The following is a 227,246-nucleotide window of genomic DNA, read 5'->3' as shown; positions in this document are numbered from 1 at the left end:
TTGGGCGATGCGAGCCGACAATTCGGCGCCTGAAATCTGCGCAAAGCCGCCTGGGTTTGCCGCTTCAAGCGCCTCGCGCAGACGCGCGGCCAGTTTGGACTTGTGGTCGGACAGCATTTGGGGCAGGGCGGTTTCAACCTCGGCCACAATGTCGTTAATCGAGGCCGCGCAATCAAGCATCATTTGCGCCAATCGTGCACCTTCGCGTTCGCGGTTGGCCTGCATGTCTGCCAGCGCGGCTTCTAGCGCCTGTACCGACAGCTGTGTCCATACTTCGGGGTCAAAACCTTCGGCGTCGCCAGCACCGGAGCCTTTGATCAGTTCAGCCAGGGCAGGCGAGGGTGTTTCGGGCAAAACTGCGCGGGCTTGCGCCAGTTGTTCGGCCACCGTCTGCAAATAGCTTGTATCCAGTGCCTTGGCCGTTTCGCTGCGGGTACGGGTATACGACAGCCGCACCTCAACCTTGCCACGCGTCAGTTGTTGCGACAGTCGTTCGCGCAGGGCACCTTCGGCAAAGCGCAAATCGTCCGGCATCCGGAACGTCACGTCCAGATAGCGGCTGTTAACGCTGCGCACCTCTAAAGAGGCCAGCCCATCGGGGCCTTCGGTGCGGGCATTGCCGAAGGCGGTCATACTGCGAATAGTCATGAAAGTATCCTGTGTTGTGGTTCGTGGCGTGCGCTGAAATGCTTTAACATTGACGCTTCTTCTGTGTCTGCCCGGGTCGTTGCCGTGCTGTGCCGTTGCCGGCCCGCAATGCCCAACTTCAAAGGAATACACTTTTGTCCGTCACTCAAGCCGCTCGCCCGTCGGGTCGCGAGGTTAATGCTCTGCGCCCATTGTCTATCGTTACCGGTTTCACGCGCCATGCTGAAGGCTCGGTGCTTATTAAGGCCGGCGACACGCATGTCTTGTGCAACGCCAGCGTTCTTGAAAAAGTACCGCCCTTTTTAAAAGGCCAGGGTCAAGGTTGGGTTACCGCCGAATACGGTATGTTACCGCGCTCCACGCACACCCGTTCCGATCGCGAAGCCGCGCGGGGCAAACAAAGCGGCCGCACTCAAGAAATTCAGCGCCTTATCGGCCGCAGCCTGCGCGCCGTGTTCGACTTGGAAGCCTTGGGCGAACGCACCTTGCACCTGGATTGCGACGTTTTGCAAGCCGACGGGGGCACACGTTGCGCCAGCATTACCGGCGCGTGGGTGGCTGCGGCTCTGGCGGTACGTACCTTGCTTAATAACGGCCTGGTCCAGCGCAACCCCATCAAAGATCACGTAGCCGCTGTGTCGGTGGGTTTGGTCAACGGTCGCCCGGTGCTTGACCTCGATTACCTTGAGGACTCGGGGTGCGACGCCGACATGAATATTGTCATGACCGGCAAAGGGCAATTTGTCGAAGTGCAGGGCACGGCAGAAGGCGAAACCTTCGATCGCCCAACGCTCGATGGCCTGCTCGACTTGGCCACTGTGGGTGTTGCGCAATTGGTCAAGTTTCAGCAGCAGGCGCTCGACTTGGCCCAGTCAAAAGGGTAAAGACATGCAAAAAGTTGTATTGGCCTCGAACAACGCCGGCAAGCTCAAAGAGTTCTCTGAAATCCTCGCGCCTGCGGGAATTCAGATGGTGCCCCAAGGTGAACTTGGCGTACCCGAAGCCGACGAGCCTTTTGGTACGTTTGTCGAAAACGCCTTGGCCAAAGCCCGGCATGCCAGCAAACTAACCGGCTTGCCGGCTTTGGCCGACGATTCGGGCCTGTGTGTAGACGCGCTGGGCGGCGCGCCGGGTGTGTATTCGGCGCGTTTTGCCGCGCTGAACGGCTTTGAAAAATCAGACGCCGCTAATAATCAGTATCTGGTCAGCCGGCTGGCCGGGCAAAGCAACCGTAAGGCGCGGTATGTGGCAGTGTTGGTATACGTTAGTTCGGCCAGCGACCCTCAACCCATTATTGCTGAAGGCGTTTGGCCAGGCGAAATCATCGACGCGCCAAAAGGCGGCAATGGCTTCGGTTACGACCCTCATTTCTATTTGCCGACATTGGGTAAAACCGCGGCCGAGCTGTCGGCGCAAGAAAAGAACCGTGCCAGTCACCGCGGGCAGGCTTTACAGCAATTGTTGCCCCGGTTGGCTAATCGGCTCGGGCAGTAATTTTTATGCGCACCATTATTCCCATACAGCCGGCAAACTCGTCGGGTAGCTTTGCCAACGCCGTGCCAGCTGGGTCCACGTTGTCGGCAGGTAGCGGCATTGCACTAACCAGCTTGCCCCCGCTATCACTGTATGTTCATGTGCCCTGGTGCGTGCGCAAATGCCCTTATTGCGACTTCAATTCGCACGAGCTTAAAGGCGAGCTTCCCGAAGCCGAATACCTTTCGGCCTTGCAGGCCGACCTGGAACAGACGCTACCCTTGATTTGGGGCCGCCCGGTTGTGTCGATATTTATTGGCGGTGGTACGCCCAGCCTGCTGTCGGCAAAAGCGCTTGACCAAATGTTGGCTATGTTTCGCGCCTGTCTTACCGTTTTGCCCGGCGCCGAAATTACATTAGAAGCCAACCCCGGCACGGCCGAAGCAGGTCGTTTTCGCGATTTTGCCGCGAGCGGCGTCAGCCGTATCTCGCTGGGTATTCAAAGCTTTAATAATGCAGCCCTGAAGCAGTTAGGGCGTATTCACGATGCCGACCAGGCGCGCGCTGCCATCGCCATGGCGCAAGCGGCCGTACCCCGGGTTAATTTAGACCTGATGTTTGCGTTGCCCGACCAAACTCTGGCCCAGTGCGATGTCGACCTGACTGAGGCGCTGACGTTCGGCACCGAGCATTTGTCGCTGTACAACCTCACGCTTGAACCTAATACGGTATTTGCCAAGTACCCGCCCAATGTCCCGTCTGACGACGACGCGGCGATCATGCAAGATCAGGTCGCTGCCACATTGTCAGCGGCCGGGTACGAGCGCTACGAGGTATCGGCATATGCCCACCCGGGCAAGCGCTGTCTGCATAACCTTAACTACTGGGAATTTGGCGATTATTTAGGCATTGGCCCGGGCGCCCACGGCAAGCTCTCGTTTCACGATCGCATTATCCGGCAGGCCCGCCTGAAAAACCCGGCCAGCTGGATGACGCAGGTGCACCAGCGCGATGGCAGTCATTTGGCGCAAGACGACGTCGTACCCGCGCAAGACTTGCCTTTCGAGTTCATGCTCAATGCCTTGCGTCTGCGCAGCGGCGTTAGTGCCGCCACATTTACCGAACGTACCGGCTTGCCGGTGTCGGCCATTGGCCCGGCCGTCGATCGCGCTGTACGCAAGGGCCTGCTGGTCGACGACCCCACACGCTTTCAGGCCACGGCGCTGGGCTGGCAGTTTCTAAATGACCTGCAATCCGAATTTTTGGATTAATGTGTAAAAACGGTACAACCGCACCGTCAAACGCACCATAATAGTGCGTATGCACCAATGTGATTCATTCGTCGCCACGGCAGCAGGCAAATTTATTTATCCGTGGTGCATTTCCCATCCATTTTGGCGACTTAAAAGTTGGCACGCTTATTGCTTGTATAGGCGTACGCTGTATCGAATTGTTGACCCCTAATTGCTCAGGAGTTCTTATGTCCACCCCAGAAGATGTTGTGAAGTTCATTGCAGACAAGGAAGTCGCCTTTGTGGACTTTCGTTTTACCGACACGCTTGGTCGCGAGCACCACATGACAGTGCCCGCCCATACGGTCGATGAAGAAAAACTCGAAGCCGGTCAGGCTTTCGACGGTTCTTCTATTTCGGGCTGGAAGGGCATTGAAGCTTCCGACATGCTGCTGATCCCCGATGCCAAATCGGCGCGCATGGATCCGTTCCGCGAGGAAAACACCCTTATCCTGACTTGCGATGTCGTCGAGCCTTCCGACCTTAAAGGTTACGACCGCGACCCGCGCTCGCTGGCCAAGCGCGCCGAAGCCTACCTTAAGTCCAGCGGCCTGGGCGATACCGCCTACTTTGGTCCCGAACCCGAATTTTTCGTTTTTGACGGCATTACCTGGAACGACGATGCGTCCGGTTGCTTCGTCAAGATCAAGTCTGAAGAAGGTTCATGGTCGCGCGGCCTTGAGCTTGAAGGCGGTAACCTGGGCCATCGCCCCAGCGTCAAAGGCGGTTACGTGCCTGTGCCCCCGGTCGATTCTTTCGCCGACATGCGCTCCGAAATGTGCTTGCTGCTCGAACAGCAAGGCGTGCCCGTTGAAGTGCACCACCACGAAGTAGCCGGCCCCGGCCAGCTCGAAATCGGCACCAAATTCAGCACGCTGGTCGAGCGCGCCGACTGGAACCAGATTTTGAAGTACACCATCCATAACGTTGCCAACGTTTACGGTAAAACAGCCACATTCATGCCCAAGCCTATCGTGGGTGATAACGGTTCGGGTATGCACGTTCACCAGTCCATCTGGAAAGACGGTCAAAACCTGTTTGCCGGTAACGGTTACGCTGGTTTGTCTGAATTCGCCCTGTATTACATCGGCGGCATCATCAAGCATGCACGTGCGCTTAACGCCATCACCAACCCCGGTACCAACTCGTACAAGCGCCTTGTGCCGCACTACGAAGCGCCCGTCAAGTTGGCTTACTCGGCCCGTAACCGTTCGGCGTCCATCCGTATTCCTTACGTCGGCAGCCCCAAGGCCCGTCGTGTCGAAGCGCGCTTCCCCGATCCTTTGGCCAACCCCTACCTGGCGTTCTCGGCCCTCATGATGGCCGGTCTGGACGGTGTACAGAACAAGATTCACCCCGGCGACCCAGCCGACAAGAATCTGTACGACCTGCCGCCCGAAGAAGACGCAAAAATCCCGACCGTTTGCGCCTCTCTGGAAGAAGCTTTGGCTGCACTCGATGCCGACCGCGAGTTCCTGACCCGTGGTGGTGTGTTCAGCAACGACATGCTCGATGCCTATATCGACCTGAAAATGGCCGAAGTCACCCGCTTGCGCATGACTTCGCATCCGGTCGAATTCGACATGTACTACAGCCTGTAAACCGGGCAGGGTGGATCGTGACATGACGCACCCCGAAAGTTACGATCTGCTCGCTACCGCAGTTTTGCTGCTCGATGGCAAAGGCCAGGTGGCCTTTGCCAACAGCAGCGCCGAAGAGTTGTTCGGCGTGTCGCGACGCCAAATGCAGGGCGTCCCTGCGCAGGCGTTGTTTCATGCCGACGAGGCGCTGGCGCATCGTTTTACCGACGCCCTGGCGGGCCGATTCGGCATTTTGCGTCAAGACGCCGCCATCCGAACGTCAACGGGGCAGAGCGTACCTGTCGGCTTGGTGCTGGTGCCGCTTGAACATCAGCCTTGGGTGGCGTTGCTCGAAGTCCGCAGCCTCGATCAGCACGACATGCTCGATCGCACGCTTCAACTGACCAAAGAGCTCAATATTCAACGCGAGTCGCTGCGCAACCTGGCGCACGAGGTCAAGAATCCGTTGGGTGGTTTGCGCGGCGCGGCACAACTGCTCGAGGTCGAGCTCGACGATTCGGCACTGCGCGAGTACACCCGCGTTATCGTGGCCGAAGCCGACCGGCTCAGCAGTCTGATTGATCGCCTGATCGCGCCGCAAGGCGATACGCTGGTGCGTAAGCCCTTCAATATTCACGAGGTCTGCGAGCGCGTGTACACGCTGGTCAGCGCCGAGTATGCGCAAAAAATCCAGTTTGTCCGTGACTACGATGCCTCTGTGCCCGATGTTTTGGGCGACTTGCCGCGTCTGGTACAGGCGTTGCTGAATATCGCCCGCAATGCCTGTCAGGCACTGACCGAAACGCCGGGTACAGCACCGCCGCGTCTGGTGTTTCGTACCCGAATTGGACGTCAGTTGGTGCTGGCCACCCGGCCGGTCAAGATGGGCGTCATTGTTTCCGTGATCGATAACGGGCCTGGCGTGGCGCCCGATCTTCACGACAAAGTTTTTCATCCGCTGGTGACGGGTCGTGCCAGCGGGAGTGGTTTGGGGCTCAGTCTTGCCCAGGAATTTGTGCAGCAACATGGCGGGGTGATCGAGTTCGATTCCCACCCGGGTCATACCGAGTTCCGTCTGATACTGCCGTTGGAGTAGTTTATGAAACCTGTCTGGATAGTCGACGATGATCAAAGCATCCGCTGGGTGCTCGAAAAGGCCCTGGCCCGTATGTCGATTCCGACGCAGTCGTTTGCCTGCGCCGACGACATGCTCGAAGCCTTGGGTCACGATTCACCGTCGGTGCTGGTCACCGATGTGAGAATGCCGGGCAAAGACGGGTTGACGCTGCTGCAAGAGATCAAGGGTCAGCACCCCGATATGCCGGTGATTGTGATGACGGCCTACACCGACCTGAACAGTACCGTAGCCGCGTTCAAGAAGGGCGCCTTCGATTACCTGGCCAAACCGTTCGATATCAACGATGCGGTGTCGCTGGTGCAGCGCGCCATTCCGCCCGAACCTGTGGCTCCCGTTGCGGCAACGCCCGCCCGGGCCGAGTCCTCCGATGCGCCCGGACCGGTCATGATGAAGTCGTCGTCAGTGGCCATGCAGGAAGTTTTCCGCGCTATTGGGCGGCTGGCGGTATCGCCCGCAACCGTGCTTATTACCGGCGAGTCGGGTACCGGCAAAGAACTTATCGCGCGGGCCTTGCACCAGCACAGCCCTCGTGCCGCCGGGCCTTTTGTGGCGCTTAATGCGGCGGCCATCCCCCGCGACTTGCTTGAGGCCGAACTGTTCGGCCATGAAAAGGGCGCCTTTACCGGCGCCACCCAACAGCGGCGGGGCCGCTTCGAAGAGGCGCACGGCGGGACACTCTTTCTGGATGAAATCGGTGACATGCCTTTCGAACTGCAAACCCGGTTGCTGCGCGTTCTGGCCGAAGGCAGTTTTTATCGGGTGGGCGGTTCGCAGGCCATCAAGGTCGACGTGCGTATTGTTGCGGCAACGCACCAGCCGCTCGAGCAACGGGTGGCTCAAGGGCTGTTTCGTGAAGACCTGTTCCACCGGTTGAATGTGATTCGGCTGCGCTTGCCGCCGCTGCGTGAACGAAAAGAAGATATCCCTGCGCTGGCAGAGCTCTTTCTGCAAAACAGCGCCCGCGCGCTGGGTGTTGCCCCGCGTCGCCTGACCAGCGCGGCACTCGAGGTGCTTAGGGCGTTTGATTACCCTGGCAATATCCGGCAGCTCGAAAACTTCTGCCATTGGCTTACCGTCATGTCTTCCGGGCAAGTGGTCGATGTCAAAGACCTGCCGCCCGAGGTCGCCCAGGCAAATATGCAGCGCAATGCCTCGTCGAGCGAGAGCTCGTCAGCGTCTGTTGCGCTTGCTGCGTCTGCAGGCTCAGGTCCTCAAAGCCAGCCCCCCGCTGCAGGCGACTGGTTGAGCTTGTTAAGCAAAACCGCCCAAGACAAACTGGAACGTAACGAGCCGGCCATTATGGCCACGCTGACGCGAGAGTTCGAGACTGTGATGATAAGTACAGCGTTACGCCATTGCCGTGACCGTAAAGCCGAGGCCGCGCAACGTCTGGGCATAGGGCGCAACACCCTGACACGCAAGTGCCAGGAACTGGGCATTAGCAGCGTCGACTGACCTTAAGCAGGTAAATGCCAGGCTTTGGTTATTAGCAGCGTTACTGATACGCCGCGGGCCAGCTGCCCGCGCCCGGGCTCAGCGCCGTGCGCGGCTTAAGGCCCGGCAAGCTTAATCTTTATTCCGCGTATCGTGCTTCATGATGCGTTCTTTTTCGCGCGCCCAGTCTTTGTCGCGCGAGGTGTCGCGCTTGTCGTGCAGTTTTTTACCCCGTCCAAGGCCAAAGTCCAGTTTGATACGTCCGTTTTTATAGTGCAGGTTTAACGGCACCAGGGTGTAGCCGCGCTGTTCGACCTTGCCAATCAGTTTGCTGATTTCTTCGGCGCGCAGCAGCAACTTGCGCGTGCGGGTATTGTTGGGGTGAACGTGGGTAGAAGCCGTTGCCAGCGGGCTGATGTGCATGCCCACGATAAAGATTTCGCCATCGCGCACAATGACGTAGCTTTCTTTAATTTGAACATGCCCGGCCCGGATCGCCTTGACTTCCCAGCCCTCGAGCACAAGCCCGGCTTCGAAGCGGTCTTCAATAAAATAATCGTGAAAGGCTTTGCGGTTGTCGACAATGCTCATTAGGGTAGGGGGCTTGGTGTATAAACGTTAAAATCAACCTTACATTCTATCCACTAAACCGAATCAATGCATACTGTTCAGCGATCTGTTCTTGTTCCTTACAACTGTGCCCAAATGTTTGACCTGGTCGCAGATGTCGAAAAGTACCCCGAATTCATGCCCTGGTGCGGCGGTTCAACGGTGCAATCGCGCGACGAGCACGGCATGCAGGCCTCTATTACCATCAGCTTTGCCGGTATCAAGCAGGCCTTTACCACGCGCAATCGGCACGCCTACCCCACGCAAATCAATTTCGAACTCGTCGACGGCCCGTTTTCAAAACTGTCCGGCAAGTGGGAGTTCATCGAACTGGCCCCCGACGCCTGTAAAGTCGTCTACACCATGGAGTACGCGTTTTCAAGCCGTGCGCTTGAAATGGTCGTCGGGCCGGTATTCAACCGCATTGCCACCAGTTTTATCGATTCGTTCACCCAACGAGCGCAGGCGTGTTATGGCTGAGCCCGCAGTCGTGCACATTGAAGTCATTTACGCGTTGCCCGATGCGGTGTGGCGCAAATCGCTAACGTTGCCGCAAGGCGCATGCGTCAGCGATGCCCTGCAGGCCAGCGGCTTGGCCGCCGATTACCCCGAGCTGTTCACCGCTGCCCCGTCAACGGGCATTTACGGCGTGGCCTGCGCGGCCGACCACATACTGGCCGACGCCGATCGGGTCGAGGTTTATCGGACGCTGCGTTTCGACCCCAAAGAGTCTCGCCGGCGCCGGGCGCTGCACCGCTTCGCGACCAAAAAATCCCTTAAAGGGGGCAAGCCTTCGCGCCGCAATGTGCAGGTACGGGCATGAAGGCGTCACGGCCACAAGCTGGGTCGGGCGAACCCGCTCCAGTACTGTTCAGCACACTGCCTGCGGCGGGCGGCTGCCAGTTGGGTCTTGTCACCCTGAACCAGCCCCATGCGCTAAATGGGCTGTCGCTCGACATGGCGCGGGCCATGTCAGCACAGCTTGCGGCCTGGGAGTCTGACCCGACCATTGCCATGGTTATTATGCGCGGCGCAGGCGAAAAGGCGTTTTGTGCTGGCGGCGACCTGCAGGCCATTTATCCCAGTCTGCCTCAAACGCCTTACGCCAGCGGCTGGCACAACGAATACCTGCGTACTTTTTTTCAGGTCGAGTACACCCTTGATCACCACATCCATTGCTATACCAAGCCGGTGTTGTGCTGGGCCAATGGCATTGTGATGGGAGGTGGAGCAGGGCTGATGATGGGCGCCAGTCATCGCGTCGCGACTGAAACCACCCGTTTTGCCATGCCCGAAATCGTTATCGGGTTATTTCCCGACGTGGCCGGCAGCTGGTTGTTTAACCGGATGCCGCAGGGCATTGGCCGGTTTCTTGCCTTAACGGGCAGCATAATCAACGTGTCCGATACCCACTATCTGGGCATCGTGAACCACCATCTTGCATCAAGTGCATGGCCCGTTTTATTGCAACGTTTACAGGCAGTTAGATGGCATCAAGACAGGGCAAGCAACGACGCCTTACTTGACGCCTGCCTGGATAGTCTGAAAACGCCGGCATTGCCGTCCGGCCCGGTTCAGCAGTATGCGCATGCTATGGCCGATTGGACCAACGCCAGCGATTGGCGGGTGGTTTATCGCCATATTGCAGCCCTGGAAGACGCCGATGACCCCTGGCTAGTGCAGGCTGCCCAGCGCTTGCGTCATGGCTGCCCGGCCGCCATCGCCCTGGCGTTTCATACGCTAACGCGCGCCAAAACGATGTCGTTGGCGCAGGTGTTTCAGATGGAGTACACCGTGGCGCTTAATGCAACGGCACGCAGCGATTTCCGAGAAGGTATTCGGGCCTTGCTGATCGATAAAACCGGGAATCCGCACTGGTCACCATCAAACATTAACCAAGTCGACGATGACCAGATTGCCGCGTTATTCGAACCGGCCTGGCCGCCGTCGCAGCCTCACCCGTTGGCCACGATGGCGTAGGGCAGGTCTTGCAGCACAATGGCGGGGCCGTCGGCAGCGCCAACCCGCAAGTCGGCCTGGCCCAGGTCGGCCAGTTGCACTTCGAGCAGCACATGGGCCAGGCCATTAACCACGACGGCATTAACAATGCGGCCCACAGGCGAATCGGGCGCGCCGGCATGAAATGTGTCGGTGCCGGGGACGATACCAGGCGTTGCGTAAGCCGGGTCAAGGGCAACCTGGCCACGCGCCATGCGGCGCTTGACCGTACCCCGATAGTGGCTGCGCGCCACGACTTCCTGGCCCGGGTAACACCCCTTGGTGAAACTCACGCCGCCAATCAGGTCAAAGTTAAGCGTCTGGGGGATAAACATGTCTTGGGTGGCCAGTTCGACCCAGGGCAACCCGGCGGCGATATCGGCGGCATGCCAGGCGCTGGCTGCGGCCAGGTCGGTACCGTTGGGGGCTGAAGTGCTGGTGTCGATATGCCACCAGCGGGCCTGGCCGTGGTTTGCACACGGCGCGGCAATAAATGCCCCCGACGGTGTGTCGACAACGGTATAAGGTGCCGCTTGTTTGGGCCACGACGCGGCAGCGGGCGCGGCGGCAGTGGGCACGGCCCCGGGTGTGGTGCAGCTTACGCCCTGCACCACGGCGGGCAGCAGGCTTAATTTAACTTTGGCCCGCAGGACAAACATAGACAAACGTTTTACTATGGCGGGCGCGATATCGTGCCGGATCAGTGCCCGGTAAGTAGGGGCTTCGGTGCCGGCCACTTGCCACACCACCATGCTGGCCAGCATGCGGCCCTTCGGGGTGCAATAGGCGGCCAGGCAGGCTTGGCCAGGCGCGAGGCCGGCAATGTCGTTGCTAAGCTGGCCCTGCAAAAAGCCGGCGGTGTCGTCGCCAACGGCCTCGATAACGGCGAAATCGGCCAGTACGGTTGTGGTGCGAGAGGTTTCGGTCATGGGCTTTACATCAGGTTCGTAAGGTTTGGCATTATCGTTTTATGATAACGACCTTCTTCAGGGTTTGTCAGGATAACTCGGCTGTCTGAAGGGCTTTACAAGCCCGGGCGACCACAGGACGCGAATGATACGGATGTTTAAAAAAGGTTTGTTGTGGCTTTTGGTGTTGATGATGGTGCTTTCGGCAGCGCTGGCCGGCGGCGCCTGGTACTGGGCGCACACGGCCGTTACGCTCAAGCAAGACCCGGCCGATTATCTGGTTGAAAGCGGCGCCGGCCTGCGCGCCGTGGCCGGCAGCATGAACAATGCCGGTGTCCTCATCAATGAAGACCTGTTCGTTTTAATGGCGCGCCTGACCGGCTACGACACGCAAATCAAGGCGGGCGCCTACGAGGTCCGGCTGGGCGATACCCCGCGCGGTTTGCTCGAACGCATGGCCAGTGGCGACATGATGCAAACGCGCCTGACCTTGGTCGAGGGGTGGACGTACGCCCGTATCCGCGACGAGTTACGCAACAACCCGGACGTCAAGCAAACGCTCGAAGATGTCAGCGACGCAGCCTTGAAAGATCGCCTGGGCATCGACAGCCCCAGTCTTGAGGGGTGGTTTTACCCCGATACCTATGTGTTCACACCGGGCACGTCCGATTTCGACATCTTGCGCCGCGCCTATGCCGCACAAAAAGAGGTGCTCGACAAACTCTGGGCGGCGCGCCCAGAAGGTCTGCCCCTGAAATCGCCTTACGAGGCCCTGATTCTGGCTTCTATCGTCGAAAAAGAAACCGGACATGCACAAGACCGCGACCGCGTCAGTGGCGTATTCATCAACCGTCTGCGTCTGGGCATGCCGTTGCAAACCGACCCGACCGTCATTTACGGTATGGGCGACAAGTACCAGGGGCGCATCCGTAAAGTCGACCTGCAAACCGACACCCCCTGGAACACCTATACTCGGGGCGGCTTACCGCCCACACCGATTGCCAGCAGTGGGCGGGCGGCGCTCAACGCTGCGCTTAATCCCGAATCACACAAGTTTTTGTATTTCGTCTCGCGCGGCGACGGGACCAGTGAATTTTCCGAAAACCTGAACGCACACAACCGTGCCGTCGCCAAATACATTCTGGGGCGCTGACATGTCGGCCAAAAAAGGGCTTTTTCTTACACTCGAAGGCTTGGACGGCGCCGGCAAAAGCACGCACATCGATTGGCTGATCGGGCAACTGCAAAGCCACGGCGTTCGTGTGGTGTCAACGCGCGAGCCTGGCGGCACGGCGGTGGGCGAAGCCCTGCGCGATATGTTGCTGCATCAGCCCATGCATCTTAAAACCGAAACCTTGCTGATGTTTGCCGCACGTTGCGAGCACATCGAGCAGGTCATCCGCCCCGCGCTGGCGCGTGGCGACTGGGTATTGTGCGATCGTTTCACCGACGCAACCTTTGCCTATCAGGGCGGAGGACGCGAACTGGGCGGCGCGGCCGTTACCGCGCTAGAGCAATGGGTGCATCCCGACCTTCAGCCCGACCTGACCTGGTTGTTTGACGTGCCCTTGGCCGTCGCGCGGCAACGCCTGGCGGCGACCCGCACGCTAGACCGGTTCGAACAAGAGGGCGATGCTTTTTTCGAGCGCACCCGTGCGGCTTATCACACCCGTGTTGCCGCCCAGCCCGACCGTTTCCGGGTGATAGACGCCACGCAGTCCATTGAACACATCCGTACGGTGTTGCAGCAACACATCGACGCCGCCGTAACGGGGTGGCGCACTGAACATGTCGGTAGTCAGCAGCCGCTCGGGTCTTCGTCATGACGGCGTCCGTTCCCCAGTTTTTGCCCTGGCAGCTTGATCAGGCTCATGCCTGGCTGGGTAACCGCGAACGTTTTGCGCATGCCTGGCTGATACACGGTCTTACGGGCATCGGCAAGACCCGGTTCGCGCTGGCGGCTGCGGCTGGTTTGCTCTGCGAAAGCCCGAAAGACGGGCTCGCGTGTGGCACATGCGCGGCCTGCCAATGGGTAGCCGCCGGCAATCACCCCGATCTGCGGCGTATCCGCCCCGACGCCATCGCGGCGCTCGAAGGCGAAGACGCCGAATCTGCCGAAAGCACGTCGTCTGCCTCAAAAAAAACGCCGTCCAAAGATATCCGCGTCGAGCAATTGCGCAGCCTGCACACCTGGTTCAACACCGCTACGCACCGCGGCGGATACCGGGTAGCGGTGCTGTATCCGGCCCACGCCCTGAATCAGATCTCGGCCAATGCCTTGCTCAAGGTGCTTGAAGAGCCGCCCGAGCACACCGTGTTTTTGCTGGTGTCCGACGCACCCGACCGCTTGCTGCCAACGCTGGTGTCGCGTTGTCGTCGTCTGCCCCTGGCGGTACCCGAGCGCGAACAGAGCGCAAACTGGTTGCAAAGTCAGGGCATCGACACCCCGAACCCTTGGCTCGATGCGGCGGGCGGGGCACCCTTAAGGGCGCTCGAGGCCGCGCAAAGCGGTGAGGCCGCCTGTCCGCAATGGCTTGAGTCCTTGGCGCGCATGGTGGCCTCGCCGGCGTTACCCGACCCAGGGCCCACCGCAGATGCCCTTGAGAAGCTTCCGGTTGCGGTCTGGGTCGATACCTTGCAGCGCTGGTTCGTCGACTTGATGCTGGCGGCGCACAATACGCCGGCCCGGTATTACCCGAGTTTGTCGAAGCTGTCGCATCAGGTAGGTAGCGCCGCAGCGCCGCAGGCGCTGGCCGACGCGGCCCGCTGGCTGGCACAACAACGGGCGCTGGCCGAGCACCCGCTTAACGCCAAGTTGCTGGCCCATACCGCGGCCCAGCGCATTATTGCGGCCTGCGCCCGCTGCGGCTAGCACAAGTACAGCCGCGTCAATGCCCGCGGCGGCTGACGCAAGTACAATACCCGTATTCGTTTTTTGTTGGTTCTATCATGTACGTCGACTCCCATTGCCACCTCGATTTCCCCGAACTCGCCGAGAACCTCGACGATATCCTGGCGCGTATGCAACAAAACCAGGTGGGGCACGCGCTGGTTGTCAGTGTCAACCTGCCCAATTGGCCGCGCTTGCTTCAGCTGGTCAGCCCGCACGACAATCTGTCGGCCTCGGTAGGCGTTCACCCCGACTACGAAGACACCACCGAGCCCACCGTCGACGATCTGGTACAACGGGCCCTATCTTCAGAAAAAGTCGTGGCTATTGGCGAAACCGGGCTCGATTACTTCCGCCTGTCCGAGCCGCTCGACTGGCAGCGCAACCGGTTTCGTACGCATATCCGGGCTGCCCGACAGGTTGGCCTGCCGCTTATCGTTCATACCCGCGAGGCGCGCGAAGATACGCTGCGCATCATGAAAGAAGAGGGCGCCGACCAGTGCGGTGGTGTGCTGCATTGCTTTACCGAGTCCTGGGAAATGGCGCAGGCCGCCATCGACATGAATTTTTATATTTCGTTGTCGGGCATTGTTACGTTTAAAAAGGCGCAAGAACTGCAGTCGGTTGCCGAGCGTTTGCCCATGGATCGTCTGCTGATCGAAACCGATGCGCCTTACCTGGCGCCGGTGCCGCATCGTGGCAAAACCAACGACCCGTCAAAAGTTATCCATGTGGCCGAAAAAATTGCCGAGCTGCGGGGCATTACAGTGGCCGACGTCGCCCGTCAGACCACCGACAACTTCTACACGCTGTTCAGCAAAGTCAAGCGCAAGGAAGCCGCTCATGTCCAGTAAGCATTACTCTGCGGGTATTGCAGCGCGTTTGGGGCGGTTAAGCGCCGCCGCGCTGCTGGTGGCAGGCACCGCCGTCGGGGCCGTGTCGCCAAACTGGTGGGTCGACATCAAAAACGACCGGGTCGACAGCGTAAAAACCGAGCTGGCCCTGGGCGAAGACCCCAACGTCAAATCGGCCGACGGCGAGCCGGCCATCATGCAGGCCATACGCGACCAAGCCTGGGGCGTCTACGATTTGCTGTCACGGCACCGTGCGCTCGACGTCAACATTACCAATAAAAACAACGAAACACCGCTCATGTATCTGGCGATTGTGGGCGATGTCGAACGTTCGAAGGCGCTTATTGCGCGTGGCGCACAGGTCAACCGCCTGGGCTGGACCCCGCTTCACTATGCGGCCTCAAAGGGTCAGGTCAAGATGGTGAACTTCTTGATGGCCAATAAAGCCCTGGTCGATGCGCCGTCGCCCGACGGCACCACACCGCTCATGATGGCGGCGTTCTCGGGCAGCGAAGATACAGTCAGGGCATTATTGGATGCGGGCGCCGAAGTCACCACGCAAAACCTGTCCAAGCTTGATGCCGCCGACTGGGCACGCAATAAAAACTTTACGTCGCTGGCCGACCGGCTCGATGCATTAATTGATAACACCCTGGCCCAACGTTACGGCCGTCAGGGTGGGCCGGCGGCTGCTGTTGCCCGTCCGGTTGCCCCCATTGCCCCGCAGGTGCAAGCGCCCAGGGCGCCTTCAGCACCGTCACCTACGTTAGCCAGCGATCCGAACGCGCCCACTTTGGCCAGCGACCCGAACCAAACCCCGGAAGCCGGCTCTACATCGCGCTACTTCGACCTCGACCGCTTCGAGCGCCAGGACAACTAAAACTCCAATACCGGCATTGCCGGTAGGGTGTTCGAAGCAGGGGGTAGCGGATGGCCGGGGCAGCAGGTGTTTAAGGCGGGCGCAGGCGCCTGCAGATGCATCCGCCTTAGCCAAATCGGTTAAGCAGGCCGAAAGCCAGCGGCCCATGGTGTCGGTTAACTTCCGGCGGCCGCCGGCAGGTACTCGCTGCGTAAAATGCCTTGCAACTGGGCATAAGGTACCAAAAGTTCGGGCAGGCCCGACGAATACGGCGCCAGTTCGTAAGAGCCGTACTTGGCCACCAGCCCCATATCGGTTAGGGCAAAGTTATCGGTGGGTTGAAACGGCCACAGTCGCAAATAGCCGTCAGGGTCGTTTTTATAGTCGGGCTGCGTACCCAACCACTGGGTGTGCGCGGCCTGCAGTGCCGCCACGTAGGCATCGTATTGCCCGGGCCGCAGTACGTTGGCCAGGCCAAGCACTTTTTCGGTCTGGTTATCCCAGTTCAAAAACTGGGTGGCCGTAATACCGTGCGCCGCACCCGTAAAATACTGGCCGGTTATCAGCTCTACTACGGTCAGCCCCTGGCTGCGGTAACGCGTTTTTGCCGACAAAATAACTTCGTCGCGTGGCGCGGCAGTTTTCCAGAAGTAGTCTTCGAATTCGGCAATGGTGGTGTAGGGTGGCGTGCGTGCCTCGCCGATGCCCGTCATGGTCGCCAGGGCGTGATCGACCAATGCACTTAATTTGGCATGGCCCGGAAACACAACCGAATCAACCACCAGTTTTGGACAATCGCCCTTGCATCCGGGGCGGGTGCGTTCGTACTTGACGGGTTGCGTAAACAACCCGGCCTTTTCGGTTTGCGAAGCCACCTGACCCGCAGGAATCAGTGAAATATTTTGCGCAGGCCCGCTGGCGCAGCCCGCCAGTACCAGCAGGCTTGCCAATGCCCAAGCAGGCCGATTCAAAAAAGAAGCAGACGTCATGTGCTTTACCTTACTTGACGGTATGGGCGCCTTGCCCAAACAAAATCTTTTTGGCTTCATCCGATTGCACTGTCGGGTTGGGATTGACCCGGGCGGCATGGGCATAGGCACGTTGCGTCGCCGGACGCGCCGCAATGGCGTCGTACCAGCGCTTCAAGTGAGGAAAGTCGTCAAGGTTTTGCTGTTGTTTATCATGCGACACAATCCAGGGGTAGCTGGCCATGTCGGCGATCGAATAATCGCCAGCGATGAATTCGCGATCGGCCAGACGTTTGTTCAGAACGCCATACAAACGTGCCGTCTCGCGCACATAGCGGTCGATGGCGTAGGGGATTTTTTCGGGGGCATAAGTGCCGAAATGGTGGTTCTGGCCCGCCATAGGGCCCAGGCCGGCCATTTGCCAGAATAGCCACTGCATGACTTCGAAACGGCCGCGCACATCGGCCGGCAAAAATTTACCTGTTTTTTCGGCAAGGTACTGCAACATGGCGCCAGATTCGAACAGCGCGACTGCAGGGCCGCCATCCGCCGGCGCATGGTCGATCATGGCCGGAATTCGGTTATTGGGCGAAATGGCAAGAAAATCGGGCTTGAACTGATCACCTTTGCCAATATTGATAGGAATGATCTTGTACTCAAGTCCGGCTTCTTCCAGAAACAGGGTGATTTTATGGCCGTTCGGGGTGGTCCAGTAATACAGATCGATCATGAGGTTCCTTCGAGTGCAGCAACAATGTCTTTTTCGAGGTCGGCCGGCGCGGTCGTTGGGCTATAGCGCTTAATGACCCGGCCGTCTTTGCCCACCAGAAACTTGGTGAAATTCCATTTGATGGCTTCAGAGCCAAGCAAACCGCGTTTTTCTGATTTTAGCCATTGAAACAGCGGGTGTGCTTTTGGGCCGTTGACGTCAATTTTGTCGAATAACGGAAACGTGACCCGGAAGCGAGTGTCGCAAAAATCGCGGATTTGCGTAGCGTCGCCCGGTTCTTGGCTGCCAAACTGGTTGCACGGAAATGCCAGCACCACAAAGCCCTGGGTCTGGTACTGCTCGTACAGTGTTTGCAACCCCTGATATTGCGGGGTAAAGCCGCAGTTCGAGGCCACATTGACGACCAGGGCTACCCGGCCTTTGTAGTGGTCAAGGGCCTGTTCGCTACCGTCGTTCAGACGGGCGGTAAATGTGGTCAATGCAGTCATTATGGGCTGGCCTGTGTTGTGTAACTGCGGTTATGCCGCTTCCAGTTGCGGCGTGTAGCCGGCTTCTTCAATCACTTTCTTCACTTCTTCCGCGCCGGGTACGTCTTCGACCCGCACTTTATGCTGTGCCAGGTCAAATTCTAGTCGCGCTTGCGGGAATGCAGCCTGAACGGCCTTGGTAATGGCGCCAACACAATGGTTGCAGCTCATATCGTTAACGGTAAATTCAATCATGATGACCTCCGGGAAAGATGGATAGGTGTCCATCGTAAAGCTTCCTATAATAGGAAGGTCAAGCGGGTAAGGGCCGGGCAGGCAAAACCTGTCTGCTTAACCCCAACCCCGGTGTGCCGCACGCTTCGGGTACACCGCGTTTTGAAGGATACACGATGAACATTGGGCAGGCAGCAAAGTCCGCTGGCGTCAGCGCCAAAATGATAAGGTACTACGAGTCGATCGGGCTTATTGCACCGGCCGGGCGCACCGACGCGGGCTACCGCCAGTACACCGAGCGCGACCTCGACACGCTTAAATTTATCAAACGCGCCCGCGACCTTGGCTTTGCGCTCGAACGCATTCAAACCTTGCTCGAGCTTTGGCAAAATCGCAGCCGCAAAAGCCACGAGGTCAAGGCGCTTGCACTGGCACACATCGAGGCGCTCGACCGCGATATCGCCCGGTTGGTGGGCATTCGAAAGCAACTCGAAAACCTGGCCAGGCATTGCCACGGCGACGATGCGCCGGCCTGCCCCATACTCGACGACCTGGCGCGCAGCACCCACACTACGGAGAAATAATGGGTTTACTTGTCGACGGAAAATGGCACGATCAATGGTATGACACCAGCAAAACAGGCGGGCGATTTGTACGCACTGAAGCCCAATTCCGGAACTGGATCACCCCCGACGGCAGCGCCGGGCCAAGCGGGCAGGGCGGCTTCAAGGCCGAGCCTGGACGTTACCACTTGTACGTTTCACTGGCTTGCCCTTGGGCGCATCGTGCCCTGGTTTTCCGCGCCATCAAAGGTCTTGAAGACATGATCGGCGTTTCGGTGGTGCACCCGCATATGGGCCAGCAGGGGTGGGCGTTTACCCCTGGCGAAGGGGTTGTTCCCGACACCGTCAACCAATGCGAGTTTATGCACGAGCTGTATACCCTCAACCAGTCTGATTATTCAGGGCGGGTTACCGTCCCAGTGTTATGGGACAAGCAGCGGCGATGCATTGTCAATAACGAGTCATCCGAAATCATTCGCATGTTTAATTCGGCGTTCGACGCGGTCGGCGCTAAGGCAGGCGACTACTACCCGGTGTCTTTGCGTCCGGCCGTAGATGCAGTTAATGCGCTGGTGTACGACAAGGTCAACAATGGGGTATACAAGGCTGGCTTTGCCACAACGCAAGCGGCCTACGACGAATCTGTTACCGATCTGTTTAACGCCCTGGAAACGCTGGAGGCCCGGTTAGGCGAGCAGCCCTGGCTGGCGGGCGATCAGATTACAGAGGCCGACTGGCGCTTGTTCACGACGCTGATCCGTTTCGATGCGGTTTATCACGGCCACTTCAAGTGCAACTTAAAGCGCATTGCCGATATGCCTAAGCTCTGGCGCCTGACCCGCTTGCTTTATCATTGGCCCGGCGTCGCAAACACCATCAATTTCGATCACATCAAGTCGCACTACTACGGCAGCCATCCCACCATCAACCCAACCGGTATCGTACCTAAGGGGCCAACGCTGGTTTTTGACCCGGTATAGCGCTCTTGCCGGGGGTCAAGGCTTACGGTGCAGCGGGTCATGCGTACCTTGACGCTCGCTCTGCTGGTCATGCCCCGAACCAATCTGACTGGTGTGGCCTTCTTTTTTGCTGCGGTGCTGTTCGCTGCGATGACTGGTCTGCTGCTCGCGTGTCGTGTCGTCTTTTTGGGGTTTAACTGGCTTTTTTTTGCCTGAACGCAAAGTCATTTGACACCTCTATGGTTTAAGCTAGCACAGTAAAAATACGTAGATTTGGAGTTGTTGCGATGGATATCGATGCTTTATTGCTTGCCCGTATACAGTTTGCGTTCACGATATCCTTTCATATTATCTTTCCGGCCATCACCATCGGGCTAGCCAGCTATTTGGCGGTACTCGAAGGGTGCTGGCTTAAAACCCGCAACCCTGTTTATCGCGATCTTTATCATTTCTGGATAAAAATCTTTTCCGTCAATTTCGGGATGGGTGTGGTGTCGGGGCTGGTCATGGCTTACCAGTTTGGCACTAACTGGAGCTTTTTCTCCGAATTTGCGGGCAGCGTTACCGGGCCCTTGCTGGCCTACGAAGTACTCACCGCTTTTTTCCTCGAAGCCGGCTTTTTGGGCGTGATGCTGTTCGGCTGGAACCGGGTCGGCCCGGGGCTGCACTTTTTCTCAACCATCATGGTCGCGCTGGGTACGCTCATGTCAGCTACCTGGATTCTCGCGTCCAACAGTTGGATGCAAACGCCGGCAGGGTTTGAAATTGTTGATGGCCGTGTCATCCCGGTCGATTGGCTGGCGGTTATTTTCAACCCGTCGTTTCCCTACCGGCTGGTCCATATGGTGATTGCGGCGTTTCTTGCCACGGCGCTTATGGTCAGTGCGTCGGCGGCCTGGCATATGTTGCGCGGCAATCGCAGCGCACCCGTTAAAAAAATGTTTGCCATGGCCGTTGCGTTAATTGTTTTGGTGGCGCCACTTCAGGCCTTCGTGGGCGACGCCCATGGCCTTAATACACTTCAGCATCAGCCGGCCAAGCTGGCCGCCATCGAGGGCCACTGGGAAAACAAACCCGGCGAATCCGTACCGCTGGTGGTGTTTGGCTGGCCCGACATGCAGGCGGAAACCAACCGGTTTGCCATCGAAATCCCTCACCTGGGCAGCCTGATCCTCACGCACAGTCTCGATGGGCAGATCCCGGCGCTTAAAGACTTCCCCCTCGAAGACCGCCCGTACGTGCCTATTGTGTTCTGGTCATTCCGTGTCATGGTCGGCCTGGGTTTTCTGATGATCGGTCTGGGGCTGTGGGCGGCCTGGTCGCGTTGGCGGGGGCAGTTGTACGCGTCGCCTAACCTGCATCGTTTTGCTTTGGCCATGGGCCCGGCCGGCCTGGTTGCCATTTTGGCCGGCTGGTTTACCACCGAGGTCGGACGCCAGCCGTGGGTGGTGTACAACGTCATGCGTACGGCCGACGCCGTGTCACCGCACGGCCCCTACGAGGTCGGGCTGACCTTGCTGCTGTTCATTGTGGTGTATTTCATTGTCTTCGGCGCAGGCACAGTCTATGTGCTCAAACTCATCAGCAAAGGGCCCAAGCCTTTTGTCGAGCCGCCGCCCACACCGCCCGGTTCAACAGTGTCTGCTGTCTCTACAACGGCAACAGCGGCTGCTCCCGCGGCAACGGCCAGCCGGCCTTTGTCGGCGGCCCTGCACAACGACTCGGCCAACACAAAGGAGCACTAAGATGGGAATCGATCTGCCCTTGTTGTGGGCCATTATCATTCTGTTTGGCGTCTTCATGTACGTGGTCATGGACGGCTTTGATCTGGGTGTCGGGATACTGTTTCCGTTTTTCGGTGCCAAAGACGACCGCGACGTCATGATGAACACCGTGGCGCCGGTATGGGACGGCAACGAAACCTGGCTGGTCCTGGGCGGGGCCGGTTTAATGGCCGCGTTTCCCCTGGCTTATGCGGTAATTCTCGAAGCCTTCATGCTGCCGCTTATCTTCATGCTGCTGGGCCTGGTGTTTCGTGGTGTGGCCTTCGAGTTTCGCTTCAAAGCCTCTGACCAAACGCGGCATTGGTGGGACAAGGCCTTTATTTTGGGGTCGGCCTGCGCAGCATTTTTTCAGGGTGTAACCCTGGGCGCATTTATCGATGGCATTCATGTGGTCAACCGCAGCTATGCCGGTGGCGTCCTCGACTGGCTGACGCCGTTTACGGTTTTTACCGGGTTTGGCGTTATTGTGGTTTACGCACTGCTGGGTTGCACATGGCTGATCTTCAAAACCGAAGGGCCCTTGCAAACGCGTATGCTGCTTGTCGCGCGCCCGTTAACGGTGTTAATGCTCTTTGTTATCGGGGTCATCAGTTTATGGACCCCGCTTATCCATCCCGAAATTGCCGAGCGCTGGTTCTCAATGCCCAATATCTTCTACTTTGCGCCGGTGCCGGTGCTGGTATTGCTTGCTACCGTCATGCTGTGGCGGGTATTGGGGCGCCAACCCGAGGCAGGGCCGTTTTTGCTGACGCTGGCCCTGGTGTTTCTGGGGTATACCGGCATGGGTATCAGTATCTGGCCTAATGTCATCCCGCCCGATATTTCCATCTGGGACGCCGCCGCGCCGCCTCAAAGCCAGGGGTTCGCGCTGGTCGGCGCTTTACTCATCATCCCGCTCATCCTGATGTACACCGCATGGTCTTACTATGTGTTTCGCGGTAAAGTCCGCGTGGGCGATGGGTACCACTAATGGCGGCCCCGCATCGCTCACCGCCGTCGTCTTGGCGCAAGCGCCTGGGTTGGCTGGTCGTACTATGGCTGGGTGGGGTGCTGGCGCTAAGTGCGTTTGCCGGCCTGTTGCGCCTTGTCATGAACTGGGTCGGCATGACCGCTTGACCTTCCCATAAGGTAAAGGTTTATGCTGACGTCATCTTAACTATCGGCATAAACCACCATGAAAACTATCCACGCCAGTCTGTCTGTCCAAGGGATGACCTGCGCATCGTGTGTAGGTCGCGTCGAGCGCGTGCTTCGCGCGTTGCCCGGCGTTACTCAAGCCAACGTCAACTTGGCTACCGAAAGGGCCGAGATTGACCTTGACGATGCCGCGAGGGTCGAGCAAGCCATTGCCGCGATAGAAAAGGCAGGCTACAGCGCATCTCGCATCAATGATCAGTCAGAAGACAATCTGGCCCAGCGCCAGGCCGAAGAAGCCGGCCGGCTGAGGTTGTCATTGATTATTGCTGCGCTGTTTGCCTTGCCGGTGTTTGTGCTCGAAATGGGGTCACATCTGATTCCGGGCATGCACCACTGGGTCGCGCAGAACATCGGCCTGAAAATCAGCTGGTATGTGCAATGGCTTTTCACCACCATTGTCTTGTTCGGGCCCGGATGGCGGTTTTTCAAGGCCGGTGTACCCGCCTTGCTGCGTGGTGCACCCGACATGAATTCACTTGTTGCAGTGGGTACCAGCGCCGCTTATGCGTATTCAGTCGTTGCCGTGCTGTTGCCCCAGTGGTTGCCCGAAGGCACCGTCAATGTCTACTTTGAAGCCGCCGCCGTTATTGTGGCCTTGATATTGCTGGGGCGGTTTCTTGAAGCGCGCGCCAAAGGCAACACTTCCGAAGCCATCCGGCATCTGATGGGTTTGCAGGTCAAGACGGCGCGTGTTGTTCGCGATGGGCAAGCCGTCGACACCGATATTCAGCACGTCCGGCAGGGTGACGTGGTTGAGGTCCGCCCGGGTGAGCGCATCCCCGTCGACGGCGAGGTGATCGAAGGGCACAGTTTTGTTGACGAATCCATGATCAGTGGCGAGCCGGTGCCCGTCGAGAAGACGACCGGCAGCCGCCTGGTTGGCGGTACCGTTAACCAGACCGGCGCGATGACGTTGCGGGCCACCAATGTGGGCAGCAACACCGTGTTGGCCCAGATCATCCGTATGGTTCAGCAGGCTCAGGGCGCCAAACTGCCCATTCAGGCCATGGTCGACCGCATTACATTGTGGTTTGTGCCGGCAGTCATGTTGGCCGCCTTGTTGACGTTTCTGGTATGGCTGGTATTTGGTCCAAGCCCGGCGTTGACATTTGCCGTCGTCAATGCGGTGGCCGTGCTGATTATCGCCTGCCCCTGTGCCATGGGCCTGGCCACGCCAACGTCCATTATGGTGGGCACCGGGCGCGGGGCCCAAATGGGGGTGTTGTTTCGCCAGGGCGAGGCATTACAGTCGCTGCGCGATGCGCGTGTCGTGGCCGTAGACAAAACCGGCACGCTGACCATGGGGCGTCCCGAACTGACAGACTTTATCGTCGCCGACGGGGTCGATAAAGACGCTACGTTAGCCATGGTCGCTGCGGTCGAGTCGCGTTCCGAGCATCCCATTGCACAGGCCATTGTCAAAGCGGCCCAAAATGCAGGGCTGGCTCTACCCGCACTGACCCGGTTCGAGTCGGTCACCGGCTATGGTGTCAATGCACGTATCAACGGCGCCACGGTGGCTGTCGGCGCCGACAGATACATGCGCAAACTCGGGCTGGATGTCGGTGCGTTCAGTGCCGAGGCCGAACGCATGGGCGCCGAAGGGAAAACGCCCATGTATGCCGCTGTCGATGGGCGTCTGGCGGCCATTATCGCGGTTGCCGACCCGCTTAAAAGCACGACGCGCGGTGCTATCGACGCCATGCACCAGCTTGGCCTTAAAGTGGCCATGATTACCGGTGATAACCAGCGCACGGCGCAGGCCATAGCCCGTCAGCTGGGTATTGATGAGGTCGTGGCCGAAGTGCTTCCCGATGGCAAGGTCGATGCCGTCAAGCGACTGCAGGCGCAATATGGCCCGGTTGCCTACGTTGGCGATGGCATCAACGATGCGCCTGCGCTGGCCTGTGCCGACGTTGGGGTAGCCATTGGCACCGGTACCGATGTGGCCATGGAAGCCGCCGACGTGGTCCTGATGTCGGGCGATTTGGGCGGTGTCCCCGATGCCATTGCGTTGTCGAAGGCCACCATGAATAACATCCGCGAGAACCTGTTCTGGGCGTTCGCGTATAACGTTGCCCTGATCCCGATCGCGGCGGGGGTGTTGTACCCCGCTTATGGTCTGCTGCTGTCGCCTGTTTTTGCGGCGGGCGCGATGGCGTTGTCCAGTGTGTTTGTGGTTAGTAACGCCTTGCGGCTGAAACGGTTTCAGCCGCCGGTACGCGCGCGGTAAACCGCCTGGCCGCCAAACACCAGGCCGACCGACGCCACCAGTACGCCGGCAGCAACAATGCCATTCCAACCAAAGTATTGGTAAATGGTTGCGGCCGCAAACGAGCCCGACGCACCACCCAGAAAGTACACGGTCATGTAGCCCGAATTAAGGCGGTTACGTAGTTCGGGGTTGATGCGCATGACCGCACCCATATTGCTGACGTGTAACAGCTGTGCGGCTAAATCGAGCACAACCACGCCAATAATCAGGGCAGTCAGCGACGTTTTGCCCAAGCCCAGCGGCAACCAGGCCACTAGCAGCAAGATCAGGCTGATCAGCGTGGCTTCGCGGTTTTTTCCGCGGTCGGTCATGCGCCCGGCCCAATTGGCCGCCAACGCGCCGGCAATGCCGGCCAGCCCGAACAGGCCAATGACGGCTTCTGTGTATTGATAAGGGGGCTGGCTAAGCAAAAACGCCAGCGGTGTCCAGAAGAGGGCGAACAGGACAAAAGACAAAAACCCAAGCAGCGCACGCAGCCGCAAGACGGGCTCGGTTCTGAACAGCTGGACAACCGAGCCGATGAGCTCGTTGTAGATAATGCGGGTTTCGCTGCGATGGGTTGGCAAGCTGCGCCACAGCATGACGGCCAGCAGTATCAGTACGGCAGCTGCCACAAAATACACAATGCGCCAGCTGCCCAGGCTGGATAACCCGCCGGACACGGTACGCCCCAGCAAAATGCCAATAAGCAGGCCGCTCATGAGCATGCCGACGGCACGGCCTTTGGCGTTGACCGGCGCCATGAGCGCGGCAAATGGAACCAGCACCTGCGTAACGGCCGAGAACAGACCCGTCATGGCCGTACCCAGCAACAGCCAGGGCAATGAGGGGGCCAGGCCGCTGATCAGCAGCCCCGCCGCCGTCAGCGCCATCATCAGCACAATCAGCCCGCGCTTCTCGAACTTGTCGCCTAAAGGAACAAGAAACATCAGCCCGACCCCGTAACCCACCTGGGATACGGTCACGATAATGCCGACAGCGGCATACGAAACGCCCAGATCTGCGGCAATGGAATCGAGCAAGGGTTGCGGATAGTAATTGCTGGCGACCGCGGCGCCGGTGGCGATGGTCATTAGCCACAGCAAGAACGGGCTCAATGCGCGGCCTCCGGCCATGTCCAGTTTGCAATATCTGTGGTGTCAGTACCGTATTCGTGGGCGTGGGCCACAGCCGCAATACGCTGCTCTTTTAAATATTCTTTAAAGTGGGCGCCGGTATTTTGCAGCCGGGGCACATGGTCAATGGCATCAATTGCCAGGCTGTAGCGATCAATGCCATTCTGGATGGCAAGCTCTAGCGGCGTGTTGATATTGCCTTTTTCGCGGTAACCCCGTACGTGAAAACCGGCATGATTGGTGCGACGGTAAACCAGCCGGTGGATGAGCCAGGGGTAACCATGAAACGCAAAGATAACGGGTTTGTCGCGTGTGAACAGCGCGTCGAAATCGGGGTCGTTAAGGCCGTGCGGGTGCGCCGAGGCCGACTGCAGCCTGAACAAGTCAACCACATTAACGAATCGTAATTTCAGGTCGGGCAAATGTTGACGGAGCAGGGCGGCGGCCGCCAGTGCTTCTTGTGTAATGATGTCGCCGGCACAGGCCATGACCACATCGGGCTCATCGTCGGCGTCGGTACTGGCCCAGGGCCAGATACCAGCGCCTTTGGCGCAATGTGCAGCGGCCTCTGGCATATCAAGGTACACCAGGTGGGGTTGCTTGTCGGCCACAATCACATTGACGTAGTCGGTGCTGCGTAGACAGTGGTCGGCCACACTCAGCAGGCAATTGGCGTCGGGCGGCAGGTAAATGCGGGCCACTTCGGCGCTTTTATTGCACACAACATCTAAAAAGCCAGGGTCCTGGTGGGTAAAGCCATTGTGGTCTTGTCGCCATACCAGCGACGACACCAGAATGTTCAACGACGAAACGGGCGCCCGCCATCGTGCTTCCTGGCGTGACTTGTCAAGCCATTTGGCATGCTGGTTCACCATCGAGTCGACAATATGAACAAATGATTCGTAGGTGTTGAACAAACCGTGTCGCCCAGTCAGCAAATAACCCTCCAGCCAACCTTCCAGCGTGTGCTCGCTCAGCATCTCCATGACGCGGCCGTCAGGCGCCAAAAAGCCGCCGTCGGCGTCTTGGGGCAAGGTGTCGGCCAGCCAGGTTTTCGGACTGGCTTCGTAAGCGGCCTGCAAGCGGTTCGATGCGTTTTCGTCGGGGCTGAACAGACGGAAGTTGTCGGGATTGGCGACCATAATGTCGCGCAGAAACGGGCCGAGCGCGCCGGTGGGCGACACCCGGCTTTGCGCATGCCCCTTGAAGGGGACGGCATAGTCTTGAAAGCCTGGCAGCTTAAGGGGCTTGCGCAAACGCCCGCCATTGGCGTGCAGGTTGGCCCCCATGCGTCGGTCGCCTTCCGGAATGAGCGCCAGTACGTCGGGTACGGGGTGGCCGTCGTTGTCGAACAGCGCTTCGGGCGCGTAACTTCGCATCCAGTCTTCCAGCGCGGCCAATTGCCCCGGGTTGTTATGCACGTCGGCCAGCGGTACCTGGTGCGAACGCCACGACCCTTCGATGGCATGGCCATCCCAGTTTTTCGGGCCGGTCCAGCCCTTTGGCGTACGCAACACAATCATGGGCCACCGCGGCCGATGAACCACTCCGCTGGCGCGCGCCTGAGTTTGTGCCTGTCGAATACGGGTAATGCATTGTTCGAGTGCTTGCGCCATTTCCCGGTGCATCGTCGTGGGGGCGTCGCCCTCGACAAAACAGGGTTCCCAGCCGTAGCCGCGAAACAACTGCTCAAGCTCTTCTTGGGAGATGCGCGCCAGCACGGTAGGATTCGCTATCTTGTAACCGTTCAGGTGCAAAATCGGCAAAACCGCGCCGTCGCGAACAGGGTTCAAAAACTTGTTGCTGTGCCACGCGGTCGCCAGAGGCCCGGTTTCGGCTTCGCCGTCGCCCACAACCGCCGCGACAATCAGGTCAGGGTTGTCAAAAGCGGCCCCAAAGGCATGCGACAGGCAATAGCCCAGTTCGCCGCCCTCGTGAATGGAGCCAGGGACTTCGGGGGTGCAATGGCTGCCTAACTGACCGGGGAATGAAAACGCCCGGAACAGGGCTGCCATACCAGAGGCGTCGCGGCTTTTGTCGGGGTAGACGTCGGTGTAACTGCCTTCAAGCCAGGTTTGTGCCAGCACTGCAGGCGCGCCATGGCCTGGGCCCGACAAATAAATCATGTTCAGATCGTGTGCCTTGATAATGCGGTTCAGGTGCGTCCAGATAAAGGTCTGGCCTGGGCTTGAGCCCCAGTGGCCCAGCAGCCGCGCCTTGAGGTGGCCGGGTGCCAGCGGAGCCTTGAGCAGCGGGTTGTCCTTCAGGTAAATCATGCCCGCACACAAATAGTTGCTGGCACGCCATAGTGCATCAAGATAGTTGATGTCGGCTTGTGTCAGAATGTTATTATTCATGGGTGTGGTAGACATACTTCACGGCTCCGCATTCAAAGTCCGCATAGAGCAAGGGGTTCAGCCAGAGTTTACCTTGCCTGAAAACGTTTGCAGCAAGGTGTTTTTTTATTGCATTTGTATACAACTTTCGTTACGATAAAACGGCTTAATGAACCTTAAGACGACTGAATTTTCGTAACGCGGTTCAACAAGCCCGACTTCCAGACGGCCTAGCCCACGCTGTCAGAAGGAGACTTAAATTACTAACATCGCCATTGTGGCCCGTAACACCCTGCTACGTACGGGCGTCTTGCAAATCCTCTCCGACGTCGTGCCTAACGTGTCGTTGCAGGGCTTTGCTTATAGCGACCTCGACCGCCATCCCGATCCAGCGGTCCGTTACGACTTGTTGTTGTTATCCATCGCATCTCACGAACGTCAAACATCGCTGGTTCTGGCCAGTTTGAAGGCTTTTGCGCCTCAAAAAATCGTGCTTATGGCCGAGGGCCAGCCCGACCGGTCCGCCATCGAAAAGCTTCCGCAGCAAGTTGTAGGTTATATCGACAAGTCTGCGCCACCCGAAGTGTTCATTGCAACGGTACGCAGGGTGCTCGAAGGCAAAAGCGGCTTTCCGTGGCCTGTCACTACTGCAACGCACGATGTCGTTTCATCTATCAATGCGCCAGTGCGCGAAGTTTTGCGCGATACTCCCCCCTCGCAGCCTTCCTCGGGCAGTCTGCCCGTGTCGTCTATTTTTGCCTTGGGGGTCGCTGCACGATCGGCGCCCGATTCCGAATCCGACTTGCTGGGCCTGACACCGCGCCAATACGAAGTGCTGGTATTGCTGTCACGCGGACACGCGCTTAAATCGGTATCGCGCCTGCTTAATATTTCGCTGGGAACAACCAAAGCCCACACCGAGGCCGTTTACCAGCGCCTTGGCGCCCATAACCGCAACGAAGCGGTTTATATCGCCCGAGCCAAAGGCGCACGGCTCGAGTGGGAGCCCGAACCGGTTAATACTCGGGCTAAATCCATCGCCTGACCACGGTCAGGCTTTTTTTTGCCCCTGTCGTCTCATCTGGTTTTGGCAACACAGCAGGGCGTCATCATATATTTGGCTTAGTCTGTGTGCGCGTGCCTAAGGCACACTAATGGCGACGACCCGGGGTTGCGTCTGCTTGCGCCGGGGCGCGCATCGCAACGCTTTGAGCTGCCCACCGGGCAATGTCCAGGCCCAACTGCCGGGTGGCCTCACCGAAGGTTGCAATCACTGAATCAAAGCCAGCATCGGGTACTGGCTTTGAGATTGCAAATGACTGGCTCGCTATAACCTTGTTGTCGAAAGTGTCGACCAATGTGGCATCGATGTGAACGAGCACGCGGCGGGGGTTGCTTGCGGCGTCAACCTGAAAGGCGTGCAGTTCACCACCCAATTGATACCGCGAAGACACATTGGCATCGTCGGTGGTGACGGCTTGCCATTGCTGCCCGTTCTTTAACGCTTGCGACACGTGGTTTCGCACAATGCGCGGTGCTGCGTCGTACCAGCGCACACCCTGGAAGGCCATGACCTGATAAGGCGCCTGCGACACCAGAATACGTGTACCGTTCAAGGTGGGACTCGCCGCCGGCGTATTAATGCGGATCGATGCAAATTCGGTGCGCGATGGGTTAGGCGAGATCAATGACGACTTGCTTGCTGCACCGACGCCCGACGCTGGATTTGCCGCAGCACTGTTTTGCGACGATGCGTTTGAAGCTGGCAGCGGTAATTGGTAAACGGTAACGGGTGCCTGTTCAGGAAGCACCGAACATGCTGTCAGTAGGCCCGTTGCAATAGACATAAAAAACAGGGGCAAGAAACGGTTTCGCTTCATGGTGCAACCTCTTTAAGTGATTCAGCGCCAAGCAGATAACCCGCAGGGTTGTCGTCGAGTTTGCGCAAGTTATTACGCAGTGCGGCCAGCGTCATACGCAGCTCTTGCAAGGTTGGCCCCAATTCATTCAAACCTTGCAGCCCGGCCGAGACTGCGCCCTGGTTTGACTGCACCAACTGCGCCACGTTGGCCGCAGCTGCGTCGACAGACGCCAGCGCCGCCCGGGCCTGTTGCATAGAGGCCGTCCCTTCAACACGAATAAGGCGATCGGCGGTTTGCAAGGTCGTTGTAAATTGCTGCGTTGCTGCTGTCAGCGTTTTAAGCAACGTCTCAATATCACCGCGGTTATCGGCCAACGCGCCGGAAACCGCTTCAAGGTTTTGAATGGTCCGGGTGAAACTGTCGGCGTTTTGTCCAGACAAGAACTTGTTGGCATTGGTCATCAGTTCGGCCATCCCGGTGACCAGAGAATCGCCGTTTTGCATAAACTGCGCAATGGGGGAGGGCGTTGCAATAATTTCCGGGTAGTCTTGCCCCGGCTTTGCCTTCAGTAAGGGGCTGCCGGGTTCGCCGGAGCTGAGCGCCACAACCGAAATGCCTGTGATGCCTGCCAGCATCAATCGCGCTCGGGTGTCCGTCTGAATAGGGATGGCGTCCTGAATGGTGATGATTGCCCTGACATTACGCACGTCGCTCGGGTCAAGCGACAAGGCGGAAACCTCGCCGACCTTAATACCATTGAACTGTACCGAACTGCCGCGCGACAGGCCCCGGACGGGTTCGTTGAAGATCACCGCATACGTGGCAACGGCGGTATCTTTACCGTACTTGCCCAACCATAAAGCGGCAATCAAGCCGGCGGCAATCACCACCAGCGTAAAAAGTCCGATCAAGACGTGATGCGCACGAGGTTCCATAATTCAGGTATCCGTAACAGCCTGGGCGGCGTTCTTGGCCGAACGGCCGCGCGGCCCATGAAAGTAATCTTGTACCCAGGGGTCGTTGCATTGCTCGACCACGGGTAATGTGTCGGCGACCAGTACCTTGCGTTGTGACAATACCGCCACGCGGTCGCAAATGGTGTACAGGGTGTCCAGGTCGTGGGTGACTAAAAATACGGTCAAACCCAGCGCGTCTCGCAAGGTCAGCAGCAACTGGTCAAACGCGCCGGCGCCAATCGGGTCCAGCCCGGCGGTGGGTTCGTCAAGAAATAGAATTTCGGGGTCAAGCGCAAGGGCGCGCGCCAGTGCGGCACGCTTGATCATGCCGCCCGATAACGACGCCGGGTACTGGTCGGCCGATTTGGCCGGCAAGCCAGCCAAGCCGATTTTCAGGCGAGCCAGGTGCTCGGCGCGCGACCGACTGAGGCCCAGGTGCTCGATGAGCGGCAGAGCGACGTTTTCCAGGACGGTTAACGAAGAGAACAGGGCGCCGCGCTGAAACAGCACGCCAAAACGGCGCTGCGTATGCGGCCGGTTGGCAGAAGGCCCGTAAACTTCAAGTCGGCCCACTTGCACGGAACCGGCTGCAGGGCGCTGAAGCCCGACAATGGTGCGTAACAGCACCGACTTACCCGACCCGGAGCCACCCACAACGCCAAGAATCTCGCCTTTGTACACATTAAGGTCAAGCGCCTGGTGCACAATGTGGTTGCCAAAGCGGTTTGTAACGTCTTTAACCTCAACGATAATTTCGCGTGACGTCACCAGCCCATCTCCAGAAAGAACATGGCGGCAATGGCATCAACCAGAATGACCACAAAAATAGATTGCACCACAGCCGAAGTCGTGTGCTCGCCTAACGACTGTGCGCTTCCCTTGACCTTGAAGCCCTCAAGGCAGCCGATGATGGCAATAAGGTAGGCAAAAATGGGGGCCTTGGCCATGCCCAATGCAAAATGCCGCAGTTGTATGTCGCGCTGAAAAATCGACATGAACATGGAGGGTGAGATGTCGAGTGCGACGGCGCATACCAGCATGCCGCCCAAAATGCCGCTGACCATGCCAATAAATGTCAGCAAGGGCAGGGCAATAAGCAGCGCAATAATACGTGGCAGCACCAGAAGGTTTACCGGGTCCAGCCCGGTCATGCGCAAGGCATCGATTTCTTCGTTGCCTTTCATCGAGCCCAATTGGGCGGTAAACGCGCTGGCCGTTCGCCCGGCCATTAGAATTGCAGTCAGCAGCACGGCAAATTCGCGCAAGAAAGAGAACGCCACCAGGTTGATGGTAAACACCGACGCCCCAAAATCGGCCAGAATGGTAGCGCCCAGAAACGCCACTACTGCACCCACCATAAATGTCAGCAGCGCAATAATCGGGACGGCATTGAACCCGGTTTGCTCCAACTGCGCAACAACAGCCGTCACGCGCCATGTTTTAGGGCGAAGACACGTGCGCGCCAGCGCCTCGAATGTCACCCCCATAAAGCCCAGCAGGTCACGCGCCTGATGCACCGTCTTTTCGACAGAAGCGCCGACACGCGCAAGAACTTCGTGCGGCGTCGAGGCGGGTTTGGGTTCGGGCGCATCGGGAATATCAAGCGAGGCCTGCACCACGGCGCGCAGCAAGGCCTGTCGCTCGGGTGACAGCGCATTGAACACGTCGGGATGATTACCCGCCAGGTCGACAAGTAATTGCGCGCCCGAGGTATCGAGTGCCGTGATACCCGACATGTCGATAACAAGAGGCTCACCACGCGAAGCCTGCGATTTGATGCAGTGCGGCTTGTGCTGCGCAACGGCCTCGTACAGATCGTTGTAGTGCTCAAGCGTCCAGTCTCCCGCAACCACCAGGCAGGCAGTCTGGCCATGCGGTTCGAAGCGGAGTTGCGGGGGCTGGGGGGTATGTTGTGTCAATGCGCTACCGGGGTATCCCCGGAACGCCAAGGCTAGGCGGATACGGGGTGTGAACCAATGGCGGTCAGTTCTCGATGGATCGCCGCTTTTTCAAGCTTGTCGATGGGCATGTTAGCAAAAAGCGAGATACGGGTGGAGATCTGTCGAAATATTTTGTCGAACACGACCCGCTTTTGTTCGTCGGTGCCGATGGCTGCTGCCGGGTCTTCAAACCCCCAGTGTGCCGAGATGGGGTGCCCCGGCCAAATGGGGCAGACTTCGCCGGCCGCGTTGTCGCATACGGTAATGATGAAGTCCATTTGTGGTGCATCGGGCGCAGCGAACTCGTCCCAGCTTTTACTGCGCAAGGTACTGGTATCGTAACCCAGCGATTTGGCCTTTTCGAGTGCAAAGCGGTTGACCCCTTGGCCCGGCATGCTGCCGGCACTGTAGGCCTTGAAGCGGCCATGCCCCATGGTGTTAAGCAGGGCTTCGGCCATAATGCTGCGCGAAGCGTTGTGCGTGCACAGAAAGAGTACGTTGTAAACCTTGTTTGTCATGGTGATTGCGTCCGGAGTAGGGGTACAAGATAAGTCGTCGGCGCATAAGTCTGACGACAGGGGAATACATGGGTTACCGTTACAGCAGTTTTCGGTCAGGTAAGACAGCAGGCCGGTCATGGCCGCGTAACGGGCCGAGTAAAATACAAACCGGCCTTCTTGTCGCGCATCAAGCAAACCGGCATTCACCAGTTCTTTTAAGTGAAAGGACAGCGACGAAGGCGAGTTTTTGGTCAACCGGGCCAGTTCTCCGGCGGGCAGCCCACCTGGGCCTTTTTGTACCAGCAGGCGGTAAACTTCCAGCCGCGACTCGTGCCCGAGAGCCATTAAAGCCTTGACAGCGTCTTTGATATCCATACATTGACTCTTTCTTTTTAACGTTTCAATTATAATTGAAATTTCGAAACAACCAAACAGGAATCTGATCATGTCGAACGTCACGATTTACCACAACCCCAAATGCGGCACTTCACGCAATACGCTGGCCTTGATACGTCATGCCGGTATTGAACCCAATGTTGTGCTTTATCTTGAAACACCACCTGCGCGTGAAACCATCCAGAAAATGGTGGCCGATGCCGGGCTCACGCTGCGCGAAGCCATGCGTGAAAAAGGCACGCCTTATGCCGAACTGGGACTAGACAAACCAGAGGTATCGGATGAACAGTTGCTTGACGCCATTGAAGCCCACCCGATTCTTCTGAACCGTCCGTTTGTTGTGACAGAAAAGGGCACGCGCTTGTGCCGCCCGTCTGAAGTTGCACTGGACATACTGCCGCCGATGCCGGCCAGGCCGTTTGCCAAAGAAGACGGCACACCCATGCTCGACGCGCAGGGTCGGCTTATTACAAAGTAATGGCCATGACGTACTACATCCCTGAAGATTTATCTCTGCCCAATCTGGATGAAACGCGTTTCCTGCGACCTGATTCCGACCGTTTGCAGGTGACCAATGCCAGCCATCATAAGCCGCGCATTTTGCTGTTGTACGGATCGTTGCGGCCAAGATCATTCAGCCGGTTGCTGGTTGAAGAGGCCGCACGCATTCTTGTGCACTCAGGCGCCGACGTACGCATTTACAACCCGGCCAATTTGCCGTTGGCCAACAGCGTGCAGCCAGAGCATCCCGAAGTGCAGGCATTCCGGGCGCTGTCATTGTGGTCTGAAGGGCAGGTGTGGTGCAGTCCGGAAGTCCATGGCAGCGTGACCGGTTTGTTCAAGAACCAGATAGACTGGTTGCCACTTGAGGTGGGCAGTATCCGCCCCACGCAGGGTCGCACGCTCGCGGTCATGCAGGTCAGCGGGGGTTCGCAGTCGTTTAATGCTGTAAATTCGCTGCGCGTGCTGGGCCGCTGGATGCGCATGGTGACCATTCCCAACCAGTCATCGGTGCCCAAGGCTTATCAAGAGTTCGATGACAACAACCGCATGAAGCCTTCGGCGTACTACGACCGGGTGGTTGATGTGATGGAAGAGCTGATGAAATTTACGTTGCTGACACGCGATCGGTCAAATTACCTGACCGATCGCTATAGCGAACGCAAGGCCATCGAAAATATGGCCGTCGACCAGCTTTAAGGCCAGCGGCAACTGTGATTACGTTGTAAAAACAGCGCTGTGTCTGTTGGCGCATAAACAGCCGTATTTGACCTTAAATATAAAAATTTTCGCCGTCACGAACGACGGCGAAAATCGCCTGCACCTGTACTAACGTTATGCCATGGCCACGCGGTTATACCAATCGCGGCTGCGGTTAATCGTGCGCACCAGCCAAAGCATCACCGGAACCTCGATCAGCACACCCACCACAGTCGCCAGAGCCGCGCCCGAGTCAAAGCCATACAAGACAATAGCCACGGCAACTGCCAGTTCAAAGAAATTTGATGCGCCGATCATGGTCGAGGGGCCGGCGACATCGTGCCGCACCTTCAGTTTACGGTTCCAGACATACCCCAGGCCCGCAATAAACAAGGTTTGCAGCAAAATGGGGACGGCCAGAATGGCGATGATGAGCGGTTGCTCGATAATGGCCTGGCCCTGAAACGAAAACAGAAGCACCAGCGTCGCCAGTAACGCCACAATGGAATAAGGCCCAATTTGTGCCAATGCCTGGGCAAAACCTTGCTGGCCACCACGCTTGATTAGCCAGCCGCGCAGTGCCTGGGCAATGGCCAACGGGATAACGATATACATAACCACCGACAACGTCAGCGTATCCCAGGGCACAGGAATCGATGAAACGCCCAAAAGCAGAGCAACAATAGGCGCAAACGCAAACACCATGACAAGATCGTTAAGTGCAACTTGCGTCAGCGTAAAGTTGGCGTTGCCCCGGCATAAATTGCTCCATACAAACACCATGGCCGTGCAGGGTGCGGCCCCCAGCAAAATCAGCCCGGCCATATAACTGTCAAGCTCGTCAGCAGGTAACCAGGGGGCAAACACCACCTTGATAAAAAACCAGCCGAACAATGCCATGCTGAAAGGTTTGATGGCCCAATTGACGGCCAGTGTGACGCCCATGCTGGCGCGCTGGTCATACACTTCGCGCAGGGCACCAAAGTCAATTTTCATCAGCATGGGGATAATCATGATCCAGATCAGGACACCGACCGGGATATTGACATGCGCAATCTCCATGGCCCCTACGGCTTGCGCAGCATTTGGCCAATACAAGCCCAGCAGGGTGCCCGCAATAATGCACAGGGCTACCCAAACGGTAAGGTAGCGCTCAAAAAAACTAATGGGTGCGCCGGCGGCTTGTTTGCCGACAACTTCGCATTGGCTGGACATGGGGTTCCTTATCGGGTTTGGCTTTATCAAAGCTAGGGTAAGAAAAAACCTTGGATTAGTATGAGATATGTGGTTTTGCGTTGACGGCGTATTATATATCTGCTTTTCCGCATATGCGGAATTATGTTATTGACGATATACTGACAGCACAGTCTGTGAATGAAGACGGGTGCCGTCTGCATTCATCAAAAAGCATGCGCTTTTTGCCTGTGTGATGTCCATCCGGCGCTGCTGGCCTGCCGCGCATTCTTTGGTCTATCTTCCTTCATTATTCCTTCATTGCCGGCGAATTCTCATCATGATGACCATAGATAACCCCGTGTTTTTCTTTAAATGTCTGGGCGATGAAACCCGGTGCCGGATCATGCTTTTACTGGCCGGCGAAGGCGAACTGTGTGTGTGCGACCTGACTGAAGCCCTGGCTGAAGGCCAGTCTAAAGTGTCGCGTCATCTGGCGCAATTACGTCACTGCGGGTTGCTTGAAGACAGGCGAGACGGCCAATGGGTGTACTACCGTGTAGCCCCAAGCTTGCCCGATTGGGCGACGGTATTGTTTGCCCGGTTGCGTACCGACTACGCCCAATGGCTGGCCGCCGACGCAGCGCGCCTTCAACAATCGCGACAACAGGCCGAATCGGCTTGTTCCTGATGAAAACCTTGTTCTTTCGTATTCCATAATTCGCATAATGTATATTATGTAAAGTCAACAAAACGGAAGCACCCGAACACTTCCAACGCGAGACATTACACTTTACTGCGCCGGGCCTGCACATACACAACCCAGCCTTATTACGCTCTTCGTCGACGTCTTCCTGGCGCGTGGGCAAGGTCTCTACCCCGCCGTTACGCTGCAGGCGCTCGGCCAGTTGCCCCACCGGCATGGCTCGCGCGAACAAGTACCCCTGAAACTCATCGCAAAAGTTACGCTTCAAGAACCAGTACTGCGCAGCGGTTTCAACCCCTTCGGCGACAACCTTTAAATTAAGGTGATGCGCCAGGCTGATGATGACTTTGCTGATGGCAGCGTCGTTACGGTCGCTGGCGATTTCTTTAACGAAAGAACGGTCAATCTTGATTTTGTCGACGGGTAGATTTTTCAGATAGCGTAAGCTGGAATAACCCGTGCCGAAGTCGTCTACCGAGATCTTGATACCCAAAGCCTGCAGGTTACGCAGTTTGCTAATAGTGTCATCAACCTGCTCTAACAGTACACCTTCGGTAATTTCCAGCTCAAGGCTGTCGGCGGGTAAGTCGAGCACCTTGAACGAGGACGAAACCGGGCCAATGTAAGACGACCTGGGCGCGCCGGGTAGCCGAGCCAAATGGCCAGCCCTGGGCGAGGACTTCGGGGTACAAAAGTTCGAATGGGGTGCCGGCCACCGCGTCCGGTGCGTGGCCGCTCCAGTCGGTCATCCAGCGGTTGATATGTTGAACAACACCATTGGCGTCGACCACCACAACTGCCACTGGCGTGTTGACGTCGAGCACATTGTCGAGACCCTGCATGCAAACTACCTGCGGCTGTTTAAACGGGTGAAGCCGTGTCGTCGCGTGTTGCCTTCTTCATGCGATACAGGCCTTCGTCGGCCTGCTGAAGCAGTGTGGGCATGTCTAGCCCGTCTTGGGGGTAGTAGGCAATGCCCAGACTGGCGCCAATGCCGACCGTCTGCCCGCCAATAATAAACGGTTCGAGCATGGCGCGACGGATCTTTTCGAGAACAATTTTGCCGCCCTCTTCTTCGGCGACTTCGGGCAACAGCAATACAAACTCGTCGCCACCGATGCGGGCGACAGTATCGGACGCCCGAACGCACAAACAAAGCCGCTCGGCCACTTGTTTTAACAGTTCGTCGCCAAACACATGGCCGTAGGTGTCATTGATGGCTTTGAAGCGGTCGAGGTCGACAAAGACCAGTGCCAGGATGGTATCGTGGCGCTCGGCCTGCAGCAGGGCGCGATTGCCGCGCTCGATAAGCAGGTTGCGGTTAGCGACGCCCGTAAGGTCGTCGTGCCAGGCCATTTGTTGCAACTGCATTTCGTATTCTTTCTGGCGTGAAATATCGGAAAACACGCCGACATAATGCTTGACCCGTTGGGTATTGGGGTGACGGATGGCACTGAGCGTCAGCACCGTCGGAATAATTTGACCGTCGGCGCGTTTGGCCCAGGCTTCGCCTTTCCATTGGCCGTCGGTCTCGACCGTACCCACGGCATTGCGGAAGAACGATTTGTCGTGCCGACCTGAGGGTTTATGAATAAGGCCCAGAAACCATTCACCGCTGGCCTGTTCTTTGGTATAGCCGGTAATTTGTGTAAAGGCCGGGTTGACCGAAATGATGTTACCGCGGTGATCCATAAGCACCAGCGCGTCGCCGGCATGCTCGACGGCCGCTACCGTTAAGCGCAAGCTTTCTTCAAGCAATTTCTGGCGAGTAACGTCGATCCATTGGCCCAGCAAGCAACGTTGGCCATTAAAGTCAATGATTTCAAGGTTAATGAGCAAATATGACTCTTTACCATTGATTTCGGTGTGCAGTTCGAAGTCGCGCACTCGGCCTTGCGCATGCACTTGCGAAATGAGTTCGTCGCGGCAGCGATTGGGTGGCCATAGTCGCACTTCGCTGGTGGTGCGCCCCACAATCTGATCTAGTCGCAAACCCATAACACGCATCATTTCGTCATTGGCGTCAAGGCACAAGCCGGTGTCGTAACTGGTAATTAGACTGGGAATGGGGCTGTTGCGAAAGGCGATTTCCCAGCGCTGCTCAGACTGTCGAGCGCGTTCGGCCGCCTGTTTTTGTTCGGTAATGTCTTGAATGGTGCCCGTTATACGTACCGGCTTGCCAGAAATATCGAACCGCCCCTGAGCTTGGACCAGCATATGCCTGACGTGCCCGTCTTTGTCGATAACCCGATACTCGACAGTAACAATGGGGTGCTGCTGGCGCTGCGCCCCGGCAATCATGGTTTGCAAATGCGAGTGGTCTTCGGGGGGCACAATGCCATACAAGGCATGCAGGTCGCGCGGCAACGACTCGGGGGTTAAGCCCAGCACGGCGGCGGTATCCAGGTTGCCATGCAGTTGCAGGTTGACCAGATTCAGTTCCCAGTAAGCCATGCGTGCAATGCGGTGGGCCTCGGCCAGCTTGGCGTTGTTGTCGTAAAGTTGCTGCTCAAGGTGGCGCGCTTCGATGAACTGCCCGATGTCGCTGCTTAACGCCCTGAAAAGGCCTAATGCGTGGGCATTGCAAACCCGGGGGCTGCGGCTGAACAGTTCGAGGACACCATAGATTTTATCGCCGACCATGAGCGGCAGCCCCATGGCCGAGGTCAGCCCCAGCGCCATCGCCTGGCGGTTGCGCTCCCAGCAGGCATTGGGCGCAATTTGTTCAATAAAAATCAGTGCGCGCCGCTTTTGGGTTTGGTGGGCCAGGCACGCGTCAAGGTCGAGCTTTGGGTCTTGCGACACCTGCAAAAAGTTGGCCGCGTCAAGCGCCGGGTGATGCCAGGCACACTGGAACTTGAGGCCGCCCGGTGTGTTTAACCACATGACGCCCAGGTCCCAACCATCGCCACGTACCACGCGTTCGAGCGTGCTGGTTAAGCCCTGCCGCAAGCCATGCGCGCCCGATAGCGCTTGCACCACGTCGTACAGCAGCTGCAAGCCTTCGGCCGATGGGCCGGCCTGAAGCCGTGCGATCGCCTCGGCACCCAGGGCGTGTTCCTGAACTTGATCGGGCGGGGCATTAACCATTTATGTTCCAGTAATTTGGCGCAAAGCAAGCCATAGCTATAGGTGTCGCTGAGCCCTTGCTGATGACAAAACTTATAGCATAGGTTGCTTTAGGCACAATCGCAACAATTTGTTAAATGCATCGAACCCCACCTAGGGCAAACCCTTAAGCTAATGTGGCCTCCCGTCAAACGGCTGATGTAATGTCGCAACCCTGCTTTCGCCCTTAAACGTTTGCAACCGCGCCAGGTGCTGTTCCGGGCGGGTCAACCGTTTGCCAATGTTTATCTGGTACGCACCGGCTACCTTAAAACGGTACGCCACACCGACACCACCCACGAGCGTGTATTGCATTTTCCGATGATGTTCGACTGGGTAGGGCTGGAAGGCATTGGCCTGGGCAAGCATGGCTACGATGCGGTGGCCCTGACGCACACCGAACTGGTTGCCCTGCCCTTTAACGGTTTACTGGATGCTGCAAGACAAGACGCTCAGATTGAGCGTGCACTGTACGAAGCCTTCAGCCTGGCGCAAAGTGCACACGAACGCGATGCCGATTTGATGACGGTTATCGGGGCCGAGCAACGCGTAGGACGGTTCCTGGCATTGCAAGCCCATCGTCACGCCCGGCGCGGCTTACCCGCGGGGGCCTTTGAGTTGCCCATGACCCGAAGGGACATCGGGGCGTTTCTGGGGCTGAGCCTGGAAACGGTGTCCCGGGCATTGTCCTCGCTGGCGGCGCGCGGGGCAATTTGCATCGACCGGCGCACCGTACACATTATCGATGCCCGGCACCTGGCGGCTTGACACGTTTGGCGCCGTCGCCAGTGCAGTTGGCGCCTAATCAATGCTTAATGTTTTAGCACCGTTTCCACCCGCCTTTTTAGGCAGGTCAAGACGACGTGATCCGAACGACACCAGCCCATCGTAGCGGTGCCGAACACGGTAATGTTTGACCCTCATCAAGTTTTTGTTACGCCATCAAACGGTCTTGATATTATTGGCTTATCTTTGGTTGCCAGGCTTTATCTTCTTTGTTGTCACAGCCCTCTGTGCAAACGCTGCGCCTTGACCGCATAAAAAATTATCCGTAGAGTTCAGACTCCACCGAAAACAATATCAACGGAGACACTATGAAACTCACCCGTAAACTGGCCTCGCTGGCCGTCGCCGGCACGCTCGCCTCTTTCTCGCTGGCCGCTCATGCCGACATCAACGTCGGTATTTCTTTGTCCAGCACAGGCCCGGCCGCGGCGCTGGGTGTACCCGAACGCAACACCGTCCCGCTCTTCCCCTCCGAAATCGCGGGCCAAAAGGTTAACTACATCGTGCTAGACGACGCGACCGATGCTTCCCAAGCCGGTAAAAATGCACGCAAGTTAGTTACCGAAGACAAGGTCGATATTTTGTTCGGATCTTCTGCCACACCCACCAGCGTGGCCATGGCCGAAATCGCCAACGAGTACCAGGTGCCTCAAATTGCGGTTGCGCCGCTCGACCTGCCCGCCGACAAAGACAAATGGGTATTCCGTTCACCCCAGCACGTACGCCTTATGGCGGGCGCACTGGTCGACCACATGAAAGCCAACGGCGTAAAACGTCTGGGCTTCATTGGTTACGCCGATGCTTACGGCGAAATCTGGTTGAAAGAAACCAAGCCCCTGGCCGAAGCCGCGGGCATCAAAATGGAAGACGTCGAGCGCTTTAACCGAAACGACACCAGCGTGACAGGCCAGGCCGTAAAACTTGTCGCTGCCAAGCCCGACGCCATTCTGGTGGTTGCCTCGGGTACACCCTCGGTCTTGCCTCAGGTCACACTGCAAGAGCGCGGGTTCAAAGGTCAAATCTATCAAACCCACGGCACGGCAACCAAAGAATTCATCCGGGTAGGTGGTAAAGCCGTCGAGGGCACTATTTTGCCCGTTGGCCCTGTTGTCGTCGCTAGTCAGTTGCCCGACTCGCATCCTTCCAAGCAAGCGGGTATCGACTACACCCGTCGTTACGAAGAAAAATACGGTGCAGGCTCCTTCTCCTCGTTCGGCGCGCAAATTTACGACGCCTATTTGTTGCTGGAAGCCGCCGTTCCGGTGGCACTGAAATCGGCCAAGCCAGGTACACAAGAATTCCGTGCCGCCCTGCGCGATGCGCTTGAGCAGTCAAAAGAAGTCGTCGGGCTGCATGGTGTTTTCAATATGACACCCACCGATCACTTTGGCCACGACGAGCGTGCACGCATGCTGATTCGTGTTGAAAACGGTGATTGGAAACTGATCTCCGACAACAAGTAAACAGGTTGGCTGCGCCAGTGGGCGTGCCTTTGGGCACGCCCGTTTTCATTGGGGTCCCAGGCCCTTTGGCTGGATGGCATCCATTGCCGATGGCACTACTATAAAATGACACCCATTACTAATTTTCAGAGGTCAAAATGAACACGATTCTGGTGCCCGTCGACGGTTCACAACATGCTCTAAACGCCGTCAAGGCGGCCATTACTGCGGCAGGTAAAACCGGCGCCAGTCTTTATGTCATCACCGTGCAAGCCCCCGTATTCACTTCAAACGTCAAACGTTTTGTAGCCCCCGAAACTATCGACGAGTACTACCACGACGAGGGTGAAAAGGCCCTGAAAGACGTGCGCGAGTTGCTGAATACCGAGGGTGTGGCGGCCAGGGTCGAAATTATGGTGGGCCCCGTGGCAGAAACCGTGGTCGAATATGCGCAAAAACACGACTGCGATCTGATCATTATGGGTACACGCGGCATGGGTGCGGTGTCAAACCTGGTGTTGGGCTCGGTGGCCACCAAAGTCATCAGCTTAAGCCCGGTGCCGGTAATGCTGGTTAAATAACCGCTTAAGCCGGCTAAGGCTCGTAACGTTTATTTTCGGGCCCGGTCATTGTTGCCGGGTCTACCCACCTGTCGTACTGGTCGGCTGTCAAGTATCCCAGGGCCAATGCGGCCTCGCGCAACGTGCTTGATTCGGCATGCGCTTTTTTGGCAATGGCTGCAGCCTTGTCGTAACCAATATGAGTGTTAAGGGCGGTAACCAGCATTAAATTTTGCGCCAGGTTGTGTTGTATTTGGCCCATATCGGGCGCCAGCCCGACGGCGCAATGCGTGTTAAACGCCTGGCAGGCATCGCCCAACAGCTGAACGCTTTCAAGCACATTGTGCACCATGACCGGCTTGTACACATTAAGCTGGAAATTGCCTTGCGTGCCGGCAAATGCCGTTGCCGCGTCGTTGCCAAATACTTGCACGCAAACCATCGTCAAGGCCTCGCATTGGGTGGGGTTGACCTTGCCGGGCATAATTGATGACCCGGGCTCGTTTTCCGGGATCTGGATTTCGCCAATACCGCAACGCGGACCGCTGGCCAGCCAGCGCACATCGTTGGCCATTTTCATCAGGCCGCCAGCCAGCGTGCGCAGTGCGGCCGATACGTCAACCAGGGCGTCGTGTGCCGCCAATGCAAAAAATTTGTTGGGCGCCGACCTGAATGGCAACCCGGTTTCTTGGGCAATATACGCAGCGGCTCGGTCGCCAAATTCTGGGTGGGCGTTCAAGCCTGTGCCGGTCGCCGTCCCGCCAATGGCCAAATCATAGATACCTTCAAGCGCACGGTTAACGACAGCAAGGTCAAAGTCGATTTGGGCCACCCATTGGCCTACCTCTTGCCCCAAAGTAATGGGCGTTGCGTCTTGCAGGTGCGTACGGCCGACTTTTACGATGTCTTTGAATTCGGCAGATTTTTGCGCCAGCGTATTGCGCAGACTTTGAACAGATGGGATCAAGTGCTTGGTTACTTCAGACGCCACGGCTATGTGCATGGCGGTCGGAAAGGTGTCGTTCGACGACTGCCCCCGGTTGACGTGGTCGTTGGGGTGAACCGGGTGCTTGGTGCCGCGGGCCGCACCGGCAATTTCGTTGGCACGATTGGCAATAACCTCGTTGGCATTCATGTTTGACTGTGTACCCGAGCCCGTTTGAAAAACCACCAGCGGGAACTCGGCGTCGAGCCTGCCCTGTATGACCTCGTCGGCGGCTTGTACAACGAGCTGGGCAATATCAGGCGACAACTCGCCCAAGACAGCATTAGCCTGCGCTGCCGACTTCTTAAGCACACCCAGGGCGCGAATAATAGACGCCGGCCAAACAAACCGCTGCACGCCAATTGGAAAGTGTTCGATAGAGCGCTGGGTTTGTGCCCCCCAATAGTGGGCCTCAGGAACCCTGATTTCGCCCATGCTGTCGGTTTCGATGCGGTACTTGGTCATGCTGCCCCCTGATGTTGAACTGCCTGCTGAGGTTACCCGGGTTCTGCAAACGTTTCGCCCACCATTGCAGGGTGTCGAGCAAACGGTTGGCAAAGCCCCATTCATTATCAAACCATACAAACATATTGGCAAAACGTCCACCATTCAGCCGGGTCTGACTAGTGTCGATAATGGCCGAATGCCGGTTATGGTTGAAGTCTATCGAGGCATGCGGATGGTTGGAGCAGTCGATCAGACCCGGCAGTGTCGTCGAAAATTGTTCGAAATGCCGGTTTAGTTGTGCAACGTCGGTTGCCGATTGCAGTGTAACCATCAGGTCGATGGCAGAGACATTCAGCGTAGGCACCCGGATCGCCTTAGCCTGAACTTTGCCGATAAGTTCGGGCAGCAAGCGCTCGACCCCCCTGGCCAGGCCCGTAGACACGGGCACAATGGATTGCATGGCCGAGCGCGTTCGCCGCAAGTCAGTGTGGTGATAGCCGTCGATAAGCGGCTGGTCGTTCATGACCGAATGCAGCGTAGTTAAAAATGCGTGTTCTATCCCCCAATGCTGATCGAGTTGCTGCAATACAGGCACAATGGCGTTGGTGGTGCACGAGGCGTTAGACACCAGTTGCTCGGCCCCCTGTAACTGCGTGTGGTTCACACCATATACAACCGTGCAATCGACGTCGGTAGCGCTACTTGCCGGGTGCGACAACAATAAACGCGGGCAACCCGCATGGATAAAGCGCATCAGGTCGCCTCGCGTACCGTATTGCCCCGAACACTCAACCACCAGGTCAACATCGTGCGCCCGCCAATCAACGGATTCGGGCTGACGCTCGTGTGTTACGGCAATGTCGATACCATTGACGCGTAAACCCAAGGGGCCGACATCGACCTGCCCCGGAAAAATACCGTGTGTCGAATCGTAGCGCGACAAATAAACCATACTGTCCAGATCAGACGGCTCGTTGATAAGGACGATTTGAAATATGGACTCAAGGCGCGACTCGTAAAGCGCGCGCAAAAAACTGCGACCGATCCGGCCATAGCCATTGATGGCAATGCGTAATACCTGAGACATTGAGATTCAACTAAAAAGTGACTGAAAAACCACCATCGACGACCAGCACATGGCCATTGACGTACGACGCACTTGGCGAGGCCAGGAACACCGCCGCGCCGGCGATCTCGCCGGGCTGCGCCCAACGGCCCAACGGGTTGCGCCCCACCACAACAGGGCCCCGAATCGGATCTGCTGCCAGTTCGCGATTGCTTTCTGTGGCAAAGGTACCCGGGGCAATGCCGTTGCTGGTGACACCGTAGGGCCCGTATTCGACGGCAAGGCTATGCACCATGCCTTGCAGCCCAAGCTTGGCAATGGGGTAAATAGCGTCGCCCGGGCGCGCCAACGGGCCGGCAATAGAAGTTAACGTAATGATGCGGCCGCCCTGCGCCGGCTTAGCCATCATGCCGGCGGCAGCCAGCTTCGATAAATGAATGGCCGCAACCAAATTGACTTGCATCATTTGGGCAATGTCATCAAGGGTTGAGGCCCCCAGCGACTTGCGTATGCGAATGCCAACGTTATTGACCAGGATGTCGGGCGTGCCCACCTGCACCTGCAACTGCTCGTAGGCCTGGCGCTGCCCTTGCAAATCGGCAATATCTTGTACCCAGCCCTGGGCCTGAAAACCCGCACTGCGGATGCGGGCAACAGCGGCCTCGACCCGCGCAATATCGCGCCCATTAATAATCACGGTTGCGCCACTGGCGGCGTATGCGCAGGCAATGGCATAGCCCAGGCCCTGAGTAGAACCCGTAACGAGTGCAAGTTTATTGTTCAAAGAAAAGTCGGGCGCATGCATAATGTGCAAACCTGCAGAAGGTGGCCGTTTTATCGGCCAAAATTGCTGTGTCACCCACAGCAAAAATCTGAATTCAACAAAACAGAAGGATACCAATGAAACTGTATTATCTGCCTGGCGCTTGCCCTCTGGCCACGCAAATTGTGCTCGAATGGATGAAACTGCCGTACGAGCTTCAGGTCGTCAGCCGCGACGAACTCAAACAACCTGCATTTCTTGCACTCAACCCCATTGGCTCGGTGCCCGTGTTTCAAGACGGCGACCTCACACTGACCCAGAGCGTCGCGATTATTGAATACCTGACGGACCTGCACCCGGAATCGGGCTTGCATGGCAGCGATGCGCGTGAACGCGCCGAAGTGCGCCGCTGGTTGAATTTCTGCAATTCCGACCTGCACCGTACGTTCTCGCTGATATTTGCGCCGCAAAATTTCTCGGCCGATGATGCTGGTAAAAACGTTTTGGTCAGCAAAGCTACCGAACGCGTCCAGTTTTTGTTTGGCGTGGCCGACAAGCAGCTCGAAGGTAAAGACTACCTGACTGGCAAGAAGTCAATTGCCGACCCCTACTTGTTCACGATCATGACCTGGGCCAAGTTCAAGCAGGTCGACTTAAGCGCCTACAAAAACCTGGCACGCTTCTTCGACGTAATGGCCAACGACACGGCTGTACAACACGCACAAAAACGTCAGCAAGAAGGTTAATACGTGCGGGGTAGACGGCGGCTTCGCCAGGCGGGCGTTGTCTGCCCGCACACACCCGCACACACCGGCGTGCAATGCATAAAGGGGCCTGTCAGGCCCCTTTGTGTTGATATTGCCCAAGCAACAAGGTAGGCGTGTGACGCCCGTTATACCGATGCAGACACCGAACGTGACTCGGGACGGCCCAGGTTCCACATGAGGGCGCGGAAAGGCGCCAGCAAGGCCAGGTTGACGGCCAGCTTGACGGCCAGATCGCCCACCAGCAGCGATGTCCAGTCGATACCGGTACCGGCAAAGGCGAGGCTGAAGAACAGCACGGTGTCGAGTGTTGCGCCCGCTACACCGCCAATGAAGGGCGCACGCCACCAGGCCTGGTTGCGCAGGCGGTCGAACACGTGGATATCGAGGAACTGGGCAAACAAAAAGGCCAGGCCCGATGCCATGGCGATACGCGGCGTGGCCACCCAGAACGAGAAAATGACCGCAATGATGAAACCGACGGCGGCAACGCGACGCGCGGCGGACGGACCAAAACGGCGGTTAATGAGGTCGGCAACCAAAAAGGCGACGGGATACGAAATAGCACCCCAGGTTAGCCATTGGTTAATGGGGTATTGAACCAGAATGTTTGAGCCGACCACCACAATGGCCATGGCGATAACGGCAATACCGGTCTGGAGTGCCGACATGGGCACATTGATTTTTGAGTTCATTTGGAAAATTCGCGGGCTAGCTCGGAGGCCCGATTATACGCCGCCTGCATGGCATCGTGCACCATCGGCGTAAAGCCCTGTTGCTCAAATACCGAAAGTGCCGCAGCCGTGGTGCCGCCCTTTGATGTCACCCGCTCACGCAGGGTGGCGGGTGATTCGGGTGACAAGCCGGCCAGCTGCGTGGCGCCGTTGAGCGTAGCAAGCGCCAATGCCCGCGACTGCTCGGCCGAAAGCCCCAGCTTTTCGCCGCCAGCTATCAGGGCTTCAAGAAACAAAAACACGTAGGCCGGCCCGCTACCGGACAATGCCGTCACGGCGTCGAGCTGATCATCGTTGTCGACCCAGACGACTTCCCCCACGGCTTTAAGCAATTGCTGGGCCACAGTGCGGTCGGTATCTAAAACACCGTCGAGCGCGAGCAAGCCTGAAATGCCGGCCTTGACCAGGGACGGCGTATTAGGCATACAGCGCACCAACCGTGTCCAGGGCGCGTCGGGCGTACCGAGCCAACGTGCCAGGGTGGCGCTGTCGATACCGGCGGCAATGCTGATGACCAGCGTATCGGGCTTGAGATAGGGGCGGCAGGCCGCTACGGTCTCTTTCATGACTTGAGGCTTGACCGCGAAAATCCAGACCTTTTGCCCGGAAAGTTCGGGCCCCGGCGCTGCCGCTGTACCCACCCCTTGCGCCGCCCAGCGTTCGCGAGTGGCTTCGTCGATGTCAATAACATGGACATCGTTGGCGCCGCAGCGCTTGCCGATAAGACCGGCACCAAGCGCCGAAGCCATATTGCCGCCGCCGATAAACGCCAGCGAAAGTTCATAATTTGAAAACATGATGGAAAGGCCTGTAAGCGGTGATTGGACAGCAAATCAGGGGGCAAAGGATACCATGGGCGCATCGTTTTCGAGGTACGACACGCCGGGCAAATCGCACTGCCGAACGGCACGGATCAGGGCTTCCATCGCTTCGCGACGCGGGAAGCTCTTGCGCCACGCGATGACGACACGACGATCGGGTACAGGTTTGCTGAACGGAATGTAAGTTAACAAGTCGTTGGGCGCACCCGAGGTGGGTAACGAACTGACCGGCAGCACCGTAATGCCAATACCCGCGGCCACCATATGCCGGATGGTTTCGAGTGAAGAGCCTTCGAAACTGCGCTGAATGCCGTCATTGCTGGCCGAGAAACGCGCCAGTTCAGGGCATACTTCGAGTACCTGGTCTCGAAAACAATGACCTGTGCCCAGCAACAGCATGGTTTCCTCTTTAAGCTCGGACGCACTAATGCTGGAGCGCTTCGCCCAGGGGTGCCTCTTGGGAACGGCGACCACAAAGGGCTCGTCGTAAAGCGGACGCACTTCAAGGCCTGTATCGGGAAACGGCAGCGCCATGATGGCGCAATCGATTTCCCCTTGACGCAGCAATTCAAGCAGCCGCGAGGTGAAATTTTCTTGCAGGATCAAAGGCATTTGCGGCGTGATCTCGATTTGCGCCGGTACCAGGCGGGGTAGCAAATATGGCCCTATGGTGTAGATAACCCCCACGCGCAACGGTCCCGCCAGGGGGTCGTGCCCTTGCCGCGCAATTTCGCGCAAATTGGCCGTTTCTTCAAGAACACGCTGCGCCTGCGCAATCACCCGCTCGCCAATCGGTGTCACCGACACTTCGTTGCCGCCGCGCTCGAAAAGCGTGACGCCCAACTCTTCCTCAAGCTTGCGAATGGCCACCGACAGCGTCGGCTGACTGACATAGCATGCGTCTGCCGCCCGGCCAAAGTGACGTTCACGGGCGACGGCAACAATGTATTTAAGTTCGGTGAGCGTCATGTTCGGCTCCGTGTAAAAAACTGCATGAGGGGGACATCAGGTACGCAGAAAATCTTGTTTGCCCCGCATCCATCGGCCCAGGTGTCTGTCGACGGTTTCGGGCTGGGCGGCCAATAATTCGGCGGCAAGTTGCTGGGCCTGTTCTACCAGAGCAGCGTCAGTTTCGAGGCTGGCAAACCGTAGAATTTGCGCACCCGACTGACGGACACCTAAAAACTCGCCTGGCCCGCGCAGGTCAAGATCGCGTCGGGCGATTTCGAAGCCGTCTGTGGTTTCGTACATGGCCCGCAGACGTTGCCGGGCAATGGCCGAGAGCGGGTTTTGATACAGCAGAACACAGACCGATTGGGCGCTGCCCCGCCCCACCCGCCCGCGCAACTGGTGCAACTGCGCCAGACCGAAACGCTCGGCGTGCTCAATGACCATTAACGACGCATTAGGTACATCGACGCCCACTTCGATCACGGTGGTCGCGACCAGCACCTGAATACGCCCGGCGCGAAAATCATCCATAACCTGGGCTTTCTCGGCCGGCTTCATGCGGCCGTGCACCAGGCCCACCGCCATGCCGGCCAGAATCTCGGACAACTGCTGATGCGTATCGACGGCCGTTTGCAATTGCAGGGCTTCGCTTTCTTCGACCAGCGGGCACACCCAGTACACCTGCCGCCCGCGTGCCACCTCTGCGCCGATGTGCGCGGTCAGTTCGTGGCGTCGGGTGTCGGCCAAAAGTTTGGTCACCACTTGCTGGCGCCCCGGCGGCAGTTCGTCAATTACCGACACATCAAGGTCGGCAAAAAATGTCATGGCCAGGGTTCGGGGAATGGGCGTGGCGCTCATGTTGAGCTGATGCGGTATGACGGTATCGGTGTCTGGGCCAAGTTCGCCCTTTTTGCTGAGCGCCAAACGCTGACCGACGCCAAACCGGTGTTGCTCGTCCAGTATGATCAACCCGAGATTGGCGAACGCGACCTTGTCTTGAATAAGGGCTTGTGTGCCCACCACCAGCTGTGCCTGACCGCTTTGAATAGCTTGCGACGCGTCGCGACGCGTTTTCTGGGTCAGGCTGCCGGTTAACCAAACCGTATTTACCCCCAATGGGGCCAGCCAGTCGACCATCTTGTGCAAATGCTGTTCGGCCAGAATCTCGGTGGGCGCCATGATGGCGACCTGGGCGCCGGCAGCAATAGCGTGCGCCGCCGCGATGGCCGCCACCACAGTTTTGCCGCTGCCCACATCGCCTTGCAGTAACCGGTGCATGGGGTGGGCGCGCTGCAAGTCGGCCAGAATCTCATCGACCACCCGGCGCTGTGCCGCCGTCAGCGCAAACGGCAAACGGGCGTGCAAGGCCTTGAGTAGTAGCGTATTTTGGGGCTTAAGTAATGGCGCCCGTTGAGACAGCCGCTGGGCGCGGGCGCGCGCCAGTGACAATTGCTGGGCCAGCAATTCGTCAAACTTGATGCGACGCCAAGCCGGGTGTTCACGTTCGAGCAGATCGGCGGCCGATACATTGGCGGGCGGATGATGCAAGGCGCGAATGGCCTGCGCAAAAGGGACCAGACCGAAGCGGTCGCGAATGTCGTCGGGCAACGTGTCGGATAAATCAGCCGACTCGAGCGCGCGATCGATGAGTTTGCGCAAGGTGGGCTGAGACAACCCCTCGGTGGTGGGGTAAACCGGTGTTAATGCGGCAGCAAGCGCCCCACCGGCAGCGGCGACACGCGGATGAACGATTTCGGGGCCATTGAACCCGGCCCGGACTTCGCCCCGCACCCTGACCAGACGCCCCTTGAACACCTGTTTTTGCTGGCTGGGGTAAAAATGCAGCCAACGCAAAGACAGGCGGCCGGTGTCATCGCCGACCACCGCCACCAGTTGTCTGCGTGGCCGCAGTTGAACTTCGCTGTGCAGCACCGCCCCTTCGACCTGCACCGACTGGCCGGGCTGGGCCGAGCCGATAGGCACCAACTGCGTTTCATCTTCGTATCGCAGTGGCAAATGAACAATATAGTCTTGCGGCGTATGCAAACCAAGCCGCTGCAAACGACGCTCGGTTGCTGACGATGTGGCCACGTGGTTTGGACAGTGTCAGGTATTGACGAAGCAAAAACGTTAAATAACGATTATTGCTTCGACTTCGAACTGTGCGCCTTTGGGCAAACTGGCCACGCCAATGGTGGAGCGGGCCGGGAACGGTTGCGGAATGATGTCGGCCATGATGGCGTTTGCGCTGGCAAACTTGGAGATATCGGTCAGGTACAGGGTGAGCTTGACGATAGAGGCCAGCGAACCGCCGGCGGCTTCGATAACGGCCTGCATGTTGGCAAAGGCCTGCCGAACCTGACCCTCGAAGTTTTCGGACACCAGCTCGCCTGTGGCGGGCTCGAGGCCAATTTGGCCTGACAGATAAACAGTTTTGCCGCCGTCGGTGGCGATAGCCTGTGAGTAGGGGCCTACTGCGGCCGGTGCAGCGTCGGTTTGAACAACGTGTTTTGCCATGATGTGTCTCTGTATAAGTCAACAAGTAACTATCAGAGTTTAAACATCTATAGACAAAATTAACAGCCCCCTACTCTTTTGCTTTACTTTTCTACGAATGCGCGCTCGATGACGTAGTCGCCGGGTTCGCCTACGCCGGGCGAAACGACAAAGCCCCGACTATCGAGCATTTTGCACAGGTCTTCGAGCATGGCCGGGCTGCCGCACATCATGGCGCGGTCGGTTTCAGGATTGAGCGGCGGCAAACCGGTGTCTTCAAAGAATTTGCCGCTTTCAATAACTGTTGTGATGCGACCAGTATTGCGGAACTCTTCACGGGTAACTGTGGGGTAATACACCAGCTTCTCGCGCACCATCTCGCCAAAGAACTCGTTATTGGGCAGTTCGTTCTGGATGTAGTCGGAGTAGGCGAGCTCGCTGACCTGGCGGACACCATGCATAAGAATGACTTTTTCAAAACGCTCGTATACTTCCGGGTCTTTGATAATGCTCATGAACGGGGCCAGGCCGGTGCCCGTACCAAACAGGTAAAGGTGTTTGCCGGGCTTCAGGTCGTCGACGACCAGGGTGCCCACAGGTTTACGGCTCACCAGAACCTCGTCGCCCACTTGCAGGTGTTGCAGGCGCGACGTTAACGGGCCATTGGGCACTTTAATGCTAAGGAATTCAAGGTTTTCTTCGTAGTTGGCGCTGGCAATACTGTAGGCGCGCATCAGCGGCTTGCCCTCTACTTCAAGGCCCAGCATAACGAAGTGACCATTGTGAAAACGCAGGCCGGCGTCGCGCGTTGTCGTGAATGAAAACAGGGTGTCGTTCCAGTGATGAACGCTGAGGACTTTTTCGGTATTGAAGGCTGCCATGTTGTTTGTACTCGCTAATATATTAATAACGCGGGTGTTAGCTTTAATATTGGTGGGTAGCATAATAGCGCACCAACCAAACAGCTTTTGAATAAGCATATACGAAACATAGTATTATCGTCTATACATTGAATAAAAAAACAACGCATATTTTTAAAAAAATTAAGTGTATACGCTGTATATATACTGGTTAACCCCATTATATGCTAAGCTTTTTGCGAATCATTGTTATTTACAAACGCGTTCTAATCCTACGGAGCACCTTCATGCGTCACACCCGTTCGTTCATGCCTGCCCTGCGCGCTCTGGCGCTGGCTGGTCTGGCAGCCGTCTCTACCGCCGCAGCCGCCAGCGAAGTCAATTTGTATACCACGCGCGAACCTGGTCTTATTCAACCCATTCTCGACGAATTCAAGAAAGATACCGGTGTTACGGTCAATACGGTATTCGTCAAAGACGGCCTGCTTGAACGTGTTCGCGCCGAAGGCGATAAGTCGCCGGCAGACTTGCTTATGGTTGTTGATATCGGCAACCTGATCGACCTTGTACAGGGCGGCATCACCCAACCCCTGAAGTCCGACACCCTGAACAGTGTGATTCCCGCCAATTTGCGCGACCCCGCCGGCCAATGGTATGCCCTGTCGCTGCGTGACCGCGTGGCTTATGTCGCCAAAGAGCTCGACATCAACACCCTTACCTACGAAGACTTTGCCGACCCGAAATACAAAGGCAAGGTTTGCATCCGCTCTGGTCAGCACCCCTACAACACCGGCCTGATCGCCGCCATGATTGCCCACAATGGTGAAGAAGCCACCGAAAACTGGCTGCGTGGCGTCAAAGCCAACCTGGGCCGCAAGGCTGCCGGCGGCGACCGCGACGTTGCCCGCGACATTCTGGGCGGTATTTGCGACCTGGGTATCGCCAACGCCTACTACGTCGGCCGCATGAAAAACGCCGAACCCGGCACTGACAACCACAAATGGGGCGAAGCCATCAAAGTCGTACGCCCGACATTCGCCAACGACAAAAGCAAAGGTACGCACGTAAATGTATCGGGCGCAGCCGTTGCCAAGCACGCGCCCAACAAGGCACAGGCGGTTCAGTTGCTTGAATATCTCGTGTCCGACAAGGCGCAAAATATGTACGCCAATGCCAACTACGAGTATCCTGTGCGCGCCGGGGTTAAACTAGACCCCGTTGTGGCCAGTTTTGGCCCCTTGGTCGTCGACCCGCTGCCACTTGCCGAAATCGCAAAACATCGTCAACAAGCCAGCAAGCTGGTAGATAAAGTTGGGTTCGACCAATAACAGTCCTTTAACCCTATCCGGGGCTGGGCGCACTAAAGGCGCCCAGCCTGTTTATTTGCAGGAAGCCAAGCGCTTGCAGTTGCGTCGTATTTTCTGGAACTCCGATACCGGCTGGCGGCTTGGTGCGATTTTCATTGCGTTGTGCGTTGTCACGCCCATTCTTACCTTGGGCTGGCTGGCTTCACAAGGCTCGCTCAGTCACTGGGCGCATTTGCTTAATTTCGTCATTCCCACGGCATTTGCCAACACGGTACTGTTACTGCTGGGCGTCGGTGTGCTGGTCACGTGCCTGGGTACAGGTGCGGCATGGCTGGTCACGGCGTTTTCGTTTCCCACCCAACGCATTTTGTCGTGGGCCTTGCTGCTGCCTTTAGCAGTGCCCACCTATATCGTCGCGTTCGCCTACCTCGACATCCTTCACCCCATCGGTCCGCTTCAAGGGCTCATCCGCGACATCCTGGGCTACAGCAGCCCGCGCGAATTCCGCCTGCCCGACCTGCGTGGCCTGCCCGGCGCCATCTTTTTGTTGGGGTTCGTGCTGTACCCCTATGTTTATTTGTCTACCCGCGTCATGTTTGCCACCCAGGCCGCCAGCCTCCTCGAAGCCGGCCGTATTCTGGGGTTAAGCGGGCGCGGCGTTTTTCTTAAGGTTGCCCTGCCGCTGGCACGCCCGGCTATTGCCGTAGGGGTAAGTCTGGCGTTACTCGAAACCCTTAACGACATCGGTGCGTCCGAATTCCTTGGCGTGCAAACGCTTACCGTATCGGTCTACACCACCTGGGTCACCCGATCCGACCTGGCCGGTGCGGCGCAAATTGCGCTGGCCATGCTGGCCATCGTCGTTGCGCTCATTCTGCTCGAACGTCACGGGCGCAAGCGGCAACGCTATGCCAACACCCAGCGCATGCGCCCTATTCAACCCAAGCCGCTCAAGGGCACGGCAGCCCTTATCGCCATTGGTTTGGGCTGGGCGCCCATTATTATCGGGTTCATTGCGCCGGCGCTGTATCTGCTTAATCAAACCATCAAGCACCTGCACATTGCCGGTGGCGTATCCAGCCAGTTAATACAAAGCGGTCTCAATACCATTGGTATTGCGTTAGTCGCTACCCTGGTGGTGGTTGTTTGCGGCATTGTGGTCACCTGGGCGGCACGCAGCACCCGAAGCGCTTCGCCCTATGCATTCACCAAACTGTGCGCTCGCGTCTCCACTGTGGGTTATGCCCTGCCGGGCACGGTGCTGGCCATTGCCTTGCTAACGCCAATCAACCTGGTCGACGACGCCATTGCCTGGGTAGCCCAATGGCTGGGCAATACGTCGCCCGGTTTATGGTTGATGGGATCGTCTACAGCCTTGGTCTGCGCCTATGCCATCCGTTTCATGGCCATTTCCGTCGGGGGGCTCGAATCGGGCCTGGCACGCATCCCGCCCTCATTAGAGCAGGCGTCGCGCCTGCTGGGCGAAACAGCTACCGGTACCCTGCGCCGCGTCCATCTGCCGCTGCTGAGACCCGCCATCGGCGCCGCAGCGCTTCTGGTGTTTGTCGACACCATGAAAGAGCTTCCGGCTACGCTGCTATTGCGACCCGTCAACTTCGAAACACTGGCTACCTGGCTGTATGCCGAAGCGGCGCGCGGCACCTACGAAGAAGGTGCCGTTGCCGCCCTTGCGATTGTGCTGGCAGGTTTATTGCCGGTTATTGTGCTGGCGCGCAGTCAATTAAAATCTGGACACTAATCACGCCGCACCCATGTCAGAAGAACTGCTAAAACTTAACGACGTTTCGCTTGCCTACGACACCCCCGAAGGCCTGTTGCCTGTCGTCGACCATTTATCGCTAGGTCTTGAAAAAGGTCATATTGGCTGCCTGCTGGGCGCATCGGGTTGCGGCAAAACCACCGTCTTGCGCGCAATCGCCGGGTTTGAGCCCTTGCGCACCGGCACCATCAGCCTGGGCGCCGTGGTCTTGTCGTCTCCCGGTTTCATGGTCGAACCCCAAGATCGCAATGTGGGCATGATGTTTCAAGACTATGCCCTATTCCCGCACCTGACCATCGAAAAGAACATCGGGTTCGGTTTGCAGCATCTCGACAAACCTGCACGCGGCAAGCGTGTCGAAGAAATGCTTGAGCTTGTGGGGCTAACTGACGTCGCCCGACGCTACCCGCACGAATTATCGGGCGGGCAACAGCAGCGTGTTGCCCTGGCCCGTGCCCTGGCCCCCGAGCCCGAACTGTTATTGCTCGATGAGCCCTTTTCGAACCTCGATGTCGACACCCGCGAGCGTCTGGCCTTCGAGGTGCGCGACATTTTAAAAAGTACCGGCCATACCGCCCTGCTGGTCACGCACAACCAGGCCGAGGCTTTTGCCATTGCCGACCGCATCGGCGTTATGGAAAAAGGCGTCATCGTGCAATGGGACACGCCCTACGGCCTGCATCATCAGCCGGCCAGCGCGTTTGTGTCAGACTTCATCCGCCGCGAAGCCCTCATGGCGCAGCGCGCACAAGCTTACTTGCGCGGCGAGGGCAGTTAAACACACAAGACACCCACCTGAGACGATTGGTTATAAGGCGGGGGGTTACGGCACCGCAAGCTCGAAACCCGTTTAACGTAAATGGGGGTTGGCGTCAGCACCCGAGCCGGCACCACCCTTGCCGGTTTTATTAATAATGGTCATGGCCGATGCAATCATGCCGCCCATATCCGCCAGGTTGGCGGGCAAAATAAGGGTATTGCCTTGTTTGGCCACATTGGCAAACGCATCAACATAACGCTCGGCCACATTCAGGTTTACGGCCTCGATGCCGCCCGGCTGGTTAACAGCCTGCGCAACCTGCGTAATGGCTTTGGCCGTAGCCTCGGCCACCACTAGCACAGCACGGGCCTCCCCTTCAGCCTTATTTATTTCGGCCTGTTTTTCACCCTCAGACCGGGCAATAAAGGCTTCGCGCTCGCCGGTTGCGATATTAATTTGCTCTTGACGACGCCCTTCGGACGCAGCAATAAGCGCACGCTTTTCGCGTTCAGCCGTAATTTGCGCCTGCATGGCGCGCAAAATTTCGGCCGGTGGGGTGAGGTCTTTGATTTCGTAGCGCAACACCTTGACGCCCCAATTTAAGGCGGCTTCGTCGAGTGCCGCAACCACGGCGCTGTTGATCAAGTCGCGCTCTTCGAAGGTACGGTCAAGCTCCATTTTGCCGATGACGGAGCGCAAGGTGGTTTGTGCCAGCTGCGTAATGGCCGAGATATAGTTGGATGACCCATAAGAGGCACGCATCGGGTCGGTGACCTGAAAATACAAAACGCCGTCAACCTGCAACTGGGTATTGTCTTTGGTAATACAGATCTGGCTGGGCACATCGAGGGGAATTTCTTTAAGCGAATGCTTGTAGGCCACGCGTTCGATGAACGGGATGACAAACCCGGCACCGGGCGACAAGGTACGGTCGTATTTGCCCAGACGTTCTATAACCCAGGCATTTTGCTGGGGCACAATGGCAATGGCCTTGATGATGATAATGAAGGCCAGCGCCAGACCGACGATGGTCACAAAGACTGAAAAATCCGGGTCCATGAACATAAAACTACCTTTAAAAAATAGAATGGCTTGCTTTTAGCAACCCTGGATGACGACCGAATGCATCATGCCCCGTCGTCGGGTGCGACGACCAGTGTTGAGCCTTCGATTTCGATAATTCGGTGCCGGCCCGAAACCGGTGAGAAACCCGGGGCCAACCGCGCAGACCACAAAGCCCCGCGATACCGCACATGTGCGGTATCGTCGGCACCCCACGAGGCAATGCTGACGTGCGCCCCGATATCGAGATTGACGTCTTTGTTGCGGGCCGCGTTAACCTCGCGCTTTTTGAGTACATGCGTTTTGCGCAAAACCAGCAAGCCCAACATGGCCACCACGGCCGCCGCCACAATTTGCACCCCCAACCCTGCACCCGCCCAGGCGGCAACCCCGCCTGCAGCCAGGCCCAGCGCAATAAGCAACAAATAAAAAGTGCCACTTAACACCTCGCCAATAAGCGCTACCAATGCAAAGGCAAACCAGAACCACATAAAACACCCCCCCTAAGCTTCTGAATCCGAGGTTGCAACGGCACACAGGTGTCGATGCTACCCACGCCTGTATATTAAAGCCCATTTGCCTGCTTATGCATTGAATTATGGCTTACGCTAACGCTGGGCGCGAAAGCGCTATGCGCCGTTATGTCAGCGCCCAGCCCTCGTGCAACAACAAACTGCATTTGCGGTGCAACCCGCCACCATACCCGGTCAGCCGGCGGCTAGCCGCTACAACCCGATGGCACGGCACGATGACCGATATGGGATTACGCCCGACCGCGACGCCAACGGCCCGGCTGGCGGCCTTGTCGCCTACCGCTTGCGCAACGTCGCCATAAGACACCAACGCACTGTGGGGAATATCAAGCAGAACTTGCCAGACTTTTTGCTGGAATGGCGTACCTTCAAGCTGTAGCGGCACCGAAAACCGGGTAAGCGTCCCGGCAAAGTAGGCGTCCAGTTCTTGAGCCGCCCATTCAAAAATGGCCTGGGCCGGCGCAGTGGCCGTTGTCGGGCCCAGCGCGTTGAGTGCGCCAACATGCCGCTGTGTGACCGAGCCGGAGTTTAAGTTGGCGCGTTGAGCGACCTGATGTGTTTGTCGTCCGGCAATACGGACATTGCGCAGTCCCCTGCCATCGATTTCGCCTGCGGTTGGGTCGGTAATGATGCCGGGTGCTGTTGTGCCTGAAGACGATATACGGCCTACCGGCGGGCAGTCGCGCTGATCGGAAAAATACAGCCCGGTGAGCGCCTGACCGTTGGACGCCATGACAAGCCCCCCAAGCGAGGTGTGCAGGTGTGCGAAAAAGACCGATGATGACGCGCACTTCATGGAAATTGCCTATACTTGTTACTGTACGGTTTGGTTAACCTTGCCCATACCAACCATTATTACTACAGCGTTTATGCGAAAAAAAACCGAAGCCCGCCGCGAAGCCATTTTGACCACCGCGCTCGAAGTCTTTCGTGAAGAAGGTTTCGAAGCAGCGTCAATGTCGCAAATTGCAGCTAAAGTAGGGGGCTCAAAAGCCACGCTTTATAACTACTTTTCGTCTAAAGAAGAACTACTGCTGGCCGCTATGCATCACTCGGCAACGGCACTAGGCCGAGATATTATGGCACTGATCGGTTCTTCGGGCGACCTGCGTCGGCAACTCGAGCGCTTTGCTCAGTCGTTATTGTCCGTATTGGCCGACGAAGACACGCTTAAACTCATCCGTGTCGCTATTTCGGTCAGCGGTCATTCGGGTATTGGCAAACGCTTTTTCGACCTGGGCACCGAAGTGGTTTGGTGCGAAATGGCACAGTTCATGGCTCGACAGGTGGCCGCCGGCCACTTGCAGGAAGAAGACCCCGAAGTGCTGGCCACGCATTTACGCTGTCTGTGCGACATGGACCTGATCGGCAACCTGATGCGGGCCAATAAGCCGCCGACACAAAAAGCGCTCGATGAAAAATCCAGGCTAATCGCCGACCTGTTCTTGCGTACACACGAAAAAAAGCCGCAAGCGAAATAAGCAAACTTAACAGACAAAAAATAAACCCCGCTGCAAAAACAGGGGGGGGTTATCAAGAGTGTAAGACGCCGGGGATACCCCGGCGTTTTACATGCACCGCCAAGCCTTACTTGGCCAGACGCTGCCAGGTATCGACAACGGTATCGGGGTTAAGCGACATCGACAAAATGCCCTGATCGCGCAGCCAGTCGGCCAAGTCGGGATGGTCGCTGGGCCCCTGGCCGCAGATACCCACATACTTGCCCGCCTTCAGGCAAGACTGGATGGCACGGCTGAGCATGAACTTGACGGCGTCGTCGCGCTCGTCGAAGTCGGCTGCCAGTAGCTCCATGCCCGAATCGCGGTCAAGCCCCAGCGTTAGCTGGGTCATGTCGTTGGAGCCGATGGAGAAGCCGTCGAAGTGCTCGAGGAACTGATCGGCCAAAATGGCGTTGGACGGTACTTCGCACATCATGATGACGCGCAGACCGTTTTTACCGCGCTCGAGGCCATGGCTAGCCAACAAGTCGATGACTTTACGGGCCTGGTTAACCGTACGTACAAACGGCACCATGATTTCGACGTTGGTCAGCCCCATTTCGTCGCGTACCTTCTTAAGCGCTTCGCATTCCATGCGGAAGCACTCTTCGAAGTCTTCGGCAAGGTAACGCGACGCACCACGGAAGCCCAGCATGGGGTTTTCTTCTTCGGGCTCGTAGCGCGAACCGCCAACCAGCTTGCGATACTCGTTTGACTTGAAGTCGGACATACGAACGATGACCGGCTTGGGATAAAAAGCAGCACCAATAGTGGCAACACCTTCGGCGAGTTTTTCGACGAAGAAGGCACGCGGGCTGGCATAACCACGCGCCGCCGATTCGACGGCTTTTTTAAGCTCGCTGTCGACGTTGGGGTAGTCGAGCACAGCTTTGGGGTGCACGTTGATGTTGTTGTTAATGATGAACTCGAGACGGGCCAGACCCACACCGGCATTGGGAATTTGCGAGAAATCGAACGCCAGCTGGGGGTTACCCACGTTCATCATGATTTTTACGCCGATTTCGGGCATTTCGCCCCACTGAACCTGTTCGATCTCGGTTTCGATCAGACCGTCGTAGATGCGGCCTTCGTCGCCTTCGGCGCACGATACCGTGACTTCTTTGCCGTTGGCCAGCACATCGGTGGCATTGGCACAGCCCACAACCGCCGGAATACCCAGTTCGCGGGCAATAATGGCGGCGTGGCAGGTACGACCACCGCGGTTGGTCACAATTGCCGAGGCCAGTTTCATGACCGGTTCCCAGTTGGGGTCGGTCATGTCGGTGACCAGAATGTCGCCAGCACGGACCTGGTCCATTTCGGAGATATCGGCCACAACACGGACTTTACCCGAGCCGATTTTTTGCCCGATAGCGCGGCCGGTGACCAGTACCTCGCCGGTGGCTTTCAGGCGGTAGCGCTCTTGAACATCGTGTGCCGCCTGCTGCGACTTGACGGTTTCGGGACGCGCCTGAAGGATATAGATTTTGCCGTCAATGCCATCGCGACCCCATTCGATATCCATGGGGCGACCGTAGTGTTTTTCGATGATGACGGCGTAACGGGCCAGTTCAATGACTTCATCGTCGGTCAGCGAGTAACGGTTGCGCTCGGACACAGGGACATCGACCGTGCGAACAGCGGCACCCGATGTGCGCTCGATGTCGAACTCCATTTTAAGGAGCTTGGAACCAATACGACGGCTGATGATGGGGTAATGACCCGCAGCCAGTGTCGGTTTGAAGACGTAGAACTCGTCGGGGTTGACGGCGCCCTGCACGACTGTTTCGCCCAGGCCGTAAGACGAAGTGATGAACACGACATCGTCGAAACCGGATTCGGTATCGAGCGTGAACATGACACCGGCGCTACCCAAGTCGGAGCGGACCATGCGCTGGATACCCGCCGACAAGGCGACTTCGGCGTGGGCGTAGCCCTTGTGCACACGATACGAAATGGCACGGTCGTTGTACAACGACGCAAAAACGTGACGGACCTTGTCGAGCACGTCGTCGATACCGACGACGTTAAGGAAGGTTTCTTGCTGGCCGGCGAACGAAGCGTCGGGCAAGTCTTCGGCAGTGGCCGAAGAACGTACGGCAAACGAACCTTTGCCATCGGCGTCGAGCTTGGCGAAAGATTCGCGAATGGCTTGTTCGAGCTCGGCCGGGAATGGCGTTTCGATGATCCATTGACGGATTTGTGCGCCGGCATTGGCCAGTTCGCGAACGTCGTCGGCATCGAGTGTGGACAAACGCTGGGCAATGCGGTCGTCGAGGCCGGTTTGCTTTAAGAAGCCGCGGAAAGCGTCGGATGTGGTGGCAAAGCCGCCGGGCACGCGCACGCCCGCGCCAGCCAGTTGGCTGATCATTTCGCCCAGGGACGCATTTTTGCCCCCGACCGAGTCAACGTCCGTCATGCGGAGCTGCTCGAAAGGTACTACATAAGACATAAAGTCACCTTTAAACACTATAGAAGAAAGCTTGTTTGCTTATGGCATAGCGTGAATTGACTTAAAATCTACGCACTAAGCAAACCAGCCTTGCCTTCTTCAAGCCCAAGGCAACACGCAATTGTACCTTTTCCCAACTTTAATGGGCTAGCCTTTGTAATGACTTCTACCAACGTCGAACGCACCGTCTTCATCGTCTCTGACGGCACCGGCATTACGGCCGAAACCTTCAGCCACTCTGTGCTGTCGCAGTTTGAAGAGGCCCAGTTTCGCTCGACGCGGCTTCCTTTTATAGACAGCCGCGAAAAAGTCGAAGAAGCCGTGGCCAAGATCAATCGTTGTGCGCAAGATACGGGCAAACCGCCGCTGGTTTTCAGCACGCTGGTCAACCCCGATATGGCGGCGTTGCTTAAAGACGCCAACGGTATTTTTCTTGACCTTTTTGGCACCTTCGTCAAACCGCTCGAAGAAGCCTTAGGCATGAAGTCCAGCCATTCTATCGGGCGCTCGCACGGCAGCGGTACGTCGCAAAAATATCGTAATCGCATCGAAGCCATCAACTTCAGCCTCTCGCACGACGACGGCCAGTATGTGCACGGGCTCGATAAAGCCGACGTCATTCTGGTGGGAGTATCGCGCTGTGGCAAAACGCCCACCAGCCTGTATCTGGCCATGCAGTACGCCATCAAGGTGGCCAACTTCCCGCTTATCCCCGAAGATTTCGAACGAGGCACGCTGCCCGCCACCCTGGCGCCCTTCCGTAAAAAACTGTTCGGCCTGTCGATTTTGCCCGAACGGCTGTCTGAAGTTCGCAACGAGCGCCGTCCAAACTCCAAGTACTCAACGCTGGAGCAATGTCGCTACGAGGTTGCCGAAGCCGAACGTTTAATGCGCATCGAAAGCATCCCGTTTGTGTCAACCACAACGCGATCCATTGAAGAGATATCAACCAAAGTACTGCAAGAAGTTGGGCTGGAAGCCCATATCTACTAACATTGCGGGTAGCGGCAGGGGCCAGGCGCCTCAATATGCGTGGTGTTGCCGAAGTTGTTCGTACAGGCACACTGCTGTCGCGACACCCACATTCAACGACTCGACAGCATCGCTTTGCGGAATAAATACACGCAGGTCGGCACGCGCCAACAGGGCCGGGTCGACCCCCTGCCCTTCATTGCCGGCCAACCAGGCGCAGGCCTTGGGTAAATTTACACCGTACAACATTTGACCGTGCTCCAGCGCCGTGGCCACCAGCGGCACGCGCAAGCGCTGGCAAAGCGCAAGCAGGTCGACCTGCTCGAACACCTGCAAGGCAAAATGGGCGCCCTGGGCGCTTCGCAATACTTTTGGCGACCAGGCCGAAACTGACCCTTCGGAAACGAATACCTGCCGGACACCTACCGCCGCTGCCGTTCGCAGCAAGGTGCCCAGGTTACCCGGGTCTTGCACACGGTCGAGCCAGAGGACATTGCCGTCAATAAACGGCGGCAAGTTTGGTGACAGGCGATTGACCACAAAACATACGCCCTGCCCTTGCCCTGCGACCTGTGACAAACGGGCATACAGTATTGCGTCGAGCGTCAGACCCATAGCGGGTTCGATATGCTGCGCCAGGCGCTGCAGCGGGACACTTTGCGCCAGCCGTTCGACGTCAAAGACAGCCCTTAACGGGGGCCCCTGATGACGCAACCACTCTTCGCATAAATGCACACCCTCGAGCAGTATTTGATCGCGCTCCTTGCCTGCCGCGACGCGCAAGAGCTGCTTGTACTGAGGGTTGTCGCGTGATTGGAGGTGCTTCATGGCTACGCGCCTTTGGTCAGCATCCTGTCGCGCACCGGCGCAAAGCTGCGGCGATGCGCCAGGCATGGCCCGTGCTGCTGCAGCCTGGCAAGATGCAGGGCAGTACCGTACCCTTTATGCTGGTCAAACCCGTAATCGGGATACAAATCGTGCAAGCGCTCGCAATCGGCATCGCGGGCTGTCTTGGCCAAAATTGATGCCGCCGAAATGGCTTTAACCTTGCTGTCGCCTTTTACAATGGCCTGCGCAGGCGCCATCAGCCCGGCAGGTACACGGTTGCCGTCGATCAGTATCTGGCCGGGTCTTACCGTCAGGCCTTCACAGGCCCTGCGCATGGCCAGAAAAGTGGCCTGCAAAATATTCAAGGTATCAATTTCTTCCACGCTGGCCTGTGCGATGCACCAAGCCACTGCCGTGCGGCGGATCTCTTCCGCCATAGCATCGCGCTGTCTGGCCGTCAGCTTTTTAGAGTCATTCAAGCCGTCGGGTATGCCGGTTTCAGGCAAGATGACCGCCGCTGCATACACCGGGCCAGCCAAAGGGCCGCGTCCCGCTTCATCCACACCGGCAATCAGCCCGGCCGGCATTACCGTGTCGAACAGATCAGCCTGCATGACGCGTAGCAACGTTATAAATAGCCCGGGCGGCCAAGGTGGGGGTATCACAGCGAAGGGTGTGATGCATGGCCAAAAACCGCTCAGCCAGTGTTTCGGCCCTTGCCTTGTCGGTCAAGGCTGTCCAGGTGGCGTCGGCGAGTTTTTCGGGGGTGGCATCGTCTTGCAGCAACTCGGGCACGGCGAAATCATTCAGCAACACATTGGGCAAACCTACCCAGGGCACGTAGGGCTTTTCCTGACCCGACTTCCAGGCCATTAACCGACGCATCATGGGCGACAGCACATACGAAATAACCATGGGCCGCTTGAACAACGCGGTTTCGAGTGTAGCGGTACCGCTGGCAACCAATACCGCATCGGCGGCCTCCATGGCGTCCCAGGCCGCCGGTCGGCCGGGCGTGGTGCCGCAATCGATGACTTTTAAATTGGCCACCGGGTGTGTTGCCAGAATGGCCTCGAACTCGGCGCGCCGCTGTGCATTGACCATAGGCACCAGCAACTGCAATGCCGGGTCTTGTGCTTGCAAAATACGCACCGCCTGCAAAAACCGGGGGGCCAGCAAACGTATTTCAGAAGCACGGCTGCCCGGCAACACGGCCAGCACGCGCGCGCCTGCATCCAGACCCAGTTGCCGACGCATTTGGGCCCGATCGGGGGCAATAGGTATCAGGTCGGCCAACGGGTGGCCGACAAACGTGACAGGGATATCTTCTTTTTCGTAGATGGCCGTTTCGAACGGGAACAGTACCAGCATATGCGAGACCGATTCGCGTATTTTGTGAATACGGCTATATCGCCAGGCCCATATCGACGGGCCCACAAAATGAACAGTGGGGACACCAGCATGCTTAAGCTGATGCTCAAGCCGCAGATTGAAGTCGGGCGCGTCAATACCCACAAAAACATCGGGCCGCTGTTCAAGCCAATGCGATTTGACGTCGTGATAGGTGCGCAGCAGGCCAGGCAGGCGCTTTAGTGCGTCGACATAGCCAAAAACCGTCAGGGCCGCCATATCGTGTCGGCAGTCCAGCCCCTGGGTACGCATGGCCGGCCCGCCGATACCGTCGAAAAGAACCTCGCCGGCGGCGACGGCCCCCGATTGCAGACCCGCCATGACCCTTGCGGCCAGCAGGTCGCCGGAGGGCTCGCCTGCGACCATCCCGATGTGCAGGGTCATGGCCGGACGACGCCGCGGCCTTCGACGCAGAGGAAGTCGATGAGCGGTTGCAGGGCTTGGGCCGCTTGGGGACGATCTTGCTGAAGGGCGCGCATTTGGGCCACGGCCTCTTCAACTTTAAGTTGCCGGCGAAACAGCAACTTGTACGCTTCTTTCAGGGCAGACACGTCTTCGGGACTGTAGCCGCGACGGCTCAGGCCTTCGGTGTTGATGCCGACCGGGCGAAAGGGGTCGCCTGCACCAATGACATAGGGTGGGATGTCTTGACGGATGGCGCTATTGCCCCCCACCATGCTGTGCGCGCCAATACGAACGAATTGATGGGCGGCTGTAGAGCCGCCGATAATTGCCCAGTCTTGAATGTGAATATGACCGGCCAGTTGAACGTTGTTGGCAATAATGGTGTGACTGCCCACCTGGCAATCATGGGCAATGTGCACATAGGCCATAATCCAGTTGTCGTCGCCCACGCGGGTAACACCTACGTCTTGTACCGTGCCGGTATTGATGGTGACATATTCGCGCACCATGTTGCCGTTACCAATTTCCAGGCGGGTGGGTTCGCCCTTGTATTTTTTGTCTTGCGGCATGCCGCCAATAGAACAAAAACGGTAGAACTCGTTGTTTTCGCCAATGGTTGTGTGGCCGTCGATAACACAGTGCGGCCCAACGACGGTGCCGGTCCCAATGACCACGTTAGGGCCAATCAGGCTATAAGGGCCGACCGAAACATTGGCACCCAGCTGCGCGCCTGGTGAAATGATGGCCGTAGGGTGAATTAATCCCGACATCAGTCTTCCAGCACCCGAATCGCGCACATAAGCTTAGCTTCGGCCACTTCTTGACCGTCGACAGTAGCACGACCAGTGTACTTGCACATTGTGCGGCTGATGCGATCGGCCGTTACTTCGATACGCAACTGATCGCCGGGTACTACCGGGCGGCGGAACCGTGCACCGTCAACACCCACCAAGTAATAAGCAATTTTCTGGTCTGCAGGGTTAACGTTGGAATCGCCTTCGAACGAAAACAAGGCCGACGCCTGAGCCATGGCCTCGATGATGAGAACGCCCGGCATGACCGGATGGTGCGGGAAGTGGCCCGTGAAGAAGGGCTCGTTCATGGTCACGTTTTTAAGGGCGACGATGCTTTTGCCCGGCACCATTTCAAGCACGCGATCGACGAGCAGCATCGGGTAACGATGCGGCAAACGCGCCATGATTTGTTTGATATCCAGTTCCATATCCAGTCCTACATAAGCACGCCAACGGCGCGATATTTTGTAATGATTTTATTGTTCGTTTTGAGGCGCGTTTTTCTCGCAAGCCCGCACACGACGACGCAGGTGCGCGAGTTGCGATACGACGGCCGCATTTTTTTGCCAATGGGTATGCTCGGCAAACGGATAGACGCCCGTATACCGGCCAGGCTCAAGCACATTAGACGTAATGGCCGTGCCACCAGAAACATGGACGTCATCACCCAACACGATATGCCCAGACAACATCGACGCCCCGCCGATGGTGCAACGCTGCCCAATGACCGTAGAGCCGGCAACGCCCACGCATGCAGCCATGGCGGTGTGATCACCGACCTTTACGTTATGAGCCAGCATGATTTGATTGTCGAGTTTGACGCCATTACCGACAACGGTATCGTCGAGCGCACCGCGATCGACAGTGGTATTGGCGCCAATTTCGACATCGTCGCCAATACGCACGCCGCCCAGCTGGGCAATTTTGGCCCAAGCGCCCTGCCCCTTGAACGGGTCAGGCGCAAACCCGAACCCGTCGGCCCCAAGCACCACACCACTGTGCAAAATGGCGCGATGGCCAACGTTAACGCCGTGATAGAGCGTCACCCGGGCATGCAGAAGGCTGTCGTTACCCACAGACGAACCCTGCCCCACGATACAGGCGGGGCCCAACCGAGCACCCGCACCGATCGTGGCTTCGGCCTCGATAACGCAATGCGGACCAATGCTGACCCCCGGCCCTATGCGGGCGGTAGGATCAACCACAGCAGACGGATGAATACCGGCCGGAAGCTGCGCCAAACGATGCAGGTCGAACCATTGCGCCAGCAAGGCATACATTAAATAAGGCTGGCTGCAAATGACGGCTTTAAAACCGGCGCCTGGCGCCAAGGCCTCGTAAACCTCGCGCGTGAGGATAACCGCAGCAGCCCGACACTGTAGCACCTGCTCTTTAAGGCGCGGGTTCGACAGGAAGCTGACTTCGTCGGGACCAGCAGAAAGCAACGAGCCTATACCCCGGATACGGGATGTAGGCTCGTTGATTAACTGGTAGTCTAGGCCGACCTGATTGGCACTGCGCAACAGGTCGGACAGGAAAGGCGCCTGTTCAGGCGCTAACAACACCGGCATACCACATTAACCGCCCAGGGCCTGAAGCACCTGATCGGTGATGTCGACACGCGGACTGACAGTCACGGCATCTTGAATGATCAGATCGTAGCCTTGGCTGTCGGCAATTTGCTTGATCGCGGCGTCGGCCTTTTCGACAATAGACGAGAACTCTTCGTTACGACGACGGTTGAAGTCTTCCTGGAACTCACGGCGCTTACGCTGCAGGTCGGCATCGATGTCGGCCAATTCGCGTTGGCGCTTGATGCGGTCGGACTCGGACAATACAGGCGCGTCTTTGTCGAACTGCTGCGCCTTGTTGCGCAGGTTGTTGGCCAGGTTTTGCAGTTCTTGGTCGCGACGTTTAAATTCGGCTTCGATTTTGGCCTGTGCCGCCTTGGCGGGTTTGGAATCGCGCAAGATGCGCTCGGTGCTCACGAAGCCGACTTTGGTACCCTGGGCCTGGGCAGGCGCGGGCAGCGTAACCAACGTTGCGGCGCCCAGAACAGCCGCCATAGCCAGCGCGCGTTGGCCGCGAGCCAGGCTACGGGTTAATGCAGAAACTTTCAAAACTAATTCAGACTTCATGAAAAATCTACCTTGCAAGTGCAGAGATAAAAAAACTATTGTGCCATTAAACGCGCCGAATTAAAAACCCGGCGCCTGACGGGTTAAAAGCCTGTGCCGATCTGGAACTGGAAGGCCTGGAGGTCGTCGCCGCTCTTGGCGTTAAGCGCTTTACCCCAGGAAATTTCGAGCGGGCCCATGGGGGATTCCCAGGACAAGCCCAAACCCGCCGAGTAACGCCAGCCGCATGGATCTTCGACCTGATTGCGGATACCTGTAGCACATGCGCCGCCACCTGTATTGGCAATTTGGCCTGCGTCGGCAAATACGAACCAGCGCAGGGTACGGTCGCGCGTAGCGCCGGGGAACGGCAGGTACAACTGTGCGTTGGCAATCATGCGGCGCGAGCCACCCAGGTAGTCGCCGGTACGAACGTCGCGCGGACCCAGTGACGCACCTTCGTAGCCACGCACCGAACCCAGACCACCGGCGTACATATTTTTGATGACCGGGAAGGTTTTGCTGCCATAGCTGCGCGCCCAGTCGACCTTGGCGTTAAGGGCCAGCGTAAAGCTGCGCCCCAACGGGAAGTAATATTGTTGCTGGCCGCTGAGCATGTAGTAGCGCAAGTCGGCCGTAGAGAAGTCAGTCCCCAGACGCGTGTAACTACCCTTACGCGGCGCGATAGCGCTGTCGCGGGTGTCTTTCGCCCAACCCAGGTTAAAAATTACCGCATTGGTGCTGTCGCCATACTCGTTGGTGAAGTCAGTATAGGCCTGCGGGGGATCGTAGAGCTCGAGCTTGTTGTGTTCGAAGGTCGCGCCCGCGAACACGCGGTCGTACTCTGAAATAGGCACGCCGAAATTCAGCCCGCCACCATATGCGGTAACGCGGTAGTCGCCGCGATCACCGCTGCCGGTGTCGTAAGGCGTTGTACGACGGTAGTACAGCGACGTCGTCTTGCTGATACCTTCAGTGGTCCAGTATGGGTCGGTATGCGCCACAACCAGGGTACGGTTGGTTTTGCTGGTATTGACCTGCAGCGACAAGCTGTTGCCACTGCCGAAGATGTTCTCCTGGCTGATGCCCGCCGACAAAATAACCTTGTCGGTAGAACCGTAACCCACACCCAGGTTAATCAGGCCAGTAGGCTTTTCTTTTACGTCGACGTTGATATCGACCTGGTCTGACGAACCGGGTACCGGAGCGGCATCGACGTTAAGTTCACTGAAGTAACCCAGACGATCGATACGATCGCGCGACTCTTTGATGCTGCTGGAGTCGTACCAGGCTGACTCTTGCTGACGCATCTCGCGGCGAACAACGACGTCGCGCGTACGGGTGTTGCCCCCGATTTGAATACGGCGGACGTACACACGACGACCGGGGTCGACGTAAAAAGTCAGGTCGGCTTCTTTAGCCTCGCGGTCGAGCTGAGGGTTGGGATTGACGTTGGCAAATGCATAGCCCAGGCTACCCAGGTAATCGGTAATGGATTTGACACTGGCGTTGGACACCGCCGCAGAGAACGTTTCGTTTTCTTTAACCTGGATAAGCGGGCGAATCTGGTCGTCGAGCCCCAGCAGTTCGCCTGCCAGCTTGACGCTGCGCACCTTGTAAGGCTCGCCTTCGTTCAGGGTGATGGTAATGAATATGCTTTGACGATCGGGCGAAATGGTGACCTGAGGCGGTTCCATCGTGAATTCGAGGTAGCCACGATCGAGATAAAAAGACCGGATCGCTTCAAGGTCGCCCTCGAGCTTTTCGCGCGAATACTTGTTGGTACCCGTGTACCAGGTCATGATGCCGCCTGTTGTCAGGCTCATTTCGTCACGCAAGTCGCCGGCCGAGAACGCCTTATTACCTACAAAATTGATTTGGCTGATGGTGGCAACATCGCCTTCGAAAATATCGAAGGTGACGCCTACGCGATTGCGTGGCAAGGGCGTAATAATGGGCGTGACCTCGACACCGTACTTGCCCTGAGACAAATACTCTTGCTTTAACTGGAATTCAGCCTGCTCGAGCAAGGCGCGGTCGAATACGCGACCAGGGCCAAAACCCACAGAACCAAGCGCCTTGTTAAGGCCCTCGGCGTCGAAGGCGCGCATGCCGTTGAAGGTTACCGAGGCAATGGTGGGACGCTCTTTGACGGCCACAACGATGACATCGTTTTGTGTATCGATAGTGACGTCGCTGAAGAAACCGGTCGCGTAAAGGCGCTGAATGGCGTCGGCAGCTTGCTGTTCGGTAAATTCTTGCCCGACCTTGACTGGCAAATAACTGAAAATGGTGCCAACATCGACGCGCTGAACACCTTCGACACGAATATCTTTGACAACAAATGGCGTGAAGGCATTGGCCAGGCCCGGGGCCAGAAACGCAGTCAGCACCAATGGCATAACGCGGCGGGCTAAAGAGAACTTACGACGAAACGACATCCTGGGGGATCCTTAGACGATCTGGTGGTGGTGGATTGTACGGCACAACGTGTTAACTGAAAAGGCGCACAAAGTCATTAAAAAACGCCAGACTCATGAGCGCAGCCAGTAACCCCAGGCCAACGCGCTGGCCTTGTTCAAGCCAAGCGTCGGGGACAGGCTTGCCGCGTACAATTTCAAGCAGGTAATACATAAGATGGCCGCCGTCCAACATGGGTATGGGCAGCAAATTCAAAACGCCGATACTAACACTGATCAGCGCCAGAAAGCCGATATACGCGGCCAGACCAACGCGCGCCGATTGGCCCGCATAATCGGCAATGGTGACTGGCCCGCTGATATTACGCACCGAAACATCGCCTGTAAGCATGCGGCCCATCATTTTGAGCGAAAACCAGGCCGTATCTACAGTGCGCTCGAGGCCGCGCCACACGCTTTCGAGGGGCCCGTAACTGACCGACACCATAGGAAAATCGGCCCCCAGCATGACCCCTACCCGTCCCACGGTTTGCCCGTCGGGGCCGGCTTCGGGGCGTGGGGTAACAGTAAGCGAAAGTGCGACACCATCGCGCAGCACCGTGACCGGCAGTGGCTGGCTGGCGCTGGCCTGCACCTTGTCGACAAAGGCTTGCGGGCCAGGTTCGTCGAGTTCGCCCACGCGCACAATAAGGTCGCCGTCTTGCAAACCTGCCGCTTGGCCTGCGCCGCCGTCAATGACCTGACTGACCTTAAGCGTGGGCGTATGCAACGCCAACCCGGCTTGTTGCAAGGGATCTTCCGTTTCGGGGGTAATATTGGCCGCCGGCAAGGCCAGACTGCGCACTCGCTGCACGCCCTCTGCGGTGCTGACCTGAAGGTCAGCCCGCCCACCGGAGGCAACAAGGTCAAGCAACGACCAACGCGCTTCGCTCCAGGATTGCACGGCCGTATCGTTGACAGCCAATATACGATCACCCGCCCTTATGCCGGCCACTGCCGCCGGCGTATTGGATGCCGGCTCGGCCAGTATGGCCGCAGGCTCTTGCGTGCCTACCATGCTTAACCCGGCATAAAGCGCCGCAGCCAGCAGCAAATTGGCCAGAGGGCCGGCCGCGACAATTGCAAAACGCTGGCCGACAGGCTTCTGGTTAAACGATTCGGCCCGTTGCGCTGCCGTAGCCTGCTCGGGCGGGTCGTCTTGCATTTTGACGTAACCCCCAAGCGGAATCGCTGACAACGCCCATTCGGTACCATGGCGATCGGTACGGCGCACCAGAACACGACCGAAACCTACCGAAAATCGTAGCACCCTGACCCCACACCAACGGGCCACCCAGTAGTGGCCAAGCTCGTGAAAAGTGATAAGAAGGCCTAGCGCGACAGCAAACGCCAGCAAGGTAAACAACATAAAAGCCTAGAAATAGTAGACGCAACGAGACATTTTAACCGGGTGCAAGCAGCGCCCGGTAGATATCTTGCTGGTTTATTTAATAGAGCGCAGCTCGACGGCACAAAGCTTCGGCCCTGGCCCGCGCGGCGCGATCAAGCGCCAGCACGTCTTCTAGCGATGCCGGTGCTTGACCAAAACTTGACGCCAGACTTTGCAGACTGGCGTCGATGACCTGGGCAATGGCCATGAACGAAATGCGTCGATCAAGAAACTGCGCAACCGCCACTTCGTTGGCCGCATTTAAGGCTATACAGGCCCCCTGCCCCGCGCGCAAAGCATCGAATGACAAACGCAAGCACGGAAAGCGATCGAAATCTGGGGCTTCGAAATCGAGACGCCCCTTCGCGGCCAAATCGAGCAACCCGACACCACTGGCAATACGATTGGGAAAGCCCAAGCCATAGGCGATTGGCGTACGCATATCGGGCTGGCCCAGTTGCGCCAGTACCGAACCATCGTCGTACTCGACCATTGAATGCACCACGCTTTGCGGGTGCACCAACACCTGAATACGATCGGCCGGCATGGCAAACAGCCAATGGGCTTCTATGACCTCCAACCCTTTATTTAGCATGGTGGCCGAATCGACGGAAATTTTCCGGCCCATGCTCCAGTTGGGGTGGGCGCAGGCTTGCTCGGGCGTCACGGCGGCCAGATCGGCCAGCGGGGTGTTACGAAACGGCCCACCCGATGCCGTCAATACCAGCCGTCGCACGCCGCGGGCCGGTGCCGTCGGGGCACTGGCCCGGTCACCATGCGGCAAACACTGAAAAATAGCATTGTGTTCGCTGTCGATGGGCAGTAGTTCGGCACCGTTGTCGCGAACCGCTTGCATAAACAAATTGCCCGCCGCCACCAGCGCCTCTTTGTTGGCCAACAGAACGCGCTTGCCCGCCTGCGCAGCAGCCAATGCAGACGGCAAGCCCGCCGCCCCGACAATGGCGGCCATGACCGTAGTGACAGCAGCGTCGGCGGCCGTGTCGACCAGGGCCTGGGCCCCAACGCGTACTTCTGGCATGGCGCCGGGACTACGGCCCCACACCTGGCCGAATTGCCGGGCCGCCGCATCGTCGGGCACCACAACCACGCGGGCACCGGTGCGTGCGGCCTGATCCGCCAGTTTTTCGATGCGACTATGCGCCGTCAGGGCGTAGACAGAAAAGGTATCGGGGTGACGGGCAATGACATCGAGCGTACTTTCGCCGATGGAACCCGTAGCGCCAAGAATACAAACAGACTGCATGCCACTAAACCCCTACAAGCAACAACGCCAGCGGGGCAACCGGCAACAAAGCATCGATGCGGTCGAACACGCCGCCATGCCCCGGCAACAAGCCGCTGGAATCTTTAAACCCGGCGCGTCGTTTGAGTAAAGACTCGAACAGGTCACCCACGATGGAAATAGCCCCCAGCAAAATGGCAAAGCCCAGTGCGACGGCAAAGGACCATTGCTGCAGAAGGTCGGCCCCGAATGTTCCGGGCCAAATGCTGCTGGCCATCGTCCAGGCTGTAGCGGCGACAACCCCGCCGAAAGCGCCTTCCCAGGTCTTGCCGGGGCTAACGCGAGGCGCCAGTTTGTGACGACCAAACGCCTTGCCACAAAAATAGGCGGCGATATCGGCAAACCAGATGAGCGCCAACAACGACACCAAGTACCAGGGGCCTTTATGCAGCAGCAAGATAATGACTGACAGCCAAGTGGCCAGCAAAGCAACAACGGCCGCAATGCTGTAGAAAACACTGGATGCCGGGCGCTGTGGATCACCGCGCACCACAGAAGGCAAGGCAACGCCGAGCCAAAACAGAACCGTTACCCACAACAACGGCCATAATGCAACATTGGCCGCGTTGATGAGCAGTTCTTGACCTATAGGGGTAAACAACACCGCCGACGTCGCCACCATAAAAACAGCGCCCGCCAGCCAGGCCCAGGCAGAGACGCAGCGTGGCAAGGTAAGACGTAGCCACTCCCAGAGCGCAGCGGCCGCAGCCAACCCCAAAACAAGGGCCAACGGCCAGAATTGCGGCGCCAGCACGGCAGCCAGCAGTATGGCCAGCATCACGACGGCGGTAACAACGCGCTGAGCCAGCATAAGCAAGAGCCCCTTAATATTTTGATTTTTTGGCCAACTGTTCGCTGGTGCGCCCGAATCGCCGCTCGCGCTGACGATACCAGTCAAAAGCCAGGCCCAGGGCGTCGGCATCGAAGTCGGGCCAGTAGGTTGGCGTGAAATACATTTCGGTATAAGCCAACTGCCAGATCAGGAAGTTCGATACACGTTGTTCGCCGCCCGTGCGAATGAACAGATCAGGCTCGGGTGCCCAAGCCATGCTCAGGCGTTCGGCCAACATCGACTCGGTGATGGCATCCGGCGTCTGGGCCAGTTCGGGGTGATCTTTCAGTAATTGCCGGGTTGCCTGCAGAATATCCCATCGGCCGCCATAATTGGCCGCGATGGTCAGGTGCAGAACGTCGTTGTGGGCGGTTCGAGCCTCGGCAGCCTTAATAAGATCTTGCAGACGCGGCTCGAAGGCAGACAAATCGCCCACCACCCGCAATCTAACCCCCTGCTCGGCCAGTTTGCCCACTTCCTTTTCGAGGGTCTGAACGAACAGGCGCATAAGTAGAGACACCTCTTCTTGCGGCCTGCGCCAGTTTTCGGAACTGAACGCAAACAAGGTCAGGTATTTAACGCCGGCCCGGCCACAGCCTTCGATGGCACGCCGTACTGCCTGCACACCCCGCACGTGGCCGGCTGTGCGCGGTAAAAACCGCTGCGTCGCCCAACGGCCATTCCCGTCCATAATGATCACCACATGGCGTGGCGTATCGGTGGCGTCGGGAATAGACTGCGTCGAGCTGACTGACATAGGCACTGAAGATACGGAGTGATAAGACGACGGTTGACTACACCGTCATGATTTCGGCTTCTTTTTGGGCAACCAGCTTGTCGATCTCGGCAACGTGCTTGTCGGTCATTTTTTGAACCTCATCTTGCAGACGGCGCTCGTCGTCTTCTGAGATTTCTTTGTCTTTGACCATTTTCTTGGCCGAATCGTTGGCATCGCGACGCAAATTACGGATAGCCACTTTGGCGTCCTCGCCTTCGGAGCGAACCACCTTGGTCAGATCACGGCGGCGCTCTTCGGTAAGTGCCGGCATGGGAACGCGGATATTGTCGCCCATAGACACCGGGTTAAGACCCAGGTCGGAATCGCGAATGGCCTTTTCAACAGGGCCCACCATGTTCTTTTCATAGGGCTGCACACTAAGTGTACGGGCATCGACCACGGTAACGTTGGCGACCTGCCCAACCGGCACGGGCGAACCGTAGTATTCGACCAGGACGTGATCGAGGATACCGCCATGGGCACGGCCGGTACGGATTTTGGACAGGTTGGTCTTGAGCGCGTCGACACTTTTGTTCATGCGCTCTTGTGTAGATTGTTTGACTTCTGAAAGACTCATTTCCGTTCCTTTATCAGACGTGTACCAGGGTGCCTTCGTCTTCGCCTTGAACAACGCGGGCAAGCGCGCCGGGCTTGTTGATCGAAAACACCTTGATGGGCAATTTCTGGTCGCGGCACAGCGCAAAAGCCGTGGCGTCCATCACTTCGAGACGACGCACAATGGCTTCGTCGAAACTGATGCGATTGTATCGGGTGGCGTCGGGATCTTTGTTGGGATCTGCGCTGTAAATGCCATCGACCTTCGTGGCCTTCAGGACAACTTCGGCACCGATTTCGGCACCGCGCAATGCTGCGGCGGTGTCGGTGGTAAAGAAGGGGTTACCCGTACCTGCAGCAAAAATAACAACCTTGCCCTCTTCGAGGTAACGCAAGGCTTTGGGGCGAATGTAGGGTTCGACCACCTGGTCGATATTAAGTGCCGACTGAACACGGGCGTCGAGGCCCCGATTTTTTAAGGCATCTTGCAAGGCCAACGCATTCATGACAGTGGCCATCATGCCCATGTAATCGGCCGTCGCGCGGTCCATACCCTGGGCGCCGGGGGCTACCCCGCGAAAAATATTGCCGCCGCCAATGACAATGGCCAGCTCAATACCAAGTTTGGCGACCTCGGCAATATCTTCGGTCATGCGCAAAATGGTACTGCGATTGATCCCGTAAGCGTCTTCACCCATCAGCGCTTCGCCGGACAGTTTAAGAAGAACACGCTTGTACGATCTGGTGGTCATAAGAATTTCCTGTAGAAACAGCCCGTAGTGTGGCCTGATGCGTGACAATGCCCAAGCACGTTTGTGCCCGGGCATTATGACACTACTTGCATGTTACGCCGAAACAGGCGCAACGCAGAAGTTGAGTACGCTTAGTTGCCGGCGGCAGCAGCAGCGACTTCAGCAGCGAAGTCTTCTTGCTTCTTCTCGATGCCTTCACCCACGACATACAGGGCAAAGCGGGCGATAGAGGCATTCTTTTCTTTCAGCATCTGTTCGACCGACTGCTTGTCGTTCTTGACGAAAGGCTGCGACAGCAGCGTGACTTCTTTCAGGAACTTGGCCACGGCGCCTTCGACCATTTTGGTCACGATATCGGCGGGCTTGCCCGATTCTTGTGCTTTTTGCTCGGCAACCGAACGCTCTGCAGCGATATCTTCGGCAGCGACGCCGTTGGCATCGAGGGCTTTGGGCTTGGTGGCTGCAATGTGCATGGCCAGATCTTTACCAACTTCTTCGGCGCCGGCGAAGTCGACCAGAACGCCAATGCGGCCGCCGTGAACATAGCTGGCCAACTGGTTGCTGGTTTCAAAACGCTGGAAGCGGCGAACCGACATGTTTTCGCCAATTTTACCGACGAGTTCGGCACGAACGGTTTCGACCGTACCAGCACGGAAAGCCATATCGGACAAAGCGGCGACGTCGGCCGGGTTCTTCTCGGTGATCAGTTGTGCCAGGTCGTTGACGAACGCGATGAAGTCGTCGTTTTTGGCAACGAAGTCGGTTTCGCAGTTGACTTCGACAACGGCGCCTTGCTTGCCATCGGCAGCAATGAACAGGCCGATCAGGCCTTCGGCCGTAATACGGCTGGCGGCTTTGCTGGCCTTGTTACCCAGTTTTACACGCAAAATTTCTTCGGCACGGGCCAGATCGCCTTCGGCTTCGGTCAGTGCTTTTTTGCATTCCATCATGGGCGCGTCGGTTTTCTCGCGCAATTCTTTAACCATCGATGCGGTAATTTGAGCCACAGTTTTCTCCAATTCAGTAAAAGACGCCCCGGGTTAACCGGGGCACGAGTCAGTAACAGCGGGGCCGCACCAAGCGGCCACAACGGGCATTACTCGCCGCGCTCTTCCTCGACCTCGACGAACTCTTCTTCGCCTTCAGCCACTTCTTCAACCAGGCCGTTCAGGCGCTGCTCGCGGCCTTCGAGGACGGCGTCAGCCATGCCGCGGGCGTACAACGCAATGGCTTTGGCAGAGTCATCGTTACCCGGAATTACGTAGTCAATACCTTCGGGCGAGTGGTTGGTGTCGACAACCGCAACCACCGGGATACCCAGCGTGCGGGCTTCGGCAACAGCAATTTTATGGTAGCCGACGTCGATGACAAACAGCGCATCGGGCAGCGTGTTCATGTCTTTGATACCACCAATGGCCTTGTTCAGCTTTTCGAGTTCGCGTTCGAACATGAGCGCTTCTTTCTTGCTCATTTTTTCGGTTGCGCCTTCGGCTTTCTGGGCTTCCATGTCTTTCAGACGCTTGACCGAGCTTTTGACCGTTTTGAAGTTGGTCATCATGCCACCCAGCCAGCGGCTGTCGACGTAAGGCATGCCGCAACGGGCTGCTTCTTGGGCGACCAGTTCGCGGGCTGCGCGCTTGGTACCGACGAACAGTACGTTACCGCCACGAGCTGCGGTTTGACGCATGAACTTTGCGGCTTCTACGTACTGGGCAACAGTTTTTTCGAGGTTGACGATGTGGATTTTGTTACGCTGACCAAAGATGAACGGCGCCATCTTGGGGTTCCAGTAACGGGTTTGGTGGCCAAAGTGCACACCAGCTTCAAGCATTTCACGCATCAAAGACATTTAAACTCTCCAAGGGTTTGGTCTTGTACCCAACCTGTATTTGCAAGCGGCCCGCTGGCCTGGACTAAACTAGCCAGACCAAGGCGTTGATAAACGCCGGTTTGGGCCCCGTGCAAACACCCTAAGGTGGCCGGGCACGCGATTTAAAATAAACAAAGGTGTTTTCCTGACTTTTAAAAGCTTGGCTGCCAACCACTACAAACCCAGCCACTACAAACCCAACCATTAAGACCCAAATACTTTTTGGTTTAGCTTCGACTTAAAAAGTACCTGGGTAAAATTGCTCTGGGTTTAACGCAATTAAGGTTTCGGTCTGGGTTTTCACCCCGGCCTCGCCAACCAACGCATCGCCAAATTCAGGAAAGCCTATAATTCTACTATCTTTTTACCCATAGGCTCAAGTTGCACATGACCACCCCTTTAGTCACCGACCCAATCGACCTGGATAAAATGCGTGCGGCCTGCCAGGCGGCAGCCCAAACGCTCGACTTCCTGACGCCTCACGTTAAACCGGGTATCACTACCGGCGAGCTCGATCGCCTTTGTGTCGACTTCATTACCAACGAACTGAAGGTCAAATCGGCCACTATCGGCTATGCGCCGCCGGGCTACCCACCGTTTCCGGGCGCTATTTGCGCGTCGGTCAACCATGTTATTTGTCATGGCATCCCGGGCGACAAGGTATTAAAAAATGGCGACATCATCAATATAGATGTCACCGTGATCAAAGACGGGTGGTTTGGCGACACCAGCCGTATGTTCTTTGTAGGCGAGCCCTCTATTTTGGCGCGCCGCCTGGTCGAAACCACCTACGACTGCATGTGGCTGGGTATCGAGCAAGTCAAACCCGGCAACAAGCTGGGCGACATCGGGTCGGCCATACAAAAGCACGCCGAAAAGCAAGGGTTCTCGGTGGTACGCGAATACTGCGGGCATGGCGTCGGCCAAAAGTTTCACCAAGACCCGCAAATTTTGCACTACGGCAAGGCGGGTACCGGCATTACACTTGAACCGGGCATGATTTTCACGGTCGAACCCATGATTAACGCCGGGCGCCGCGATATTCGTCAATTAGCCGACGGCTGGACAGTCGTTACGCGCGACCACAGTTTGTCTGCCCAATGGGAACACAGTGTGCTGGTCACCGACACCGGCTACGAAATACTTACGGTATCGCCTGCCATGCCGGCCCCGCCGGCCTTTGTGGCGCAACAGTAACTCGGGCCGCCGACACACACCAGAGACTACCCACGACCTGGTCTGTGCAGCACAATATAAAAGTTGTCGGCAAGCCGGTTTCACCCCTTAATTTTTTGCCAGCGAAAATGACCCCTGCCCGCCTGAGCGACCTGAGAGAACACTACACCCAACGGCGCCGGGAGGTCATTGACAGCTATCGGAAGCACCTGCGGCCCGAAAAGTTGCTGGGCGGTTTGCGGCGGGTAACCGACCAGACCCTGCGCGATATTTTAAAAATCAATCCGCTGCCGCCTGGTGCCTGCCTGGCGGCAGTAGGCGGGTATGGCCGGGGTGAGCTTTACCCATATTCCGACATTGACTTGCTGATACTGCTGGCGCACGAACCAGACAGCGCGGACCAGATCCGGCTAGAGGCACTGGTCACCGCCCTGTGGGACCTGGGCTTCGACGTCGGGCATAGCGTACGCACCCTGGCCGACTGCCAACGCGAAGCCGCCAACGACATTACTGTTGAAACTGCGTTAATGGAAGTTCGATGGCTGGCGGGCAGCAAGCCGCTGCTGGCGTCACTGCAAGCAACCATGGCCGAGCAGCGCGACCCGCAGGCGTTTTTTCAGGCCAAGCGCGCCGAAATGCAACAGCGCCATTCGCGTCATCAAGACACGCCTTATTCACTTGAGCCCAATTGCAAAGAGGCGCCCGGCGGCCTGCGCGACCTGATGGTTATATTATGGATAGCTCAGGCATCGGGTATTGGGCAAACCTGGCAAGAAATTGGCCAGACCGACCTGCTGACCCCGGCCGAGTACCGCGCCTTGCGCCGCGCCGAACTGGCTTTTAAACGGTTACGTATAGAGCTGCACCTGCTGGCGGGGCGACGCGAAGACCGCCTGCTATTCGACTTGCAACCCGCCCTGGCGAAAGTTTACGGCTTTGAGGCCACCAAAACACGCCGGGCCAGCGAACTGCTGATGCAACGCTATTACTGGGCGGCACGCGTAATTAACCAGCTAAACACCATCTTGATGCAGACATTCGAAGAACGTTTGTTTGCCTCGCCCGCTGTCAAGGCGATCCCGGTCGACGACGACTTCAGCGTAATTCATAACCGGCTGGATATCCGTCGCCCCGATGCCTTCGAGCGTAACCCCACCCTGCTGCTTAAAGCCTTTTTGGCCGTACAAGAACGCCCCGAACTAACCGGCCTGTCGGCCCAGGTGATGCGTGCCATGTGGCATGCCCGCCGTCTGATCGACACCCAGTTCAGACGCAACCCGGTCAACCGTTACCTGTTCATGCAAATACTGCAGCAACCGCGCGGTATTGTTCATGCCCTGCGCCGCATGACATTGCTCAACATTTTGCCGCGTTACCTGCCCGAATTTCGCAAAATTGTGGGGCAGATGCAGCACGACCTGTTCCATGCCTACACCGTAGACCAGCACACCTTGCGCGTCATACGCAACCTGCGCCGCTTTACCATGCCCGAACATGCGCAAGAGTACCCACTGGCCAGCCAGTTGATTGCCGACATGGACAGGCATTGGCTGTTATATATAGCAGCGCTTTATCATGACATTGCCAAAGGCCGGGGCGGAGACCACTCGGAGCTGGGCGCTAAAGATGTCAAACGCTTTTGTCGTCAGCATGGTGTGTCGGCTGACGACACCGATCTGGTTGTATTTTTGGTACGCGAACACTTGACCATGTCGACGTTTGCGCAAAAGCGCGACTTGTCCGACCCGCGCACCGTGCACGAATTTGCCCGAAGAGTAGACAGCGAAAGACGACTGGCCGCGCTTTACTTGCTGACTGTGGCCGACATTCGCGGCACCAGCCCAAAAGTATGGAATTCGTGGAAAGGCAAGCTGCTGGAAGACCTTTACCACCTGACGCACGACGCGCTGGGCGGCACGCCGCCCGATACCGGTACCGTATTGGCGCAGCGCAAAGAGGCTGCAGCCGCCGAAATCCGGTTACTTGGATTGCGTGACGAGGCCCGGGAAACCTTCTGGCGGCAACTTGATGTTGCCTATTTCTTGCGCCACGACGCGGCCGAAATAGCCTGGCACACCCGCCACTTGTACCATCGGGTGGATACCGACGAGCCTGTCGTTAAGGCACGCGTGATTGGCCAGAATCAGGGGCTGCAAATCATGGTCTACATTAAAGACCGCCCCGACCTGTTCGTGGCGATATGCGGGTATTTCGACCAGCACACTTTAAGCATTCAAGACGCCCGCATTCACACCACCCGGCACGGCTGGGCACTGGACAGTTTTATCGTGCTGTTGCCGCAACACGATACCGATTACCGGTCATGGGCCAGCCTGATCGAACACGAACTGGCTGATGCACTGAAACAAAACCAGCCCCTGCCGCCCGAGCGGCCTGTCGACGTCTTACGCAAACGCATGTCGCGCCGGTCTCGCGTGTTTCCGATCGTGCCCAATATTGCACTCGAACCCGACGAAAACTCAAAATCATGGCGGTTGGCCATCACCGCCTCCGACCGACCCGGCTTGTTGTATAGTCTGGCCCGTGTTTTTGCACGCCACGCCATCGACCTGAAAATGGCCAAGGTACTGACCTTGGGCGACCGTGTCGAAGACGTATTTATTATTGAGGGCGATGTACTGGAACACCCTCGCGCGCAACTGCAATTTGAACGTAATTTGCTGGGGCAATTAAGCGATGGCGGGTGATGCTGAATTGCAAACCGTTGTCTGACAATTTTGCAACACATGCAGGATATTGCCTGCATGACGCATGAAGGTAGACCGCGCCTGATTTAGTCATAAATGGCGCTTGCAACAAGCTTTAAATTAATTTCCAACGCGCGTGCCGCCGCACTGAAAGGCATGACGCACATGACCTCTTCTGAATCAAATTGAATATGCTTGCTTCCCGTACCCTGCTTCGCCTTATTGCCCTTCTTTCGGTGCTTGCCGTGGCCATTGCCCTGGTGTCACAGCATTACTTTGATATGCGCCCCTGCGCGTGGTGCGTATTCCAGCGCGTCATATTTATTGCGATTGCTGTGGTTGCCTGGCTGGGTAGCTTGGGTAAGGGGCCAGGCATGCTGCACAAACTTAGCGCCTTAATCACATTATTGTTAAGTTTGGGCGGGGTATTGGCGGCCTGGTATCAATATACCGTTGCCGCCAAGCTGTTCTCGTGCGACCTGACCTTCGCCGACCGCTTCATGGCCCAATCGGGGTTAGAGGCGGCCGTACCCTGGCTGTTTGGCATTTATGCCACCTGCGCCGACGCCCGCGTTCATTTGCTGGGTGTCGAATACGCCATCTGGGCCCTGGGCTTGTTGGTTACCCTGGCGCTTATCAGTGTTTTTGTTGTTTTGCGCCGACGTTAAGTTGTCGTAAAAAAACACCAAAATAGCGTCACAATCGTGGCGCTATTCACCAAAACGTCACAATTACGTTGTTTTTACAACACATCCATGCACAAAAAAGGGTTTACCCTTATCGTCGTCACAAACCCCTGTCCGTACACTCACTTCAACGCTCAAGAAACGTAGTGCTATCAAGCAAATACGTCATGACAAAAACAGCAGTTCAGGGGTAACTCTCAGTTTTTTTGCAGTCGTGTTGCCGGGTTTCCAACCCAACAGCAGTAGCTTTTCTTGGTGCGAAGTTTTTACAGTCCGTAGTAAAGTGACGCAGTTGGTTGCATTACTAAAAACAGTGCCGCCAAACGGCATAAATTTTCATCAACGTTGGAGAACTAACCAATGAAGTTAAAAGCACTCACCGTGGGCCTGGCCCTCTCGTTCCCCGCACTGGTTGCCGCTCAAGGCACCAGCGTGACCCTGTACGGTACGATCGATACCGCTATCAACTACACCAACAACATTGGTACGGCTGAAAACGACTACACCGGCTTCAACACACAAACAAACTCTTGGCCTTCCCACTGGGGTTTGCGCGGTTCCGAAAAAATCAGCGACAACCTCGAAGCAGTTTTCAAACTGGAATCGGGCTTTAACTCGGGGACCGGCAGTTCCAACCAGGGTAGTCGATTGTTCGGCCGTGAAGCCTGGGTCGGCCTGAAAGGCGACTGGGGTCAGGTTGCATTGGGTCGCCAGTACAGCATGCTGTTCTGGTCCATGCTCAACTCCGACATCCTGGGGCCTAATGCTCATGGTCTGGGCGGCCTCGACGGCTACATGCTCGATCGTCGTCAAGACAACGCCATTAGCTACCGTGGTACATTTTCCGGCGTAACCGTTGGTGCACACTACGCCAAAGGCCGTGATGAGGTTACCAGCAACGGTTGTGGTGTCAACTACAATCAAGAAAACGCCTGCTCGTCGTACAGCGCAATGCTGGGTTACGACACAGCCACTTGGGGCGCTAACGTGGCTTGGGATGTCCTCAAAGGCGGCGACGGCACAAACTGGCGTGGTTCGGGGCTTACCAACACCCAAGACGAAGATCGTCGTTTCGCATTCAATGCATGGGCTAAGTTCGACGCTTTGAAATTGGGCCTGGTTTACATCAACCGTAAAACCGACGGCACAATCGGCTCTTCCAGCCGTATCGTAAGCGGCGCCACCCAAACTTATGATTTGGGCGATCGCTCCGACCTCTGGTCATTAGGCGCTGCTTATGCGTTGACACCAGCTGTAACTCTTGACGGTTCGGTCAACTACATCAAGTTCAAGAATGGCGACGAAAGCGCCAAGTCGATGCTTTACATTGCTCGTGTCAAGTACGCTTTGTCCAAACGCACCTCGGTTTACGCGTCGGCTTCGTACGTGAACAACAGCGGCATCGCCAACAGTACAGCAAACTCGGGCTCGATCGGCGCACAGGCTTACAACCCTGCTGCTGGCAACAACCAGACAGCATTCATGGCTGGTGTTCGCCACAACTTCTAATCACTCTGGTGATCCGGTCGGGCTTGTTTCCGGCCGGTTTCACCGGTTGATTAAGGTTTAAAACGAAGTTTTACTTCGTTGCAGTAACAGAAGTACCGTAGATTTGAGTTTTAACCGGGTGATGCCGAAGGCATTTACCCGGTTTTTTTATTGCGAGCCTACTTTCTTTACTTAAGACACAAAAGCGCCAAAGCATTTGGTGACATTGAGGCTTTAACTGAAAGATACTGTGCGGTTCTAGAGATTATCTCTACTCGACCAGCGTGCGAGCGTCCTGAACGCACATACGCAAAAAACAGAAAGCGAACACCGGGGTATCAGGGCAGGGTTTGATACTTACAAATACGAAAAAACCCCGACGTCATTACCCGACACTGGGGGTTTTGCTTTTAGGCGTGCGCCAAGTTCTTCTGAACAAACCCACTACCCTGGCGACTGTAGATAAGCCTACTTCCGGTCAAATAAGGCTTATTTCCGGTCAGTTAGAAACTTGCCTTCGGGTGCGGCAACGTTCTTCTGGCGGCGGGTGTTGCCGTCAAGCCCGCCATCAACCGCCCATTCGGCAAAGCGTGTGGGGCCGGGTTCGAATTCGCGGGGTTCCCAGGCGTCGGTCAGTTGGTCTTCGTCGGCGTAGTATTCAATAAGGCCACCTGCGGGGTTAACAAAGTACCAGAAGTATGCCGATGAAATGGGATGACGACCGGGACCAAGCTGGGTTTTCCATCCACAGCGATCGAAGTGCAGCCCACCGCCAAAAACCTCGTGGATGTCGCGCACAGCAAAAGCTACGTGGTTAAGGCCCACCTTCTTGTCGGGCGTTTGCAGCAGGAACAGGTCATGGTGGCCGCCGTCGGCATCGCAGCGCATGAACACGCCGCGACCGGGGTAGCGGTCGGACGGTACAAAGCCGAATTTTTCGGCGTAGAACTGCTCGACGGCAGCAACGTCGCTGACGAAGAACACGACATGTCCGACCTCGATGGGCTGGGCGCGTTCGTACACGGGGCTGCGGGCATTGATACGCGGCTTGCTGTTCCAGGTGTTGCTTTCACCGCAATCGACGCTGACGTCGTGCTTGCGCGATTTTTGAAAGCTGACCAACATGCCGTTAGGGTCGATACAAGACACCCGACCACTGTCGTGCTTAAAGCCCGCCACGTCGGCCAGGCGACCGGCAAAACGCTCAACGACAGCGTCAGACGACACGCCCCACACCACATGGCGCAAGGTTGGGCCGGCTTCGATAGGCGCAGGGTAGCCTGGATCGTTGGTTTTAACGACGTTAACCAGACAACCATTGAGTGTCGAAAACACCAGTTTTTGTTCACTATCTGACTTGAGCGTCAGGCCCCAGTCGGCAAAGAATTTGCGGCAGGTGTCAAAATCATCGGCCCCGTAGGTGATTTCGTCGATTCCTAATACGTCCATTTCAATTCCTTCGAATAGTGCAAACCAGAACGGTTTGGGGCGCAGCAGGCCATTGCCCGACACGCCCCGCCCGTTGGCGCTATACCCCAGCCCAGGGTAGCGGTTGTTCGTTCATGCCCCAGTACACGCTTTTCTGTTCCATGTACTGCAAAATACCTTGACGGCCTTTTTCGCGGCCCAGACCACTGTCGCGCCAACCGCCAAAGGGGGTGGAAATCGAGAATACTTTGTAGGTGTTGATCCAGACATTGCCGGCTTTAACCGCCTTGGCCAAAGACCATGCTTTTTTATAGTCACGTGTCCAGATGCCGGCAGCTAATGCATAAACGCTGTCGTTGGCCTGGTCGACCAGGTCATCAATACTGTCGAACGGCATCACCACCAACACCGGGCCGAAAATTTCCTCCTGGCAAATGGTTTTGCTGTTGTCCAGGCCTTCGATAATAGTGGGCAAGTAGTAGCTGCCTTTATCGTACACCTGGCCGGTGGGGCGTTGGCCGCCGCACAACACGCGGCCCCCCTCTTCCAAGCCAATGTTTACGTAACGCTCTACCGAGGCGCGATGGCTCTCGCTAATGAGCGGCCCCATTTGAGTCCGTTCGTCGGCTGGATCGCCTACCCGCAATTGCTTGGCCCCTGCCACCAGGCGGGACAAGAATTCGTCGTAGACCGCGCGGGCTACGAACAAACGAGAACCGGCAATACACGATTCGCCCGACGAGCTGAAAATACCGTACAACACGCCAGCCACCGCGTGATCCAGATCAGCATCTTCCAGCACCATCGTCGGCGACTTGCCGCCCAGCTCGAGCGATGCGGGCATGAATTTATCGGCCGCAATACCGGCGATGTGTCGGCCCACCGATGTACCGCCGGTAAATGAAACCCGTCGCACCAGCGGATGCCGGGTGATCAGGTCGCCAATGACCGAGCCCTTGCCGGGCAACACGCTGACCAGTCCCTTAGGCAAACCTGCCTCGTCGCAAATACGAGCCAGTTCAAGCGCCAGCAAGGGTGTAATTTCAGCCGGTTTGACAACGACCGCGTTACCGCCCGCCAAAGCAGGCGCCATCTTTTGCGCCTCGCTGGCAATGGGCGAGTTCCAGGGCGTAATGGCCGCCACGACACCCATGGGTTCGTAGACACTCATTGACATGAAGTCGCCACGCGATGGCGTAATAGTGTCTTCAAGGGTTTCGCAGGCTGACGCAAAAAACTGGAACGTGCCGGCTGCGCTGGCTACAAGAGCGCGCGTCTCGTTAATGGGCTTGCCGTTATCCAGTCGTTGCAGCTGCGCAAGATGCTCAGATTTTTCGCGAATAAGCTGTGCAATGCGATACAACACCGCTGCACGCTCGTGCGGCTTGCGCTGCGCCCAACCGCTGGTCTCGAACGCTTTCTGAGCACCTTGAATCGCCGCCTCGACGTCGTCGGGACTGGCTGCATTCAGCGTAGCGACGACCTCGCCGGTGGCGGGGTAATGGGTGGCGTAGGTGTTGCCCTGCCCCAGGCGCCATTCGCCGGCAATGCAAATGGGCTGAGGTTCGGCCCAAACGGGCAATACATCGGGTTTACTCATGACTTCCCTTTGGATACTTATCTATACGGCAACAGCCGAAACGCGGTTCTTGAGCGCACGAACGACGCTGTACACCGTAAGCGCCGAAGTTTTGGGATTGCCGGCCAGCGGCTTGCCTTTTAACGTCACGCCCATGAAGCCGAACGCACCTTGCGCTTCGTAGTAATGGATGTTTTCGGAAACGGTAGGGTCGGCATACAGCTGCACCGTGGTGCGGTCCAGGCCAATGCCGGCCAACGACAGCGTGGCGGCAACGTTGGCGTTTTTAGGATAAAGGCGCGCCGCATCACGGGCAGAGCCTTCGAAAAACAATGCTTTTTCTTTCAGGTTACGCAAATCAAGCTTGTCTTCGGCAGGTGTACCCAGCCAGCCCAAAGGCGGCTTGCGCCCAACGTAAGTGACCGAGTCCAACCCTGCAACGCGAGCGGCTGCCAACGCATCAATACCGCCAATGGCGCCCGACAGCAAATGAACCTGCGTGTTGCCGGCCTTGGCGGCCGCTTCCAGCGCTTCGGGCAGGCCGGGCGCTGACAGCGCGCCAATCGATACCACCATGCAAGGTACGCCGGCCTTTAATGCGGGCAAAACATGCGCTTCGATGGCACTGTGGCCTGCACATTCGACCAGCAGGTCGGGGCGATCGTTAACCAGATCGAGCGACGCAGCAACAGTAATTTGCCCACCGCGTGCGCTGGCATCCAGCTTGGCGCGCGTTTCGTCTTGATGGCCGTCAGGCACAATAATGCGAGTCATCGCCAGGCGTGGCTCGTCGGCAATCAAGTCGAACACCGACTGGCCAATAGCGCCAAAACCCACCATGGCAATACGTTGTACAGACATAACGACCCCTTACGAGCTAAGCGTGATGGGCTCGGGCTGATTCACCGGTGGCCCTGCAAACGCCGTTTTGAACTTGCCAATCGACAGCATGTCGATCTCGATCATGAACGGGCCGGTTTGGGCATTGGCGCGATTCAGTGCGGCACCCAGGTCGTCAAGATTAGAGACACGGACATGAGGCATGGCAATGGCTTCGCACAACTTGGCGTAGTCAGGCGTATGCAGGTCGACATAATGACGACGACCGCCATATTGCGCGTCTTGAATATTCTTGATTACGCCATAGCCTTTGTCGTTCATCAGCACGATAACCATGTCGGCCTTCTCTTGTACAGCGGTGGCCATTTCACCCAAGTTAAGGATGAAACCGCCGTCACCGGCCAGTGTCCATGTCTTCTTGCCCGACTGGGTCTGGGCTGCGCCAATGGCGGCCCCGATGCCCATGGCCAGACCCTGGCCAATCCCGCCGCCCAGGGCGTGAACACCGGCTTTCGGGTCGTTAAGATACAGATAGCGATTGCCCCAGGTGCTGTTCGATACAGTCACGTCGCGCACCCAGTTATAGTTCTTGCCGACCGCCGACTGAAGCTCGCTGACCAACCTGGCATACGGGCCAAGGCCGTCGACCAAACCAGCCACGGCAGCCTGCTTGGCTGCTGCCAGGTCAGCCTGAAACGCCGGGTCAACTGACAGCTTGCCTTCCAGACGATCGGCCAGCCCTTCAAGCACCAGCAAAGAATCACCATGCACGAACGCATCGGTTTCGTAGCAACGACCTTCGGACGCCGGGTCGGCATCAACGCGGTACAAGGGGCGGGGCAATTTCAGTTGATACTTAAGCGTTTCGTTGCCGCGCAGACGCGAACCCACCACCACCATGGCATCGCACGTTTGGTAAAACGCTTCGACGGGTTTGTGCAAGTTGAACGCGCCCAACGATTGCGGGTGATCTTCGGGCACAATGCCGCGCCCTTGCGTACTGGTGACCACGCCAAAGCCCAACGCCATCAGGCGTTGTACGGCCTTGCCGGCATGGCGCGCCCCGCCACCCAGCCACAGCAACGGGCGTTTGGCGCCGGCCAGACGTTCGGCCAAACGGTCGAGCGCGGCTTCGGCGGGCTGGTAAACCGGCACCTCAAGCGGGCGCAAGTCGGTTGGCATGGCAATCAGTGCACCTTGAATGTCGATCGGGATTTCGACACTGACCGGACCGGTGGGCGCAGTCATGGCGATTTGCACGGCATGCTTGATGGTGCTGAGCGCTGTTTCGGCGCTGCGCACACGAAACGCGGCTTTGGACACCGCATGCAACATCGTCAACTGATCGGGCGCTTCGTGAATGTACGACAGGTTCTGGTCAATATATTGAGTCTCGATTTGCCCGGTAATGTGCAACATAGGAGTGCCCGCCGTCAGGGCCTCGACCATGGCGCCCGAAGCGTTACCGGCCGCGGTGCCTGTACTGGTCAGACACACGCCCAGTTCACCTGTTGTACGTGCATAGGCGTCGGCCATATTGGTACCGCCGGCTTCGCCGCGGGCGGGAATGAACCGAACAACGCCACGCTCGCCGAAGGCGTCGAGAATAGGCATGTTGTGAATCGAAATCACACCGAATGCAGTCTTGACCCCGCACTCTTCGAGGAATGCAGCAATGGCTGCCCCAACGGTTACTTCTACGTTTGTTTTATGCATGGCGGGATACTCCTCCGGAAACATCGATATGGGAGCCAGTGGTATAGGAAGACAAAGGTGTAGCTAAGAACAGAATGGCGCGGGCGGCCTCTTCAGGGCGACCCAGACGGCCCAATTGGATATGTTTGCGACGCGCCAGATTCAGCGACCACGTTTCCCAGCTTTCGCTCTGGTCTTCGCGGGCCTCAAAGCGCCGACGCCATTGGCCCGAGTCGACCAGGCCCAGCAAAATACCGTTGACGCGAATGCCTTTAGGGGCGAATTCGGTCGCCATTGAGCGCACAAGGTTCATGACCCCGGCACGTGCCGCCGACGTCGCTACCATGTGCGGCTCGGGCTGCGCGGCCAGCAACGAATTAACGCAGACGATCGCCGCATCGTCGTGTTGTTCAAGTTCGGGCAAAAATGCGCGCGTGGAGTTGATGACCGAGAAAAACTTCAGACGCAGCTCTTCTTCCCAGGCGGCGTCGTCGGTGTCGGCAAACGTCGACAATCGCCCTTGCCCGGCGTTGTTGATCAACATCGACACGCCGCCCAGGGACTCGTGCACACGGGCAGCAAATGTACGTACCTGATCAGCGTCGAGCACATCGCAAGCCTGCGAAAAAATACGGCGACCGGGGAAGTCGGCCTTCAGCCTGGCTACCACGCCGTCAAGGCGTTCGGCGCTACGGCCACACAGCGCCACATCGGCGCCTTGCGACAGCAACAGCCTGACCGTGGCCAGCCCGATACCAGATGATCCACCGGTAACGACTGCGACCTTTCCTTCAAGGTTAATCATGTGTTCCTCTTGCATTGAAACCATTAATGTTGTGAGTTTGTCGCAATGACAATGTGATCGAGCAAACCCGACAGTTCGCGCGCTGCGCGGCAAGCCTGACTGGCCAGATGCGACAACCGCGCCGTGTCGTCGTCGGCGCTGGACACCGTAATGCCCAGCGACGCAATAATTTTTTGACCGCCACCCCATACGGGTACTGCCAATGTCGCAATTCCGGCCTCGTAGTAGTCTTTGTCGAAGACGTAATCGGTATGTCTGTCGTGTTGCATCAGGCGGTAAAGCTCGGCCACCGTGGCCGGCGTTTTGTCAGTCACCTGATGCAGGCGCTCTTCTGGGTACAAGGTTTGCAGCGTCTCGAAAGACAAGTCGCGCAACAACACCCGACCAAACAATGTCGCATGGGCCGGCAAGCGTGTGCCCAAATGCACAGTGTTGGCATAAGGGCTGTGCTGGGCCACCCGCCCAACGTACACGACCGAGCGGCCGTCGCGCACGACCAGATTGCAGGTGCAACCCGTGGCATCGCGCAGGCGCTCAAGAATTGGGCGGGCCAATTCGGTTAAATCTTTGGTCGCCATGGGCTCGAAGCCCAAACGCAACACCGCTGCCGTCAGACGATAGTCGCGGCCGGTGGCATCGTGTTCTATAAAGCCCAGTTGCTCTAGTGTTGTCAGCAACCGGAACACGGTCGAACGCGGGATGCCCAACCGACGCGCGATTTCGGGGGCCGAAAGCACGGGCTCGTGGCGGCTGAACTGCGACAAAATCAGAAGGCCACGCTCCAGGCCGGGCACCGTGTATTTGTCTTTTTCTTTGTCGGCAGCATCATCCCCTGCAGCGACAGCCGCCGACAGTGACGCCGCCGGTGCAGCGGTCATACGACCCGCCTTTGAGGCCGGACCCGACACATCATCCCATACTGTTTCTTTATTGGAACGGGCGCGATCCAGAGCACCATGCGGCTCGGTCGCCGGGCGATCGACATGCAGAGTATCGCTCATACCTGCCCCTTGTTACTTGCCAGTGCCAGGCGAATTAGCGCGGCCACCTGGGCGGGCTGTTCGATGTAGCACGCATGACCGGCGCCAGCGACCAATTCAAAAGGCAGTCCATGACGTTGCGCATAGGCCGCCGATTGTGCGGGCGTGGTCACAATATCTTTGTCGCCGCAATAAACGCTGCAGCTTTCGGGCGTAAACCCATCGTAGCGATTGATGTCATCACCGCACAACAGCTCGACGGCCTGTCGATAGCCGGCCTCATTCAGACGCAGGGCATTGGCAGTCACGGCCGCCCTTTGTGCATCGCCTGCCGCTTCGGAAAGCAGCCTTGAGGGCAAGGCTTTGGCCATGCCTGCGATGCCCAGTTGATCGAGATTGGCCAAACGCCCCTGCCGAACTTGATCGGCACGGGGCGACCCGCCATAACCCAAAGCCGGGCTGAACACCACATAAGCATGCGCCCTGGCGGTTGGCAGGCTGCTGTAGCCAGCCGCCATCAGGGCACCCAGCGAATGCCCCACCAATACGCAATCGGAAATACCAAGCGCGTCGAGCAAGGCATCGAGCCGGGCCGCATAATCGGTTGCCACAGGCCTGGCCTGCGGCAACGGATCGGATTCGCCATATCCTGGCGCGTCCCAGGCAATCACACGCGCACAGTCGGCCAGCAGCCCCGCGCACTGCGCCCACGAGCCCGCACCGGAACTGATGCCGTGCAACAGGACGATGGTGTCGGGGCCGTGGCCGCACTCGCGTATTGCCACGTCACCCACACGCGTGCGCACCCGCCGCGCGGTAAACGCGTGTTCGGCGACAGCAGTGGCGGGCGTAACTGACGAGTCGTGCATGGGGAACCTGATTTAACCGCGCTTGATTTTCGACAACGGGTGCTCGGGCGGGTATGTAGGCGTAATGGGCTTTTTCGCGCCCAACATCACACACATCAGCGCATCTTCATCACCAATATTGATTTCTTCGCGATACACACCCGGTGGCACCGAGACCAGATCACGATCGGTCAGAATGGTTTCGAAACGTTCGCCGTCTTTTTCGAGAATCAGCTTGAGCTTGCCGCGAATGACAAAGAACACCTCTTCGACATCGGTGTGCAAGTGCGACGGGCCTTCGTGACCAGCCGGGATCACCATGGTCGAGAACGTAAAGTTTTCGGACGGCACCGTGTTGACGTCGGCAGCCACGCCGGTACCGCCAGTACCCACGTAACGCATCTGCGCGCGGCGGTACTTCGGATCGTAGTCGGCCTGAAATTTAAGGGCATCCCAGTCGTACTTGCGGGTCGAGAACCGCGCAATACGCGTTGTCATCCAGTCTTCAAAGCTTGCGCCTTCCGGGCGAACCCAGGTTGGTTGATCGTTAACTGCTTGCTCGCTCATAAACTCACCTATAGATTTAATGCATGACAAAGCCGCCATTGACAGCCAGGAGTTGGCCGGTCACGAAACGCGACAGGCCTGATAAGAGAAAAGTCACGACACCGCTGACGTCGTCGGGCACCTGCTGGCGCTGGATGGCCCGCTGGTTTTCGTAAAGGTCGTGACGATGCTGAGGTACGTATTCGGTGGCCTCAACCAGCGTCAGGCCGGGCGCAACGGCATTCACCGTAATATTGTCATTGCCCAGCTCGCGTGCCATAGAGCGCGTCATGGCAATGACCGCACCTTTGCTGGCCACGTAAGCCATCAGGTTGGGTGCGCCCCAGAGTGCCGTGTCGGAAGCCAGATTGACTACGCTGCCCTGCCCCGATGCTTTCAGTGCGGGCAAACAGGCCTGGGTCATCAGCCAGGTACCCCGTACATTGACGGTCATGACTTTGTCGAACATGTCGGCTTGAAGGTCGACCATACTCTTGCCGCCGGAATTGGTAATGGCGGCGTTGTTGACCAGGCCGTCGAGCCCGCCAAGCAGTTCAGCGGCATGTTGCGCGCATTGCATAATGGACTCGGGGTTGCTCTGATCGAACACCACGGCATGCACGTTATGACCTTGCGCCTTGAGCGCTGCCGCGGCGGCTTGCAGTTCATCGGCCAGAATGTCGGCAATAACGACTGAAGCCCCGGCCGACAACGCTTGCCGGGCGAACTCAAGGCCCAGGCCACGGGCTGCGCCCGTGACCAGAACACGACGGCCTGCCAGCAGATTGCCCGGCACAATTGACGCTTGATTCGTTGCGTTCATGGATGGGCTTCCTTAGACCGTTGTGGTGTTGACTTTGGGCACGTAGTGCAGACAACGGCGTTCGGCCCAGACAACCAGGGCATAAGCCACAATACCAATGACTGTCAGCCCGAAAATGGCAACAAACACACCCGCGGTATTCCCCTGACCTTCGGAGTCGACCAGCAAGAAACCCAGACCTTTATTGCCACCGACCAGTTCGCCCACCGTAACGCCGATAACAGCCAGCGTTGAACCGATACGCAAACCCGAGAACAACGCGGGCAGCGACGACGGGAATTCGACCAGACGGAAAATTTGCCAGCGCGACGCATTAAGTGTGCGCACCAGATTGACCATGTCGGGATCGACCGTACGAATGGCCGACAGCACGTTGATCATGATGGGGAAGAACACGATGAGAATACCCACCAGGATCTTGGGGTAAATGGTGTAACCCATCCACATGACAAACAGCGGCGCAAACGCAACTTTAGGCGCGATCTGCAGAGCCAGGATGTAAGGGGAAAGAATGGACTCGGTAGTGGGCGACAGCCCCAGCACCACACCCACAAACAAGCCCAACATGGCACCAAGAATGAAGCCGAGTACGACTTCAAGCGCGGTGTAGCCGAAGTGCTCGAGCAGGTTGCCGTCATGCCACATCCGGAACCCTTCGGTGACCACCGAGGTGAACTTGGGCCAGATGTACTCGGGCGTGCCCAGCCAGCCTGGCACCCACTGCCAGGCAGCCAGTACTACGGCCAGAACGGCCAGACTGCAGGTTAACGTAAATGCATGTTTGGACATGCCTGCTCCTTTCGTAGGTAATGGATGACTGGAAGCGCCTACGGGTGCGTTAACACTGGCCGTGGATGAATCCAGACTCATTGACCAGCTCCAACGAACTGGTTGGTGTAAAGGTCTTCAAGCTTCGAGGCTTTGCTGACAACGCCCTCAGAGACGTAAAAGTCTTGCACCTTGGCCAGACGGTCGACATTCATTTGGCCGGGCACCTGCTGATTGGCGTACACGTACTCGTTGAAAAGATCGAAAATCTGACGAACTTCGCCTTCTTTGCCCTTGAACGCCGGGTTGGCTTCAACATAAGAGGCGACGGCTTTGTCGGTGTCTTTCATGATGAGCGTCATGCCTTTAAGCGTAGCGCGCACCATTTTCTGGATGAGTTCGGGGTTGTTCTTGATGGACTCGTCGGAAGCCAGGATAGCCTGGGCCATGCTGTCGAACAGTTCGTTGGCAGGCATTAAATTGACTTTGGTGCCGGCCGTACGGGCACTGACCACCCAGTCGGGTACACCGGCCATGGCATCGGTTTTACCTGAAGAGAACAACTGCCACACACCAGCGGGGCCTGCGGCCTGGATGTTGGCGTCGTCGCGCGTCAGACCGGCTTTACGCATGGTTCCGAGCAGCGCGTAATAGGTTGTATCGGTGTAAGCCATCACCGAGATGGTTTTGCCTTTCAGATCGGCAGGCTTGTTGATGGGCTTGTCGTCATGCGAGGCGACCAGTGTCAACGAACCGGCGCCCAGCACGGCCACTGCTTTAACCGGGATACCATTGGCGCGCACAATAATAGGCGTATCACCGATAGCGCCGCCAATGACGGCGTTACCGGCGCCAATTTGCTTGGCCACGTCAACACCGCCTTTACCTGTCACGAAGTTAACCTTCAGGCCTTCTTCTGCAAAGTAACCTTCTTTTTCGGCAATCAGCCAGGGGGCAAACGAAGGCAACGTTTTAGGCGCCGGCAACAGATAGGTCACTTCCTGCAAGTTTTTGCCGGCTTCGGCGGCCAGCGCCGCCGATGTCGAAAACAATGCGCAAGCGCCCAGTGCGGTCATGGCAAATAGTTTTTTCATTACTTCCTCCGGATTTTTAGGGGTGTTGAGGACTGCGTATATATGGATAGATCATTTGATGCACACTGCGATGTATGTCTCGCTTAGTGCAGGGCTTCTTCCTTGCCGATTTTCAGCAAGTCCATCAGACGGCCGACCAATGGCCCGACTTCGGACATTTTTCGCCGCTCAAGCGGGTTTTCGCGCATAGGCAAATCGATGGGGATTTCTTCGATGATGGTGCCGGGACGCTCGCTCATGACGAGCAGCCGGTCGGACAGCGCGACAGCTTCGACCAGATCGTGGGTAATGAACAAGGCCGTACGTTTCTTCTCGTAAAGCATTTCGGCCAGATCTTGCTGCAGCACCATTTTGGTTTGTGCATCAAGCGCCGAGAACGGCTCGTCGAGCAACATGACTTGCGGGTCGACCGCCAACGTACGCGCCAAGGCTGCGCGCTGGCGCATGCCGCCCGACAGTTGATAGGGGTAGTGTTTTTCGAAACCCTTCAGGTGGCACTTGTACAAAAGCTCGTGCGCCACTTTCATGCGCTCGGCATGCGATACGCCCGCGATCTCGAGTCCCAACGCCACGTTGTCTTCAATGGTGCGCCACTGCATCAGCAAATCTTTTTGCAGCATGAATGCCACTTCGCGCACGGGCTTGGTCACCAGCTTGCCGGCAACATAAACCTCGCCCTCGGTGGGGGCATACAAGCCCGACCCCATGTTAAGCAACGTGCTTTTGCCACAACCCGACGGCCCGATCAGCGATACGACCTCGCCCTTCTGGATGGACAAAGAGACATTGGTAACCGCCGTAATGGGCTTTGAAGTTTGCTTGTCGATAAACGACTTGCGCACGTTTCGGAATTCAATTTCAACCATCAGGTCGGGCTCCTTGATAGCGCATTAAAGTATTGAGCCGAGACTCGTAACACGCTTAATGCGTTTTATATATGAACTGGCGTTTTGTGAATTGAACAAACTTTATCGCTTGAGCTCGTCTTAAGACATTAGGGATAACCCTTTATCAGGTCAACTGACGTGCAGAAAAAGTGCAGTCGACCGACATTTTTTCGATTTCAAATAAAAAATTATTTTATTTTTATCAATGGTTTATAAATTACCGCCAGCCATTTTTAGGGGTTTATACTAATAGCTCGCCCTTCGACGCAGACCTACACTAGCAAAAAATAAAACATCGTTTAATATATGGAACAAACGAAGAAGCCAGTCATTGGTCGCAAAAATGTGCTTCGTCGTTACACCTAACCGGAGTCCTCAATGTCTGCCGACACCACCCTGCTTACGGTCTTTTTAAAACACGACCAATCGCAGAACCTCGACACCATCCAGGGCAAGCTTAAAGCTGCCGCATGGTGGGATCGCTTCCCCCCCGAAGGGGTTGAAATTGTGTCCTGGACGGTAGCCATGGGCTTTGGGCAAATTGTCACGCTGCGCGTGCCACCGCACTTGCTCCCCATCGTCAATGTCGAGCTCGAACGCTCGGCCTGGGGCGTCTTCACCACCGAATGTTTTCCCACATATGACTTTATTCCTGTGCGCGAACGGATCAAAGAACGCGTACGCAACGGAGGCCAATAAATGCTAGACCGCTACCTCACGCCTTGCTACCTGGAACCTCACCAGGCACGCACCAAAGAACCCACCGCCTACGAGAACCTGCTGGGCGATTCACTCGAACGCGCCTTTGCGTCGGGCATCGACACCCTTGAGCCGCTGGTCGAGTTCCTGAATGCGCAAGGGCCCCAGCCACTCACCACCGACCTCTGGACGCCCGAGGTATTGGCTGCTGAACTCAGCCGCCTGGCCGCCGAATAATCTGCAACAGGAACTACTTATGACCACCGCTAACGCAACCAACACTGCGAACAACGAAGAGGCTATTCAGAAGATCCTGACCGATGGCCTGAAAGACCTTTGGTATGCCATCTGTCCGTCGGATTTCGTGAAAGAGACGCCCGTTTCTTTGCGCCGTTTAGGCCACAAACTGGTGCTGTGGCGCGATGCCGAAGGCAACCCGCACTGTCTGGAAGACCACTGCCCACATCGCGGCGCACCGCTGTCGTTCGGTATCCCGCTGGGCAATAAAATTGCCTGCGGCTACCATGGTGTCGAAGTCCGCAGCGATGGTACTGTCGTGTCGGTACCGGGCAGCCCCGGCTGCAAGCTCGAAGGCTCCCGCCCTACGCGTGCTTTTCACCTGAAAGAAAGCAACGGCGTCATCTTCATGTTCAATTCGTCCGAAAATATCGACGAACCGCCACCGCTGGTCCTGCCCGAACAGCTTGTATCTGACGAGTACTCATCATTCTTGTGTTACACCGAATGGCGCGGCGACTACCGCTACGTTATCGACAACGTGATGGATCCAATGCACGGCACATACCTGCATAAACAGTCACACAGCATGTCGGTGGGTTCCCGTTCGGCTCAATTCCAGCTGCGCGATACCGACCATGGCGTCATCTTTGAAAAAGCGGGTCAACGCGACGTCAACTTCGACTGGTCGGAATGGGCCGACACCGGCCTGCACTGGCTGCGCCTTGAAATCCCCTACCCCAAAACCGGCGGCCCCGGCGGCAACTTCGGTATTATTGGCTGCTACACCCCCATTGGGCCCAATATTGCCGCCGTATTTCATTGGCGCACCCGCAAGGTATCGGGCTGGCAGCGCGATGCATGGCGCTTCTTGTACAAAAACCGCCTCGAAGCGCGCCACTGGGCCGTGCTTGAGCAAGACCGTGTTGTTCTCGAGCAAATGGAGCCCGACGCCAACCAGCGCGAGCACCTGTATCAGCACGACGTGGGCATTACCCGCGTTCGCCGTCAGTTGCGCAAGCTGGCCACCGAACAACTGGCGCGCGGCGTAAAGTAAATGTCAGTGCCAGTGTCTCTACCGGTCAGGCATGTCGTGGTGCCCGAAGCCCCCGAGCCTGCAAATGCGACCTGGTCAAATTGCCTGGTCGTGGGTAACGAAGTCGTTATTTCTGGGGTCACGGCCAACCCGGCCATAGATGCTCAGGGTAACGTCTTGTCCACCTATGCCCAGGCGACACGCATTATTGAAAAAATCCAGGCTATGCTGGTTGCCGCCGGCGGTAGTCTGGACAACATCTATAAGCTGGTCATTTATGTTACTGACATTAATGACAAGGGTGTCGTCTCAGAAGTGCGTCAGGCTTGGTTCAAGTCGCCTTTCCCCTGCTCGACCCTGGTCGAAGTCAAAGGGTTTGCGTTCCCGAACCTGACCATCGAAATAGATGCCTTCGCCCGACTTGACGTCTTCATGAGTCAGGTGACCCGCAACTGAACCGGGTCAACAGTTTTGGCTGTGCGCCCGTTGTTTCGAGCGCGGTTGCTGGCGGCATTGTTCTATAGGACAATGTCGCTTTTTAGTTCATATATAAAACAAAATAATTATGGCTGCACTAGAACCCATGACCATCGGGCAAGCCGCGGAGACAGACAAGACCGAAAAGTATTCGGTGCCCGGGCTTGAACGCGGCTTACGCATACTTGCTGAGTTTTCGCGACAAACGCCTACCCTGACGGCTCCCGATCTGGCGCGGCGGCTGCAGGTGCCACGCACGACTGTTTTCAGGCTTTTGGTCACACTAGAAAACCTGGGTTTTGTCGAGCGTCTGAATAACGGACGTGATTACCAGTTGGGCACTGCCGTGCTCAGGCTGGGCTTCGAATATCTGGCCTCGTTAAGCATTACTGATCTAAGCCGCCCAATTCTTGAGCGTTTACGCAACGAAACCGGTTATTCATCAAACCTGGTGATTCGCGATGCCCGTGACATCGTTTATGTACAGAAAGTAGCGCCTTCGTCGGTGTTCAGCAGCTCTGTTCACATTGGTACACGTCTGCCAGCGCACGCCACGGTATTGGGGCGGGTACTGCTCAGCCATCACACGCTTGGGCAATTGCAGCAGCTTTACCCCGAAGAACACCTGCAGGCGCATGGCCCCAATACGCCGGGTACGGTACACGACCTATTCCGGTTGCTGCAAACCGATAAAAGCCGGGGGTACGTGCTTGAAGAGGGCTTTTTCGAATCGAATATTTCGACCATTGCCGCACCGGTATTTGATGATACGGGCAAGGTCACGGCGGCCCTGGGGCTTACCGTACCCGCTGTGCATATCCCTGACACCGATCGCGATATTCTTGTGGCTAAAGTCGTCTCGGCGGCACGCGAGCTTTCAATGTCACTGAATGCTCGAAATATTTGAAATTGACGACAGCTGACGGGCCGCCTGCATTATTTTTTGGGCCACCTGTATCTGCACCGATGCATCGTCGAACCGGGCCGATGGCCCGGCAACGCTAAGCGCCGCAACAGGGTGTCCGTCTGGCCCGAGAACAGCGGCGGCGCACGCGCTGATACCCTGCTCCAGCCCCGAATGACGCCAGACAACACTACCAGGGGTGACGTCTTCAGGCTGTTCGGCCGACTGTTCGTGCCTGGTGTCGGCTGATGATTCGGCCATAGGGACACCGCGACCGTTCAAGGCTTGCCGGGCAGCCAGCATGGCCTGCCCCGGGGCCGCCCGATGTGCGGCCACACGACTGCCAATAGTAATCAGACTGACCAGGCCTGCCGGCGGCATTTCGCGCACAACGTAAACAATATCTTGCCCATCGGGCAGGCTGAGGTACGCCGCAAAACCCAGTGTTTGGCATAAATTGCGCACAACCCGCCGTCCTGCGGCGATCAGGTCGTGGCCGGCCAATGCCGATGCCGACATTGTCAAATAACGCAGCCCTACCTGATGCCCGCCGCCGGGCAGTTTTTCGATCATGCCTTCGTGCTCAAGCGTTGCCAGCAGACGCATGACGGTTACCCTGTTTACGTCAATCAGACGCCCAACTTCGCTGAGGTTTTGCGTATTGCCACCCTGCACGATGTATTCGAGCAGCTTCAAACCCCTTATCACCGGAGTGACCAGGGCGTTAGCGGACGTTTCGTTATCTTCTGCCATCGTTGATACGGTGCCTGATGCTACGTATTGGGTGAAAAATGGGGGCCTGGCACTTTCTTTTAAATGCCAGTGCCGTGTGCCTGGCTTTATGCCTGTGCGACCAATGGTACCGACCAGGCATCGTAAGCGTAGACCCAGTCGGCGTTGGTACCGGCCTTGAGCCAGTTATTGCCGCGCGAACCCATTTGTATTTGTGCGGTGCGATCGTGACGGGCCTGTTGGTAGGCCTGCAGCGCCTGCGATACCGTATCAAACTGCGGGTCGTTCAGGGAGCGGGCCAGAACAATACCATCTTCGATAGCCTGCCCCGCGCCCTGCGCCATAAATGGCATCATCGGGTGGCAGGCATCGCCCATCAGAACGCAGTGGCCGTCAAACCATTTGGGCAACGGGTCGCGCACATACAAGGCCGACTTCAGCACCGAGTCGCAAGCATCCAGAAACGCGCGTGCCTGCGGATGAAAGTCTTCATAAAGTGACTTGAACTCGCTGACATCGCCCGGCGCCGTCCACGACTCCAGATTCCATCCCTCTTGGGGAATGGTGGCGAAAATGAACATATCTTTTCCACTATTAAGCGGGAAAGTCACAATTTGCACTTCGGGCGCCGTACCCCACCATTTGGTAAATGCATCCAGGTCGGGCAAACCGGCCAGCTTTTCGACGGGCACAACCGCGCGATATGCAACCACACCGGTAAATTCGGGCTGTTCGGGCCCAAACAGGGCGGTGCGTACCGACGAATGTATACCGTCGGCCCCGATCAGCACATCAACCATGTCCTGGCTGCCGTCCTCAAAGCCGACGTGCACCTTGCCGTCGCGTTGCTTGACGGTTTTTACACGCTTCTTGAACTGCACGGACGCCGGCTTGACTGCGTTTTCAAGTGCGGTCATCAGGTCGGCGCGGTGCATGGTGAGCTGAGGTGCCCCGTACTTTTGTTGAGCCGCATTGGCCATTTCAATGCGTGAGGTTTCCTCGCCCGTTACGCCGTCGCGACTGATGCGAAACGCGGGGCGGGCAGCGGTTTTGCGCAAGGCGTCGCCAATACCCAGACCATCAAGGGCGCGCACAGCGTTGGGCGTCAGGTTGATGTCGGCCCCCACACGCGCGAATTCGCGCGCCTGTTCGTACAAAACAACCGTTTTGCCCATGTTTTGCAGGGCAATGGCCGCCGTCAAGCCACCAATGCCTGCGCCTGATATTCCAATACGCTGTGCCGTCATTATCATTCCTTGCGAATAAAAAGTTCATTTATGAACAATATGTTCATATTTTATTCATAACAAATGAAATCAGCCATCAGGGTTCACCCTGATCTTCGCCTAAGTCAACGAGCCAACGCTGTCACCGTGCCGGTGATGGCGCTATCGCGCAATACAAGCCGGCCTGCCCGACGCCGTCGACTACAAAATGGACAGCAGCGCGCAAAAACAAAATGCCCCAAAAAAAACGGGTTCTTTTTGGGGCATTGGATGAGTTTGCCGAAGAGACTACGCGGGAAACTATGTGTGGCCGTCTAAATTATCGTCGCTTGGCTTATTACGAACTTAACTATCACCGCTTTAGCTATCGTCGTTTTCGTTGCCGTTGTTGCCGGCCGTCGGAGCGGTGCCGCCGCGTGTCTGGCTTAAGCGCTCAAGGTAGCCGGCATCAATATCGCCGGTAATATACTGGCCGTTGAAGCACGACGACTCGAAGGTGTGCATGGCCGGGTTTAAGTCGGACAAGGTGCTTTCGAGGTCGGACAGCGCCTGGTAAACCAGCCCATTGGCCCCGATTTCGCGGGCGACGGCATCGGCGTCGCGCCCATGCGCAATCAGCTCGGATTGCGTGGGCATATCGATACCGTACACATTGGGGAAGCGCACGGGTGGCGCCGCAGACGCAAAGAACACCTTGTTGGCGCCGGCCTCGCGTGCCATATCGACAATTTGGCGGCTGGTGGTACCGCGCACAATTGAGTCGTCGACCAGCAACACGTTTTTGCCCTTGAACTCCATGTCGATGGCGTTGAGCTTTTGACGCACCGACTTCTTGCGCACCGCCTGGCCCGGCATGATAAAGGTGCGGCCCACGTAGCGATTCTTGATGAAACCCTCGCGGTAATTTAGCCCAAGACGCGCCGCCAGTTGCATGGCCGACGGGCGTGACGAGTCGGGAATGGGCATGACGACGTCGATTTCACCTAAGCGCAACGACTTGGCGACGTTGTCGGCCAGATACTCGCCCATACCCAGGCGCGCATCATAAATCGAAACGCCGTCCATAAGGGAGTCGGGCCGCGCAAAGTAAACGTACTCGAACAGACATGGCACCAATTGCGGGTTGTCGGCACACTGACGGCTGCTTAAGTTACCGTCGAGGTCGATCAGCACAGCTTCGCCAGGGGCAATGTCGCGTACAAAGTTAAACCCGCAACCCGATAAGGCTACCGACTCAGACGCGATCATCCACTCGACACCCTTGTCGGTTTCTTGGGCGCCCAGACACAAGGGGCGAATACCGTACGGGTCGCGAAACGCCACCATGCCAAAACTGGCGACCTGGGCGATAACCGCGTAGGCGCCCTTGACGCGCCGATGCACTGCCGACACTGCCTTGAATACAGCACATTCATCGAGAGAAGTGCCGGTTGCCGCCATTTGCAACTCGTGTGCAAATACATTGAGCAAGACTTCGGAATCGGAGTTGGTGTTGATGTGGCGACGATCGATGCGAAAGAGTTCTTCGCGCAACTCACGCCAGTTCGTCAGGTTGCCGTTGTGTACGAACGTAATACCAAACGGGGCATTGACATAAAAAGGCTGGGCTTCGTCGACACTGTCGCTGGAGCCTGCCGTGGGATAACGCACTTGCCCCAGACCGCTGTTGCCGGGCAATGATCGCATATTGCGCGTGCGAAACACATCACGTACCAACCCGTGGGCTTTGTACATGCTGAAAAATTGATCGTACGACGTGGCAATGCCGGCGGCGTCTTGTCCGCGGTGTTGCAACAGCAACAGGCTGTCGTAAATGATCTGATTCACAGGGTTACGGCCGGCAACCCCAACAATTCCGCACATGACTGATTCCTGAAATAAAACTTAGTAAGGCAACCATACCGCCAAAGACGGCGGCAACATTTGTTTAATGGCTTGCACCCCTTGCACCGTAATCGGCGACAGGCGGGCATCGCGCCACCACGGCTCTTTGGGCAGATCGGTATAACCGCCCAACGACACCAAAATCAATACAATCAATGCGCCGCGCAACACGCCAAACACAACGCCCAAACCGTGATCGGCCGGCGTCAGGCCGGTTTTTTTAATAAGCGTGCCTAAGGTCACGTTGACCAACCCCACCAGCAGCAACACCAGAATAAAAACCGCCGCATAGGCCACTGCAGTGCGCAATAAATCGTTGACAATGAAAGGGGATAACCACACCGAGGTGCGCGGCCCCCACCAAATGGCCGCTAAAAAAGCGGCCAGATAGGCGATAAGTGAAAGAATTTCTTTGACTAGCCCACGCAACAGGCCCAAAAACCCCGACACTGCCAAAATGGCCAATACGATGTAGTCGAAGCTAGTCACTTGCTTGAGATAAAGCCGTTGTCGTAGCCCAGCGCACGCAAACGGGTTTGTGCCGCCTGTGCGGCTTCGCGCGAGGGGAACGGCCCGACACGCAGGCGGAACGTTGGTTTACCGCCTGCCGTGGCCGACTGGACAAACGCGTTGGTTACGCCGGCTTCGAAAAGCTTGTTTCGACGCGCAATAGCGTCTTGTTCGGTAGTGTAGGCAGCAATTTGCAGCACAAACTGCCCGGATTGCGACGGCGCCGGTGCCGCACCCGCAGCCGGTTTTCGGCCTTCAAGCAGCGCCAGGGCGACAGCGCCGTCGTCGGTACGGTTATCGGGCCGTGCGGGAGGTGTTTTTGCGGGCTCGGCGGGCTGGGCTTGCGGCGCAGCAGGGGCTGAGGCCGATGGCGCACTTGACGGTGCTGAAGCCGCCCCGGACGCTGTCGGTGCGGCGCTTGTTGATGTACCAGCGCCTGAAGCTGATGCAGTTGTCGAGGACGAGCCCGCAGCACTACCGGCCACAGCTGGGGTATTTTCTTGCGGGGCTTCGGGTTCGGGGAGTTGCTCGATGGTGATGGCGCCAGGCTTACCGCCTTGTGCACCATCGGCCAGGTTAACCAGGGCCTGATCAGGCGGCGGCATAACAGCCGGCACAACAATGGGGTTGACCGGGCCGCCGGGTGGCGGGTCGGTGTCGATGAGCATGGGGACCACAATAACCGCCGCCACCACAAGCGCCAATGCACCGACCAGACGACGACGCGCGCGAACACGCATTTCGTTGGCCTGAGCTTCGGCCGGACGTACAGACGTACGACGCCCGGCGCTTGAATCAGACCCTTTAGAGAAAAACCCCATGACGACCCGTAGTGACGTTAGCTGACTTTGCGGCCCAGATGATCCAGAACCGGCCCGACCGCGTGGAACGAACCAAACACGAGAATTCTATCATTGTCGGCCGCCTGTTTATGTGCAGCCGCAAAAGCCTGAACCGGATTGTCAAACATCGAAACAGTCACGGGTTCGTCTTTACCGTCTTGGGCGCCGATGACCTTGTAGATGTGGTCGGCCATGGCCTGGGCTGTAGCTGCACGCGGACCATCGAGCGTGGCGCAATACCAGTGATCGATACGCGGCGCCAGCTTGGCCAGCGTATCTTCAATGGCCTTGTCGGTAAACATACCCACCACAGCGTGCGTATATGGGTAAAACGGCATGCTGTCAAGATTTTGCGCCAGCACCGCCGCCGCATGCGGGTTATGCGCAACATCGAGTACAACGGCCGGCGTACCCGGCAAAATTTGCATGCGCCCCGGCAATGACACTTGTGCCAGCCCGATACGAACGGCCTGTTGCGGCACAACCAGGCGGTCGCGCAGGGCTTCGAGGGCGGCCAGCACAGCACTGGCATTGAGCAACTGATTGGCGCCACGCAATGCCGGATACGCCATGCCACTGCGTCGCTGGTTGCGCCCGCCGTAAGCCCACTGCTGACGGTCGCCCGAATAATTGAAATCGCGACCAAACCGCCACAAGTCAGCGCCCAGTTCGGTGGCGTAGTCAACCAGCGTTTGCGGGGGGACAGGATCGGCGCAAATGGCCGGACAATCTTTGCGGTAAATGTGCGCCTTTTCCCAACCAATTTTTTCGCGGGTATCACCCAGCCACTCGGTATGGTCGATATCGACGCTGGTGATGATGGCGCAATCGCTGTCAATGATATTGACGGCGTCTAGGCGCCCGCCCAGACCGACTTCCAGAATGGCGACGTCAACATCGCTATCGACAAACTGAAGCAACGCTGCCAGGGTGGCGTACTCGAAATAACTTAAGGAAATTTCGCCACGGGCCTGATTGATACGATCAAACTGATGAATGATTTGCGCATCGGTGGCGCTTGAGCCATTGACCCGGATACGCTCGTTGAAATGCACCAGATGCGGCGAGGTATACAGCCCAACCTTGTAACCCGCCGCCAATAAAATGGCCTCGAGCATGGCGCAGGTTGAGCCCTTGCCGTTGGTACCCCCCACCGTGATCTTGACAAAGCCCGGCGCATCGACGCCCATGCGCTGGGCGACCGTCCGGATGCGCGTCAGCCCCATATCGATGGCTTTAGGATGGGCACTTTCAAGGTAGACCAGCCAGTCGTCTAACGAACTGGCTGTTGTGGGGGTTTGCAACATAGCAGGTATTAACGCCAAAAAAACCCTATTTTACCTGCGCCGCGGCGGTGGCAGATCGGTACAAGAACCGTGCGCCACTTCGGCGGCCATGCCTATTGATTCGCCCAGCGTGGGATGCGGGTGAATGGTTTTACCGATGTCGACGGCATCGGCGCCCATTTCGATGGCCAGCGCGATTTCACCAATCAGGTCGCCCGCATGGGTACCCACGATACCGCCGCCCACAATCCGATGGGTTTCAGCATCGAACAACAACTTGGTAAAGCCTTCGTCGCGCCCGTTGGCAATGGCACGGCCAGACGCGGCCCAAGGGAACAGCCCCTTCGTTACGGCAACGCCTTGCTGCTTGGCCTCGTCTTCAGTCAACCCGACCCAGGCAACTTCGGGGTCGGTATAGGCCACTGACGGGATAACGCGCGCATCGAAATAGCTCTTCTGGCCGGCAATAACTTCGGCCGCCACATGCCCTTCGTGCACGGCCTTGTGCGCCAGCATGGGTTGGCCGACGATATCGCCAATGGCAAAGATATGAGGCACGTTGGTGCGCATTTGGCGATCGACAGAAATAAAGCCGCGATCGGACACTTCGACCCCGGCATTCTCGGCGCCAATGGCGCGCCCGTTGGGGGTGCGCCCTACTGCCTGCAAGACCAGATCGTAGCGCTGCGGCTCTTTGGGTGCACCCTTACCTTCAAAAGTTACCCAAATGCCGTCATCGCGTGCCTCGGCACCCACGGTTTTTGTCTCGAGCATGATGTTGTCAAAGCGATGGGCATTCATTTTTTCCCATACTTTGACCAGGTCGCGATCTGCACCCTGCATCAAGCCGGTCTGCATTTCGACGACATCAAGACGTGCGCCCAAGGCCGAATATACGGTACCCATTTCAAGACCAATAATGCCACCGCCCACAATCAGCATCTTTTGGGGCACGGCAGGCAATTGCAGGGCGCCGGTCGAGTCGACGATGCGCGGGTCTTTGGGCAAAAACGGCAGCTTTACCGACTGGCTGCCGGCCGCAATAATGGCGGAAGCAAATTTGACGACCTGGGCATTGCCTTTGGCATCGGTGATTTTTAAATGATTGGCGTCGATAAACTGGCCGTTGCCGTTAACGACCTTGACTTTACGGGCCTTGGCCATGCCGGCCAACCCGCCCGTCAACTTCGAGACAACACCGTCTTTGTAGGCGCGCAAGGCATCGAGGTCGACTTCGGGTTTCCCAAACGAAAAACCATGCGAGGCTAAAGACTGGGCCGCTTCGGCAACACCGACGGTATGCAGCAGGGCTTTTGAGGGAATGCAACCCACGTTCAGACAAACCCCGCCCAACGTGGCATAGCGCTCGACCAGGACAACAGACAACCCAAGATCGGCGGCCCGAAATGCCGCCGAATAACCACCGGGGCCTGCACCCAGCACCACGACGTCGCACTGAACATCGGCGGCACCCGAGTATGAGGCCGCCGCAGGCGACACGCCGGCTGGCGCTGCAGGCGTGCTGGACGATGCCTGACCGGATGCACCGGCTGAGGCCGGCGCGCCGCTTGCTGCAGTTTCGCCTGAAGCTGCCGGGCTGGTTTGACTTGCGGCGGGCGCCGATGCTTTGCCGGTGTCGGCGCCTTGTGTGGCGTCGATTTGAACCAGCGCTGCACCTTCGGCGACTTTGTCGCCCACCTTGACCATGACCCGAGTGACGACCCCGCCCTGCTCGGCCGGGATTTCCATCGAGGCCTTATCGGACTCGACGGTAATCAGGCTTTGCTCGGGCTTGATGGTGTCGCCTACATTCACCAGTACTTCGATGACTTCGACTTCGGCGAAATCGCCAATGTCGGGAACTTTCAGTTCTACACTGCTCATGGCATCCCTTATAGCGCGATACGACGGAAATCAGCCAGCAAGCTGCCCAAATACGCGTTGAAACGCGCAGCCGACGCACCGTCGATGACGCGGTGGTCGTACGACAGTGACAGCGGCAACATCAGGCGGGGCTGGAACGCGGCGCCGTCCCAGACGGGCTGATGACTGGAACGCGACACACCCAGAATGGCCACTTCGGGTGCATTGATAATAGGTGTAAATGACGTACCGCCGATGCCGCCCAACGACGAAATAGAGAAACAACCGCCTTGCATCTGAGCGGGCGACAACTTGCCGTCGCGCGCTTGTTTGGCCAGTTCGGACGTTTCGGCTGCAATATCAAAAATACCTTTTTTATCGGCATCGCGAATCACCGGCACGACCAGACCATTGGGCGTATCGGCCGCAAAACCAATGTGGTAGTACTGCTTGAGAATAAGGTTATCGCCTTCAAGCGAGGCATTGAATTCAGGGAATTTCTTGAGCGCAGCGACGCACGCCTTGATCAGGAAGGCCAACATGGTGACCTTGACACCCGACTTCTCGTTCTCTTTGTTAAGTTGAACGCGCAAAGCTTCAAGGTCGGTAATGTCGGCAAGATCGTTATTGGTAACGTGCGGGATCATGACCCAGTTGCGGCTGAGATTCGCACCAGACAGCTTTTTAATACGCGATAACGGGCGCGATTCGATCGGACCAAATTTGGCGAAATCGACCTTGGGCCAATCGATCACGCTGAAACCGCTGCCTGAAGCAGCATTTGCTGTAGTCGCACCACCTGCCAGCGCCTGCTTGACGAAACCACGAACGTCGTCGATGACAATACGACCCTTGGGGCCGCTGCCATTGACACGCGTCAGATCGACACCCAGTTCGCGAGCGAACTTGCGCACCGACGGCGAGGCATGCGGCAGCTTGTTTAAAGGTCGATCGTTGCCATAGGCCTCGGTTGGCGACGGGCGCGCGGGGCGTTCGCCGGCAGGACGGCCCTCGTCGGGTACGGCCACCGCAGTACTGGTCGCGGCCGCGGGGGCCGATGCCTCACGTTCGGGTGCAGCGTTTGACGCCGAACCAGCGGCTTGGGCAGCAGCGCTTGTTTCGGCAGCCGGCTCACCCGAAGCCTTGACTTCGATGAGCGCAGAACCTTTGCTGACTTTGTCGCCCACTTTTACTTTGACAGACGTAACCACACCGGCGTGAGACGACGGCACCTCCATAGAGGCCTTGTCGGACTCGACCGTAATCAGGCTTTGGTCAACGGCAACGGTATCGCCTTCGGCAACCAGCACCTCAATGACCTCAACTTCCGGGAAGTCGCCAATGTCGGGAACCTCGACTACCACAGACCGTGCTGTCGCAGGCGAGGAAGGCGTGGCCTGAACAGCGGGCACCGGCACCGCCGCAGAGGCGGGTGCTGCGCGCGAGTCATCGGCCGACTTGGCGGCGGCAGGCGCCGATGAAGCGCCCTGTTCGGCGGCCTCGAGCTCAAGAATCAGAGCGCCCTCTTTGACCTTGTCGCCCACGTTGACCTTGACGGACTTGACCTTACCTGCTGCAGTTGAGGGGATTTCCATCGAGGCCTTGTCGGACTCTACGGTAATCAGGCTTTGCTCTTCTTTAATGGTGTCGCCCGGGGCGACCAATACTTCAATAACTTCTACTTCGCTAAAGTCGCCAATATCGGGCACTTTAACTTCGACGAGGTTGCTCATGTCGTCTCCCCTGATCAGGCGTATTGTGGGTTGGCTTTGTCTGGGTTGATCCCGTACTTCTTGACCGCTTCTGCGACTTTTTCGAGCGGGATAAGGCCATCGTCGGCCAACGAACGCAACGCAGCCACCGTCACGAAACGACGATCGACTTCGAAGTGCTCGCGCAGCTTGGCACGGAAATCGGAACGGCCGAAACCATCGGTACCCAACACTGTGAAACGGCGGTTGTCGGGTACGAACGGACGGATTTGGTCGCCGAAGAGCTTGACGTAGTCCGTAGAGACCACGATGGGGCCTTTGGTACCTTGCAACTGTTGCGTAACGTAAGGTGTGGGCAGATCTTTGGCATCGGGGCGCAGTAAACGCTGACGCTCGCAATCAAGACCGTTGCGACGCAGCTCGGTAAAGCTGGTCACGCTCCAGATGTCTGAGCTGACGCCCCAGTCTTTCTCGAGCATGTCTTGTGCGGCAATGACTTCACGCAATATGGTGCCCGAACCCATAAGCTGGACACGCAACTTGTCGTTGTCGCTGCCATTGCTCTTGAGCTTGTACATGCCCTTGATAATGCCCTCTTCGTCGCCGGCTTTGAGGCCGGGCTGGGCATAATTCTCGTTCATGACGGTGATGTAGTAGAAGACGTTTTCCTGGTCTTCTACCATACGCTTGAGGCCGTTTTGAATAATAACCGCCAGCTCGTGTGCGAACGTAGGGTCGTACGACACGCAGTTAGGAATAAGCGCCGACATGATGTGGCTGTGGCCATCTTCGTGCTGCAAGCCCTCGCCGTTAAGCGTAGTGCGCCCTGCGGTACCCCCCAACAAGAACCCGCGTGCCTGCATATCGCCGGCCGCCCAAGCCAGGTCGCCAATACGCTGGAACCCAAACATGGAGTAGTAGATATAGAACGGGATCATGATGCGGTTATTACTGGCATACGACGTGGCCGCCGCAATCCAGGAGCTGAACGCACCAGCTTCGTTAATCCCCTCTTGCAATAACTGACCGTCGGCCGACTCTTTGTAGTACATGACCTGGTCTTTATCGACCGGCGTGTACTTCTGGCCTTCGGGCGCGTAAATACCGATTTGACGGAACAGGCCTTCCATACCAAACGTACGCGACTCGTCGGCCAGAATAGGCACAACGCGTGGCGCCAGCGCTTTGTCGCGAAGAATCTGGTTAAGAATGCGCACAAAACCTTGCGTGGTCGAAATTTCACGACCTTCGGCGGTGGGTTCGAGCACGGGCTTGAACGCCTCGAGCGCGGGAGCCTTGAACTGTTCGGTGGACCGCGGGCGACGCTTGGGCAGGTACCCACCCAGCGCCTGACGGCGTTCGTGCAGGTATTTCATCTCGGGCGAGTCTTCGGCCGGCTTGACGTAAGGCAAGGCCTCGAGTTGGTCGTCGGGCACCGGAATATTGAAGCGGTCGCGGAATTCGCGGATGGTATCGAGGTCGAGCTTTTTCTGCTGGTGCGAGGGGTTTTTAGCCTGGCCGACATGACCCATGCCGTAACCCTTGATGGTTTTGGCCAGAATGACGGTGGGCTGCCCTTTATGGTTGACGGCCGAACTGAAGGCCGCATAAACCTTGTGCGGGTCGTGACCGCCACGGTTCAAGCGCCAGACATCTTCGTCGCTCATGCGGCTGACCAGTTCCAGCAATTTGGGGTGCTTGCCGAAGAATTTTTCGCGTACGTAGGCGCCATCGTTGGCTTTGTAAGCCTGATACTCGCCGTCGACGGTTTCTTCCATGATACGACGCAAAATACCTTCTTTGTCGCGCGCCAAAAGCGGGTCCCAGTAGCCGCCCCACAGCAGCTTGATGACGTTCCAGCCGCTACCGCGGAAATCGCCTTCAAGCTCTTGAATAATTTTGCCGTTGCCACGCACCGGGCCGTCAAGGCGTTGCAGGTTGCAGTTAACAACAAAAATAAGATTGTCGAGTTTTTCGCGTGCGGCCAGGCTGATGGCGCCAAGCGATTCGGGTTCGTCCATTTCGCCGTCACCGCAGAATACCCAGACTTTGCGCTTGCTGGTGTCGGCAATGCCACGGGCATGCAGGTACTTAAGGAAGCGGGCCTGATAAATTGCCATGATAGGCCCAAGGCCCATAGACACCGTCGGGAACTGCCAGAAATCGGGCATTAACTTGGGGTGCGGGTATGAAGACAGCCCCTTGCCGTCAACTTCCTGGCGGAAGTTGTTAAGCTGATCTTCGCTTAAACGACCCTCGAGGAAAGCGCGGCCATACACACCGGGCGAACTATGGCCCTGGAAATAAACCAGGTCACCACCATGATCTTCCGTTTCAGCATGCCAGAAATGGTTTTGACCACAACCGATCATGGTAGCCAAAGACGCGAACGAAGCGATGTGACCGCCAAGATCACCGCCGTCAGGTGGCGAATGGCGATTGGCCTTGACCACCATCGCCATGGCGTTCCAGCGCACATACGAGCGAATCCGGGCCTCGAGGGCCAGATTGCCAGGGTGTGCAGGCTCGAGCCCGGGCGGGATGGTGTTGACGTACGCGGTATTGGGCGAAAACGGGATATGGGCACCGGAACGGCGCGCCAGATCGATCAGGCGTTCCAGCAAAAAGTGGGCGCGTTCGGGGCCTTCTTGTTCAAGAACAGCCTGAAGCGCTTCGAGCCATTCTTGGGTTTCGACAGCGTCAATATCGGCTTGCGACGCAGCACCGACTTTTTCAAGAGAGGACATTAGAAGTCTCCTGTGTGTTGTATGTGAAACTTAGCCTGATGAAAGCCGTGAACCCGTTGTAGCACGTAATTTACACGCGCGAAAACCCGCGACCTTGGCGTAAGACTGCAGCCATTCTAGGAAAGTGTTCAGCTTTGATCAAGCGAAATTTCACTTTATGGCATGAGTTTTTATAATGTGAAAAACAAAGGATTATGCATAGGGCTAAAATAGCCGCGTCGAGTACATCTACCACTATGGCCACACCTCCCCGAAAGTCCCTCATTCCAACGACGTTTTACGAGCAGGCACAAAAGCGACGCGGCCTTTATTGGCTGACGCCTTTCATTGTCCTGATCTTGTACCTATGCGTTATGGGGGCGTTTTTCTGGATGCAGCGCATCCAGAACGACAGCGTCATGTTTGTCACTATTGACCAGGAGGTCCGCCAGCAGCGCCTGCTTATGTTGGTGGTGGCGTTGTCATTGGTTATCGTGGTCAGTCTGCTGGCCTTGTGGCGCTATACCCGCTTTCGTACCCGGGCAGAAGCCGCCCTGCTGGCCGAAACCGGCTTTCGCCGCGCCATGGAAAATTCCATGTCCACCGGGATGCGCGTTTTCGACATGCAAGGCCGAATTGCATACGTCAACCCTGCGTTCTGTCGCATGATCGGCTGGAACGAAGCCGACCTGATCGGGCGCACTACGCCGTTTCCGTACTGGATCCCGGGGCGCCACGCCGAACATCAAGAAACGCTCGACCTGCTGTTGTCCGGCCGCACCCCAAGCAGCGGCCTTGAAATCGAAGCGCAACGACGCGACGGTTCACGCTTTACTGCGCGTATGTATGTATCGCCTCTGCGCGACCACAACGGCGACCAGATCGGCTGGATGACGTCAATGACCGACATTACCGAACCAAAGCGCATACGCGAGGCCCTGACGGCCGCGCACGAACGCTTCATGACGGTACTCGAAGGCCTGGATGACGCTATTTCAGTGGTGGCCGACACCCCGGACGGCCTTGAGCTTTTATTTGCCAATCGCACCTACCGGCGCTTTTTCGGGGCGCAATCGGCCGGCCACAGCGAACTGCTGGGCGGGCGTCTGGGGCGTTTTACCGACGAAACCATCGAGACCTATTCAAATTCGGCCCAGCGCTGGTTCGAAGTGCAACACCGCATGCTGGCCTGGACAGATGGCCGACGGGTGCGGCTGCAAGTGGCGCGCGACATCACCGAACGCCGCACCCACGAAGAAGAATCACGCATACAGCAAGAAAAAATCCAGCTGACCAGCCGCCTGACCACCATGGGTGAAATGGCGTCGTCGCTGGCACACGAACTCAACCAGCCGCTCACGGCCATAGCCAACTACAACATGGCGGCGGTCGCCATGATCAAGGCGGGCAAGGCATCGCCTGAAACCTTGCTCGATGCCCTCGAAAAAGGCGCGCGACAAGCCGAGCGGGCAGGCAAGATCATCAGCCGCATCCGCGAATTCGTCAAACGCAGCGAACCGCGCCGCCAACGCGTATCTGTCAATCGCATTCTTGACAACGCCATTTCGTTCGCCGAAATCGACGCGCGCAAGCGGCAGGTTGTCATAGAAAAGCACCTGCCCGACGACCTGCCCGACGTCCTGGCCGACCCCATTCTTATCGAACAGGTATTATTGAACCTTTTGAAAAATGGTGTTGAAGCCATGGAGCACAGCGAATATCGCACGCTGCATGTCGTGGTATCCAACCAGGCCCCCATCGTCGAAGTGGCTGTCATCGACCGCGGGCACGGGCTGAAAGACCCCGAACGCCTTTTCGAACCGTTTTACAGTACCAAGTCTGAAGGCTTGGGCATGGGCTTGAACATCTGTCGTACCATCATCGAGTCGCACCACGGTCGCCTGTGGGCGGTAGCCAACCCCGATGGCGGTACGATTTTCAGGTTCACCCTGCCTCGTGCGGCTCAAACCGAGCCCAACCCGCCAGAGAATCACCAGGAGTTGCAAGCATGACCACAATTGTTTCCGATACCGTTTTCATCGTCGACGACGACGAGGCCGTCCGTGACTCGTTGCGCTGGTTGCTCGAAGCCAACGGCTACCAGGTCCAGGCCTTCGAAAGCGCCGAAACCTTCCTAGACACCTACGACCCCGACCAGGTCGGCGTACTGATTGCCGATGTGCGTATGCCCGGCATGAGCGGTCTTGAACTGCAAGAGGCGCTAATCGCCCGCAACTCGCCGCTGCCCATTGTGTTCATCACCGGTCACGGCGATGTCCCCATGGCGGTATCCACCATCAAAAAAGGCGCCGTCGACTTCCTCGAAAAGCCCTTCAACGAATCCGATCTGCGCACTATCGTGGCGCGCATGCTCGAACAAGCTGCCGAGCGCGCCTCAAAGGCCCAGGCCCAGAAAAATCATCAGGCTGTACTCAGCCGACTGACGACGCGCGAGCAACAAGTGCTTGAACGCATCGTGGCCGGCCGCCTGAACAAGCAAATCGCCGGCGACCTGAACATCAGCATCAAAACCGTCGAAGCCCACCGGGCCAACATCATGGAAAAACTCCAGGTCACCACGGTTGCCGATTTGATGAAAATTGCCCTGGCCGGTGCCGAAGGAAACGTATGACGGCCCGTATTATCGATGGCAAAGCGCTGTCGAATACCATCAAAGAAGACGTGGCCCAACGCGTCACTGCCCTGAAAGAAAAAGGCCTTACACCCGGTCTGGCGGTCGTGCTGGTGGGCGAAGATCCGGCCTCCAGCGTCTATGTTCGCAACAAGGCTGCAGCCTGCGAAAAGGCGGGGCTGCACTCTGAAGTCATCCGCCTGAAAGCCGACATCACCGAAACCGCCCTGCTCGACGTCGTACTCGACCTGAACGCCAACCCGCGTATTCACGGGATTTTGGTCCAGTTGCCGTTGCCGGCCCACCTCGACGCCGCCAAGGTCATTGAAACCATCGCCGCCGAAAAAGACGTCGACGGCTTTCATATCAGCAACGCCGGGCTGCTCATGACTGGTCAGCCGCTGTTCCGCCCGTGTACGCCTTACGGCATCATGAAGTTGCTCGAGTCCCAAGACGTTGCCTTGCGCGGCGCTGAGGCGGTCGTCGTCGGCGCCAGCAACATTGTCGGCAAGCCCATGGCCATGCTGTTGCTGGCCGCAGGCGCCACGGTCACCATCTGCAACTCAAAAACGCGCGATCTGCCCGCCCAAACGCGCCGGGCCGATGTCCTGGTTGTGGCAACTGGTCGCCCCGAAATGATTACCGGCGACATGGTCAAGCCAGGCGCGGTGGTCATTGATGTCGGCATCAACCGACTGCCCGACGGCCGCCTGACAGGCGACGTCGAGTTTGCATCGGCCAGCCAGGTCGCAAGCGCCATCACGCCCGTCCCGGGCGGCGTCGGCCCCATGACCATCGCCATGCTGCTCGTCAATACGCTCGAAGCCGCGGAACGTTCTGCCGGCTTGCGTGTCTAAACTGCATGTCATCTGCGTTGGTCCGCCGCTGGCAGGCTGACGCAGCCGCTGCAATCCTCTCTTCGTTGTGCTCATGAATCAAAATCCTTTGCTCGTTCCCATCGACACCCTAATCGACTACGCCGTGGTTCAACCCGCGCACATCGAGCCGGCCGTCAAGACGCTTATCGAAGAAACGCGCAATGCCATTGAGCAAGCGGCATCGCCGCAAACCCCCGCCACCTGGGAATCCTTGATCGATCCGGTTGAAACCGTATCGGGTCGCCTGTGGCGCGCTTGGTCGGTTGCAGGCCACCTGAACGCCGTTGTCAACACGCCGGAACTGCGACAAGCCTACAATCAGTGCCTGCCGTTGGTCACCGAATTCTCGACCTGGATTGGCCTGCACAAAGGCCTGTACACCCAATACCAGCGCCTGCACAACAGCCCGGAATTTGCACAATTACCCGCCGTGCGGCAACGCATTATCGAACTGGCGCTGCGCGACTTCCGGCTAAGTGGCGTTGAACTCGAGGGCGAGGCACGCGAGCAATATGCCCAAATCTGCGATGAAGAAGCCCAGGCCTCGCAAAAATTTTCTGAAAACGTACTCGACGCCATTGACCAATGGTTTTTGCTTGTCGAAGACGCCGCACGCCTTGAAGGCATCCCTGCCGATGTCTGCGATGCCGCCAAGGCCGATGCCGAAAAGAACGGCCAAACAGGCTGGCGCCTGACACTGAAAATGCCGTGCTACCTGCCAGTCATGCAGTACGCCAAAGACCGCAGCCTTCGCGAAACGCTTTACCGTGCCTACGGCACAATTGCCTCCGAGCAAGGCGATACCCGTTTCGACAACACCCCGCTCATCGAACAGTTGCTTGACTTGCGTGCCCGCGAAGCTCGGCTCCTGGGTTTTGCCAATTTCGCCCAAATGCGTCTCGAAACGCGGATGGCCGACAACGCAGACCAGGTGCTCAACTTTTTGCGCGAACTAGCAGCGAAAGCAAAACCTCATGCACAACGCGATCTGGTTCAGTTGCAGGCCTTCGGACGCGAAACCCTGGGTATCGATAGGCTCGAACCCTGGGACAACGCTTATGTCTCCGAACGCTTACGCGAAGCGCGCTATGCCTACTCCGAAGACGAAATCAAACAATATTTTACCGAGCCCAACGTCGTGGCTGGCTTGTTTGGTGTTGCCAAAATCTTGTTCGGTGTAGAAGTGCGCGATACCGGCCTGACGGCCTGGCACCCCGATGCGCGCGTGCTTGAGGTACTGCGTGATGGCGAACCCTGCGGGCACTTGTTGCTCGACCTGTACGCACGCCAGGGCAAGCAAAGCGGCGCCTGGGTCGACAGCGAACGAACCCGCAGCCGTGCAAACGGGCAATTACAAACGCCTGTGGTGTACCTCACTTGCAATTTCACGCCGCCAGCCAATGGCAAACCGGCGCTGCTGACGCACGACGACGTCATTACCTTGTTTCACGAAGCCGGCCACGCCTTGCATGCCCTGCTCTCCACGGTCGATGACCCCGGCGCGTCCGCCTTCGCCAGCGTCGAATGGGATGCAATCGAACTGCCCTCGCAATTCATGGAAAACTTCTGCTGGGAATGGCGCGTCGTCACGCAGATGTCATCGCATGTCAGCACCGGCGAACCCTTGCCCCGCGCGTTGTTCGACAAGCTGCTGGCCGCACGCAATTATCAAAGCGGAATGCAAACCGTCCGCCAGATTGAGTTTTCGCTGTTCGACATGCGTATCCATAATCAGGCCAACGGTTTGCCCATTGCCGACGTCATGCAAACGCTCAACGACGTGCGCAACGAAGTTGCCGTGCTCTTCCCGCCCGAATGGCACCGCTTCCCGCATAATTTTTCGCACTTGTTCGCGGGCGGCTATGGCGCCGGCTACTACAGCTACAAATGGGCCGAGGTCTTGTCGGCAGACGCGTATGCCGCATTCGAAGAAACCGCCCTGACGACGGAATCCGGCGAACCCGATACGCTTAATGCCAAAACCGGCCGGCGTTTCCGCGATGAAATACTCGCGGTGGGTGGCGCACGGCCGGCGGCTGAATCGTTCCGGGCCTTCCGCGGCCGCGATGCGCAAATCGATGCGCTGCTGCGGCATAGCGGCATGAATGAAACGGCTGCAGATAGCGCGCAGCCGACGTAACACGGCTTCGGCCCCTGTTCCCGTTTCGTATCGTTTGTTTGTTTCAGGGTCACACCATGCAATTTTCGCTAAAAGGCAAAGTACAACGTTTTCTCTCTGCGAGTATGTTCACCGTGGTCGCAGCATCCGGCCTGATGGCAACCCACACGGCATGGGCCAACCCTTTGCCGGGTGACCCTGCCGCCGAAGCCCTGCGCGACACGCAGGTGCATAAGGTACGGGGCTTTTTGCCCGACTTGCGTTTTAACCTCGTGGGCCCCGGCGAACAGCCCGTTACTGCCGCAAACTACAAGGGCAAGGTGGTCATGATGTTCTTTGGCTACGCCAGTTGCCCCGACATCTGCCCAACAACCATGGCGCAGCTGTCGCAAGTCATGCACGGCCTCGGTGACCAGGCCGACAAGGTACGGATTCTGTTTGTCAGTGTCGACCCGCACCGCGACACATCCGAGAAGCTGCAGGCTTATGTACAGGCTTTCGATACGCACGCTATCGGGTTGACGGGCAGCGAGAAGCAGGTCGCCGACGTGGCACGGCGGTACCGTGTGGCCTATCAAATCGAAAAGCCACGTGCCGACAACCCCGACGCCTACGAAGTGGCGCACAGTCGTGGCATTTATATTTTTGACGCCGATGGCAAAGCATCGATTCTGGCTTCAGACAGCGAGTCAGTCGAGGCCCTGACAACCGCGGTGCGCGGTTTGCTGCCCGTCACACAGCAATAAGCCATCAGAACACCGGGCACCAGCGCACGGTTCACAACAAAACGGCGGCCATCGGCCGCCGTTTTGTTGAGGTAAGCATTGGGTGTATAAAAACACGCCCGCCGCTTACTCAGGCGTTGATTTGCCGGGCAGCGTCTCGCAATGCTGTGCGCAGACCCTCTTCAATAACCGGGTGATAAAACGGCATGTCGAGCATTTGAGAGATAGTCATGCCTTGCTGGCAGGCCCACGACAATAAATGCCCCAGGTGCTCGGCTGCCGGGCCAACCATTTCGGCCCCAAGAAACCTGCCGGTTTGTTGCTCGGCATAAACCCGCAACAAGCCGCGGTTTTTAAGCATGACGCGCGAACGCCCCTGGTCGGCAAAGTCGACTTCACCTGTAACAACGCCGCTATCGGGCAACTGCCTGAACCGTAAACCGACATGCATGACTTGAGGGTCTGTAAACACGACAGACAACGGCGCCCTTCGCGACCCTGGCGATACGGCAGGGTAAGCCGCCGCATTCTGCCCGGCGATACGGCCGTCGTCGGCGGCCTCGTGTAGCAGTGGCCATTGCGCGTTGACATCGCCAGCCAAAAACACCGGTATACCATCAAGCTGCAGCGTTTGCCGGTTAAATGCCGGCATACCGCGGTCGTCGAGCTTGGCCAACGTGTTCTCAAGGCCAAGGCCCGCAATATTGGGGCGACGACCGACAGCCAACAAGACATAATCGTACTGTTCGGTGTGCTGGCCACGACGGTCGCGATACTGAACATGAACACCCTGATCTGTGCGCTCAACCGAGGTGACTTCGGCATTCAGACACAACGGGAACTCGGCGCTGAACGCCTGAAAGGCATTGTCGCGAACGGCAGGATCGGAAATGCCGGCCAGGCCGCCACTGCGCCCCAATACGGTCACGCGTACACCCAAACGGGCCAACGCCTGCCCCAGCTCCAGGCCAATAACGCCAGGCCCGACAACCAGAACGCTCCCCGGTAGGGTGTCCCAGGCAAAAACATCGTCATTAATAATGGCGCGGTCGCCCAGGGCGGCGTACATATCGGGGACAACTGCCGAAGACCCGGTCGCAATGACGACACGTGAAGCGTCGACTACCGTGCTGTCACCGACCAACAACTGCGTATTGCCGATAAAACGGGCGTGCCCCGGCAAACGATCAGATTGCGGGATGTTGTTGACACTATCGAGCACAAACCCCACGAAACGGTCACGCTCGGATTTGACACGCTGCATAACCTGGTGGCCGTCGATACGTACCGGGCCGTCAACATGAACGCCAAAGGGCGCCGTGTGCCGCGCATGATGAGCCGCCTCTGCAGCTGCAATAAGCAGTTTGGACGGCATGCAACCCACGCGGGCGCAGGTGGTGCCATACGGCCCGCCTTCTATCAGCAGCGCGCTTAGCCCCGCCGCCTTGACCGCACGGTAAGCCGCCATGCCGGCCGTACCGGCACCAATAATAGCGACATCGGTGCGACGGGCCTGGCTCATTTCCATTCCGTCAGGAAGTCGTGATAATCGGGTCGGGAGACCGGATCGGGCGTACCCATGGGGGTACCGATCGCCAGATAACCCAGGAATTGATAATCGAGGCCATCGTAGCCCAGGGCTTCGTTGACCTCGTCGACATAAGTGCCCAGGCCGGTGCTCCAGAAGGCCCCATAACCCAGCATATGCGCCGCATTGAGCATATTGGTAGCGGCAGCCCCAACAGCCAGCACACGTTCGTGCTCGGGGATTTTGGTGTTGCTGTGGTCGATACGGCAAGCCATGCCCACCAACAACGGCACATTGGCCAGCCAACTGCGAATAGAAGCTTCTTTTTCGTCGGTTAAAGGCTTGCCTGCGCGGCGGGTAGCACCAATGGCCAGGTCGGCAAATTTGCCCACCGCCTGATCGCGAATAAGCGTAAAGCGCCAGGGCCGCAACTTGCCGTGATCGGGTGCGCGCATGGCGGCTTTCAAGATAAGATCGAGATGCGCATCGGAAGGCCCGGGCGCTTGTACAAACTTGTTCGATTGGCGTGACAACAGAAAATCAACAGCGCTGACAGATGACATGCAGAATCCTTAAAGTTTTAACCGCTTTGCGCGGCCCGAATCATGAGCGCCTTCATGTCGCGTATGGCCTTTTCCCAGCCATCGAACACGGCGCGGGCCACAATGGCATGCCCGATATTCAGCTCGGAAACACCAGGCAAAGCAGCCACATGATGCACGTTACCATAGTGCAAACCATGGCCGGCATTAACACGCAAGCCTTGCGAAACGCCAGTGGCAATAGCCGCCCTTATTCGCTCAAGCTCGCTGTTCTGCTCGACCGAGCCCTCGGCCGCCTCGGCAAACGCACCTGTATGAATTTCGATAATAGGCGCACCCGACTCGCGGGCAGCCGCAATTTGCTCTGCGTCGGGATCGATAAACAACGATACCCTGATACCCGCGTCGGCCAACTGCCCCACAGCTGCCTGCACCTGACTGAAATGGCCACGGACATCAAGCCCGCCTTCGGTCGTCAGCTCGGCCCGTTTCTCGGGCACCAGGCATACGTCTTGCGGCAATACCCGACAGGCGATGTCCAGCATTTCGGGCGTAATCGCACACTCCAGGTTCATGCGGGTCAATAACCTTGGACGAATGGCAAACACATCGGCGTCCTGGATATGACGACGGTCTTCGCGCAAATGCAATGTGATCAGATCAGCACCCGCCTGCTCTGCACGCACGGCCGCTTCGATGGGGTCGGGGTAGGCCGTATGACGCTGTTGACGCAACGTGGCGACGTGATCGATATTGACGCCGAGCTCTATCATGACGCGTCTTTACCTGATTCGGGCGTTGCCGATGGTACGACCGAGTTTTCGAGCCAGCCACCGCCCAGTGCTTTATAGAGCTCGACGCGGTTCATGAGTGAGTTCAGCCCGGTATCGAGAAAGCTGCGCTGCGCGTTATACAAGGTAATTTCGGCGGCCTGCACCTGCAAAAAGCTGTCGATACCATTGTCGTAGCGCAACTGGGCGATTTTCAGGGACTCGGCCGCAGACGTTTCGAGATCACGCAACGCATTTAACTGTTCGGCATAGGTCGCTTCGCCCGCCAAAGCGTCAGCCACCTCACGAAACGCCGTTTGAATGGACTTTTCGTATTGCGAGACAGCAATGTTTTTACGTGCTTCGGCAAGGTCAAGGTTACCCAGCACACCGCCCGAGAAAATAGGTGTGGTCAGTTGGGGCGTGAACGACCAGAATCGGTTAGAGCCGCTGAACAACCCGCCCATGGCGCCGCTGGCAAAGCCCAGCATGCCGGTCAGGGAAATGTTGGGGAAAAACGCGGCGCGCGCTGCGCCGATATTGGCATTGGCGGCCAACAGCCCGTTTTCGGCCGCGATAATGTCGGGACGACGGGTGAGCAAGTCGGAGGGCAAGCCTACCGGGATTTGCGCCAGCAATTGATCTTGACTGAACGCTGCTGCCTGAGGCAGATTCGACGGCGTCGTGCCCAAAACCAACAACAGCGCGTTCTGTGCCAGTTGCTCGGCCCGACGAATTTCTTGCAGGTCGGCACGTACCGAATCAAGCTGGCTCTTGGCCTGGTACAAATCGAGAGAACCCGCAACGCCAACGTCATAACGCTGCTTGATCAGGTCGTAAGATGCCTGACGCGCCTTGAGCGTGCGCTCCACCAAAGCTCGCTGCTGCTCGATAGCACGCAACCTGAAATAGCTTTCGGCCACTTGCGAGACGAGCGTAATGTGTACGGTGCGACGCGCCTGCTCGGACGCCAGAAACTGCTGATAGGCGGCTTCAGACAAATTGCGCACCCGGCCGAAAAAATCAAGCTCGAATGAGGTAATACCCACGCCGGCCTGATAGACCCGGGTGACACTGGGCGCCGACGCCCCACCTGCGCGAAGGTCTTCGGGCATACTTTGAATGGACGCATTGCCACCGACGCCGATTGTCGGCAAACGCTCGCTTTGCTGAATGCCAAACAAGGCGCGGGCTTCTTCGACACGGTCAATCGCGATTCGCAAATCACGGTTGTTTTCGAGCGCTACTTGAATCAGTGACTGAAGCTGCGGATCACGAAAGAATTCGCGCCACCCCAGATCGGCCGAGGCACTAACCGGCATGGCCGACGACGAAGGTGCGTTGGGAAACGCACCGGGCACCGGCGCGGCCGGACGCTCGTATTTGGGGGCCAAAGAACAACCCGCCAGCACCAGACTGGCCAGCACCGGGGCCAAAACGAATTTAAATGTAGAACGTGTCATGCTTGCCCCCCATCGTTGCCGGTCTGGGGTTCCTGAGTCGGTTGTGTAGGCTTGCCCAGCAGTTTAGGGCGTGTCTTGAAAATCGTCATGATGACTACGAAGAAGGTCGGTACAAAGACCATCGCCAAAGGCGTCGCGGCCAACATGCCCCCAAGCACGCCCAGGCCCACGGCGTTTTGACTGGCCGAACCTGCACCAGTAGCAATAGCCAGCGGCACGACGCCCAAAATGAAGGCGAACGAGGTCATGAGAATGGGACGGAAACGTAGCTTGGCGGCCTCGATTGTAGATTCGACCAGACCCTTGCCTTCGGCGTAGGCGTCTTTTGCAAACTCGACGATAAGAATTGCATTTTTAGCCGCCAGACCAATCACGGTAATCATGCCCACCTGGAAGTACACGTCGTTGGACATACCCAGCGCCGAGACCAACCCCACGGCGCCCAGCATACCCAGCGGCACCATCAGCATGACCGACAACGGAATAGCCCAGCTTTCGTACAACGCCGCCAGCAACAGGAAGACCACCAACATGGCCAAACCCATGAGAATAATGGATTGGCTGCCCGCCTGGATTTCCTGGTACGACAGCCCGGTCCATTCGTAGCCGATACCCGGCGGCAACTCGGCAATCAAGCGTTCGATTTCGGCCATGGCCTCGCCGGTGGAATAGCCTGCTGCCGCACCGCCACCAATACGAATCGACTCGTAACTGTTGTAGCGAACGACCTGGACGGCGCCTTGGTCCCAAGTGGTGAACACGAAGGACGACAAAGGCACCATCTTGCCTTGGTTATTACGCACATTCAGCTTGAGGACGTCTTCGACCGACATACGAGCGTGCGCGTCGGCCTGCACCCATACGTTCTGCATACGACCCGCGTTCGGGAACTTGGAGACGTATGAGGAACCGAGCGAAGTGGCGATCATGGTGGAGACTTCGCTGAAACTGACACCAAGCGCGGCCGCCTTGTCGCGATCGATATCCAGACGCAGTTCTGGGCCCGCACCCAACCCGGTGATACGCGTATTGCTAAGAATGGGACTTTGCTGCGCCAGCTGCAGCAGTTGCTGCGACGCCGCCATCAGCGCTTCGTGACCAATACCGCCGCGGTCTTGCAGGCGCAAATCAAACCCTGAGGCATTGCCCAACGAGGAAATAGCCGGCGGCACAATCGCGAACACCATGGAATCGGGCAAGCCGAAAAGCAGACTTTGCGTGGCCTTGCCAGCAACCGCCTGGGCCGAATTTTCCGGGCCGGGCCGCTCTTCGAAATCTTTAAGAGGCACGAAAGCCAGAGCCGCATTCAGACCATTACCGTTAAAACTGTAACCTTGCACAGTCACCACGTTTTCAACGCGCGGGTCGTTCATGAAGAACTGTTCAACACGTTCAATGGTTTCCATGGTCCGGTTTGACGTTGCACCCGAAGGCAGCTCCATGTTGGCAATAAGGTAGCCCTGGTCTTCTTCGGGCAAAAATGCCGTAGGCAGCTTGGTATAAAAGAAACCCAAGGCCCCCAGCAAAACAACGTAAATCAGCATGATCCGGCCGGTGCGCTTCAGGCTGCGACCTACCCAACCTTCGTAGCGATGCGTAACGCGGTCGAAAGAACGGTTAAACCAGCCAAAGAAACCCTTTTTCTCGTGGTGAGCGCCCTTGGCAATAGGTTTGAGCAACGTACCGCACAAGGCTGGCGTAAAGGTCAGCGCCAAAAAGCCCGAAAACAAAATGGACACCGCCATGGCGATCGAGAACTGGCGGTAAATAATACCCACCGAACCGCTCATGAATGCCAGCGGGAAAAACACCGTCGATAGCACCAGCGTCATGCCCACCACGGCGCCACTGATTTGCGGCATGGCAAGTTTGGTGGCCTCTTTGGGTGGCAAGCCCGTTTCCACCATGATGCGCTCGACGTTCTCGACCACCACAATGGCATCGTCAACCAAAATACCAATGGCCAGCACCATGGCAAACATGGTCAACACGTTGATAGAGAACCCGGCGGCCAGCATGACCGCAAACGCGCCCAGCACACACACTGGCACCACCAGCGCAGGAATCAGCGTATAGCGCACGTTCTGCAAGAACACGAACATCACGATAAACACCAGCACCATTGCCTCGAACAAGGTATGGACGACCTGTTCGATGGAGATTTGCACGTAGGGTGTCGTGTCGTAAGGGATGGAGTATGAAACACCGGCCGGGAAGAACTTGGCCAGCTCTTTCATTTGTTGCTTGACCCCGTCGGCCGTTGACAATGCGTTGGCATTAGTCGCCAGCGACACGGCAAAGGCCGCCGTGGTTTTGCCATTAAGACGCGCGCCGAACTGGTAGTCGTCGGAACCGACTTCGACCCGGGCTATATCTTTAACCTTAACGCTGGACCCGTCGGGGTTTGCGCGCAGCACGATGTTTTCGAAATCGGTCACCGTGGAGAGTTCGCCATTGACCACAATAGGCGCCGATACGCGCTGATCGTCGGGGTTAGGCGGCGCACCTAGAATACCGGCCGAAATCAGGGTGTTTTGCTGCGCAACTGCGGCATTGACCTCGGACATGCTTAGATTGAAACCCACCAGCTTGGCCGGGTCGACCCAGATGCGCATGGCCTTTGGTGCGGCAAACAGACGGAAGTCGCCCACACCCGGTACACGCGAAATCGGGTTCTGGATATTGCGCGAGATGTAATCGGCCAGCGTGACCTGGTCCATTGATCCGTCGTCGGACGACAACGCCACCACCAACAAGAAGTTGGAGTTGGCTTTGCTGACTCGCAACCCCTGCTGCATCACCGCCGCAGGCAATTGAGCCGTTACGTTCGAAATACGGTTTTGCACGTCGACCTGCGCAAGCTCCGGGTCGGTGCCGGGCGCAAAAGTGGCCGTGATTTGAGCATTACCATAAGAGTCGCTGACAGACTCGTAGTACAACAGGCCGGTCGCTCCGTTCAGCTCGTTTTCGATGACACTGGCCACCGAATTCGCGACGTCTTCTGCCGATGCACCGGGGTAACTGGCTTGAATGGACACCGCCGGCGGCGCAACTTCGGGGTATTGCGATACCGGCATATTCGGAATTGCAAGGAGGCCGGCCAGGGTAATGGCCAAAGCAACAACCCAGGCAAAAACCGGTCTTTCAATAAAAAACTGTGGCATGTGCGCTTACTCTAGATTCGATTTGAAAGGGGCACACCCAGTGTGCCCCGACCGTCTGGCTTAGTCTTTGGCGGGCGCGGCGTCGGGCTGACCATTGCCGGCCTGCGCGGGAGCCTGCCCTTGCGGGTTCGCGCCTGCATCCTGTGCCTCGCCCTTCCAGGGTTGTGGCGCAACCGGCGCGCCGGGACGGATCTTCTGGAAACCTTCGACGACCACGACATCGCCGGCCGAAACCCCTTTGGTAATAAGGTAGCTGCCGCCAACCGATGGCCCGACCGTCACTGGCACGGTTTTGGCTGCACCCTCCTGGACGACGACCAGAGAGCTGTCGCCATTGGTGTCACGCTGCACAGCCTGCTGCGGTACCAGCAAGGCATTTTCATCTACCCCCTGATTAAGCCGTACACGGACATACATACCCGGCAACAAAATCTGGTCGGGGTTGGGTACTTCGGCACGCAAGCTGACCTGTCCGGTAGACGGGTCGACCGACACTCCAGAGAACAGCAGCTTGCCCGCCTGGTCGTATTCGGCGCCGTCTTCGAGCAGCACCTTGACTTGCGCACTGCCGTCTGGCGATTGCGTCAAAACCCCGCTGGCTATGGCTTTGCGCAACTGGGCGAGCTGGGCGGTAGACCGGGTAATGTCGACATAGACGTCTTCAAATGATTGGACGTCGGCCAGCAACGTGGCTTCGGCGGCGCTAACCAAAGCACCTTCGGTCACATAAGCTTTACCGATGCGACCGGCGATGGGCGACACAACTTTTGTATAGCCCAGATCGATGTCGGCCGACTGCAATGCAGCTTTGGCCGCGGCAACGGCAGCATCGGCCTGAGCGGCAGCCGCCATGGCGTTATCGTATTCTTGCTGGCTGACAGCGCGGTCTTTTACCAGTCGTGCATAGCGGTTGGCCAGCAGGCGTGCACTGCGGGCGTCGGCCTGGGCACGCTGCAGCTGGGCAGCCGCCTGATCGCGCACAGCCCGGTAAGGCGCCGGGTCAATCGTGAACAGGTGCTGGCCCTCTTTAACGTCTGACCCTTGCTCAAAATTAATGGCAGTAACAATGCCGGTAACCCGCGCACGAACCTGCGCGTCTTGCAGCGCTGAAACACGGCCGGGCAAATCGACGGTGACCGTGGCCGACTTGGGTTCGACCGTAACAACACTGACCGGAACCTTCATGCCACCGGGGCCCTGCGCTGGCGGGTCGCCGCAAGCGACCAGGGTCAAGACTGAAAAAAGTACAGCTAAGCGTGCTTTACTCTGCAGAGCGGGCAGCAGAAGATTTGGCATGTAACGGCTCCGGCGAAAACCCGGCGGTGCGGGCGCACGCCGGGCCTGTAAGGTTTGGTAAAAAGGCAGTATATAACGAAACCAATCAGTACAGTAATGACGAATTTATTTCAAAACTTTACTGCACACAAGCAGGTTTGACCAGACCGAAAACAGGCGCAAACACGCGACATACCGCTGAACTACCCAAGCAAAAGGGCGTCGTCTGACACCGTTTCACCGCGCACACGCTCGAACATGGCCAACAGTTTGGGCACATCCATACCTTCGCGCTCTGTTCCGGAAACATCGAGCACAATGTTACCCTGATGCAGCATGATTGTGCGATCTCCGACATCGAGCGCCTGCCGCATGCTGTGCGTCACCATCAGCGTCGTCAACTTGTGCTGGTGCACAATTTTTCGGGTCAGCTCGATGACGAAATTGGCCGTGCGCGGGTCAAGCGCAGCAGTATGCTCGTCGAGCAACAAAATACGCGATGGCTGAAGCGTTGCCATCAGTAAACTTACCGCCTGGCGCTGCCCGCCCGACAACAGCCCGATACGGTCGGCCAACCGGTTTTCAAGGCCCAGGCCAAGCGTGGCCAGGGCGGCCCGGAACTGCTCCCGCTGGGCCTTGCGAACAGCTCGCGTCAGCCCGCGCCGCTGTCCCCGGCAAAATGCCAGCGACATATTCTCTTCGATCGTCAGGTCTTCGCAAGTGCCCGCCATAGGGTCCTGGAATACCCGTGCGACCCGGGAAGCGCGCTCCCAGACCGGTGCGCGGGTGACCTCGGTGCCGTCAATGACAATACTACCCGAGTCAACGGATAAATCGCCGGAAATGGCATTGAGCAAAGTTGACTTGCCTGCCCCGTTAGAACCAATAACCGTAATGAACTGCCCGGTCGGGATGTCGAGTGACAAGCCGCGCAATGCGCGGGTTTCAATGGGCGTCCCGGCGTTGAACGTAATATGAAGGTCATGTGCTTTCAGCATGTCATTACCCCTTGGCGCCCGAACGCAGGCGCTTTTTAAGTAGCGGGACGACCAGGGCCACGGTCACCAGCACGGCCGTAATCAGGTTCAGGTCTTGCGCCTGCAAACCAATAAAGTCGGCGTTAAGGGCCAGGGCCACAAAGAACCGGTACAACACGGCACCCACAATGGCGGCCAGCGTCATGTACAGAATACGGCGCGACGACAAAACACTTTCGCCCACAATGACAGCGGCAAGGCCGATGACGATGGTACCGATACCCATGGAGATATCGGCTCCCCCCTGCGACTGCGCAAACAGCGCACCTCCGAGTGCACACAGCGCATTGGCGATAGCCAGCCCCAGTATCACCATAGAACCAGTTGCCACGCCCTGCGCCCGCGCCATGCGTGGGTTAGATCCCGTCGCCCGCATAGCCAGCCCCGACTGGGTTCCCAAGTAGGCATCGAGCAGCAGCTTGACCACCAGCACAACCAGCACCATCAGCAGCGGACGGAAGACGAAGTCATCAATGGCTTCGGGTTGCAGTTGGGTAAAGACAGTGGGGTCGGTAATGAGCGGGATATTGGGCGCACCCATGACGCGCAAATTAATTGAATACAACGCGATCATGACCAGGATACTGGCCAGCAGATCCATAATCTTGAGCCGAATATTTAGCCACCCCGTCAGGGCACCGGCCAGGGCGCCTGCAGCCATAGCTGCCAAGGTTGCTATGAACGGGTCAAAGTCGGCGCCAATCAGTACCGCGGCAACCGCGCCGCCCAACGGAAAGCTGCCATCGACCGTCAGATCGGGGAAACGCAATATGCGAAAAGAAATCAGGACGCTCAAGGCGACCAGCCCAAAAATAAGGCCGATCTCCAGCGCGCCCCACATGGAATAAATGGACATGCCCGCTCCGGGCCGGGACAAGCCCGGCCAGATGTGAATTTATTGAATGACGTTTGCTGCCGACTTGACCAGGTCGGGCGACAACGTAACCCCCTGCTTCTTGGCGGCGTCCAGGTTCAGGTGCAGCTCGAGCTTTTCGCCAATTTGAGAAGGCATCTCGCCGGGCTTGGCCCCTTTCAGGATCTCGACCGCCATAGCCCCAGCCTGCAACCCCAGGTCGTAATAATTGATACCCAGCGCTGCTATTGCTCCCCGCTTGACGCTGTCGGGGTCGGAAGCCACCAGCGGGATCTGGGCATCGTTGCCGACTTTAACCAGCGCCTCGTAGGCCGAAACCACGTTGTTGTCGGTACTGGTGTAAATGACATCGACACGACCAATAAGGCTGCGCGCAGCGGCCCCGACATCGACCGTACGCGGCGCACTGACTTCGGCCAGGGTCATGCCGTAATCGGGGAGCAATTCGCGCATTTGCCGCACAACCACCGCAGAATTGGCCTCGCCGGGGTTGTACACCATACCCACTGTTTTGGCGGCGGGCACCACCTGTTTGATCAGCTCGATTTGACGCGTCAGCTCGAGCATATCGGAGATACCGGTAACGTTGGTGCCCGAGGGCTCGAACGAAGGCACCAACTGGGCTTCGACCGGGTCGGTTACTGCGGCATAGACCACGGGGATCGTTTTTGTCGCTGCCACCACGGCCTGCGCCGAGGGTGTGGCGATGGCCACAATAACGTCGGGCTTGTCGCCGACAAACTTGCGGGCAATTTGCGCGGCAATGGCCGTATTGCCCTGCGCTGTCTGGAACTGCCACTTCAGGCCTTTTTCTTCGGTGAACCCGGCTTTTTCCAGGGCGGCCTTGACGCCGTCTTTCAGTGAATCGAGCGCGGGGTGCTCGACAATCGAGGTGACGGCGACCGACTGAGCGCCGGACAAAGCAGGCAGAGCGAGCGCCAGAGCCATTACGGCGCCCATTACAGGTTTAATCATTGCTGACCGCATAGAGGTTCTCCTGAGAATAATGAACGCTATTTTACTGAAAGCTTAAAAATAGATTAAAAGCTCGCCCGGCCGGTGGATCGGGTTTGCGACAACAGGGATCGCGCCCACTGAACCGCGGGCAAGCCATAATGTCGCTCGACGGCATGGGCCCGGTCAAGCAGGGTCGCCACCGACACGTCAAGCAGCGGCCCTTTCAAAGCAATCACCACCCGATTACCTGCGTCGATTTCGGGCAGCTCAATCACCCGACCGCCAAACGCCTGGCCAATACGTTTGATATTCTTGGGAAAACTGGCATGATCACCAAACAGATTGACCGTCATGACGCCGATATCATCCAACGCGTGATAACAGTCTTGGTAAAACGATAATGAATCGCGTACCGGGCCCTGCGCCTCGGCATCGTACAAGTCAACCATAAGCGCGCGAAAACGCCCCACGTTTTCGGGGCGCGCTACCCAAAGGGCGGCATCTTCATGATCGACCACCGACCGCTTCGATTCGGGCAAGCGAAAATACGCCCGGCAAATCGCTGTGACGGCGGGGTTCCATTCGGCCGTCACCAATCGCGAAGCCGTTGTCTTATGCGCAAAGCGTAACAACGACCCGGCCCCAAGCCCCATGAACCCAAGCGTGTCGGAGCGAGTCGGCTCTAAAAAGAGCAACCAGCCCATCATTTGCTGGGTGTAGGCCAGCACCAGCTCGGCCGGCCGTTTAACCCGCATGGCCCCTTGCACCCACTCCGAACCAAAGTGCAAATACCGAACACCATCAAACTCCGACAAAGTCGGCTCGTCGGCAGGCCCCGGCGCCAGCTTGGTCATGACACCCCCTTGAAGTCGAGCGTGGCTACAACAGGCGTGTGGTCGGACGGCTGCTCGTTGCGTCGCGGGGCCTTGTCGATGATGCACGCCGCGCAATGCGGCACCAGGGAGGCCGACAACAAGACATGATCAATGCGCAAACCCGCATTGCGTCGGAAAGCAAACTGGCGGTAATCCCACCAACTAAATGACTTCTCTTCTTGTTCAAACAACCGGAAAGCATCAGTCAACCCCAGCGACAGCAGCCGCTGGAAGGCTTCGCGCTCGGGCTCGGACACCAGAACATCGCCTGCCCACTTGGCCGGATCGTGGACATCGGCATCGGCGGGCGCAACGTTGTAGTCGCCCAGAATAGCCAGCCGAGGGTAGCGCTGCATTTCTTCGCGCAACCAATCGTGCAACGCTGCAAACCACGCCAGCTTGTACGCGTATTTATCGCTGCCTACCGCCTGCCCATTAGGGCAATACGCGCTGATAACACGGATATCGCCGACAGCAGACGGCAGCGTCACCGCAATTACCCGTTGCTGCGGGTCTTCGAAGTTGGGCAAGTTGACCTGCACATCGGTGCCGACCTCGCGCGAAAGCACCGCCACCCCGTTGTAGGTTTTCTGCCCTGCCCAACTGGCCTTGTAGCCCAGCTCGGCCAGCGCCTCGGCCGGAAATTTTTCTTGCGGCAATTTCAGTTCTTGCAGGCAAAGCGCATCGACAGGGTTGGCGTCAAGCCAGGCTATTACTTGGGGCAGCCTGACCTTCAGCGAATTGACGTTCCAGGTAGCTAATTTCATTGTGGCCAAATCACGACTTGAAAAGCGCACTAGCGTAGCATTTTCGGGGGTCGGGCGCGTAATGCTCCCTGTGCATCAGTTACAATCTTACGATGAAAGTATCCAGCCAGATCGTGTCCACCCTGCCCCAGGGTCTCATCCTCGATGTACACATCGAAGATCTGACCTTCACCGCCTACGTGGTTGTCAGCGCGCCCGACATCCATCTGGTGGCCGAATTCGTCACGCCAGAAGCCTACCAGCAGGCCAACGACTGGCACGTCACGGCCATTGAAACCGCCGACGACGCCGAAAACCAGATACGCGATATCGCGTTCAACATGAACCTGAACGACGCCGCCGTTTTTCTGTGTGCCGACACTGCCGCCTACGAAGCTGCCCTCGAAGCGCTGGGTCAGGCGCGGCTGGCCGGCTAATGCTATGCTCATGCCCTTCACGCTAACGTAAATCTGTCATGACTGTTTCCTCCGGCTCAATATTCATGGTGGTTGCACCCAGCGGCGCAGGCAAATCCAGCCTGGTCAACGCCTTGCTTGCGCAAGACCCCAGCATTATGTTGTCTATTTCGTGCACCACCCGAGCCCCCCGCCCCGGCGAGGTCGACGAGCAACATTACCGGTTCGTCACCCAAGACGAGTTCCTTGTCATGCGCGACAACAATGCGCTACTTGAATGGGCAGAAGTCCATGGCAATTTCTACGGTACGCCGCGCGACCGCATCGAAGAAGCCACACGCGCAGGGCGCGACGTCCTCCTTGAGATCGACTGGCAAGGCGCACGCCAAATCAAAAAGCACTTTCCCGATGCCATCGGCATTTTTATTTTGCCGCCTTCCATCGAAGCCCTCGAAAGCCGTCTTAAAAAACGCGGGCAAGACGCACCCCAGGTCATTACCAAGCGTTTACTGGCCGCAGGCAGCGAAATGTCGCATGCCTCAGAATGCCAATATGTTATTATTAATCAAGAATTTAGCGTCGCTTTAACACAGCTTTCACAAATTATTTCAGCCGCCCGTTTGCGCTATCCGGCGCAAGCGGCGCGTCACGCCCAGCTGTTTTCCCAATTGGGCATCAGCCCAACGGCAAATTAAGTTGTCGTAACCCATTGTTTACCAAGGACATCACATCATGGCCCGTATTACTGTAGAAGATTGCCTCGCCAAGATCCCTAACCGCTTCAACCTGGCATTGGCCGCAACTTACCGTGCACGCGAACTAGCCCAAGGCCACGAATCGCGCATCGAAAGCAAAGACAAACCTACTGTAACGGCACTGCGCGAAATCGCCGCCGGCGTCACCGGCATCGAGATGCTGCGTAAAGTACCTACCTAATTACTGAGCGTTTATGGCGTTCTCCAGTCTTCGCGATGCTTCAACAGGGCTACTTGCTGTCTTCAGAAAAGGGCCCCGGCTGCGACGACGCGCCCAAAAAACAAAGGGGCGGCCGGGTGCCGCACCTGAACTCGCTTCACCCGCCTCGCCTACCATCGCATCGCTGGCACCATTAACCCAAATTCTGGCGCAGTACCTCGACGAAAAAGACATCGAACGCGTCAAAGAGGCTTACCGGTTTGCCGACCAGGCCCATTTGGGGCAGTTCCGCTCCAGCGGCGAACCCTATATTTCTCATCCCATTGCAGTCACAGAAATCTGCGCCGGCTGGAAGCTCGATGCCGATTCCCTAATGGCGGCCTTGCTGCACGACGTCATGGAAGACCAGGACGTCCCCAAACACGAACTGGCCGAGAAATTCAGCCCCGATGTCGCCGAAATCGTCGACGGTTTGTCAAAGCTTGACCGGCTCGAATTTGCGACCAAAGCAGAGCAGCAGGCCGAAAGCTTTCGCAAAATGCTGCTGGCCATGTCCCGCGACGTGCGCGTCATTCTTATCAAACTGGCCGATCGTCTGCACAATATGCGTACGCTGGGCGCCGTCAGCGCCGAAAAGCGTCGCCGTGTGGCACGCGAGACGATGGAAATTTACACGCCCATCGCGCATCGGTTGGGGCTTAATGCGCTGTACCGCGAGCTGCAAGACTTATGTTTTCAGGCCACCTACCCCAACCGCTACGACGTTATTAAAAAAGCTGTCATGGCGGCTCGCGGCAACCGCCGCGAAGTGCTGGGCAAAATCACCGACGCCGTCAAAGTGGCTTTACCTGCTGCCGGCATCGAAGCCGAGGTCAGTGGCCGCGAAAAATCATTATTCGGCATCTACAAAAAGATGCTCGAACAAAAAAAATCATTTTCCGACGTACTCGATATCTACGGGTTCCGGGTCGTGGTGCACACCCTGCCCGAGTGCTACCTGGCCCTGGGCACGCTTCATCAGCTTTATCGCCCGGTACCAGGCAAGTTTAAAGACTACATCGCCATCCCAAAACTCAACGGCTATCAGTCTTTGCATACCACGCTGGTTGGCCCATATGGCACACCGGTCGAGTTCCAGTTCCGCACCCGCGACATGGATCGCGTTGCCGAAGAAGGCGTAGCGGCGCACTGGCTATACAAAAATGACGACAGCAACCTGAACACGCTGCAGAAGCGCACGCACCAATGGTTGCAGTCGTTACTCGACATTCAGAGCCAAACTGGCGATTCGGGTGAATTCCTCGAACACGTCAAGGTCGACCTGTTCCCCGACGCGGTTTATGTGTTTACCCCGCAGGGCAAAATTGTGTCGCTGCCGCGAGGTGCAACGCCTGTCGATTTTGCTTACTCCATCCACACTGATGTCGGCAATCAAGCCATAGCCTCAAAAATCAACGGCGAATTCTCTCCCTTGCGCACCGAGCTTAAAAGCGGCGATGCCGTCGAAATCATCACGTCACCGGCGTCTCGCCCCAGCGCGCAGTGGCTTAACTATGTACGCACGGGTCGGGCGCGTTCCGAAATCCGCCACTATTTGCGCACCGTCAAATACGAAGAGTCCGTTGCGTTCGGGCGTCGACTGCTCATGCAGGCGTTCGATCAGATTGGTATCGACTACCCGGCAGACGACGACACTAACTGGGACAAACTCGCCAAAAGTTCGGGCGCTTCGTCGCGAGAAGAAATTCTGGCCGATATCGGGCTGGGAAAACGCCTTGCCGCGGTGGTCGCACGACGCTTTGCCCCCGAAAACCCCATTTTGGCCACAACGGCGGCGGCCGTCGACGAGCTCACTTCGGCGCACGCAGCCTCGATTCTTATCCACGGCAACGAAGGCCAGGCCGTGCAGCTGGCCAGTTGCTGCGGCCCCTTGCCAGGCGACGCCATTGTGGGCGGTATACGGTTAGGCCACGGCCTGGTTATTCATATGGCCGATTGCCCGGTGGCACAGCGCCAGCGCACCAAAGAGCCCGAACGCTGGGTGTCGGTGGCCTGGGCAGCCGATACCGCGCGCCATTTAAATACGCGTCTCGACGTTACAGTTATCAACGAACGCGGCGTGTTGGGCCGCCTGGCGGCCGAAATCACCGATGCGGGCTCCAACATCACCCACCTCACTATGCAAGACGAAGCCACCGCCACCGGCCTGCTGCATCTTACCGTGCAAGTCGACAGCCGCAAGCACCTGGCCCAGGTCATACGGGCCATACGGCATGTGCCGCAAGTGCAAAAAATTGTGCGGGTAAAGGGCTAGCCTTCAGCTGGGTTTATTTCTTGGCCATGAACAAGGCCGGATCAACGCGCTGATTATTAAGGCTTACATTCCAATGCAGATGCGGGCCTGTGGCGCGGCCGGTCGCCCCGACCTTGCCAATGACCTGCCCGCGTTTAACCTGTTGCCCCACCGTCACGTTTTGCGCCGATAAATGGCAATACATGGTTACCAGGCCCTGGCCGTGGTCAATAAAAATGGTTTTTCCATTAAAAAAATAGTCATCGACAATGGTCACGACGCCATCGGCCGGCGCTTTGACCGGCGTACCTGTGGGCACGGCAAAATCAAGACCCGAGTGCGGATTACGCTCTTCGCCATTAAAAAACCGCCGCAACCCGAAGGGGCTGGACAAACGCCCTTGCACGGGCGCATCGAGCAGGATATTGCTGGGTGTGTCGGGCCTAAACTGTGCATAAGCGGCCATTTGCGCGTTGTATTCGCGCTCGAAGCGCGCCAGTTGCTCGGGGTCGGGCGACACATGTTTTTTATTTTTTAAGGTAATGTGCTGCGATTTATATTCGCGCGCCCCGACATTAAAAGCAATGGCTTTACGCCCCTCGGGCAAGACTGCATCAACCGTCTGTTGACCAGGCTTGACGTCCAGCCCAATTCCAACAACGGCGATATAGCGGGCATCGCTGTCTTTAAGAACCATTACCGGGTGGCTTCGGTACTGTACCGTGGGCGGTTGCGACAACACCCCCAGATCGAGCACTGCAACCCCGCCCGGAAACGGGTGGTTGAGCGTGCGGGCAATATAACCTTGTGCTTGCGACACGCCCGACACCATCATCAACAAGAAAACAGCCACAAACCTTTGAAACAACATCATTACCCCAACAGCAGACTCAGTAGCCAGGTGCGGTGCCATTTATGCGCCACGCCCTCACCACATTCGTTAACAACGTACGCAGGCCACTAGCCGGCCCGACGCGTATTACAAATAAGTACGCCCGACAGCACCACGACAAACCCAACAAGCTGGATAAGTGTCAGGCGATCGCCAAAGATGAAATAAGCTTCAATGGCCACCAGCGCGGGCGACAGAAACATGAGCGACGACGCCGTAGCCGCCTGCCCGCGACGAATAATATAGATAAGCAGCATGGTGCCAATACCGGTCAGCACAAACGCAGCCCAGAACAAAGAAGCCCACAATTGCGGGGACCACTCCCAGCGGGTTTCGCCCAAAATAACGACAAACGCACCGGTGAAGAACAGCGTGCCGAAATTCTGCAACGACAAAGCAACGCGGATATCCACTGCCTGGATGGACGTCTTTTGCACAATTGTGCCGAAGGTAATCGACAACACGGCCAGAACACCGATAAAAAAGGCCCATAGCGGGAACGCACCCACCCCGGTATTCATCAGCGCCGGCTGAACCACCAGGAAAACGCCGATCATGCCCATGAAAATACCGAACCACACACGCCGCGTGGGGATCTCTTTAAGAATAGGAATAGCCAGCACGGCCGTTAAGAGAGGTTGCACCGACCCGATAAGGGCCATGACCGCCGGCGGCACGCCACCCGCGATTGCCCAGAACACCCCGCATAAATACATGCCCTGCAGCAGAATACCCGCCAGCATATGCTTGGGTATTTCGCGCAATGGCGGCCACTGAACCTTGCCATACAACGCAATGCCGGTGAACAGCACTGCGGCAATACAAATGCGCACAAACAAGAATAAAGTCGGGTCGGCGTACGGCACAATGGCCTTGCCTACAATAAAACCCGTTGACCAGATAAATACAAACAGTGCTGCTATAAAAAACATTTTTTATTATGTCCCGTGTAGTCTCCCCGCCGTAACATACCACAGGGCGAACAAGACCACACACCGCAGCAACACATTGTTCAGGCAGGCAGCGCCTCTATCGAGCCGGCGTGCAAACGCAATTCGCGATCGCAACGCGCGGCAACCGCCGGGTCGTGGGTAACCATCACCAGCGTGGCACCCTGCTCTTTCAGCAGCGCAAACATCAGCTCGATAATTTTTTGGCCATTCTGCTCATCGAGACTGCCGGTGGGCTCGTCGGCAAACAATACGTTGGGCCTGACCACAAAAGCGCGCGCCAACGACACGCGTTGCTGCTCGCCGCCCGACAGCGTTTTGGGGTAGTGGCTGGCCCGAGCCGACAAACCGACGCGTTCGAGCATCTGGCGCGCCGCCTGTTCGGCCGGGCGCCCGGCCAGCTCAAGCGGCAACATGACGTTTTCTAGTGCTGTCAGGTTGGGCAGCAATTGAAACGACTGAAACACAAAGCCCACATGACGCGCGCGAAGCGCGGCTCGCCCTTCTTCGTCAAGGTCGAACAACGACTGGCCCATCAGGCTGACCGTACCCGATGAGGGAACATCCAGGCCGGCCATGAGTCCAAGCAGCGTTGACTTGCCCGACCCGGATGCCCCGGTAATGGCCAGGGCCTCGCCCGCCCGGGCGGTTAGACTTACGTTGTCCAGAATGGTGAGTGTCCCCGTGGCGTCGGAGACATGCTGGCAAAGATTTTTAACTTCGATAGAACAAGGCAGATTCATGCGAACTCGTTGGCTGTTATGTGTTGCAACCCTATTGTGCCTGATAACCAGCACGGTGATACGGGCCGAGCCCGCAACACCCGCCCCTCAACCTCCGGGCATTCTGGTGATTGGCGACAGTTTGTCGGCCGAATACGGGCTACGTCGGGGCTCAGGATGGGTTAACCTGCTTTCTGACCGTCTAGCGCAAGAAAAATTCAATTTTCGGGTCAATAATGCCAGTATCAGCGGCGACACAACCAGTGGCGGCAAAAGTCGCCTTCCCGCTGCGCTTGAGCAGCACCAACCTGGCATTGTGATTATTGAACTGGGCAGCAACGATGCCTTGCGCGGGCTGTCGCTGGATATGACGCGTGACAACCTGACCGACATGATCGCCATGGCCCAAAACGCCGGCAGCAAGGTGGTTTTGGTGGGCATGCAGATCCCGCCCAACTACGGCAGGCAGTACACCGAAGCGTTCAAAAACCTGTTTACCGAACTGGCCGAGGCACATGACACCGCCCTGGTGCCGTTTTTGCTGGATGGCATAGCCGCCGACCGCCAGATGTTCCAGCCGGACGGAATTCACCCCAACGAAGATGCGCAGCCGGTATTGGCGGAAAACGTCTGGGGCGCGCTTAAGCCTTTATTGGCTAAGACCTCTGTGCAATAAAAAGCACACGCCGCCAACCAAAAAAACGCCACGTAAAAAGCCCGCCCATTTTGCTGTTAATGCATTTAACCAGGCAACCGCTAGTTAAATGACGACATACAAAATGGACGGGCTTTGATGAGGCTTGCCCGCTTGTATAAAGGCTTTAGGCGAAGGCCCTTGGCGCGTGCGACACACCTTAAGCAAAAACAACCAGCCCCTTAAACCAGGGCGCTTAAACGCCCCGGCCTGACTTTACTGCTGCTCGGCTTCGCCCTGAATAACGGCCTGAGCGTCGGGCAGGACCTCGACACCCAAAGTTGTGCGCATGGCTTTCAGTACCGCACGCTCTTCGGCGCGGCCCCAGAGGTTGTTGACCTCTTGGGGCAAGTTGGCCAAGGCCTGGCCGCCATCGTTACCGGGCGTGACGCCCTCAAGGCGAACCACCACATAACCGCCCTGCCCTTCAACACCCGTGTAAGCCGGCAGCGTATCGGTTGGTGCACGGAATGCCGCCTCGAGCGCCTGCGCATTTACATTTTGCGGGCTGACCCGACTGACGGTCAGCGACGAACCAAACCCTTCGGGCACGGCATTGCCGTCGGCAGCGCGATACGTGGCCAAGTCGGCCTCGCCAGCCTTGCGGGCCAGCGCTAGCGCCTGCTCTTGAACCAGAGCCTCGCGAATGACATCGTCGACCTGGTCGAGCGGCTGAATGCTTGAGGGGATGACTTCATCGACACGCACAACCACAAGAGTATCGGGGGTAATTTCGATGACACCCGAGTTTTGCTTCTCGGCCATAAGTGCGGGAGAAAACAACGCACGGCGCACGCGAGCATCTTCAAGAATGGTTGCATCGGGGCCTGCAGCAGCCGCCTGACCCTGAACCTGCTGCTCGGGCAACAAACGATCTTGTGCAATGCCGGTAGCCGTGCGGATATCGAGCCCCAACGCCTGGGCAGCCGGTTCGAGTGTCGTGGCATTGTCGTAAGCCAGGTCGCGCAGGCTCGAAGCCATTTCGGCGAAACGTTCGGCACCCAGTTGGCGACGAATTTCGGCCTCGACCTTGGCCTTGGCTTGTTCAAAGGTTTCACCACGTTCGGGTTCGACCTCGGAGGCCATGAATACATGGAAGCCGTCAGGCCCCTCGACTACACCCGACACATCCCCTTGCTTCAAGGCAAAGATAGCGGTTTCAAGTTCGGTGGGCAAGATGCCGCGGGTAATCCAGCCCAAACGCCCACCGTCTTTGGCCGTACCAATGTCTTGCGACTCGGCTTTGGCGACATCGGCAAACGACGACTTGTCGGCGGCGACTTTTTCGGCCAGCGACTGCGCTTTGGCGCGGGCAGCTTCGCGCTCTTGCGCGGATGCGTCGGCGCTTGCCTTGATAAGGATGTGGTTGAGCAACACACGGCCCGGCAACACATAACGTGACTTGTTCTGATCGTAGTAGGCCTGCATTTCGGCATCGGTTGGCGCAGGCAACGCCTTCATGGCGGCAGCTTCGTCAAGGACAAGGTACTGAGCACGTACGTGTTCTGGAACGCGCAGGCGCTCTTCGTTTTTGCTGTACCAGTCTTTGACGTCGGCGTCAGATACCTTGACCTGGTCAGTGTAAGCGTTGGCTTCGTAGACTTTAAGACGCAGGGTGCGCTGCTCGGTCAGCGCCTGACGCAGGCCAGTGACAACCGAAGCGGGCACGCCCGCCGTAAAGCCAATAGGCCCCAATACACGTTGCAAGGCCAGCTCGGCCCGCTGGCTTTGCTCGAAATCGCGGCTGCTAATGCCCATTGACGCCAGAACTTCGTCGTAGCGTTCTGGCGAAAACTGGCCATTGACCTGCAATTCGGGAATAGCAGCAATAGCACGACGCAAGACGTTGTCAGAAACACTAAAATGCGCCTTGGTGGCGGTTTCAATAACTACGCCACGGTCAATCAGCGACTCGAGCAGGTTTTCGCGGGCCTGGGAATTGTCGAGCAAAGACGGGTCGAATGCCGCGCCCATGTTGGCCTGCAACTGCTGCATCTGGTTGCGCTGTGCCGCGTTGAAGTCTTCCAGGGTTACCGAGGCGTCGCCAATTTTGACCAGATCTTTATTACCGGACACATAATTGGTATAGCCACTGATGCCCACCAGCGCGAACGACGGAAAAATCAGGATGACAAGGACAAGCAGCATCAGACGCTGATGCGTACGGATAAAATCGAACATTAATTCAACCCACAGAGTCGCCCGCGCGCCATAGCGTTACGTGACGATTTATACCCAAAAAAATTACGGCTTTAATACGGTGCAGCGAGTTTACCACCGGTTCGGGCCACACCCTATTTTATAAAAGGCACGCCCTTGTTCAGTTACCGCCACGCTTTCCATGCCGGCAATCATGCCGACGTTCTGAAACACAGCATTCTGGTGCAAATTCTTGATTACTTCAATCAGAAAGACACGCCCTACTGGGTAATTGACACCCATGCCGGCGCCGGCATTTACGATTTAACCGACGAATGGGCAACCAAAAACGCCGAATTTGCAGACGGGCTGGACCGCGTACTGGCCGCCGAAAAACGGCCGCCCATGATTGAGCGCTACCTTGAAGCTGTAGGCGATTTCAACCCCGACGGCGTGGCCAACTACTACCCCGGGTCGCCCTGGCTGGCCATGCAGGCATTGCGCCAAAAAGACCGCCTGCGCCTGTTTGAGCTGCACCCCAACGAAATTGCAATTTTGCAAGAGAACCTGGCGCAACAAGACCGAAGCGTGCAAAAAAAGGTCATGGTGTATGAACAAGACGGGTTCACAGGCCTGAAAGCCTTGTTGCCACCACCAACGCGTCGCGCCGTCACGATTATCGACCCGTCGTACGAAGCCAAGTCAGACTATCGCGCCACATTGCAGTGCGTACAAGACGCCCTGCGGCGATTCCCGACAGGGTGTTATGCCGTATGGTACCCGCTGGTGCAGCGACGTGAAGTCACCGAACTGCAACGCAGCCTCGAAAAACTTAAGGATTGCAGCTGGGTCAATGCCACGCTAAGCGTGCGCAAACCGCCCAGCGACGGCTTTGGCCTGTTTGGCAGCGGTATGTTTATTATTAACCCGCCCTATACCCTGCACGATGCACTGGCCCGTGCGCTGCCGTGGTTGTCAAAAACGCTGGCGCTCGACGACCGCGCCACATTTACGTTAAAAAAATCGGGCGCCTCGAAAGACAAACCCAAAGATAAAGACGACTGAAGCAGCCGCCAAGCGGGGCGCCGCAAACAACGCGCCCCAGTACACTTCGGCTAAAGTAGGCAAACAACCGGGGCGGGCTAGTCTCGGCTAAGGCTACCAAACGAACGGGCCGGCCAAGACAGCCCGACGATCAGCTCAAGCCTAGCCGGCTAGAACTGCTCGCCTTCGCGCAGATACCGCCATTTACCCGGGGGCAAGTCGCCCAACACAATGCGCCCCATACGTACACGCTTCAGGCCTACAACTTTAAGCCCCACCTGTTCGCACATACGACGAATTTGGCGTTTCTTGCCTTCCCACAAAATAAACCGCAACTGGTCTTCGTTTTGCCACGAAACTTCGGCGGGCTTAAGGGTTTGACCGTCGAGGCTGAGCCCGTGGTTAAGCAACTTGAGCCCGTTGCTGCCGATTTTCCCTTCGACCCGAACCAGATATTCTTTTTCGATGTCGGAATGCTCGTCGATGAGCTGACGCGCAATGCGCCCGTCTTGGGTTAATACCAGCAGTCCTTGCGAATCGATGTCGAGGCGACCTGCCGGCGCCAAGCCGCGAAGATGGCTACGATCGAACCAGATCGTCGACTTTTCGGGCCGATACTGGGTCTTTTCTGAAATAAGCGTGGCTGCCGGCCGGTAGCCGCTTTCGGCCTGCCCCGACACATAGCCCACCGGTTTGTTCAGCAAGATGGTAACCCGTGCGGTTTGACGCTTTTGGGCCTGGCGATCGAGAGTGATTTTTTGATGCGGGTAAGCCTTGCTGCCCAGTTCGGACACCACAACGCCATCGACACGGACCCAGCCACGCTCGATATAGCTGTCGGCCTCGCGGCGCGAGCACAAGCCTTGCTCGGCCATAAGCTTTGAAATTCTGATTTTTTCCATAGCCGCCATTGTATGCATTCCGAATGCTGCACGGTTGCCGGCCGACCATTGCAGCGCGTGGGCGTTGTATGGCTGCGTCAAAAAACACGAACCTCGCCTGGCCGGCAAGGCACAGCAGATGAAATGCCGCAAGGAGTCATTGACGAATGACGGCTAATGGCCAGCGAATGGCCTCAAAACTAGTGCGCCAGAATTTTCGATAGAAAATGACGGGCACGTTCGGAACGGGCCTCCGGGTTGTCGAAAAATTCCAGTTTCGGGCAGTCTTCGACAATCTGGCCTTGGTCCATGAAGACAACGCGGTCGGCTACCTTGCGCGCAAAGCCCATTTCGTGCGTTACCACCATCATGGTCATGCCTTCTTTAGCCAGATCCACCATGACATCCAATACCTCATTGACCATTTCAGGGTCGAGCGCCGAGGTGGGTTCGTCGAACAACATGGCAATCGGGTCCATGGCCAGTGCGCGCGCAATAGCAACCCGCTGCTGCTGCCCGCCCGATAACTGGCCCGGAAACTTGTGCATGTGATCGGCCAACCCCACACGCGTCAAGAGCGCCTTGCCGCGGTCGGCGGCTTCGGTTTCAGAGCGCCCAAGCACCTTGACCTGGGCAAGCGTAAGGTTACGCATGACCGACAAATGGGGGAAGAGCTCGAAATGCTGAAACACCATACCAATACGCGACCGCAACTTGGGCAGATTGGTGCCCGGCGCGCCGACCGAAATACCGTCTACCCAAACCTCGCCCTGCTGAAAGGGTTCGAGCCCGTTGGCGGTTTTAATAAGCGTGGACTTACCCGACCCTGATGGGCCGCACACAACAACGACCTCGCCGCGACTGACTTGCGTAGTGCAGTCTTTAAGCACCTGAAAGTCGCCATACCACTTGCTTACATTTTTGAATTCGATCATGCAAAACTTACCGGATCAGCGCACCACGGCGGTTCGCAGCTGAAGCCGTCGAACCAGACGTGATGCCACATAAGAAATAACGAAATAGACAACTGCCGCGAAAATGAACATTTCGACCAAGCGGCCGTCACGTTGCGCCACGATATTGGCAGCACCCAGGAAATCGGTTAACGACAGCACATACACGAGCGAGGTGTCTTGAAACAGCACAATGACCTGAGTGAGCAATACCGGTGTCATGTTGCGAAACGCCTGCGGCAACACAATGGTGCGCATCACGCCGAAATAATTCAGGCCCAGCGCGTAGCCGGCGTCGAACTGGCCTCGGGGCACAGACTGAATGCCGGCGCGCATGATTTCGCAAAAATACGCGGCTTCGAAGAGCGTAAAGGTAATGAGCGCCGAGGTAAAGCCACCTACGGGCACAGGCGCCCCGGCGCCGGTTAGCCACCCCATAATGTAGGGCACCAGAAAATAAAACCAGAAAATAATAAGAATGAGCGGCAATGCCCTGAAAACATTGACATAACCGCCGGCCAGCGCCGATACCCAGCGACGCGAAGACAGGCGCATTAGCGCCAGTATCGTACCCAGCGCCAGCGCCAGCACCGTCGACAAAACCGTTAGCTTGAGCGTAAAAACCAGCCCCGTACCCAGCAAATAGGGCAAGGCATCGATAATGACGGCGAAATCGAAATTACCCATGGCTGCCCTACTTTGCCGTGCCCATGAAACCCGGCACCTGCAACCATTTTTCAAGCCGCCGCATTAACACCACGATGACGATGTTGATAAGCACATACAGCACGGTTGCAGCCGCGAAAGACTCGAAAATCTGGAAACTGAACTCTTGCATTGAACGCGCCGCACCGGTGATTTCGAGCAGGCCAATGGTAAATGCCACCGAAGAGTTCTTGACCAGGTTAAGCGCTTCGGAGGTAAGCGGCGGCATGATCATGCGCACCGTGGCGGGCAGCAGCACATGGCGGTAAACCTGCGCCCGACGCAGCCCCAGGGCGGTCGCCGCCATAGCCTGCCCTGCGGGCAATGACTCGATGCCCGCACGTACCTGTTCGGCCACCCGCGCCGACGTAAACAGGCCCAGACACACCACCGCCGTCCAGAACGTACTGAGGACAGGATCGGACTGCTTGATGAAATCGCCCCAGGCCTGCGGCAAAAGCTCGGGCACCACAAAGTACCAAAGAAACATTTGCACCAGCAGCGGGATATTGCGAAAGAGCTCGACCCAGGCTCGACAGCAGGTCACAACGCCGCGACGCCCGGTTGTATTGAGCACACCCACCAAAAAACCTAACGCCAGCGCCAGCACCCAGGCTGCCACAGACACGCCCAGCGTCCAGTAAAGGCCGCGAATGAGCGTGTCGAAATAGGTGCCTGTTCCGTCGGGGGATATGTCCCAGAAGACGGACCAGTTCCAGTTGTAATTCATGCCCCGGCCTTGCGCGGGTTACTGAAGGACATAAGCGGCCGGGTCGGGCGAGTCGGTGGGGTTTTGAATAACCTTGCGTAATTCGGGGGTCATGGGCCAGTTGAGCTTGATATTGCGCGGCGGAATGGCCTGCATGAACCATTTGTCGTAAAGGGTTTCAAGGCGACCATCGCTCATCATGGCTTTTACTGCGTCGTCGACCACCTTTTTGAAAGCCGGGTCGTCTTTGGGCAGGATGATGCCGTAGGGCTCGGTGGTGTAGGCCTTTTCGCTGATCATCCAGTCTTCAGCGTTGCGCGAATTGGCCACCAGACCCGCCAACAAGATGTCATCCATGAAAAACGCCACCGCACGGCCACTGCTGACAGTAAGGAAAGCTTCGGAGTGGTCTTTGGCCGTGATAATGCGCATGCCCAGATTTTGTTCGGCGTTGGCCTGGGTTAACCAGCGCAAGTTGCTGGTACCCGCCGTAGACACCACCGTTTTGTCTTTGAAATCGGCCAAATCAGACAACCCGGAGGTTTTCAGGGCCGCAAACCGGGTGGCCGTAACGAAGGTGGTGGGTGCAAAACTAACCTGCTCTTGGCGTTGGGCGTTATTGGTCGCCGACCCGCAGGTTAAGTCGACCGTACCATTGGCTACCAGCGGAATACGTGTTGACGACGTAACCGGCACTTGCCGCACATTAAGCTGTGCAAGCCCCAGATGCTGCTTGACGGCCTCGACAATGCCATTACAGATGTCCATGGAGTACCCGACGGGCTTCTGCTGGCCGTCGAGGTAGGCAAAGGGTATGGAAGATTCGCGGTAACCCAGCGTGATTTGACCGCTTTCTTTGATTTTATCGAGGCGGCCTTGCGCATGTACTGACGACATGCCGACAACCGTAACAACGGCCGCCAAAGCAATAGACAACAATCTCATGACTTCTCCTGTAACCTGGAACATCTTTTTTAGTATGCCCGAACTTGGTCGGGATGACCTCGTGACATACCCTAGGTTTTACAGGAATTAACGCAAGATAACGCCGCGATCAACACCGCAGACCGGTTCGGCCGCGTACTGGTTTACAAGGCTTCGGGGCCGCTTTCGCCGGTACGGATACGGATGGCTTGCTCGACCGGCATGACAAAAATCTTGCCGTCGCCGATTTTGCCGGTGTGTGCCGCTTTAAGAATGGCCTCGATGGACTGCTCGACCAGGGCGTCGTCGACGACCAGGTCAATACGAATCTTGGGCAGGAAATCGACAACGTACTCGGCACCCCGATACAGCTCGGTGTGCCCTTTTTGCCGGCCAAACCCCTTGACTTCGGTAACCGTCAGGCCGCTGACGCCGATCTCGGCCAGTGCCTCGCGCACTTCGTCGAGTTTGAAGGGCTTGATGATGGCAGTGATGAGTTTCATGCGGGCTCCGGTACTTTGTTTGATATGTTTTGTGTTGGCGAACCGCCCAAACAACGCGCACTGTAAAGCCGGCGCACTGCGGGCATAACGCTAAAATTATCGCACGCTCCCTTATAATTGCGCACTATGTCAAAAAATACCCACTCCGCAAGTCAAGACCAGTTCGCCAACAAGGCCCAAGCCTGGTCCGCCCGTTTCTCCGAGCCTGTTTCCGACCTGGTCAAGCGCTACACCGCGTCTGTCGACTTCGACAAGCGCATGGCCGCATTCGACATTCAGGGTTCACTGGCCCACGCCGACATGCTTTCTGCCATAGGCATTATCAGTGCCGACGACCTGGCCGCCATACAAAAAGGTATGGCGCAGATACTGTCCGAGATCGACGCAGGCCAGTTCAACTGGTCAATCGACCTCGAAGACGTACACCTGAATATTGAAAAACGTCTGGTTGAGCTGGTGGGCGACGCAGGCAAGCGCCTGCATACTGGCCGGTCGCGCAATGACCAGGTCGCTACCGACATCCGCCTGTGGCTGCGCGCCGAAATCGACATCGCCATCGACCTGCTGCGTCAGTTGCGGCACAACCTGGCCGCCCTGGCCAAAACGCATGCCCACACTATTTTGCCCGGCTTTACGCACCTTCAGGTGGCCCAGCCGGTAACGTTTGGCCACCACTTGCTGGCCTACGCCGAAATGTTCGCCCGAGACGCCGAACGCCTGCACGATTGCCGCAAGCGTGTTAACCGTCTACCCTTGGGCGCAGCCGCGCTGGCAGGCACCACCTACCCCATCGACCGCGAGCGCGTCGCCCGCACGCTGGGGTTCGACGACATCTGCCGCAACTCGCTCGACGCCGTTTCCGACCGCGATTTCGCCATCGAGTTCTGCGCCGCCGCCGCCCTCATCATGACGCATATTTCGCGCATGTCCGAAGAGCTGATCATCTGGATGAGCCCGCGCGTCGGCTTCATCGAACTGGCCGATCGCTTCTGCACCGGCAGTTCGATCATGCCCCAAAAGAAAAACCCCGACGTCCCCGAACTGGCACGCGGTAAAACCGGTCGCGTCAACGGCAACCTGATCGGCCTGCTTACGCTCATGAAAGGCCAACCGCTGGCCTACAACAAAGACAACCAGGAAGACAAAGAAGGGTTGTTTGATTCGGCCGATACCATCCGCGATACGCTGACAATCTTTGTCGATATGGTCAGCGGCATCAAAGTCAAGCCCGATGCCATGCGTGCTGCTGCACTACAGGGCTATGCCACCGCCACCGACCTGGCCGATTACTTGGTGAAGAAAGGCGTGCCCTTCCGTGACGCCCACGAAACCGTTGCCCATGCGGTGCGCACCTGCGAAGAACAAAACTGCGACCTGGCCGACCTGAGCCTGGAGCAGTTGCGAGCCTTTAACGCATCTATCAACGAAGACGTCTTCGACGTTCTTACGCTCGAAGGTTCGGTAGCCGCGCGAAATCACGTTGGCGGCACTGCACCCCAACGGGTTCTGGAAGAAGCCGAGCGCGTGCTTAAAGACACCGCGGCAGCGTAAGTCGGCCGCATCACAATCTGCAACGTTAAAAATCTGCAGCGTTAATAACCTGCAGTGTTAAAAAAGGGGCCCTCGGGCCCCTTTTTATTCGAACACGGCAATAGATTCGACGTGCCCGGTATGGGGGAACATATTGATGGCACCGGCGGCCAGCATGCGGTACCCGCCTTCGTTGACCAGAATACCAGCGTCACGCGCCAATGTAGCCGGGTTGCACGACACATAAACAATGCGTTTGGGGCGCTCGCCCGGCGCCAGCGCCGACAATGCTCTGGCCACGGCCTCGGCGCCATCGCGTGGCGGGTCGATCAGCATGCGGTCAAAGTACGCCAGGTCGCGCAACCAGGCCACATCAACCTCAAACAAGTTAAGTACGGCAAAGTCAGTGGTGTCGGCCAGGCCATTGGCAGCCGCCGCTTCGCGGGCACGATCAATCAAGGCTTTACTGCCCTCGATACCCACAACTTCGCGGGCCCGTGTCGCCAGGGGCAACGTAAAGTTACCCAGGCCACAGAACAAATCGGCAACGCGATCGTTGGGTTGCACGTCGAGCAACGACAGTGCCCGGGCAATCAGGGTTTGGTTGATGGCGTGATTGACCTGGGTAAAGTCGCTGGGGCGATACGCCATGCGCAGGCCAAATTGCGGCAACACATACGCCAGACGATCGGCATCTTCAGGCAACATGGGTTGAACGGTTTCCGGCCCTTTCGGTTGCAGCCACCAACTGACATTATGGGTTTGCGCAAAAGCCGTCAACAAGGCCTGGTCGGCCGCAGTTAACGGTTCCATATGGCGCAACAGCAGTGCCGTGGTTTCGTCGCCCACGGCAACCTCTATTTGGGGGATGGCCTTGGGGATACTGAGCTGCCCGATTAATTCGCGCAACGGCACAAGCATGGCCGATACATGGGGCGGCAGCACCAGGCACTCGGTCATGTCGGCCACATAAGCGCCCCGCTTTTCGCGGAAGCCAACCAGCACCCCGCCCTTTTTGTGCACCAGCCTGACCGACAACCGGGCACGATAACGATACCCCCAAACGGGCCCGTGCATAGGCGGCAAAATACGGTGCGGGTTTACTTTGCCAATATGCCATAGCGCGTCTTCAAGCGCGCGTTGCTTGACGGCGACCTGCGCAGCGGGCTCGAGGTGCTGCATGGCACAGCCCCCACATACCCCGAAATTGGGACACTTGGGGGTTACACGCTGTGAGGATGACCGCAAAACCCGCTCGGTACGTGCGGTGTCGAACGACGGCTTGCGGCGGACAATGTTGGCCGCCACTTGCTCGCCGGGCAGGGCCCCCTCAACGAACACAACTTTGCCTTCGTGGCGGGCGACACCCCGGGCTTCGAGGTCGAGCGACTGAATATCAAGGACTAATTCGGACATGGGCGGTTAGCGTGTGCAAAAAACGATCAGGGCCGAATTTTGACACTCTAACGCCCATAAGTCGAATCAGGATGCCGGGCCTCGCTGCATGCGCTGGCCCAGGCGCTCTTGTTTAAGCTGGGCGCGCTCGGCCAGCAAGGTCGACACTTTCTGGCGTTGCGCATCGTCAAGCGCATCCCAAACCGCCAGCCATTTGTCGGTAATGGTGGTGCGCGCCTGCATCATTTGCGCCTGCCGGTCGGCCATGGCTTTAACCTGAGCGCGCGGATCGGCCTTACCCGCCTTGAGTGCGTCGAGCTGGGCAGTGCGCTGCGCCTGCATGTCGGTACGATGCGCCGACCAGGCTGCTTTTTGTGCGTCGCGCGCTTCACTGACCAGTGCTTTCTGGGCGTCAGTCAATGCTAGCGTGTCGAGCTGCTGCTGGCTGATAACGCCGTATCCGGGAACCACCATGCCGCTTTGCGCGTGGGCCATACGATTACCCTTGCGATCGTGATGATAGTGTCCGCGCTTTCCTTCAGCGGCGACAGGCGCCTGATCGCCGGCCGGTGGCGCGGCCAGAACGGGTGCGTGTAACGCAACGCTTGCAACGACAGCCGCCAAAGCGGATGCAACAACAGAAGATTGACGTGCCATGATGAAGTTCACCTGTAGTGATTAAGGAAGCTTCATTGTCAGGCGAAGTACGTTTCGGGCTTGTTTCGGCCACAGGTGAAAATCTTTCAACCGGTTTCAGAGACAAGGCGACGCCGAACTTGAACGAACGGCATGACCTGCGGTTTGGCGTGGCGCCTTAATGAAACGACTCAGCCGCCGGCTTCGGCGTCCCAGGCGGCGAGATATTCGCGCCAATGGGGGGCTTCGGATGCTGCAAGCGTTTGACGGACGAGATCGACTTCGTTCTGGTAGGCGACCGGATCGAGCTCGCCTTTAAGCAATCGAAAACGACAATACACCAACCAGGTGTTGACCACATCGGTTTCGCAATAGGCACGCACTTCTTCTTGCTGGCCCGACGCCCAGGCGCGCCACACCTGGCTGCCATCCATACCCAGCTTGCCCGGAAACCCGCACAGCTTGGCCAGCTCGTCGAGCGGTGCGTTGGCACGGCCGTTGTATTTGGCCAGCAGATCCATCAGGTCGATATGACGGTTGTGATAGCGACTGATGTAGTTGTTGTACTTGAAGTCGCGATCATCTTCGCCGGTATCCCAATAGCGCGGCGCAGGCACGGCATGAATAAGACTGCGGTAATGCAGTACCGGCAGGTCGAACCCTGAACCGTTCCAGCTGACCAGGCGTGGGGTGTAGTGATCGATGGTTTTGAAGAAACCCGCAATCAGTGCAGCCTCGGGGTCGTCGGGTTTGCCCAGGGTTTTGACGCGAAAGCCCTGGGCATCACGAAACACGCAACCTACAACGGCAATTTTTTGCAGGTGCAAAGGTAAAAAATCGGTTCCGTGCGATTGCATGCGGGCCGCTTGCGCGGCCTCGACCACCTGAACGTCGGTCAGGTCGCTACCCCACCCATTCAGGCGGCGCAACCCGTCAACGTCTGGGATGGTTTCGAGGTCGAAAACCAGGGTCGGCGTCATCGGGACGGCAAATAAGCCAAGGGGTTTACCGGCGTGCCACTGCGACGGATTTCGAAGTGCAGCCTGGGCGATGTGGTGTCGGTTTGCCCGATTTCGGCAATTTTTACACCTTTGCTGACTTCTTGGCCGGTTTTAACGAGCAACTTGTGGTTATGGGCATAAGCCGTAATAAAACCGTTTGAATGACCGATGAGAATCAGGTTGCCCAAACCACGCACGCCATTTCCGGCATACATGACCTTGCCCGATGCAGCAGCGGTAACCGGATCACCCACTTTGCCTTCGATATCGATGCCTTTGGTGTTGGCCGTAAACCCCTGAATGATTTTGCCATTGGCAGGCCAACCCCACGACACCAAGGCCGCATCGCTGGCGCGCGACGGCGTAGCCGATGATGTGTCGGCGGGAGCCTTGGCAGGCGTTGCCGGCGCAGACGCCGGAGCAGGCGCGCTGGCCATATCGGCGTTACCAGTTAGACGCAACGTTTGCCCAACCCGCAACTGGCTGGGGTCGCTGATATTGTTAAGCCGAATAAGTGTATTGACATCGACATTGTAGGTTTGCGCTATTTTGTATAGCGTATCGCCCGGGCGCACCACATAAATGCCGCCTGCCGCAGCCACCGAACCGCCGCCACTGGACATATCGCTGACGGGCGCCTGCGTTTTACGCGACGCACAACCGGCCAGCACCACCATAAGCAGCACACCAGCAAGGCGTAAGCCCCTGGAATAACGGACGGACGCGTGCGATTGAGGCCGAGCAGAAGCGCCAGACGTAAACGACTCTGCGTACATAAGAAATCTCCCTTACAACTGTGTTCCCGCGCGAAGCGGAACAAAACGAACTGATTCTAGGTCTTGCCGGGCGAAACTGGACGGGCCCGTACGTTCGACCAAAATAAGCCGTTGGTTCGATGTGCCTTCGGGCGCAATAAGACGCCCGCCAATAGACAGCTGATCGAGCAACGCCTGCGGAATTTTGATGCCGGCCGCCGCAACCAGAATGGCATCGAAAGGCGCCGACGTCGGCAAACCGAGCATACCATCACCAAACGACAACCGGACCCGCGTGGACAGCTTGAGTGCTCGCAGGTGCTCGCGAGCCAGGTCATACAGCCCGCGGATACGCTCGATAGCGTAGACATCGCGAACCAGTTGAGCCAGCACCGCAGCCTGGTAGCCACAGCCCGCACCGACTTCGAGCACCCGCGATGGCACGCGGTTTTCGCAAACCACGGAAATCATGCGCGCCACCACCCAGGGTTGGGAAATGGTCTGGCCATAGCCGATGGGCAAAGCCGCATCTTCGTATGCCCGGCTGGCCAAGCCTTCGTCAACAAACAAATGCCGGGGCACCGCCAGCATGGCCCCGAGCACACGCTCGTCGGTAATACCTTGGGTACGCAGACGCTGCACCATTTGCGCCCGAAGACGATCGGAATTAAGGCCCAAATTGGCCTGAATGCGGTCAACCCCGGGGACAGGCAACGACGTAGCGGCACTGGTTACGACCGGCTTGCGCGCAGTCAGGCCCGGCGCGCTGACGCGGGCGTTGCTGTTGCTGACCGTTAGGCCATGCCCCAGACTGGAGCGGCCAAACCGGTTGACCGTACCAGTGCCAAACGGCGACCGGGTTACGGGTTTTCGCATAGCGGGCCAGCCCACCGCGTAACGGCGTCGAGCTGCTCGTGATAGGTGAGGTCGAGCCTGAGCGGCGTGACCGACACGTAGTTTTCTTCGATGGCGGCAAAGTCGGTATTGGCGCCTGCGTCGAATACATTGCCAACGGGGCCGATCCAGTAGACAGGCTCGCCATAAGGGGTTGCGCTTTTAATGACGGGCTCGGACGGATGGCGCTTGCCCAGGCGCGTGACCCGAGTGCCGGCCAATTGGGAAGATGGCACCGCCGGAATATTGACGTTAAGCAAAACCTTGCTGTCGAGTGGCTGAGCGATATGATGCTCGACGACCTGGCGCGCCACGCGTGCCGCATTATCGAGATGCTTCCAGCCCCGTTCGACCAGGGAAAATGCTATGGATGGAATACCGAACAGGTAGCCTTCGGTGGCCGCCGCAACCGTACCCGAATACAAGGTGTCGTCGCCCAGATTGGCGCCGTTGTTAATGCCCGAAACGACGAGGTCGGGGCGGAAATCGAGCAAGCCCGTTAAGGCAATGTGCACGCAATCGGAGGGCGTGCCATTAACATAAAAAAAGCCATTTGAAGCCTGTCGAACCGATAACGGACGATTGAGCGTAAGGGAGTTTGAAGAGCCGCTGCAATTGGTTTCGGGTGCAACAACCGTGATATCGCCCAGACCACGCAAAGCTTCGGTCAACGCCTCGATACCTGCTGCGTTGTAACCATCGTCGTTGGACACTAATATGCGCATTACGCTTCCATTTTGCTCGTATGAATGTGGCCAATTGTACCCGCTCGAAAACGACATGGGTGGGCCACACAGGGTAGAATTGCCGCGCCTTGATTTTTAGTAAACGGAGTTGCCCCTGTCATGACTGTAATGATCGCCCTGGCTGTCAGCCTGCTTATTATCGCCGGCGCCTACGTGCTGGGCTCCATCCCGTTCGCGGTTGTCGTCAGCCGGCTCATGGGCCTGCAAGATCCCCGCACATTCGGCTCGAAAAACCCCGGCGCTACCAACGTATTGCGCACCGGCAACAAGAAAGCCGCTTTGCTGACGCTGGTGGGCGACGCGCTGAAGGGCTGGGCTGCCGTCTGGCTGGCCAAAATGCTGGTATCGGGTTTTGCACTGGATACCTGGGTTGTTGCGGCGGCCGCAGTGGCAGTATTCCTGGGCCATCTTTACCCGGTATTTCTGGGCTTTAAGGGCGGCAAAGGCGTGGCAACGGCACTGGGCGTTTTGCTGGGTCTGCAGCCCTTGCTGGCGCTGGCTACGGTGGCCACTTGGCTGATTGTGGCTTATGCCAGCAAGTATTCGTCGCTGGCTGCCATTATGGCCGCCATTTTTGCGCCGCTGTATTACCTGTTTGGCGGCAATATTGCCTGGCGACTTGAACCCGGCATCGCCTTCGCCATCGTGGTCATCAGCGTCATGCTGTGCTTTCGCCACAGCGCCAATATCAGCCGCCTGATGAAAGGTACCGAACCACGCATCGGCGCTTCAAAACAAAAAAACAAAACCTGAACAACGCGCGGCTTTTAATGCCGCGTGCCCCTGGGGCTGCCACTGAAGGGCACTACAGGCAGACTACGTCTAAATATCGTGCAACCCCCAACGCGGCCTGACGGTAAACGCATGAGACGAAGTCGATAAATCGACCAGACCGGCATTTACCCGCTGTGCGGCCGCAAACGCAATCATGGCGCCATTATCGGTACATAACGATAACGGCGGGAAAAACACCTCGCCGCCACGACGCGCCATTTCGGTTTCCAGATGCTGTCGCAAGTGCCGGTTGGCGCCCACGCCACCGGCGACCACCAGGCGCTTTAGCCCGGTCTGTTTCATGGCCTTCAGCGATTTGGCGGCCAGCACATCGACAATGGCGGCCTCGGTGGCCGCTGCCAGGTTGGCCTTGGCCGTTTCGAACGCCGCTCCGCCGTTAACATCAAACGACTTCATTCGGGTCAGCACGGCAGTTTTCAAACCACTGAAGCTGAAATCGAGATCGCCGCTATGCAGCATGGGGCGCGGCAAATCGTAAACAGTAGGGTCGCCTTGTTCGGCCAGCTTCGACAGAGCCGGCCCACCCGGGTATCCCAGGCCCATTAATTTGGCAGACTTGTCGAATGCCTCCCCGGCCGCGTCATCGAGTGTTTCGCCCAACAAGGCATAGCGCCCTACCCCGTCAACCCGCATAAGCTGGGTATGCCCGCCAGAAACCAGCAGGGCCACAAAAGGAAAAGCAGGCGTGGGGTTGGCCAGCAACGGCGACAACAAGTGCCCCTCGAGGTGATGCACCGGAATAGCCGGACGGCCCAACGACCAGGCGATGGACTGCGCCACACTGGCGCCCACCAACAAGGCGCCGGCCAACCCCGGGCCTGCGGTATAGGCTACGGCGTCGACATCGGCCAGCTGCATGCCGGCCGCCGCCAGCGTTTCGGCGGTTAATGGCAGCACCCGCTGGATGTGATCGCGCGATGCCAGTTCGGGCACCACCCCGCCGTACTCTTGGTGCATTTTGACTTGACTGTGCAACGCATGCGACAACAAGCCGCGTTCGGTACATACCAACGCGACACCGGTCTCGTCGCAGGAACTTTCATAACCAAGAATAATCATGTGGGCACAATGTCGGACAAAATCGCTGGAAACCTAATAAATATGCGGGTAATTACGGTCTGAAATTAATACTGCACAGGGAAAATACGGCTTAGAATTGCACCGTCGTACTACCTAATATTCAAACTTGAAATAATTCATTGCCTAGGGAGGGCGCTGTATGCTTGAAAACCTGTTTAAGCTGCAAGAACACGGTACCAACGTACGCACCGAGATTTTAGCGGGTGTGACGACGTTTCTTACGATGGCCTACATTATCTTTGTAAACCCGGCCATTCTGTCGACCACCGGCATGGATAGCGGCGCCATTTTTGTCGCTACCTGCCTGGCTGCAGCCATTGGTACATTAATTATGGCATTTGTGGCCAACTGGCCTGTTGGTATGGCACCGGGCATGGGGCTAAACGCCTTCTTCGCCTTTACGGTTGTCGGCGCCATGGGCTATTCGTGGCAACAAGCGCTGGGTGCGGTGTTCATTTCAGGGATCATCTTCCTGATTCTTACCGTCACCGGCGTACGTACCTGGATTGTCGAAGGCATCCCCAAGTCGCTGCGCTCGGCTATTGTGGCCGGTATTGGCCTTTTCTTGGCCATCATCGCCCTGAAGAGCTCTGGCGTTGTTGTCGGTAACGAAGCCACGCTGGTTGCACTGGGCGATTTGACAGCCCCGTCTACCCTTTACGCCATCCTGGGCTTGTTCATCATTGCCGCCCTCGACGCCCTCAAGGTACGTGGCGCCATCCTGATCGGCATCCTGGCCATCACCATCCTGTCCATCATCATGGGCCACCAGCAGTTTGGCGGCGTATTCTCGGCACCACCAAGCCTGGCACCTACCTTCATGCAACTCGACGTCATGGGCGCATTAAGCTTTGGCTTTGTCCACGTCATTCTGGTTCTGGTCCTGGTCGAAGTCTTCGACGCCACCGGCACCATGATCGGTGTTGCCAAGCGGGCCAACCTGATGCCTGAAGGCAAGCCCAACCGCCTGGGTCGCGCCCTGTTTGCCGACAGTACCGCCATTGTTGCAGGTTCTATGCTCGGTACCAGCAGCACCACCGCCTACATCGAAAGCACCTCGGGTGTACAGGCCGGCGGCCGTACCGGTCTTACCGCCCTGACCGTTGCCGTGTTGTTTGTACTGGCCCTGTTCCTGGCCCCATTGGCCGGCTCGGTACCTGCTTACGCTACCGCACCCGCCCTGCTTTACGTGGCTGGCCTGATGCTGCGCGAAGTCGCCGAAATCGACTGGCACGATGCCACCGAAGCTACTCCGGCCGCACTGACCGCAGTCGCCATGCCGTTCACGTACTCTATTGCCAACGGCCTGGCCTTCGGCTTCATCAGCTACGTCGTACTTAAAATCATCACCGGCCGTATCAAGCAAATCCACCCCGCCACTTTCATTGTGGGTGTGTTGTTTGTTATTAAGTACGCCTACTTCGGCGGGCACTAAGGCCAACGTGCAATAAAAAACATAAACCAGTACACTGGTAATCACTAGCAAAACTCACAAGCGGCTTCAACAGCCGCTTTTTTATTTCGGGAGCCCACATGAGCACGATCGAACTGACCAAAGACACCTTCCAGGCTGCCGTCCTCGACGACAAACCGCTTATTGTCGACTTCTGGGCCCCCTGGTGCGGCCCCTGCCGCAGCTTCTCGCCGGTATTCGAAAAAGTCGCTTCGCAGCACGACGACATCACCTTTGCCAAGGTCAACACCGAAGACCAGGAAGAACTGGCCGGCGCCCTGGGCATCCGCTCTATTCCAACACTCATGGTGTTCCGCGAGCAGGTATTGCTGTTCAACCAACCGGGTGCCCTGTCGGCCAGCCAGCTTGAAGAACTGGTCACCCAGGTTAAAAGTATTGATATGGCGCAGGTGCATGCAGACATCGCCGCGCAACAACAGCAACAGCAAGGCCAGTAAAAAGCCCTTTCGGGCAGCCAGCAGTAAAAACGCCCCTACCGGGGCCGCAACAACAAAACGCGCCTGTTTACCGGGCGCGTTTTGTTTATAAGGGAACAGGTTCGCGGCTTGGGTAACCGCCCTGTGCAGGCGGGTCAATCACCACGTCAAGACGGGTCTGTCATCACGTCAAGGCGACCCTGCCCACGCGTCAGGTTTGCAAATTCTGCAGTAAACACAGCAAGCTGCTCAACGGGCATATCCAGTTGCCAGTTCACGCCTTGCGCGTTGAATGTTTCGGCAACAACGACTGCACCGTAGCCCGCCAGCCTTGATTGCACCAAGGCCATATCCGAAAACGACACCGCACAACCCACCCTGGTTTTCTCGACCTGTTCGATTTTTTCGGCGGCACGCAGGCACTGGGCGGCTGCGCCGCCATAGGCCCGCACCAACCCGCCTGTACCCAGCTTGATGCCACCAAACCAGCGCACCACCAGCACAGCAACTTCGTCCAGTTGCTGCCCCTCTATGGCCTGCAGTATGGGCTTGCCTGCTGTCCCGGTGGGTTCGCCATCGTCGTTAAACCTGTAGGCCTGACCAACCTTCCAGGCCCAGCAGTTGTGCGTTGCGGCCGGGTCGCTGTGCGCCGCAATGAATGCGGCGGCGTCTTGTGCGTTTTGCACTGGCGCAGCCCACACTGCAAAACGACTTTTGCGTATCTCTTCTTGAAACGAAACCGTGGCAACCAGTGTGTATGTCACGGCAACGGCTTAGCCCTCGATGCCCCGCGAAGCCAGGTAGTCGTCGTAACCGCCGGCGTAGTCCACAACCTGGCCGTCGTGCTGGATTTCGAGAATGCGTGTGGCCAGGCCCGAAACGAACTCGCGGTCGTGCGAGACAAAGAACAGTGTGCCTTCGTACTTCTCGAGGGCGTACTGCAATGACTCGATGGATTCCATATCGAGGTGGTTGGTAGGCTCGTCGAGCAGCATAACGTTGTGCCGGCCCAGCATCAGGCGGCCGAAACTCATGCGGTTTTTCTCGCCGCCCGATAATACCTTGACCGCCTTGACGATGTCGTCGGCAGAAAACAGCAAGCGCCCCAACACCGAACGCATGGCCTGGTCGTCGTCGCCGGGCTGACGGAAATTAGCCATCCAGTCGAAAAGGTTGTCGTCGGACTGGAACTGATCGGAAACGTCTTGGGCCATGTAACCCAGGTCGGCGTTTTCGGACCACTTGATACTGCCCGCGTCGGGGGCCAGATCGCCGGCCAGCATGCGCAGCAAAGTCGTTTTACCGACACCGTTGGCCCCGATAATCGCGATTTTCTCGCCGGCCTCGACCATCGCCGAGTAAGGCCGGATCACGGGATGATCGTAGGCTTTGGAAATACTTTCGATAGTCACGGCAAGACGATGCATGACTTTCTTTTGCTCGAAACGAATATACGGATTCTGGCGCGAGGACGGCTTGACCTCGATGGTGTCGGCCCTGATGCGGTCGATTTGCTTTAACCGCGACGTCGCCTGACGCGACTTGGACTTGTTAGCGGCAAAACGGCGCACAAAGTCTTGCAGTTCGGCGACACGCTCTTTGGCTTTGGCATTAACCGCACTGACGCGCTCGCGGGCCTGGGCTGCGGCCAGCATGTAATCGTCGTAGTTACCCGGATACACGCGCAGTTCGCGGTAGTCGAGGTCGGCCATGTGCGTACACACCTGGTTCAGGAAGTGACGGTCGTGACTGATGATGATCATCGTGCTTTGATAGCTGTTCAGCACGTTTTCCAGCCAGCGAATCGTATTGATATCGAGGTTGTTGGTGGGTTCGTCGAGCAACAGGACATCGGGATTCGAGAACAACGCCTGCGCCAGCAATATGCGCAGCTTCCAGCCCGGAGCAATTTCGCGCATGGGCAGGTTGTGCTGTTCGACCGGGATTTCCAGGCCCAGCAGCAACTCGCCGGCACGGGCCTCGGCGGTATAGCCGTCGTACTCGGCAAACTTGGCCTCGAGGTTGGCCGCTTCCATGTAGTCGTCTTCGGTGGCCTCGGGGTTGGCATAAATGGCGTCGCGCCTTGCCATGACATCCCACATTTCGGCATGACCCATCAAGACCACGTCGAGCACCCGGATATCTTCGTAGGCGAACTGGTCTTGACGCAATTTGCCCAGACGCACGCCAGGTTCGAGCGATACGTTACCCGACGAAGGTTCGAGGTCTCCGCCGATGATTTTCATGAAGGTCGACTTGCCGGAACCGTTGGCCCCGATCAGACCGTAGCGGTTGCCCTCGCCAAACTTGACGCTGACGTTTTCAAATAGGGGCTTGGGACCAAACTGGATCGTAAGATTAGCGGTAGAAATCACTTAAAACGTATCACCAAAAACAGGGTTGACCGGACGGGCCACGCAACGCGTAACCCGCCATCACTAAACAAAAATTAAGGGTAACCCCGTAGTTTACCCTAATGCTCGTCGAGCACCAGATAAGCCATGCCTTTTTCGGTGGCGATACCCACCGGCTTACCCACGGGCAAAGTCGCCTTGACCCGCACATGGCCATACGGCAGCCCAGTAACCACGGGTACTTTAACGGTGGAACGCAACCACTTGATGACACTGGCCATGTCGAAGCCATTGTCGTTTTTAGCCAGTTTGTAATCGGTAAAGTGCCCCAGCACAATGGCTTTTTGACGGCCCAGAATACCGGCCTGCCACAGCTGGTTCAGCATGCGTTCGACCCGGTACGGGTGCTCGGCCACGTCTTCAAGAAACAAAATGCCGCCGTCAATGTCGGGCATGTAAGGCGTGCCCACCAACGCCGCCACCATGGCCAGATTACCGCCCCACAACACGCCCCGTGCATCGACCTTGTCGGCGTCAGGCGATTCGAAGCTAAGAATTTCTAGCTCCCCGCTCAACGCCTCGGTAAACAATGCAGCCGTCAGGTCGTCGAGCTTTTTAGCGCCGAAGTCACCCACAGCCATCGGCCCCGAAAAACTTTGGGCGCCCGTTTTGGCCAACAAGGCCAGGTTGAAGAGTGTGAAATCGCTTAGCCCCACAAACTGCTTGCCGCTTTGTGCCACAGCGGCCCAGTCGATTAACGGCAACAGGCGGCTTAGCCCGTACCCCCCGCGCGTGGCCATGACAACAGGATGCTTTTGTTTAAGCGCGCGGTTGATACCTGCCAGGCGCTGTTTATCGGTACCGGCAAAGCGCTCGTGTACGGCCAGCGCGGTGCGATCGACCGTGGTTTTAAAACCCATGGCCTGCAAGCGCTGACACGCCAGATCGACAGCCGCCGGATCGGAAACTGCACCCGATGGCGAAATCAGGTAGATGCCGTCGGGTGCAGGCTGGCAGTGGTCGTGATGGTGGTCGTGATCATGGTGATGGTCGTGCACGGCAGAGGCTTGAACTGACATGGATTGGGGGCAAACCTAAAAAGGGCTGAAATGGCACTGCTTTGACGACGCGACAGAAGTAACGCGACGCCAAAGCAGTGAGACAAACAGTTTATGACGAATCACCACCCTGCAGTGGCGGGAACGCGCCCGGCTGTGGCGAGGGGATATCTGGCTGTAGTGAGACATCTGGCTGTGGCGGCGGAACATCCTTCTGCGGCAGCGAGACATTAGGCAAAATGGGCACGACCCCCTCCAGCGGCCGCTTGCCCTTTTGCGCGCGAATGGCGGCACGCCGCGCGCGGAAAAAGTCGGACAGCAAGGCGCCGCAGGCTTCAGCCAGCAAACCGCCGGCCACCTGGGTGTGGTGGTTGATCTGGTTGATGGCGGCAATATCGAGCACGCTGCCGCAGGCGCCTGTTTTGGGGTCGACCGCCCCGAAGACAACCTGGGCGACACGCGCATGCACCATGGCGCCCATGCACATGGTGCACGGCTCTAGCGTGACGTACACACGGGCCCCGGGCAGCCGGTAGTTGCCCACACGCGCAGCGGCGTCGCGCAATGCAACGATTTCGGCATGGGCCGTGGGGTCGTGATCGGTGATGGTACGGTTGTACCCCGTACCAATAATGTGCCCGTCGGCATCAATCACCACCGCCCCAACCGGCACCTCGCCGATTTGCGCGGCATTGGCGGCCTGATGCATGGCTTGCTGCATCGCCCAGTGGTCGAGCGGCGTAAACGAATCTACCGACATGGGTGCTTAGCCCACATACATACGCGAATTGAGCGTAATGCGCCCGGCCAGGCTTTCTACAGCCTCTTCAAGCCATTGATAAAGCTCGGCATCTTCGTCGTAACGCGCCTGATTCAGGTTCGACACCCGCCCTTCCTGGATAAAGCCCCAGGCCCGGCTGCGCTTTTCGCGGTGTTTTCGGTCCCAGACGCCAAACGCCACACCGCCCGATTTACGCACCAGCGAAAAACACGGAATGTCGGTATAGCCATCACCGATGAAAATCATTTGCTGGAAGGGGATGCGCAGCTTGTCTTGATCGACCTTTCGATTAACTTCGAAAGGCTTTTTGCGCGACGCGGCCCCGACAATACCCTTTTGAATATGAAACAGATAACGGGTTTTGTCGGTAAAGCTGACAATACGACGCGGAAAATGAATACCACCATCGGGGCCGTAGATAAATTCTGACGCCCAGATATCGGTGAATTCGTGGGCAATAGGCGTATGGCGAACGACATCGCCGATGCCGCTGGAAATAAGATAGAACTCGAGCTGCACTTGCGGGTGCGCTTGCCGAACATGACGACGCAAGCGGTCGAACAGTGTGGTGACGCCGTCGTGCAAGGGCAAACGCTGGCCCCAGGCCTGCAGCCGTTCTTGGGTGATGAGCCCGTGTTTTTGCGACTTTGACAGCTCGATCATTTCGTGAAGATAAGCCGGCACCGGGTCCCAGTCGTGGTGGTCGAGCAAGGGTCCGACCCGGTCGGACCAGAACTGGCCCGCATCGACACCCATTTCGGTTAAAAACCCGCTGGTGCTGTCGGGGGCAAGGGTATCGTCAAAATCAAAAACCAGGGCAATGACATCGGACATAATATTTTTAGCGCTACGAACTTTGCGTTTAATCAAGCTTATGGCCGGTTTTCGTATTTAGAATCAAAATTAACAAAAACCGGAGTCCAACCCACTTTATAACCCGTCAGGAGACGCGCATGCTGGGACGTATCGCTATTGATCTTACCAAAGACAACAACCAGGTTCGCCGCCTTGAAACCACGTTGCGGCTGGCCAAAACGCACAATGCCGAAGTCGTCGGTGTCTACCCCAGCCCGGAGCCCTCCGACTACCTGCGCGACGGCAGCCTCATTCCTCGCGAAGTCAGCCAGATGATGACCGCCCATTTGGCACAAGAGCGCGACGAAATGAAAGCGCTGTTCGAAGACCAGGCGGCCGCCGCCGGTGTCAAGGCCATCTGGCGCAACCCCAAAGGTCTGTCTGAAGACGTTCTGGCCTTGCATGCGCGGTACTGCGACCTGGTGGTCATGAGCCAAACCGTCAAGCAAACCTCCAGCGTCCGCCCCAGTATTGCCGAAGCCGTCATTACGTCGGCGGGCCGGCCTGTGCTTATGGTGCCCTATATCGGCGAACAGCACCCGGTGGGTTCACGCATTTTGGTGTGTTGGGATCACGGTCGTCGCGCCGCCCGTGCGTTTGCCGACGCTGCACCCATTTTGGCCAACGCCAAAGAAATCGTCATCGTCAGCATCGACGAACGATCGAACCGTCTGGTGTCGCAAGATGTTCACGAAGAAGACATCGAGGCCTATTGCGTTTCGAAGGGGTATGTCAAGCCCCGGCGCGTACGTCTGGACAGTGCTGACGCAGGCATTGGCAACACCATTTTGAACGCCGCCAGCGATCACGGTTCCGACCTGATTGTCATGGGCGCCTATAACCGCAGTCGCGCACGCGAATGGATGCTGGGGGGCACCTCAAAAACCTTGCTCGACTCCATGACAGTGCCCATTTTGTTTTCCCACTAATTGCCCGCCTAACCCGTATGCCGGCCATCGTGGCCGGCATCGCCATAAAGCGCGCGCAGCACGCCGGGCACCAGCCCCGGCAAATCGTCAGACACCAGCCCGGGGCCAAATCGGGTTGCCGCTTCGGCATGCACCCAAGTGGCCGCACACGCGGCCCAAAACGGCGACATCCCCTGCGCCATCAGGCCTGCAATCAAACCCGTCAAAACATCACCCGTACCGCCTGTGGCCAAAAAGGCCGGGGCGTTGGTATTAACCACGGCCTGGCCATCGGGTGCGGCAATGACGGTGTCGGCCCCTTTCAGCACAACCACGGCCCCCGAACGCTGGGCGGCCTCGCGGGCCCGCGTCAGTTTATCGGCGTCATCCGTGCCAAACAGCCGCACAAACTCGCCTTCGTGCGGGGTCAACACGCACTCGTGATGCAGTGCCGACAACAACGACTGAGGCTGTGCGGCAAATGACGTAATGGCGTCGGCGTCGAGCACCAGACGCCGACCCGTCGCCAAAGCCCCCAACACTTGCTCGCGGGTTTGCCCGCCAACGCCGGCGCCGGGGCCAATGACCAGCACGTTTTTTCGACTGTCGCTGAATATATCGTGCAAGCTGCCCATATCGGTAAACGGCGTCACCATAATGCCCTCGAGGGCAGCCGCATACACCGGCCATGCAAACACCGGGGCGGCGACAGTCACCAACCCGGCCCCGACACGGGCCGCCGCGCGCGCCGACAAGCGGGCCGCACCTGTCATCGTCTGCCCGCCTACGACCAGCACATGCCCGCGATGGTACTTATGTCCTTCAAGCGACGGCCAGGGAAAATGGCGTTGCCAAAGCACAGGGCTGTTCTCGAAAGCGGCCGGTGCGATCGTGTCGAGAACTTCAGAGGGAATGCCGATGTCGGCCAGCGCAATATCGCCGCACAACCCCCGGCCCGGAAACAGTACGTGGGCAGGCTTTTTCCGGAAAAAAGTGACGGTCAGGTCGGCACGGGCCGCCACCCCTTGCGCCCTGCCCGTGCTGCCGTCAAGCCCGCTGGGCAAGTCGACTGCGCATACCGGTATACGACGATGGCGGACAGCTTCAATGAACTCGGCGGCGTCGCCCGCCAGAGGCCGACCAAGACCGCCGCCAAACAAGGCATCGACCAACAGTTCGGCATCGTCGAGCAGGCCGACAGACAGCGGCTGAACGACGCCTTCCCACAGTGCCGCGTGGTGCGCGGCATCAGGGGCCGACGGCCGGGCGCCACTAAGCGCACCAACCATCACCGACCAGCCATGTGCCGCCAGATGCCGCGCCACCACATAGCCGTCACCGCCGTTGTTACCCGGGCCGCAAGCTACCAGCACAGGTCGGCGCGGCCAGCGCCGCATGATGGCCTGCGCGACGGCACGACCCGCCGCCTCCATCAGCTCAATGCCCGACACCCCTCGTTCGACCGTCGCAGCGTCGGCCTGGGCCATTTCGGCAGGCGTCAATAACGCCATTGATTCATGTGTGCTCATGGTAGTCTTTATACTGATACGACCTGCCGGCCAATGCGCTTAATGTTAGGGCAAATCGGGCTGGCTGCGTATCGGCGATTCATCAGAACGAGGGCTGTGTGGCATCACCCATTATCTCCATCCGCAACGTCTCAAAGACTTACACCTCCGGGTTTCAAGCCCTGGACAACATCAACCTCGACATTCATCGCGGTGAGATCTTTGCCCTGCTAGGCCCGAACGGCGCCGGCAAAACAACGCTTATTAATAGTATTTGCGGCCTGGTCAACTTAACCGCCGGGCAGGTAACCATTGACGGCTTTGACAACGTGCGTCAGTACCGCCAAGCCCGCCGTTGCATTGGCCTGGTACCCCAGGAACTGACCGCCGAAGCCTTCGAAAAAGTCTGGAATACCGTCAGCTACAGTCGTGGGCTGTTCGGCAAGCGCCCCAACCCTGCGCTTATCGAAAAAATCCTCAAGTCGCTGTCGCTTTGGGACAAACGCAACAACCGCATGCTGACCCTGTCGGGCGGGATGAAACGACGCGTGCTGATTGCCAAGGCGCTGTCGCACGAACCGCCGGTATTGTTTCTTGACGAGCCCACAGCCGGTGTCGACGTTGAGCTGCGCAAGGGCATGTGGGACGTCATCCGCGGGCTCAAGCAAGAAGGCGTCACCATCATTTTGACCACGCACTACATTGAAGAAGCCGAAGAAATGGCCGACCGCGTCGGGGTGATACGCCAAGGGCGGCTGATTCTGGTCGAAGACAAACACACCCTCATGCGTTCGTTTGGCAAAAAGCAGCTTACCCTTGAACTAAAGCAAGCGCTAACCCGCTTGCCCGATACCTTGCAAGACCCGCACATTGCGCTGTCAGCCGACGGCCGACAACTGGTTTACACCTACGACACCAAAGACGACACCGCCGACATTGCCGCCCTGATCGACCGCCTGTACCGGGCAGGTGTTGTGTACACCGACCTGCACACCCGGCAAAGCTCGCTTGAAGACATTTTCGTCGACTTGATCAAGGAGACGACATGAACCTTCAAGCCATAAAAGCCATTTACATGTTCGAAATGTATCGCCTGCGGCGCAACCTGTCGCAAAGCGTGCTGGCCCCTATTTTGTCGACATCGCTTTACTTTGTGGTGTTCGGGTCGGCCATTGGTAGTCGTATGGCGGATATCGACGGGGTCAGTTACGGCGCCTTTATTGTGCCGGGCCTAATCATGCTGTCAGTCCTGACGCAAAGTATTTCCAATGCGTCTTTCAGCATCTATTTTCCGCGGTTTACAGGCACCATCTACGAGCTGCTCTCGGCGCCGGTTTCATATATAGAAATTTTGATGGGCTATGTAGGAGCAGCGGCGAGCAAATCGCTGGTACTGGCTCTCATCATTATGGCGACCGCAACGTTTTTCGTCCCCTTGCGCATCGAACACCCGGTCTGGATGGTGGTGTTTTTAGTACTGACCGCCCTCACGTTCAGCTTGTTCGGATTCATTATTGGCGTGTGGGCCGACAGCTTCGAAAACCTGCAGATTGTGCCCCTGCTGATTGTGACGCCGCTAACATTTTTGGGCGGCAGTTTTTATGCCATTAATATGCTGCCGCCCTTTTGGCAGGCGGTTAGCCTGCTGAACCCGGTGGTTTACCTGATCAGCGGGTTTCGCTGGAGTTTTTACGGGGCCGCCGACGTCAGCCTGCCCGTTAGCCTGGGCGTAACGCTGGGCATTTTAGCGGCGTGCCTGGGCATTGTGGCCTGGATATTCAAAACCGGATACCGGCTGCGCAACTAGTCTTTTAAAACGCTGCGGTGGCCGGCTGCGCAACTAGTCCATTAATACGCCGCTTTGGTTGGCGGCATTAACGCTGACGTGTAACGGCAAAAGCCAGAAGCCTAATCGCGGAAATTATTGAACTGCAACGGCAAGTCGACGTCTTGCTGGCGCAACAGCGCAATGGCCGACTGCAGATCGTCGCGCTTTTTGCCGGTGACCCGCAGTTTGTCGCCATTAATCTGTGTTTCGACCTTAATTTTGGCCGCCTTAATCGCCGCAATCAGCTTTTTGGACACCGATTGTTCGATACCTTGGCGCACCGTCACTTTTTGTCGTGCGCCAGATACGTTCTCGGCAATTTCGCCCTCTTCAAGACAACGCACATCAATGCCGCGTGCCGACAAGCGGCCGCGCAAAATATCAAGCATCTGACGAAGCTGAAACGGGCTGGGCGCCACTTGCGTGACCACATACCCCTCAAGCTCGAAGGTGGCATTACTGCCCTTAAAGTCAAAACGGCTGACCAGTTCCCGATTGGCCTGGTCGACCGCATTGCTTAACTCGTGTTTATCGACTTCGGAGACGACGTCAAAAGAAGGCATGACAATTTCCTTGAAAATTAAAACAAACCAAAAAGCTTGAGCACCAGCGGCACCGCCAGCGCAGTAGCGATACCGTTAAGACACAACCCCAGCGCAGAGAATGCACCGTTGGTTTCGCCCACCTGTATCGCTTTGGCCGTACCGATGGCGTGGGCCGACAGCCCCTTGGTAAAGCCGTGAATGACCGGATCGCTGATGTTTAGAATACGCAAAATGGGGCCGGTAATAATGGCGCCTGCAATGCCCGTAATGGCCACCGCCACCGTTGTAAACGATGGCAAACCACCGGTTAGCTGGGCCACTTCCATGGCTATGGGCATGGTGGCCGACTTGGGCGCCAATGACAATAGGGTTTCAGTAGAGGCCCCAAACAGCCAAGCGATACCCAGCGCCGAAAAAATGGCGGTAAAACAGCCAACGACCAGGGCCACGGCCAAAGGCTTCCAGATACTTTTAAGACGAGTCAGCTGGCTGTAAAGCGGCACAGCCAGCGCGACGGTTGCCGGGCCGATCAAAAAGCTCATGAACCGGGTGCCCGCTTCGTAGGACTGAAATGGCGTGCCTGTAAGCACCAAAAGCCCCACAATAGCCACCACCGACGTCAACACCGGCAATAAAAACGGGTGGCTGCCCGACCGCTTGTAAAGCATCAGGGCCAACAAATAAATGACAGTGGTGACCGTTACCCAAAGCAGTGGCGACGCCTGCAGCCCCGACCACAACGACATCAGGGCGTCTGTCATGATTGCCCCCGATTATTCTGGCGCTTCAGCATCCAGGACAAGGTTAGCGCCGTTACCACGATGGTAATGGCCGTACCCAAAATGCAGGCTAGCAGAAACGGCAGCCATTCGGCCGCAATGCGATCGAAGTGCAGCATAATGCCGGCCACGGCCGGAATAAATAGCAGCATCAGGTGCTGCAGCACGTGTTTGGCCGTATCGCGCAGTGCGGCTGGCAAGCGACCACGCCACACCAGGCCGGCAAACAGCAATAGCAACCCCACCAGCGCACCTGGCACTGGCAATTGCGTGAGGCGCACAAACACTTCGCCAACCAGTTGCAAAACAAGTAATACGGCCACCGCCGTTAACACCGGCATGCGTTTTCCCCTTCATTTATTTTTTGCGCCCTGACCAAGATGAGCCCAAACATGGTCATCGTCTTATTCAAATGTCAGTCAGGTGTGCCGTTTTACAATACACAGATCTTGCGGGTACAACGCCCGCCACCGCTATTTTTTCACCAAGATCCCGTCGTGCCTACCCATAATACAGAATTCAGCCTGCGCAAAATTGCAGTTGCCGCCTTCGGCCCATCGTTGCTGTTTGGTATTGGCGAAGGCGCAATTTATCCGATCATTGCGTTGACTGCACGCGAGCTAGGTGCTTCGGTGGCGCTGTCGGGCTTTATTGTCGCCCTGATTGGCATTGGTTCATTACTCAATAATATTCCGGCGGCACTATTCACCGCCCGATACGGAGAACGCCGCGCGATGGTCGGCGCGGCGCTGCTGAGCCTGGTTGGGTTGCTGTTGTGCCTGCTGGCGCCGCACGCAGCGGTACTGGCTTTGGGCGTGCTGCTTATCGGGATGTCGAATTCGGTCTTTTTACTGGCACGGCAAACCTACCTGACCGAAGCCGTCCCCATCGGCATGCGGGCACGAGCGCTGTCCACCCTGGGTGGGGTCACGCGTATCGGGCTGTTTGCAGGGCCCTTTCTGGGTGCAGGCGTCATGCACTTTGCGGGGCTATCGGGCGGCTATATGGTTGCGCTGGTGGCTGTGGCCGCAGCCGGCGCACTAGCCTTCAGCATTCCCGATTTCGAGCACAAACCGGTCACCGACGCGTCTGGAGCAAAGCCAGCCGGCCCAAAACCAAATTTACGCAATATTGCGCGCAGTCATGCACGTACGTATCTAACGCTGGGGCTGGGCTGTGTATGCGTCATGGCCATTCGCTCATGTCGTCAGGTGGTTATCCCCTTATGGGCCGCGCATATTGGTGTCGACGCCACCACCACGGCCGTGGTCTACGGGCTGATGGGGGCTATCGACATGCTGCTGTTCTACCCCGCAGGCAAAGTCATGGATAAAAAGGGGCGTCTTTGGGTGGCGCTACCGTCAATGATCATCATGGGCAGCATGCTGTTCATCATGCCCTTTACCACAAGCTTGTCAGCGTTCATTATCGTCAGCATGCTTCTGGGGTTTGGCAACGGGATAGGCTCGGGCTTGATTATGACGATTGGGGCCGATGCCTCGCCGGCCGAAGGGCGTCGGCAGTTTCTGGGCCTTTGGCGCCTGCTGTCGGATATTGGCGGCAGTACCGGGCCTTTATTGCTGTCTGGCGTAACCGCCATGGTTTCGCTGGGCGCCGGTGTAGCCATGGTGGGCGGCCTGGGGTTTGCCGCAGCCTGGGTGTTCTGGCGGTGGCTGCCCAGGCCAGTGCATTGATCAATACGTGTAGTGGTCAACAAGCGCATTGATCAGCAGGCGCATCGCTTAAATACGGTAACGCTTTGCGTTAACAGTGCGCGTGTTGGCCGCGTGACTTAGCCGACTTTGGCTTTTTTCTCTTGGTACATGCCTTTATCGGCAAACTCAATAAGCTGCGCTTCGTCGCTACCGTGCTCTGGGTAAAGCGCAATCCCGATACTGCACGCGATGTTCAGGCTGTGCCCGTTCAGAACACAGGGTTGGCTGAAGACATCGCGGATTTTTTCGGCGACCTCTTCGGCTTGATCCGGCCATGGGCTGCGATGCAGCAACACAACAAACTCGTCGCCGCCCATTCGGGCAACGGTATCCGACTCGCGCACACAAAGCTTCAGGCGCCTGGCCACCTCTTTTAGCAACAGGTCTCCGGCGCTGTGACCCAAGGTATCGTTGACTTGCTTGAATTTGTCTATATCGAGGTACAGCAAAGAAAACTGCTCTTGTTCTCGTCTTGCAATAGACAACGCCACCTTTAGACGGTCGTACAGTAATGCGCGGTTAGGCAGGCCTGTTAACTGATCGTACTGTGCCATTTGCTTAAGCCGTGTTTGCATTTTTTGACGCTCGATTGCAGTAGCGATTTGCGTCGAGACAAACTGCAGCAACGCCTGATCTTCGTGGGTGTAGCAGGCCCCGCCAGGATGGCTGTTAAGCACAATGACGCCTATGACTTCATGTTGTGACTTAAGCGGTACGCCCAGCCACGCCGCTGATTGCACGCCTGGCGGCACGTCAAGTTCGTCAAGGTACGGCCGCATTGTTGTGGGGTTCAGCAGCAGGGGCAGGCCTGTACGAACGATCTGACTACAAAGCGGGCCAGAAATTTCCTTGAGCTGCGCCAACATTTGGCTACCTTTACTTTCTGGATACGGAAAACCAAGCTCGCCTGTTTCGGGGTCGACCAACGCCACCGAGAAATCATCAACTGGCAACAACGTGCCCACAATATGATGAAGGTGTTGAAACAGCGTTAGCAAATCATCGGCGCGGTGGGCGGCTTCGGAAATAGCGTAAAGCGCCGCCTGCAAAGATTCGGCCCGCTTGCGTTCGGTGATGTCGCGGGCAACGCCAATACGTAGCTGGTCGGCCGGCGACCATCGTGCCGACCACATAATATGCACGACCTGCCCGTCTTTGCGGATGTAGCGATTCTCGAAGTGAAGCTGCGGGCAACCCGACACGACCTCTTGAACCGATGCCCGGGTGCGCTCGCGGTCTTCGGGCAGCATCAGGTCAAACATATTTTTGCCAATCATTTCTTTTGGCGTGTAACCGAAAATACGTTCGCACGACGCGCTTGCGAAGACGATGGAAGCATCAAGGTTAACCGCAAAGACAGCGTCCATCAGAAGATCAACGAAGCTGGCTATCGGCGTGTAAGCGTTCGATTTCATGCAAAAAATTATAAGGCGTTACAACTATTTTTATCTGCTTTTTTCGCCCAAGACCCTCTCTGGATAAAGAGTGAGAAATCGTTATGTTGTCGTCAGGCTAGTAAGAGCAGACGAAGACAGCTGCCTTAGAGCCATTGTGGTTTTATGAAAGGATTCGACGCTGGCAGAAGCGCTTACTGAATGGGCCGGCGCCCAGTTGAGTACTGCAGAACGGCCGGCAACCTATACTTTTGACACGGCACTGCCCTACAAAGCAACGGCAAACCTGCCGACTGGATTATTTAGACGGGGTGGACGGCAAACGTTGATGTTCTTTGTTGACGTTAACGCGCAGCGCTGCGTGTGCCACATCGACCACATTTTGGGGCACCGCGTACCCCCCTTTGGTTTGTAACCACCCGAGCACATCGGCCAGGTGCCAGACCGTTGTCGTGCCTTCGTGAACTGGCGCCGGGAAACTGCCGGCATGCGCCAGCATGAGCTTGCGCATGTTTTGGCGCGATACACCCACGATTTGCGCTACGTCGGTAAGCCCCACCCAGTCGGGCGCAACTTCGATAAGCGTTGCTGAAGGGATAGCACGCTGCACATCGGCCAATGCGCTGCGCACCGCGATATCGGCATCTTCGGCCTCGCGCGTAAATTCGAGCGCCAACCGCCCGGGCAACCCAACGCCGACCAAAGCATCGTCACAACCGGCCTCGGCTAGGCGCCCGACCAAGTCGTCGTGGTCGCAATCGCCGTCTGCTAGCTGGTACTTCAAGGTAAAGATATATTCCATTTCAGTGGTCCTGAGAAATGCGGCTGATTTCCTCGCACGTACGATGCACAGTGCAATTTTCAACAACACGCCCCAAGGCGCGTGCATGACTGCCCGGATTCTTAGGTGTGCTCCAGATACTAACAACGCAAAATTCGCCGCAGCGGCAATCGTATTGGTTGTACGGACAATACATTCGGCCCCAAGCATGACCACCACCCACCTTGATTCGCCAACCATGCTGCTCGGCGTACTTCAGAATGGCTTCAACCTCTTTCTTTGGATGGAGCGAACGCGTCATCAATAGTCTCCACTGTATATGCAAACAATAAGGTTGTCAATAGACAACCATTATCAAAGAGCGCTTAGCTTCGCAGTAAAAGTGTCTGCAATGTGTAATGCAGCAAGCTTCTATGTGAACTGACACAACAGTGTGCCTGAATCAGATTCTCAAACCACCGGCAATGATCAACTTGGTCCACTACGGAAATCACCCAAGGTCGTGCGATCAGTGGCCGGCGCAGATCACATGAAAAGGGCATGGTGGTTTTCGTGCCCGAAGGCTCTAGCGAAGATGTGACGCGGCCACCTATCGCCTACCACGCTATCTATGCGTTTTTGAATGACTGTGGGTTCAACGACTTAGAAAACTCAAACTTTCATGCCGGACCACAGCTTCGGCTCGTAGCGGGCTCTCTGCAAGATGGCCGTTTAATTTAGAGTAATAAACTGGGAAGTAGGTCGTTGCCGGTGCCAATGCCGGTAGCGAAAATTGGCACTATCGTCATAATTTGCGCGGCCACGCCCAACGCGGCTGTGCAGCCAGCAGGGCTGGAGCTTCGCGGTTATGTTCTTGGCAATTTGCAGCGATGCCGTGTGGCTATACGCTCTTCCAGGGATTAATGACTGTCACGCCGGCCGCTTCATAGGGCGATGTGTCACGTGATGCGACGATGAAACCACGCGATGCTGCAACAGCTGCGATGTAACCATCGGGTGTCGGGAAGCCACGCCCTCCATTTCTGGCTGTCACGGCCAAATCGGCGTAGTGTCGCGCCGCATCGGTATCAAATGGTAGTAGTCGATCTTTGAACAGCTCTAGCAGTTCATCCAAGGCAAGATCAAGCAAATTCTTGCGTTTTCCGGCTGGCAGCGCTCGAATACCAAACAGTAGCTCAGCCAATGTGACACTGGATAGATACAAGGTTTCCGCAGCCTGATCGTTCAGCCAGGCTCTTACCGACGCGTCTGGTTCCGGCTTCATCGCCTCAGAAACGACATTGGTATCCAGGACGATCATTTAGTCAAAACCCATAGGGTTGGCTGGTGCTTTATCCCGCACACGCTCGAAGATGGCAAGGTCTTCGTTGGTCAGACCGACCTTGCGACCGATGGCGGCCAGAGCGTCACCTACACGCACACGCTTCTCTGGCTTGACCGCCGCGGCGAGAATCTCTCGCACCTCGGCCTCCGTACTACGGCCATGCTCCGCCGCCCGCACGCGCAACGCACGATGCACATCATCTGGCACATTTCTTACGGTCAGGATTGCCATAATTCAAATCCTCCAGCTTGCTGTCTGTGACTGCAATTATAGGATTATGCAGTCATTCATACAAGGATAATGGACCAGTCATGCAACAAACAAAAAAGCCCGCAATGACGCGGGCTTTGCGGCTTTTGATGCCATTATGTGCCTGACCATGCCAGACGCGGGATCATTCCCATTCTATTGTAAACAAGACATTTTTATCTTTTATATTCAATGGCTTATTTTCCTGCTAATTGGTAATACCATGAAAAATACCATGCTCAGAAAAGGCTTAACAATATTTTGAAAAATTGCCTACTGAGCGCTGCCGCACAGCTCCATAGGCCGCTTTCCTGGCTTTGCTTCCAGATGTATGCTCTTCTGCTCCTGCAGCTAATGGATCACCGCAAACAGGTTACTCGCCTGGGGATTCCCTTTCGACCCGAGCATCCGTATGAGACTCATGCTCGATTATTATTATTATAGAAGCCCCCATGAATAAATCGCTCATCATTTTCGGCATCGTCAACATAACCTCGGACAGTTTCTCCGATGGAGGCCGGTATCTGGCGCCAGACGCAGCCATTGCGCAGGCGCGTAAGCTGATGGCCGAGGGGGCAGATGTGATCGACCTCGGTCCGGCATCCAGCAATCCCGACGCCGCGCCTGTTTCGTCCGACACAGAAATCGCGCGTATCGCGCCGGTGCTGGACGCGCTCAAGGCAGATGGCATTCCCGTCTCGCTCGACAGTTATCAACCCGCGACGCAAGCCTATGCCTTGTCGCGTGGTGTGGCCTATCTCAATGATATTCGCGGTTTTCCAGACGCTGCGTTCTATCCGCAATTGGCGAAATCATCTGCCAAACTCGTCGTTATGCATTCGGTGCAAGACGGGCAGGCAGATCGGCGCGAGGCACCCGCTGGCGACATCATGGATCACATTGCGGCGTTCTTTGACGCGCGCATCGCGGCGCTGACGGGTGCCGGTATCAAACGCAACCGCCTTGTCCTTGATCCCGGCATGGGGTTTTTTCTGGGGGCTGCTCCCGAAACCTCGCTCTCGGTGCTGGCGCGGTTCGATGAATTGCGGCTGCGCTTCGATTTGCCGGTGCTTCTGTCTGTTTCGCGCAAATCCTTTCTGCGCGCGCTCACAGGCCGTGGTCCGGGGGATGTCGGGGCCGCGACACTCGCTGCAGAGCTTGCCGCCGCCGCAGGTGGAGCTGACTTCATCCGCACACACGAGCCGCGCCCCTTGCGCGACGGGCTGGCGGTATTGGCGGCGCTGAAAGAAACCGCAAGAATTCGTTAACTGCACATTCGGGATATTTCTCTATATTCGCGGTTCAGCAGGCATGTCCCCTTTGAGGGCGACCCGACGACAGGATAATCGACCTTATGGTGCGCAAATATTTCGGCACAGACGGTATTCGTGGCAAAGCCAACGAAGGCGCGATGACGGCGGAAACCGCCTTGCGCGTCGGCATGGCGGCTGGCCGTGTCTTTCGTCGCGGTGACCACCGCCATCGTGTCGTGATCGGCAAGGATACGCGCCTGTCGGGCTATATGCTTGAACCCGCGCTCACAGCCGGTTTCACCTCGATGGGCATGGACGTATTCCTTTTTGGCCCGCTGCCGACAACGTATAGGAAGAATAAACGCCCTTTTCACCCAAGTCCAACAGCTTTGGACCGCAGTTGACTCTTTCGACACCCCTGCGATGCAACCCAATCCGGCTGACGGGGAGCCAGCAACGCTGAAAATTTACCCTCCTCTTTCCCACTAGCGGCTCCTTTTCCGACAACCAGCACGGCGGATCCCTGCCGCGGCGCTGTGAACGCAGCATTTTGATTGGTATCGTTGGCCTTCAGGCTCGTCAGTCAAACAGACCCAGGAGCAGCTCAGCCGGTGGCGCCCGGCTTTCGGGTAACGCCCTGGTCCCGCTGGTTTCGGCTTTGTGCTTCAGGTGATCAAGGATCTGCTTGATCACTATAGGGTCTTCAATGCAGGCGATGACTTTCATGGCGCCGCCGCAGCCGCTGCAGGTCTCGATGTCGATATTGAAAACACGCTTGAGCCGTTGCGCCCATGTCATCGACGCTCGCCGTTGTGCTGGTGTTGCCGGTTCATCAGCCACCCTGACCTTGTTGCCCCTGCCCCGTTTTGCCGGCGTGACCAACGCCCGGTGCCGACTGTTGGGTGCGAACACCCCGTGGAAGCGGGTTAGGTTGACTCTGGGCTTCGGTACCAGGGCGGCCAGCCTTGCAATGAAATCCAATGGTTCGAAAATGACGTGCGTGGTGCCGTCCCGGTACGGCGTCTTGAGCTGGTAGCGCACGTTGCCGCCTCGTGTTAACGACAGCCGCTTCTCGGATACCGCCGGGCGGCTGATGTACCGGCACAGCCGTTCGAGCTTCTTGCGTTCATCGGCCCTGGCCGCCACGCCGGCGTGCAGGCTGGACCCGGCTACCTTGCCAATCCCGTCACCGAACGGATCACCACTGGTCGGCAGAGTTTGCAAAGTGAACACCTTTCGCCCCGCCTGTGAACCGACAGCGATACGGTAAGTGATCGAGTGCCCCAGCAGGGGTGTCATCGGGTCGTCATCCACCGCATCCGAGGCCAGATAGCTGTTTTCGACATCCCGTTCCAGCAGGCCTTGCCGTTCCAGATAGCGACCCACCCGGTGGGCGATGGTGTGCGTCAGCTGGGTGAGCTCTGGGCTGGTCGGCGCCTTGACCCAGCGGAAACGCGCTGAGCCGTGGGATTGCTCGACATACACACCGTCGAGAAACAGCATGTGGAAGTGAACATTCAGATTGAGCGCCGATCCAAAACGCTGGATCAGGGTGACCGCGCCCGTCTTGGCCACTTGGTGGGTATGGCCCGCTTTCTTGACCAGGTGCGTGGCAATGACGCGGTAAACGATGCCCAGCACCCACCCCATGATCTCGGGCCGGCTGGCAAACAGGAAACGCAGCTGAAACGGGAAGCTCAACACCCACTGACGCATGGGTTGTTCAGGCAGTACTTCATCAACCAGCAAGGCGGCACTTTCGGCCATCCGCCGCGCCCCACAGCTCGGGCAGAAACCGCGACGCTTACAGCTGAAAGCGACCAGGTGCTCGGCGTGGCAAGACTCGCAGCGAACCCGTAGAAAGCCATGCTCCAGCCGCCCGCATTGGAGAAATTCTTCAAATTCCCGTTGCACATAGCCCGGCAATTCCTTTCCCTGCTCTGCCATAAGCGCAGCGAATGCCGGGTAATACTCGTCAACGATCTGATAGAGAAGGGTTTGCTCGGGTCGGTGGCTCTGGTAACGACCAGTATCCCGATCCCGGCTGGCCGTCCTGGCCGCCACATGAGGCATGTTCCGCGTCCTTGCAATACTGTGTTTACATACAGTCTATCGCTTAGCGGAAAGTTCTTTTACCCTCAGCCGAAATGCCTGCCGTTGCTAGACATTGCCAGCCAGTGCCCGTCACTCCCACTCGATTGTAAACAAGCACACAAAACCCTTTAGTGACAACAATTTGCAAGAACTATCAGGCTCAGTGCCATGAAAAATACCATGACCAGATCATGAGGTTGAACACGGCTTGCGCCGGCAGCGTTCACGCTCCTGGTCGGCGATCTCGCCCGGCTGCAATGCTAGCTCAGCATCGGTCATGCGCTCCAGCACGTCGCGTAGGCGGATGGTGCAAGGAATGGGCGGCAGCTCGAACTCATAGCCGCCGGCGATCATTTCGGCCGCAATCTCCTCGGTGATGAAAAACGGCTCGTCGTCTTGGTTCGGCTTCTTCATGCCCTTTCCTCCTGGCGCTCATCCTGGCCGACAGCGGCCAGGGCATCGGCTTCCGTCAATGCGTCCTCCACGAACGCGCCGTGCTGCTTCGCTTCGGCCTGGCTGACCTCGGCCCATATCCGTTTCACCTGGGCCGCACTGTACCCGGCCAGCTCGGCGGTCTTGTTGATGCTGTAGCCGGACTTGCGCAGCGCGACAACTTGGGCGCGGCGCTTCGGATCAGCACGGCGGCCCTTGTACCGCCCGGCCTGGCGGGCCAACTCAATGCCTTGGCGCTGGCGTTCGCGCCTGTCCTCGTAGTCGTCGCGGGCCATCTGCAAGGCCAGGCGAAAAAGCATGATCTGCACGGCTTCCAGCACGATCTTGGCGACGCCCTGGGCCTCGGCCGCCAGGTCGGATAGATCGACCACGCCAGGGACGGCCAGGCGTGCGCCTTTGGCCTGTATCGAGGCCACCAGGCGCTCGGCCTCGGGCAAAGGTAGGCGGCTGATGCGGTCGATCTTCTCGGCAATGACCACCTCGCCGGGCTGTAGGTCGCCGATCATGCGCAGCAGCTCAGGCCGGTCGGCGCGTGCGCCGGATGCCTTCTCACGGTAGATGCCGGCGACGTAGTAGCCGGCGGCCTTCGCGGCCGTAGTGATCGCCTCTTGGCGTTCCAAGTCCTGCGCGTCGGTGCTGACGCGCAGATAGACCCGCGCCACCATCGGCGCGGCTACTGGCTTCGTCCTGCGCATACTTGCGGGCTCCTTTGGGCATACTCAAATGCACCCATCTTAAACTGGCAGGCCAATTTATCACATATCGATCTAAATGTGTCGTTTTCAGAAGACGGCTGCACTGAACGTCAGAAGCCGACTGCACTATAGCAGCGGAGGGGTTGGATCCATCAGGCAACGACGGGCTGCTGCCGGCCATCAGCGGACGCAGGGAGGACTTTCCGCAACCGGCCGTTCGATGCGGCACCGATGGCCTTCGCGCAGGGGTAGTGAATCCGCCAGGATTGACTTGCGCTGCCCTACCTCTCACTAGTGAGGGGCGGCAGCGCATCAAGCGGTGAGCGCACTCCGGCACCGCCAACTTTCAGCACATGCGTGTAAATCATCGTCGTAGAGACGTCGGAATGGCCGAGCAGATCCTGCACGGTTCGAATGTCGTAACCGCTGCGGAGCAAGGCCGTCGCGAACGAGTGGCGGAGGGTGTGCGGTGTGGCGGGCTTCGTGATGCCTGCTTGTTCTACGGCACGTTTGAAGGCGCGCTGAAAGGTCTGGTCATACATGTGATGGCGACGCACGACACCGCTCCGTGGATCGGTCGAATGCGTGTGCTGCGCAAAAACCCAGAACCACGGCCAGGAATGCCCGGCGCGCGGATACTTCCGCTCAAGGGCGTCGGGAAGCGCAACGCCGCTGCGGCCCTCGGCCTGGTCCTTCAGCCACCATGCCCGTGCACGCGACAGCTGCTCGCGCAGGCTGGGTGCCAAGCTCTCGGGTAACATCAAGGCCCGATCCTTGGAGCCCTTGCCCTCCCGCACGATGATCGTGCCGTGATCGAAATCCAGATCCTTGACCCGCAGTTGCAAACCCTCACTGATCCGCATGCCCGTTCCATACAGAAGCTGGGCGAACAAACGATGCTCGCCTTCCAGAAAACCGAGGATGCGAACCACTTCATCCGGGGTCAGCACCACCGGCAAGCGCCGCGACGGCCGAGGTCTTCCGATCTCCTGAAGCCAGGGCAGATCCGTGCACAGCACCTTGCCGTAGAAGAACAGCAAGGCCGCCAATGCCTGACGATGCGTGGAGACCGAAACCTTGCGCTCGTTCGCCAGCCAGGACAGAAATGCCTCGACTTCGCTGCTGCCCAAGGTTGCCGGGTGACGCACACCGTGGAAACGGATGAAGGCACGAACCCAGTGGACATAAGCCTGTTCGGTTCGTAAGCTGTAATGCAAGTAGCGTATGCGCTCACGCAACTGGTCCAGAACCTTGACCGAACGCAGCGGTGGTAACGGCGCAGTGGCGGTTTTCATGGCTTGTTATGACTGTTTTTTTGTACAGTCTATGCCTCGGGCATCCAAGCAGCAAGCGCGTTACGCCGTGGGTCGATGTTTGATGTTATGGAGCAGCAACGATGTTACGCAGCAGGGCAGTCGCCCTAAAACAAAGTTAGATGCACTAAGCACATAATTGCTCACAGCCAAACTATCAGGTCAAGTCTGTTTTTATTATTTTTAAGCGTGCATAATAAGCCCTACACAAATTGGGAGATATATCATGAAAGGCTGGCTTTTTCTTGCTATCTCAATAGTTGGCGAAGTAATCGCAACATCCGCATTAAAATCTAGCGAGGGCTTTACTAAGCTTGCCCCTTCCGCCGTTGTCATAATCGGTTATGGCATCGCATTTTATTTTCTTTCTCTGGTTCTGAAATCCATCCCTGTCGGTGTTGCTTATGCAGTCTGGTCGGGACTCGGCGTCGTCATAATTACAGCCATTGCCTGGTTGCTTCATGGGCAAAAGCTTGATGCGTGGGGCTTTGTAGGTATGGGGCTCATAGTTAGTGGTGTAGTAGTTTTAAACTTGCTTTCCAAAGCAAGTGCCCACTAATAAACTCAGTCATCTAACAAGTCGTTGCAGCACCGCTCCAGCACTTCGTGCCTGCGCTGGACAGTTTTTAAGTCGCGGCTTTATGGTTTTGCTGCGCAAAAGTATTCCATAAAATCACAACTTAAAAACTGCCGCTGAACTCGGCGTTGAACGACAGCTTTCCCAAAAGCTCTACGGCTGCTCTGGGTCGACACCGGTAATCGGATCGTTGCCGCACTGAACAGCGCCCCGTTCCAGGTCGCCTCCATTTATGCGGCTGAACCGAGGGAGAGCAGCTTTACGCCGTCTGGCCGCAGTTCGCCCTTGGGCGACACGTGCCGGTAGAGCGTCTGCCGGGTAATCCCGAGTTCTTCGCAGAGATCGCCCACCTTGGTTTCCGGTTGCCCCATGCTGGCCATCGCCAGGCGTAGCTTGGCGGCGGTCATCTTGAAGGGGCGCCCCCCTTTCCTGCCGCGAGCGCGCGCCGAGATAAGTCCAGCGACTGTTCGCTCGGAAATCAACTCACGCTCGAACTCGGCCAGCGCGGCAAAAATACCGAACACAAGCTTGCCGGCGGCAGTCGTCGTGTCGACCGCCGCACCGTGACCGGTCAGGACCTTCAGGCCCACGCTACGCGCAGTTAGGTCGTGCACGGTGTTGATCAGGTGGCGCAGATCACGGCCAAGCCGATCGAGCTTCCACACGATCAGCGTGTCCCCTTCACGAAGCGCCTTCAGGCAAGCAGCCAACCCTGGGCGATCATCGCGCCTGCCCGAGGCCAGATCCTCGTAAAGGTGCGCAAGGCTCACACCAGCGGCGATGAGCGCATCGCGTTGCAAATTGGTGGACTGGGATCCGTCCGCCTTCGATACCCGCATGTAGCCGATCAGCACCTTTTCACCCGTCACGTATACGTTCGATTATGTGACAGTGTGCGCCGGAAAATTCTGGCCGTCAAAATTTGTCACTTAACCCGTCATTCTGTCTAAGACATGCAAAGGGTCCATCAGGCTCGTAATGTGACAGAAATTCCGGGGGGATGCCTTCCTTTGCAAAGGTGGCTCGCAACTGTTCCAGGGAAGCTGGGTCGCGCCGACCATAGGAAGCCAAGGCGAACAGCGAGCGCGCCGTCTCGGGGTTGTGCCGCGCTTCAATGATCGCCTCACTGATAGCTTGGACCGCCCGTTGCCAGTGATTGACGGGTTCGGGCTTCGGCGCTTTCGCCGGCAGACCACTGGTGAACCCGGTTTGGGGCTCGGACCAGAACAGCTTTGCATGCTCGCCTGGCGGGCTTATATCCCTCACCTCAATCAAGCTGATTGCCGCTGCCGCTGCCTCCAGCATCTGCAACCGTACTGCCGGGTTCAGGGTTTCATACGGTCGCCACAGACTTTGCCCAGCACGCAGCGGATGCCCGCAGCCTTGCCAGACTTGGCGGAGATACCCCGCGTAGGTTCCGCACGCCGAAAGCGGGGTGTTCAGCTCATCGAGCAGCGTGCGTAGCAGCCGAAACCACAATCCAGCGTGGATGCGTCGGCGCGGCAGCTCCACGTGACCGGTTGTCAGTGCCTGCCAGGTACGCTGGTCCATCGCCGCAATCGCGTCGCTGGCGGTGCGCGGCGCAGTGTCGGCGTTCTCCCAGCCGAGAAACCGCCCAGGCACGCCCCAATAGGATTCCAGCCAGCAGCCATGCAGCGGGCAGCTCAGCATCAAGGGCAGCTTCCATGCAAGCAGTACGGCTTGGTTTGCCGGGTCGTTCAGACAGAGCGGACAGGCGCGATGTATCGGCTGGCTGGGCAGCCAGGCACGCCAGCTCGTGATGGATCGCGTCCTACGGCGGAGTTTCGGCAGCAGCACCGAGAGCTGGAACGCATAGGTTTCCAATGCATCTGGAATCTGATCATCAAGACTGTCCAGTAGCCAAGGCACCCAGCCGGCGAAACTCATGCAACGCAGCCGATCCGGCTCGATGCCGCTCCGCAGGGAGAGCATCTCCAGCAGCGCCAGTGGTGGCGCGGTGTCCAGGTCATCAACCTGACCGTGACCAAGATCGTGCTCCAGCAGCTCGGACACCTCCATGTGATAGCAAAGGGCCACGCGGTTGAGCCACGAAGACAAGGCTTCGCCTTCCCTGGGAGCCGGATGCAGTGGCCAGCGTGGCGCTGGCTTCACATCAGTTCCCGCTCGAATTGCCGCCGCCGCTCGCTGGGACCGGTGTAATCGGCCATGCTGAGCGTGCGATGGTTGATCGCTTCCTCGCAGCTCTCCACGGCGACGATGGCCGCTGCCATCAGCAAGTGCGCCAGTTCGCCTATGGTGCCCTCGCTGCGTGTGAGCAGGTAGCGGGCCATGTCCAGCGTGGCAATCGACGAGGGTCGCCGCAGAGGAAGCGAAGCGGCGAAGCTGGCCAGCAGTGAGCAGCAATCGTCGTTGGCCTCCCACAGCGGCAGCATCATCGGCTCGAAGCGGTTTTCCAACTGGTCATCCGAGCGGATGGCCAGATAGGCGTCGCGCGTGCCAACCCCGACCAGTGGGATGCGCAGTTCGTTGCCGAGGAAGCGCAGCAGATTGAGGAATTCCCGGCGGTTGACGCTGTTACCAGCCAGGACGTTGTGCAACTCGTCGATCACCAAAATGCGCACGCCGACCTTGCGCAGCAGTGCCAGCGCCAGTTGCTCCATTTCCGGCAGTCGTGGGCGCGGTCGCAATGGCGCACCCATCGCCGCGAGCAGCGCGACGTAGAAGCGGATCACAGACGGCTCGGACGGCATCTGCACGACCAGCACCGGGATGTGCTCCTGGTCGGCATCGGCGCTGGCCAGATGCGTGCGCCGGAACTTCTCGACGATCATCGACTTGCCGTTGTTGGTCGGGCCGACCAGCAGCAGGTTGGGCATGCGTTGCTTGTTTGGCCACGCATACAGGGTTTCCAGCCGGTTCAGCGCCTCGACCGCGCGGGGGTAGCCGATCCAGCGGTCGGCGCGAAGGCGTTGGATGCGCTCGTCCGCCGGCAGCCGGGCCAATCCCTGCGCCGCCGGCAGCAGGTGGGACAGCTCGATGATGGGATATTCTTCCACGGCTACCACTCCTCAATCTGGTCGAACGGTTTGGCGGGCGGCTGGTTGTCCGCCTGCTGGTCATCCATGTCAGCGTCCGGTGGTGGCGTGGCTTTGACAGGCGGTGCCGTTGCCTTGAGATGCTGGCGTCGATCTGCGTCGCGCCGCGCCTTGCGCGTGGTCTTCTGCGCGGTGGTCACGATTTTGCGCATCTGGTCGATCATGCGGAACAACGCCGACTCATCCACCTGTTCGCGCCCTTGCTGCCGCAATTTCATCAGCGCCTGCCGTTGTTCCCAGAGGGTGACAGCCGGGTGCGACAAGGTACGGTAGGGAATTTCCAGGTAGTGCTGTCCCTCCGGTTCCAGGACCCAGATACGGCTGATGTCGCGCGGATCGCGCCGGATCAGAAAGGACGGCCAGCGTTCACGCCGCGCAATCCACGGCTTGAGCGCATCGGCGTAGTAGTGGATGTGGTCGATGACAAAGCCGGTGCGGGTCAGCGTGCGCCGGAGGATCGGCAGAAAATCGACCAGGAACGAAGTAGCGCGTGTGACGACGGCCGGTACGCCGACACGCGCCACGGCCTCGGCCCAGCGCGCGGCCGGCGGTTGGAGCAGGCCGTTGTGCACCGAACCGTGGTAGGTGCCGACCGCCAATGTGAGCCAGCGCTCTAGCTCGCGCAGCGTCAGGGCGGCCTTGTTTTCGGAATCGTAGTCGCCGCGCTGGTCAGGGTTGGAGAAGGTCGTTCCCGGCAGTTCGTCGTGAATCATCTGCATCGCCGTGCCGATGATCCGTTCCACGATGCCGCCATAGTGCGGCTGTCCCAGCGGGCGATAGTCCAGCCGGATGCCATGCTGCTCGCAACCCCGGCGCAGGGCCTCGCTCTTGAACTCGGCCGCGTTGTCTAGGTAGAGCAGCAAGGGCTTGCCGCTCATCTGCCAATCCATTTCCACGTTCAGTCCTTCCAGCCAAGGGCGCTTGTCGCAGGCGACATGCACGAGGCACAGGCCAACCGAAACGGCAGACGGCGCTTCCAGCGTGACGACCATGCCGAGCACGCAGCGGGTGAACACGTCGATGGCGAGGGTCAGGTACGGGCGGCCAATAGGTTGCCGGTCGCGGTCATCGACCACGATCAGGTCGATGACCGTATGGTCTATCTGCACCTGCTCCAGCGGCGCGGTCACGGCAGGAGGCTCGCCGCCCACACCTTGTAGGTCACGAGCGGCATCCTGGCCTTCCCGCCGGCGGATGACCTTGCGCGGGTCAAGGCTAGCGATCCGTAAGGCCACGGTATTGCGCGCCGGCACTCGCAGTTTTTGAGCCTTGCACACCTGAGTGACTTCGCGGTGAAAGGCCGCTAGGCTGCGCTTCTGCTTGGTCAGGAACCGCTTTTGCAGTAGCTCGTGGATGACGCGCTCGACCGGTTCCGGCAAGCGCCCCTTACCTTTACCTCCACCGGACTGGCCGGGCACCAGATCCGTCACGAGGCCGCTGCCTTGCCGGGCACGCCGGATCAGAACGTATACCTGGCGCCGAGACAAGCCCAGCGCCTGAGCCGCCATATCGGCCGCTTCGTGCCCGACCGTCTCCGACTGCGCCAACGGACTGATGATCTCCGCACGACGGCGCGCACGCTCCCAAGCCTCATCAGGCAGAGTGGCCACGCCTTGTTCTGGAATCCGTGGGGTGTCCGTCGCCATGCTCACCTCGCTTTGGTGCACACGAGTATTGAGCATAGTCGAGATTGGTGCAGATCACTTCTGATATTGAACTGTCAGGAGCTGGCTGCACAACAGCCATTACGCCCAATCAACTGGTGCAGTCGTCTTCTGAAAATGACAAAATGCGCCTAGCTCATTTTTACAGCTTAAATGAGCTATTGAGCACACTCCATATTTCGACTATTATTGAAACATGGAAACGATAAATGCTGTAGCCGCCCTGGCGGCCATCGCTCAAGAATCGCGCCTCGCGGTGTTCCGGCTTCTCGTCCAGGCCGGCCCCGCCGGCATGGCCGCCGGAAAAATCAGCGAAGCGGCCGGCATCCCGCCGTCTTCGCTATCCTTCCACCTGAAAGAGCTGGCACACGCCGGCATGGTCACGTCGCGGCAAGAAGGCCGATTTGTGATCTACGAGGCGAACTTTTCGACGGCCACTAACCTGGTGGCCTTTCTCACGGAAAACTGCTGCGGCGGCCAGGTGTGCAACCTGTCTTGCACCACGGAAGCCGGGAAGGTGTTGGCATGAGACTTCGCCATCTTTCCGACCCCGATTCTTTGCCCGCTTTGGACAAATCCTTTGCCATCGAGCGCCCGGCGCTCGGGCTGGCACCCGACGCCCCGCCGGTGCGTATCCTGCTGCTGTATGGCTCGCTGCGCGCCCGCTCGTTCTCACGGCTGGCCGTCGAGGAAGCGGCCCGGCTGCTGCAATTCTTTGGCGCAGAAACACGCATCTTCGACCCGTCCGATTTGCCGTTGCCCGATCAAGTGCAAAGCGACGATCACCCGGCCGTCAAGGAGCTGCGCGCCCTGTCCGAGTGGTCAGAGGGACAAGTCTGGTGCAGCCCGGAACGCCACGGTCAGATTACCAGTGTCATGAAGGCGCAGATTGACCATCTGCCGCTTGAAATGGCCGGCATCCGGCCGACCCAAGGCCGCACCCTGGCCGTGATGCAGGTATCCGGCGGCTCGCAGAGCTTCAACGCCGTGAACACCTTGCGTCTGCTCGGCCGCTGGATGCGAATGTTCACCATTCCGAACCAGTCGAGTATCGCCAAAGCGTTCCAAGAGTTCGACGCGGCGGGCCGCATGAAGCCCTCGCCGTACTACGACCGAATAGCCGATGTGATGGAAGAACTGGTGCGCTTCACGGCGCTGGTACGGCCGCACCGTGAAGCACTGACAGACCGCTATTCCGAACGGAAAGCGGCCGGCCACGTCATCGACGAGGCCACCGATCTTTCATCCATCGCCATTGCTCCCCAGCCACTACCAGAAAGCGAAACATCATGACCGAAAGAATCTATAACGTCCTCATCCTCTGCACCGGCAATTCGGCGCGCAGCATCATGGCCGAAGCTCTCATCAACACGATGGGGCAAGGGCGCTTCCGCGCCTACAGCGCCGGCAGTCACCCAACCGGCAAGGTCAATCCCTTCGCCGTCGAAAAGGTGGAGTCGGTGAATTACCCGACCGAGAATCTGCGCAGCAAGAGCTGGGACGAGTACGCCACGCCCGACGCACCGAAGATGGACTTCATCATCACCGTCTGCGACAACGCCGCCGGCGAAATGTGTCCGGTGTGGCCTGGTCAGCCGATCTCGGCGCATTGGGGATTTGAAGACCCGGCCGCCGTCGAAGGCACTGACGCCGAGAAGCGCCGGGCCTTCGAACAAACCTTCCGGCACATGATGAACCGCGTCCGCCTGTTCGTGAATCTGCCTCTCAAAATGCTTGACCAGACGGCCATCAAGCGCGAGCTGGCGAACATCGGCAAGACCGAGCAGGAAGCATGAGCGCCGGCGCACAGGCCATCGCCGCGAAGCCGCGCCAGGCCCCGATGAGCGGCTTCGAGCGTTACCTGACGCTGTGGGTGGCCCTGTGCATCGTCGCCGGTGTTGCGCTCGGCCAGGGCCTTCCTGACGTGTTCCAGGCCATAGGCCGCATGGAAGTGGCCCAGGTCAATTTGCCGGTGGGCCTGCTGATTTGGGTAATGATCGTCCCGATGCTGGTCAAGATCGACTTCGGGGCGCTGCACCAGGTCAAAGAGCATTGGCGCGGCATCGGCGTCACGCTGTTCGTGAATTGGGCCGTCAAGCCATTCTCGATGGCCCTGCTGGGGTGGCTGTTCATCCGACAAGTGTTCGCTCCGTTCCTGCCGGCCGATCAACTGGACAGCTACATCGCGGGCTTGATCTTGCTGGCCGCCGCGCCCTGCACGGCAATGGTGTTCGTGTGGAGCCGCCTTACCAACGGCGACCCGCTTTTCACGCTCTCGCAAGTGGCTCTGAACGACGCCATCATGATCGTGGCCTTCGCGCCCATCGTCGGCCTGCTGCTGGGCATGTCCTCGATCTCGGTGCCTTGGGACACGCTGCTGATTTCGGTCGTGCTCTACATCATCGTGCCGGTGATCCTGGCGCAGCTCTTGCGGCGGCATCTGCTCAAGCAAGGACAGGCCGCCTTTGAACGGGCCATGCAGAAGATCGGGCCGTGGTCGATGGCCGCGCTGCTGCTGACGTTGGTTCTACTGTTCGCCTTCCAGGGCGAGGCCATCATCCGGCAGCCGTTAGTGATCGCCATGCTAGCCGTGCCGATCTTGATTCAAGTGTTCTTCAATTCCGGGTTAGCCTACTGGCTGAACAAGCGGGCGGGGGAAAAGCACTCTGTCGCCTGTCCTTCGGCCCTGATCGGTGCCAGCAACTTCTTCGAGCTGGCCGTGGCGGCCGCCATCAGCTTGTTCGGTCTGCACTCCGGCGCTGCATTGGCAACCGTGGTCGGCGTCCTGGTCGAAGTGCCGGTGATGCTGCTGGTCGTGCGCGTGGTGAATCGCTCGAAGAGCTGGTACGAACGAGGTTGAACATGAGTAGGAAAAAACTGAGGAAATGATTGCAGATTGCCGCGCCGGCCGCTTCCTGGCGCATTCGATCACTGACCTGGAACACCTAGTATCCATGCTTGCTGAGGTCGCCCGATGACAGACCCAAAGAACCTAGAGAACAGGCTGCATGAGAAGGCCGACCCGGCCCGCGCCGTTTCCACTGGTCGGGTGCGCTACACACTGGCCGAACTACTGGCCGACGCGGAAGCATCCGGGGCTTACCCGCTGCCGCCGGAGGAACGCGAATGGATGGATGCGCCGTCTGTGGGTCGGGAATGGCCAAACAGTGAAGATTGAAAAAGGCGGCCAGTTCGAGTGGCCGCCCTTTCGTCATTAGCTGCACGCTTGGCGCAAGGCGTTCATTGCTTCTTGAAAATCAGCCTGTGTCGCCCGGCCCGTTTCAGCTTGGTAGTACACCACCATAAAAGCATTAGCGACGGCTTCGGCCAATGGCCCAAGGCTCCGCGCTTCCGCTTGGTTGATGTACTCCAAAGAAGAAAGAATAGCCGCTGCTTGATGCACTGCTTGCCCTGGTTCGATAATATGTTGTGTTGTCATAATTCACCTCTCCAGTAGGTGTTGATTGAAAGTGCCGGGCTGGTTGTGGCCAGCCCGGTGCGCCTACAGGTACAGCCCCGCCGCCTCCGCGAATGCTGACCGCTCATTCCTGCCGCCATTAACCTCAATACTTATCGGCTTAGTTTCGCTCTCTCTCATAGGGTCTGGCCGTGATACAAAAGCGGCTGTTTCTGTCTCTGCATCGACCTCGGTCGATTGATCACCCAGCGGCGAAATAAATACCTGGCTGACTTCTTCCCTTGGCGCTTCATCCAGGGCCGCCAATGCGGCCATGTATGTTGATGTCGTCATCGTGCTAACTCCTGACTTCGTTACTATCTGGGCCAGAATCGGCGCCCAAGCTATTGCCCTCGAACTGGCCAGATTGGCTTGCTTCTTTCGGCTCCATGCTTTCGCGTATCGAAGCAGCCAGTTTTCCGCCTGTGGTTTCGCTCACTCGCTCCTGGAATCCCTGCTTCACTTGAGAGCCGACACCCTTGGCTAACTCGGAGGCCGTGCCTGTGGCCAGCTTCGCGGCCTTGGCAAAGCCGCCACCGCTTGAGCTACTGCCGCTGTCACCAAAGCCAGCCGCTTGGGCGAATGGGCTACTGCCAGCAGTACCCGCTTCACCACCACCGTTTCCGCCACTGCTGACAACTGACCCCATGCTGGACATGTCACCGCCGGTTTCCATACTCGCTGATGCTTTCTGAAAAGCCGCTTGGAGTGCACTTGCACCTCCGGCTGCACCGGCTGCGGCACCCATAACCGCTTTACCTGCCAGGGCAGCGCCGCCAGTTGCCATACTGGCCGCCGTCACCGCCGCCCCAACTGCCGCACCCGCACCGAAGTTTCCAATTCCACCGGCTGCGCCAATACCACCACCAGACACAAGACCAGAAATCATCGGCGGAACTTTGTTGACCAAGAAAAGCAAGATGACCGATATAACCAACATCACGGCCAGTTCCTGGGATGCCATGTTCTCGCTGATTTGCGTGTAGTAGTGATTGATGAACTCTTTGCCAATCGCAACCAGAAGCACCATTGCCATAAGCTGTGCGGCCAGGCCCAGCACGGTCTTGTAGTAATTGATCGCCATGTCGGAAGTCCAACGACTTCCACCAAAGCCAAGGAAGAACACACCGGCATACAACAGAATCCAGGCTGATGCGAGCAACAGCAACAGGTTGACCGCAATCAACGCCAGGACAAACAAAACAGCCAGGGCCATTAGCTCCATGACCAGAGCAGTTGCCATCTGCCGCCATCCCAGCTCCGAGGTGGCCTGTACTGTGCGGTTGTATAACTCGAAACCAAGATCAAGGATGCTGGAGGGCCCAAGATTGCTATTGGAAAGTCCCCCCGCCTGCGCGCCCAGAGTTTGCAATGACTGAACAATCGTACCGGCGATATTCATGCCCTGGTTCGCATTCGTCAGCAACCACCAGAAAAAGCCGGTGAAGATCGTGAAGCGAACGAACTCCGCGAAGAACTCGCCAATGTCGGCCTTGCGCAAAGCCATCATGCCGAATGTCCAGACCATCGAAATCACAACCAGCGTCCAGAACAAACGCGATGCAGCGGACTCAATAGCTGGCCCCCATGTTGCGGCAGCATCATGAAAACGCTTGAGCACATCATTCATAACACCGCTGCTACTTAGCTCCTGCGCCATTGCAGGTTCAGCCAGCACCATTGTGGCGACCATCATCAAGCCACCTAGAGCAATTTTCTTTCTCATGGCGACCACCTCAATAATCATCTTTAGGGCTGGGCTTGAACTCCCACTGACGCATCTGCTTGGCCTTCTGGAATGCTCTGCATTCCTCGGTAAAGGCCTCTCGGTTCGCTTCGCTGCGCATTTCATTCAGTGCTGCCTGGAACGCATCGGGGGCACACGTCGCCGCATTTGGTTCGGGCATCCTTTCCTGTTCACATCCAGCCAACAACAGCAACGTAGCCGCGGTAGTAAAAAAGATTTTTTTCATCTCACCGCCTCCCTAGTAGTTGTCTGCCGGACTCGGGCGAAACGTCCAGGTACGCATTTGCTCGGCCCTGGCATCACCTCGCGCCTCGGCATCGAGTTCTGCTGCAATCCGGGCTGCCTCCGCGTTGTGTTGGGCGGTCAACATGGTGCGAATCTGCAAGAGCTGATTGGCCTGCTGGCTGGCGAGCTGGTTGGCGTAGCCGATGGCCTGTAGCTGGCCAGTTGCACCCTGGGCCGCGCCTTGCAGCCGCTCCAGGGTACGGGCGTCATCCTTCAAAGCCTTTTGCTGGTCGGCAACGGTCTGGAACAGGGCATCGTTGGCCTTCTTTTGCGACTCTGACGCCAGGCGGCGGTTCTCTTCCATCGCTGCCTTTTCGGCCGGCGTGCATCCGCCGCTGCCGTTGAAGCATGGCGAGCTGCGGTAATAGGCCACGTCCTGAAACTTGGCCAGGTAACGATCCAGGCTGCCTAGCTGGTTCTCGTAATAGGCCAGCGTGTTTTGCGCGGCAATCAGCCGGTTGATCGTAGTCTGCGCCTGATCCCAGATATACGCGGCTGGGGCCATCGTGTTCTGGAGCTGATTTTCGTACTGCTGCAACTGGGTCTGGTACTGCTCAATCTGCTTGAGCGTCTGCGCCACCGACTCGATGGCCGTCATGATGTTCTGGGCCAGGTTGCCGCCGTCGATGACGGGGATACCAGCTTGCACAGGGGCGGTGGTAGTGGTGATAAAGCCGGTTGCGAGTGCAACGGCTAGAGCGGTTTTTTTAGCCGCTAAAATTTTGGACTTCATGGTCGTACTCCGTCGATGAAAAGAAGGCATTGCCTTGACCAAGCGTTGTGCTTGTTCTCGGCAACGTTTCATCGAAGAGCTACGCCACTAGCTGATCGGTATTGCCCTTGGCGCTGAGGCCCGGACTTACAAACGTAAAACTACTCTGTTTTTTTATCGCTTTCGGACAAGCCAACTTCCCGGCCAATCTCTTCAAGCTCTAGCGGCTGTACTGCCGCCGTCAGTATTTCGCGTATTTCCGCGTCGGTGCTCCTATCGTTGAGCGCTGCTCGAACTTTCAACGCACGGTGCACCTCGGCGGGTAAATTCCTGATAAGCACATTTGCCATATCAATACCCTTTTGGTGTACCCGACAACCATGCTATCAAAGATATTAAAAATAGCAAGACCTATACTCTTGCAACCGGCGGTAGCCGATCAGCCCCGCAGGGCAGGATTCCCGTTGAGTGCCCCCGGCGCGAATAAGGGACAGTGAAGATAGATAACCGGCTTGCCGGTTAGCTAACTTCACCCATCCTGCCCGCATTTCACCCACTATTGAAAATCTAGCGCATATCGAACGTAAAGCGTTTTATCGTCAAACAAACACCGATTCTTGGCAACATAACCGTAATCGTCACCAAATCGGCCTGCAATCGACATAGTCGCTTCAAAATCGCTGCTCAATCGGCTTTAAATCGGAACCTAAAATGCCAACAATCGACACAAACCATTCGCCCCGATGGGGCGAGTTGGACGCCAAAAAAGAAGGGCATAACCCGCCCCTCAAGTGTCAATGAACACAAGAAATTTGCCTCCCCTCCCGTCATACCACTAAGGCGACGTATTGATACTTGAGGGGCAACCTTTCCTGATGTTGACACCTTCACGCAGGTTACTGGTTATGGGCGTCCAACACACACGGCTCATTCCTGCTTGGTAATAATAAGAATAATAATCTTCTTATTATTCTTACCGAACGAATGGGCACTGCTTAGCCATTTCACGTTTCGAGCCAAGGTTTCAGTACAGATAACTACAAGTGCACACAGCGGCCCTCCAGCACCGTTAGACGCAGATTCTGCTTCAGCTCATGGAATAAGGGACTCCGGGTTGTTTTCCCCTCTCACAAGGCGTTTCAGCGGCCACTGAAGCCGCCTTCTCTTCTTGGCGTTAAACCATCGGCCTATGGCCGATTGATAAAGCCCGCCAGGGCTTTATTGGCAAGGTCAGAACGCGCCCTCAAGGCGCGAGCTGCACCGCGCATGATGGATTATCTTTAGATAATCTTGGATGGATTTCCCAAACTGCCCGCAAAGCAGCGCACCGTCTGGGTTTTCCAAATTGGGACGGGGAACGTTACGACGGCAGAAGGGGAGCGTTACGACGGTAACAAGGGAACGTTACGACGGTAAACGGGTGCAGTTGCCGTGGGGCCAGGCCTCTTGATCTCCCATTTTCCCTTGGCGTATTCGTTCACTACCCAACCCACGGCGGCAAGTTCGGCCAGTGCCTTCCGGGCAGTCTGACGGCGTTTTTTCATAGCTTCGGCATTGGCTTCATCTGGCCAGACATAGCCGCAAAGCGTGTCCAGTTCCACGCGCCCGGATTTGCCGGGGTCGATCCAGCCGCATAGCCGTTGGTGCATCAGCCGTGCCGGATCAGTCTGTAGCACCCGCACTTCCGCCATGTCGATACGGGCATATGGACGATGCCCCAGGATCGCTTCGGCAATACGCGGATTCAGGGCAACCCATAGCCTGCCGTCCGTCTCGTCAAAAGCATGACTCATCAGGTGGAACGCGGCTTGCCGCCGTCCCTTCGTCACAAGGATGGTGACGTTCGACATGCGCAGCAGGCTGGCTTTGAGCGCCTTGATGTTGTCGCCGCTATCCGTCATGCCCGTTTCTGAGAGCAGTTTGGTCAGGCTCTCACGAACCACCAAGCCGTCTTGCTCAATGGCTTCGAAACGGGGTTCAAGGAATAGCCGTAGCTGTCGCCCCGTCTCACTGGTCGGTTCCGGGGTTAGCAAGATGCCGTTCGGGCCGCCAAGGGCCACGATGCCTTGCAAAAGACGCATATCATCGGCCCCGAGAGGTTCGAATCCGACGAAACGCATGGATTCGTCCTCGCCAAAGGTGTAGGTCACGTCCAGCTTGCAGCGTTTGCGATCGCCACGCTTGAGGCTGCGGAACAGGCCAGGTGCCAAACAGTGCGCGGGATCATGTCGGACGTGGGTCAGGTCATGCTTAGGCTTCTTCACGCTGTCTCCTTTTCACCTTGCACTGCCGCTCCAGTACAGCAGGCTTCAACACGCCGCCGTCGTGCCGTCTAAACCAGAGTTCTTGAAAAGGTGCGCCATAGTTGGCCTTGCTGACGCCAAAGCGGACAAAATACCCACGCTGACAATCATCGACCCCCAGTATCTCGGCCTCGCCTTGCGTCATGCCGGATAGGTACGATTGCCAACGGATGTTATCAACCAGTACGGACGATCCACGACTGGCCTGCTGTTGATCGCCCGACCCCATCATGGCTGCGCTTTTACTCGCGTGGTGCAGAAACACAATGGAGCAGCCTGTATCAGCGGCTATGGCCTCCATGTGCCCAACAACCTGCGCCATCGGCCCGCTAGCGTTCTCCTCCTCAATGTGGAAGCGCCGCAAAGTGTCCAAGATCATCAAGCGACGACCTTCAGCGGCTCGTTTGAGAGCATCGAACCAGCTAGCAGCCATGATGTTTGGGCATTTACCGATCAAGGGTTCAATGAGCAAACCATCAGCCACGGCTTGCCGTTCCGCTGCGCTGAGGTGTGCCCCAAGGGCGTGCAGACGATGGTGAATAGCGGCCGGTGGATCTTCAGCAGGCAGATAGACCACTTGCCCGGTGGGAAACTCGCCTATTTCAAGTAAATCAGGCCCGCCTGCAATCTGTGCAGCCAATTGAAGGGCCAACATGGATTTACCAGCCCCACCAGGCGACACAAGAGCACCAACAGTGCCAGCAACCATATTAGGCAGAACATAATCAATGGGTGGCGGCAATTCCGTGAAAGCCGCCATAAGATCAAGAGCCATATAACTAGCCCTCTATAGGGCCAGGTCGCGCAGCTTGATCACCCGATGATTTACGTGCCTCAATCCACTCTTCGACCTCTGACAAATCCCAGGCGACATTTCTACTGGTTAACGCGATACGGCGTGGAAAATCCCCTCGCTGCTCCAGGTTATAAATTGTTCGTGTCGAAAGCGGGATCATCTCCAGGAGCTTCTTCCTGTTGATGAGGGTCTTTATATTTTGCATGGGTCAATACCTCTCAAATGAATAGTTGCTATTCATCGAGTAGCTGCGCGAAGCAGCTAATCGGTAATTGACCTGCCCGATGCCAATGGCGGCCTTATTTATAAATTCACGGCATCAACTTCAATGCTATCAAAGATAGCAAAAACATCAACCCTTACTGCCTCCCGAAGTCCACTCATCAATCATATCGGCCCAATCCTGCAACATCGCCGCCCGCTGCTCGCGGTACTCAGCCTTGTTGTAGACAGCCCTCACGCCCTTCTGCTCGTGCGCCAGGCACTTCTCGATCCAGTCGGTGTTGTAGCCGGCCTCATGCAACAGCGTGCTGGCTGTGCGCCGCAAATCATGCGGTCCGAACTTGGTAAGTGACTTCCCATCTTTCTGCGCCGCCTTGTAAGTCAGCGTCAGCACCTGGTTAAGTGTGGCAGCGCTCATCGGCGCATCCGAGTCGTACCGTGATGGCAAAACGAAGTCGGAACCACCGGCAAAGGTTTTCATGGCAATGAAAATATCCAGAGCCTGCTGGGACAGAAATACCAGGTGCGGGTTACGGCGTTTCATCCGCTCCTTTGGAATCGTCCACAACGCTTCGCTGAAATTGATCTCGCTCCAGGTCGCATTGGTCAGCTCGCTCTTGCGCACCATCGTCAGCAATAACAGCTTGGCCGCCGCACGGTTTGTTGGGCTTGTGCCCACTCGCTCCATGTACTGGTACATCAGCCCAATTTCTTCTGGCGTCAACGCTCGGTCACGTGGCTCGAATCGAGCGATGCTTGTTGGGCGCACCAGTTCTGCCGGGTTTTCGACCTTCTGCCCACGCTCGATGGCCCAGCGAAATACCTGCAACACGATTTCACGCACATGAACGGCGGTGGCCGGTGCGCCTCGCTCAACAATGGCATCAGCCAGCGCCCGCAAGTCTTCGTGGGTGATCTCCACCAGCTTCTGATTGCTGAATTTCGGCTTCAGCTCACGCTCATAAACCGAGCGGCGCATATCGCGGGTGGAGTCGGCCATCTGGTAGCCACGCAGCCACTTCTCCGCCCAGGCACCGAACGTCTCTGCATCTTTCACCCGCGCCTTGTCTCGGGCTTTCTCCTTGGCCGGCGACTTGCCCGCCGCAACCATCTTCTTGGCGTCACCCAACAGCTCGCGGGCTTCGGCCAGGGTGATGCCACCGACACCATAACGCCCAAAGGTGATGGTCTCCTGCCGACCGTTGATTGAGTAGTTGTAACGGAACGAGATGGAGCCGGCTGGAGTCACTGCCACATAGAGACCTTCCCGGTCATTCACTTTGTAGAGTTTGTCCCTGGGCTTGAGATTGCGCAGCTTGGTATCGGTCAGCATGTACCTTGTCCTTCTTCGTCTCCGATACCATGCTGAAAAAATCTCGAATTTATCGTATTTTTTCTTACGAAACAGTAACTTATAGAATATTAATACCATGAACACACAAAAGAACGCAGCATGGTATCGGCATCAATCATGGCATCGCCAAACCATAATACCAGCTTTAATGCCATGCTCAAACGGTGCTTGGCGCTTCCTCCCGTTGCCAGATCGTGCCAAACACAAACAAAAAAGCCCGCAATGACGCGGGCTTTGCGGCTTTTGATGCCATTATGTGCCTGACCATGCCAGACGCGGGATCATTCCCACTCAATTGTCGCCGGTGGTTTGCTGGAGACGTCGTAGGTTACCCGGTTGATACCGCGCACTTCATTGATGATGCGGCTGGAGACCTTTTTAAGCAACGCATAGGGCAGCTCGGCCCAGTCGGCGGTCATGAAGTCGGACGTTTGTACGGCACGCAGGGCAACGACGTAGTCGTAGGTACGGCCGTCACCCATGACGCCGACTGACTTGACTGGCAAGAAAACGGCAAAGGCTTGTGAAGTGAGGTCATACCAGTTTTGGCCGCTGATCGGGTCTTCGGTTTTGCGCAGCTCTTCGATGAAGATGGCATCGGCGCGACGTAATAAGTCGGCGTATTCTTTTTTGACTTCGCCCAGAATGCGCACGCCCAGGCCCGGGCCGGGGAATGGATGACGGTACACCATGGCGGGCGGCAAGCCCAGGGCAACGCCCAGCTTGCGCACTTCGTCTTTGAACAGCTCGCGCAGCGGTTCGAGCAATTTAAGGTTAAGCGTTTCGGGCAGGCCACCCACATTGTGGTGCGACTTAATGGCAACGGCTTTACCTGTTTTGGCCCCGGCCGACTCAATGACGTCGGGGTAAATTGTGCCCTGGGCGAGCCAGCGTGCATTGCTCAGCTTGGCGGCCTCGGCCTGGAAGACTTCAACGAATTCTTTACCAATGATTTTGCGTTTAGCTTCTGGGTCGGACACGCCGGCCAGCTTGCCCATGAATTGTTCGGTAGCGTCGACATGAATGATTTTCATGCCGAAATGCTCGCCAAATGTTTGCATGACCTGCTGGCCTTCGTTCAGGCGCAACAAGCCGTGGTCGACAAACACACAGGTGAGCTGGTCGCCAATGGCCTTATGGATAAGTGCGGCGGCGACAGACGAGTCAACCCCGCCCGACAAACCCAGAATGACTTCGTCGGAACCGACCTGGTCACGAATGGCCTGAACCGCCTCTTGTACGTAGTCGGGCATGTTCCAGTCGCCTTCACAACCGCAAATTTCGCGCACAAAGCGCGACAACATGGCCGGGCCTTGCGTGGTGTGGGTAACTTCGGGGTGAAACTGCACCGCATAAAAATTGCGGGCTTCGTCGGCCATACCTGCAATGGGACATGACTCGGTAGACGCCATAAGTTTGAACCCGGGCGGCAATTCGGTAACCTTGTCGCCATGGCTCATCCAGACCTTGAGCATGCCATGGCCTTCGGGCGTGGTGAAGTCTTCAAGGCCATCTAGCAGACGCGTGTGGCCCCGAGCCCGTACTTCGGCGTAACCGAATTCGCGATGATCGGAGAACTCGACTTTGCCACCCAGTTGCAAGGCCATGGCCTGCATACCGTAGCAAATACCCAGCACAGGCACCCCCATTTCGAATGCGGCCGCAGGTACTTTAAGGGACTCTTCGTGGTAGGCCGAAGCATGGCTGCCCGACAAAATAATGCCTTTAAGACCTGGCTGCGACTTCAGGAAGGCGTCGTCGACGTCGCCTGAATGAATTTCGCAGTAGACCCCGGCTTCGCGCACGCGACGCGCAATAAGCTGGGTGACTTGTGAACCGTAATCGAGAATGAGGATACGCTGATGCATGATGGGATATTTAAGGCCGCTTAGTCGGCGCGGTAGTTAGGCGCTTCTTTGGTAATTTGAACGTCGTGAACGTGGGACTCGCGCACACCGGCCGAGGTAATTTCTACGAACTCGGCTTTTTCGTGCATGTGCGGGATAGACGCACAACCGACATAGCCCATAGATGCCCGGATACCGCCCACCAACTGGTAAATAATGGCGATGACGCTGCCCTTGTAGGGAACGCGACCTTCGATGCCTTCGGGAACGAGTTTATCGGCATTGTTGGACGGGTCTTGGAAGTAGCGGTCGGCCGAGCCGTCTGTCATGGCGCCAACGCTGCCCATACCGCGATACGACTTGTACGAACGGCCCTGGAACAGCACGACTTCGCCCGGCGCTTCTTCAGTACCGGCAAACATGCCGCCCATCATGCAGGCCGATGCGCCGGCCGCCAGGGCCTTGGACACGTCGCCCGAATAACGGATACCGCCGTCGGCAATAAGTGGAATGCCCGAACCTTTAAGCGCGTCGGCAACGTCGGCAATAGCCGTGATTTGCGGCACGCCGACACCGGCCACGATACGTGTCGTGCAAATAGACCCGGGGCCAATACCGACCTTGACCGCGTCGGCGCCGGCTTCGGCCAATGCCAGTGCGGCAGCAGCGGTGGCAATGTTACCGCCCACGACCTGAATTTTGGGGTAGTTCTTTTTGACCCAGCGCACGCGTTCAATAACGCCGGCCGAGTGGCCATGGGCGGTATCAACAACGATAACGTCAACACCGGCAGCCGCCAGTTTTTCGACGCGCTCTTCAGTGCCCTCGCCCACACCCACTGCAGCGCCAACACGCAATTGGCCCTGGCCGTCTTTGCAGGCATAAGGATGTTCTGTGTTCTTGACGATGTCTTTAACCGTTGCCAAACCACGCAACTGGAAGTTTTCGTTGACGATAAGAACGCGCTCGAGGCGATGCTTGTGCATCAGCGACTGAGCTTCTTCAAGCGTGGCGCCTTCTTTCATCGTGACAAGGCGTTCTTGAGACGTCATGACGTCGCGCAATGGGACATCGAGGCGATCTTCGAAGCGCAGGTCGCGGTTGGTGACGATGCCAACCACTTTACCGCCCTCGACAACGGGCAGACCAGAAATGCCATGTTGGCGCTGCAACGCAATAGCGTCGCGCACTTTCATGGTGGGCGTGACCGTTACCGGGTCAATAACAATACCGAACTCGTGACGTTTGACGCGGGCCACTTCCTGAGCCTGGCGGTCGGCCGTGAGGTTTTTATGGATGATACCGATGCCGCCTTCCTGGGCCATGGCAATGGCCAGGCGCGATTCGGTTACGGTATCCATGGCAGCAGACACCAGCGGGATGTTCAGGCTGATGTCGCGCGTAAATTGGGTGGCAAGGGAAGTATCGCGAGGCAGGACCTGTGAAAAGGCCGGGACTAACAACACATCGTCGAAGGTTAGCGCTTTTTTGATGAGACGCATTCAATTACTCCGTGTGCAAAGCAAGATTATACGATGTAAGCCTTAGCCCAACCAAACGCGGGCATTGCGGAACATATGCAACCAGGGGCTGAACTCACCGCCCGCATCGGCCTGCCCCCAGCGCTCGGGCGCCCACGACATCATGACATTGCGCGTAACCCGCTCGGGGTGCGGCATCATGATGGTGAAGCGGCCATCGGCCGTGGTAACGCCGGCCAAGCCGTTGGCGCTGCCGTTGGGGTTGTACGGGTAGGTTTCAGTCGGCTTACCAGTGTTCTCGACATAGCGCATGGCCGCGATTACCTGGGCGGCATCGCCTTGTGCAGCAAAATTGGCAAAGCCTTCGCCGTGCGCCACAGCAATGGGCGCCTGCATACCAGCCATGCCCTTAAAGAACAACGACGGCGAATCGGGGATCTCGACCATCGACAAACGGGCTTCGTATTTTTCGGACTGGTTGCGCGTAAAACGCGGCCAATGCTGAGCGCCTGGAATCATGCCGGCCAAAGCCGCCATCATCTGGCAACCATTGCACACCCCCAACGCAAAGGTATCGCTGCGGCCAAAAAACGCTGCGAACTGGTCAGCCAGTTGGGCATTGAAACGGATGGTACGCGCCCAGCCTTCGCCGGCGCCCAATACGTCGCCGTAACTGAAACCGCCCACGGCAACCAGGCCTTGCACGTCATCAAGGCGCACGCGACCCGACAGCAGGTCGGTCATGTGAACGTCCCACGCTTCGAAGCCGGCCTTGTCGAACGCCCAGGCCATTTCTACCTGACTGTTGCAGCCTTGCTCACGCAAAATGGCCATACGCGGGCGGGCACCCTTGGCAATAAAGGGCGCGGCAATATCTGCTTGAGGGTCAAAGCCTACTTTGGGGGTAAAGCCTGGGTCTTGCGTGTTGGCCCAAACGTCGTATTCGGCTTGCGCGCACGCCGGGTTGTCGCGGCGCGCCATAATGCGGCGGCTGACCTCGCTCCATTGCTGGGCCAGTTCGCGCCAAGGGCGCTGGTACACGCACTTGCCATCGCGGAACACCTGAATTTCTTCTTGTGTATTTAACGAACCCACGACATGCGAATGCGCCGACAGGCCTTTTTCGCGCAGGGCTTGCAATACGGTATTGCGCTGCTCGAGCGGCACCTGGATAACCGCACCGGCTTCTTCGTTAAACAACGCCTTGAGGGTGATTTCGTCGCGCTGCACTGCCATTTGCTCGGGGCGGATTTTGTAATCGCCCCAGTCAGCGGCCACCGGGTCGATGGTCAGCATATCGAGGTTGATCGATACCCCGGTGTGGCCGGCAAACGCCATTTCGCAGACGGTGGCCAAAAGCCCGCCATCGGAACGGTCGTGGTAGGCCAGAATGTGGCCGGCATCGGCCAGTTCTCGAATCGCCTCGAAGAACGCGCGGACAGCGGCTGGATCTTCGACGTCGGGCGTGCTGTCGCCCACCTGATTGAACGCGTGAGCAAGTACCGACCCGCCCATGCGCTGACGCCCTTGCCCCAGATCGATAAGAATCAAGGCTGTCGCGCCGACATCGGTACGCAACTGCGGCGTTAGTGTTTTACGTACATCGGCCACGGGCGCAAAGCCCGTCACAATAAGAGATACCGGCGAAATGACTTCGCGCGAAGCGCCGTTCTCGGACCAGGTGGTGCGCATGGACAGTGAGTCTTTACCAACCGGGATGGATAAATCGAGCTGCTGACACCACTGGCTGACCGCCGACACCGTGTCGTACAGCGACGCATCTTGCCCGGGCACACCGCAAGCGGCCATCCAGTTGGCCGACAATTTAATGTCTTTCAGCGACCGCACATCGGCCGCCACCAAATTGGTCAGCGCTTCGGTAATAGCCATACGGCCCGATGCGGCGGGGTCGATCATGGCCAATGGGGTGCGCTCGCCCATGGCCATTGCCTGCCCGTCGGTCGATTCGAAATCGGTCAGGGTAACGGCGCAATCGGCCACCGGCACTTGCCACGGGCCCACCATCTGATCGCGGCTGTTTAGCCCGCCAACACTGCGGTCACCAATGGTAATTAGAAAGGTTTTGTTGGCCACCGTCGGGTGGCGCAATACGCGTTCGATGGCCTCGGGCAATGCAATTAGCGGCAAATCGACGGGCTCGGCAACACTTTCAAGGCGCTGCACATCGCGCGTCATGCGCGGCGGCTTGCCCAAAATGACGTCAATGGGAACATCGACCGGACGGGTTTCGTCTTTGGGGGTCAAGTCGGTAACGCCGGGCAGACCTTCGCCCAGCGTGACACGTAATTGGCGTTCTTCTGTGGCCACACCCACAACCGCGTAGGGGCAACGTTCGCGACGGGCAATAACATCGAAGCGGGCCAAGTCTTGCGGCAAAATCGCCAGCACATAACGTTCTTGCGCTTCATTGCTCCAGATTTCGGCAGCCGACAGCCCCGATTCTTCGAGGTGAACCTGGGTAAGTTCAAAAATTGCGCCACGGCCCGCGTCGTTGACGAGTTCGGGGAAGGCATTGGACAACCCGCCCGCGCCAACGTCGTGGATGGCCAGCACAGGATTTTGCGCGCCCTGCTGCCAGCAGCGGTCAATGACTTCTTGAGCCCGACGTTCGATCTCGGGGTTGCCCCGCTGGACCGAGTCAAAATCAAGCTCGGCGGTATTGGTGCCCACGCTCATGCTGGACGCCGCGCTACCCCCCATACCAATACGCATCCCCGGGCCACCCAACTGAATGAGCAATGCCCCGGGCGGGATCGGATCTTTATGCGTCAGGCCGTCTTCGATGCTGCCCAAACCACCCGCGATCATGATGGGCTTGTGATAACCCCAACGCTTGCCACCAGCAGTTTGCTCAAAAGTACGGAAGTAACCCGCCAGATTGGGGCGACCAAACTCGTTATTAAATGCAGCGCCGCCCAGCGGGCCTTCGACCATGATGTCGAGCGGACTGGCGATGCGATCGGGCATACCGTGGGAATCGACTTCCCAGGGTTCGAGCGCATCGTCGAAACGCAGGTTGGACACGGTAAAGCCGGTTAAACCCGCTTTGGGCTTGGAGCCCCGGCCTGTCGCGCCTTCGTCGCGGATTTCGCCCCCGGCGCCGGTAGACGCCCCCGGAAACGGCGCAATTGCCGTCGGGTGGTTATGCGTTTCAACCTTCATGAGGGTGTGCACGGTAGCCTGATGATGGCCGTAAGCTGTAGCCCCGGCGTGCTCGCCCTGGCCGGCATAAAACAAGGTGGCCGGGCCGCCCGCCATAATGGCGGCATTGTCAGAATAAGCCACTACTGTGCCTTGCGGCTGGGCGGCGTGGGTGGCGCGAATCATGCCGAACAGCGTATTGGGCTGGGCCTGACCGTCGATCACCCATTGAGCATTGAAAATTTTGTGGCGGCAGTGCTCGCTGTTGGCCTGCGCGAACATCATTAGCTCGACATCGGTGGGGTTGCGCCCCAAACCGGTGAACGACTGTTCAAGGTATTCGATTTCGTCTTCGGACAACGCCAAACCCAACTGCTGGTTGGCCGAATCGAGCGCGGCACGACCTTGACCGATAACATCGATAGTTTGCATGGGCTTGCCGGGCAAAGACGCAAACAGCGCCTGGCCATCGAAGGCGGCGTCGACCACGGTTTCGGTCATGCGGTCGTGCAGGCACGCGGCAATTTGCGCCAACTGTTCGGGCGAAACAGACGCCACCCCCAAAAGGCCGCGCGACGGCTGAACGGTATAGCGAACCCCGCGCTCGATGCGGCGCACAGCGGCCAGACCGCAGTTGTGAGCGATGTCGGTGGCCTTGCTGGCCCACGGCGAAACCGTACCCAAACGGGGAATGACGCGCAGCACCAGCGTGTGCTTGTCTTCTTTGGCTGCCGGGTCTGCCGTGCCGTAATCGAGCAACTGGGCCAGGCGGTCGGCGTCGGGCTGCGAGAACCCGGCTTCAGTCCAGACAAAATGCTCGTAGCGGCCCTGAATATCGGCCACTGGCAGTTTTAGCTGGGAAAATTTCTGGAGCAGACGCTCGCGACGAAAAGCAGACAGAACAGAGGAGCCGAGGAAATGCTGGATAGAGTTCACGGTGGGACGCGCTAAATGATGGGGAGACAATCCATCATTTTAGCCTTTTAAACCGTGTGCTGGCCCGGCTCGGGGTAAGACACCTCGATAATGTCCAGCTCGTCGACCCCTGCGGGGGTGCGCAAGGTAATGGTGTCGCCCTCTCGGGCCTTAATAAGCGCCCGCGCCACCGGCGAAATCCAGCTGATTTTGCCCTGCAGGGGCTCGGCCTCGTCAACGCCCACAATGGTGACCCGGTGGTCTTCGCCGGCTTTGTCGCAATACAACACCGTTGCCCCAAAAAACACCTGATCGCGGTTGGGCTGCAACGACGGGTCAACCACTTCGGCCTGCTCAAGCCGCTTGGTTAAAAACCGCATGCGCCGGTCGATTTCGCGCAGACGCTTTTTACCGTACAGGTAGTCGCCGTTTTCAGAGCGGTCGCCATTGGACGCGGCCCACGACACCACCTGCACCACCTCGGGTCGTTCGACTGTCATTAAGTGGGCCAGCTCGGCACGCAGACGTTGATACCCCTGCACCGTCATGTAATTTTTGGTGCCCTTGGGCAACGGCACGGCCTCGGGGCCAAGGTCGTCATCGTCGTCGTTGTCGGTTTCTTTGGTGAAGGCTTTGCTCATGGGAGGCCAAAGGCGTAAAAGGATGACAGCACCTGATCATTGTAAACACGAACGGCGCGCCCGTTGTAATGTGCCTGCGGGTAATTCGAGCACAGAACGCGCCCGCAAACACACACTGACGCGCCAGGGTTTTAAGCCCTGCACGTACTTTAGCGGGCGCATTTGTTTGTCGAAATAGATGACGTCGATGGCGCACGACAAACCAAACGTATGCACCGAGCAGCACGGGTAAAGCCACAGGGCCCGCCCCCGCCCGGGAATACCGCAGCGCCACACCCCCAACAAGCGCGCGAACCACGAGGTTGCAAGATCAACGACCATATTTTTTCGCCGTTAAAAATCGGTAGACAAAAGCTTTACCAGAATAGGAAATGCAATCACAAGAAACGTGCACGGGAAAATGCACACCACCATGGGGAAAAGCATTTTTACCGGCGCCTGCAAGGCAAGCTTTTCGGCGCGCAAAAAACGTTCATTGCGTCGTTGTTCAGACTGCGCCCGCAAAATGGGGCCCAGGCTCATACCCAGGTTATCGGCCTGCTCCATGGCCATCACCCACTGCTGAACTTCGGTCAGGCCTGTACGAGCCGCAAATAATTTCAGCGCGGCAATACGCGGCATCCCGGCGCGCATATCGGATTGCGCACGGCGCAGCTCTGACATCAGGGCGCCTTGCGGGCCATGCGTCGCGGCCTGAATCAACGCCCCTTGCAAATTTAAGCCGGCTTCAACACACAATGTGGTCATATCAAGCATGAACGGAAACTCACGCAGCATGCCAAGTTGCCGTTCTTTTGCACGGCGACGCAAGTGTTGAACGGGTAAACAGGCCAGCATACCGCCGGCGACCAGAGCACCACCAAACGATACAGGCCACCCGGCACCTGCATACTGAAAAAGCACCAACACCGATACCGCCGCGCCGCCAATGAAACACAACGCCTGGAGCGCGACGACATGTTCCGGCAGCCAGTCGTCGGGCCATGCTGCAAGGTTGACGAGCTGGCTTAGCTGCCGACGCCGGGCCCAGGTAATAAAAGGTCGACAGACCAACGCCAGCGCCTGAACCCAGGGCCAGACTGCACGCAACAACCCGCCACGCGCTTGCGATGAGGCAACGCAGCGATACTGCGCCCAAGGCCGAACAGCCAACCACAACAGACAAGACAGACTGATACCCGCAGCCATTACGCTGAGCCAGAACATACCCCCTCCTGTGACACACCCACCCTGGACAGAACGCCCACTACACCTCGATGTTGACGATACGACGGATCAACAGCACACCGGCCACCTCGAGCACAAGAACAATAACGATCAACGCCCAACCCATGGCACTTTCCCAAAGCTGCGCCATGGCCTGGGGCTCAAGATAATGCAGCGCCGCACCCAGCAACAGTGGCAACCCGGCCATCACCCAGGCTTGCATACGCCCCTGTGCCGTCAGGGCGTCGATGCGCCCCAGCAAATGCAACCGAGATCGCAGGGTAAACGCAATGCGCTCGAGTGTTTCAGCCAGATTGCCGCCGTTATGCATGGCAATGGTCAATGCAGAAACCACCAGGCGCGTGCTTTCGGTGGGCATGCGAAAAGACAAGCCGCCCAGGGCCTCGTCGAAGGCTCGCCCCATGCGCTGCTCGCGCAGCATTAAACCCAGTTCTTGCGACAATGGTGGCGCAAACCCCGAAACGACTTGCCGCAACGCAGATTGGACGCCAGAACCCGCCCGCAGCGCCCCCGCAAGCGCCAGCAACAAGTCGGGCAACTGGGCGTCGAATCGGGACAACCTGCGTTTGCGCGCCCGCCTGGCCAGTAGCGGCGGGACACCCAATGCGCCCGCACCTAACAACAGCGCCAACACAATATTGGAAGACAGCAAACCGACAAGAAGCACCACGACGGCACAGAACACCAGATTGACGACCCATAACTGACGCGCGTCGAGAAACAAAAACACTTCGGCCAACCGGACATCGGCCTGATCGGTAAAAATAGCGCGATAACGGCCGTAAGCCACAATCAAGGCCTGTTGCGCCAGGCGCGCAAGTAACGCGACCGCCAGCAACGTGAAGGCAAATAGGCCCATCATTAAATCAACCCTACCGGTGTCGTCCCGTTATTCGCGCAAGCGGCCCGATCAACAGCGAATGCCGCCGACGAAGGCCGCCACGGCGTGTGCTGGCCAAAGGTGTCGGGGCCCAATCCCGCCTGCCCCAGCAGCGACAACGACAATGATTCTGGCAAAACGCCGCAACCGCGGAAGCAAGCCGGGTCCTCAGGCTCGAACTGAAATAGTGTTTGCGACAGAATGCGCCCGCTCTCGGTACCCCCTATTTCGACAATAGCGGTAATCAGTCGTTGTCCCGAGGCCAACCGCGCTTGTTGAACAATCAAATCAATACTTGCGGCGATATGCTCCCTGACTGCAGTCAGGGGCAAGTCCATGCCGGCCATCAAGATCATGGTTTCAAGGCGCGCCAGGGCATCGCGCGGGCTATTGGCATGAAGCGTGGTTAACGAACCTTCGTGCCCCGTATTCATGGCGGCCAGCATATCAAAGGCTTCTGCACCCCGGCACTCGCCCACCACAATCCGGTCAGGCCGCATCCGCAACGCGTTGCGCACCAGATCTCGAATATCGATGCGCCCCCGGCCCTCGAGGTTGGCCGGTCGTGCTTCGAGTGTGACCCGATGTGGATGCGTCAGCTGCAGCTCGGCGGCGTCTTCAATCGTGACAACCCGTTCGCCTTTGGGAATACAGTTGGAGAGCACGTTCAGCAACGTCGTCTTGCCAGACCCAGTCCCGCCGGACACCAGAATATTTTTTCGGTGCTCGACACACAACGCTAAAAATGCGGCCATATGCGGGTCCAGCGCCCCGACATCAAGCAAATCAGACATGGTGGGCCGGCGTGCCGGAAATTTGCGTATGGTCAAACTGGCACCCCGCAACGCCACTGGCGGTATCACGGCATTAACGCGCGAACCGTCTTTAAGTCGGGCATCCACCATTGGCACGCTTTCATCGACACGACGGCCCAACGGCGCCACGATGCGGTCAATAACTTCAAGCACGGCCTGCTCGCTACTGAACATAGCCGGATGCCGCCGCAGTTGACCCGCCGACTCGGTATAAATTTCGTCGTACCGGTTGACCATAATCTCTGTAATAGTGGCGTCAGCCAGCAACGGCTCCAGCGGCCCCAACCCAACGGCCTCATTCACGACCTCGGTAATCAGCGCGGCCGTATCCATCCATTCGGGAAGCCGGTTGTCCTCGTGCACCAGCCGATGCACCACCCGCCGGGCCTCAGCGCGCAAATCCTCATCGCTTAACGCGGCAATATCGCGACGACGCAGGTCAAACTCTTTAATCAGGGCCTGATGAAACCCCACTCTTAAAGACAGGGCTTTTGCCTGTTGCGCCGCACTGAACAGCGTATCGTCGTCCATTGCGGGGGCGCCAGTATTTGCACTGTCTATCGAAGCTGTTGTGCCTGTCGCTGAAGCCGTCGCCCCATCGACAGTAACGTCGGCCCCTTCTTCGGGAGGGGACGACGCAGGCGTGTCGTCAAACATTTCGCCTTGAACTCTGATCAGACAAGGGCCGACTACGAGTTCGTCACCGGCAACCAGCGCAGTATGTTGAATGACCCGCCGACCATTCAAGGCTGTTCCGGCCAGTGAACCCAAGTCCTCAAGAAACAACTTGCCCGCCCGCATTTCGATACGGGCGTGCTTTTTTGCCACGCGCCACGCTTTGATGCGCAGACCGCAGTCGGCATCGCGCCCTATCGCCAACGGCAAAGCAAATTGCTCAACTGCCGTCTGCCCGTCTTCGTAGTGCAACGACAACGTCAACATTACGGCGCCTCTTTTCTATGCGGCACGGCAGCAGTGCCTGACCATTGCGAACCCGGCCCATCGTAAGGCTGCCACGCCTGCCGATCGCCGCCGTCAACTAACGCAGGTAAAGAGACTGCAGAACGGACAGGCGTATTGATGCGGGGCGCGCCATCAAAGGCGGCATCAAGCGCAACCGATGAGCGCCGGATACGATCGATCAGATCAGGATTTTCGGCATCCACCACCATGGGCGTGACAAATATGGCAAGCTCGGTTTCCTGGCGCTGAAAGCGCTCGGACCTGAAAAGCTCGCCAAGCACCGGGATATCGCCCAGCCCGGGCACCTTGCTGACGTTGCTGGAAAGCTCCCGAGAAATAAAACCCGCAAGTACAAGGGTCTGCCCGGAGCGCACATTGAATTCGGTAGATGCCCGACGCGTTTTAAGCGACGGGCCTGTAGGGATCGACAAGGCGGTGTCTATGGAGCTGACCTCGACCTCCATTCGGGACCGGATCGCCCCATTGGCCTCGACTTGAGGTGTAATACGCAATGAAACGCCGTAAGGCTTGAAAGACGTATTAGTATTGCCGCGAGCGTCGACAGTGGAATACGGTACTTCACCACCGGCCAGGAACTCGGCTGTTGCACCGCTGCGCGCCAGTAACTGCGGCTGTGCCAGAACCACGGCATCGCCGGTTTGGGCCAGCAACTTTATTTTTGCCGACAGCAAGGCGTTAGCACCAAAGTAACCCGCCGCAATACCAGCCGGAAACGGCAAGGCCAGCGGAGCCTCGGCCGGACGCATTTCAATGCCGCGCGACGCCCCCTCCCAGGCCACGCCCATTCCGGCACCCCCAACCGATTCGGTATCCCATCTGACACCCAGTTCGCGCAATTGACTTTTGGGTACCTCAACCACCTGCACATCCAGCAGCACCATGCGATCCCAGCCGATACTGCTCGTGAAATCAACCAATTGCGGGTAGCGTTTTGTCAGTGTCTCTACACGCTTTCGGTCGGCATCCGACAAATCGCTGCCCTCGACAAGCAGTTTGTCACCCACCACCGACACTTTTGCATTCGGAATTCGCTGAAGCACAGATTCAAGCTCGGCCTGGGTCTGCCGGGCCCCCTCGGGGGCTACTTCGACCTGATATCGGTATCGCAAACCTTGCGACGTCCATATCTGCACAGCGCTTGAACCTTCGTTGCGCGCAAAAACAATCACTTCCTTTTCTTCGGTGGTGATGGCATTGACCACATGGCCGTCACCCACCGCCACTCGCGCCACGTCGGGTAGGGCCAATACCCTCACCTCGCCGGCCTGCATCTGAAGTAACTGCTCGGTTTGCGCCTGAATAGGCCCGACAGCCATAAACGAAACAAGCATGGCCAAAATCGATGCAAAGCATTGCCGCGCGAACGCCTTGACAATGCGGACGAATAACTGAGGGCTAAAACCACAATTCATTGGGTCTCTCCGTCTGCTGCTTGCGGTTCACCGGCACCATCTTCAGCATCGTAAGTATCGTCTTCAACATGCTGACCGGTCTCATGACCCGGTGCAAAGCCGGGCGACGCTTCAGGCGACACACGCACCAGACGGGGCCGGGCAGGAAGATCGAACACCCCACTCTCCTGGCGGACCGCCGGCGCCAGCGGGTTCAGCCCCGGCAAAGTCAACTTTCCGGTACTGCCGTAGATGACCGGCGCCCGCTTCGGGCGCAAATTCAAGGGTGGGGGGCGAGCCACACCCAGCAGACTGGCCAGATCGCCTCGTACCGCCTTCCGGCTCGAATGGGCGTCGTCGGATCGCCTCAGGACAGATGTAATCACGCCCCCCTGACGCGCGGCCACCAACTTGACGGCATCTTCGGGCGAGGTATCGAGGGTGACCGTAGCAAAGCCGCCCGAATCCGCCCGGAGGGGCTGACCGTCGGCGGCCATGGTGTCTAGCCCCGTTGCCAATACTTGCACCCCTTGCAACAGGGGCGCCGTAATCCGCCGACGCTGGTAATCGAACGAGACATACAAGTCGATAAGGTCGCCCGGCTTAAGCAGGCCAGCGACGGCATTGATAGCATCGACCGGCATGGTAATTGCCCTGCGGCCTACCCCAAGCTGACTGGAAAACGGTGGCGGACCTGCGCCGCGCGTGTGGGCCGCCCCGATGGCATCGCCCGCCTTGAGCGCAACCGTCAAGACCTGCCCCACCACGTAAGAGACCCGCTCGGGCGGCATGGAATCGCTGGACACCAGCGCGCGAGGATACTGGCGCGTGGCCAGATGACTGGTGTCAAGCAAGGTGCCTGCCGGTAAATCGAACGCTGCCACGATACGACCAACGGTTGGAACAGACGCTGCCGCCTCGAGCTGGCGTACTTTTTGGTCGAGATGGCGCTGAGCCGCCAATGCGGCAAACACCCCCGAAGCCAGTGCCAGTCCCCACACCGCCAAAGTGCGCCCGGCAACCGGCAGGCGACGCGCGAATAGCTGCATATCAGCCGCCCCCCACCCGGACAGGCTCGGCAGCATGCAAGAAAATCGTTGTGCCGGCCCCCGCCTCATATGTTGAGAACAAAAGCTTGACGCTCTGTTTACGCCATCGCTCGAGGCTTCCGGCCGACGCTGCAGACAACGCCGTCCAACCTTCTTTTTGCAAACTTTCGCGCATCAGCCGACGCAGCGTCGCAGGCGGCATTGACGCGCTATACACCTCGTGGGTTGTCGTTGCCATCGCCGAATGCGTAGTTTGACTGTAGCGGGATTGCGCCCATTGCGACAGCCAGGGCAAGACGGCGGCCCGCTGCCCGACAGACGGTTTACCCGAGAGCAGCATCATAGACAACACACCCTTGATACCGTCGGGCGTTGTCGTAAGATCGGCCACCCAATGCTTGCGACCCGCCACACCAGACAACACCACCTTGTGACGCAATACCAACGCGCGCTGAAACACGCTGGAGAACTGGCTCAGGCGAGCAGCGACTTCCATGAGCGGCCCGGTAACCGAGAACATCCGCCAATACACTGGCTGTCCCGCAAGCGTCGACTGTTCTATAGGTTCCCACACCATATCGGGTGCAGCCAAACGCTCAAATACCCGCATGACATCGGCGCCGGCCTGCACCGGCGATGTCGCCCACAACATGCACCCGGCAAACGCCCACCGCATAACAAAATTTGGAGACATCATCCGGGGCTCCCGCCTGAAGAATCAAGGTGCATGGCGGGCACATCGCCCTGCCAGGGTGATAACCAGTCAAAGTCGGGCGCTGTGCGCGACCACCCCCTATCGAGTGGCGCAAGCACCGACGCGAGCGCTTGCCCCGTCGCCACTGAGCTACCGGCTGCCACCGACCACGCCGCCGCAGATGAACCCACCCGATGCAGCACACCGACGTCATCAGCGGCATGACCCGCCCCCACCAAAATAGACTGTTTGCCTATCAACAACGGGGCGGTGCCCGTATCCAGCGCCCGTGGCTGCAACTGCACAACGGCTTCGGTCAATACCCGATCACCCACACCCAGTGATGCGGCCAGTACCCCGGCACCATGCGCCCCAGCGCCAGGTTGAGCGTAGGGCGACAACACCGGCAAGGTATCGATATCGACCGACAGTTCGGAGCGACCCGCACGCAGCCACGACACGCCTGAACGAGTACGCCATTGGTGCGACGGACCGGAAAAGTAACGCTCACGTACCTGGTCGGTAGCCGCAAACAAACTGCCACCCCGTGTGGCCGCAAAGGCAACAGAACGACTGGCATGCGAAACCTGCAAGGCCATATCTTGCAGCCGAAACAACCAGGTTGATGCCGCCCACAGGCCGCACAGCACGACCAGCACCACCACCCCCTCGGCAAGTGCCTGACCGCGCGCCCGTGTTGTGGGCCGCCTCATGACCCCACCTGAGTGTTATGACGTAATGCCGGGCTGATCGCCAACCGCGCTTGCCAATACGGGTTGAACAGATTCTGTCGCTCGAGCCTGCGATCTGCACGCGCCTGCGGCCGCTGAAAGTAGGTTTCGGCGGCGCTATAGGTGTGCATGCGTTCGCCCGAGGCAATTGCGCGCACAAGACGCGCCGAGAAATACAGCGGTTTAGACTGGCCGGCCTGACGCACATCGAAGTACCCCGGCAGCCCGCGCATGGACCAAAGCGGACGCTGCGCCGCCGCCCTTGAATTTGCCAAAGGGTTGGCGGCGCCTGAAAAAATATCCCAGTCGGTATGCGTCTGGACCCAACGCCAAAAATCTTGCGCAGCAAAGTTGTCGGGGGGATTCTGCACATGGGGCATGTCGTGCCCGGTAGCTTGTTGACCAGCTATCCAGCCCCACCCCATTGCATATTCGCGGTAGTAGCAGCCTATCCATTTGTTCGATCGCAACGCATGGTAGGACTGCGTGTCTGTAACGGCCCAGCGCCCGTCTGAAGCAAGCCTGGTTTCACCCCTGCGACGCAGCTCATGACGCAAGTGGGGGCAGCGTGGATTGAACATCCAGGCATTACGCGCGGTTTCGTTGCGAGGGGCAAGAAATGCAAACCGCGCAACAACGTCGGTCACGAAACCCGACAACGACAACCCGCCCTGCAAGGTCAGATAATCATCCAGGCCGTCATCGGACACGTCCAGCGCATAATTCCCGTCCGGGTAGCTACGGTTGAGCACCTGGGTCATGGCCTCGTCGCGTGAACGACGCAAATTGGTGACGATATCTTGCTGCGCCTTGAACAAGGTGTCGTGCACCAGGCGATCGTGGGCGGCATAGGCTTGTGCCAGTGCCCCGAACCCGGCGGCGGTTGTTTCGCGCCCGGCGGCCATCGAGGCCGACGCATACGCCGCCCCATGCGACGGGCCGAACATCATGGCAATAAGATAGGCTGGCGGATTGCCCTGGCCCAATTGCCTGGCTTCGTGCCCGCCAAACAAAGCCCACGACCCAAGCGTAGCCAAATGCGCCATGGCAACCTGATGCCCTACCTGCGCCCTGTTAATAAACGACAATAAATTCAAGGCTCGCGCCTGTACCAGCGCACCGCTGTAGGCGGCCGCATCGAGCGCGTGAGTTTGGTCGGCCCGCGCGCCCAAAACCTGCCCTACCCCAAAGTACCGAACCATTGCCAATGCCGCCGCACCGGCCAGCAGCAACCCCAGGACCATGGATTGCCCGTGCTGGCGCGCCGGACCGCGCGATACAGAATAGGCAGCGCGCAACACCTTTACTGCCCGCCGCCGGCATTGCCGGTAAACGACTTCAGACTTTTGGCGGCAGTTTGCGCCGCCGCTGCCTGCGCGGCCGTTTGTGCCATTTGCGACTCGGCCGTGCCGTCTTCACCGGCCAGCTCTTTGGCCATCGCGGCGGTTTGCGACCTGACCACCTGACCAAAAGTTTGATAGACCGCGATGGCCGCCACTGCGACCAGCGCAACGACGATGATGTATTCGGTCATCCCCTGGCCCGCTTGTTTGTGCATCCGCATTCTCATAAAGCCCCCTTGATCAGATGACTGTCAGTGTGGGCGTTTGCTCTCGCGCCAACAATTCGCAAATGCCGAGTCGGCGAAAAGTGTCCGGCCGTCTACTAAAGGCCAACACCCCATCCGCAAAAAAAGTACAAACAGGCAGCCCCACCCAGGCCCCCGACGGTTTACACCGGCCTTAATTCACGCTTAAGATAATTAAAAACCTGTGGCCGGTCGCTGTACCCCCGTATTGCACTTCGGCACCACAGGGCTACGCCGCCATCAGTACCCAAAGCCATCGCAACACGACAAGCACCACTCCATGACCACTACACCCGCCAAACCTCGCAAACCCCGCGCCAAGGGCCGCCCCGACGCTGTTGACGGTGTGGGGCCCGAAGCCCTGGTGCAAGCCACTATTGAAGAGCTACGCCACACCACGCCTCAGGCGCTAACGCTGGCAGCGGTGGCGCAGCGCGCGGGGGTACACCCGGCGCTGATTCGTTATTACTTTGGCAGTAAAGACGGCTTGCTGACGGCGGCAACCCAGCAACTGGTAGAAGGCGAGCACGACACCGTGCGCCCATCGGTGCAAAGCCACGCACCATTGGGCGACAAGTTGGCGGCACGATTGCGCGGCATGATCGAGCTGATTGAAGCCAACCCGCACTTTCATCGGCTGGTGCTGGACCAGATTTATCAGAAGTCGGCCGAAGGCAAAGACAATGCCCTGCTAAACCGTGTGACGTCGCGCGGGATGCAATTGACAGTATCCATGCTGCACGACAACCCCCAAACCCCCGTTCGCGCCATTGACCCGCGCTTTTTGCATATTGCGCTAATCGGCCTGACTGAATTTTTTACGGCAGCCGGCCCGCTGCTGTCTGAACTATTTGGCGAAGATGCCGACCCGGCCGAGCTTAAAACGCGCTATGTCAACTTTCTGACCGACCTGATGCTACATGGGCTGGCAGAACCTAGCGCTAACCCTGATTGACCCAGTATTGTTAAGGGGCCAATAATTCACGCTAACGTTAATTAATTTAAATGCGTGAATTCAAATGCTTAAGAACTTTTGGTACGTTGCCTGTACCAGCGCCGAGCTGGCCCAGCAGCCGCTAGGCCGCATTATCTGCAACGAACCGGTCGTTATTTACCGGCAAGCCGACGGCACCCCCGCCATTCTTAAAAACGTATGCCCGCACCGGCAGGCGTGATTGCCTTTGCCCCATTCATGCTGGCCCAAAACAAAAATTACTACGCCCAACAAGGCCTGAAAGTGAACTTTGTGACGGCCAAAGGCGGCGCCGATGTTGGCAAGCAACTGGGCGCGGGCAACGCACCACTGGGCGGCGCGCTGGGCGACACCCCGATTATTCTTCGCCAGAACGGCATCCCCGTAAAAGGGGTGGCACTGCTGGGTGGCCAGGCCCTGCACCAGATCATGATGCGCGCCGACGCCAACATCAAATCGCCCGCCGACCTGAAAGGCAAAACCTTTACCGTCATGTCGTATCAAGACACCTCGTTTTACGCGACGCTGGCCGTACTGGCGCAAGCCGGGCTGAAGCGCGACGATACCGATGTGCAAGCCGCCGGCCCTGTCGGCATCTGGCAACTGGTGGGTACCGGCAAAGCCATTGGCATGATCGGCGCCCCCGAAAACGGCTTTATGGTTGAAGACGGCGGCATCGCCATGACGTACGAGTCCACCGGCAAGTACTTCCCCGGTATGGCGCAGGCCATCATGGCGTCTGAAAAAATGATTGCCGAAAAGCCCGAAATTATTCAGAAGTTCTTGAACGCCACGCTGAAAGCGTTTGCCGAGGTCCGTGACAACCCAGCACAGGCCACTGCCGAATACGTGTCGTTCATGCCGTCGTACAAAGGCCGTGAAAAATTTGTAGAGCAAGTGCTGACCTACTACGCAAAAAATGTGTATTCGGGCCAGGAACGCACCGGCAGCTTCGACCCCAAACGCGTATCGGCCCTGCAAGACTTTTATCTGAAAGAAGGCATTATTCGCGACCGCATCGACCTGAACGACCTGTTTACCAACCAGTTTGTGCAGGTGGCCAAATAAACCAAACGGCGTAGCAAAGCTGGGCCGCGCTTGATTTACATCAACTAAACAACCAGGCGCCTCAGTCGTTAATACCCCTGTCGGGTTACCATCCGGCAGGGGTTTTTACTGCCAATGACACAAGCAAGGGGCAATTTGCCCGGCTAATTTGGGGTAGCAGGCAGTTTCACCCACTTACAATTGCGGGTTAGACGTAGCTCGGACATAACCTCGCGCACCTTGTAGCGAAAAAACGGAACCCACACTCTGTATGCGTAAAAACCTGCCCGTCACCAACATCGAAACTGTTGTTCGCGAAGACCAGTACCTGATTTCCAAAACCGACATGAAAGGTCGGATTATCTATGCCAACCCGGCATTTATTGAAGTCAGCGGCTTTACGCGCGACGAGCTGCTGGGCAAACCGCATAACCTGATTCGCCATCCCGACATGCCCCCCGAGGCCTTTGCCGACCTGTGGGACACGCTAAAAGAAGGCAAGCCCTGGCTGGGTATTGTTAAAAACCGTCGTAAAGACGGCGGCTATTACTGGGTACTGGCCAATGCCTACCCGGTCGTCGAAAACGGCGAAGTCACATGCTACGCCTCGGTACGGGTCAAGCCCACCGAAGAGCAAATCAAAGCCGCCGAAGCCTTCTACCAAGAGATCAACGAAGGCAAGGTGCGTTGGCACACGGTCAAGGGCGGCCAAAAAGTCCGTAAAGGGGTACTGCGCCTACTGGACTACGCCGCCATGCCCTTTAACAATAGCCTTCGTTCCAGCCTGCTGCGCATGTCGGCAATGGGCCTGGGTGCTATTGGTATTGCCGGCTGGTTCGCTGCCCAGGGCGGCGTCCCCGCCAGCCAGGCCTGGGTTGTGTGGCCTGCCGTTGGCGTACTAACCGCAGGTATGCTGGGCTATGGCTGGCTGGTGGCCCAACGCGCCATTACATCGCTGGCCGATGCCGCCCGCGTGGCGCGGCAAATTTCGGCCGGCAACCTGACGCTTGAACTGCACGAAGGCAAAAGTGATGAGGTCAATAACCTTAACTTCTACCTCGACATCATGCGCAAGAGCCTGATCAGTATCGCGCACGACGTCGAAGTCGGCGTGCATTCAACGGCCCACACCGCGCAAGTCTTGTACGCCAACAACACGCATTTGTCGGCCCGCACCGAAGACAACGCCGCGTCGTTGCAAGAAACCGCAGCGGCCATGGAAGAGTTGACGGTCACCGTAAAGCAAAATACCGACAATGCCCACCTGGCCAGCCGCCTGGCCGACGAAAGCATGAAAATCGCACAACGCGGCGGCCAAGTCGTCGGCGAAGTCGTTCATACCATGGACGGCATCAGCGAAAGTTCACGCAAAATTTCAGACATCGTCACGCTTATTGAAGGCATTGCCTTCCAGACCAATATTCTGGCGCTTAACGCGGCCGTCGAATCGGCCCGGGCCGGCGAAGCCGGGAAAAGCTTTGCCGTCGTCGCGGGCGAAGTCCGCAACCTCGCGCTAAAAAGCTCACAGGCCGCCAAAGAGGTCAAAAGCCTCATCGACGACTCCAACTCGCGCATTACCGCGGGCTCCGAACAGGTATCGCGTGCCGGCGCCACCATGCAGGAAATCGTCGACTCGGTTCGTCGCGTCACCGACGTTATGGCCGAAATCTCAACGGCATCGGTCGAGCAAACCACTGGCCTGACCGAAATCAATCAGGCGGTCTCGCTGATGGACACCGTCACCCAGCAAAATGCCAACATGGTTCACGACCTGGGGCAAACCGTGCGCCACCTGTCGGCCGAGGCCGAAAACCTGGGCGTGGCCATTGCAGTGCTCAATACCGGCGTCGGCCAAAAAGGGCGCCCTGCCCAGGTGGGTTCCGACGAACCAAAACTGGCCGGCTAACCCGGCCTGTCGGCCGTGCTGCGCTAGCCGCCGCGTTACACGAGGCTACAATACCGGGGCCAACCGCAGGGTTGGCCCCGTTTTATTTCCGGAGACATCGTGAGCGTACCGATTTTTGACAGCTTCCTGACCACCACCGACATCATCGACGTTTTCGACGATGTCGCCGTGATTCAAGGCATGCTGGATTTTGAAGCCGCGCTGGCGCGCGCCCAGGCCGCCGAAGGCCTGATTCCGGCCCAAACCGCGCGCATCATCGAAAAGCACTGCGTTGCCGACACATTCGACATCAGCGCCCTTATCGTCGCCGCGCGCCGCGCCGGCAGCATGGCCATCCCGCTGGTCAAAGCGCTGACGCAAAAAGTGGCCGCCGAAGACGCCGAGGCCGCCACCAAAGTGCACTGGGGCAGCACCAGCCAAGACGTAATCGACACTGCGGCTGTACTGGTAACCCGCAAAGCCCTGGCCCTGATCGACGGCGAATTAAACAGCCTGGCGGCCCGCTTGCTCACCCTGGCACAAGCCCACACACAAACACCGGTATTGGCCCGCACACTTATGCAACCCGCGCAAGTCACCAGCCTGGGTTTCAAGTTTGCCAACTGGGCTGCACCGCTGGTGCGCAGTCGCACCCAACTTAAAGCGCTGGCCGACAACGCCCTGCAATTGCAGCTGGGCGGCGCCGTCGGCACCCTGGCTGTCATGGGCGACAAAGGCCCGGCGGTGGCCCAACGCGTGGCGGCCGACCTGGGGCTGGCCAACCCGCTAGCCAACTGGCATACCCAGCGCGACGAATGGGTTCGCCTGGGCCTGGAGGTGGCCGTATTAACCGGGAGCCTGGGTAAAATCGCTACCGACCTGAGCCTGATGGCCCAAGGCGAAATCGCCGAGCTGGCCGAACCGTCCGGCCAGGGCCGGGGCGGCTCCTCGGCCATGCCGCACAAGCGCAACCCGGTGTCGTCCATGATTGCGCTGGCCGCCGCAGGCCGCACGCCCCATCGCGCTGCTGCGTTGCTGGCCAATATGCCGCAAGAACACGAACGCGGGCTGGGCAACTGGCAGGCCGAACTGGCCGAATGGCCGGGACTGTTCTTAAGCGCCCACGGTGCGCTGACGGCATTGCATGAAGCGATGGACGGCCTGGTTATCGACACCCAACGCATGCGACAAAACATCGACGCCCTGCAAGGGCTGATTTTTGCAGAAGCGGTGTCCATTTACCTGGCCGGCGTCATCGGGCGCCCGGCTGCACATCACTTGATGGAAACCCTGACCGCTCGCGCCGTCACGGAAAAAGCACACTTGTCTGACGTGGTACGGGCTGCCGTTAACGCCGACGAGGCCTTGCGCACCCAGCTTGATCTATCGGCCCTGGACGCCCTTTTCGACCCGGTCAACGCCACCGGCAGCGGCGCCGCCATGGCCCGCACGCTTATCCCCCAGTTGCTTGCCCAACTGGCTTAACCCATATACTTGAACCTCAGGGATCACCATGACTTTTGATGCGACCAATCACGACTTTGAACGCGGCTTGAAAAATCGCCGTGAAATTCTGGGCGACGCCTGGGTCGACCGCTCGCTCGAGCGCGCCACCAATTTCAACGCCGAATTCCAGGAACTGATCACCCGTTTTGCCTGGAATGAAATCTGGGGCCGCCCCGGCCTGGAAAAGAAAACCCGCCGCGCCATGGTGCTGGCCATTACTATGGCGCTGGGTCGCTGGGAAGAATTTGAATTGCACGTACGTGCCGGCCTGGTCGGGGGCACACCCGAAACCCGCCTGACACCCGACGAACTGAAAGAAATCATTATCCAAACCGCCATTTATGCGGGCGTACCGGCAGCCAACACCGGCTTTACCCATGCGCAGGCCATCTTGAAAGAAGTCGGTGAAGAAATCGGCTACACCCTGACACCGCTGAACCCGGCCGACACCTGCCACCCGGGGATCGGTCACGAACACGTCACGCAAAGCAAGCCTGCCCTGCATTACACCCGCCGCCCCGCGCGTAACGGCCGGCCGCGTCAAACCGTAGTGCTTAGCCACGCGCTGGGTTGCGACCTGACCATGTGGGATCGCCTGGCCAATGTGCTGGCGGCCGAGTACGACGTCGTCTGCTACGACCATCGCGGCCACGGCTCGTCCGACGCACCGGCCAGCTTGTACACAATGGAAGCGCTGGCTGATGACGCCGCTCGCCTGATTGGAGAACTCGGTTGCGGCCCGGTGATCTGGATTGGCCTTTCGATGGGCGGTATGGTGGGGCAAGAACTGGCTATCCGCCGCCCCGAACTGGTGTCGAAACTAGTGATTGCCAATTCGACATCGGCATACCCCGATGCGGTGCGCGACGTGTGGCAACAACGCATTGCCACCGTTAAAGCCCAGGGCATTGAAGTGATTGCCGACGCCGTAATGGAGCGCTACTTCCATGCCGGCTTCCGGGCCGAACGCGCCGCCACCGTGGCCTCGTATCGCCGCCGTTTGGTGACCACAGACGCCGAAGGCTATATCGGCTGCTGCAACGCCGTGGGCACCGTCAATACCACCGACCGCCTGCCCCAGGTCAAGGCAGCCACGCTGGTGATCGCCGGCGAGCTGGACCAGGGCGCCCCGGTGTCGATGTCGGAAACCATGGTCAATCAAATCCCGGGCGCCAAGCTGGTTGTGCTCAAAGACGCCTCGCACCTGGCCGTGGCCGAACAGCCGCAAGCCTTTATTGATGCAGTTCAGGAATTTTTGAACGCCTGAAGACCGCAATGCAGATCGAGCGTTTTTACCGACCCGAAATAGGTTAAGTAAAAACAGACAGGGCTTTTCCAAGGCCTACAAAAAATCTGCACGCCGCAAAAAAACAGAAGGCCGGCGATATTTCGCCGGCCTGCTGTTTTTTAGTTTCGACGCAATAGCCCCGCCGAGGATGCTTATTCGTTTGCTGCGCGCCGACTGGCCCCGCGCAGGATTTTCATTAAAGCCTGCGCGGGGGGACTAAGTACCGCATCAGACCGATGTAACAGGCCCACCGGCTCTTCGGTGCCCTCGAACGCCAAAGGCAACCGGGCCAGCAGCCCGCGCGAGATATCATCGCGGACCGCACCGGCAGACGCAAACCAGACCGCGTCGGACTGCAACACGACCAGGCGGGCGACCGATACCGACAAGGTTTCAAGGCAGTTGCCGGGCAACTTCAGCCCACGGGCGGCCAGATAGTTTTCGGTATTGTGGCGCGGTACCGTGCCAGGCGGTGACACCACTAATGGGCAGGTAATAAGCTGCGGCAACGACAACCCCCCTTCCAGCAACGGATGCCCTGCCCTCACCACGGCAATCAGCGGCTCGACATACAACAACTCGAACGACAGCCCCACCATCATTTGCGGGTCGGCCATGCGCCCCACGGCCACATCCGATTCGCCGGCCTTCAGTTTTTCAAGAAGAGCGGTATTGGCGGCTACTTGAACCTCGACCCGTACCTGAGGATACTGCTGCCGAAATAGCGTCAGGGCCAGAGGCAGAATGTCGGGGGCAACCGTAGGCAATGCACCCACAATCACCGTTTCTTGCGAGGCCCCGCCGCCCTTGCCCACCGCACGCGCCGCACCGTCGAGGGCGTCGAGCACCGACAAGGCATGCACCAGAAAATGCTCGCCTTCAAGCGTCAGGCGAGCACCAAAGCGCCCACGACGCAACAGTGCGGCACCCACCATGTGCTCAAGCTCGACCAGCGTTTTGGATACGGCAGGCTGACTGAGGTTAAGCCTTTCGGCCGCCTTGCCCAGATTTTGCTCTTGGGCGACGGTGACAAAGCACTGCAAATGGCGCAAGCGCACCCGGTGAAGAAAGCGATCATTTTCCATAACCGCAAGTTATCAAATATTCGCCATTAATTCAATTTACATCACCCATAGCCCGCATTATGATGGCCCCACTGAGCTGCACGTCAGACCAGACAGAACAACCAGGAGAGCCCTCAATGACGACCCCTATCGACCAATTCGGCGAATTTCTGCAACGTGACCGCACGTGGCATCCGCCTGCCTACACCCCCGGTTATAAAACCAGCGTATTGCGGTCGCCGCAAAAATCGCTCATTTCCATCGAAAACGATCTGTCCGACATCACCGGTCCTCTGTTTTCGCGCGATGAACTGGGCGCCCTTGATAACGACCTGATCATGAACTACGCCAAGTCGGGCTTGCCCATTGGCGAGCGCATTCTGGTGCACGGTTACCTGCGCGACGAAAACGGTCGCCCCGTTCCCAACGCCTTGATCGAAGTCTGGCAAGCCAATGCTTCGGGCCGCTATCGTCACAAGAACGACAAGTACATTGCCCCCATCGACCCGAACTTCGGCGGCTGTGGCCGCGTCATTACCGACGAAAACGGGTACTACTTCTACCGCACCATCAAGCCCGGCCCATACCCATGGCGCAACGGCATCAACGACTGGCGCCCGGCCCACATCCACTACTCCATTTTTGGCACCGGCTTTGCCCAGCGCCTGATCACGCAAATGTACTTCGAAGGCGACCCGCTCATCCCCGGCTGCCCCATCGTGCGCGCCATTCCCAACGAAGACGCCGTACGCGGCCTGATCGCCCAAATGGATCGTGGCGCGTTTGTAGCCCTCGACAGCATGGCCTACCGCTTCGACATCACTATTCGCGGCTCGCGCGCCACCTTGTTCGAAAACCACATCCAGGGAGCCAAATAATGAACCCGAATACGCCTGTTTACCTGAAAGAAACCGCATCACAAACGGCAGGTCCGTACGTTCACATTGGCCTGGCCCCCAAGCAAGCGGGCTTCGATATCTTCGAAAACAACTTTGGCAACGTACTGGTTAAGCCCGAAACCAAGGGCGAGCGGATTCGTGTCGAAGGCCGTGTATTTGACGGCAGCGGCCACATCATCAAAGACGTGCTTATCGAATGCTGGCAAGCCAATGCGGCTGGCCGGTACAACCATCCTGCCGACAAGCAAATCGACAAGCCCGTCGACCCAAGTTTCCGGGGTTGGGGCCGTACCACGTCCGATTTCGAAAGCGGCGTGTACGCATTCGAAACCATCAAACCCGGTTCGGTCACCGGTCGTCATGGCAAACCCATGGCACCGCACATCAACCTCTGGATTGTCGCGCGTGGCATCAATATCGGCCTGCAAACCCGCATGTACTTCTCTGACGAAGAAGCCGCCAACGCGGCCGACCCGGTTCTGAACGGGATCGAATGGGTGGGCCGTCGCAAAACGCTGGTTGCCCAAAAGTCCGAGAAAGACGGCCAAGTGGTTTACACGTTCGACATCTACCTGCAAGGGCCAGACGAAACTGTGTTCTTCGACGCCTGATTTAGCGGCGTTATCGGGCACTGCCCGTAAGGTCAAAGCGGTACTTGGTCTTCAGACCAGTACCGCTTTTTACTTTATAAGCACCACTTTTACTGTGCTGCGCCCAGCAGCATATTGATTCTGGCGGCGGCCGCCAGCAATCGCGGCAAACACACCTCAAGCAAGTAGTGGGCATCGGCCTTGTCGGCCGAACCGCTTACGTTAATGGCCGCCACCACCTTGCCGCTCATGTCGCGTATGGGCGCTGCCATCGACACCAGCCCCGGCTCCAGCTCTTCACGCACCAGGCTCCACCCTTGCGCCCTGACTTGCAACAAGGTCTCGTACAACTCGTCGCGATCGACGACCGTACGCGGCGTGTAAGCCGTCAGCGTCATTTGAGCCAATCGTGCCTTAAGCACATCGTCGGGCAAGGCTGCCAGCAATACCCGGCCCATCGACGAGCAATGCGCCGGCAAACGGCTGCCTACGCCAAGGTTGATTGACATGATTTTGTGGGCCGGCACGCGCAATACGTACACGACCTCATCGCCATCAAGCACGGCAGCCGAACTGGATTGGCGCAATTGCTCGACCAACGCCTCCATGACGGGTTGCGCCCGCGTCCAGACCGGCAACGATGTCAGATACGCAAACCCAAGCTCCAGCACCTTGGGCGTGAGGCGGAAAAGCCGACCCTCGCTGGAGACATACCCCAGAGCCAGCAAAGTCAGCAAAATGCGTCGCGCGCCGGCCCGCGTCAGGCCGGTATTCTGGGCGACATCGGACAACGTTTGCGCGGGCGCATTGGCACCAAAACTGCGCAGCACCGCCAAACCACGCGCAAACGACTGGACATAACTGTCGCCCGGCCGGACCGACCCGACGGCCGAGGCGTTGTTGGCAATAGGTGATGAAGCGTCTGTCATGAAAAACCTGGTTGAGATACTGGCCGCCAAAGTGAAGAATGCCCACCTTCAAGGTAGCGGGACGGCCGGCACTGTTGCACGCACGCGCCCTTTACCGGGCCCGAGATTGACAACCCCGGCACGGCTGATTAAGCTAGACACGGTTAGTTCTATATACGAATATTTGTTCACTATACGAACATATTCTAAAATTTTCAACACAATGTTCGCAGGGAAAACATGATCAATAAAATTTCTCCCTCTGTCGAAGCCGCGTTGGCTTCGGTACACGACGGCGCCACCATCATGATTGGCGGCTTCGGCGGTGCCGGCCAACCTGCCGAGCTTATCGACGGCCTTATCTCACACGGCGCCAAAGACTTGGTCATTGTCAATAACAATGCCGGCAATGGCGACGTCGGCCTGGCCGCACTGCTTAAAACCGGGCGCGTGCGCAAAATCATTTGTTCCTTCCCGCGTCAGGCCGACTCCTACGTGTTCGACGAGCTCTACCACGCCGGCAAAATCGAACTCGAACTCGTCCCTCAGGGCAACCTGGCCGAGCGCATCCGCGCCGCCGGTGCCGGTATTGGGGCGTTTTTCACCCCCACCGGCTTTGGAACCGAGCTGGCCCAAGGCAAAGAGGCCCGCGAAATCAACGGTCGCAACTACGTGCTCGAATACCCCATTTTTGCTGACTTTGCGCTTATCAAGGCCGAAGTGGGCGACCGCTGGGGCAACCTGACCTACCGCAAAACTGCGCGCAACTTCGGCCCCATCATGGCCACAGCGGCCAAATGCACTATTGCCTCGGTTCACGAAATCGCCGAGCTGGGCACGCTCGACCCCGAAACCGTCGTGACCCCCGGCCTTTTCGTCAAACACATCGTTAAAGTCCCCCGCACGGCCACTGGCCCAGCCGGCTTCAAAACGGCTTAAGGAATCCTGACATGAGCGAACAACAAACTATTCCGTCCTGGACACGTGACCAGATCGCCGCTCGTGTGGCGGTCGATATCCCCGACGGTGCTGTCGTCAACTTAGGTATTGGCCTGCCCACCAAAGTGGCCAACCACCTGCCGGCCGACCGCGAAGTCATCTTGCACAGCGAGAACGGCGTCATTGGCATGGGCCCTGCCCCGGCCAAGGGCGAAGAAGACTACGACCTGATCAACGCCGGTAAGCAGCCGGTTACCCTGCTGCCGGGCGGCTGCTTTTTCCACCATGCCGACAGCTTCGCCATGATGCGTGGCGGCCACCTCGACGTGTGTGTGCTGGGTGCATTCCAGGTATCGGTTAAAGGCGATCTGGCCAACTGGAGCACCGGCGCACCCGACGCCATCCCTGCCGTCGGCGGCGCCATGGACCTGGCCATTGGTGCCAAAAAAACCTATGTCATGATGGATCTGCGCACCAAAACCGGTGAATCGAAGCTGGTCGATGCCTGCACCTACCCCTTGACCGGCATAGGCTGCGTCAGCCGCGTTTACACCGACGTTGCCGTATTCGACCTGGGTGCCGAAGGCGCACGTGTCATCGATATCGTCGAGGGTTTAAGCTTTGACGAGCTGCAAGCATTGGTACCCGTCAAGCTGGTCGACGCCCGCGCCTGACGCACAAGCAAACCGTGTGATGCACGCAACGCCGCCCCGAAACGGGCGGCGTTTTTAATGAGCGTCAACAGCGTTCCGACCGCCCCACGGCCTTACGCTCAATGCCCCGCCGGTTGCAGAAACCGGGCTTTAACTAGAACAGCCTGCGCTCCGCCTGGCGCCCTTTAACGACCTGCCAATTCGAGCATACTAGTGGCTTGCTGCCTGAATGCTTTGGGCGACACGCCCACGTGCCGTTTGAAAAAGCGCGTGAAATAGGCTGGGTCGGTAAAACCTAGGGCATACGACACCACACTGACCGTCATAGTGGTGTAAACAAGGTCGCGCTTGGCGGCCAGAATAATGCGCTGATGAACAAGCGCCAAGGCCGATTGGCCCACCCAGTGCCTGCACAGCAAATTAAGGTAGGCCGCGGTAATGCCGATGGCCTGCGCATATTGCTCTACCGACCAGCCTTCGGCGTAATGGCGCTCTATCAGCGCCCCGAACTGCCGGAAATACTCACGTCCGCGATCTTCCGGCCGCGCCTGGCCGCCCCGATTGTTGGCCGTTTGCCGGCTGATCCAGATAAAAATGCCCTGCAGCAACGACTCCATCAGACGTTCACGGTGCAATGCGGCGCCACGGTACTCGCGATCCAGCAATGAGAAAGCCAGGTCTACTGAGGCGTCGATCTCCACATCGAGCGGGTAGATTTCCGGGACCAGCAAGCCACTGTCGACCGCACCCAACGTTGACAGCAGCGTGTCGACCAAGGGGTGAGCCATCGTCACGACATGCCCCTGGGCATTGGGCGCAAAACGAAACCCATGCACGCACATTTGCGGCACCAACACCACATGGCCCGGCTGCATATCGTGCACATGATCATCCAGACCAACACGGGCCGTCCCGCCCTTCAGGTACAGCAACTGCACCAGCCCATGATGCTGGTGCAGCTTGATCTCCCAGTCGTGCAGGCGGCTGCGGTCGGCAATCAGTTCGCAATGCACCATGTCCGGCGTCAGCCACTGGTCGCTTTCGCCATACAGCTTGTAAACCGGCACGCGAGACGTTGTCGTCGATGTTGATGCCGGTGCCGGTGCCGGCGTTGGCGCGGGCCTGGACGTGGGCATGGGCGTGGACGTCAGTATCGCGGCGTTTGATGAAACGGGATTTTTTTGCGTCATTAATACAAGCGGGTCGCTAGGGTTCACCCTAGGATACTTTATTTTTCAGTGGGTTGAACTTAACGCTTAGATATTTATTTTCGAAAAGTACAATTATTATAGGCAAATATCCATTCCCTTCCCGGCCCACAAAGCGCAACATAATGCCATTCCAGTCACCACCACAGGTTTGAACTGGGGCACTCTCAGGAGCCATCATGAAAAAAATGAAAACACAAGTTGCCATTATCGGTGCGGGCCCTTCGGGCCTGCTGCTGGGTCACCTGCTGCACTTGCAGGGCATCGACACCGTCATCCTTGAACGCAAATCGCCCGAATACGTCCTTAGCCGCATTCGCGCCGGTGTGCTCGAACAAGGCCTGGTCGACCTGCTGCGCGAAGCCAAGGTCAACGAGCGCATGGACCGCGAGGGCATGGTGCACGAAGGTGTATCGTTCAGCTTCAATGGCGAACAGCGCCGCATCGACTTCAAAAAATACGGGGTATACGGATTTAATGGTTGATGGGGCACCTTCACCCCATCAATCTGATACCACCCTCAGATGGTTGATAGATCGACTCCGTAGTTGAGTTCCTCTGCGAAGTCCGGCAGTCCGTAACC

At 57.8% G+C, this 227,246-nt stretch carries 222 protein-coding genes and 5 pseudogenes (1 of these 227 running past the window's edge); 80 read left to right on the top strand and 147 right to left on the bottom strand.

Translation table 11 applies throughout. From position 1 onward, the window contains the following. A protein-coding gene (locus GTU67_RS06095) for a YicC/YloC family endoribonuclease (RefSeq protein WP_185779210.1) crosses the window boundary here: on the bottom strand, positions 1 to 648 show its 5' portion. The gene continues 297 nt to the left of window position 1, outside the view; 648 of the gene's 945 nt are visible here — the first part of the coding sequence; its start codon is at positions 646 to 648; its stop codon lies off the left edge, out of view. 134 nt (positions 649 to 782) lie between these two features. Here GTU67_RS06095 and rph point away from each other — a divergent pair, with 134 nt between their 5' ends. The 6 genes from rph to ntrC all read left to right on the top strand — a co-directional run bounded on the left by rph (position 783) and on the right by ntrC (position 7,586). Further along, complete coding sequence (gene rph, locus GTU67_RS06090) at positions 783 to 1,532, top strand: ribonuclease PH (protein ID WP_185779209.1); 750 nt, start codon at positions 783 to 785, stop codon at positions 1,530 to 1,532. 4 nt (positions 1,533 to 1,536) lie between these two features. Next, positions 1,537 to 2,142: an RdgB/HAM1 family non-canonical purine NTP pyrophosphatase gene (rdgB, locus tag GTU67_RS06085; protein WP_185779208.1), complete on the top strand. Its 606-nt coding sequence runs from the start codon at positions 1,537 to 1,539 to the stop codon at positions 2,140 to 2,142. Positions 2,143 to 2,147: 5 nt separating this feature from the next. Continuing rightward, positions 2,148 to 3,392, top strand: a complete 1,245-nt coding sequence (gene hemW, locus GTU67_RS06080) for a radical SAM family heme chaperone HemW (protein ID WP_185779207.1) — start codon at positions 2,148 to 2,150, stop codon at positions 3,390 to 3,392. Positions 3,393 to 3,601: 209 nt separating this feature from the next. Further along, positions 3,602 to 5,014, top strand: a complete 1,413-nt coding sequence (glnA, locus tag GTU67_RS06075) for a type I glutamate--ammonia ligase (protein WP_123660641.1) — start codon at positions 3,602 to 3,604, stop codon at positions 5,012 to 5,014. 22 nt (positions 5,015 to 5,036) lie between these two features. Beyond that, positions 5,037 to 6,089 (top strand): nitrogen regulation protein NR(II), encoded by a 1,053-nt coding sequence (gene glnL, locus GTU67_RS06070; protein WP_185779206.1) that lies wholly within the window; start codon positions 5,037 to 5,039, stop codon positions 6,087 to 6,089. A gap of 3 nt (positions 6,090 to 6,092) precedes the next feature. After that, complete coding sequence (ntrC, locus tag GTU67_RS06065; protein WP_185779205.1) at positions 6,093 to 7,586, top strand: nitrogen regulation protein NR(I); 1,494 nt, start codon at positions 6,093 to 6,095, stop codon at positions 7,584 to 7,586. Between the two features lie 111 nt (positions 7,587 to 7,697). On the opposite strand, the gene smpB is transcribed toward ntrC, so the two are convergent. Next, positions 7,698 to 8,156: an SsrA-binding protein SmpB gene (gene smpB / locus GTU67_RS06060; RefSeq protein ID WP_093970109.1), complete on the bottom strand. Its 459-nt coding sequence runs from the start codon at positions 8,154 to 8,156 to the stop codon at positions 7,698 to 7,700. Positions 8,157 to 8,222: 66 nt separating this feature from the next. Between smpB and GTU67_RS06055 the strand changes: the two genes are divergently transcribed. The 3 genes from GTU67_RS06055 to GTU67_RS06045 are packed head-to-tail and all read left to right on the top strand — an operon-like array spanning position 8,223 to position 10,154. Further along, positions 8,223 to 8,654, top strand: coding sequence for a type II toxin-antitoxin system RatA family toxin (locus GTU67_RS06055; protein ID WP_123660638.1), 432 nt, complete (start codon positions 8,223 to 8,225; stop codon positions 8,652 to 8,654). After that, positions 8,647 to 8,997, top strand: coding sequence for an RnfH family protein (locus GTU67_RS06050; RefSeq protein ID WP_123660637.1), 351 nt, complete (start codon positions 8,647 to 8,649; stop codon positions 8,995 to 8,997). The genes GTU67_RS06055 and GTU67_RS06050 overlap by 8 nt, the downstream gene beginning before the upstream one ends. After that, positions 8,994 to 10,154 (top strand): enoyl-CoA hydratase/isomerase family protein, encoded by a 1,161-nt coding sequence (locus GTU67_RS06045; RefSeq protein ID WP_185779204.1) that lies wholly within the window; start codon positions 8,994 to 8,996, stop codon positions 10,152 to 10,154. Before GTU67_RS06050 ends, GTU67_RS06045 begins: the two co-directional genes overlap by 4 nt. Here GTU67_RS06045 and ygfZ read toward each other — a convergent pair. Continuing rightward, the gene (gene ygfZ / locus GTU67_RS06040; RefSeq protein ID WP_185779203.1) at positions 10,130 to 11,101 is read right to left on the bottom strand and encodes a CAF17-like 4Fe-4S cluster assembly/insertion protein YgfZ; all 972 of its coding nucleotides are present in this window, start codon (positions 11,099 to 11,101) and stop codon (positions 10,130 to 10,132) included. The two genes, GTU67_RS06045 and ygfZ, sit on opposite strands and share 25 nt — an antisense overlap. A 133-nt stretch (positions 11,102 to 11,234) precedes the next feature. Here ygfZ and mltG point away from each other — a divergent pair, with 133 nt between their 5' ends. From mltG to GTU67_RS06015, 5 genes are all read left to right on the top strand, one after another. After that, the gene (gene mltG / locus GTU67_RS06035) at positions 11,235 to 12,233 is read left to right on the top strand and encodes an endolytic transglycosylase MltG (protein ID WP_185779202.1); all 999 of its coding nucleotides are present in this window, start codon (positions 11,235 to 11,237) and stop codon (positions 12,231 to 12,233) included. Between the two features lies 1 nt (position 12,234). Beyond that, on the top strand, positions 12,235 to 12,906 hold the full coding sequence (gene tmk, locus GTU67_RS06030) for a dTMP kinase (RefSeq protein WP_185779201.1): 672 nt from the start codon (positions 12,235 to 12,237) through the stop codon (positions 12,904 to 12,906). After that, positions 12,903 to 13,952, top strand: coding sequence for a DNA polymerase III subunit delta' (gene holB, locus GTU67_RS06025; protein ID WP_185779200.1), 1,050 nt, complete (start codon positions 12,903 to 12,905; stop codon positions 13,950 to 13,952). The genes tmk and holB overlap by 4 nt, the downstream gene beginning before the upstream one ends. Positions 13,953 to 14,029: 77 nt before the next feature. Further along, entirely contained in the window at positions 14,030 to 14,824 is a 795-nt protein-coding gene (locus GTU67_RS06020) for a TatD family hydrolase (protein WP_185779199.1), read from the top strand. After that, positions 14,814 to 15,704 (top strand): ankyrin repeat domain-containing protein, encoded by an 891-nt coding sequence (locus tag GTU67_RS06015; protein WP_185779198.1) that lies wholly within the window; start codon positions 14,814 to 14,816, stop codon positions 15,702 to 15,704. The genes GTU67_RS06020 and GTU67_RS06015 overlap by 11 nt, the downstream gene beginning before the upstream one ends. Positions 15,705 to 15,859: 155 nt before the next feature. Here the strand turns inward: GTU67_RS06015 and GTU67_RS06010 are convergent, their stop codons facing one another. The 4 genes from GTU67_RS06010 to GTU67_RS05995 are packed head-to-tail and all read right to left on the bottom strand — an operon-like array spanning position 15,860 to position 18,136. Then, positions 15,860 to 16,672 (bottom strand): RsiV family protein, encoded by an 813-nt coding sequence (locus GTU67_RS06010; protein ID WP_185779197.1) that lies wholly within the window; start codon positions 16,670 to 16,672, stop codon positions 15,860 to 15,862. A 10-nt stretch (positions 16,673 to 16,682) separates the two neighbouring features. Further along, complete coding sequence (locus GTU67_RS06005; protein WP_093970120.1) at positions 16,683 to 17,381, bottom strand: glutathione binding-like protein; 699 nt, start codon at positions 17,379 to 17,381, stop codon at positions 16,683 to 16,685. After that, positions 17,378 to 17,869, bottom strand: a complete 492-nt coding sequence (locus GTU67_RS06000; RefSeq protein ID WP_185779196.1) for a glutathione peroxidase — start codon at positions 17,867 to 17,869, stop codon at positions 17,378 to 17,380. The genes GTU67_RS06005 and GTU67_RS06000 overlap by 4 nt, the downstream gene beginning before the upstream one ends. A gap of 30 nt (positions 17,870 to 17,899) precedes the next feature. Next, positions 17,900 to 18,136, bottom strand: coding sequence for a heavy-metal-associated domain-containing protein (locus tag GTU67_RS05995; protein ID WP_249417593.1), 237 nt, complete (start codon positions 18,134 to 18,136; stop codon positions 17,900 to 17,902). A gap of 122 nt (positions 18,137 to 18,258) precedes the next feature. Between GTU67_RS05995 and cueR the strand changes: the two genes are divergently transcribed. Together cueR and GTU67_RS05985 are read left to right on the top strand one after the other, a co-directional pair. After that, positions 18,259 to 18,666, top strand: coding sequence for a Cu(I)-responsive transcriptional regulator (cueR, locus tag GTU67_RS05990; protein ID WP_185779195.1), 408 nt, complete (start codon positions 18,259 to 18,261; stop codon positions 18,664 to 18,666). After that, a complete protein-coding gene (locus GTU67_RS05985; RefSeq protein ID WP_093970124.1) occupies positions 18,666 to 19,625 on the top strand; it encodes a glutathione S-transferase family protein in 960 nt (319 codons plus the stop codon). Before cueR ends, GTU67_RS05985 begins: the two co-directional genes overlap by 1 nt. Positions 19,626 to 19,640: 15 nt before the next feature. Here the strand turns inward: GTU67_RS05985 and GTU67_RS05980 are convergent, their stop codons facing one another. After that, positions 19,641 to 19,832, bottom strand: coding sequence for a hypothetical protein (locus GTU67_RS05980; RefSeq protein ID WP_185779194.1), 192 nt, complete (start codon positions 19,830 to 19,832; stop codon positions 19,641 to 19,643). A 59-nt stretch (positions 19,833 to 19,891) separates the two neighbouring features. On the opposite strand from GTU67_RS05980, the gene GTU67_RS05975 reads away from it, so the two are divergent. The 4 genes from GTU67_RS05975 to GTU67_RS05960 are packed head-to-tail and all read left to right on the top strand — an operon-like array spanning position 19,892 to position 24,818. Then, a complete protein-coding gene (locus GTU67_RS05975; protein ID WP_185779193.1) occupies positions 19,892 to 21,349 on the top strand; it encodes a cytochrome ubiquinol oxidase subunit I in 1,458 nt (485 codons plus the stop codon). Between the two features lies 1 nt (position 21,350). Continuing rightward, entirely contained in the window at positions 21,351 to 22,358 is a 1,008-nt protein-coding gene (cydB, locus tag GTU67_RS05970) for a cytochrome d ubiquinol oxidase subunit II (RefSeq protein WP_185779192.1), read from the top strand. Further along, a complete protein-coding gene (locus tag GTU67_RS05965) occupies positions 22,358 to 22,504 on the top strand; it encodes a DUF2474 domain-containing protein (protein WP_185779191.1) in 147 nt (48 codons plus the stop codon). The genes cydB and GTU67_RS05965 overlap by 1 nt, the downstream gene beginning before the upstream one ends. Positions 22,505 to 22,562: 58 nt before the next feature. Next, positions 22,563 to 24,818 carry a heavy metal translocating P-type ATPase gene (locus GTU67_RS05960; protein WP_185779190.1) on the top strand — a complete coding sequence of 752 codons (2,256 nt, stop codon included), beginning with the start codon at positions 22,563 to 22,565 and terminating at the stop codon, positions 24,816 to 24,818. On the opposite strand, the gene GTU67_RS05955 is transcribed toward GTU67_RS05960, so the two are convergent. Both GTU67_RS05955 and GTU67_RS05950 read right to left on the bottom strand, forming a co-directional pair. Beyond that, complete coding sequence (locus GTU67_RS05955) at positions 24,794 to 25,981, bottom strand: MFS transporter (protein WP_430459000.1); 1,188 nt, start codon at positions 25,979 to 25,981, stop codon at positions 24,794 to 24,796. The genes GTU67_RS05960 and GTU67_RS05955 overlap by 25 nt on opposite strands. Then, positions 25,954 to 28,347 (bottom strand): phosphoketolase family protein, encoded by a 2,394-nt coding sequence (locus GTU67_RS05950; protein WP_185779188.1) that lies wholly within the window; start codon positions 28,345 to 28,347, stop codon positions 25,954 to 25,956. The genes GTU67_RS05955 and GTU67_RS05950 overlap by 28 nt, the downstream gene beginning before the upstream one ends. 241 nt (positions 28,348 to 28,588) lie before the next feature. Between GTU67_RS05950 and GTU67_RS05945 the strand changes: the two genes are divergently transcribed. Beyond that, positions 28,589 to 29,356: a LuxR C-terminal-related transcriptional regulator gene (locus tag GTU67_RS05945; RefSeq protein WP_185779187.1), complete on the top strand. Its 768-nt coding sequence runs from the start codon at positions 28,589 to 28,591 to the stop codon at positions 29,354 to 29,356. A 106-nt stretch (positions 29,357 to 29,462) separates the two neighbouring features. Here GTU67_RS05945 and GTU67_RS05940 read toward each other — a convergent pair whose 3' ends face one another. The 6 genes and pseudogenes from GTU67_RS05940 to GTU67_RS15305 form a co-directional block, all read right to left on the bottom strand. Next, positions 29,463 to 30,191 carry an ABC-type transport auxiliary lipoprotein family protein gene (locus tag GTU67_RS05940; RefSeq protein ID WP_185779186.1) on the bottom strand — a complete coding sequence of 243 codons (729 nt, stop codon included), beginning with the start codon at positions 30,189 to 30,191 and terminating at the stop codon, positions 29,463 to 29,465. Further along, positions 30,188 to 31,108, bottom strand: a complete 921-nt coding sequence (locus GTU67_RS05935; RefSeq protein ID WP_185779185.1) for an MlaD family protein — start codon at positions 31,106 to 31,108, stop codon at positions 30,188 to 30,190. Before GTU67_RS05935 ends, GTU67_RS05940 begins: the two co-directional genes overlap by 4 nt. Positions 31,109 to 31,111: 3 nt before the next feature. Then, on the bottom strand, positions 31,112 to 31,897 hold the full coding sequence (locus GTU67_RS05930; RefSeq protein ID WP_185779184.1) for an ABC transporter ATP-binding protein: 786 nt from the start codon (positions 31,895 to 31,897) through the stop codon (positions 31,112 to 31,114). Beyond that, a complete protein-coding gene (locus tag GTU67_RS05925) occupies positions 31,894 to 33,048 on the bottom strand; it encodes an ABC transporter permease (protein WP_185779183.1) in 1,155 nt (384 codons plus the stop codon). The genes GTU67_RS05930 and GTU67_RS05925 overlap by 4 nt, the downstream gene beginning before the upstream one ends. A gap of 32 nt (positions 33,049 to 33,080) precedes the next feature. Further along, positions 33,081 to 33,587: an arsenate reductase ArsC gene (locus GTU67_RS15310; protein WP_249417608.1), complete on the bottom strand. Its 507-nt coding sequence runs from the start codon at positions 33,585 to 33,587 to the stop codon at positions 33,081 to 33,083. 126 nt (positions 33,588 to 33,713) lie between these two features. Beyond that, positions 33,714 to 33,914: pseudogene (locus GTU67_RS15305) on the bottom strand (ArsR/SmtB family transcription factor); the annotation flags it as partial. A gap of 100 nt (positions 33,915 to 34,014) precedes the next feature. On the opposite strand from GTU67_RS15305, the gene arsC reads away from it, so the two are divergent. Beyond that, positions 34,015 to 34,443 carry an arsenate reductase (glutaredoxin) gene (gene arsC, locus GTU67_RS05915; RefSeq protein ID WP_185779181.1) on the top strand — a complete coding sequence of 143 codons (429 nt, stop codon included), beginning with the start codon at positions 34,015 to 34,017 and terminating at the stop codon, positions 34,441 to 34,443. Between the two features lie 5 nt (positions 34,444 to 34,448). Continuing rightward, positions 34,449 to 35,165, top strand: a complete 717-nt coding sequence (gene arsH / locus GTU67_RS05910) for an arsenical resistance protein ArsH (RefSeq protein WP_185779180.1) — start codon at positions 34,449 to 34,451, stop codon at positions 35,163 to 35,165. 135 nt (positions 35,166 to 35,300) lie between these two features. On the opposite strand, the gene arsB (GTU67_RS05905) is transcribed toward arsH (GTU67_RS05910), so the two are convergent. After that, complete coding sequence (gene arsB, locus GTU67_RS05905; RefSeq protein ID WP_185779179.1) at positions 35,301 to 36,380, bottom strand: ACR3 family arsenite efflux transporter; 1,080 nt, start codon at positions 36,378 to 36,380, stop codon at positions 35,301 to 35,303. Positions 36,381 to 36,678: 298 nt separating this feature from the next. On the opposite strand from arsB (GTU67_RS05905), the gene GTU67_RS05900 reads away from it, so the two are divergent. After that, a complete protein-coding gene (locus GTU67_RS05900) occupies positions 36,679 to 37,029 on the top strand; it encodes a metalloregulator ArsR/SmtB family transcription factor (RefSeq protein WP_249417607.1) in 351 nt (116 codons plus the stop codon). 295 nt (positions 37,030 to 37,324) lie between these two features. On the opposite strand, the pseudogene GTU67_RS05895 reads toward GTU67_RS05900, so the two are convergent. The 3 genes and pseudogenes from GTU67_RS05895 to GTU67_RS05885 form a co-directional block, all read right to left on the bottom strand. Continuing rightward, a pseudogene (locus GTU67_RS05895) lies at positions 37,325 to 37,639 on the bottom strand (EAL domain-containing protein); the annotation flags it as partial. Continuing rightward, positions 37,611 to 37,886 carry a PAS domain-containing protein gene (locus GTU67_RS05890; protein WP_185779178.1) on the bottom strand — a complete coding sequence of 92 codons (276 nt, stop codon included), beginning with the start codon at positions 37,884 to 37,886 and terminating at the stop codon, positions 37,611 to 37,613. The gene GTU67_RS05890 and the pseudogene GTU67_RS05895, both read right to left, overlap by 29 nt. A 19-nt stretch (positions 37,887 to 37,905) precedes the next feature. Continuing rightward, positions 37,906 to 40,134: a sensor domain-containing diguanylate cyclase gene (locus tag GTU67_RS05885; protein WP_185779177.1), complete on the bottom strand. Its 2,229-nt coding sequence runs from the start codon at positions 40,132 to 40,134 to the stop codon at positions 37,906 to 37,908. Positions 40,135 to 40,347: 213 nt separating this feature from the next. Here GTU67_RS05885 and GTU67_RS05880 point away from each other — a divergent pair, with 213 nt between their 5' ends. The 3 genes from GTU67_RS05880 (at position 40,348) to GTU67_RS05870 (ending at position 42,961) form a co-directional block, all read left to right on the top strand. Beyond that, positions 40,348 to 40,920 carry a Crp/Fnr family transcriptional regulator gene (locus GTU67_RS05880; protein WP_185779176.1) on the top strand — a complete coding sequence of 191 codons (573 nt, stop codon included), beginning with the start codon at positions 40,348 to 40,350 and terminating at the stop codon, positions 40,918 to 40,920. Between the two features lie 326 nt (positions 40,921 to 41,246). Beyond that, positions 41,247 to 42,401, top strand: coding sequence for an ABC transporter substrate-binding protein (locus tag GTU67_RS05875; protein ID WP_185779175.1), 1,155 nt, complete (start codon positions 41,247 to 41,249; stop codon positions 42,399 to 42,401). A 137-nt stretch (positions 42,402 to 42,538) separates the two neighbouring features. Next, complete coding sequence (locus tag GTU67_RS05870) at positions 42,539 to 42,961, top strand: universal stress protein (RefSeq protein ID WP_185779174.1); 423 nt, start codon at positions 42,539 to 42,541, stop codon at positions 42,959 to 42,961. Between the two features lie 13 nt (positions 42,962 to 42,974). Here GTU67_RS05870 and fumC read toward each other — a convergent pair whose 3' ends face one another. The 3 genes from fumC to GTU67_RS05855 are packed head-to-tail and all read right to left on the bottom strand — an operon-like array spanning position 42,975 to position 46,243. Beyond that, complete coding sequence (gene fumC / locus GTU67_RS05865; protein WP_185779173.1) at positions 42,975 to 44,390, bottom strand: class II fumarate hydratase; 1,416 nt, start codon at positions 44,388 to 44,390, stop codon at positions 42,975 to 42,977. Then, the gene (locus tag GTU67_RS05860) at positions 44,338 to 45,459 is read right to left on the bottom strand and encodes a type I glyceraldehyde-3-phosphate dehydrogenase (RefSeq protein ID WP_185779172.1); all 1,122 of its coding nucleotides are present in this window, start codon (positions 45,457 to 45,459) and stop codon (positions 44,338 to 44,340) included. Before GTU67_RS05860 ends, fumC begins: the two co-directional genes overlap by 53 nt. Positions 45,460 to 45,469: 10 nt before the next feature. Next, on the bottom strand, positions 45,470 to 46,243 hold the full coding sequence (locus GTU67_RS05855) for an SDR family oxidoreductase (RefSeq protein ID WP_185779171.1): 774 nt from the start codon (positions 46,241 to 46,243) through the stop codon (positions 45,470 to 45,472). A gap of 95 nt (positions 46,244 to 46,338) precedes the next feature. Here GTU67_RS05855 and GTU67_RS05850 point away from each other — a divergent pair, with 95 nt between their 5' ends. Then, positions 46,339 to 46,947 carry a glutathione S-transferase family protein gene (locus GTU67_RS05850; protein WP_185779170.1) on the top strand — a complete coding sequence of 203 codons (609 nt, stop codon included), beginning with the start codon at positions 46,339 to 46,341 and terminating at the stop codon, positions 46,945 to 46,947. Positions 46,948 to 47,093: 146 nt separating this feature from the next. Here the strand turns inward: GTU67_RS05850 and GTU67_RS05845 are convergent, their stop codons facing one another. From GTU67_RS05845 to GTU67_RS05820, 6 genes are all read right to left on the bottom strand, one after another. After that, positions 47,094 to 47,660 (bottom strand): VUT family protein, encoded by a 567-nt coding sequence (locus GTU67_RS05845; protein WP_185779169.1) that lies wholly within the window; start codon positions 47,658 to 47,660, stop codon positions 47,094 to 47,096. Beyond that, a complete protein-coding gene (gene proC / locus GTU67_RS05840) occupies positions 47,657 to 48,496 on the bottom strand; it encodes a pyrroline-5-carboxylate reductase (RefSeq protein WP_185779168.1) in 840 nt (279 codons plus the stop codon). The genes GTU67_RS05845 and proC overlap by 4 nt, the downstream gene beginning before the upstream one ends. 36 nt (positions 48,497 to 48,532) lie before the next feature. Further along, positions 48,533 to 49,489: a LysR substrate-binding domain-containing protein gene (locus tag GTU67_RS05835; protein ID WP_185779167.1), complete on the bottom strand. Its 957-nt coding sequence runs from the start codon at positions 49,487 to 49,489 to the stop codon at positions 48,533 to 48,535. Positions 49,490 to 49,525: 36 nt separating this feature from the next. Continuing rightward, positions 49,526 to 51,562: an ATP-dependent DNA helicase RecG gene (recG, locus tag GTU67_RS05830; protein ID WP_185779166.1), complete on the bottom strand. Its 2,037-nt coding sequence runs from the start codon at positions 51,560 to 51,562 to the stop codon at positions 49,526 to 49,528. Positions 51,563 to 51,601: 39 nt separating this feature from the next. Then, complete coding sequence (locus GTU67_RS05825) at positions 51,602 to 51,988, bottom strand: Rid family detoxifying hydrolase (RefSeq protein WP_093970159.1); 387 nt, start codon at positions 51,986 to 51,988, stop codon at positions 51,602 to 51,604. 83 nt (positions 51,989 to 52,071) lie between these two features. Further along, positions 52,072 to 52,848 carry a ferredoxin--NADP reductase gene (locus GTU67_RS05820; RefSeq protein ID WP_185779165.1) on the bottom strand — a complete coding sequence of 259 codons (777 nt, stop codon included), beginning with the start codon at positions 52,846 to 52,848 and terminating at the stop codon, positions 52,072 to 52,074. 266 nt (positions 52,849 to 53,114) lie between these two features. On the opposite strand from GTU67_RS05820, the gene GTU67_RS05815 reads away from it, so the two are divergent. Genes GTU67_RS05815 through GTU67_RS05805 form a run of 3 tightly spaced genes read left to right on the top strand, consistent with a single transcriptional unit; the run spans position 53,115 to position 56,692 of the window. Beyond that, positions 53,115 to 54,155, top strand: coding sequence for a Fe(3+) ABC transporter substrate-binding protein (locus tag GTU67_RS05815; protein ID WP_185779164.1), 1,041 nt, complete (start codon positions 53,115 to 53,117; stop codon positions 54,153 to 54,155). A gap of 55 nt (positions 54,156 to 54,210) precedes the next feature. Then, complete coding sequence (locus GTU67_RS05810; RefSeq protein ID WP_185779163.1) at positions 54,211 to 55,893, top strand: ABC transporter permease; 1,683 nt, start codon at positions 54,211 to 54,213, stop codon at positions 55,891 to 55,893. A 13-nt stretch (positions 55,894 to 55,906) separates the two neighbouring features. Continuing rightward, positions 55,907 to 56,692 (top strand): ABC transporter ATP-binding protein, encoded by a 786-nt coding sequence (locus tag GTU67_RS05805; protein WP_185779162.1) that lies wholly within the window; start codon positions 55,907 to 55,909, stop codon positions 56,690 to 56,692. Between the two features lie 72 nt (positions 56,693 to 56,764). On the opposite strand, the gene GTU67_RS05800 is transcribed toward GTU67_RS05805, so the two are convergent. From GTU67_RS05800 to GTU67_RS05790, 3 genes are all read right to left on the bottom strand, one after another. Beyond that, positions 56,765 to 57,733 carry an SPFH domain-containing protein gene (locus GTU67_RS05800; protein WP_185779322.1) on the bottom strand — a complete coding sequence of 323 codons (969 nt, stop codon included), beginning with the start codon at positions 57,731 to 57,733 and terminating at the stop codon, positions 56,765 to 56,767. A 68-nt stretch (positions 57,734 to 57,801) separates the two neighbouring features. Then, positions 57,802 to 58,227 carry an NfeD family protein gene (locus GTU67_RS05795; protein ID WP_185779161.1) on the bottom strand — a complete coding sequence of 142 codons (426 nt, stop codon included), beginning with the start codon at positions 58,225 to 58,227 and terminating at the stop codon, positions 57,802 to 57,804. Between the two features lie 148 nt (positions 58,228 to 58,375). Beyond that, positions 58,376 to 59,065, bottom strand: coding sequence for a methylated-DNA--[protein]-cysteine S-methyltransferase (locus GTU67_RS05790; RefSeq protein WP_249417592.1), 690 nt, complete (start codon positions 59,063 to 59,065; stop codon positions 58,376 to 58,378). Positions 59,066 to 59,138: 73 nt separating this feature from the next. Here GTU67_RS05790 and GTU67_RS05785 point away from each other — a divergent pair, with 73 nt between their 5' ends. Continuing rightward, positions 59,139 to 59,750 (top strand): TetR/AcrR family transcriptional regulator, encoded by a 612-nt coding sequence (locus GTU67_RS05785; RefSeq protein ID WP_185779160.1) that lies wholly within the window; start codon positions 59,139 to 59,141, stop codon positions 59,748 to 59,750. Between the two features lie 106 nt (positions 59,751 to 59,856). On the opposite strand, the gene ppsA is transcribed toward GTU67_RS05785, so the two are convergent. Then, positions 59,857 to 62,220 carry a phosphoenolpyruvate synthase gene (gene ppsA / locus GTU67_RS05780; RefSeq protein WP_185779159.1) on the bottom strand — a complete coding sequence of 788 codons (2,364 nt, stop codon included), beginning with the start codon at positions 62,218 to 62,220 and terminating at the stop codon, positions 59,857 to 59,859. Positions 62,221 to 62,379: 159 nt separating this feature from the next. Between ppsA and ppsR the strand changes: the two genes are divergently transcribed. Then, a complete protein-coding gene (ppsR, locus tag GTU67_RS05775) occupies positions 62,380 to 63,213 on the top strand; it encodes a posphoenolpyruvate synthetase regulatory kinase/phosphorylase PpsR (protein WP_185779158.1) in 834 nt (277 codons plus the stop codon). Positions 63,214 to 63,243: 30 nt separating this feature from the next. Here ppsR and GTU67_RS05770 read toward each other — a convergent pair whose 3' ends face one another. From GTU67_RS05770 to rpsB, 16 genes are all read right to left on the bottom strand, one after another. Further along, positions 63,244 to 64,020, bottom strand: a complete 777-nt coding sequence (locus tag GTU67_RS05770) for a TrmH family RNA methyltransferase (RefSeq protein WP_185779157.1) — start codon at positions 64,018 to 64,020, stop codon at positions 63,244 to 63,246. A 2-nt stretch (positions 64,021 to 64,022) separates the two neighbouring features. Further along, positions 64,023 to 64,634, bottom strand: coding sequence for a ribonuclease HII (gene rnhB, locus GTU67_RS05765; RefSeq protein WP_185779156.1), 612 nt, complete (start codon positions 64,632 to 64,634; stop codon positions 64,023 to 64,025). Next, positions 64,624 to 65,814: a lipid-A-disaccharide synthase gene (lpxB, locus tag GTU67_RS05760; protein WP_185779155.1), complete on the bottom strand. Its 1,191-nt coding sequence runs from the start codon at positions 65,812 to 65,814 to the stop codon at positions 64,624 to 64,626. The genes rnhB and lpxB overlap by 11 nt, the downstream gene beginning before the upstream one ends. Continuing rightward, entirely contained in the window at positions 65,811 to 66,605 is a 795-nt protein-coding gene (gene lpxA, locus GTU67_RS05755) for an acyl-ACP--UDP-N-acetylglucosamine O-acyltransferase (protein WP_185779154.1), read from the bottom strand. Before lpxA ends, lpxB begins: the two co-directional genes overlap by 4 nt. Next, positions 66,605 to 67,057, bottom strand: coding sequence for a 3-hydroxyacyl-ACP dehydratase FabZ (gene fabZ, locus GTU67_RS05750; RefSeq protein ID WP_093970170.1), 453 nt, complete (start codon positions 67,055 to 67,057; stop codon positions 66,605 to 66,607). The genes lpxA and fabZ overlap by 1 nt, the downstream gene beginning before the upstream one ends. 48 nt (positions 67,058 to 67,105) lie before the next feature. Continuing rightward, positions 67,106 to 68,200, bottom strand: a complete 1,095-nt coding sequence (lpxD, locus tag GTU67_RS05745; RefSeq protein ID WP_185779153.1) for a UDP-3-O-(3-hydroxymyristoyl)glucosamine N-acyltransferase — start codon at positions 68,198 to 68,200, stop codon at positions 67,106 to 67,108. Between the two features lie 6 nt (positions 68,201 to 68,206). Continuing rightward, a complete protein-coding gene (locus tag GTU67_RS05740; protein ID WP_185779152.1) occupies positions 68,207 to 68,767 on the bottom strand; it encodes an OmpH/Skp family outer membrane protein in 561 nt (186 codons plus the stop codon). Between the two features lie 83 nt (positions 68,768 to 68,850). Then, positions 68,851 to 71,187: an outer membrane protein assembly factor BamA gene (gene bamA / locus GTU67_RS05735; RefSeq protein WP_185779151.1), complete on the bottom strand. Its 2,337-nt coding sequence runs from the start codon at positions 71,185 to 71,187 to the stop codon at positions 68,851 to 68,853. A gap of 52 nt (positions 71,188 to 71,239) precedes the next feature. After that, complete coding sequence (rseP, locus tag GTU67_RS05730) at positions 71,240 to 72,574, bottom strand: RIP metalloprotease RseP (protein ID WP_185779150.1); 1,335 nt, start codon at positions 72,572 to 72,574, stop codon at positions 71,240 to 71,242. Positions 72,575 to 72,653: 79 nt separating this feature from the next. Continuing rightward, positions 72,654 to 73,859 (bottom strand): 1-deoxy-D-xylulose-5-phosphate reductoisomerase, encoded by a 1,206-nt coding sequence (gene ispC / locus GTU67_RS05725; protein ID WP_185779149.1) that lies wholly within the window; start codon positions 73,857 to 73,859, stop codon positions 72,654 to 72,656. A gap of 4 nt (positions 73,860 to 73,863) precedes the next feature. After that, positions 73,864 to 74,709 carry a phosphatidate cytidylyltransferase gene (locus tag GTU67_RS05720; RefSeq protein WP_185779148.1) on the bottom strand — a complete coding sequence of 282 codons (846 nt, stop codon included), beginning with the start codon at positions 74,707 to 74,709 and terminating at the stop codon, positions 73,864 to 73,866. A 13-nt stretch (positions 74,710 to 74,722) separates the two neighbouring features. Then, complete coding sequence (gene uppS, locus GTU67_RS05715; RefSeq protein ID WP_185779147.1) at positions 74,723 to 75,487, bottom strand: polyprenyl diphosphate synthase; 765 nt, start codon at positions 75,485 to 75,487, stop codon at positions 74,723 to 74,725. A 37-nt stretch (positions 75,488 to 75,524) separates the two neighbouring features. Next, positions 75,525 to 76,085 carry a ribosome recycling factor gene (gene frr / locus GTU67_RS05710; protein ID WP_185779146.1) on the bottom strand — a complete coding sequence of 187 codons (561 nt, stop codon included), beginning with the start codon at positions 76,083 to 76,085 and terminating at the stop codon, positions 75,525 to 75,527. Positions 76,086 to 76,098: 13 nt separating this feature from the next. Further along, positions 76,099 to 76,815, bottom strand: coding sequence for a UMP kinase (pyrH, locus tag GTU67_RS05705; protein WP_093970179.1), 717 nt, complete (start codon positions 76,813 to 76,815; stop codon positions 76,099 to 76,101). Positions 76,816 to 76,946: 131 nt separating this feature from the next. Then, positions 76,947 to 77,822: a translation elongation factor Ts gene (gene tsf / locus GTU67_RS05700; RefSeq protein WP_185779145.1), complete on the bottom strand. Its 876-nt coding sequence runs from the start codon at positions 77,820 to 77,822 to the stop codon at positions 76,947 to 76,949. 89 nt (positions 77,823 to 77,911) lie between these two features. Next, positions 77,912 to 78,664 carry a 30S ribosomal protein S2 gene (gene rpsB, locus GTU67_RS05695; RefSeq protein ID WP_185779144.1) on the bottom strand — a complete coding sequence of 251 codons (753 nt, stop codon included), beginning with the start codon at positions 78,662 to 78,664 and terminating at the stop codon, positions 77,912 to 77,914. Between the two features lie 408 nt (positions 78,665 to 79,072). Between rpsB and map the strand changes: the two genes are divergently transcribed. From map to GTU67_RS05675, 4 genes are all read left to right on the top strand, one after another. Beyond that, entirely contained in the window at positions 79,073 to 79,882 is an 810-nt protein-coding gene (gene map / locus GTU67_RS05690; protein ID WP_185779143.1) for a type I methionyl aminopeptidase, read from the top strand. Positions 79,883 to 79,989: 107 nt separating this feature from the next. After that, positions 79,990 to 82,569 carry a [protein-PII] uridylyltransferase gene (locus GTU67_RS05685; RefSeq protein WP_185779142.1) on the top strand — a complete coding sequence of 860 codons (2,580 nt, stop codon included), beginning with the start codon at positions 79,990 to 79,992 and terminating at the stop codon, positions 82,567 to 82,569. Positions 82,570 to 82,760: 191 nt separating this feature from the next. Then, complete coding sequence (locus tag GTU67_RS05680; RefSeq protein WP_185779141.1) at positions 82,761 to 83,237, top strand: disulfide bond formation protein B; 477 nt, start codon at positions 82,761 to 82,763, stop codon at positions 83,235 to 83,237. Positions 83,238 to 83,615: 378 nt separating this feature from the next. Continuing rightward, a complete protein-coding gene (locus GTU67_RS05675) occupies positions 83,616 to 84,764 on the top strand; it encodes a porin (protein WP_185779140.1) in 1,149 nt (382 codons plus the stop codon). A 468-nt stretch (positions 84,765 to 85,232) separates the two neighbouring features. Here the strand turns inward: GTU67_RS05675 and GTU67_RS05670 are convergent, their stop codons facing one another. The 12 genes from GTU67_RS05670 to GTU67_RS05615 all read right to left on the bottom strand — a co-directional run bounded on the left by GTU67_RS05670 (position 85,233) and on the right by GTU67_RS05615 (position 97,015). Then, positions 85,233 to 86,192, bottom strand: coding sequence for a VOC family protein (locus GTU67_RS05670; protein WP_185779139.1), 960 nt, complete (start codon positions 86,190 to 86,192; stop codon positions 85,233 to 85,235). Between the two features lie 79 nt (positions 86,193 to 86,271). Next, positions 86,272 to 87,771 carry an aldehyde dehydrogenase gene (locus GTU67_RS05665; RefSeq protein ID WP_185779138.1) on the bottom strand — a complete coding sequence of 500 codons (1,500 nt, stop codon included), beginning with the start codon at positions 87,769 to 87,771 and terminating at the stop codon, positions 86,272 to 86,274. 21 nt (positions 87,772 to 87,792) lie between these two features. After that, a complete protein-coding gene (locus GTU67_RS05660) occupies positions 87,793 to 88,611 on the bottom strand; it encodes an aspartate dehydrogenase (protein WP_185779137.1) in 819 nt (272 codons plus the stop codon). A 9-nt stretch (positions 88,612 to 88,620) separates the two neighbouring features. Then, complete coding sequence (locus GTU67_RS05655) at positions 88,621 to 90,306, bottom strand: thiamine pyrophosphate-binding protein (protein WP_185779136.1); 1,686 nt, start codon at positions 90,304 to 90,306, stop codon at positions 88,621 to 88,623. Further along, a complete protein-coding gene (locus GTU67_RS05650; RefSeq protein ID WP_185779135.1) occupies positions 90,299 to 91,090 on the bottom strand; it encodes an SDR family oxidoreductase in 792 nt (263 codons plus the stop codon). Before GTU67_RS05650 ends, GTU67_RS05655 begins: the two co-directional genes overlap by 8 nt. Positions 91,091 to 91,113: 23 nt before the next feature. Further along, the gene (locus GTU67_RS05645; protein WP_249417591.1) at positions 91,114 to 92,091 is read right to left on the bottom strand and encodes an IclR family transcriptional regulator; all 978 of its coding nucleotides are present in this window, start codon (positions 92,089 to 92,091) and stop codon (positions 91,114 to 91,116) included. Next, positions 92,088 to 92,939 carry an alpha/beta fold hydrolase gene (locus GTU67_RS05640; protein ID WP_185779134.1) on the bottom strand — a complete coding sequence of 284 codons (852 nt, stop codon included), beginning with the start codon at positions 92,937 to 92,939 and terminating at the stop codon, positions 92,088 to 92,090. Before GTU67_RS05640 ends, GTU67_RS05645 begins: the two co-directional genes overlap by 4 nt. Positions 92,940 to 92,951: 12 nt before the next feature. Further along, positions 92,952 to 93,485: a cupin domain-containing protein gene (locus tag GTU67_RS05635; protein ID WP_093970192.1), complete on the bottom strand. Its 534-nt coding sequence runs from the start codon at positions 93,483 to 93,485 to the stop codon at positions 92,952 to 92,954. Between the two features lie 16 nt (positions 93,486 to 93,501). Continuing rightward, a complete protein-coding gene (locus tag GTU67_RS05630; RefSeq protein ID WP_185779133.1) occupies positions 93,502 to 94,287 on the bottom strand; it encodes an SDR family oxidoreductase in 786 nt (261 codons plus the stop codon). 12 nt (positions 94,288 to 94,299) lie between these two features. Then, positions 94,300 to 95,076, bottom strand: coding sequence for an ABC transporter permease (locus GTU67_RS05625; RefSeq protein WP_249417590.1), 777 nt, complete (start codon positions 95,074 to 95,076; stop codon positions 94,300 to 94,302). A gap of 77 nt (positions 95,077 to 95,153) precedes the next feature. After that, a complete protein-coding gene (locus GTU67_RS05620; RefSeq protein ID WP_185779131.1) occupies positions 95,154 to 96,149 on the bottom strand; it encodes an ABC transporter substrate-binding protein in 996 nt (331 codons plus the stop codon). An 83-nt stretch (positions 96,150 to 96,232) separates the two neighbouring features. Then, positions 96,233 to 97,015, bottom strand: coding sequence for an ABC transporter ATP-binding protein (locus GTU67_RS05615; protein ID WP_185779130.1), 783 nt, complete (start codon positions 97,013 to 97,015; stop codon positions 96,233 to 96,235). 399 nt (positions 97,016 to 97,414) lie between these two features. On the opposite strand from GTU67_RS05615, the gene GTU67_RS05610 reads away from it, so the two are divergent. The 5 genes from GTU67_RS05610 (at position 97,415) to GTU67_RS05590 (ending at position 100,392) form a co-directional block, all read left to right on the top strand. After that, positions 97,415 to 97,735, top strand: a complete 321-nt coding sequence (locus GTU67_RS05610; protein ID WP_185779129.1) for a hypothetical protein — start codon at positions 97,415 to 97,417, stop codon at positions 97,733 to 97,735. Next, on the top strand, positions 97,736 to 97,972 hold the full coding sequence (locus tag GTU67_RS05605; protein ID WP_093970198.1) for a recombinase-like helix-turn-helix domain-containing protein: 237 nt from the start codon (positions 97,736 to 97,738) through the stop codon (positions 97,970 to 97,972). 19 nt (positions 97,973 to 97,991) lie between these two features. Further along, positions 97,992 to 99,029 carry an aromatic ring-hydroxylating oxygenase subunit alpha gene (locus GTU67_RS05600; RefSeq protein ID WP_185779128.1) on the top strand — a complete coding sequence of 346 codons (1,038 nt, stop codon included), beginning with the start codon at positions 97,992 to 97,994 and terminating at the stop codon, positions 99,027 to 99,029. Further along, positions 99,030 to 99,464 (top strand): RidA family protein, encoded by a 435-nt coding sequence (locus GTU67_RS05595; RefSeq protein WP_185779127.1) that lies wholly within the window; start codon positions 99,030 to 99,032, stop codon positions 99,462 to 99,464. It begins immediately after the preceding gene. Positions 99,465 to 99,573: 109 nt separating this feature from the next. Beyond that, positions 99,574 to 100,392: an IclR family transcriptional regulator gene (locus GTU67_RS05590; protein WP_185779126.1), complete on the top strand. Its 819-nt coding sequence runs from the start codon at positions 99,574 to 99,576 to the stop codon at positions 100,390 to 100,392. On the opposite strand, the gene GTU67_RS05585 is transcribed toward GTU67_RS05590, so the two are convergent. From GTU67_RS05585 to aceE, 9 genes are all read right to left on the bottom strand, one after another. Beyond that, positions 100,369 to 101,142 carry an IclR family transcriptional regulator gene (locus GTU67_RS05585; protein WP_185779125.1) on the bottom strand — a complete coding sequence of 258 codons (774 nt, stop codon included), beginning with the start codon at positions 101,140 to 101,142 and terminating at the stop codon, positions 100,369 to 100,371. The two genes, GTU67_RS05590 and GTU67_RS05585, sit on opposite strands and share 24 nt — an antisense overlap. Positions 101,143 to 101,228: 86 nt before the next feature. Further along, the gene (locus GTU67_RS05580; RefSeq protein WP_185779124.1) at positions 101,229 to 102,368 is read right to left on the bottom strand and encodes an FAD-dependent monooxygenase; all 1,140 of its coding nucleotides are present in this window, start codon (positions 102,366 to 102,368) and stop codon (positions 101,229 to 101,231) included. Positions 102,369 to 102,707: 339 nt separating this feature from the next. Further along, positions 102,708 to 104,210, bottom strand: coding sequence for an amidophosphoribosyltransferase (gene purF / locus GTU67_RS05575; RefSeq protein WP_185779123.1), 1,503 nt, complete (start codon positions 104,208 to 104,210; stop codon positions 102,708 to 102,710). Between the two features lie 21 nt (positions 104,211 to 104,231). Beyond that, the gene (locus GTU67_RS05570) at positions 104,232 to 104,720 is read right to left on the bottom strand and encodes a CvpA family protein (protein ID WP_185779122.1); all 489 of its coding nucleotides are present in this window, start codon (positions 104,718 to 104,720) and stop codon (positions 104,232 to 104,234) included. Next, positions 104,717 to 105,562, bottom strand: a complete 846-nt coding sequence (locus GTU67_RS05565; protein WP_185779121.1) for an SPOR domain-containing protein — start codon at positions 105,560 to 105,562, stop codon at positions 104,717 to 104,719. Before GTU67_RS05565 ends, GTU67_RS05570 begins: the two co-directional genes overlap by 4 nt. Positions 105,563 to 105,579: 17 nt before the next feature. Further along, positions 105,580 to 106,890, bottom strand: coding sequence for a bifunctional tetrahydrofolate synthase/dihydrofolate synthase (folC, locus tag GTU67_RS05560; RefSeq protein WP_185779120.1), 1,311 nt, complete (start codon positions 106,888 to 106,890; stop codon positions 105,580 to 105,582). Between the two features lie 30 nt (positions 106,891 to 106,920). After that, a complete protein-coding gene (gene lpdA, locus GTU67_RS05555) occupies positions 106,921 to 108,753 on the bottom strand; it encodes a dihydrolipoyl dehydrogenase (protein ID WP_185779119.1) in 1,833 nt (610 codons plus the stop codon). An 8-nt stretch (positions 108,754 to 108,761) separates the two neighbouring features. Beyond that, complete coding sequence (gene aceF, locus GTU67_RS05550; protein WP_185779118.1) at positions 108,762 to 110,465, bottom strand: dihydrolipoyllysine-residue acetyltransferase; 1,704 nt, start codon at positions 110,463 to 110,465, stop codon at positions 108,762 to 108,764. A 14-nt stretch (positions 110,466 to 110,479) separates the two neighbouring features. Next, complete coding sequence (gene aceE, locus GTU67_RS05545; RefSeq protein WP_185779117.1) at positions 110,480 to 113,191, bottom strand: pyruvate dehydrogenase (acetyl-transferring), homodimeric type; 2,712 nt, start codon at positions 113,189 to 113,191, stop codon at positions 110,480 to 110,482. A 236-nt stretch (positions 113,192 to 113,427) separates the two neighbouring features. Between aceE and GTU67_RS05540 the strand changes: the two genes are divergently transcribed. The 5 genes from GTU67_RS05540 to GTU67_RS05520 all read left to right on the top strand — a co-directional run bounded on the left by GTU67_RS05540 (position 113,428) and on the right by GTU67_RS05520 (position 119,545). Continuing rightward, positions 113,428 to 115,182, top strand: a complete 1,755-nt coding sequence (locus GTU67_RS05540) for a PAS domain-containing sensor histidine kinase (protein WP_185779116.1) — start codon at positions 113,428 to 113,430, stop codon at positions 115,180 to 115,182. After that, positions 115,179 to 115,802, top strand: a complete 624-nt coding sequence (locus tag GTU67_RS05535) for a response regulator transcription factor (protein WP_185779115.1) — start codon at positions 115,179 to 115,181, stop codon at positions 115,800 to 115,802. The genes GTU67_RS05540 and GTU67_RS05535 overlap by 4 nt, the downstream gene beginning before the upstream one ends. Then, complete coding sequence (gene folD, locus GTU67_RS05530) at positions 115,799 to 116,659, top strand: bifunctional methylenetetrahydrofolate dehydrogenase/methenyltetrahydrofolate cyclohydrolase FolD (RefSeq protein ID WP_185779114.1); 861 nt, start codon at positions 115,799 to 115,801, stop codon at positions 116,657 to 116,659. The genes GTU67_RS05535 and folD overlap by 4 nt, the downstream gene beginning before the upstream one ends. A 73-nt stretch (positions 116,660 to 116,732) precedes the next feature. Beyond that, positions 116,733 to 118,820, top strand: coding sequence for a M3 family metallopeptidase (locus GTU67_RS05525; RefSeq protein ID WP_185779113.1), 2,088 nt, complete (start codon positions 116,733 to 116,735; stop codon positions 118,818 to 118,820). A 56-nt stretch (positions 118,821 to 118,876) separates the two neighbouring features. Continuing rightward, positions 118,877 to 119,545: an SCO family protein gene (locus tag GTU67_RS05520; protein ID WP_249417589.1), complete on the top strand. Its 669-nt coding sequence runs from the start codon at positions 118,877 to 118,879 to the stop codon at positions 119,543 to 119,545. A 109-nt stretch (positions 119,546 to 119,654) separates the two neighbouring features. On the opposite strand, the gene GTU67_RS05515 is transcribed toward GTU67_RS05520, so the two are convergent. The 11 genes from GTU67_RS05515 to xth form a co-directional block, all read right to left on the bottom strand. Next, positions 119,655 to 121,046 (bottom strand): dihydrolipoyl dehydrogenase, encoded by a 1,392-nt coding sequence (locus tag GTU67_RS05515; RefSeq protein WP_185779112.1) that lies wholly within the window; start codon positions 121,044 to 121,046, stop codon positions 119,655 to 119,657. Next, positions 121,043 to 121,615, bottom strand: a complete 573-nt coding sequence (locus tag GTU67_RS05510; protein WP_185779111.1) for a nitroreductase family protein — start codon at positions 121,613 to 121,615, stop codon at positions 121,043 to 121,045. Before GTU67_RS05510 ends, GTU67_RS05515 begins: the two co-directional genes overlap by 4 nt. Before the next feature lie 17 nt (positions 121,616 to 121,632). Further along, positions 121,633 to 122,367, bottom strand: coding sequence for a pyridoxine 5'-phosphate synthase (locus GTU67_RS05505; protein ID WP_185779110.1), 735 nt, complete (start codon positions 122,365 to 122,367; stop codon positions 121,633 to 121,635). Next, positions 122,364 to 123,827 carry an efflux transporter outer membrane subunit gene (locus tag GTU67_RS05500; RefSeq protein ID WP_185779109.1) on the bottom strand — a complete coding sequence of 488 codons (1,464 nt, stop codon included), beginning with the start codon at positions 123,825 to 123,827 and terminating at the stop codon, positions 122,364 to 122,366. The genes GTU67_RS05505 and GTU67_RS05500 overlap by 4 nt, the downstream gene beginning before the upstream one ends. Next, positions 123,824 to 126,991, bottom strand: coding sequence for an efflux RND transporter permease subunit (locus GTU67_RS05495; RefSeq protein ID WP_185779108.1), 3,168 nt, complete (start codon positions 126,989 to 126,991; stop codon positions 123,824 to 123,826). The genes GTU67_RS05500 and GTU67_RS05495 overlap by 4 nt, the downstream gene beginning before the upstream one ends. Positions 126,992 to 127,051: 60 nt before the next feature. Next, positions 127,052 to 128,287 (bottom strand): efflux RND transporter periplasmic adaptor subunit, encoded by a 1,236-nt coding sequence (locus GTU67_RS05490; RefSeq protein WP_185779107.1) that lies wholly within the window; start codon positions 128,285 to 128,287, stop codon positions 127,052 to 127,054. Between the two features lie 182 nt (positions 128,288 to 128,469). Then, complete coding sequence (locus GTU67_RS05485) at positions 128,470 to 129,264, bottom strand: ABC transporter ATP-binding protein (protein WP_185779106.1); 795 nt, start codon at positions 129,262 to 129,264, stop codon at positions 128,470 to 128,472. 4 nt (positions 129,265 to 129,268) lie between these two features. Further along, positions 129,269 to 130,159, bottom strand: coding sequence for an ABC transporter permease (locus GTU67_RS05480; RefSeq protein WP_185779105.1), 891 nt, complete (start codon positions 130,157 to 130,159; stop codon positions 129,269 to 129,271). Positions 130,160 to 130,198: 39 nt separating this feature from the next. Beyond that, positions 130,199 to 131,152: an ABC transporter substrate-binding protein gene (locus GTU67_RS05475; protein ID WP_185779318.1), complete on the bottom strand. Its 954-nt coding sequence runs from the start codon at positions 131,150 to 131,152 to the stop codon at positions 130,199 to 130,201. Positions 131,153 to 131,217: 65 nt separating this feature from the next. Further along, positions 131,218 to 131,988 carry a class I SAM-dependent methyltransferase gene (locus GTU67_RS05470; RefSeq protein ID WP_185779104.1) on the bottom strand — a complete coding sequence of 257 codons (771 nt, stop codon included), beginning with the start codon at positions 131,986 to 131,988 and terminating at the stop codon, positions 131,218 to 131,220. Beyond that, positions 131,985 to 132,776, bottom strand: coding sequence for an exodeoxyribonuclease III (xth, locus tag GTU67_RS05465; protein WP_185779103.1), 792 nt, complete (start codon positions 132,774 to 132,776; stop codon positions 131,985 to 131,987). Before xth ends, GTU67_RS05470 begins: the two co-directional genes overlap by 4 nt. 92 nt (positions 132,777 to 132,868) lie before the next feature. Here xth and GTU67_RS05460 point away from each other — a divergent pair, with 92 nt between their 5' ends. From GTU67_RS05460 to GTU67_RS05445, 4 genes are read left to right on the top strand one after another with little or no spacing between them, the layout of a single operon-like run. Further along, complete coding sequence (locus GTU67_RS05460) at positions 132,869 to 133,192, top strand: hypothetical protein (protein WP_185779102.1); 324 nt, start codon at positions 132,869 to 132,871, stop codon at positions 133,190 to 133,192. A gap of 38 nt (positions 133,193 to 133,230) precedes the next feature. Further along, positions 133,231 to 133,866, top strand: a complete 636-nt coding sequence (gene gmk / locus GTU67_RS05455; RefSeq protein ID WP_185779101.1) for a guanylate kinase — start codon at positions 133,231 to 133,233, stop codon at positions 133,864 to 133,866. Between the two features lie 37 nt (positions 133,867 to 133,903). After that, positions 133,904 to 134,107: a DNA-directed RNA polymerase subunit omega gene (gene rpoZ / locus GTU67_RS05450; RefSeq protein ID WP_185779100.1), complete on the top strand. Its 204-nt coding sequence runs from the start codon at positions 133,904 to 133,906 to the stop codon at positions 134,105 to 134,107. Between the two features lie 13 nt (positions 134,108 to 134,120). Further along, on the top strand, positions 134,121 to 136,400 hold the full coding sequence (locus tag GTU67_RS05445; RefSeq protein ID WP_185779099.1) for a RelA/SpoT family protein: 2,280 nt from the start codon (positions 134,121 to 134,123) through the stop codon (positions 136,398 to 136,400). 13 nt (positions 136,401 to 136,413) lie between these two features. Here GTU67_RS05445 and GTU67_RS05440 read toward each other — a convergent pair whose 3' ends face one another. The 3 genes from GTU67_RS05440 to GTU67_RS05430 form a co-directional block, all read right to left on the bottom strand. Continuing rightward, a complete protein-coding gene (locus GTU67_RS05440; RefSeq protein WP_430458998.1) occupies positions 136,414 to 137,253 on the bottom strand; it encodes a peptidoglycan DD-metalloendopeptidase family protein in 840 nt (279 codons plus the stop codon). An 86-nt stretch (positions 137,254 to 137,339) separates the two neighbouring features. After that, positions 137,340 to 138,203, bottom strand: coding sequence for a DMT family transporter (locus tag GTU67_RS05435; RefSeq protein ID WP_185779098.1), 864 nt, complete (start codon positions 138,201 to 138,203; stop codon positions 137,340 to 137,342). An 80-nt stretch (positions 138,204 to 138,283) separates the two neighbouring features. Next, a complete protein-coding gene (locus tag GTU67_RS05430; RefSeq protein WP_185779097.1) occupies positions 138,284 to 138,964 on the bottom strand; it encodes an ABC transporter ATP-binding protein in 681 nt (226 codons plus the stop codon). On the opposite strand from GTU67_RS05430, the gene GTU67_RS05425 reads away from it, so the two are divergent. After that, positions 138,963 to 139,619 (top strand): arylesterase, encoded by a 657-nt coding sequence (locus GTU67_RS05425; protein ID WP_185779096.1) that lies wholly within the window; start codon positions 138,963 to 138,965, stop codon positions 139,617 to 139,619. The genes GTU67_RS05430 and GTU67_RS05425 overlap by 2 nt on opposite strands. Before the next feature lie 234 nt (positions 139,620 to 139,853). Here the strand turns inward: GTU67_RS05425 and GTU67_RS05420 are convergent, their stop codons facing one another. Further along, complete coding sequence (locus GTU67_RS05420) at positions 139,854 to 141,818, bottom strand: SurA N-terminal domain-containing protein (protein WP_185779095.1); 1,965 nt, start codon at positions 141,816 to 141,818, stop codon at positions 139,854 to 139,856. A gap of 135 nt (positions 141,819 to 141,953) precedes the next feature. On the opposite strand from GTU67_RS05420, the gene GTU67_RS05415 reads away from it, so the two are divergent. Then, complete coding sequence (locus GTU67_RS05415) at positions 141,954 to 142,841, top strand: 23S rRNA (adenine(2030)-N(6))-methyltransferase RlmJ (protein WP_185779094.1); 888 nt, start codon at positions 141,954 to 141,956, stop codon at positions 142,839 to 142,841. A 149-nt stretch (positions 142,842 to 142,990) separates the two neighbouring features. On the opposite strand, the gene GTU67_RS05410 is transcribed toward GTU67_RS05415, so the two are convergent. The 6 genes from GTU67_RS05410 to GTU67_RS05385 all read right to left on the bottom strand — a co-directional run bounded on the left by GTU67_RS05410 (position 142,991) and on the right by GTU67_RS05385 (position 147,495). Beyond that, positions 142,991 to 143,722, bottom strand: a complete 732-nt coding sequence (locus GTU67_RS05410) for a pseudouridine synthase (RefSeq protein ID WP_185779093.1) — start codon at positions 143,720 to 143,722, stop codon at positions 142,991 to 142,993. A gap of 179 nt (positions 143,723 to 143,901) precedes the next feature. Beyond that, positions 143,902 to 144,636, bottom strand: a complete 735-nt coding sequence (locus tag GTU67_RS05405) for an amino acid ABC transporter ATP-binding protein (RefSeq protein ID WP_185779092.1) — start codon at positions 144,634 to 144,636, stop codon at positions 143,902 to 143,904. Positions 144,637 to 144,651: 15 nt separating this feature from the next. Then, complete coding sequence (locus tag GTU67_RS05400; protein ID WP_185779091.1) at positions 144,652 to 145,341, bottom strand: amino acid ABC transporter permease; 690 nt, start codon at positions 145,339 to 145,341, stop codon at positions 144,652 to 144,654. A 7-nt stretch (positions 145,342 to 145,348) separates the two neighbouring features. Then, positions 145,349 to 146,089, bottom strand: coding sequence for an amino acid ABC transporter permease (locus tag GTU67_RS05395; protein ID WP_185779090.1), 741 nt, complete (start codon positions 146,087 to 146,089; stop codon positions 145,349 to 145,351). An 18-nt stretch (positions 146,090 to 146,107) separates the two neighbouring features. Beyond that, the gene (locus GTU67_RS05390) at positions 146,108 to 147,013 is read right to left on the bottom strand and encodes an amino acid ABC transporter substrate-binding protein (RefSeq protein ID WP_185779089.1); all 906 of its coding nucleotides are present in this window, start codon (positions 147,011 to 147,013) and stop codon (positions 146,108 to 146,110) included. Between the two features lie 143 nt (positions 147,014 to 147,156). Further along, a complete protein-coding gene (locus GTU67_RS05385; RefSeq protein WP_093970236.1) occupies positions 147,157 to 147,495 on the bottom strand; it encodes a P-II family nitrogen regulator in 339 nt (112 codons plus the stop codon). 126 nt (positions 147,496 to 147,621) lie between these two features. Between GTU67_RS05385 and argH the strand changes: the two genes are divergently transcribed. Beyond that, positions 147,622 to 149,046 (top strand): argininosuccinate lyase, encoded by a 1,425-nt coding sequence (gene argH / locus GTU67_RS05380; RefSeq protein WP_185779088.1) that lies wholly within the window; start codon positions 147,622 to 147,624, stop codon positions 149,044 to 149,046. An 84-nt stretch (positions 149,047 to 149,130) separates the two neighbouring features. Here argH and rlmD read toward each other — a convergent pair whose 3' ends face one another. The 6 genes from rlmD to surE all read right to left on the bottom strand — a co-directional run bounded on the left by rlmD (position 149,131) and on the right by surE (position 154,431). Then, on the bottom strand, positions 149,131 to 150,441 hold the full coding sequence (gene rlmD / locus GTU67_RS05375; protein WP_185779087.1) for a 23S rRNA (uracil(1939)-C(5))-methyltransferase RlmD: 1,311 nt from the start codon (positions 150,439 to 150,441) through the stop codon (positions 149,131 to 149,133). 66 nt (positions 150,442 to 150,507) lie between these two features. Then, positions 150,508 to 151,077, bottom strand: coding sequence for a Spy/CpxP family protein refolding chaperone (locus tag GTU67_RS05370; protein WP_185779086.1), 570 nt, complete (start codon positions 151,075 to 151,077; stop codon positions 150,508 to 150,510). Between the two features lie 170 nt (positions 151,078 to 151,247). Then, positions 151,248 to 152,036 carry a 3'-5' exonuclease gene (locus tag GTU67_RS05365; protein WP_185779085.1) on the bottom strand — a complete coding sequence of 263 codons (789 nt, stop codon included), beginning with the start codon at positions 152,034 to 152,036 and terminating at the stop codon, positions 151,248 to 151,250. Continuing rightward, complete coding sequence (locus GTU67_RS05360; RefSeq protein ID WP_185779084.1) at positions 152,033 to 152,833, bottom strand: peptidoglycan DD-metalloendopeptidase family protein; 801 nt, start codon at positions 152,831 to 152,833, stop codon at positions 152,033 to 152,035. The genes GTU67_RS05365 and GTU67_RS05360 overlap by 4 nt, the downstream gene beginning before the upstream one ends. A 12-nt stretch (positions 152,834 to 152,845) precedes the next feature. Next, complete coding sequence (locus tag GTU67_RS05355) at positions 152,846 to 153,688, bottom strand: protein-L-isoaspartate(D-aspartate) O-methyltransferase (RefSeq protein ID WP_185779083.1); 843 nt, start codon at positions 153,686 to 153,688, stop codon at positions 152,846 to 152,848. After that, complete coding sequence (gene surE / locus GTU67_RS05350) at positions 153,673 to 154,431, bottom strand: 5'/3'-nucleotidase SurE (RefSeq protein ID WP_185779082.1); 759 nt, start codon at positions 154,429 to 154,431, stop codon at positions 153,673 to 153,675. The genes GTU67_RS05355 and surE overlap by 16 nt, the downstream gene beginning before the upstream one ends. 120 nt (positions 154,432 to 154,551) lie before the next feature. Between surE and plsY the strand changes: the two genes are divergently transcribed. Next, positions 154,552 to 155,205, top strand: coding sequence for a glycerol-3-phosphate 1-O-acyltransferase PlsY (plsY, locus tag GTU67_RS05345; protein WP_185779081.1), 654 nt, complete (start codon positions 154,552 to 154,554; stop codon positions 155,203 to 155,205). A gap of 69 nt (positions 155,206 to 155,274) precedes the next feature. Here plsY and tsaD read toward each other — a convergent pair whose 3' ends face one another. Then, entirely contained in the window at positions 155,275 to 156,306 is a 1,032-nt protein-coding gene (gene tsaD / locus GTU67_RS05340; protein WP_185779080.1) for a tRNA (adenosine(37)-N6)-threonylcarbamoyltransferase complex transferase subunit TsaD, read from the bottom strand. Between the two features lie 160 nt (positions 156,307 to 156,466). Here tsaD and GTU67_RS05335 point away from each other — a divergent pair, with 160 nt between their 5' ends. Together GTU67_RS05335 and trxA are read left to right on the top strand one after the other, a co-directional pair. Next, on the top strand, positions 156,467 to 157,762 hold the full coding sequence (locus GTU67_RS05335) for an NCS2 family permease (protein ID WP_185779079.1): 1,296 nt from the start codon (positions 156,467 to 156,469) through the stop codon (positions 157,760 to 157,762). Positions 157,763 to 157,860: 98 nt separating this feature from the next. Then, positions 157,861 to 158,238, top strand: coding sequence for a thioredoxin (gene trxA, locus GTU67_RS05330; RefSeq protein ID WP_185779078.1), 378 nt, complete (start codon positions 157,861 to 157,863; stop codon positions 158,236 to 158,238). A gap of 146 nt (positions 158,239 to 158,384) precedes the next feature. Here trxA and GTU67_RS05325 read toward each other — a convergent pair whose 3' ends face one another. From GTU67_RS05325 to GTU67_RS05305, 5 genes and pseudogenes are all read right to left on the bottom strand, one after another. Continuing rightward, entirely contained in the window at positions 158,385 to 158,981 is a 597-nt protein-coding gene (locus GTU67_RS05325) for a YigZ family protein (protein WP_185779077.1), read from the bottom strand. Positions 158,982 to 158,990: 9 nt separating this feature from the next. Further along, the gene (locus GTU67_RS05320) at positions 158,991 to 160,592 is read right to left on the bottom strand and encodes an ABC-F family ATPase (RefSeq protein ID WP_185779076.1); all 1,602 of its coding nucleotides are present in this window, start codon (positions 160,590 to 160,592) and stop codon (positions 158,991 to 158,993) included. A gap of 98 nt (positions 160,593 to 160,690) precedes the next feature. Next, entirely contained in the window at positions 160,691 to 161,650 is a 960-nt protein-coding gene (locus GTU67_RS05315) for an LD-carboxypeptidase (RefSeq protein ID WP_185779075.1), read from the bottom strand. A 253-nt stretch (positions 161,651 to 161,903) separates the two neighbouring features. Next, a pseudogene (tadA, locus tag GTU67_RS05310) lies at positions 161,904 to 162,350 on the bottom strand (tRNA adenosine(34) deaminase TadA); the annotation flags it as partial. Between the two features lie 45 nt (positions 162,351 to 162,395). Next, positions 162,396 to 163,244: an HAD family hydrolase gene (locus tag GTU67_RS05305; protein WP_185779074.1), complete on the bottom strand. Its 849-nt coding sequence runs from the start codon at positions 163,242 to 163,244 to the stop codon at positions 162,396 to 162,398. A 119-nt stretch (positions 163,245 to 163,363) separates the two neighbouring features. Here GTU67_RS05305 and GTU67_RS05300 point away from each other — a divergent pair, with 119 nt between their 5' ends. Continuing rightward, the gene (locus tag GTU67_RS05300; protein WP_185779073.1) at positions 163,364 to 164,194 is read left to right on the top strand and encodes a universal stress protein; all 831 of its coding nucleotides are present in this window, start codon (positions 163,364 to 163,366) and stop codon (positions 164,192 to 164,194) included. 8 nt (positions 164,195 to 164,202) lie between these two features. Here GTU67_RS05300 and GTU67_RS05295 read toward each other — a convergent pair whose 3' ends face one another. After that, a complete protein-coding gene (locus GTU67_RS05295) occupies positions 164,203 to 165,702 on the bottom strand; it encodes an NAD(P)H-hydrate dehydratase (protein WP_221893282.1) in 1,500 nt (499 codons plus the stop codon). Positions 165,703 to 165,800: 98 nt separating this feature from the next. Here GTU67_RS05295 and GTU67_RS05290 point away from each other — a divergent pair, with 98 nt between their 5' ends. Beyond that, entirely contained in the window at positions 165,801 to 166,730 is a 930-nt protein-coding gene (locus tag GTU67_RS05290; protein WP_185779072.1) for an ATP-binding cassette domain-containing protein, read from the top strand. Then, complete coding sequence (locus GTU67_RS05285; protein ID WP_185779071.1) at positions 166,727 to 167,488, top strand: ABC transporter permease; 762 nt, start codon at positions 166,727 to 166,729, stop codon at positions 167,486 to 167,488. Before GTU67_RS05290 ends, GTU67_RS05285 begins: the two co-directional genes overlap by 4 nt. A 101-nt stretch (positions 167,489 to 167,589) precedes the next feature. On the opposite strand, the gene GTU67_RS05280 is transcribed toward GTU67_RS05285, so the two are convergent. The 3 genes from GTU67_RS05280 to GTU67_RS05270 are packed head-to-tail and all read right to left on the bottom strand — an operon-like array spanning position 167,590 to position 169,168. Next, positions 167,590 to 168,072: a YajQ family cyclic di-GMP-binding protein gene (locus GTU67_RS05280; protein ID WP_185779070.1), complete on the bottom strand. Its 483-nt coding sequence runs from the start codon at positions 168,070 to 168,072 to the stop codon at positions 167,590 to 167,592. Positions 168,073 to 168,089: 17 nt separating this feature from the next. Next, the gene (locus GTU67_RS05275) at positions 168,090 to 168,815 is read right to left on the bottom strand and encodes an LrgB family protein (protein WP_185779069.1); all 726 of its coding nucleotides are present in this window, start codon (positions 168,813 to 168,815) and stop codon (positions 168,090 to 168,092) included. Then, positions 168,812 to 169,168 (bottom strand): CidA/LrgA family protein, encoded by a 357-nt coding sequence (locus GTU67_RS05270; RefSeq protein WP_185779314.1) that lies wholly within the window; start codon positions 169,166 to 169,168, stop codon positions 168,812 to 168,814. The genes GTU67_RS05275 and GTU67_RS05270 overlap by 4 nt, the downstream gene beginning before the upstream one ends. A 162-nt stretch (positions 169,169 to 169,330) precedes the next feature. On the opposite strand from GTU67_RS05270, the gene GTU67_RS05265 reads away from it, so the two are divergent. After that, positions 169,331 to 170,527 carry an MFS transporter gene (locus GTU67_RS05265; RefSeq protein WP_185779068.1) on the top strand — a complete coding sequence of 399 codons (1,197 nt, stop codon included), beginning with the start codon at positions 169,331 to 169,333 and terminating at the stop codon, positions 170,525 to 170,527. Positions 170,528 to 170,625: 98 nt separating this feature from the next. Here GTU67_RS05265 and GTU67_RS05260 read toward each other — a convergent pair whose 3' ends face one another. The 5 genes from GTU67_RS05260 to GTU67_RS05240 form a co-directional block, all read right to left on the bottom strand. Then, positions 170,626 to 171,963 carry a sensor domain-containing protein gene (locus GTU67_RS05260; protein WP_185779067.1) on the bottom strand — a complete coding sequence of 446 codons (1,338 nt, stop codon included), beginning with the start codon at positions 171,961 to 171,963 and terminating at the stop codon, positions 170,626 to 170,628. A 277-nt stretch (positions 171,964 to 172,240) separates the two neighbouring features. Next, positions 172,241 to 172,744, bottom strand: a complete 504-nt coding sequence (locus GTU67_RS05255) for a helix-turn-helix transcriptional regulator (RefSeq protein WP_185779066.1) — start codon at positions 172,742 to 172,744, stop codon at positions 172,241 to 172,243. 1 nt (position 172,745) lies between these two features. Further along, positions 172,746 to 173,024: a hypothetical protein gene (locus tag GTU67_RS05250; RefSeq protein WP_185779065.1), complete on the bottom strand. Its 279-nt coding sequence runs from the start codon at positions 173,022 to 173,024 to the stop codon at positions 172,746 to 172,748. Between the two features lie 579 nt (positions 173,025 to 173,603). Continuing rightward, positions 173,604 to 174,023, bottom strand: a complete 420-nt coding sequence (locus GTU67_RS05245) for a type II toxin-antitoxin system VapC family toxin (protein ID WP_185779064.1) — start codon at positions 174,021 to 174,023, stop codon at positions 173,604 to 173,606. After that, complete coding sequence (locus GTU67_RS05240; RefSeq protein ID WP_185779063.1) at positions 174,024 to 174,278, bottom strand: FitA-like ribbon-helix-helix domain-containing protein; 255 nt, start codon at positions 174,276 to 174,278, stop codon at positions 174,024 to 174,026. 470 nt (positions 174,279 to 174,748) lie between these two features. On the opposite strand from GTU67_RS05240, the gene sul2 reads away from it, so the two are divergent. Both sul2 and glmM read left to right on the top strand, forming a co-directional pair. Beyond that, entirely contained in the window at positions 174,749 to 175,564 is an 816-nt protein-coding gene (sul2, locus tag GTU67_RS05235) for a sulfonamide-resistant dihydropteroate synthase Sul2 (RefSeq protein WP_001043260.1), read from the top strand. An 86-nt stretch (positions 175,565 to 175,650) separates the two neighbouring features. Continuing rightward, positions 175,651 to 175,893: pseudogene (gene glmM / locus GTU67_RS05230) on the top strand (phosphoglucosamine mutase); the annotation flags it as partial. A 235-nt stretch (positions 175,894 to 176,128) separates the two neighbouring features. Here glmM and GTU67_RS05220 read toward each other — a convergent pair. The 4 genes from GTU67_RS05220 to intI1 all read right to left on the bottom strand — a co-directional run bounded on the left by GTU67_RS05220 (position 176,129) and on the right by intI1 (position 180,086). Continuing rightward, positions 176,129 to 177,622: an IS91-like element ISCR2 family transposase gene (locus GTU67_RS05220; RefSeq protein ID WP_001120888.1), complete on the bottom strand. Its 1,494-nt coding sequence runs from the start codon at positions 177,620 to 177,622 to the stop codon at positions 176,129 to 176,131. A gap of 210 nt (positions 177,623 to 177,832) precedes the next feature. Further along, positions 177,833 to 178,057, bottom strand: coding sequence for a hypothetical protein (locus GTU67_RS05215; protein WP_000743213.1), 225 nt, complete (start codon positions 178,055 to 178,057; stop codon positions 177,833 to 177,835). After that, positions 178,054 to 178,791, bottom strand: a complete 738-nt coding sequence (locus GTU67_RS05210) for a recombinase family protein (RefSeq protein ID WP_001366550.1) — start codon at positions 178,789 to 178,791, stop codon at positions 178,054 to 178,056. Before GTU67_RS05210 ends, GTU67_RS05215 begins: the two co-directional genes overlap by 4 nt. Positions 178,792 to 179,072: 281 nt before the next feature. After that, the gene (intI1, locus tag GTU67_RS05205) at positions 179,073 to 180,086 is read right to left on the bottom strand and encodes a class 1 integron integrase IntI1 (RefSeq protein ID WP_000845048.1); all 1,014 of its coding nucleotides are present in this window, start codon (positions 180,084 to 180,086) and stop codon (positions 179,073 to 179,075) included. Positions 180,087 to 180,330: 244 nt separating this feature from the next. Here intI1 and qacE point away from each other — a divergent pair, with 244 nt between their 5' ends. After that, the gene (gene qacE / locus GTU67_RS05200) at positions 180,331 to 180,663 is read left to right on the top strand and encodes a quaternary ammonium compound efflux SMR transporter QacE (RefSeq protein WP_064161975.1); all 333 of its coding nucleotides are present in this window, start codon (positions 180,331 to 180,333) and stop codon (positions 180,661 to 180,663) included. A gap of 248 nt (positions 180,664 to 180,911) precedes the next feature. Here the strand turns inward: qacE and GTU67_RS05195 are convergent, their stop codons facing one another. From GTU67_RS05195 to GTU67_RS05180, 4 genes are all read right to left on the bottom strand, one after another. Continuing rightward, positions 180,912 to 181,520: a recombinase family protein gene (locus GTU67_RS05195; protein WP_152960984.1), complete on the bottom strand. Its 609-nt coding sequence runs from the start codon at positions 181,518 to 181,520 to the stop codon at positions 180,912 to 180,914. A gap of 76 nt (positions 181,521 to 181,596) precedes the next feature. Next, positions 181,597 to 182,814 (bottom strand): TniQ family protein, encoded by a 1,218-nt coding sequence (locus GTU67_RS05190; RefSeq protein WP_088244043.1) that lies wholly within the window; start codon positions 182,812 to 182,814, stop codon positions 181,597 to 181,599. After that, positions 182,811 to 183,719: a TniB family NTP-binding protein gene (locus tag GTU67_RS05185; RefSeq protein ID WP_028604704.1), complete on the bottom strand. Its 909-nt coding sequence runs from the start codon at positions 183,717 to 183,719 to the stop codon at positions 182,811 to 182,813. The genes GTU67_RS05190 and GTU67_RS05185 overlap by 4 nt, the downstream gene beginning before the upstream one ends. 2 nt (positions 183,720 to 183,721) lie before the next feature. Then, complete coding sequence (locus tag GTU67_RS05180) at positions 183,722 to 185,440, bottom strand: Mu transposase C-terminal domain-containing protein (protein WP_088244042.1); 1,719 nt, start codon at positions 185,438 to 185,440, stop codon at positions 183,722 to 183,724. Positions 185,441 to 185,618: 178 nt separating this feature from the next. Here GTU67_RS05180 and GTU67_RS05170 point away from each other — a divergent pair, with 178 nt between their 5' ends. From GTU67_RS05170 to GTU67_RS05150, 5 genes are all read left to right on the top strand, one after another. Further along, positions 185,619 to 185,951: an ArsR/SmtB family transcription factor gene (locus GTU67_RS05170; protein ID WP_000447876.1), complete on the top strand. Its 333-nt coding sequence runs from the start codon at positions 185,619 to 185,621 to the stop codon at positions 185,949 to 185,951. Beyond that, a complete protein-coding gene (gene arsH / locus GTU67_RS05165; RefSeq protein WP_001239389.1) occupies positions 185,948 to 186,715 on the top strand; it encodes an arsenical resistance protein ArsH in 768 nt (255 codons plus the stop codon). The genes GTU67_RS05170 and arsH (GTU67_RS05165) overlap by 4 nt, the downstream gene beginning before the upstream one ends. Continuing rightward, complete coding sequence (locus GTU67_RS05160; RefSeq protein WP_000140066.1) at positions 186,712 to 187,218, top strand: arsenate reductase ArsC; 507 nt, start codon at positions 186,712 to 186,714, stop codon at positions 187,216 to 187,218. Before arsH (GTU67_RS05165) ends, GTU67_RS05160 begins: the two co-directional genes overlap by 4 nt. Then, positions 187,215 to 188,282 carry an ACR3 family arsenite efflux transporter gene (gene arsB, locus GTU67_RS05155; RefSeq protein WP_001272375.1) on the top strand — a complete coding sequence of 356 codons (1,068 nt, stop codon included), beginning with the start codon at positions 187,215 to 187,217 and terminating at the stop codon, positions 188,280 to 188,282. Before GTU67_RS05160 ends, arsB (GTU67_RS05155) begins: the two co-directional genes overlap by 4 nt. Before the next feature lie 114 nt (positions 188,283 to 188,396). Next, positions 188,397 to 188,600 carry a hypothetical protein gene (locus GTU67_RS05150; RefSeq protein ID WP_000131871.1) on the top strand — a complete coding sequence of 68 codons (204 nt, stop codon included), beginning with the start codon at positions 188,397 to 188,399 and terminating at the stop codon, positions 188,598 to 188,600. Between the two features lie 36 nt (positions 188,601 to 188,636). Here the strand turns inward: GTU67_RS05150 and GTU67_RS05145 are convergent, their stop codons facing one another. From GTU67_RS05145 to GTU67_RS05030, 24 genes are all read right to left on the bottom strand, one after another. Then, a complete protein-coding gene (locus GTU67_RS05145) occupies positions 188,637 to 188,861 on the bottom strand; it encodes a type I toxin-antitoxin system ptaRNA1 family toxin (RefSeq protein ID WP_000211355.1) in 225 nt (74 codons plus the stop codon). Between the two features lie 63 nt (positions 188,862 to 188,924). Continuing rightward, positions 188,925 to 189,173, bottom strand: a complete 249-nt coding sequence (locus GTU67_RS05140; RefSeq protein ID WP_000213809.1) for a hypothetical protein — start codon at positions 189,171 to 189,173, stop codon at positions 188,925 to 188,927. 4 nt (positions 189,174 to 189,177) lie between these two features. Continuing rightward, complete coding sequence (trbL, locus tag GTU67_RS05135) at positions 189,178 to 190,605, bottom strand: P-type conjugative transfer protein TrbL (protein WP_001405816.1); 1,428 nt, start codon at positions 190,603 to 190,605, stop codon at positions 189,178 to 189,180. Between the two features lie 10 nt (positions 190,606 to 190,615). Further along, positions 190,616 to 190,852 (bottom strand): entry exclusion lipoprotein TrbK, encoded by a 237-nt coding sequence (trbK, locus tag GTU67_RS05130; protein ID WP_000718002.1) that lies wholly within the window; start codon positions 190,850 to 190,852, stop codon positions 190,616 to 190,618. Between the two features lie 12 nt (positions 190,853 to 190,864). Next, a complete protein-coding gene (trbJ, locus tag GTU67_RS05125; RefSeq protein ID WP_000836966.1) occupies positions 190,865 to 191,644 on the bottom strand; it encodes a P-type conjugative transfer protein TrbJ in 780 nt (259 codons plus the stop codon). Between the two features lie 140 nt (positions 191,645 to 191,784). Further along, on the bottom strand, positions 191,785 to 191,973 hold the full coding sequence (locus GTU67_RS05120; RefSeq protein ID WP_000024442.1) for a FitA-like ribbon-helix-helix domain-containing protein: 189 nt from the start codon (positions 191,971 to 191,973) through the stop codon (positions 191,785 to 191,787). Between the two features lie 1,032 nt (positions 191,974 to 193,005). Continuing rightward, on the bottom strand, positions 193,006 to 193,887 hold the full coding sequence (gene repC / locus GTU67_RS05115) for a replication protein C, IncQ-type (protein ID WP_000743064.1): 882 nt from the start codon (positions 193,885 to 193,887) through the stop codon (positions 193,006 to 193,008). Then, positions 193,874 to 194,701, bottom strand: a complete 828-nt coding sequence (locus GTU67_RS05110; RefSeq protein WP_001162384.1) for a helicase RepA family protein — start codon at positions 194,699 to 194,701, stop codon at positions 193,874 to 193,876. The genes repC and GTU67_RS05110 overlap by 14 nt, the downstream gene beginning before the upstream one ends. Positions 194,702 to 194,705: 4 nt before the next feature. Beyond that, entirely contained in the window at positions 194,706 to 194,927 is a 222-nt protein-coding gene (locus GTU67_RS05105; RefSeq protein ID WP_001179606.1) for a helix-turn-helix transcriptional regulator, read from the bottom strand. 147 nt (positions 194,928 to 195,074) lie between these two features. Beyond that, complete coding sequence (locus tag GTU67_RS05100) at positions 195,075 to 196,277, bottom strand: tyrosine-type recombinase/integrase (protein ID WP_000954590.1); 1,203 nt, start codon at positions 196,275 to 196,277, stop codon at positions 195,075 to 195,077. Positions 196,278 to 196,579: 302 nt separating this feature from the next. Then, complete coding sequence (gene guaA / locus GTU67_RS05095; protein WP_185779062.1) at positions 196,580 to 198,166, bottom strand: glutamine-hydrolyzing GMP synthase; 1,587 nt, start codon at positions 198,164 to 198,166, stop codon at positions 196,580 to 196,582. A 20-nt stretch (positions 198,167 to 198,186) separates the two neighbouring features. Beyond that, positions 198,187 to 199,647 carry an IMP dehydrogenase gene (gene guaB, locus GTU67_RS05090; protein WP_185779061.1) on the bottom strand — a complete coding sequence of 487 codons (1,461 nt, stop codon included), beginning with the start codon at positions 199,645 to 199,647 and terminating at the stop codon, positions 198,187 to 198,189. 42 nt (positions 199,648 to 199,689) lie between these two features. Further along, positions 199,690 to 203,724 (bottom strand): phosphoribosylformylglycinamidine synthase, encoded by a 4,035-nt coding sequence (purL, locus tag GTU67_RS05085; protein ID WP_185779060.1) that lies wholly within the window; start codon positions 203,722 to 203,724, stop codon positions 199,690 to 199,692. 47 nt (positions 203,725 to 203,771) lie between these two features. Then, positions 203,772 to 204,344, bottom strand: a complete 573-nt coding sequence (gene greB / locus GTU67_RS05080) for a transcription elongation factor GreB (protein ID WP_185779059.1) — start codon at positions 204,342 to 204,344, stop codon at positions 203,772 to 203,774. Positions 204,345 to 204,380: 36 nt separating this feature from the next. Continuing rightward, complete coding sequence (locus GTU67_RS05075) at positions 204,381 to 204,665, bottom strand: DUF192 domain-containing protein (RefSeq protein ID WP_185779058.1); 285 nt, start codon at positions 204,663 to 204,665, stop codon at positions 204,381 to 204,383. 12 nt (positions 204,666 to 204,677) lie between these two features. Beyond that, a complete protein-coding gene (locus tag GTU67_RS05070) occupies positions 204,678 to 205,550 on the bottom strand; it encodes a type II secretion system F family protein (protein WP_185779057.1) in 873 nt (290 codons plus the stop codon). A 40-nt stretch (positions 205,551 to 205,590) separates the two neighbouring features. Then, entirely contained in the window at positions 205,591 to 206,433 is an 843-nt protein-coding gene (locus tag GTU67_RS05065; RefSeq protein WP_249417587.1) for a type II secretion system F family protein, read from the bottom strand. After that, on the bottom strand, positions 206,433 to 208,208 hold the full coding sequence (locus tag GTU67_RS05060) for a TadA family conjugal transfer-associated ATPase (RefSeq protein WP_185779056.1): 1,776 nt from the start codon (positions 208,206 to 208,208) through the stop codon (positions 206,433 to 206,435). Before GTU67_RS05060 ends, GTU67_RS05065 begins: the two co-directional genes overlap by 1 nt. Then, complete coding sequence (locus GTU67_RS05055) at positions 208,208 to 209,581, bottom strand: type II and III secretion system protein family protein (protein WP_249417586.1); 1,374 nt, start codon at positions 209,579 to 209,581, stop codon at positions 208,208 to 208,210. The genes GTU67_RS05060 and GTU67_RS05055 overlap by 1 nt, the downstream gene beginning before the upstream one ends. Before the next feature lie 77 nt (positions 209,582 to 209,658). Further along, positions 209,659 to 210,690, bottom strand: a complete 1,032-nt coding sequence (gene cpaB / locus GTU67_RS05050) for a Flp pilus assembly protein CpaB (RefSeq protein ID WP_185779055.1) — start codon at positions 210,688 to 210,690, stop codon at positions 209,659 to 209,661. A 1-nt stretch (position 210,691) separates the two neighbouring features. Next, positions 210,692 to 211,387 (bottom strand): hypothetical protein, encoded by a 696-nt coding sequence (locus GTU67_RS05045; protein WP_185779054.1) that lies wholly within the window; start codon positions 211,385 to 211,387, stop codon positions 210,692 to 210,694. Continuing rightward, positions 211,384 to 212,097: a hypothetical protein gene (locus tag GTU67_RS05040; protein WP_185779053.1), complete on the bottom strand. Its 714-nt coding sequence runs from the start codon at positions 212,095 to 212,097 to the stop codon at positions 211,384 to 211,386. Before GTU67_RS05040 ends, GTU67_RS05045 begins: the two co-directional genes overlap by 4 nt. Further along, positions 212,094 to 213,416, bottom strand: coding sequence for a hypothetical protein (locus GTU67_RS05035; RefSeq protein ID WP_346726980.1), 1,323 nt, complete (start codon positions 213,414 to 213,416; stop codon positions 212,094 to 212,096). The genes GTU67_RS05040 and GTU67_RS05035 overlap by 4 nt, the downstream gene beginning before the upstream one ends. A gap of 2 nt (positions 213,417 to 213,418) precedes the next feature. Next, positions 213,419 to 213,673, bottom strand: coding sequence for a hypothetical protein (locus GTU67_RS05030; protein WP_430458997.1), 255 nt, complete (start codon positions 213,671 to 213,673; stop codon positions 213,419 to 213,421). A gap of 310 nt (positions 213,674 to 213,983) precedes the next feature. Between GTU67_RS05030 and GTU67_RS05025 the strand changes: the two genes are divergently transcribed. From GTU67_RS05025 to pcaCD, 6 genes are all read left to right on the top strand, one after another. Next, positions 213,984 to 214,658, top strand: a complete 675-nt coding sequence (locus tag GTU67_RS05025) for a TetR/AcrR family transcriptional regulator (protein WP_185779051.1) — start codon at positions 213,984 to 213,986, stop codon at positions 214,656 to 214,658. A 64-nt stretch (positions 214,659 to 214,722) separates the two neighbouring features. Continuing rightward, positions 214,723 to 214,878 (top strand): Rieske 2Fe-2S domain-containing protein, encoded by a 156-nt coding sequence (locus GTU67_RS05020; protein ID WP_185779050.1) that lies wholly within the window; start codon positions 214,723 to 214,725, stop codon positions 214,876 to 214,878. Further along, complete coding sequence (locus GTU67_RS05015) at positions 214,857 to 215,744, top strand: ABC transporter substrate-binding protein (protein ID WP_185779049.1); 888 nt, start codon at positions 214,857 to 214,859, stop codon at positions 215,742 to 215,744. Before GTU67_RS05020 ends, GTU67_RS05015 begins: the two co-directional genes overlap by 22 nt. A 250-nt stretch (positions 215,745 to 215,994) precedes the next feature. Next, positions 215,995 to 217,629: a methyl-accepting chemotaxis protein gene (locus GTU67_RS05010; RefSeq protein ID WP_185779048.1), complete on the top strand. Its 1,635-nt coding sequence runs from the start codon at positions 215,995 to 215,997 to the stop codon at positions 217,627 to 217,629. A 99-nt stretch (positions 217,630 to 217,728) separates the two neighbouring features. Next, entirely contained in the window at positions 217,729 to 219,093 is a 1,365-nt protein-coding gene (gene pcaB / locus GTU67_RS05005; protein WP_185779047.1) for a 3-carboxy-cis,cis-muconate cycloisomerase, read from the top strand. Positions 219,094 to 219,121: 28 nt separating this feature from the next. After that, on the top strand, positions 219,122 to 220,381 hold the full coding sequence (gene pcaCD, locus GTU67_RS05000) for a bifunctional 4-carboxymuconolactone decarboxylase/3-oxoadipate enol-lactonase PcaCD (RefSeq protein ID WP_185779046.1): 1,260 nt from the start codon (positions 219,122 to 219,124) through the stop codon (positions 220,379 to 220,381). A gap of 173 nt (positions 220,382 to 220,554) precedes the next feature. Here pcaCD and GTU67_RS04995 read toward each other — a convergent pair whose 3' ends face one another. Further along, positions 220,555 to 221,487: a LysR substrate-binding domain-containing protein gene (locus GTU67_RS04995; RefSeq protein ID WP_185779045.1), complete on the bottom strand. Its 933-nt coding sequence runs from the start codon at positions 221,485 to 221,487 to the stop codon at positions 220,555 to 220,557. Positions 221,488 to 221,603: 116 nt separating this feature from the next. On the opposite strand from GTU67_RS04995, the gene pcaH reads away from it, so the two are divergent. After that, positions 221,604 to 222,344 (top strand): protocatechuate 3,4-dioxygenase subunit beta, encoded by a 741-nt coding sequence (gene pcaH / locus GTU67_RS04990; protein WP_093970294.1) that lies wholly within the window; start codon positions 221,604 to 221,606, stop codon positions 222,342 to 222,344. Beyond that, positions 222,344 to 222,976, top strand: a complete 633-nt coding sequence (pcaG, locus tag GTU67_RS04985; RefSeq protein WP_185779044.1) for a protocatechuate 3,4-dioxygenase subunit alpha — start codon at positions 222,344 to 222,346, stop codon at positions 222,974 to 222,976. The genes pcaH and pcaG overlap by 1 nt, the downstream gene beginning before the upstream one ends. Positions 222,977 to 223,065: 89 nt before the next feature. Here pcaG and GTU67_RS04980 read toward each other — a convergent pair whose 3' ends face one another. Then, positions 223,066 to 223,884, bottom strand: a complete 819-nt coding sequence (locus tag GTU67_RS04980) for an IclR family transcriptional regulator domain-containing protein (RefSeq protein ID WP_185779043.1) — start codon at positions 223,882 to 223,884, stop codon at positions 223,066 to 223,068. 219 nt (positions 223,885 to 224,103) lie between these two features. On the opposite strand from GTU67_RS04980, the gene GTU67_RS04975 reads away from it, so the two are divergent. Together GTU67_RS04975 and GTU67_RS04970 are read left to right on the top strand one after the other, a co-directional pair. After that, on the top strand, positions 224,104 to 224,802 hold the full coding sequence (locus tag GTU67_RS04975) for a 3-oxoacid CoA-transferase subunit A (RefSeq protein WP_185779042.1): 699 nt from the start codon (positions 224,104 to 224,106) through the stop codon (positions 224,800 to 224,802). Between the two features lie 11 nt (positions 224,803 to 224,813). Beyond that, positions 224,814 to 225,476 (top strand): 3-oxoacid CoA-transferase subunit B, encoded by a 663-nt coding sequence (locus tag GTU67_RS04970; RefSeq protein WP_221893278.1) that lies wholly within the window; start codon positions 224,814 to 224,816, stop codon positions 225,474 to 225,476. Positions 225,477 to 225,640: 164 nt separating this feature from the next. Here the strand turns inward: GTU67_RS04970 and GTU67_RS04965 are convergent, their stop codons facing one another. Beyond that, a complete protein-coding gene (locus GTU67_RS04965; protein ID WP_185779041.1) occupies positions 225,641 to 226,645 on the bottom strand; it encodes a helix-turn-helix domain-containing protein in 1,005 nt (334 codons plus the stop codon). 206 nt (positions 226,646 to 226,851) lie between these two features. Between GTU67_RS04965 and GTU67_RS04960 the strand changes: the two are divergent. Continuing rightward, a pseudogene (locus GTU67_RS04960) lies at positions 226,852 to 227,115 on the top strand (FAD-dependent monooxygenase); the annotation flags it as partial. Positions 227,116 to 227,246 lie beyond the last annotated feature (131 nt).

The organism is Pusillimonas minor (assembly GCF_014237865.1).
Classification (GTDB): domain Bacteria; phylum Pseudomonadota; class Gammaproteobacteria; order Burkholderiales; family Burkholderiaceae_B; genus Neopusillimonas; species Neopusillimonas minor.
Note: the sequence above shows the minus strand (reverse complement) of the source record. Positions and strands in the feature narration are given on the sequence as shown.

Coding starts and splice junctions, on each gene's coding strand:
- argH (WP_185779088.1), top strand. CDS start 147,622: ATGTCAAAAAATACCCACTCCGCAAGTCAAGACCAGTTCGCCAACAAG.
- GTU67_RS05110 (WP_001162384.1), bottom strand. CDS start 194,701: ATGGCTCTTGATCTTATGGCGGCTTTCACGGAATTGCCGCCACCCATT.
- fumC (WP_185779173.1), bottom strand. CDS start 44,390: ATGACCAAGTACCGCATCGAAACCGACAGCATGGGCGAAATCAGGGTT.
- GTU67_RS05245 (WP_185779064.1), bottom strand. CDS start 174,023: ATGATCGTCCTGGATACCAATGTCGTTTCTGAGGCGATGAAGCCGGAA.
- GTU67_RS05835 (WP_185779167.1), bottom strand. CDS start 49,489: ATGACGCTCACCGAACTTAAATACATTGTTGCCGTCGCCCGTGAACGT.
- GTU67_RS05825 (WP_093970159.1), bottom strand. CDS start 51,988: ATGGCAAAACACGTTGTTCAAACCGACGCTGCACCGGCCGCAGTAGGC.
- GTU67_RS05870 (WP_185779174.1), top strand. CDS start 42,539: ATGAACACGATTCTGGTGCCCGTCGACGGTTCACAACATGCTCTAAAC.
- GTU67_RS05275 (WP_185779069.1), bottom strand. CDS start 168,815: ATGACAGACGCCCTGATGTCGTTGTGGTCGGGGCTGCAGGCGTCGCCA.
- GTU67_RS05365 (WP_185779085.1), bottom strand. CDS start 152,036: ATGACGCCGACCCTGGTTTTCGACCTCGAAACCATCCCAGACGTTGAC.
- GTU67_RS05860 (WP_185779172.1), bottom strand. CDS start 45,459: ATGTCTCAGGTATTACGCATTGCCATCAATGGCTATGGCCGGATCGGT.
- GTU67_RS05170 (WP_000447876.1), top strand. CDS start 185,619: ATGGAAACGATAAATGCTGTAGCCGCCCTGGCGGCCATCGCTCAAGAA.
- GTU67_RS06050 (WP_123660637.1), top strand. CDS start 8,647: ATGGCTGAGCCCGCAGTCGTGCACATTGAAGTCATTTACGCGTTGCCC.
- GTU67_RS04995 (WP_185779045.1), bottom strand. CDS start 221,487: ATGGAAAATGATCGCTTTCTTCACCGGGTGCGCTTGCGCCATTTGCAG.
- trxA (WP_185779078.1), top strand. CDS start 157,861: ATGAGCACGATCGAACTGACCAAAGACACCTTCCAGGCTGCCGTCCTC.
- qacE (WP_064161975.1), top strand. CDS start 180,331: ATGAAAGGCTGGCTTTTTCTTGCTATCTCAATAGTTGGCGAAGTAATC.
- GTU67_RS05460 (WP_185779102.1), top strand. CDS start 132,869: ATGAAAGTATCCAGCCAGATCGTGTCCACCCTGCCCCAGGGTCTCATC.
- GTU67_RS05280 (WP_185779070.1), bottom strand. CDS start 168,072: ATGCCTTCTTTTGACGTCGTCTCCGAAGTCGATAAACACGAGTTAAGC.
- plsY (WP_185779081.1), top strand. CDS start 154,552: ATGACTGTAATGATCGCCCTGGCTGTCAGCCTGCTTATTATCGCCGGC.
- GTU67_RS05120 (WP_000024442.1), bottom strand. CDS start 191,973: ATGGCAAATGTGCTTATCAGGAATTTACCCGCCGAGGTGCACCGTGCG.
- ntrC (WP_185779205.1), top strand. CDS start 6,093: ATGAAACCTGTCTGGATAGTCGACGATGATCAAAGCATCCGCTGGGTG.
- GTU67_RS05580 (WP_185779124.1), bottom strand. CDS start 102,368: ATGACGGCACAGCGTATTGGAATATCAGGCGCAGGCATTGGTGGCTTG.
- GTU67_RS05800 (WP_185779322.1), bottom strand. CDS start 57,733: ATGGACCCGGATTTTTCAGTCTTTGTGACCATCGTCGGTCTGGCGCTG.
- GTU67_RS05850 (WP_185779170.1), top strand. CDS start 46,339: ATGAAACTGTATTATCTGCCTGGCGCTTGCCCTCTGGCCACGCAAATT.
- GTU67_RS05220 (WP_001120888.1), bottom strand. CDS start 177,622: ATGCCTCATGTGGCGGCCAGGACGGCCAGCCGGGATCGGGATACTGGT.
- GTU67_RS05675 (WP_185779140.1), top strand. CDS start 83,616: ATGAAGTTAAAAGCACTCACCGTGGGCCTGGCCCTCTCGTTCCCCGCA.
- cydB (WP_185779192.1), top strand. CDS start 21,351: ATGGGAATCGATCTGCCCTTGTTGTGGGCCATTATCATTCTGTTTGGC.
- GTU67_RS05640 (WP_185779134.1), bottom strand. CDS start 92,939: ATGCACGACTCGTCAGTTACGCCCGCCACTGCTGTCGCCGAACACGCG.
- GTU67_RS05520 (WP_249417589.1), top strand. CDS start 118,877: ATGCAATTTTCGCTAAAAGGCAAAGTACAACGTTTTCTCTCTGCGAGT.
- trbK (WP_000718002.1), bottom strand. CDS start 190,852: ATGAAAAAAATCTTTTTTACTACCGCGGCTACGTTGCTGTTGTTGGCT.
- fabZ (WP_093970170.1), bottom strand. CDS start 67,057: ATGGAACTGGATATCAAACAAATCATGGCGCGTTTGCCGCATCGTTAC.
- GTU67_RS05405 (WP_185779092.1), bottom strand. CDS start 144,636: ATGATCGAATTCAAAAATGTAAGCAAGTGGTATGGCGACTTTCAGGTG.
- GTU67_RS05240 (WP_185779063.1), bottom strand. CDS start 174,278: ATGGCAATCCTGACCGTAAGAAATGTGCCAGATGATGTGCATCGTGCG.
- GTU67_RS05390 (WP_185779089.1), bottom strand. CDS start 147,013: ATGAGATTGTTGTCTATTGCTTTGGCGGCCGTTGTTACGGTTGTCGGC.
- GTU67_RS05645 (WP_249417591.1), bottom strand. CDS start 92,091: ATGAGCGATACTCTGCATGTCGATCGCCCGGCGACCGAGCCGCATGGT.
- GTU67_RS05435 (WP_185779098.1), bottom strand. CDS start 138,203: ATGTTTTTTATAGCAGCACTGTTTGTATTTATCTGGTCAACGGGTTTT.
- GTU67_RS05020 (WP_185779050.1), top strand. CDS start 214,723: ATGCTTAAGAACTTTTGGTACGTTGCCTGTACCAGCGCCGAGCTGGCC.
- GTU67_RS05395 (WP_185779090.1), bottom strand. CDS start 146,089: ATGAATTACAACTGGAACTGGTCCGTCTTCTGGGACATATCCCCCGAC.
- glnL (WP_185779206.1), top strand. CDS start 5,037: ATGACGCACCCCGAAAGTTACGATCTGCTCGCTACCGCAGTTTTGCTG.
- GTU67_RS05355 (WP_185779083.1), bottom strand. CDS start 153,688: ATGCGAAAACCCGTAACCCGGTCGCCGTTTGGCACTGGTACGGTCAAC.
- GTU67_RS05195 (WP_152960984.1), bottom strand. CDS start 181,520: ATGCGGGTATCGAAGGCGGACGGATCCCAGTCCACCAATTTGCAACGC.
- GTU67_RS05965 (WP_185779191.1), top strand. CDS start 22,358: ATGGCGGCCCCGCATCGCTCACCGCCGTCGTCTTGGCGCAAGCGCCTG.
- GTU67_RS05660 (WP_185779137.1), bottom strand. CDS start 88,611: ATGTCTGTACAACGTATTGCCATGGTGGGTTTTGGCGCTATTGGCCAG.
- GTU67_RS05215 (WP_000743213.1), bottom strand. CDS start 178,057: ATGAAGAAGCCGAACCAAGACGACGAGCCGTTTTTCATCACCGAGGAG.
- pcaH (WP_093970294.1), top strand. CDS start 221,604: ATGACGACCCCTATCGACCAATTCGGCGAATTTCTGCAACGTGACCGC.
- GTU67_RS04975 (WP_185779042.1), top strand. CDS start 224,104: ATGATCAATAAAATTTCTCCCTCTGTCGAAGCCGCGTTGGCTTCGGTA.
- GTU67_RS05315 (WP_185779075.1), bottom strand. CDS start 161,650: ATGTCAGTTCAAGCCTCTGCCGTGCACGACCATCACCATGATCACGAC.
- hemW (WP_185779207.1), top strand. CDS start 2,148: ATGCGCACCATTATTCCCATACAGCCGGCAAACTCGTCGGGTAGCTTT.
- GTU67_RS05425 (WP_185779096.1), top strand. CDS start 138,963: ATGCGAACTCGTTGGCTGTTATGTGTTGCAACCCTATTGTGCCTGATA.
- GTU67_RS04970 (WP_221893278.1), top strand. CDS start 224,814: ATGAGCGAACAACAAACTATTCCGTCCTGGACACGTGACCAGATCGCC.
- GTU67_RS05795 (WP_185779161.1), bottom strand. CDS start 58,227: ATGTGGTTCTGGTTTGCCTTTGCATTGGTAGCGCTTATTGGCGAGGTG.
- smpB (WP_093970109.1), bottom strand. CDS start 8,156: ATGAGCATTGTCGACAACCGCAAAGCCTTTCACGATTATTTTATTGAA.
- GTU67_RS05600 (WP_185779128.1), top strand. CDS start 97,992: ATGACCACCGCTAACGCAACCAACACTGCGAACAACGAAGAGGCTATT.
- GTU67_RS05790 (WP_249417592.1), bottom strand. CDS start 59,065: ATGAAGTGCGCGTCATCATCGGTCTTTTTCGCACACCTGCACACCTCG.
- proC (WP_185779168.1), bottom strand. CDS start 48,496: ATGTTTTCAAATTATGAACTTTCGCTGGCGTTTATCGGCGGCGGCAAT.
- GTU67_RS05670 (WP_185779139.1), bottom strand. CDS start 86,192: ATGGACGTATTAGGAATCGACGAAATCACCTACGGGGCCGATGATTTT.
- GTU67_RS05385 (WP_093970236.1), bottom strand. CDS start 147,495: ATGAAACTCATCACTGCCATCATCAAGCCCTTCAAACTCGACGAAGTG.
- lpxA (WP_185779154.1), bottom strand. CDS start 66,605: ATGTCGGGATTAATTCACCCTACGGCCATCATTTCACCAGGCGCGCAG.
- GTU67_RS05490 (WP_185779107.1), bottom strand. CDS start 128,287: ATGCCAAATCTTCTGCTGCCCGCTCTGCAGAGTAAAGCACGCTTAGCT.
- cueR (WP_185779195.1), top strand. CDS start 18,259: ATGAACATTGGGCAGGCAGCAAAGTCCGCTGGCGTCAGCGCCAAAATG.
- glnA (WP_123660641.1), top strand. CDS start 3,602: ATGTCCACCCCAGAAGATGTTGTGAAGTTCATTGCAGACAAGGAAGTC.
- GTU67_RS05485 (WP_185779106.1), bottom strand. CDS start 129,264: ATGCTGAAAGCACATGACCTTCATATTACGTTCAACGCCGGGACGCCC.
- GTU67_RS05285 (WP_185779071.1), top strand. CDS start 166,727: ATGAACCTTCAAGCCATAAAAGCCATTTACATGTTCGAAATGTATCGC.
- GTU67_RS05665 (WP_185779138.1), bottom strand. CDS start 87,771: ATGAGTAAACCCGATGTATTGCCCGTTTGGGCCGAACCTCAGCCCATT.
- GTU67_RS05255 (WP_185779066.1), bottom strand. CDS start 172,744: ATGGAATATATCTTTACCTTGAAGTACCAGCTAGCAGACGGCGATTGC.
- trbL (WP_001405816.1), bottom strand. CDS start 190,605: ATGAGAAAGAAAATTGCTCTAGGTGGCTTGATGATGGTCGCCACAATG.
- GTU67_RS05950 (WP_185779188.1), bottom strand. CDS start 28,347: ATGTCTACCACACCCATGAATAATAACATTCTGACACAAGCCGACATC.
- rseP (WP_185779150.1), bottom strand. CDS start 72,574: ATGTTGTTTACCTTGCTGGCGTTTGCTGTCGCGCTAGGCCTTCTTATC.
- rdgB (WP_185779208.1), top strand. CDS start 1,537: ATGCAAAAAGTTGTATTGGCCTCGAACAACGCCGGCAAGCTCAAAGAG.
- GTU67_RS05595 (WP_185779127.1), top strand. CDS start 99,030: ATGTCAGTGCCAGTGTCTCTACCGGTCAGGCATGTCGTGGTGCCCGAA.
- rpoZ (WP_185779100.1), top strand. CDS start 133,904: ATGGCCCGTATTACTGTAGAAGATTGCCTCGCCAAGATCCCTAACCGC.
- GTU67_RS05625 (WP_249417590.1), bottom strand. CDS start 95,076: ATGTCCAAACATGCATTTACGTTAACCTGCAGTCTGGCCGTTCTGGCC.
- GTU67_RS05845 (WP_185779169.1), bottom strand. CDS start 47,660: ATGAACTCAAAAATCAATGTGCCCATGTCGGCACTCCAGACCGGTATT.
- GTU67_RS05995 (WP_249417593.1), bottom strand. CDS start 18,136: ATGGACACCTATCCATCTTTCCCGGAGGTCATCATGATTGAATTTACC.
- surE (WP_185779082.1), bottom strand. CDS start 154,431: ATGCGCATATTAGTGTCCAACGACGATGGTTACAACGCAGCAGGTATC.
- GTU67_RS05060 (WP_185779056.1), bottom strand. CDS start 208,208: ATGTTGACGTTGTCGTTGCACTACGAAGACGGGCAGACGGCAGTTGAG.
- GTU67_RS05075 (WP_185779058.1), bottom strand. CDS start 204,665: ATGGTCGTTGATCTTGCAACCTCGTGGTTCGCGCGCTTGTTGGGGGTG.
- GTU67_RS05585 (WP_185779125.1), bottom strand. CDS start 101,142: ATGGCAGAAGATAACGAAACGTCCGCTAACGCCCTGGTCACTCCGGTG.
- GTU67_RS05065 (WP_249417587.1), bottom strand. CDS start 206,433: ATGATGGGCCTATTTGCCTTCACGTTGCTGGCGGTCGCGTTACTTGCG.
- GTU67_RS06000 (WP_185779196.1), bottom strand. CDS start 17,869: ATGACTGCATTGACCACATTTACCGCCCGTCTGAACGACGGTAGCGAA.
- GTU67_RS05160 (WP_000140066.1), top strand. CDS start 186,712: ATGACCGAAAGAATCTATAACGTCCTCATCCTCTGCACCGGCAATTCG.
- arsH (WP_185779180.1), top strand. CDS start 34,449: ATGACGTACTACATCCCTGAAGATTTATCTCTGCCCAATCTGGATGAA.
- GTU67_RS05210 (WP_001366550.1), bottom strand. CDS start 178,791: ATGCGCAGGACGAAGCCAGTAGCCGCGCCGATGGTGGCGCGGGTCTAT.
- GTU67_RS05815 (WP_185779164.1), top strand. CDS start 53,115: ATGCGTCACACCCGTTCGTTCATGCCTGCCCTGCGCGCTCTGGCGCTG.
- arsH (WP_001239389.1), top strand. CDS start 185,948: ATGAGACTTCGCCATCTTTCCGACCCCGATTCTTTGCCCGCTTTGGAC.
- GTU67_RS05500 (WP_185779109.1), bottom strand. CDS start 123,827: ATGACACGTTCTACATTTAAATTCGTTTTGGCCCCGGTGCTGGCCAGT.
- GTU67_RS05635 (WP_093970192.1), bottom strand. CDS start 93,485: ATGAGCGAGCAAGCAGTTAACGATCAACCAACCTGGGTTCGCCCGGAA.
- GTU67_RS05685 (WP_185779142.1), top strand. CDS start 79,990: ATGACCCCTGCCCGCCTGAGCGACCTGAGAGAACACTACACCCAACGG.
- ispC (WP_185779149.1), bottom strand. CDS start 73,859: ATGCAGTCTGTTTGTATTCTTGGCGCTACGGGTTCCATCGGCGAAAGT.
- GTU67_RS05805 (WP_185779162.1), top strand. CDS start 55,907: ATGTCAGAAGAACTGCTAAAACTTAACGACGTTTCGCTTGCCTACGAC.
- GTU67_RS05070 (WP_185779057.1), bottom strand. CDS start 205,550: ATGTTCTGGCTCAGCGTAATGGCTGCGGGTATCAGTCTGTCTTGTCTG.
- GTU67_RS05140 (WP_000213809.1), bottom strand. CDS start 189,173: ATGACGACATCAACATACATGGCCGCATTGGCGGCCCTGGATGAAGCG.
- ppsA (WP_185779159.1), bottom strand. CDS start 62,220: ATGTCTTATGTAGTACCTTTCGAGCAGCTCCGCATGACGGACGTTGAC.
- GTU67_RS05855 (WP_185779171.1), bottom strand. CDS start 46,243: ATGCATGCGCCCGACTTTTCTTTGAACAATAAACTTGCACTCGTTACG.
- gmk (WP_185779101.1), top strand. CDS start 133,231: ATGACTGTTTCCTCCGGCTCAATATTCATGGTGGTTGCACCCAGCGGC.
- GTU67_RS05505 (WP_185779110.1), bottom strand. CDS start 122,367: ATGATAGAGCTCGGCGTCAATATCGATCACGTCGCCACGTTGCGTCAA.
- GTU67_RS05475 (WP_185779318.1), bottom strand. CDS start 131,152: ATGATTAAACCTGTAATGGGCGCCGTAATGGCTCTGGCGCTCGCTCTG.
- aceF (WP_185779118.1), bottom strand. CDS start 110,465: ATGAGCAACCTCGTCGAAGTTAAAGTGCCCGATATTGGCGACTTTAGC.
- GTU67_RS15310 (WP_249417608.1), bottom strand. CDS start 33,587: ATGACAAACAAGGTTTACAACGTACTCTTTCTGTGCACGCACAACGCT.
- GTU67_RS05260 (WP_185779067.1), bottom strand. CDS start 171,963: ATGAAATCGAACGCTTACACGCCGATAGCCAGCTTCGTTGATCTTCTG.
- GTU67_RS05470 (WP_185779104.1), bottom strand. CDS start 131,988: ATGACCAAGCTGGCGCCGGGGCCTGCCGACGAGCCGACTTTGTCGGAG.
- GTU67_RS05940 (WP_185779186.1), bottom strand. CDS start 30,191: ATGAAGCGAAACCGTTTCTTGCCCCTGTTTTTTATGTCTATTGCAACG.
- purF (WP_185779123.1), bottom strand. CDS start 104,210: ATGTGCGGAATTGTTGGGGTTGCCGGCCGTAACCCTGTGAATCAGATC.
- GTU67_RS05360 (WP_185779084.1), bottom strand. CDS start 152,833: ATGTACGCAGAGTCGTTTACGTCTGGCGCTTCTGCTCGGCCTCAATCG.
- arsB (WP_001272375.1), top strand. CDS start 187,215: ATGAGCGCCGGCGCACAGGCCATCGCCGCGAAGCCGCGCCAGGCCCCG.
- GTU67_RS05510 (WP_185779111.1), bottom strand. CDS start 121,615: ATGTCATCTGTCAGCGCTGTTGATTTTCTGTTGTCACGCCAATCGAAC.
- tmk (WP_185779201.1), top strand. CDS start 12,235: ATGTCGGCCAAAAAAGGGCTTTTTCTTACACTCGAAGGCTTGGACGGC.
- map (WP_185779143.1), top strand. CDS start 79,073: ATGACCACCCCTTTAGTCACCGACCCAATCGACCTGGATAAAATGCGT.
- arsB (WP_185779179.1), bottom strand. CDS start 36,380: ATGTCCAGCCAATGCGAAGTTGTCGGCAAACAAGCCGCCGGCGCACCC.
- GTU67_RS04980 (WP_185779043.1), bottom strand. CDS start 223,884: ATGACAGACGCTTCATCACCTATTGCCAACAACGCCTCGGCCGTCGGG.
- GTU67_RS05370 (WP_185779086.1), bottom strand. CDS start 151,077: ATGGCACGTCAATCTTCTGTTGTTGCATCCGCTTTGGCGGCTGTCGTT.
- ppsR (WP_185779158.1), top strand. CDS start 62,380: ATGACTTCTACCAACGTCGAACGCACCGTCTTCATCGTCTCTGACGGC.
- GTU67_RS05150 (WP_000131871.1), top strand. CDS start 188,397: ATGACAGACCCAAAGAACCTAGAGAACAGGCTGCATGAGAAGGCCGAC.
- GTU67_RS05655 (WP_185779136.1), bottom strand. CDS start 90,306: ATGCATAAAACAAACGTAGAAGTAACCGTTGGGGCAGCCATTGCTGCA.
- GTU67_RS05335 (WP_185779079.1), top strand. CDS start 156,467: ATGCTTGAAAACCTGTTTAAGCTGCAAGAACACGGTACCAACGTACGC.
- folD (WP_185779114.1), top strand. CDS start 115,799: ATGACGGCCCGTATTATCGATGGCAAAGCGCTGTCGAATACCATCAAA.
- frr (WP_185779146.1), bottom strand. CDS start 76,085: ATGAGTCTTTCAGAAGTCAAACAATCTACACAAGAGCGCATGAACAAA.
- GTU67_RS05770 (WP_185779157.1), bottom strand. CDS start 64,020: ATGAAGCACCTCCAATCACGCGACAACCCTCAGTACAAGCAGCTCTTG.
- tsaD (WP_185779080.1), bottom strand. CDS start 156,306: ATGATTATTCTTGGTTATGAAAGTTCCTGCGACGAGACCGGTGTCGCG.
- GTU67_RS06045 (WP_185779204.1), top strand. CDS start 8,994: ATGAAGGCGTCACGGCCACAAGCTGGGTCGGGCGAACCCGCTCCAGTA.
- rnhB (WP_185779156.1), bottom strand. CDS start 64,634: ATGCAGGCTGATCTGTTCGACACGGTAATGCCGGCCGGGCTGATTGCC.
- GTU67_RS05105 (WP_001179606.1), bottom strand. CDS start 194,927: ATGCAAAATATAAAGACCCTCATCAACAGGAAGAAGCTCCTGGAGATG.
- GTU67_RS05590 (WP_185779126.1), top strand. CDS start 99,574: ATGGCTGCACTAGAACCCATGACCATCGGGCAAGCCGCGGAGACAGAC.
- GTU67_RS05980 (WP_185779194.1), bottom strand. CDS start 19,832: ATGACTTTGCGTTCAGGCAAAAAAAAGCCAGTTAAACCCCAAAAAGAC.
- GTU67_RS05885 (WP_185779177.1), bottom strand. CDS start 40,134: ATGGTTAATGCCCCGCCCGATCAAGTTCAGGAACACGCCCTGGGTGCC.
- GTU67_RS05495 (WP_185779108.1), bottom strand. CDS start 126,991: ATGCCACAGTTTTTTATTGAAAGACCGGTTTTTGCCTGGGTTGTTGCT.
- GTU67_RS05740 (WP_185779152.1), bottom strand. CDS start 68,767: ATGAAGTCTGAATTAGTTTTGAAAGTTTCTGCATTAACCCGTAGCCTG.
- xth (WP_185779103.1), bottom strand. CDS start 132,776: ATGAAATTAGCTACCTGGAACGTCAATTCGCTGAAGGTCAGGCTGCCC.
- holB (WP_185779200.1), top strand. CDS start 12,903: ATGACGGCGTCCGTTCCCCAGTTTTTGCCCTGGCAGCTTGATCAGGCT.
- mltG (WP_185779202.1), top strand. CDS start 11,235: ATGTTTAAAAAAGGTTTGTTGTGGCTTTTGGTGTTGATGATGGTGCTT.
- GTU67_RS05040 (WP_185779053.1), bottom strand. CDS start 212,097: ATGAGGCGGCCCACAACACGGGCGCGCGGTCAGGCACTTGCCGAGGGG.
- GTU67_RS05680 (WP_185779141.1), top strand. CDS start 82,761: ATGCTTGCTTCCCGTACCCTGCTTCGCCTTATTGCCCTTCTTTCGGTG.
- GTU67_RS05985 (WP_093970124.1), top strand. CDS start 18,666: ATGGGTTTACTTGTCGACGGAAAATGGCACGATCAATGGTATGACACC.
- aceE (WP_185779117.1), bottom strand. CDS start 113,191: ATGTCCTCTCTTGAAAAAGTCGGTGCTGCGTCGCAAGCCGATATTGAC.
- GTU67_RS05145 (WP_000211355.1), bottom strand. CDS start 188,861: ATGACAACACAACATATTATCGAACCAGGGCAAGCAGTGCATCAAGCA.
- GTU67_RS05445 (WP_185779099.1), top strand. CDS start 134,121: ATGGCGTTCTCCAGTCTTCGCGATGCTTCAACAGGGCTACTTGCTGTC.
- rlmD (WP_185779087.1), bottom strand. CDS start 150,441: ATGTCCGAATTAGTCCTTGATATTCAGTCGCTCGACCTCGAAGCCCGG.
- GTU67_RS05180 (WP_088244042.1), bottom strand. CDS start 185,440: ATGCTCAATACTCGTGTGCACCAAAGCGAGGTGAGCATGGCGACGGAC.
- GTU67_RS05620 (WP_185779131.1), bottom strand. CDS start 96,149: ATGAAAAAACTATTTGCCATGACCGCACTGGGCGCTTGCGCATTGTTT.
- GTU67_RS05300 (WP_185779073.1), top strand. CDS start 163,364: ATGCTGGGACGTATCGCTATTGATCTTACCAAAGACAACAACCAGGTT.
- GTU67_RS05480 (WP_185779105.1), bottom strand. CDS start 130,159: ATGTCCATTTATTCCATGTGGGGCGCGCTGGAGATCGGCCTTATTTTT.
- GTU67_RS05615 (WP_185779130.1), bottom strand. CDS start 97,015: ATGGTTGAAATTGAATTCCGAAACGTGCGCAAGTCGTTTATCGACAAG.
- sul2 (WP_001043260.1), top strand. CDS start 174,749: ATGAATAAATCGCTCATCATTTTCGGCATCGTCAACATAACCTCGGAC.
- GTU67_RS06015 (WP_185779198.1), top strand. CDS start 14,814: ATGTCCAGTAAGCATTACTCTGCGGGTATTGCAGCGCGTTTGGGGCGG.
- GTU67_RS05785 (WP_185779160.1), top strand. CDS start 59,139: ATGCGAAAAAAAACCGAAGCCCGCCGCGAAGCCATTTTGACCACCGCG.
- GTU67_RS06020 (WP_185779199.1), top strand. CDS start 14,030: ATGTACGTCGACTCCCATTGCCACCTCGATTTCCCCGAACTCGCCGAG.
- uppS (WP_185779147.1), bottom strand. CDS start 75,487: ATGTCAGTCAGCTCGACGCAGTCTATTCCCGACGCCACCGATACGCCA.
- GTU67_RS05535 (WP_185779115.1), top strand. CDS start 115,179: ATGACCACAATTGTTTCCGATACCGTTTTCATCGTCGACGACGACGAG.
- greB (WP_185779059.1), bottom strand. CDS start 204,344: ATGAGCAAAGCCTTCACCAAAGAAACCGACAACGACGACGATGACGAC.
- lpdA (WP_185779119.1), bottom strand. CDS start 108,753: ATGAGCAGTGTAGAACTGAAAGTTCCCGACATTGGCGATTTCGCCGAA.
- GTU67_RS05900 (WP_249417607.1), top strand. CDS start 36,679: ATGATGACCATAGATAACCCCGTGTTTTTCTTTAAATGTCTGGGCGAT.
- GTU67_RS05975 (WP_185779193.1), top strand. CDS start 19,892: ATGGATATCGATGCTTTATTGCTTGCCCGTATACAGTTTGCGTTCACG.
- pyrH (WP_093970179.1), bottom strand. CDS start 76,815: ATGACCACCAGATCGTACAAGCGTGTTCTTCTTAAACTGTCCGGCGAA.
- GTU67_RS05650 (WP_185779135.1), bottom strand. CDS start 91,090: ATGATTAACCTTGAAGGAAAGGTCGCAGTCGTTACCGGTGGATCATCT.
- guaB (WP_185779061.1), bottom strand. CDS start 199,647: ATGCGTCTCATCAAAAAAGCGCTAACCTTCGACGATGTGTTGTTAGTC.
- folC (WP_185779120.1), bottom strand. CDS start 106,890: ATGTTGCAAACCCCCACAACAGCCAGTTCGTTAGACGACTGGCTGGTC.
- GTU67_RS05055 (WP_249417586.1), bottom strand. CDS start 209,581: ATGCTTGTTTCGTTTATGGCTGTCGGGCCTATTCAGGCGCAAACCGAG.
- GTU67_RS05610 (WP_185779129.1), top strand. CDS start 97,415: ATGTCTGCCGACACCACCCTGCTTACGGTCTTTTTAAAACACGACCAA.
- GTU67_RS05420 (WP_185779095.1), bottom strand. CDS start 141,818: ATGTTCGATTTTATCCGTACGCATCAGCGTCTGATGCTGCTTGTCCTT.
- GTU67_RS05960 (WP_185779190.1), top strand. CDS start 22,563: ATGAAAACTATCCACGCCAGTCTGTCTGTCCAAGGGATGACCTGCGCA.
- trbJ (WP_000836966.1), bottom strand. CDS start 191,644: ATGAAGTCCAAAATTTTAGCGGCTAAAAAAACCGCTCTAGCCGTTGCA.
- GTU67_RS05820 (WP_185779165.1), bottom strand. CDS start 52,848: ATGGCAGCCTTCAATACCGAAAAAGTCCTCAGCGTTCATCACTGGAAC.
- GTU67_RS05440 (WP_430458998.1), bottom strand. CDS start 137,253: ATGATGTTGTTTCAAAGGTTTGTGGCTGTTTTCTTGTTGATGATGGTG.
- GTU67_RS05540 (WP_185779116.1), top strand. CDS start 113,428: ATGGCCACACCTCCCCGAAAGTCCCTCATTCCAACGACGTTTTACGAG.
- GTU67_RS05015 (WP_185779049.1), top strand. CDS start 214,857: ATGCCCGCACCGGCAGGCGTGATTGCCTTTGCCCCATTCATGCTGGCC.
- GTU67_RS05515 (WP_185779112.1), bottom strand. CDS start 121,046: ATGAGCCAGGCCCGTCGCACCGATGTCGCTATTATTGGTGCCGGTACG.
- arsC (WP_185779181.1), top strand. CDS start 34,015: ATGTCGAACGTCACGATTTACCACAACCCCAAATGCGGCACTTCACGC.
- GTU67_RS05025 (WP_185779051.1), top strand. CDS start 213,984: ATGACCACTACACCCGCCAAACCTCGCAAACCCCGCGCCAAGGGCCGC.
- GTU67_RS05630 (WP_185779133.1), bottom strand. CDS start 94,287: ATGAACGCAACGAATCAAGCGTCAATTGTGCCGGGCAATCTGCTGGCA.
- rpsB (WP_185779144.1), bottom strand. CDS start 78,664: ATGTCTTTGATGCGTGAAATGCTTGAAGCTGGTGTGCACTTTGGCCAC.
- GTU67_RS05100 (WP_000954590.1), bottom strand. CDS start 196,277: ATGCTGACCGATACCAAGCTGCGCAATCTCAAGCCCAGGGACAAACTC.
- GTU67_RS05305 (WP_185779074.1), bottom strand. CDS start 163,244: ATGTCCGATGTCATTGCCCTGGTTTTTGATTTTGACGATACCCTTGCC.
- GTU67_RS05250 (WP_185779065.1), bottom strand. CDS start 173,024: ATGACGCGTTCGCTCCATCCAAAGAAAGAGGTTGAAGCCATTCTGAAG.
- GTU67_RS05935 (WP_185779185.1), bottom strand. CDS start 31,108: ATGGAACCTCGTGCGCATCACGTCTTGATCGGACTTTTTACGCTGGTG.
- GTU67_RS05010 (WP_185779048.1), top strand. CDS start 215,995: ATGCGTAAAAACCTGCCCGTCACCAACATCGAAACTGTTGTTCGCGAA.
- GTU67_RS06055 (WP_123660638.1), top strand. CDS start 8,223: ATGCATACTGTTCAGCGATCTGTTCTTGTTCCTTACAACTGTGCCCAA.
- GTU67_RS05410 (WP_185779093.1), bottom strand. CDS start 143,722: ATGGAAAAAATCAGAATTTCAAAGCTTATGGCCGAGCAAGGCTTGTGC.
- lpxD (WP_185779153.1), bottom strand. CDS start 68,200: ATGCCGGTGTTGTTAGCGCCTGAACAGGCGCCTTTCCTGTCCGACCTG.
- GTU67_RS06005 (WP_093970120.1), bottom strand. CDS start 17,381: ATGATCGATCTGTATTACTGGACCACCCCGAACGGCCATAAAATCACC.
- GTU67_RS05890 (WP_185779178.1), bottom strand. CDS start 37,886: ATGCAGGGTCTCGACAATGTGCTCGACGTCAACACGCCAGTGGCAGTT.
- GTU67_RS05605 (WP_093970198.1), top strand. CDS start 97,736: ATGCTAGACCGCTACCTCACGCCTTGCTACCTGGAACCTCACCAGGCA.
- GTU67_RS05045 (WP_185779054.1), bottom strand. CDS start 211,387: ATGATGTCTCCAAATTTTGTTATGCGGTGGGCGTTTGCCGGGTGCATG.
- GTU67_RS05565 (WP_185779121.1), bottom strand. CDS start 105,562: ATGGGGTTTTTCTCTAAAGGGTCTGATTCAAGCGCCGGGCGTCGTACG.
- pcaG (WP_185779044.1), top strand. CDS start 222,344: ATGAACCCGAATACGCCTGTTTACCTGAAAGAAACCGCATCACAAACG.
- GTU67_RS05400 (WP_185779091.1), bottom strand. CDS start 145,341: ATGGGTAATTTCGATTTCGCCGTCATTATCGATGCCTTGCCCTATTTG.
- GTU67_RS05295 (WP_221893282.1), bottom strand. CDS start 165,702: ATGAGCACACATGAATCAATGGCGTTATTGACGCCTGCCGAAATGGCC.
- pcaCD (WP_185779046.1), top strand. CDS start 219,122: ATGACTTTTGATGCGACCAATCACGACTTTGAACGCGGCTTGAAAAAT.
- GTU67_RS06010 (WP_185779197.1), bottom strand. CDS start 16,672: ATGACGTCTGCTTCTTTTTTGAATCGGCCTGCTTGGGCATTGGCAAGC.
- GTU67_RS05525 (WP_185779113.1), top strand. CDS start 116,733: ATGAATCAAAATCCTTTGCTCGTTCCCATCGACACCCTAATCGACTAC.
- GTU67_RS05875 (WP_185779175.1), top strand. CDS start 41,247: ATGAAACTCACCCGTAAACTGGCCTCGCTGGCCGTCGCCGGCACGCTC.
- GTU67_RS05430 (WP_185779097.1), bottom strand. CDS start 138,964: ATGAATCTGCCTTGTTCTATCGAAGTTAAAAATCTTTGCCAGCATGTC.
- bamA (WP_185779151.1), bottom strand. CDS start 71,187: ATGTCGTTTCGTCGTAAGTTCTCTTTAGCCCGCCGCGTTATGCCATTG.
- guaA (WP_185779062.1), bottom strand. CDS start 198,166: ATGCATCAGCGTATCCTCATTCTCGATTACGGTTCACAAGTCACCCAG.
- GTU67_RS05720 (WP_185779148.1), bottom strand. CDS start 74,709: ATGCTGGCTCAGCGCGTTGTTACCGCCGTCGTGATGCTGGCCATACTG.
- lpxB (WP_185779155.1), bottom strand. CDS start 65,814: ATGACCCTGCACATCGGGATGGTCGCAGGCGAGCCCTCCGGCGACCTG.
- intI1 (WP_000845048.1), bottom strand. CDS start 180,086: ATGAAAACCGCCACTGCGCCGTTACCACCGCTGCGTTCGGTCAAGGTT.
- GTU67_RS05030 (WP_430458997.1), bottom strand. CDS start 213,673: ATGCACAAACAAGCGGGCCAGGGGATGACCGAATACATCATCGTCGTT.
- GTU67_RS04965 (WP_185779041.1), bottom strand. CDS start 226,645: ATGACGCAAAAAAATCCCGTTTCATCAAACGCCGCGATACTGACGTCC.
- ygfZ (WP_185779203.1), bottom strand. CDS start 11,101: ATGACCGAAACCTCTCGCACCACAACCGTACTGGCCGATTTCGCCGTT.
- cpaB (WP_185779055.1), bottom strand. CDS start 210,690: ATGCAGCTATTCGCGCGTCGCCTGCCGGTTGCCGGGCGCACTTTGGCG.